Below are 230,686 nucleotides of genomic sequence, written 5' to 3'. Positions count from 1 at the left end.
TACTTTATTACCGATTGATCAATTCATTTGAGAATCTATTGCAGATTGTAGACACAATTAGTTTTTACAAATTAGCAGAAACGGACCTCTCCTCGATTGATTTTATTATCAGTACAGTTCCGATCAATGAAGATATAGGTATTCCCGTCTATGTTGTAAATACCTTTCTAGAAGCTAAAGACCTCAAAAGAATCAAGGACGTCTTACTGTCTTCAGAACAGGTCGCAGAAACTCATTCTTACCTTGACGCATCTAGAGTATTCGTGAAAAAAGAATTTACCACAAAGGAGAGTGTGATTCATTTTTTAAGCAATGAGCTAACAAAACAAGGACTTGTACCAGAGCATTATGAATCCTTAGTAGTTGAAAGAGAGTCCTATGCACCCACTAGTTTTGGAAATCTTGTCGCTGTTCCACATCCTTCACTTCCTGTTACCTCGGAAACCTTTTGGACAATCTGTACGTTAAAACGTCCTATTCGTTGGAATGATAAGCAAATGGTGCAATTAATTTGTTTATTAAACATTAAAGAAGGAAACAATGTCGACCTAGATAAAATGTATAAAAAGCTAGGATCATTGATAGAGGATAAAGAGATTGTTGTGCAGATCCTTGCTAAGGACTCTGTGGAAGAAATTATACAATTACTAAACTAGAGTGAGTGAGAAATTAGGTACTGCCTTACTATTTGCAATGTAACCGTTTCCTGTTGATTTGGAAAAAGGTTAGCTTAAAAAGAAAGCGATTTAAGTTTACACTAAAGGTGTTCAATAAATGATAATTTTAGGGGGAAGTCAATATGAATACAATTATGTTAGTGTGTTCAGCAGGAATGAGTACAAGCCTTTTAGTAACAAAAATGCAGAAGGTTGTTGAAGAAAAAGGGTTGGATGTCGATGTTTTTGCTAAATCAGCATCTGAAATTGATATTACTTTGCAAGAGAAAAAGGTTGATGTCTTATTGTTAGGACCTCAGGTGAAATATATGAAAAAGCAATTAGAAACAAGATTAGCAGATAAAAACATTCCTATAGAAGCTATTGATATGTTGAATTACGGAATGATGAACGGTGAAAAAGTACTTGAACAAGCCTTGCAATTAATTGAAAGTAAATAGAGATAAGAGAGGAGTAGAGAGAAATGGTAGATGAAGTGAAAGAGGAATACTATACTGTGGCTTTTAACATTATCAGTAATGTAGGCGCAGCTAAAAGCTTAGTAATGGAGGCGCTTTACGCAGCCAAAGAGGGAGAATTTAAAGAGGCACAAGAAAAATTAGAAGAATCAAAGCAATTTTTTAGAGAAGGTCATAAAATGCATAAATCATTAATCAAAAGAGAAGCAAATGGCGAACAGCTTCAATTCTCACTGATCCTTATGCATGCTGAAGACCAACTAATGAGTGTAGAGACCATTTCTTTACTTGTTACGGAAATCATTGAACTTTATAAGCTTTCAAAATAGGATCAAAAAGAAGTGGCATCGCAATAAGAAAATACTTCTTCGGGAGCGTGCAAGAAACTATGGATAAAATAACGAAATTTTTAGAAGATAAGGTAATGCCAGTTGCAGGTAAAATCTCTGGTCAGCGGCATTTACAAGCGCTTCGCGATGCAATGGTTTTAACTATCCCGTTTATTATTATCGGTTCCATTTTTTTAATCTTAGCAAACCTGCCAATTCCAGCCTATTTAGATTTCTTGGTCGCCCATCCAAATATCAAAACAGCTTTACTATATCCGTACAATGGTACATTTAACCTTGTCGCATTAGTTGCAACATTTGCCGTGGGATATAGACTCGCAGAGAGCTATAAAGTGGATCCGCTTTCTTCAGGGGCTGTGGCATTATGTTCATATTTTGTAGTCACACCATCAACTTCTTTCACAGTAGATGATGTTGTCACAAAAGCAATGAACGTGAATTATTTTTCGAGTCAAGGTTTATTTGTAGGATTATTAACCGCAATCTTCGCAACAGAAATATATCGCAGAATCGTACAAAAAAATATAGTTATTAAAATGCCGGATGGTGTGCCGCCAACAGTTGCTAAATCCTTTACAGCGATTATTCCTGGTTTCTTTGTTATCGTGAGTGTCTGGGGAGTTCGCCTACTTGTTGAGAACTTTACTGGTTTTGATAACGTGCATACCATTGTTGCCAAGCTTCTTCAACAACCATTAACCACTGTTGGAACAAGCTTAGCGGGAACAATTGTTGTGTTCTTGTTAATCAACTTATTATGGGCAATCGGATTACATGGTTCCACCATTGTAGGTTCTGTCATGTTGCCTATCTGGTTGCAATTGACCTCAGAAAATGCTGCAGCCTACGCAGCGGGTTCACCCGTCCATAATATTGTTACAGCAGAATTCAGATATCTTATCTTTATCGGTGGATCTGGTGCAACTCTAGGACTAACGATTGCTATGTTATTCTTTGCGAAGAGCAAACAGCTGAAACAAATGGGTCGATTGACGATTGGACCAGGACTATTTAATATCAATGAGCCGTTAATCTTTGGGATGCCTATCGTATTAAACCCAATGATGTTAATCCCATTTCTTATAACACCGATTGTTACTGTTTTGATAACCTATCTCTCCATGGATTTTGGATTAGTAGCGTTGCCAATAGGTGTACTGCCTCCGGGAACAATGCCATTAATTATCGGCGGATATTTGATGACAGGTAGTATCTCGGGAATGATCTTACAAATTGTACTGTTTGCAGTAGCGTTTATTATTTACTATCCGTTCTTTAGAATAATGGATAATCAAAAATATAAAGAAGAACAAGATGCCCTTATCCAACAGGTTTAATCCATAGCATATGTTTTATTTAACAACAAGGAGGGTTTACACATGTTTGAATTGAAAACGACATTTCCAGAAAACTTTTTATGGGGAGGAGCAGCAGCTGCCAATCAACTAGAAGGAGCAAGTAATGTTGGCGGTAAAGGGCTTTCTCTAGCAGATGTATATATTTTTGACGAAAACACCCCTAAAAAAAACTGGTCTGACCAGTGGCACCTCATGACTCATAAACAAATAGAAGAAGCACAAGATCCCGCAAGTGAAAAGTATTATCCCAAAAGACATGGGGTGGATTTTTATCACCACTATAAAGAAGATATTGCTTTATTGGCCGAAATGGGTTTTAAAGCCTTCCGTATGTCCATTGCTTGGACTCGTATTTTTCCAAATGGGGATGAATTAATCCCTAATGAAGAAGGTCTTGCATTTTATGATCGTGTGTTTGATGAATTGAACAAATATGGAATTGAGCCTATTGTTACTTTATCCCATTATGAAATGCCACTTCATCTAACAACTAAGTATGGAGGTTGGGTGAACCGGAAAGTTATAGATTTCTTTGTTCGCTATGCAACCACTGTAGCTGAAAGATACAAGCATAAAGTGAAATATTGGATGACTTTTAATGAAATTAACTGTGTAGTACACCACCAATATGTAAGTCTAGGGGTTATCGAAGAAAATCATCCGAATATTGAACAAGCAATGTTTCAAGGAGCGCATCATCAATTTGTCGCAAGTGCACTTGCAACCAAAGCCTGTAAAGAAAGTAATCCTCAAGCAATGGTTGGATGTATGGTTAGTTATCAACTTCTTGTTCCTTATAGCTGTGATCCTGACGACGTTCAAGCCACAGTTGATAAACAACGTACCTCTTTATTCTTTACTGATGTACAAGCGAGAGGTTACTATCCGGCTTATACCGCTCGAATGTTTGCAGAAAAAAATATAGTTCTGAAAACAGAGCCCGAGGATGAACAAATCATGAAAGACTATCCAGTGGATTATGTATCGTTTAGCTACTATATGTCTGGTGCAGTCAGTGCACATCCAGAAAAGATAGAAGGCGCAGAAGGGAATTTGCTTACAGGCGGAGTGAAAAATCCTTATTTACCATCGAGTGATTGGGGTTGGCAGATTGATCCTAAGGGTTTACGAACTGCAATAAACCAATTGTATGACCTCTATCAAAAGCCGGTACTTGTTGCAGAGAATGGCCTAGGTGCCTTAGACGTATTACAAGAAGGCGATGTTATAGAGGATGATTACCGAATTGATTATTTAAAAGAACATATTAAGCAAATAAAAGAAGCCATTGCAGATGGTGTAGATGTAATGGGCTACACAAGCTGGGGTTGCATAGATATGGTGAGTGCAGGAACAAATCAAATGTCCAAACGTTATGGTTACATTTATGTGGACCAAGATGATATGGGCAGAGGTACAAAACGTCGTATAAAGAAAAAATCATTTTATTGGTACAAAAATGTTATCGCTACTAATGGAGAACAATTAGATTAATTATTAAATCGTAAAACGAAATGATTTATCTGGAGGCATTATCAAAAGCAGTCCTAAGCTGGACTTGCTTTTGGTAATGCTTTTTTTACTGAATTGTTGACGTGTGACCATTTGGTGTCTTATAATCAATTAGACACCAAATGGTGTCCTATTAGGTAATAATGATGGATACTAGGTGACATTACAGGAAATATTACGGAAAAGGTGGGGGTGGTTGTGAGCGACAATAGTCAAGTGAGGGATGTTTATGACGCTGTTGCGGATCCAACAAGACGAAAACTTCTTCAAATTCTGGCTGATGTTGATGAATTACCTCTGTATGAGATAACGATTCATTTTGAAATGGGTCGTACAGCCGTTTCGAAGCATTTAAATATACTTAAAGATGCTGGTCTCGTAATTGCTCGGAAGGTTGGCAGAGAGACGAGGTATCGGTTGAATGCCAATCCTTTGAAAGAAATTCAAGATTGGGTATCTTTTTATGAAGGATTCTGGAAACAAAGAATTGATAAATTAAAACTTATATTGGAGGAATAACTATGAAACCAGATGTATCATTAGATTTTCAATTTACAAGTTCGATCGAGAAGGTATGGAATGCTTTAACGGATTCGGATACGCTTGCGAAATGGATCTGGAGTAATGATTTTAAACCCGTCGTTGGTCATAAATTTCAATTCCGTGCTGAGCCAAATGAATGGTGGGATGGAATTGTAGATAGCGAAGTACTCGTCGTGGATGAGCCGCATACGTTATCTTATACTTGGAATAGTGCGGGAGAAAGTACTACTGTTACTTGGACTGTGAGTCAAGATTCAGAGGGGAAGGTTAACCTCCATCTAGATCAATCAGGATTTAGTGAAGAGACGAAAGCCCGCCAAGGAGCTATCGAAGGTGCTAAATATGCTTGGACAAATATGGGTGGTCAGCTCGAAAAGGCATTAGCAGAATTGTAATTTCAAGAATAGGGCGCTTTTCTGGAACAAGGAAAGTGCCCTTTTTAATGGAATAAATCATGGCAATACTAGATGAAGAGAATGGAGATGAGATGAGCTTACTATGAAAATAAATCAATTAATTGCGAACAATATTAACAGATTAGAAACGGTACTGCCAGTTGATGAGTCGTTAGGAATTGCTGGTTTGTCTGGCTCCGGTAAAACAACTTTTTGTCAAACGATTGGGGAAGAATCAAAAAAACGTCTCGTTTCCTTACTGCCAAAAGCTGAATACCAGTATTTATTCCCCAATATTATGGAGACTAATTTCAGTGCGATCAAAATGGAAGCAATGCCACTTGTTCTTTTTCTTGGTAGATCATCCATATCTTCAAATCCTCGGTCAACCATTGGCACACATACAGGTGTGTTTACTGAAATCCGTGTCACTCTTGCTGAACAATATAATCTCTCTCCAGAGGTTTTTTCATTTAATAATGAGTTGGGTTGGTGTCCTGATTGTAAGGGTCGTGGAACTACAAAAAATGTCGAGTGTAAAAAGTGTCAGGGGAAACGCTATAATCAAGCAGCTGAACAATATAAAATTGAATTATTGGATCAAGCAAAGAGTATTTCTGATCTAAACGACTTAAGTATAGAGACCATTTTATCACAGGCAGATATTCTAAAAATAAGTGAAGGTAAACAACAAATTCTGAAAAATATAATCAATATGAATATTGGTTATTTAACATTAAATCGTATTATGGGTACATTATCAGGCGGAGAATTAACACGACTTTACCTGGCAGAATTCATGGCAACAAGTGAAAATACCGTGATTATCATTGATGAAATCTCCGTGGGTCTCGATCACCAAACGCTATTGAAGATTTTAGCGGAGATTAAACAATTGGGATATAAAAATCAAATTTGGCTCATTGACCATTCTGACACGGTGCTGGACACAGCGGATAAACACTTGTTCTTTGGACCTGGCAGTGGCAAATACGGCGGGAAAATAGTTGAGGAATCACCACGTCCTGAGCCCATCAATAGAGAACTAAATCAGGCAGCACCTGCAGAATATTATCAATTTCATGATCTTTATTGTCGTAATATTCAAATGGCCGAGATTCAGATTCCCCAGAATAGACTGGTAACTTTTACAGGTGAGTCCGGGTGTGGTAAATCTACACTGGTTAATGAGTGTATGGTCAAAGATTTTCTAAAGCGTTATTCCAAAGATAAGCTGGTGATCGTAGGGCAAGATCGAAATCAGTCGATTACCAGTCGCTCGACCGTTGCCACTTTTCTTGATATTAAAAGGAAACTCACAAAGTACAGTGAGGATATTGATGATATTTTTGAGCGCTCGATTGAAGATATTATTGTTGAACTGCCAAATGAGGACATTGCTCATAAAAGACTAAGCTTATTGATCAAGCTTGGACTTGGTTATTTGACGTTGGAGCGAAAAACACAGTCCTTATCCACGGGTGAATTTCAATGTGTCCATTTAGTTTCTGAGCTGTTTGCGGGCTCAAGAAATCCACATACACTTTTTATTTTTGACGAGCCTTCCAAAGGTTTATCACAAAATATTTTAAATCAATTCATTGACAGCATTAGGGACATTCTGCAGGATGAATCTGTCTCCATAATCATGATTGAACATAATTCCTATATGTTAGAGAACTCTGATTTTATCGTTGATTTTGGCAAAAGACAGCTTGCACCTGTGGAGCATCTTGATGTTCTCAGTCATGATGATTATTATCGTCAACAAAATCCTGCTGATAGTGTGGCACCTGCGCACATTTCTTCAACACTCCAGCTACAAAATGGAATTGACTATTTAAAAGAAGGTCAGATCCCCTATTTTAAAAATGCAGAGAACATCTATAAAGGTGGCATCTTAAAAAGCTTATCCTCCATGGCCCGCCTGATTTATGGTGAATATGAATCGGATACGATTGCGCCTGTCATCGCCATTGATCTGGAACGACACTTGTATAGTCAGTTTACTTTCCTTTATGAAATGGGTGGCTTGATCAACCATATTGTGGCAGCGCATCCCACTAATAAAGATACAAAAAGCTTTGATTTCTATCAATCAGACAATCATTGTCCAAGCTGTAAGGGCCGCCGTGTGATTGAAGAATTTGACTTTGATATTGTTCTTCAGGACAAGAACGTACCCTTTTGGGACGGTTCATTACATCCAGATGCGATGGAGATTCTGAAATTCTATCAATTACCAAAAATAAAATTCATCTTTGATGAGTTAAAGAATGAGCTCGGACAGGATATTAGCAAAAGTTATAATGAGATGACAGAAGCTGAAAAACACACCTTTTTATACGGGTATTGGGAAAAGTCCTTCTATGATAAAGCAGCTAAAGCCTCGAGAACTTGGGATGGCTTTAATACCATTATCGGGAACTATATGGTTATCTCGAAATCGATTATTAAAGAGCATATTAAAGCATCCAAAAAAATGATTACCTGTCCAATTTGTCAAGGAACGGTATTAAATCATCATAAAAAGCTTAAATACGGCGACACTGATATTCGTGAGATTATCGGGATGCCCCTTGATCAAGTTATTAGCACTGTTGGCGAATTACAGGTACTAGAAAAAATGAAAGCCATCGTGGGCGGCGATATGGTTTTGACAGAAGAGGTCTCTCTATTACCTAGGGAAACACAAGTCGCTCTAAAAATGCTTGAACTAGAGTTAGGAAGTTTTGCGCAATATGAAATGGTGTTACAAAATGCCATGCCATTCTGGGACAGCATTAGCGGCAGTATCGAAACCATCAGCAGGAAAAACCGGATTACGATCTGTGATTTTGCCAATATCCACGAAACAAGAGAAAATATCATAGATAAGTATTTCACTAATGGAAAATATAAAGAGCTGACTTATGTCTATGAAGCGTTTGGTTACAAAAAAATCGTCACCTTAATTAATAAGGTTAAAGCAAGCCATCCCTGTCCATTCTGTAAAGGGAAAAAAGTTATTTCGGAAGATGGACTTCATGATGGCGTATATAAATTAACGATTCCCTGTGTGAGTTGTTATGCCAGTGGAATCAATGATGAAGGGCGTAAGGAAGTCGTTGAAGGTATAGATGTTCAAACTTGGCTAACGGGTAAAGTAAGTGACGTTATTTCTGAAAGCTTAAATATTGAAGCTGTTGCTGATATTCCAATTTTCAATCGTATTCGTGAGTTGAATAAACAAGAGATGATGGCAGTTTACCAATTTCTTGAGCAATAAAGTTTAGTTTTCTCAAAAAGACGATATAGAAAAGAAACGCATCGAGTCTATAGACTCGATGCGTTTTTTTATAATTGATTATAAAGCTCATCATCAACAGGTTCTAACCATTCTGTTTCTCCGGGTGAAATGGCTAAGTGGACAAACCAACTGTCTTTTGTAGCACCATGCCAATGTTTTACGTTCGCTGGAATATTCACAACATCCCCGCTTTGGAGGAATTGAGCTGGTTTGCCTTTTTCTTGATACCAACCCTCACCACCGGTAACTAATAATACTTGTCCGATTTTATGGAAGTGCCAGTTATTGCGAGCTCCCGGGGCAAAGGTTACGTTCCCAATAGGCGCATTCAAAGGTGTCGCATCAGTATAAATCATCTGCAAGTATGCATCACCTATAAAATTAGCTTCAACCTTTTGTCCGAGTGGAAAGATAGTACTGTTGCTTAGTTGCTCATTAGCCATAATAAAAAAACCTCTTTCGTTTAATTTTTATAAATTTCTTTGGCAATATTAAATGCCGACCAAGCTTTAGGCCACCCTATATAAAACGAAAGGTGCGTGATGATTTCCGCTACTTCATCTTTTGTGACTCCGTTTGCCTTTGCTTTATGCAGGCAGATAATTCTTTCTCTCTTGACCACACTTCACCGAATAAGATATCATCGTTCAGTTCAGCAAATTTCGGAGCGAATTCTCCTAACAAGTCTCGTCCTGCTGTTTGTTTTTCAGCCATATAAGAACATCCCTTTCATCGATGATTAACTGCTTCAAAATGAAGTATAGACCTTAAAGTACACTTTAAGGCAAGCCATAAAAATGGATTCATACTCCGACATTTGGTTTTTTATTAATTTAAGTATATCCTTTGAATAGAAACAAAATTAGAAATGGAGGTGGGGATCATGCCTTATTCCATTGGAGAATTTGCAGAAATCGTCGGTGTTAACAAGAGCACGCTCAGATATTATGAAATGGAAGGCTTACTTACTCCACATCGAAGTGACAATAATTTACGCGAATATACAGATCAGGATATAGGTTGGGTTCAATTTTTGCTTCATTTAAAAGATTCAGGAATGACGATGGCAGAATTGAAGCAATATACCGAGTGGCGGGCTATGGGGGACGAGACAATTCCTGAACGGAAAAATTTACTTGAACAGCGTAAGCAACAAGTGGAACAAGAAATTAAGGCATTGCAACAAAACTTAGATATACTGAACCGTAAAATTGTATTTTATAATGATCAACTAACGGGGAATAAATACGAATTCGTCCTTTATCACAATGAAAAGAAATCACATTAAGAAGAAAAAGTAGATTCCTAACAAGTTAAGAGGCAGATGAACAACTTTTGATTATCAAAGGTTGTTCATCTGCCTCTTCTAATTTCAAAACTTGAAATCGAAGATGAGAGTCTATTTGTGTAATCATATTGCATGATCCGGTCGAGATATTACATTCTCATTTATCCGTTTATTAATTATATTGAAGCTGTATTCGTTAAAAAAACCAGAGTAAAGGAGAAATTACTTTTGAGAAGAGAACTGAGGAAGGTTTTGTCTTTTTTGTTGGTTTTAGTGACAGTGGTTGGCACAGGGATTAGCTTTGACGGCAATATTGTAAACGCTTTCGGTCCTAATGTCTTATATGTACCACCAGCAGATTCACCATCCTATGGGGCTTTATCACCTAGGGCAATCCAGCTTAAATATAGTGGCATCAACAATAATAAAATGTATGCTACATTTGAACAAACCTCTAATACCACCCCTGTTTTCCCTATTTATGAAAGCGTTGACAATGGTGTCACTTGGAATCAGGCTGGAGAAGTGGAGGATACTCAAAACGGTTGGGGAATGTTAAATTGCCCTGAATTGTTTGAACTCCCCCAATCTATAGGTAACATGCCTGCAGGTACTATGCTTCTTGCAGGAAATTCTGTGCCAAGCAACAAAGCAGCTACCAAGTTGGAATTATATAAAAGCAATGATTTAGGTAGAACATGGACATATGTAAGCACCATTGCTGAAGGTGGACGAAACGATATTGGTTACGATCCCATTTGGGAGCCTTTCTTTTTGGTTCACAACAACAAACTCATTGTTTATTATTCAGATGAACGTGATCCTGCCCATGCCCAGAAGTTAGTTCATCAGACTACGTTGGAGGGTACGAACTGGGGACCTGTGGTAGTTGATGTGGCATTTGCAGACAGTAAATTACGTCCAGGAATGCCTACAATCGCTAAGCTGGGCAATGGTAATTACGCAATGACCTATGAGATGGTCGGATACCCGGGCGTGCCCAATTATTTGAAAATTTCAGCAGATCCTGAGAGCTGGAATCCAACTGAAGTAGGATCTCTTGTAGGGTACGGAGGAAGTCCCTATATTTCTGCTTTGGGAGATGGGAGACTCGTATTAAACGTTGCAGGAAAAAAAGAAGTGCTGATCAACTCTTCTAGATTGGATGCATCCGGAAGCTGGGTTCCATATAATCCGCCCGTAGATGCAGGGTATAACCGCCAACTACTGCCGCTTAGCAATGGCCGCTTATTTATCCCTCAAGCCGGATTTTTTAGTGGGAAAAACACGGTGAAATATGGCGATATGTCCGTAGGTTACTACAAATTAATTAATGTGAAGAGTGGGAAGGCTTTAGGTGTATTGGAAGGCGGAACTGCGAATGGCAATCCACTCGTCCAATGGAGCAGCGGGACTAATTCTTTGGATCAATATTGGCTCATTTCCACAGCGGAAAGTGGTTATGCTCCTAACGGTTACAAAACCATTGTGAATGCAAAGAGTGGAAAGGTCGCCGGAATATTAGAAGGATCAACAACAGAAGGAGCTAAAGCCGTATTATGGACTGAAAACCATTCCGATGACCAGCAGTGGACTTTACAAGCCTCTGGTAACTACTACAAGATTGTTAACCGTAACAGTGGTCAGACGTTAGGTATAGCGCAGGGTTCTACTGAAGAGGGTACCCAAGTTATACAGCAGACTGATGCAGGCAGCACTGATCAGCTGTGGGAGTTGGTTCCAGATGAAGGACATATTATGGTGGACAGTTATCGAATGGTTAATGAGAATAGTGGTAAAGTGTTGGGTATCTATCAGGGTTCGATGGCGGATGGAGGGAAGGCGGTTCAGTGGACCAGCGGAATTTCATCCCATGACCAAAATTGGTTTGTAGTCAGCACAGCTGATGGCTATACGAAGCTGGTCAATACTAATAGTCGTAAAAACCTGGGCATTTTAGGAGGTTCATTAGCTAACGGTGTTCAAAGTGTACAATGGAATGATAACGGATCGAATGACCAGCAGTGGACTTTGGAGTCCTCAGGTGATTTTTACAATATTATTAATCGTAATAGTGGAAAAGCTCTGGCAGTAGATCAGGGTTCGACGACAGAGGGAGCAAATATTATTCAAACAAATAATACAGGTTCTGCTGGCCAGCACTGGAAACTAGTCTCGAATAGATAATTTATGTAACCAAAAGTCATCGACCTTAAATTAAGGGTGATGACTTTTTGTCGATATAAGCTTTGAATGACTAAATCGTCACCTTCAGTGTCACGGGAATGTCACTTTGGAGAGATATACTATTTCCATCGACATATGGAGGGAATTGTGAAGTTATTATGGGAGTGAAATTACGAAAGATTCTTATTATAGGAACTATTTTGTATACACTGTTGATCTTATATTTTTTGTTTTTTGCTTTCAATAGAGTAGAGCATGCAACAAGCCAGTATGAATATACGTTTATGTTGATTCCAGAAAGTGTTCCGCTTCTTTTTCCTGATCTCTTTGACCTATCCTTTTCTTGGGTTTATGACTTTGGGAACATCGCTGCTTTTATTCCTTTTGGCGTATTATTCCCTTTGCTGTATCGTACACATTTTAAGAAGTTTATTTGTGTGTTTATCTTAACAATTTTTGTGCTGGAAAGTCTTCAAGCTTTAACTTTTTTGGGTTCCTTTGATGTAGCCGATGTCATCTCCAATACGTTAGGGGCAATGATCGGATTTTATGCATATAAGATTGGGTTTTCCCCGGAAATCACCAGGAGATCACTTTTTACTTCGGCATTATCTGTTGTTGTGCTATTGGTTGGAATCATGGGAATCTCTGAGATCATTGATTTAACTCTGAAGAAAAGTGAAAGACCTGTGCAGGGATTACAAACGTTGGAAAAGCTTACGGGAAGCATGCCTATCACGCATAATCTTCCCAGTTTCACTATCGCAGGTGAAAATATAATACCAAAAATGAATTTGTACAGCAGTGAAGGTGAAGATATTAAAAAATACACCTATACTTTGGGTGATAAAAAAGAGGTATGGTTATATTTCAGCTTTGGATTCCCGCAAAATGAAAATTCTAGCAGTGAACTAATGATTATAGCTGATGGTAACATGATCCTTCAATCCAGTGAACAATATAGTTCCCAAGCTGAACTCAACAATACGGCATTAGTTACCGTAAAAGAAATAACCTTTATCCTTAAAGGGAATGTGAAGTTATGGGATGTAGGATTTAGTGAAATGAAGCATTGGTGGGAATGAGGAACTAACCCTTCGTTAATTTTATTAACGGAGGGTTTCTTTTGCTGATCGCCTCATATACATATTCCGATATACAGCCGGGGTGAGGTTCTCGTATTTTTTGAAGGTTTTAATGAAATAGCCCGTGTCGCAAAAGCCCAAATCATCACTGACTTGATTGATCGGGGAATCCGTGGATTCCAGCAGTTGCTTAGCCCATTCAATCTTGAGTCTGGCAATGAAGATGGAGAAATTCTCTCCAGTTTCTTTAGTGAAAATACGGCTGAAATAACTGGGGCTGATATGACAAAGCTTAGCCATCTCTTTGAGGCTGAAATTCTCATTTTTGTGAGCATAAATGTAATTAAAAGCAGGCTGAAGCACAGAATTTACTGAGACGAACTTTTGTACACCATTCTTTAATTTGGTCTCGATCAAGGCCCCGGATAACTCCTGCTGTATGGATTGGATTTTTCGGTACGTACGGTCTGACTCGTCCATTGCTTCAGCAGAAGCGGGTTCTTCTATATTGGTGGTCAGAACCTTTTTGTACAAATCCACAGTAGTATGCTTTTGAATGGCTTCCTCCACGATATAGGTACTTAACTGCAGCAGCAGCTCAACACACTTTGTTACTTCATCGTAGGATAAAACAGGCAGTGCCTGGTAATCCTCTTTGAGTGTTTTAAATTTCATGTTCGTCTCCACATTCGGCGGGCGAGAGACAATTTGCTCCAGTTGTGGCACGTCAGGTTCACGAAGCTTGAGCTGTCCGGCCATAATTGCACCTAGATATTGATTATCTATAATGATGGGAATCGCGATATCTATAATATTGAAATGACATAAATAAATAAACGGTTTGTTCTGGCGGACCGCTTCAATCCCAGCGCGGGCATCACATTTTTGACAATATTGTGAGAGATGGGAGTCCTGGCGCACACCTTGACAGAATGGCTGGCAATAGCTGTGCTTGGTCACAGGAACACCCTTGTAATCAACAGTAAGAATAGCCATTTTGGTTACAAGAGATAAGGAATCCTGGAGCTTTTCCCATTTCTTCAAGTCAATAATTTCTTCTAGATTGAACCGGGATTTTGACATCACAAAATTCTCCTATGTAAGTTATAGAATCTTAATGAACATTATACAGAATAATTCAACACAATGACATGAAAGTTCGATTTTTCACGATTATGACAAAAAAATACGATAAGAAAACGCTTTAATAAGCTTTTATTGTTTCATGTTTCTTAAATTAGAGCAATCTATAATGATAACTATAAACAACTGAGGAGGAACGAAAAATGAGAAGAGCATTTATCAGTCCGACGAAATATGTACAAGGTGAGAATGAATTATTGAACTTAGGTTACTTCGTAAAAACATTTGGTGATTCTGCTTTGTTAATTGCCCATCCAGATGATGTAACACGTGTGAAAGACAAACTGGAGTCAACTAAACAGAAATTTAATATAACTCTTGTTGAAAGCGGCTTCCACGGGGAATGCTCAAGACAAGAAGTCGCCAGATTACAAGCGCTAGCCAAAGAACATCAATGTGCATGTACGATTGGCTTGGGTGGAGGTAAGGCGATTGATACGGCAAAATGTGTAGCTGAAGGAGAAGCGCTGATTATCGTTCCAACGATAGCAGCAACTGATGCTCCGACAAGCCACTCAGCGGTGCTCTATACTCCGGAAGGTGAATTCGATGATTATGCTTATTTCAAGCAAAGCCCGAGTGTAGTCATGATTGATACAACAGTTATTGCCAATGCACCTACAAGATTTCTTGTGGCAGGTATGGGAGATGCACTTTCAACCTATTTTGAAGCAAGAGCTACTGCAAATTCTTACTCCAATGTGAATGCAGGTTTACCTTGCGGAGTTCGTGAAGGGGTTTGCGGTGAAGCTAAAGGAACAGTAACTGCGTTGGGACTTGCGAAGCTCTGCTATGAGACATTGCTTGAGAATGGATTCAAGGCGAAGCAAGCTTGCGATCTGAATATCGTAACCCCAGCTTTGGAGAATATAATTGAGACGAATATTCTTTTATCGGGTCTTGGGTTTGAAAGTGGTGGTTTGGCAGCGATTCATGCGATTCATAATGGGTTAACTGCTTTGGAAGGAACTCATCATTATTATCATGGTGAAAAGGTTGCCTTCAGCACGATTGCTCAATTGGTTCTTGAAAATGCAGACCGGACTGAATTAAAAGAAGTGTTGGACTTCTGTCTTTCGATTGGCCTCCCAGTATGCTTAGCGGATATTGGTGTTGAGCTTGTAACCTATGAGGAACTGCTTGAGGTTGCTAAAAAAGCTTGCATTGCTGAGGAATCTATCCATTCGATGCCGTTCCCAATTACGGAGGATGCGGTTGCATCAGCAATTATGGCAGCCGATCAATTAGGCCGTCAATATAAATCAAGTAAGGAGCTTTAAGATGAAAAAAATAATAAACAAGCCGGAGACTCTGGTTAGGGAAATGTGTAACGGGCTTGTCTTGGCGCATCCCGAGCTGGATTTCGATCCTAAATTCAAAGTGATTTCTAAGAAAGAGATCAATCAAGATAAAGTTACTCTGATCAGTGGTGGCGGAAGCGGGCATGAGCCGGCTCATGCCGGGTTTGTAGGAACCGGGATGCTGGATGCAGCTGTATGCGGTGATGTGTTTGCTTCTCCATCCCAAATTCAGGTTTATCAAGCGATTCGCCGCACAGCCAGCACCAAAGGTTCGCTGCTTATTATCAAGAATTATAGCGGTGACATCATGAACTTTAAAAATGCTGCCCATCTAGCAACTGAAGACGGTATCGAAGTGGATTATGTCAAAGTAGACGACGATATTGCCGTTGAAGACAGCCTTTATACAGTAGGGAGAAGAGGCGTAGCCGGAACAGTGCTTGTTCATAAGGTAGCCGGAGCAGCAGCAGAAGCTGGATTGTCCTTAGCGGAAGTGAAAGAAGCGGCGCAACATGCAATTGATCATGTGCGCAGCATAGGCTTCGCATATACCTCTTGTACCGTGCCTGCCAAAGGTACTCCGACATTTCATATTGAAGAGAACGAGATGGAATACGGGGTTGGCATCCATGGAGAACCTGGAATACGCAGGGAGAAAATTGTACCCGCAGATGAATTAGCACAGCGAATGATTACCTCTTTGCTAGACAACTTCCAAATGAATGATCAGAAGCAGGAGGAAGTAGCCGTATTAATTAATGGTTTTGGCGGCACCCCGCTGCAAGAGTTATATTTGCTGAACAATTCTGTCATCCGCGAATTAACCGCTAAGAATAAGCAAGTGTTTAAAGTGTTTGTTGGTAACTACATGACCAGCATTGACATGGCAGGTGCATCGGTGACGATAATGAAGCTGGATGAGACACTGAAGAAATGGTTATCTGCGCCTTGTGATACACCAGCCTTGTCGATTAAAGGCCCTTTTGAGCCTGTGAAATATACTGAAGTAATCCAAGAAGAGAAAGCAGACAGCAATGTATCCTTTAAGAATAATACGGATGCTGCTGCAGCGGTGATTAAGAACAATCGGTTTACTTTGCAAAATATCGTCTATCTGCTCGATCAAATGAGCCAGGTTATTATCGAGAATGAAGTTCCGTTCTGTGAGCTTGACTCCCACGCTGGAGACGGCGATTTCGGGATGAGTGTAGCTAAGGGCTTTAAACAGCTGAAAGTCGAGTGGGAAGATATTTTAGCTCATCATCTCACTAATATCGGTGAGTTCCTTGACGCCTGCTCCATGGTCATTATGGAATATTGCGGCGGAGCATCCGGACCGATCTGGGGATCAGGCTTCCGCGCAGCGAGCAAAAATGTTCAGCAGAAGGAAGAGCTGACCATTCAGGAGTTTGCTGATATGATGCAGTCTGTTGTCAAAGGGATTCAAGATACGGGTGAAAGATCTTTTGGCAGAGGGGCTGTCGTCGGAGACAAGACATTGATTGATGCGCTTGTACCGTTTGCAGATGCCTGGACCCAAAGTGCAGAACAAGGCGACGATATCAAAGTGGCGGCAAATAAAGCAGCGGAAGCAGCTGTCCAAGGTTCTAAAAATACTATAGAAATCGTTGCCCGTATGGGAAGAGCCGGCACAGTGGGGGAACGCAGCATAGGTTATCCAGATGCGGGTGCTCATGCGCTTGGGGTTATTTTCACAGAGCTGGCAAAAGCAATGAAATAAACAGGTTTAACTGGCGTATCACCTAAAATTAAAAAAAACGTACTGCATTAGCTGCAGTACGTTTTTAATTTAAATAACAAATTCAACGATGTATTGTTGGCAAATGAGTTCATATCCCAGCGATTGATATAGAGAAATGGCTCCTACATTCTCCTCAAAAACATTCAAATATACGTTAGCTGAAATGGCATGTCCTTGGCGTGTTAGCTCTGCACAGACTTTTTTACCATAACCATTTCTTCTCCAGGCCACATCTGTTCCGATATTTCCTAGTTCAACGTAATCCTCACTATATATATGGTATCCTCCTACAGCAATCAGCTCGTCTTGTGCCATCACACCATAGAACGGATTCTGTAATTCTTCTTTTGAAAAAGCCATGGTTTGCAGCTCGTTCATCTTTGCTTCAATTCGCTGGAAATGAGCAGGCCCTAAGTGCATAACATGCTTGTCCGCTGTTGGTAGAACATCTTCATGAATATGTTTCATTAGAAGTAATTTTTGGGGAGGGCTGTAGAACTCAAGCTGAGAAGCAAAGACCTGCAGCTCTTGTTCGTTAATAATAAAGCTACCCACCGCATGGTTATGTAGATGCAATTCATCTTTCATGAACGCCAACATTGAACTGAGACAAAAGGATTGCTGAACTGGATATACAGAAAAAGCATTAAACGGAAGGCCACTTAAAAAGGCTAATACTCCAAGCAACTCGCCCTGGTCAGAATACTGACCGTAATGCACTGTGTTTTGTCTGCGAAAAGTAAGGTATGAATAATATAAAAAATGCTGTTCCTTATTAATCGAGCTTAATATAACATCTAACTCTGCTGCTGTTAATTTTCTAAACATATACGACCTGCCTCCATTAACAATTGCTGTTGCTATTTCCTCTTGCCGAATTTGCACAACCTTTTCTAATATATCATAAATCAGAACTTTAATTGCTTTATTGCTGGGTTGAGCCAAGTATGATACTATTGTCCCCTTAGAAACATAAAATGAGATATGAAGGTTTTCTTGAAAGGATGATATATATTAAGGCAATCTTAGTTCGGTACTTCGGAAATCCGCAAGATCGAACCGCCATGTTCAACGCTGCTTCCTTAGTCATCGATGCTTTTATTGGTATAGGCAAGTTAATTCTTGGGTTATATCTATTGTCCGGATGGTTCATCACAAATGCACTTTATTATCTGATCCTGTGTATAGCCAAAGGACAGGTGCTTCATAAATATACATTAGCTAAAAAAGTCAGTTCAGCACAGCAAAGGTATTCCATGGAGCTTTATGTTTATAAGCGTGGCGGTGTTTTTCTTTGTCTTCTAGGGGTTTCTTATCTGTTGGTCTGCTTGCGGATTTATCTAGTCGGAGACGCTTTGGTTTATGAAGGTTACATTGTATATCTGGTAGCACTGATCGCTTTTACAAAACTTGGTTTTGCCATTCATGGAAATATTGTTAACCGTCATCTCAAAAATCCCATTATATCAACATTAAAAATGATTAGCTTTACTGATGCCTTAGTCTCCATTGTTGTCACTCAAATGGCTGTGCTTACAATGAAAGGCTCACCTCAGGCATTAAACGCCAGCGCGTTGTTTGGCATGGGATGTAGTGTTTTATTTTGTCTGGGGGGGATCTGGATGATGCTCCGTAAGACAAAGGCTCCAATGAAGGAAGTAGAATTAATTAAAAATTAGATGATATCATAACTTCCCCTTATCCCTTAGGATGAGGGGTTATTTGTATTTTTATGTCATATTATCAGCGTTGAATGCCGAAGCTTATAGAAAATTATATTTTTATGCAACCTAAACACTTCTTTTCCTACTTTATAAGTGAATGCTTAATCAAATCGAACGGAAGTGATGGAGTGGAAGATAGTGAAATCATACAATTGTATTTTGCACGTAATGAAAGGGCAGTAGAAGAAACATCGAAAAAATATAGAAATTATTGTACTCGGATCGCTCATAACATTTTGTCTAATGCTGAAGATTCGGAAGAATGTGTTAACGATACCTTTCTTGGTGCATGGGAAGCAATACCGCCGAAGTCTCCTGCAAAGCTGTCCTCTTTTCTGGGGAGAATCACACGAAATATTGCTTTGAACAAATACGATTATTACATGGCTAAAAAACGGAATAAAAAATTCGATACGATTCTTAATGAATTAAACGATTGTTTATCCTCTTCAGACAACGTTGAAACCCAATACGAGGAAGCACAAATAGCCGAATCTATAAGCAAATTTCTACACAACATTAAGGAAGATCAGCGGAATGTTTTTTTGAGGCGTTACTGGTATTCTGATTCTTTGGCCGATATTGCCGCACGCTTCTCAATCAGTGAAAGTAAAACCAAATCAATTCTTTTCAGAACACGCAAAAAACTCCAAATATATCTTCAGAAAGAGGGTTATTTCCTTTGAATAATAAAGAGCTCTTCAAAACAATCGGTTACATAGACGAAAATCTGATAGAAAAAGCCAACTCCGCGAGACGCACTAATAAAAAAGCTTATGTAAAGTGGGGCTCACTCGCAGCTTGTGCTGCATTGGTGTTATGTGTGGCCGTTTATAAATTTCCGCAGACTCCGTTGCCTAATTCACCACAAATATCACAGCAGACACCAGTCTCGTCTCCCACAGGGGTTCGCAAAATTCTGAATTACAATGGATACCGTTATGCATTCGTAGCAGATGGCGCTCAGTTTAAGTTCACAGGTATGGAGCCTGACAAATCGCTTGGTGCATTAGAGTTTGATCTCAACCAAGAGCCCGGAAAGAATGACGGGGATAAGAATGCGGAAAAAGATTATGCCGCTACGTTCGCTATGGGTGGAAAGCTGTATGAAATCCCAACATACCCATCCCATTTTCGTATTGCAGTTAAGGATGAGCAATATTATTATCTAGCTGAAATTGTGGCGAAGGTAGACGATTCTGCAATGAGCGCGAAGGAGTATCTAGATCTGGCTAATCTGAAGGAGCATGCAAAAGATATCTATATTCTGAATCATGTGGGGAATGACGTGCAAAAGACTATCACTGATCATCCTATTGTTGAGTCCATTATCGAAGGTTTGTACAGCGCAAAAAAAACAGAGCTAAGCATTAAGGAATATGACGCTCTTGCAGCGGCGCAATCCCAAGGAAAATCATATCAATTACAGTTCAACCTCAAAGACGGGACTTATATCGCCATGTATATCATTCCCGAATTAAAGGTGGTGTCTATGGGTGATGCTTATTATTATTTGCCTGATGCCTTTTTTGATCAAACCAGCGACCTCTTTTCAGGGCTGACACAAGAAGTGCTACCGCTTTACTGAGAAGGCGGAGATAAGAGATCCTTAAAAACTGTACATTGCAGGTTATCTAATATCTCGCATATAATGATCTAAATGATAATCGTTATCATTTAATAGAAGAGAAAAGGTGATCTGCTCATGATAAAACATAATATTGGGATTACGGAGTGCAGCTTACCTGCTGAGTGTATAACAGAATGACAAGTTCATCTATTCATAACATCTATAACGGGTATTTCGATGCTTTGTTTGAGGCTCCGTCTATGAGGGGCACTACAGAGAGGAAACATTTTGCACAATCCAGTACACAAGGATACGTCGATAGAGTGATCACACCCTCCGGGATCGAAATTGTTGATAGTGATTACCGTTTTGCTGATGATCGCCTAGTTCGGGTTCAATCCGAAGCGGCGATGATTGAGTTAAGCTTTTGTCTGCAGGGAAGCGGGGAAGTTCATGTAACAGATACCAGCCATGAGTTAATGCCCGATAGTTGTTCATTGCAGTTCATGCAGGATTTCCAAGCGGAATTTCACTATCGCAGTGCTGAACCTATCCGTTTATTGTCCATAGGTGTACCGGTTACACTATTCGATTCATGGATGGCGGATCAAGGCTCTTCACATGCTCGCAGCTTATCCGGGCTGTTAGATTCACGTGCTTTTCGAATGTTCCGTATGCCTATTCTTCCAGAAACCACCCGATTATTGGTGCAATTGAGAGACTGTCCATATCATACCTCCATGCGCCGGTTGTACGTAGAGGGGAAGGCATTAGAACTCCTATCTGTATATTTTGACGCATTTCTTTTTGAGCAGAAACATACTAAACGCAGTTTGCATTTATCACGTAGTGACCGAGAAAACATTCGGAAAGCCAGGGATATCATCCTTGACCACATGGCAAACCCACCTTCGCTAATCGAATTGTCCAAGCTGGCAGGCATTAACGAATACAAATTAAAAGTTGGATTTAAGGAAGAGTACGGAACAACTGTATTTGCATATTTACGGAACAAACGTTTAGAAAAAGCATGGGAAATCATAAGTACCGGGGAAATTAGTGTCAGCCAAACGGCGACGATGGTAGGTTACAACAACTTTAGTCATTTTGCCGAAGCTTTTCGGAAGCAGTATGGAATTAATCCTTCAGAAGTAATTAAAAAACGATAAAAATTAAATAAATATCCGCCAAACCGTTATTCAATCCCTCTGCCGGTAGTTCTGTCCTATCAGCAGAGTGTATGATCGGACTTGCTAGAAGTGAGAATGATTATCAGTAGATTGGAGAGGGTTGGAAAAAATGTTCAGTTTAAAACAGATCTCTTTTGTGGGAATCGCCTTAATCATGATGGTGATGCTGTACGGGTGTGGGAATTCAGGTCAGGAGGCTAAAGTAGAAAATTCTCAACCTGCGGTAAATTCAGAACCCGTCGCTACTAATTCGACCGAAACACGTACCCTCAAGGATGCTAAAGGGGATATTGTAATACCGGTGAACCCGGTTAGAATTGCCGATGTATCCGGCTCAACGGAAGAACTTCTGGTGCTTGGATATAAACCTGTTATTACTGGGAATACAGATATGGCTAATTCATTAGAAATCACTCCTATTCTCAAAAAAGAACTGCCTGATGTAACTCCCGCTGGATGGTTTCAGACGGAAGTCAACTTAGAAGCGATCATTGCAGCAAGCCCTGATTTGATACTGGCAGGACCTACCCAAGAAAAAATCTATGATCAACTAAATATGATTGCTCCAACAGTGAGGGTGCCTTATGGTTTTAACGCTTTTAGAGAGCGATTTACATTTGTTGCGGAGGTGCTTGATAAGAAAGCGGAAATGGAAACGTGGCTGAAGGCCTATGATCAACGTGCTCTACTACTACATGATCAAATCACTGAGATAACCAAGGAAGAGACGTTTGCGGTAATCGAAGCTACAGAGAAAGAAATACGCATCTATTCCCGCACAGGTATTGCGGATATGATTTTTAATGATCTAGGATTACCCATCGCGCCAGGTACTCCGGAGCCAGATCCATGGGGAGGGAAAGTGACAAGTCTAGAAGCACTGTCCACCTTTAATCCAGACCATATCATTTTATTATCCGATAATGACCAGAATGTTCTTGACCAAAGCAAGGTCTGGAGCAATCTGAAAGCTGTAAAATCGAATAATATATATCGTATAACAAGCAGACAAAATTATAATGAGGCTTTCTTTGCTTTAGGAAAAGAAGCATTGTTGGAGCAAATAGCCGAACAAATCAAGGAACATATCAAACAGTAAAGGATAATTTAATCTTTTCTCGAATATTCTCTGAGTTGCAATGATTATTATTTGAAGGGATGATTAAATTGAAGCAAGGGATATTAGTTTTTCTAAATGGAACTTCAAGTTCCGGAAAGACCTCCATATCGACTGAACTGATAAAACAGAAAGAAATTCCTTTTTATCATTTATCAATTGATGATTTTTTTAATAATTACAATGATTTTATTAATAATAAATTTCCAGATGAACCTACAAGAGAAATAGATCATCAAGTCGTTTCCCAAATATTAGATGATTCCATATTCTCAGTGTACCGCTCGACAATTAAATTGTTAATAGAAATGGGTTTTAATGTAATAGTAGATACCGTAATCGACAATGATAAGAGGTTTAATGTGTTTCTTGAGCAATTTTTCGATCAGCCTACGTTATTTATAGGTGTAATATGCTCGAAAGAAGAACTCATAAGAAGAGAGCAAACAAGAGGAGATAGAAAGATTGGACTAGCAGCTTCACAGTTTAGCAAAGTATATTGCTTTGATGAATATGACCTCGAAGTAAATACGGAAGAGATGAATTCAATAGAATGTGCCGAAAAGATATTAAGTTTTATTAAGTCCAATAAGGAATACTCGGTATTTAAGAAATTAAGTAAAAGAAATGTTAGTGTTTCCTAGATGGCGTATCCAGATAACACCATATTCAAGCGGGTCAAAAAAGAGAGGATCCTTTATAATAATGAGAATTATTCTCAATATTATAAAACTTGATCGGAGAGCGGTAGCAATGACTGGAATAGATTATCATCACAATTTCAATCTTTTTTTCGATGGGCTTGAGCTGCCGCGGCAGAATAGAGATCGTACAGAGCACATGGCACTACATTCGCAAAGGGGAGAAGGGTTCGTTCGTCGATTCGTCCCACGCTTTGATATCAATGTGGTGGTATCCGATTTTACCTTTCGCCAGGATTACAGCGTGCCTCTCGTAACCAAAACAGCAATGGTTGAGCTTAATTATTGTTTGCAAGGGAAAAGAGAAGTCTCTGTTGATGGTGTCCAGTATGAGTTTGTTCCGGGAAGCTGTACGCTACAACTCATGAATGAAGTTGGCTCTCAATTTGAGTTTCAGGGGAATGAATCTTATCTGATGTTAGGCATAGGTATTCCTGTTTCGACTTTTCATCACTTCATGGAAGAAGGCGGGGGTGGGAGATCCGCTGATTTTGACCGCATTCTTGGCCAAGCATCTTTTCGTGTTTTTCAGGAAACGATGCAGCCGTCTACTGCTATCGTGCTTGAGCGAATGCTGGCAGCTCTTCAAAACCGCAGCACCAAAAATCTGGAGATCGAATGTAGTACATTAGAGCTTTTGTCGTTGGGCTTTCAATCGATTCTAACAGAAGGTACTTCTGGGACAACAAAGCTGTCGAAAAGCGACATGACAAAAATTAGTGAAGCGCGGGACATCATGATGCAACGGATGATAGATCCGCCAAGCCTGTTGGAGCTCTCCCGATTGATTGGCATGAATGATAACAAATTAAAATCTGGCTTTAAAGAAATGTTCGGAACAACTGTATTCGGCTATTTGCGGGATATAAGGCTGGAGAAGGCTCTACACCTATTGCAGCAAGGTGATTTGAACGTTAATGAGACATCCTGTGCTGTAGGTTATTCCAACTCAAGTCACTTCTCAGAGGTGTTTCGGGAGAAATACGGGATCAATCCCGGCAAGCTTGTGAAACAGTTTGCTTCTTCTGTACTGTTGACTTCAAAACACGAATCGAACCTTTAAAGAATACGGAGATGACAGTTGCAAATAACCCACCAGTCACGACTGGTGGGTTATTACATTTACATATGAAGAGAAACGCAAAATCCCTCAGAATTTATTCTATCTCTCGACTACTGTTTCTCCTTCAATTAACACAGGTTGATAATAAGTATTGTTGGGAAGATCCTTTTTTCCTTGTAATTTTTTAATGACCCAATCCGCTGCATCACGGCCCATAGTTTCTTGGGGATGTGTTAAAGTGGTCAGTTTGATGTTTGCATTTTGGGCAATATAGGAGTTGTCCTGGCCAATAATTGATAATTCCTCTGGTATAGAAATGTCTAGCTGTCTGCAAGCATTGACCACTTCCAGACCAACCTCGTCGTTGTAGCAGACAATCGCAGAGAGGGTATCTCTATTTTTATTTAGGAAATCCTTCAAGTTCGTAGCTAAGGTTTGTTTGGTCTCGGTGTTGAACGAAAATATTTGCTCTGGATAAAACCGTAATTTAGCTTCTTCGAGAGCTTTGATATAGCCCTTCATTCGATATTTGCCCTGTAAATCATCCATTTTTGCGATAAGTCCAATTTGAGAGTGGCCTTTGGAGATCAATTCTTTTGTTGCCAGATAACTGGACTGCACATCGTCAAGACAAAGGAAGGGGAGCTCTATTTCCTCATAAAAAGCATTAATCATAATGAGTGGAATATCTTGCTCCTTAAACGACAGATAATACGCAATATTGGGATTATACAGATTACTTTTCGTAGGTTCAATAATTAAACCATCTACGCCGTAGGACAACATCATTTCGAGAGCTTTTTTTTCTTGCGCAACATCGTTATTGGTACTAGCCAATAGTAGTGAATAGTTATCCTCATTCATTCGGCTTTCAATCCCCCGGATAATAGAAGGGAAGATATAGTCAGAGATATAGGTCGTAATTACACCGATCGTCTTCTTATGGGAACTCCCGCCGGTCTTTGTGCGATATTGGTTGCTGACATACGTGCCAGAACCTTTTTCGCTGCGGAGGAATCCTTCGTTGGATAGCTCTAAAATGGCTTTTCTAACAGTCTGTCTGCTAACCTCGTACAAGGACTGCAAGGCAGACTCCGTAGGAATTTGTTCGCCTACATTGTAATCTCCTGAAAGGATCTTACTTTTTATATCCTCTATAATCACTTGATACTTTGGTTTCATGTAATTCCTCTTTCCATACTTGTTCGCTTTATAATTCGTACATTTCGTTAAGTTGTATGTACAAATTATAGCATGACTACGAATTAAATATAAAGGGGCTCTTTTTTTATGAAAAATGTAAATATTTCGTACCTTTAGATCATCATAAACAAACTAAGTCCGGAGTTAAATTATTATCTTCTCCATATTTGTATGTATACATAACTATTTTATTGACAAATGTACGTACAAAAATTTATACTAAAGCTGTCAATTAAGAAAGCGAATTCTTTTATATTAAAAAAGCGCTGTCAGAGAGGTGACCAACGTGATATCGAATCGATTAAGCATCGAAGAAGCAATCAATAAGGGAGAAACTTCGCTAGGGATTGAATTTGGATCCACGCGTATTAAAGCAGTACTTATTGATCATAGTTTTCAAACGATCGCTTCTGGAAGTTATGAATGGGAAAATCAGTTGAAAGACGGCTTTTGGACGTACAGCCTAGAAGATATTATCAAAGGTCTACAAGATGCTTATCGTGAGATGAAGCAAGAAGTTCAACAAAATTACGGAATCACCCTCCAAACCGTTGGTTCAATCGGGTTTTCTGCAATGATGCATGGATATATGGCTTTTGACGAACAGGATCAATTGCTCGTTCCGTTCCGGACTTGGCGTAATGCAACAACGGGTAAGGCAGCCAAAGAACTGACAGATGTATTTAAATTCAATATTCCTGAACGTTGGAGTATTGCTCATCTTTATCAGGCGATCTTAAACAAAGAAGAACATGTGCCGCAGATTCGGTTTGTTACAACGTTAGCAGGATACATTCATTGGTTATTGACCGGCAACAAAGCACTTGGTGTTGGAGATGCTTCAGGTATGTTCCCGATTGATGAATCCATAGGAAATTATAATGAATCTATGATACAACAGTTTGATGAGCTTATTGCTGGCAAAGGTTATTCGCTGAAGACCAGCGACCTTCTTCCTAAGGTGTATGTTGCCGGTGAGCAAGCAGGTCTATTAACCGAAGCAGGAGCCAAAATTCTGGATCCATCATTGCAATTACAAGCTGGGATTCCGCTTAGTCCTCCAGAAGGGGATGCAGGAACCGGTATGGTTGCTACCAATAGTGTAAGAAAACGTACCGGGAATGTCTCCGTAGGAACCTCTGTTTTTGCCATGATCGTATTGGAAAAAGAGCTTTCCAAGGTTTATCCGGAAATCGATATGGTGACTACGCCAGACGGAAGTCCAGTAGGTATGGTTCATGCTAATAACTGTTCAAGTGACCTTAATGCCTGGCTCGGATTATTCCGTGAATTCTATGAAGCGATGGGGCAAAAAGCCGAAGCTGACAAATTGTACAGCGTACTGCTGAATAAAGCTTTGGAAGCAGACCCAGATGCCGGTGGATTGCTCAGTTACGGTTATTTCTCGGGTGAGAACATTACGGGGTTAGAAGAAGGTCGTCCGTTATTTGTACGTTCGCCTGAGAGCAAATTTAATCTGGCTAACTTTATGCGTACACATTTGTTCAGCGCCTTTGGTGCTTTGAAAATTGGAATGGACATTTTGACGAAAGAAGAGAATGTAGCCATAGATAGTATTTTAGGACACGGCGGTATATTTAAGACTCCGGTTGTTGGCCAAAGAATGATGGCAGCTTCACTGAATGTTCCTGTTTCCGTAATGTCGACAGCTGGAGAAGGCGGCGCATGGGGAATGGCTATTCTTGCCTCCTACATGATGAACAAAAATCAGGAAGAAAGCTTGGAAGACTTCCTCGATCAAAAAGTGTTCAAAGATGTAAAGGGAGAAGAAATTCATCCCGATGCAACCGACATTAAAGGTTTTGAAACCTTTATCGAACGTTATAAAAAAGGTCTGGCGATTGAGCAATCCGCTGTTGATAATTTAGTCTGAAAATGGAGGGACCAAGATGTTAGAACAACTTAAAGAAGAGGTTTTTCAAGCCAATCTGGAATTGCCGAAACATGGACTAATCAAGTATACATGGGGAAATGTGAGTGCAATTGATCGCGAAAGTGGATTATTCGTAATCAAACCTAGTGGTGTAGATTATGAAACAATGAAAGCCAGCGATATGGTAGTTGTTGATCTGGATGGCAATGTGGTTGAAGGGGAGATGAGACCTTCCTCCGATACACCTACTCACGCAGTACTTTATAAACATTACTCCGAAATTGGCGGAATCGTGCATACACATTCCACTTGGGCGACTATCTGGGCACAAGCAGGACTTGACGTTCCTGTAATGGGAACTACGCACGCTGATACATTCTATGGCTCCATTCCTTGTGCGCGTTTCTTGACGCAAGAGGAAATCGATCGGGGTTACGAAGCGGAAACAGGTAATGTAATCATCGAAACCTTTGAACAACGCGGGATAGATATTATGGCGGTTCCCGGTGTTTTGCTTAAAGGCCACGGACCCTTTACTTGGGGGAAAAATGCAAAATCCGCTGTAATGAACAGCGTAGTGTTGGATGAAGTATCGAAAATGAATTTATTTGCTAGAGAGTTGAACCATTTTGCGGAAGAATTGCCACAACGTATTCTAGATAAACATTACTTGCGCAAACATGGGAAAGACGCTTATTACGGTCAAAAATAATCAAACCACAAAATTATGAAAAGAGGATGAATATGTCAACAGCAGTAGCAAAAGAATTTTGGTTTGTCGTAGGTTCGCAACATCTTTATGGGGAAGAAGCATTGGCTGAAGTTAAAGCGCACGCACAAACGATGACAGATGCTTTGAATAAAAGCGGAGTTTTGCCTTACCCACTAGTATTGCAGGATTTGGCTGTCAGCGCAGATAAAATCACCAACATTATGAAAGAAGTTAACTACCGTGACGAAGTTGCCGGTGTCATCACTTGGATGCATACTTTCTCACCTGCAAAAATGTGGATCCGCGGAACAAAAATGCTGCAAAAACCTTTGCTTCATCTAGCTACGCAATATAATGAAAGTATTCCATGGGCAACAATTGATATGGACTTCATGAACTTGAACCAAGCAGCTCATGGTGACCGTGAATATGGTTTTATTAACGCCCGTTTGAACAAACAAAACAAAGTGGTTGTAGGCTATTGGGAACGCCCTGAAGTTCAAAAGCAAATTGCAGAATGGATGGACGTAGCCGTTGCTTATAACGAAAGCTTCAATATCAAAGTTGCTCGTTTTGGTGACAACATGCGTAACGTTGGTGTAACTGAAGGAGATAAAGTTGAAGCCCAAATTCAATTTGGCTGGACGGTTGACTACTTTGGTATTGGTGACCTGGTTCAAGTCATTAATGAAGTTAAAGAAGAGGAAATCGATGGTTTGTTTGCTGAATATGCAGAGCTGTATGAATTCGACTATGGCACTAACAGCAAAGAAGCTTGGGAAGCTAGCGTAAGAGTTCAAACAAGCTATGAAATTGCTATCAAACGTTTCCTTGATCAAGGTGGCTACAATGCCTTCACCTCAAACTTCGAAGATTTACATGGAATGAAACAACTTCCAGGACTTGCTGTTCAACGTTTGATGGCACAAGGATATGGTTTTGCTGGAGAAGGAGACTGGAAGACTGCAGCTCTCGACCGCTTGCTTAAAGTGATGAGCCATAACCAATCGACTGGCTTTATGGAAGATTACACTTATGAATTGACAGTTGGACAAGAATCTATTCTTCAATCCCATATGCTTGAAGTAGATCCAACTTTGGCAAGCAACAAACCAAAAATCATCGTGTCTCCACTAGGTATTGGTGGTAAAGACGATCCAGCCCGTTTAGTATTTGACGGCAAAGCAGGAGACGGTGTAGTGGTTTCCATGGCTGACTTCGGTACGCATTACAAACTTTTGATTAATGAAGTGACTGCTTTTGAACCAACTGTTCCAGCTCCAAACCTTCCAGTAGCTCGTGTGCTTTGGAATGTTAAACCAAACTTCCAAGACGGAGTTAAAGCTTGGATCGAAAATGGTGGCGGTCACCACACCGTTGTTTCATTAACTCTTACAACAGACCAAATTATTGCTTACGCAAAACTTGTGAACTTGGAATATGTAGTAATTAAATAATAGCAAAGCTTTATTACGATTAATAGGACTCCATTCCTCGACCTTTTCGAGGAATGGAGTCCTATTGTTTTGTTCGATATACTTCAATAAATGCGATAGTTTCCACTTAGGGCCAGTAAACTAAAGAAGTACAGACAGTTATCATAATAACGACGTTGTCCAGTTCGCAAAGGTGTATCCCAAAACAAACGGACAAAATGCTCTGCCTCCGGGCCATCCGAAGCAAGCGAAGCCATGGCATTAGTCGCCAAAAGGCCTACTGGATGCAGCGCTGGTTCGTCGAATGCCTGTCCCTCAATGGTATACCTCCGGTAATTGGAAACTTCGATATTCCTAAAAAAAGCTTGAATCCGGTTACATTGATCGACCTGCCAGTTGTCCTTTTGGAACCATGCCCAGTCCAAACCGATATTAGCCGCAACCCGGTAAGCATCACTGAAAAAATGACTGAAATCACCATGAGGCTGGGGTTCTGCCGGGGTGCCGTTAAAATTAGCATATTCGGGAGCGAGACCAGTTATAGGATTACATGTAGTGTGTAGATATGAGCGGCTGGCTTCCGCCGCTTCTCGCCAAAACATGTGGTCACCTGCATCAGCCCACAAAGCGAACAAATCATAGAAATGGGGGAGATGGTAAGATGGATCACTGAAGGTGGATTCCGGTACGAATTTAATCAGTTTCGTTTCCGCGTCCCACATTGAGTCACCAGCGCCTGTTTCAGTTTTATGTACACAAGCACGCAATATTATTCGAGCCTGCTCGGAATAATTATAAGGTTCCGGACCGTTCCCCCAACGTTTTGAGGCAAAAAACAAAGCCATGGCGAAAAACTCTTCCCCGTCCGGTGCGGGTCCTTGAGAAATTCTTGTACCGTCAGGCTTGCAGTGCCAAGCAAAGTAATCGGCATAACGGCCTTCTTTGTGCTGCATAAACGTCTTAGAGAAGTTCCATAAACGATCAAACTCATCTTTTTTATTCATTTGAACAGCCATCATCATCCCGTAGGACATTCCTTCAGACCTAACATCCAGATTACCTGTATCCAGAATATAGCTTTTATCCTCGTCCAGCGGATAGTAGATTCGTACGTTCGGATCTCCGTAAAACAAATCACTCCAAGTTTCTTCGAGTTTAGCGTTGATTTCATCTTCAGAAAAGCCGAGCTCCTTAAATAAATTGCGATATTTCCCCGTATAAAAAGCACCTTGTTGTGTTATTGGCATGATATTTCCCCTCCTATGCACTACAGCATGCACTCCATTTCAATAAAAACTAAGGATGGATGGTTTGAATGGTGCCATCATCGTCGTATTTCAGCTCCGTATATTTTACAGAACGCTTGTTGTCAGCACCACCAGATAAAGAACTATCATGATAAAATAAATACCATTTCTCTTTAAACTGAACAATAGAATGGTGTGTTGTCCAGCCCAGGACGGGTGTAAGTATTTTTCCTTGATATACAAAAGGCCCAAGCGGATCTTTACTGATAGCGTATACAATATTATGGGTAGTACCCGTGGAATAAGAAAGATAATAATAACCGTTATATTTATGAACCCATGGACCTTCAAAATATCTTCTCTCTTCATCTCCAGCAAGAATCGGATTTCCGTTCGTATCGACGATGGATATTTCTCTAGGCGCACCTTCAAAGCTCAGCATGTCCTCGCTCAGCTCCGCTACGATAGGTCCTAGAGCAGGTGCCGTTTCAGCCGGTCCCTCTGCATCCGTAACAAATGAGCCGGTTTGCCATTTTTCAAGTTGACCGCCCCAAAGACCCCCAAAGTATATATATGATTTGCCACTATCATCAACGAAAACAGTGGGATCAATGCTATAACTGCCACGAATGTAGTTCGGTTCAGGTGTAAAGGGTCCGGAAGGTGACGCTGAGGTTGCAACCCCAATTCGGAAAATATCGTCATGGTCTCGGGCTGGGAAAAACAAATAGTAGGTATTGTTTTTGTATGCTGCATCCGGAGCCCACATTTGCTGTTTAGCCCATGGGACATCCTTCACATGAAGCACTTCACCGTGGTCGATACAAGGGGAGCCATCTCCATCAATAGACAGAACATGGTAATCCTCCATATTATATTGGTCACCGTTGTCATTAGAGATCATATCGTGATCCAGGTCATGAGAGGGATAAATATAAATCTTGCCTTCAAATACATGAGCAGAAGGGTCCGCAGTATAAATATGAGTTACGAGAGGTTCATTGGGTTGCACTGGCTTTGTCAAGTCATTTCCTCCTATAAAGTTAATCGCTTACAAAGTTAATGGTATAAGAACTTTAGGACTCTGTATATATAGCAACTATAGTTTATACCCCACAAAGTTTAGATGTTGCTTTCTTGACCTTGCAGATCCTTTTCCATTTATGCTGCCTCACAATATTTTCTCTAGATAATCTGGTACAATAGAAATCTCCAAACTTTGACCTTACAAATACGATGAGGTGAGATTAACATAAGGGAATATAAATCATAATTTTACACAAGAATGAATGTTAGAGCGAAAGACACCAAGTATTCTACATTATATTTTTAAAAAGATGAGGTCAGCTTAATGCAAAAAATTCAAAATTCCAGAATCTACTTTATAGGTATACATGTGCTTTTATTAATCTTATTGTTCACCTCTTTGTATGCTTATTCCCCCTGGATTCGCATTAAAGTAAAGGAAATTATCATGCCTGCGGATAAAGTATATACCATCGCTCACCGTGGTGCTTCAGGATATGCTCCTGAGAATACAATACCTGCATTCGAGCTAGCCATTGATATGAAGACCGATTATATCGAGTTAGACATTCAGTTAACAAAAGATCATGTTCCTGTTGTTATTCACGATGGGACCGTAAATCGTACCACGAATGCTAAAGGGTATGTAAAGGATTTTACTTTAGAGCAGATCTCAAAATTAGACGCGGGTTCATGGTTTAATGAACAATATCCCATGTTCGCTAGAGATAAATATGTAGATTTACGTATTCCGACACTAAAAGAGGTATTTGAAAGGTTCGGAAAAGAAGTGGACTATATGATTGAGATTAAAGATCCCACGTCGAATTCGAACATCGAGGCATTGTTAAACGAAGAAATCTTAAATTATGATCTGTCGGCTCATGTTGCTATTCATTCATTTAGTGAAGCGAGTTTGCGTAGATTCCATTCCATAAATCCAGCAGTCCCTCTTTATCAAATTGTATGGTATGATTTCCCTGTTTATAAAATATCAGAATCCTATGTGAATAGATTAAAAACTTATGCGGTAGGCATAAGTCCTAACTTTCAAAAAATAAATGCGGCATATGTCGCGCAGGCAAAAAATTCAGGGCTAAAGGTGTTTCCATATACTGTGAATTATCAAGTGAATATGGATAAAGCCGTAATTTGGGGTGTAGATGGTGTACATACAAATTTCCCTGACCGCTTTAGCGAAGTAATTAAGAATAATAAAAAGTAAGGGATGTGAAATCACCCTTTTCTGGACATAAATAAAGCTGTCGAGACTTTCTCGACAGCCTAAGAACCTTTATCCAAAGGTTTTTTTTTTACGGAAAATCAATTATTTTTGTTTCTTCTTTCTAATGAAGTCTTTTCTCGTGAAATTGTAGATGAAGCTCCCGTACTTGTTCTGCAAGATCGGGTACAGGGCCATCTACGAACGCATCGTAAATAACCTCCTGAATACTTAAATTACGGACGGGTGATGCTGCAATTCCCATATCATTTAACCACGCCGATAATTGCTTCGAGGAACTGGCATATACAATTCGTCCTAAATGAACCCACCCGTGTGCCGCTGCACACATAGGGCAATGTTCTCCGGAGGTATACACTGTTGCCTGCTTACGTTCTTCCAGTGTCATATTCTGAGCTGCCCAGCGGGCTAAAGCGAATTCGGGATGCTGAGTATGGTCACCGCTACCTACATGGTTGCGGTCTTCCGCCAGCACTTCGCCACTTGCTGATACAAGGACGGAACCAAAGGGTTCGTCCCCAGCTTCGAGTGCAATTTGGGCAAGTTCAATACAACGCTTAAGATGTTTGATATCCGTGTCGTTTATCATGATGGTAGAACCTCCTGAATTTTAATTTATAGATAAGTTTCATGAATAGTAGGCCTGAGCCTGTTTGTTCACCACATTCTTCTATGTTAGCATGTAAAGTATTCGATGAAAAATATAGCATGCAATATCAAGCTAGGGAGGATATATAAAAATGAAGCACCCATTTATATTGAACGCCGTATGGAACGGTGGCCGTAACAGTGACGGAACTATTGAAGCTGGACAGCTTAAGACTCAAATTTCCATTCCGAAGGAAATGGGAGGACCCGGAGTAGGAACGAATCCGGATGAGATGCTTTTGGGAGCAGCAGCAACCTGTTATCTCATTACACTTGCAGCAATGCTGGAGCGGGCAGGGCTTACGACTTCAGAGCTGACGTTAACCTCAGAGGCGACGGTCGATGTAACGAATAACATTTTTACATATGAAGCCATCAAACATTCACCCCTAATCACCCTTACCAAAGATGCGTCACAGGACGATATCGATAAAACCATCCGAATTGCCCATAAAGCAGAAGGCTCCTGCATGATCTCCAGAGCCGTTGCAGGAAATGTAGAAATCACGACAGAGCCAACGGTGCTGACTGCAAGCCTATAAAATTGAGTCCTAGGTAATCAGAGAGGAGATGTTAACTTTGAACGTTGAGTTATATAAGGATTTGATCAAGGATGAGCGCGGAAATTATTACGTGGCTGTACAAAAAGAGGGTAATGAGCTGACTTTGGTAAACGCAATGCTAGAGCGGTCTTACCAAGAGCTGTGGGAATTTAATGAAGCTTTCAAAAAGAAGTACGCGGAATACGAGCATCAGTTCATCGGCAAAATGATTATGGATAAGCTGCGGCACGATGTTGTTTTTGCCTCCAAAGAAGACGGCCATGGCCGAATGTATGATCTGGCCGCGGTTGCAGTTGATTACAAGCTTATTTTTATCGATATGATCGAATTTTACCGAAACCCTCGAGTAGGACTTAACCATGACAACAACATCCATTAAGCTTAGTGTATTAGATCTCGTACCTGTTTTTAATGCGGTGGATGCTAGTACCGCATTGGGACAAGCAGTGAAGCTGGCTCAGACAGCAGAAAGACTGGGATATACTCGTTATTGGGTTGCTGAACATCATGATATGCCGGGATTAGCATGTACCTCTACGGAGGTGCTTTTATCGCATATTGGAGCGAAAACAGCACACATTCGCCTTGGTTCAGGCGCTTTATTGCTGCCACATTATAAGCCGCTAAAGGTGGTGGAAGCATTTCATTTGCTGGCCAGTTTGTACCCGGGACGCATCGACCTTGGATTAGGCAGAGCTCCCGGCGGTACTGCTGAAGTAAGTTTAGCACTGAGTGGAAATTTTCTCGAAAATGTTTGGAAAATGCCAGAACTGCTTAAAGGCGTCACTGAATTATTGCAGGGTAACTATTCCTATGAAGGACGTTCAATAACCGCCCGTCCGGTCCCTCCCGTATCTCCAGAGCTATGGCTGCTGGGTACAAACAAGAAAAGCGCGGCATATGCTGCCGAGTTTGGAGCAGGTTATGTGTTTGGCCAGTTCATGAGCGATGTAGCAGGGGAGGAGGTTTTGCAAGCTTACCGTGAAACCTTTACTCCTTCTTCACTTTCTCCTGAACCGCAGGCCATGGTTGCTGTTGGCGTCATTTGCGCCGAGACTGAGGAAGAGGCAGAGCGATTGGCCTCATCTGGTACGACATTATTCCAACAAGAAGGTTCTGCCGAAGCGAAGTCTGAGCCCGTGGAACGTAAGCTGCTGGTAGGTACTCCGGAAAGTGTTAAAGGTAAGTTGGAACGGTTATCTCTTTTGTATGGAGTTAATGAATTCATTATCGTTACCATGATTCCAGATTATGAGAAACGATTGCATTCATTCGAACTGCTTGCCCAAGCGTGTTGGAGTTCTTAATAAAGGAGGTCCATATGTATGAAGTCTCATACCTCTGATCAAATTAAAATCCCACCAGGATTTTGGGCTGGATTAAGTCAATTAGGAATAACTGCACAAGATGTAGCCAGCAAAGCAAATCTTCCACTTAGCCAGATCACAGAGTCAGAAGTCACCACCGCCCAATATTTCGCAGTCTGGCAGGCATATTCCGATCTCATTGGAGATACTGCCGAAGGAATCATTAAGCTTGCAACCGTCTTTGAAACTACACAATATCCGCCGACGGTTTTAGCAACATACCATGCTAAGGACTATCGCGATGCTCTTAAGCGAATGGTACGATACAAACAAATGTGCCCTCCTGAAAGCTTGCGTATTACCGAGGAAGGCGAGCTATGTACAATCGAATTGGAATGGCAGCATCCCGGGCATTCTGGTCCACCGCTGCTGCTCGGCCTCACTTTGGCATTTCTTCTAGAACTCGGACGGCGAGGCACAGGTCTACCTTTGACAGCACAGCTTGTCGAGTTTTCACAGCCTATAGGAAATGTAAAGATTCTTGAAGCTTATTTCGGCTGCCGAATTCAGATAGATGCTCAATATAATCGTTTGACGTTGCATCGAAATGATTTGGATCGGCCTTTTATCTCGTACAACGAAGAGCTGCTGGAGATTCTGACTCCCGTTTTGGACCGGACGCTTGCTGAACAGAAGGGCACTCGCTCTATAACCGAGAGGGTCAAATGGATCATGAAACGCAGCTTCAGCGGAGGACGACCTGACATTCAAGCTGTTGCGAAGGCATTAAGTATGAGTGACCGTACGTTGCAACGCAGGCTTACTGAAGAAAACACAAGCTTCAAGCAATTGCTGACACAAGCTAGACATGAGCAAGCACGAGAGTATCTGGCAGATCCATCGCTTGATATTAAAGAAGTGGCTTTCTTGATTGGATATGAAGACCAGAACTCGTTCTACCGTGCCTTTCGTCTTTGGGAAGGTGATACACCTTCAAATTGGCGCACTGAACATTTAGGTTTAAACTCGATACCCTCTTCATAAAAACAGTATTTTCAGAGTTTTATCATTGGCGTGTTAAACAAGAACTTTGGCGCAATCCGCTAGTTACTGAACAACCCCGGTACGATAATATAATCCTAGTCGGCACACAGGACTGTTCTTAAAATGACAACTACTCAGCACGCCGTGATAAAAGGAGAAATGTAATATGGATATGGGATTAAATAATAAAACAGCTTTAATTACAGGATCAACAAAAGGTATTGGCAAAGCAATCGCCTTTGAACTTGCTAAAGAAGGAGTTAATGTACTAATTAATGGACGGAATTATGATCAGGTAGAACAAACTGTAAATGAAATAAAGTCAAATTTCCCGGCTACCTCTCCACAAAATGCTACAGCGGATTTTGTGAATATTGAACAAAGAGAAGCCTTATTCGAAAAATACCCTAATATAGATATTTTAGTTAATAATATGGGTATCTATGAAATTATGAAATATGAGGACGTTGACGACGAAATATTCGAAAAATACTTCCGTACTAATGTCCTTGCTGCGAATGGATTAACAAAATTCTATTTACCTAAAATGTTACAAAAAGATTATGGCCGCATTCTCTTTATTGCTAGTGAAGAAGCCATTATGCCTTCAGGCCAAATGCCTCAATATGCAATGACCAAATCAATGTTATTATCATTGTCAAAAAGCTTATCTAAGTTAACGATAGGAACTGAAGTTACAGTCAATACAATCATGCCAGGACCAACACTTTCTGAAAATGTGCATCAAATTATTGATGGGATATACTCCAATGAAGATATGACTTTTTCAGAAAAAGAAAGAAAATTCATGACTACAAATCTTCCTCAATCTGAAATACAACGATTTATTAAACCTTTTGAAATAGGCAGACTAGCAGCATTTGTATGCAGTCCTTATGCCTCTGCATTTAAAGGTTCTCCAATTCGCATGGATGGGGGAATGGTGCCGACTATTTTTTAAGCTTACTCTAAAAGGATATAGATAACGATACAAAAAAGCCACTCCTTATGGAGCGGCTTTTTTGCTTGAAAAGTTATCACTGTCCTCTGGTACAACAAAGGATACCAAGGTGCCTTCTCCAGGCTTACTCTGGATCGAGAGACCTTGACCATATAATTGACTTAACCTCCTATGGGTGTTGGCCAGCCCGATGCCACCTTTGCCTTCCATCAATGGCTTCAGCAGTAAAGAGAGGGTCCCGGAATCCATGCCTTGCCCATCATCCTCCACTTCAATCTTTACAGCCTTGTGCAGACGGATAATACGTATTTGAACAGTTCCACCCTGTTGGCGCTTAAGTATACCGTGCTTAACAGCATTTTCTACCAACGGTTGGATGGATAGAGGAGGAATTAGGATGTCAATATTCGGATCTACCTTCCAGACAACAGATATCCTTTCTGCAAATCGAGTCTGTTCAATATAAAGATAAGATTCTACCAATTCCAGTTCATGGGAGAGGTTCACGAGCTCTCCGATATTTAAAAAGTCAAAACTGATTCTTAAGAAAGAAGTAAACGCACCAATGAGCTCCTGCATTTTTTTAGTATCCAAATCACTGAGTGCGGCAATAGAGTTCAACGTATTGAATAAAAAATGCGGTTGTATCTGTGCTTGTAGATAGGCTGCTTCTATCCGCACCCGTTCATTGAAGGATAGCTTCATTGCAGTTAAAGCCCGAATACGATATTTAAGCTCCACTGCGTCCACAGGTTTTGTGACATAATCATTGGCACCGGACAAAAATCCAGTATAAATATCCTCAGGCTGACTACGGGCAGTAAGCAATAGAATTGGAAGCTCATATAAGGAGTAGCGAGTACGAACCTTCTGTGTTAATTCGTATCCCGACATCTGTGGCATCATAACATCGCCAATAAGTAAGTCCCAGTTCCTTTTATCCAACAATTCCAATGCTTCATGGGCTGAGTTCACGGTAGTTATGATATAAGGTTCGGTTTCAAGAATACCCTTTAGTACATTCAGATTGACAGGATCATCATCTACCACCAGAATATTTACCTTAATCTCTGTAAAAAGCGGCGGAATTTTTTCAGAGTGATTACTTGGCTGATGTTCGGAAATTCCCCACTCAGCCATCTGTCTATGAATCTCATCTGCCATATACGAAACTGTAGGTTCCGTCTGTTTTATTATCTGTTCGCTGTAAGAATCGGCAAGAGAGAGTGTGAAACTAAAAGTTGAACCTTTACCAAGCTCAGATTGAATGTTTAGGCTGCTTCCATGCAGTTCTACCAGCTGCCGGCATATGCTTAATCCCAGCCCAATTCCACGCCCGTCATTTATTCCGTGAGGGCCTTGCTCATAGGGTAGAAATATCCGTGCCATAGTCTCTTCAGTCATGCCTACTCCGGTATCTGTCACATAGATAAGAACCTGGCCGTCCTGTTCCTCAGCCTTAACAGCTACAAGTCCTGCTTCGGTGTATTTGAGCGCGTTGTGCACCAGATTTAATAAAACCTGCACCAGTCTTTTCTCGTCCGCACGAACTGGCGGCATAGCTTCCGGGATATCCATAGATAGCTGTACTGGCTTACCTTCAATCATATATTGAAGCATACTAATCACACCGGGAACTACCGATTGAACCGAAATAGGTTCCTGTTGTAAAATAACACGATGCTCCTGAAGACGGACCACATCCAGTAGATCACCAAGCATATGAGACATACGGCGGCTGATTGTAATCAGCAGTTCCATATCTTGACGGCTACTTTCGTAAAGTCTGTCCTTTTCTTTTGTGACAATATTTTGCGCGATATTCATGATTCCGTGAAGCGGTGTACGCAGCTCATGTGAGGTATTAGCGAGAAACTGGTCCTTAAGTTTGTCTGCTTTTTTCAGCTGCTCATTTAGTTCCATGTTCTCTTTAGCATTTTGAAAATACTTTTTAAACCAATAAGCTGAGAAGCCCACGATGGCTGCGATAATATCCAAAGGATAATAGACAATTGAATAGTGTCCGTTACTATCCCACAAATTCCATAACAAATTAGAAACGATCGCCGCACCTGATAACAGCAGAAAAACAACATCTTTATCATCTTGCTTTTTGAACAATAAGCGCCCTAAGCTATAGAGCAACCAAATAAAGGGAATATACTGGAACACTTGAATGATTCCCAAATGAATGGATGTGCTGACTAAATAAGCAGGGACAATAAATATAAACAAGGTATAAAGGAAAAGACACCATGTGTAAGCACGTAACCACTTGTTGACTTTGGCACCTGAGGTGAATTTCCTGAAAACAAGCAGAATAAAAAGGTTTTGCCATAAGAAGGCGATCAAACGGATTTTTAAGGACCAAGTATAATTAATCGGCAGTAATGAAAGCACTAAGTTGTCATTTCGAGCTAAAAGGATTACAGCTACAGATAAGGTCATTAACCCTACAAGAAACAAAGCACGTTCTTTAGGATTAAATAAGTACAGAATACAGGCATAAAGCCCATGCAGTAGTAAGATAATTGCTGTAAGCATTTGAAATCCGACAGTGTAAAAGTATGTCCGGTTAATGAGTTCCTGAGAGCCAAAGAAAATAGGGCCTTTTATACCGCCCTTATAGGGGTGATCAAAGTTAGCTACGTGAATAAATACATCTATCACTGTGGTGTTTTTTGAAAAATAAGCTGCTGTATATGAGGTGGTTTTGGGTACATATGTATCGGCATCAAGAGCTATTACCCCATTATTGAGAATAGGAGTGCCGTTAATCTCCACACGGGAAGCGGAATAAATTTGTTTGATCCAGAAAGAGACAGGTTGCTGAAGCGGGTCTACCAAAATTCGCAAACGGTAAGTACCAAAACCATAAGAAGAATTCTGATCGCTTCCCATAACATGGTTCCAATTTCCAGGAACTTGAAGCGAGTGGGATAGCTTTGGTATAGTAGAAGTCTTCGATGAAACGAATTGCGAAGGATAGAAGCTCCATTCACCATCCAGCCTGAATAAGTTAGCCTGCTCCAGATCCTGGCCGCGTAAATCCAGTACCCCATTGTTAATCACAGGTATAGTGTTGGAAACCTTAAATATACTCAACCAAATGCAGCGTAGGCCAAAGAGAATGCTTATAAAAAGTAGAATGATAGCTAATTTGTTTAGAATAGTTTTATTTTTCATGAGAACATTATAGCAAATAATTCTAATCTAGAATCTAAAATGAAGATTATTTACATTAAGAAGGAGAAGTAGTGAGCAACGGACACTGCGTGGGGCTAAGAGGAATGTTCTCCACATGGAAGAAGCATGATGTATCTCCTTGAACATTTGCGTACTCGAATACACGAACACATGAATACACGAACACTCCAATACTTGATTGGTGCTTCTCTGTTGGGCGTCTGGATTACCGGATGTGCTATTTGGCTGCTGGTTTGGCGTTTGTGTTACCTAATTTGTGACTATGCTGCTGGTTTGGCGTCTGTGTTACCTAATGTGTGACTATGCTGCTAGTTTGGCGTCTGTGATTCCGGATGTGCGACTATGCTGTTTGTTGTGCGTTTTGTATTCCCTACACGCTCTCTTCACCATGAGCGATCGGACTCAGATGCAGCTATTTGGCTGAATTTTGGCTTTTGAGAAGTGTTTCGGACCCCAGAGGCGTTATTTGTTCCAAACATGCGCGATATGAGGGCTTTTCGAGCCAATAGCGACTATAGAGTCCGATAGGTTCTCAAATGAGCCGAATTATGGTTAATAGCGACTATAGGGTCCGATACACTTCACTCCTGCTTCCAATATCATTTTTCATAAGCTTGGCTCCTCGTTTATTGGTGAATGTGATTTTGAATACCCCGTTAGAACTAACCTTCGGTGTAATGAGTGGAGGTTAACGGTGGATTCTCCTTAATCCTAAAGGGTATATTATTAGAAAATTCAATGCAGACAGGAGTGTAGATACGATGATTAAAGGTTTCGGAGGAATATTCTGGAGAACTAAAAATCTTGAAGCTACAAAAAAGTGGTACAGTGAGGTGTTGAAGCTTGACATAGAGAATTGGAATGGGACTGTGATAAAACCTCAAGTGGGAAATGAGACCATCTTTTCTTTCTTTACCGAGGATGACAGTTATTTTCCAATAGAACAACAAGTGATGTTGAATTTCCAAGTTCATGATCTAAACGAAACGATTAAGCATTTTGAACAGATTGGTGTACCTCTTGCAAAGAAAATAGAGATTAGTGAATTTGGAAAGTTTATTTGGATTGAAGATCCAGAAGGTCGACTGATCGAGCTTTGGGAGAAGTAAGGAGTTGCAGATTAATGCTATTGAGCTAACAGGTGCGTTTTTTTATAAAAGCTCAGTTCAATATCTAATTGTAAATGAATTAGGGAATAAAGTTGAATCAAATCCGTGGGGAATATTTCTTCAAAGCTTTAAGCTCCCAGGAAGAACTTTAACTTCTATCATCTGAGGTGCGGCGCTTGCGCTGCATCCACGGCCAACGAAATACTATTGTCAACCCAAATAGGGAGCATACCGTCGAGGTGTACTCCCCATTTCATTGAAGGAATTGGAAAATTAGTGCAACATTTCACCTATAACTTATGTCAATAAAGAAGTTATGTAATAAAATCATAAGAGTAGGTGGTAAATTGAAACTTCGTTTAATCACGTTAATATGTTTATTCACTTTCGCATTCTTTATTGCAAATGGACAAGATGCTAAAGCTTTATCCTGTGTCGAGTTAGGAAGTCCCCAAGAAGCCCTAGAGGTCTACGGCGGAGCTATTTACGGTGAAGTAAAACAAATAAAGGTCGATTTGAAACAAGAAGGATTTACGGGGACAAAAGAGAAAATCAGATATATATTAGTGGATGTTGAACGAAGTTGGAAAACTGAAGTTGACTCTCAAATTATTGTGAGAACAGACTACACTTGGGGTTTTGATTTCAAGGAAGGTAATAAATACTTAATATACATTAGCGAAGTGGATGGCGAATCAAGCAGTAGTCCATGCAGTTTAACAATTGAAATGAATAACCTTAACCAAGCAACAGAACTATTCGGTGAAGGACTTCGACCCAAACAGCAAGTACACCTAGAATACAAGATGTGGTTAATGTTTGAGCAGGATATTGATTTGTATATTGTAATTGCAATAGGACTAGTAGTGATTTCGGTCATTTACCTGAGAGCAAGAAGGAAAAAGGGCTAAGTGTAATTTTATTGCACTAATGGTTAGGATAGTTCAATAAAATTAAGAATAAGATAGCTGAACTAATTACTATTCATTCATAACATGTGAGGTGCGAGTTGAACTTAGTAGAAACAATCATAAAAAGATTTAACCTTAATGTATTAAGTATAGATAATGTTCCTGAGTCCTTTAGTTCACAAGTATACAAGCTGAATCTTACTAATGGAGAAACGGTGTATGCGAAGATCCCTTATAACAGGGATAAAGTATATCGCGAATATCGTATGCTTGAACTGTTGAGGGAGGTATTACCGGTTCCAAAGGTGTTAGACTTCTGGAGTGGGGATGACTTAATTTCTGGTGCATTACTTTTATCTGAGATTAAAGGTATACCATGTACAGGTGCTATTGACGATGAATTAGCATTTCAAATTGGGGTACTTCACGCAAAGCTGCATGAAGTTAAAATGCCGGGATATGGTGTGGAAGGATTAGACGGTTTTCAATTTTTTAATCAGAACAATTGGAGACTTTATATAAGAAATAGCTTTGAAAAATTTATAGAACCTTGCAAGCAAGTCCTTGAGAGAGGACTTTTCGAAAAATGTATTAATTACTTTGAGGGTGCTTTCTCAGTTTTACCTCCTCCTGATGGCCCATGTGTTGTTCATATGGATTTTCGACAAGGTAATATACTAACAAATAATAATATGGTTGTTGGAATTATTGATTTTGAGAGTGCACGGAGTGGATCCTCTGAAATTGATTTCACAAAAATTAACCGATATGTTTGGGAAGTGAATCCTCAAAGTAGAATTTCGTATAAAGAGGGATATTCAACAATTCGTCCTCTAATGGATTTGGAAACAATACTACCCTTTTATGATTTTTACGATGCTTTTGGTGCTGTTGTCTGGTGTAAAAATAGAGGGATTGAAAAGAATAGGGCGTTCCTAAAGGAAAGTATTTCTGTATTGCAGAAATCCGTAGGTTGTTGAACTGACGGGAAACGATATTTAAAGACAGTTTATGACGAGGAGCTACCTCCATGATGGATAGCTTTATTACGTTAAAGGACATGATAGTGAATAAAGGATAGAATAATGGAAATGGCGAATATTAGATCGGCAGTATACTGTAAAATTATTATGATGCAATCATGAATACAATAGCTTATCGTGATATATGGATCACCAGAACTAATAATGAAAAAATCGAAAACCCAAAAAACGTAATGGAAGTGTGTTTATGGAAAATATATATAACAAATTACATACAGCGGAAATACTGAGCCGTATCGAGAATTTAAGTCCTAATTCAAACCCACAGTGGGGAAAAATGAATGTTTCTCAAATGTTGGCTCACTGTTCAGCATTTCAAGACATCGCAAATGGAAACTCCTTTCCTCCTAGAAGTTGGCTAGGAATATTAATAGGAGGGTTTGTGAAATCTATTTTTTACAATGACAAGCCAGTACCACATAATATGTCAACAATTCCGACCATACTTATTTTAGATGATAGAGATTTTGGAAAAGAAAAAGAAATACTGAAACAAAAGATTATAACTTTTCAAAGTAACGGTCCGGAGAATTGTTCATCCCATCCACATCCTTTTTTCGGAAAATTCACTCCGGAGCAATGGGGTAAAGGGATTTATAAACATCTAGACCATCATTTAAGACAATTTGGTGTTTAGTCTTTTTTCGCAGTGAATAATAATTGTTTAACGTCGCCAACTTACATATTTTTTATTGACATAAAATCCCTATTACTTTATATTGTATCTAATTACATTGCAATCAAATGCGACGAAGAGGACAAGTAAATCCGGATATGTCGATCAGAGAACTGCCGGTTGGTGCGAGGCAGAGGACACCCGAATCGAACAATCGCCTCAGAGCTGGCTCCCGAAATCATAGTAGGCGGGCCCGGGATTCTGCCGTTACAAAGAAGCATCGTTGTTGGACGATGGCAGCAGAGAGGGTGTATTCATAAATACACCAATCAGGGTGGTAACGCGGAATCTACTCCGTCCCTAATGGGACGGAGTTTTTTGCGTTCTTATAAATAAATAAGGAGGAGTAACAATGTTTCAAAAAATCAATGTCTCCGATCGAATACTTAGCCAGGATATATTTATTGCTGATGAGGTTCAATACAACCTGATTCACCTTATTTGCGAGTCGAAGAGTTCTACTTGCTTAAAAGATTCTGATGAAACAATGATTTATGCCCAGTCAACGGGACATAACGCATGGCTTTGGAGTTCTAAGGATATTGTCGAGGATAAGAAGGCCGTTCTCTACGAAGAACTTATAGAATTTCTTAAAGAGACTACATTACCGGGAGTATCTGGAGAACCAAAAACAACAGAACGTTTTGCACAGCTGTATTCTCAGGCAAATCATCTTCAATATGAGTCCACGATGACTATAGAATCTTATTTCTGTACAGATCCAAAGAAACCGTTGAACGTAAAGGGTACAATGCAACAAGCAACGAGAAAAAACCTGGCCATTGTAGCAGAGTTTTTGGCGGGTTTCTCAGAGGGGGCTTATGGGGTTAGGGTGAACCCAGAAGCTAAAATTCTAGATGCCAAGAGGATGATTGAGACAGGGGACTTGTATATATGGTTTGTAGACGATAAACCTGTATCGATGGCGTACATTGCACATAGGTCGGCAAGATATTCCAGATTAAATGCGGTATACACACCACCTTCTTGCCGGAAAAAGGGTTATGCAAGTGCACTAGTAGCAGAGTTATGTTCCGTTCTTTTATCGGAGAATTTAGTGCCCATGCTTTATGCTGATTTAAAGAATCCTGACTCGAATAAGGTTTATCGAAATATTGGTTTTGTGGAAAGCGGGAAGATTGTTGACATCAAGTTCAAATAGGCACAAAAGGGCTACCGCAAGGTAGTCCATTTTCTATGATCAATATGTTACTCGGCATTACTTTTATACAATTTCACATAGTTTGTAAGTTCAGCTATCGCGAAAAATTGCTTCATTAATTGAGAATTCAATTTTTGTAAGGCAAGCTGAAAGGATATCTCCACTTTTTTGTAGTTATGTGTTTCTATTTCATTCAAAAGCTGTTTCATATTCTCGATATAATAAACAGTTTTCCTTAAACTGCTGATAAGAATAATTTTTCTTAATTCCGTTAAAGTGAAGACTCTGTAGCCATTATCTTTGTTCCTATTCGAAGAGATTAGCCCTTCTTGTTCCCAATGCCGAATAGCTGATGGATTAACTCCTGCCATTTGTGCAACTTCACCAATCGTCATTGAATCTGATACAGTTAAATCTTTGTATTTAGATAAATCAACATCCCGAAACATGCGTAAGACTTCCTCTAACCTTTCTTTTTCCACTTGGGTATTATGTTGCTCTTGATTGATTGCCCAAAGAGCAGACTCCATCTGCTGGCCTTTTATCTTCCTCATCACATCGTACACAACCGGAATTTCATATCCCTGCAATAATGCCCGAATGGTAATAAAAGCTTGCACATGGATGGAAGTGTAACATCTGCGGTTGCTGGCGGTCCTTGGTACATCTGGAATTAAGCCTTGATCTTCGTATCTCCTTAAAGTAGTGGTACTCACATTTAATTGCTTAGCTATCAGTGTAGGTGTATATATCTCTTCCATAAACATCATCACCCCAAAACATTAAAGTTGAACATTCAAGTGCTACAACAATATTAAATCGAATTTAGGTAGATATATCAAGGGAGGTAGAGGGATAAACCGAAAGATTGCATGAATGTTATATGATACTTTTATAGAACATAAAGGAGTGAGTTCATTGAAAAAGATAATACAATTAGCAAATCAATCAGAAATAGAAGTAGGTATGGCAGGACTTCCAGATTGCCCAACCCTCATGTTACCCATCGCTAAAAAATCTGTGTACAATCAGGAAGCAGAAAACTTAAAGCTGTGGGGAGTAGATCCCGAATTAGGTAAACATTTTGTTGAAGGATTAGCGGACACTTTTCAAGTGCTTTATTTCGATTATGAAGGTCATCTATTTCAATATCCAGAGGAAAATCTAACAGCAGATCATATTGTGAAGGATCTTCTCCACATTGCGGATGAAATGAATGTTACAAGCTTTAGTTACTACGGTTATTCCTGGCTTGCGTTGATTGGATTGCAAATGGCTATAAGAACAGATCGCTTGGAGAGTTTGGTAATGGGAGGTTTTCCACCCTATAATGGCCCCTATCAAGAAATGAGGGTTGTGACCCATAAAACACATACACAAGCTTTGAGTAACCAAAATGATCCTGTGGAAAGCCCAGCAGGACCGGAGAGTCCAAACGAAATGGATTGGGACAATATAAAGGTTACCATAGATACCCGTGTTACAGCACAATTTGTCACTCTATATCAGAGCCTTACAGCCTTTGATGATCGCAGTATTCAACATTTGCTTAGTCTCCCTAAACTAGCTTTTGCAGGTGGAAATGATAGGATCGTTTACGGTGAAAATTTCGGGAACGTTACCGTTGACATCGTCGGGTTGTTAAAAAGAAATAAGGAGACGCTGGCTGATTTAGGTTGGGATGTTGAAATCCTTACGGGAGCCGAGATGGACCATACAAAAGCTATGCAACCAGCAGTAGTCTTACCACTGATTAAGCCTTGGTTTATGAACGTGTTACTAAAAAATACTGGATTGTAATTGTGGCAGATACAAAAATCCAGTGAATAAGGTATCCCAAAAGAACAATACTTTTTAGGGTAAAATCTTTAATTTGAAGAGATTAAATAGTAAACGATCTATGATAAGATTTTCTATGAAATCGCTTACATTAATATATATGGAAGGAAGTGGTGTTGCGAATCTGCCCCAATAAGGAATTGCTTCGACTACTAGAAATACAGACAAGCAGTATGTAGGTATGTAGTGACAAAAAATTTCAGGAGGTAGATTATGTTTAAATTTAACAAGAAAATCGTGACTGTAATTATGGCAGCTACAATGAGTTTCAGCTTGTTTGCAGCAACCTCGAGTGCAGCGACAGACTATTGGCAAAATTGGACCGATGGTGGCGGGACAGTAAATGCTACTAATGGATCTGGTGGGAATTACAGTGTTACATGGTCAAATACTGGTAACTTTGTTGTTGGTAAAGGTTGGAATACTGGATCTCCATCTAGGACAATAAACTACAATGCAGGCGTCTGGGCACCATCCGGGAATGGGTATTTAACTCTTTATGGGTGGACGAGAAACTCCCTCATAGAATATTACGTCGTTGATAGCTGGGGCACTTATAGACCTACTGGAACCTATAAAGGTACCGTGACCAGTGATGGAGGCACATATGATATATATACGACTACGAGAACGAACGCCCCTTCTATTGATGGTACGGCAACCTTCACACAGTTTTGGAGTGTAAGACAATCCAAGCGAGCAACTGGAAGCAATGTTGCGATCACTTTTGCCAACCACGTTAATGCTTGGAAAAGTTACGGAATGAATCTGGGCAGCAGTTGGTCTTATCAGGTGTTAGCGACAGAAGGATATCAAAGTAGCGGGAGCTCAAACGTAACAGTATGGTAACTTGAGCATCGGACCAGCTCAGGCATCTCCAGCTTATTAAAATAACTATTAATCACTATCATTGCTAAGGTTGTCGGTCCACAGCCGGCAGCCTTAGATCATTCTAGATCATTCAACAATGATACTTAACTACATACCAGTGGTTGGAAAGGAGATATATCCATGAGAAAACTATTAATTTCTCTTTTAATAGTAGTTGTTATCAGCGCTTGTTCGCAAGAAAAGCCTGAACATAAGGATACTTATGTATTAGTCAAAGGCGGGACTTTCATTAACACAAATTCCAACTACAAAAGTACAACTATATCAAATTTCTATATCGGCCAATATGAAGTGACTCAGAAAGAGTGGGTTGAAATAATGGGAAGCAACCCTTCAGCATTCAAAGGCGACAACTTGCCAGTAGAAATGGTTAATTGGTATGACGTAATAGATTACTGTAATAAAAGAAGTATAAAAGAGGGGTTCAAACCCTATTACAATATAGATAAAAATAAAAAAGATCCGAATAATAAGAGTGATAACGATAATTTAAAATGGACAGTAACGCTCAATGCAGGAGCTAATGGTTACCGATTGCCTACTGAAGCAGAGTGGGAATATGCTGCAAGTGGAGGACAGTTGAGCAAAAGTTACACCTACAGTGGAAGCAATAAAGCAGATGAAGTAGCATGGTATTGGCAAAATGCTGGAGACAAATACTTATCAGGAGATTGGAACTGGCCGATCATAGAAAACAACCACAACAAAACAAAATCTATCGGTGGCAAAAAACCTAATGAGCTAGGTCTTTACGATATGTCAGGGAATGTAAGGGAATGGTGTTGGAACTGGTACGGAGATATAGATAGTAAGAGCGGTTCTTTCCGGGTTGTAAAGGGTGGCGGGTGGATCGGCGGTATCAGCAACAACGAGATTTCTTTTCGGGGAAAGTTCGAAGCGAATGGTATGGGTCCTGATCAAGGTTTTCGAGTAATTCGTGGTGAGTAGAGGGGAATAAGACATACCAAGTATAATCGGAAAAAGCTGAAAAGGGTTTGATTAATAAACAAGCTTTGCGCTCGAATATAACCAAACCCCAATATGTATGTTTGCTATATTTCTTCGATCATTTGGATTAGTTTTGACAAAGCACTAGAAAAAACCGCGTTCCGGCGATACACAAACCATACCTGCAAATCTCGATATCCTTCAGGCAGACGGTGGGAAGTAATTACTCCCGCCTCTTCAGCCTTGGAAATCGAAGATTGGGGCAGCATAGACACGCCGAGTCCAGCGGTAACCCCACTTAGAATTACATCTAACGTTCCGTATTCCATAATCTTATAAGAGCTCATCCCGCTTTCATTTAGGAAACTCTCAGCTTTGGCGCGATGTGTACATCCAACGTCGAAAAACAACATTGGCTTTGTAAGCAATTCGCGCATATCGCTCTTACCTGGTTGTGAGATAAGCACCAGCTCCTCTTCGAAAGCAACAACATGTTCTATATCAGGCTGGTCAATGGGCCCATAAACAAAGGCTCCATCTAGTTGGTAATCAAGCACCTTTTGTAAGAGTTTATGCGTTTCTCCCGTTATAAGCGATAGATTAACCTCGGGATATCGTAAGTGATATTCGGTTAGCAGAGGCGTTAGATGAGTAGCCGCTGTTGTTTCGATGGAACCTAAACGGAGCGGACCAGCAGGGTGCTCAGAGTATTGTGTGGTTATCACAGCCTCGTCCATTAGTAATAATATTTTTTCTGTATATACCAGTAAGTTCTCACCTGCCGGCGTTAACGTCATCCCTCGATTGGATCGACGAAATAGGGGGATTTTCAGCTGAGCTTCTAGATACTGAATCCGGTTCATCACATTTGATTGGACATAATTCAAGACTTGAGCAGCCTTCGTTATGCTACCCTCGCGAGCAACCGCTTGAAATATTCTCAAATCTCCACTTTCCATTTCCTTTGCACCTTCTTGGTATGATGATTTATGATAGTCACCTTCAGTTTTGATCATTTTACTGGATTACACCCACTATGTAAAATTTATTATAGATTCATTAATAACAACTTGAGGAAGGGGCTTAGATGATGAAAGCCATTATACATGCTGGAGAAGGTGGCCTGAAGGGCTTGAACTATAAAGAGATTATGGATAAAAGACCGGGGATTGGAGAAGTGAAGGTTAGGTTAAAGGCTGCAGGGCTAAACCACAGGGACTTGTTTATCATGGATGCCAGAACAAAACAGGATGTTCCTTTGATTATTGGTTCTGATGGTGCGGGGAGAATTGAAGCAATAGGTGAAGGTGTGCTTGATCATAATGTAGGTGAAGATGTCATCATTAATCCGTGCATCGGATGGGAACATACCGATAATGTTTCAAACGTTCCAGCTATTGTAGGGGGACCTTCAGAAGGCACATTCGCTGAGTCAATCATCATTCCTGCGCAAAATGCCATCAGCAAGCCAGCTTACCTGTCATGGGAAGAAGCCGGCGTGCTGCCCTTATCTGCCTTAACAGCCTATCGGGCGCTATTCACTAGAGGCCGCTTAAAGAAAGGTGAACATGTTCTTATACCTGGCATTGGTGGTGGGGTTGCGACTTATGCCATGATGATGGCTTCAGCGGTGGGTGCACGTATCAGTGTCACTTCACGCAGTGAAACGAAAAGACAAGCTGCACTCGCTCATGGAGCTGATCATGCGTTCGACAGTCATAGCAACTGGAAGGAAAGCATGAAAGGAGACACCGTTCATCTCATCCTCGACAGCATTGGGCCTGCGACGTTCCCACATTACTTTGATATTATTAAACCCAATGGACGTATTGTTACGTTTGGTGCAAGTTCAGGAGATCGAATCGAAATCCCGACGCGAGCCATATTTTTCCCGCAAATTAGTATCATAGGTAGCTCAATGGGAAGTAGTGAAGAGTTTGCGGATATGCTTCAGTTTATGGAACACCATTCGATTCGACCTATCATTGATCGAGTGTATCCTTTACAAGACACAGTTCAAGCCTTTCACCGAATGCAGCAGGGAGAACAATTTGGTAATATCGCGATAAGAATAGAATGAGCGGAGTCCCTTATAACTGGAATTCAAATGCCGAATATATCAATTTCGGAGACAGGAAACCACTTTTTCGAAGCCACATCTTTAAAAAATACTTGAATAGTGTAGGTGCCCTTTGTAGTAAAGGAATATGTATACTCATTGGTTTTGAACCAAAAGTTTTCTTCGCTGTTCTTAATTTGTTGAGCATCAATGGTTTCTGTTTTATCCGCAGGATCGGTGATCACAACCTTAATATCTGAAATTTCTGTTTTTAAATGATCCACCTGTAATAGAGTCGAAAATGCAAAACGTGACGGGCTTTTTACTTTACCAAAAATCTCTCCGTTATTATCGAGCATAACCATGTTTATATTAGGCTTGTAGATTCGAACGGTTTTACCTGATTCATCCAAGGCGAATAGTGCAAATAAATCTTTAGACAACTGTTCAGTCGTCAAGGAAATCGAACCTTCGGACAATATTGCGGGCTGTTTTTGAAGCACATTATTCAAATATAATGATACTTCAGATGAGCCAGCTGCAGCATAAATCACGGTTCCCGGTAAAATCATGATGCAAAATCCTAAAAGAATCAGCTTCCTTATTTTTCTCAATGATTTTCCCTCCTATAGAGCTTTATGTTAATTATACCCATAAGATGGAAGATAGTTTCTTTTACACAATTAATAAAATATAAGAAGGTCAGTAGAGGGAAATACCCTTACCTGACCTTCTTGGTGTTAAATGAGAGAGTTATTATTTGAACCGTCTAATGGTAAATTGAAAAGCTGTTCCTTTTCCCGGTTTGCTTGTAACCGATATTTTTTCTCCCAGACCATTTACAATTTCCTCGGCGATAGCAAGCCCAAGACCACTTCCTTTTTCATTATGGGACTGTTCGCTTTTGTAAAATCTTTCAAAGATATAAGGGAGGTGCTCTTTTGCAATGCCGGGTCCATTGTCTGATATCTGCACAGTTACAACCCTCGAATGCACAATAGCATCAAAAGTTATTTTCCCATCCTCCTGAACGTATTTCATGGCGTTATCCATCAAAATATTGACTAATTGCAACACTTTATCTTTATTAGAAAAAACATCTGGAAGGTTTCTGGCGTTATCTGTAATCTCAAATACAATGCCCATTTCATCGGACAAGGAAGAGTATTTAGACTCAATAAGCATGACTAATTCCTGAGTATCTATTTTTTCTTTATTCCAAGTTTCTTTTTTATTTTGCATTCTTGATAATTCCAGTACATCATAAATCAATCGTTGCAATCGCGCACATTCGGATAAAATAATTCCATAGTATTTATTTGTTTTTTCTTCATCTTGAATCATTCCATCTGCCAGCGTCTCCGTTAAAGCTCTGATAGAGGCAATGGGAGATTTCAGCTCATGGCTAATATTCGCTATATAATCCCGACGAGTCTTTTCAAGCTGCTTCATCTCCTTTAGATAGGAGGATATAAAGAAGCTGATTATTAGTGTGCCTAACAAAAGGGTACCTGTAAAAACGTAATAGAAGCCATTCAATACCGCCTGAAATTCACTACCAGGTTCTAATAAAAAGACGACTCCGACCGCTTGTTTATCCTGAATAATAGGTGCGCCTACGACAATGGATTTACTCGGAAACCCATTAATATTTTTAATCGCAGCGAATTTATTGTACTTAATTACTTCGGGAATATAATCTATAAGGGCATCCTTGAATTCTTCCGATGTAACATTGAAAAAAAGATGCTTATTTTCGTCACCAGGTGAAAGGTCATTTCCCTCTAAATCATACACCTTCATAAGATACGGTTTAAAACCTCGAATGCTCATCTCATTTTGTGCCATTTCAGCAGCTATAGCAGAGGCCTGAGGCAGCATATCTTTTAATTTATAATTCAAAAAAAGCTGTTTAATAATCAAGGTTCCTCCAAGTTGTCCTAAAATGAAACAAAAGAGGATGGCCAGATATATCACTTTTTTGTTGGAAGTTACTTTTTTCATGTGGAAGTCTCCATTTTGTAGCCCATCCCATAAACAGACTTGATTTCAAATCCCAAATTCTTTTCAGGCAGTTTTTTTCTCATTCTTTTAATGAGATTATCAACGGCTCTTGTATCACCGAAATAATCATAACCCCAGACCTTATTTAAGATTTGTTCTCTTGAAAGCACCTTGTTTTTATTAATTGTAAAATAGATAAGCAATTCGATCTCTTTAGGTGTAAATTCCATTCGTGATCCATTAATTTTGATATTAAAAGCATTTCGGTCAATCTTCATTTCTCCCAGCGTCAGGATGGCGTCTTCACTTGGAAAGGTGTAATGAGTGCGTTTTAAAATGGTTTTTACTCTTGTAACGACCTCCCGGGGGGAGAACGGTTTTGTAATATAGTCATCTGCACCAATTTCCAAGCCTAATATGCGGTCAGTTTCCTCACCTTTTGCGCTCAGCATTATAATCGGGACGTTACTAGTCAAGCGAATCTTACGGCAGACCTCTGTCCCAAAAAGTCCAGGCAGCATAATATCTAGAATTATGAGATCAAAATGCTGATCTTCCAATTTGTAAAGAACTTCCTCACCATTGTATACGGATTCATATTCCATATTTTCCGCCTGTAAATAAGCAGATATGCTCTCATGTACAGCTATATTGTCATCACAAATTAGTATGTTCACTTTACCCTGCATAGCTACCACCTTTATTCCGATATCTTGGACCTTATTGTATGTAAATTGTCTAAAAGGAGCAAGGAAGACTGCATGTTCGTGAGGGAAATAATCGCATTCTACATGGAATGGAAAGAGACCGATTGAAGGATCGGCCTCTTGTAACCAGAATAAGTTACTGTTCTATTATTTATTACTGTCCTTATAGATGTTAGAAGTATCTATACTTATGGTGTGCGTTCCAGCATCCCATTCCAAATTAAAATCAAGTGATTTTGCAATATCCCTCAGCTTAAAATACTCACTACCGCCGATATTATAGCCCGTTACTGAAATCTCTTGTCCGTTCAAAGTTATCTTAGTGGCTGTCATAACACCGGTCTTTGAACTAGTATTTACAGATGCTGAAAGTTCAATGCCCGTCGGAGTGTACGTTTTGTCAGATGTAATGTTTAAAGTATTCGTATTTTCATCCGATGTCACTTCAAACTGTTGTGTAGTGTTGTTTACAACCATAGCAATGTCCCGTAATTTAAAATAGTTGCTGCCGTCGATATTGTACGCGTTAACAGATATCTTGTTACCATTCACCAACAATGATGATTTGGAAGGAATGGCAGCTGCGGATGCTTTTGGCGAAGTAGCACTAACCTTGTCCGCCCAAGCAAAAAGCTCATCCAGATCGTAATCTCCGCTGTGTGGAATATCCCAAGCCATTGCAAAGTCAACGTTTGAACCTTTGTTCTCAAGCTCTGTTGCCAATATAGTAGAAACAGCGAGGGAAGTATCACTATCCTTGGTTCCCATCCGAATCCGCCAATTATTTGTAGTGGTTGTTCCCTCAGTGCTGATATAGTTCATTGGATTCATCATTTTCACTAGATTCTGGTCAGCAAGTGTTCCCCCCGCTGTATCATGCTCCAAACCGAACTGAGTAAAATGCTGGGCAGCGACATTCGCTGTGCCGAATAGATCGTTTTCACCATTGCTCAGGTCTAAACCGTCAAAGGCTCCAGGCAGTTTCATTCTGCCCAAGTATGCGAGATATTGATCATAGTCGATATCCGTAACAGTGCCATTTTCAATGGTGATCCAGGTTTTGTCGGACAGATCTGTACCCGATTTTAACGCTTTTTGCGCTGAAGCGATCACAAAAGCTTTGATGTAATCTTTAAAGGTGCCATTGCCGTCCGCATCCATCTTCAAAGCTGTTCCGTCAGTATTCGTAAGTCCTAGACTATTGACGTATTCAGGGAACATAGCTTCCAGTTCGTTAGATACCTGAATCTGATCCTCCGTCAATGTTCCTTCTACCAACGTTCTTTCCATGTTAAAATCCGTATTTCCGGAGAAATCAAGTTTTTCATAAGTGTTAATTCCGTTGAATTGCCACTCATAAGCTGCATCTGCGTTATCTAGATTCGTAATCGGCGTGTAGGCCGAAACGGCAAAAACGTCGTCACGCTCATCAGCTGCTCCGATCGCTTCCAAATAAGGCTCATATTCCGCATTGTTGCCGGTAGCACCCAGTAATGCGGAGAGCGCGCCGCCAGCACTTGTGCCGTTAGAGATGATCTTCTCGGCGTCACCAGGCATAATGTCGTCGTTAAAGCGAAGGTAGCGGACAGCCGCCTTCAGATCTACGATAGCTGCGGGTGCCTTACCAGTGTAAACACCTTTTTCGTCCTTTGTAGTTCTACCGCGAGCGCCTGGAGATGCGACCACATAACCTTTGGACAGGGCAACTGCGATAGCACTGGGAGATTCAGATGAAGGTGTTCCTGCGTTTTCGTCTTTACCCGCAGCGGGTTTATTCAATTCCGTTCCTGTATCGGCGCCTGGGGCTGCTGCGGATTCCTTGTCTGTTTTCGGAGCGCCGTTCTGTGGACCTGCCCCCATACCCATTCCTTTACCTGTTTCAGTACTACCTGGCTGAGCAGGCATATACCCGCCAACCTGGTTTGGGAAGAAGATAGGTGCGGTATCGGCGGTGTAACTACCGATCGACTTACCCTGGAAGTATTCCTCAGGGACATAGACGTTCATAGTTTCATAATTAATATCTACAGGGTTCTTTACATAAACGATATTCTCATATGCCCGATAAGTGACGGATTGACCATCCACCGTTATGGTCTTTGTAGTATAGTTAGTCGCATTGAATTTCAAGCTATACTCGCTGTTAGTTGCTGCACTTGCAGATCCTGTAGCGAAAGAGAGGCTCATCAGAGAACATGTGAGGATAGGGGCAATCCATTTTTTAAGTTTCATTTCGTATCTCCTTTTTCTAAAAATAGTAGATAATCTCATCAGTCTCTTTTGTACTAATCTGAATGATCCAGTGTCATATACCAACTCCTTCTTTTAAGGCCAACAAACGTTATCAATTAACTCTACTCAGGAGCTCGGATAAGAATGTAACAAAACATTGTGGCATAAAAATAGCATTGGTACTGGATTTCATTTGACAGTAGAGATGAGTTTGGTAAAATTTACATAGGTTATATCAATAGGAGGTTAGCAATGGATATCGCCATTGAGTTAATTGAAAGTATGTTGGTTAAATTTAGATCGGAAAAGAAATGGACGCTCCAAGCAATCGAGCAATGTACCCAAGAGGATATTACATGGTCCCCAACCGTGGAAAGTAACAGTATTGCAAATTTAGTTGCTCATATTAGCGGGGCAGTACACTCACGAATTGAAACCATTCTTTTAGATATTCCTGATACAAGAGATAGAGAGAGGGAGTTTGAAAGAGGTCTAGAAATGACAAAAGAACAAGCTATAACCATGACCAGGGATGCTTTTGATATTATTATCCAATACCTTGAACGGCTCCAATCTAACCCGGAGTTATTGATGTCACAACCCTTTCTTAATTTGCCACCCCTTACATATAGCCAAGTAAATAACGAGACCACTGCTCTTAATCTCATGATAGCGATGGTGAGAGAAGTCCATTATCATACAGGCCAAATCATCTATGCAGCAAAAATAAGAAAGGGACAGCTTGTATGGCAATAATAGTTTAACTAGAGGAACGCTGCATACACTAACAAAGGACTGCCAAGAGGCAGTCCTTTGTTCACTCTAACTAGAATCCCCTCACACTGCTAGGGGTTACTTTTTTATGCTTTTTGAAGGTGCGGCTGAAATAGTAGATATCGCTGAAGCCAGTAGTGGTAGCGATTTCAGAAATCGTTAGCTGGGTATGGCGGAGCAAATAATCTGCACGGTCTAAACGGACAGCATTTACATATTCCGATATCGTATGCCCAGTTAGTTCCTTAAAGAGACGGCTGAAATGGAAGCGGCTTAGCCCCGTTAGCGCCGCAAGTTCGTCAACTTGAATCGGTTCTTGGTAATGGGTATCGATATATCGCAAAACAGGTGCGAAGCGTTCAACGGTCTGAATACGCCTCTCTTGCTCAGCTTGTGAGAGTACGGTGACGATATGTCTGCGCAACAACAGCGTTAACAGGCGGTATAGCTCGGACTTGACGGCCAGCTCGTAACCAAATTCGCGACGTTCCAGTTCCCGAATAATCGCCAAAGCACAGTCAGTAATATGCTGATCCCCCCGGATATGGTTACGTAACAGCAGCTGGTTCCGCTGAATCGGGGCGATGAACTTGGTTTCGGCAGCGTCGCTTACCGCACTATGCAGCAAAGAAGTATCTGCAATAATCGCATAATACAATAAATCAGAAGAAGCGCTTACCCCATAATGCAGCTCGTTGCTGTTCACAGCAACTAAATCGCCAGCCCGAACGTTGATCGGTGTTCGTCCGCACTCAAAAACAGCCTCACCACTCTCAATAAATATAAACTCAAGATGCTCATGCCAATGATGTGGGAACAACATAACTCCTTCTTGGTGGAAACGCTGGGTATGTACTTTAATCGGAAACTCGGGATCCGGCATGTCCATGGGTTCCTGTAGATGTTTATCATAGTCCAACATTTATAGACTGCACCTCCTATAGCACAATTGTACAAATGAAACCGCAAGGCTCTGCATGGTGTTTAGGGTTGAAATCATTATAATACGAATCATAACCTATGCAAAATAAAGGAGCGAGTGTTAATGGATAAGATCAAAATTGGCGTAATAGGTACGGGCTCTATCTCCGGCATGCACTTAAGTGCTTATCGGAATAATCCGCAGACAACCATATATGCGGTATGTGATCTGAATGAAGAACGTGCACGCGAAGTTGCTACAGAATATAACGTCGAGAAGGTATACACGGATTATCGTGAATTACTGGCCAATTCCGAAATAGATGCAGTCAGCATCTGCACATGGAACAACTCTCATGCCGAGATCAGCATCGCGGCGCTTGAGGCAGGCAAGCATGTGCTTGTGGAAAAGCCGCTTTGCCGTACGGTTGAAGAAGCGCTTCAGGTCCAGCAAGCTGTGGAAAAGAGCGGCAAGATTTTGCAAGTAGGCTTTGTACGACGTTATGACTCCAATGCCCAGCTCCTTCAGACGTTGGTGGAACAAGGAGAATTCGGCGAAATCTATTATGCAAAAGCAACGACGTTCCGGAGACTAGGCAATCCCGGCGGCTGGTTCAGTGATATTGAACGCTCCGGCGGCGGACCGCTGATCGATATTGGTGTCCATGTGATTGATCTATGCTGGTATTTGATGGGCCGTCCGAATCCAGTATCGGTAAGTGCTAATACCTACCGGAAGCTCGGCAATCGTTCTAATATTAAGAATCTCTCATTCTATAAAGCCGCCGATTACGACGCAGCGAACAATACGGTGGAAGATTTAGCGAATGCACTGATTCGCTTTGAGAATGGAGCTTCGCTAATGGTCGATGTCAGCTTTACACTGCATGCCAAAGAAGACGAGCGTTCGGTACGCCTGTATGGTGACAAGGGTGGTTTTGAAATTGATCCTGAGATAGTCATTGTTAAAGAACAGGCGGATACGATCGTCAATACCTATCCGCAGACCGATAATAAGGGGTTTGAGTTCAACAGTGCATTCCAGAATGAAATTAATCATTTTGCGAGCAACATCAGTACCGGCTCTACACCAATTAGTCCTGTGCAAGACGGCGTTACAATCATGAAGATACTCGGCGCGATCTATGAATCCGCAGCCAAAGGTGAAGAGGTGAAACTATGAAGTTAGGAATCAGCACTTACAGTTTGCATTCGGCTTTTTCAACGGGTGAGCTCACGCTTGAAGGAGTCATTGAGACGATCGCCGATCTGGGCGCAGAACATGCGGAGATTGTACCTTTGGGTATCAATTTGGTTGAAAATCCTGAGCTAATAGATCAGATTGTACGAACAGCAGCGGGTCGTGGACTAGAGTTATCCAATTATGCTATCGGGGCGAACTTTGCCGGGCTGGAGACAGCGGAAATGCAGCGGGAAGTCGAGCGGGTAAAGCGGGAAGTAGACGTGTGCGCGGCATTAGGCATTCAGCGGATGCGGCATGATGTAGCCTCCTCAAACGATCTATCCATCACGCATTTTTTGGAAGAGCTTCCACGTTTGGCTGAAGCCTGCCGAGAAATTGCCGATTATGCCGCAGGTTTAGGCATTACGACCAGTGTGGAGAATCATGGATACTTTATTCAGCACAGCGATCGTGTACAGGCGCTGGTTCATGCGGTGGGTAGAGACAACTTCCGTACAACACTCGACATTGGGAACTTCCTGTGCGCAGATGAGAACCCGCTAATAGCTGTACCTAACAACATCAAGCTTGCTTCAATGGTGCATTTCAAAGATTTCTATATTCGTCCGCAAGACCGCCAGCCTGGCGAAGGTTGGTTCCAATCCTCCGGTGGGAACTGGTTGAGAGGTGCCATCGTTGGTCAAGGAGACATCGATATGCCGAGTGTAATTCGAATCGTTAAGGAAAGCGGTTACGATGGATATATCTCTGTAGAATTTGAGGGAATGGAAGAGTGCCGTAAGGGAACAAGACTGGGGCTGGAATACATCAAGCGGGTTTGGAACCAAATCTAATTCATTATACTGGAGGATTATGCCATGGTTAAACCAATTATCACTAATAAAATCGGTGTTATCGTAGACAGCTTTCAGGTTGGAGTGAAAGAGGGATTGCGCAAGGCAAATGAAGCTGGGGCAGATGGAGTTCAGATTTATGCGGTACAAGGCGAATTTGATCCCGCTACTCTCTCTCAGTCAGCACGCCGTGAATGGAAGGATTACATTGCATCGCTGGGTTTAGAAATCTCTGCCCTCGTTGGAGATTTAGGCGGACATGGCTTTCAGGACCCTGCCCAGAACCGTGCCAAAATTGAAAAGTCCAAGCGCATTATGGAGCTGGCCAAGGAGCTAGGTACAGATATCGTAACTACACATATCGGTATTGTTCCTTCTAACCCTGCCAGTAAAATCTATGAAACCATGCACATTGCCTGTGAGGAACTTAGCAGATATGCACATGAGATGAATTCTTATTTTGCGATTGAGACTGGGCCAGAACCCGCTGCACGTCTGAAGACGTTCCTCGACGGTCTGGGTTCCAGAGGGGTTTCCGTTAATTTTGATCCGGCCAATATGGTCATGGTGACTGGTGATGATCCGGTGCAAGGTGTTCATACTCTAAAAGACTACATTGTACACACCCATGCTAAAGATGGTCTCAAGCTTGCCGATATCGATCCTCGCGATGTTTACGGTCAATATGGTTATGAAGCACCAGCATTAGACCATGAGAAAATCGCTGAAATGGCCGAGACCGGCTCGGCATTCCGTGAAGTTCCGCTCGGAGCGGGTTCTGTTGATTGGAACAACTATCTGCAAGCACTGAACGACATCGGTTATACAGGATTCCTGACCATAGAACGGGAAGTTGGCACTAATCCGGAGGAAGATATCCGCCAGGCTGTGAATTTTTTAAAGGGTTTTCGGGTCTGAACACGGTAGTGATAAAGAATAAATAGTTCATTCAAACAGTCCCTGTGAAAAAAGATCCTACATCCATTGGGACTGTTTGTGTTATAGATTGTGCGGGAAAGACCTAGGACGGTAATGTTCTGAATTTGGAAAGAAGGTGTGACGATGACAGCAGAACGTTTGCTCCTCCGCCGGGCGAAAGTCCTGAATGGAGCGGAAGTGGACATTGTCATAGCTGATGGCAACGTAGTCCAGATTGTTCCCGGAGGCACCGCCGAAGACCATGGTTTCAAGGTCGTGGAAGCCAATGGGGCGTATGTCTCTAGCGGCTGGATCGACTTGCATGTACATGCGTTTGCAGAATTGAATCCGTATGGAGACGAGATCGATGAAATCGGAATCAAATGTGGCGTGACTACCCTCGTGGACGCAGGTAGCTGCGGAGCGGAGCGTATTGGTGAGCTGGCAGAGGCGGGGAAAAAGTCAGCAACGCAACTGCTTGCTTTTCTTAACATTTCAAAGATTGGCCTGATGCGAATTGACGAGTTGTCCCAATTAGAGTGGATTGATCATGAAAAGGTGCTTCAGGCGGTAGTTGCTTATCCTGAATTTATCGTAGGCTTGAAGGCCAGAATCAGCAAAAGCGTAGTGGGTGACAATGGCATTCAACCGCTTCAACATGCACTGGAGCTTTCGGAAAAGACCGGGCTGCCACTGATGGTACATATAGGCTCTGCACCGCCGGATATCCGTGAAGTTTTACCGCTACTTCAACGCAACGACGTGATAACCCATTATCTAAATGGTAAAAGCAACAATTTGTTCGATAAGGAGAATCGACCGCTCCAAGTGCTGAGAGATGCTATTGAGCGTGGAGTTCACTTGGATGTGGGACATGGTACGGCTAGCTTCTCGTTCGCTGTGGCCGAGGCGGCCAAACAAAACGGTATTGATCCGGATACGATCAGCACAGACATATACAGAGGCAACCGTATCAATGGTCCCGTCTACTCCATGGCGAATCTGTTGAACAAATTCCTTGCACTGGGATATTCCCTTGAAGATACAATTGCACGGGTGACAAGCAGAGCAGCCCAGTGGCTGGGACGCCCGGAACTTGGGGAGATTCGGATCAATAACAAGGCGAATCTGACCCTTTTTCGTGTGACGGATAAGAAGATTGAACTGGTAGATTCTGAGGGGGAACGCCGGGTAGCACAGCAAACCATTCAAGCAATAGGAGTGATCATAGGTGACAAATACATGGAATGCGAAATACGGCCTGAAAAGAGTTATTAATGCAAGCGGCCGGATGAGCATCCTCGGGGTATCGGCACCGACCGATACGGTGATGGAAGCTATGCGTCAAGGCGGACAGAGTTATGTGGAAATCGCCGATTTGGTGGATAAAGCGGGGGATTATGTTGCACGTCATACAAGTTCTGAAGCAGCGGTGATCGTGAACTCGGCTTCCAGTGGAATTGCTTTATCCGTGGCGGCGCTGGTAACCCGCGGTAATATTCGTACAAGTCTGCGGCTCCATCAGGATAGCATTGTTAGAAATGAAATTGTAATGCTAAAAGGTCATAACGTACAATACGGTGCACCAGTGGAAACCATGGTTTATCTCGGCGGTGGTAAAGTAGTGGAAGCAGGTTATGCCAATGAAGGACGGGCGGAGCATTTGGCTGCTGCGATCTCGGATCAGACTGCGGCTATCTTGTATGTCAAATCTCATCATGCCGTTCAGAAGAATATGATCTCTGTAGAGGAAGCTTGGGCTGTGGCCCAAACGCATAACGTCCCGCTTATTGTAGATGCTGCAGCGGAAGAGGATCTGCAGAAATACGTGCAAATATCCGATCTGGTCATTTATAGTGGCTCCAAAGCCATAGAAGGTCCAACATCCGGACTTGTGGCGGGAAAACGTCTTTATATTGAATGGCTGAAAGTGCAGCTTCACGGCATTGGACGCAGCATGAAGGTTGGTAAGGAAACATCCTTCGGCCTGATGCAAGCGTTGGATGAATATGCTCACAAACAGGATACAAGCGAAAAGGAAAAAGCTACGCTCCAATTGCTGATGCCGCTCGATGGGCTTCCCGGAATTCGGGTAACTATCGTGCAGGATGAAGCAGGCCGGGCGATTTACCGTGGACGCATCCATGTGGACCCGAATCAGTGCGCAATAACAGCACTTGAGCTATCCCAGCAGCTTCAACAAGGTGAAGTGGCTATTTACACTAGAGACTATGGGGTAAGGCAAGGTTATTTTGATATTGACCCGCGTCCGCTAATGGGTGATGACATAGAAATGATTACAGCGAGGATAAGGGAATTGACAGGAGGGGCAAGCAATGTCTGAAATTAACAAGCGGTTCTATAAAGGTCGGGTGGCCTTAAACGTATTGGCTAAGGATATAGAAAATGCCAAAGAGGTATTTGCTGCTGCCGAAGGTTATGTACTGGTCGGTGTATTGTCCAAAGACTATGCAACGGTAGAAGAAGCTGTGCAGGCGATGGAGGCATATGGGCGGGAAATTGATGGTGCGGTATCAATAGGACTAGGCGCGGGTGATAATCGGCAAGCTGCTGTTGTTGCAGAGATTGTCAAATCCTATGCTGGCAGCCACATTAATCAGGTATTCCCAGCAGTTGGTGCGACCCGTGCTAACCTTGGAGCGAAAGATAGTTGGATTAACAGCATGATCGCACCAACGGGACAACCTGGTTTTGTGAATATCTCCACCGGCCCGGCCAGTGCGGCACAATCTGTACCCGCTGTAATTCCCGTAAATGCAGCCATTGCATTGGTTCGGGATATGGGCGGAAATGCTTTAAAGTATTTTCCGATGCAGGGGCTGAGTCGTAAAGCGGAGCTAATCGCTGTGGCCAAAGCCTGTGCGGAAGAGGGTTTTGCGCTGGAGCCGACCGGCGGTATCGATCTGGACAACTTTGAAGAGATCTTGTCCATTATATTGGAAGCAGGAGTGCCGCAGGTGATTCCCCATGTCTATACATCGATCATCGATCCGCAGAGCGGAGCAACGAGAGTGGCGGACATACAACAGCTGTATCGGACGATGAAAAAGCTGGCGGATCAATATGCCTAAACATATCGCCGCTTTTGGTGAAATAATGATGCGGCTACAGGTACCGGGCTTTGAACTGTTATCTCAGGGTAACCTGCTGAAGTATTCGTTCTCCGGCACCGGAGTCAATGTACTGTCCGCATTGTCCCGATACGGACATCGGGGGACTTTGGTGTCCAGACTGCCTGCGAATCCTATTGGTGACGCAGCAACAGCCTATCTTCGGCGACTGGGCATCCAGCCGGAGCATATCCAACGCGGGGGCTCAAGTATAGGGATGTACTTTCTTGAAAACGGATTCGGGGCTCGCCCCTCCCGAGTGACTTATTCCGGTCGCCCGGAGAGCAGCTTCAATACTGCTCCTCCGGGTACTTATCCATTCGCAGAGCTGGCAGACCTCGCGGATGCTGTTCATTTCTGCGGGATAACACTGGCAATGAACGATGATGTGCGAAAAGCGATGAAAACTTATGCAAAAACGGTTAAGCAACACGGTGGTCTAGTCGTTTTTGACTGCAATTACCGCCCATCGCTCTGGGGGGAGAGAGGCTATGAGCTGGCGCGCTCCCATTACGAAGACATGCTGCATTTGGCCGACATCGTGCTGATGAATGAAAAAGACGCAATGCTAATCCTTGGTATGAAGCCCGAAGGAACTTCAAGAGAAGAACAACTTCAGGAGCTGATTCCCACAGTAGCTTCACGCTACAGTCTAAGTACGGTAGCAGGAACGCATCGGTCCATCCATGATGATAACCGCCATTCATTGCGCGGTTATATCTTCAAATCCGGTCGCTTCGCATATTCCGAGACCTTAAGCTTTCCGGTGCTTGATAGAGTCGGGGCTGGAGATGCTTATGCCAGTGGTATAATTCATGGTGAGCTGGAAGGTTTTGATCCTCAGCATACTGTAGCCTTTGCGGCCGCGGCCGGAATGCTAGCCCACACAGTAGAAGGAGACTCTCCGCTGGCCTCCGAGCAAGAAGTTATTGGTGTACTGACGGGTGCTGTAAAAGATATAATGAGATAAAGAAGAAGCTGCCTTACAGGAGAACAGGCCTGTGCGGTGGCTTTTTTTATCGCTACAAACACTGTACTTTTGTTCAGGCCAAGAATCAGATCCAATGGTTACAGGCTAGATTTGGCTTAATTAGATCTTTTTAAATAGGTGTAAAATCTCATTTTTTGCAACTTTATCCTCTATCCGGCGTCAAAGAAGAGAGAATAAGAAGGGGGAGCCTATATGAAAAAGTTAAATCTACTAGCCCTTTTAGCAGTTATTTCAATAATCTTTGTTGGATGTGCCAATACAGGGAGTAAAGATAAAGCGAATAAAAAGCTAATCGATCTGAGTTCTGTGGACTCCATTACAATCCATAATGATAGCGGCGGATTAATAACCATAACGGACCAAAAGCTAATAGAACGTTTCAATAAAGCTATACATACTGCTGAGTATGACAACGCGAAGCTTGATATTGCAGCACCTGATTATGAGGTTACTGTTGAATTGAAGAGTAAAGAAAACGAAAAATTCTCATTCTGGATTATGGGCAATAATAATGGTCTTTTCACCAAATCAGGAGTAAATGGGCATTACAAGTTATCTGAAACGGATAAGGCTGCTTTGCTTACCTTATTTCAATCAACTGAACAACAAGTAGAATCAGATAATCTAAAATTAGATGAGACCATCAAGCGAATCACATTAGCAAACGCTCTAGCACATGGTTCAGTGAATGCTAACATAAAGGATGAATACACAGATCATGAAACCATAGATACTTTCGTCCGAGCCATCCGTACTGCTGAACAAATACCAGGGAATTTAAATACCGCAACGCCTAACTACGATATCGTTCTAATTTCAGATAATAATAAATATGCCTTTCATTTATGGATTAACGAGACAAGCGAGCAAGGCATGTTAATGAATGTGAACAAAACGGATACAGGCTACACACTTACTAAGGAATCAACTGCCGAGTTAAAGAAGATTCTGTTCTCGGAAGCAAAATTTAATGGTTTGGAGTTTAATACAGAACGGAACTCTATTGGAGATCTGGTGGCCAAACCGGTTGGCCTATCCGAAAATAACTATCTGTTAAACGGTGGAGCAGTAGTTGAACTGCAAGGGATCTCTTATCATACCATTCATCTTTTCTATGGCGACCATAATGCTGTCAACGCTTTATTAGCCCATGATCCTGCTACGGATGAGGTAAAGGTGAAATGGAGTGACGAGCTCAACGATTCCAATAATCTATGGAATAATGCTTTTATGAGCAACTATAATATGCTAATCCCGCTGGATGAGGATCATCTATTATTTCTGGAATCGGATGTGACGAAAAAAGCTGGGCAATATCATTTGTCCTCATATAATGTTCTTACAGGAAAGATTGAACGACTTCGGGAAAACTTCTGGCCGCTTTCTGATGATTATGATTACATTTATAAATTTCAATGGAAAGCTGATGAGCAAAAATTGTTTATGCAGAGTTATCTCGGCAATGTATGGATCTTTGATCTGAAAACGGGAAAGGACGATGTCCATCTTCTGAAATATCGCGTAATCCCACATTCGACGACCGGGGCGCCATCCCTGTTCCTCTCACCAACTTTTAAAAGATTTGTACATGATGATGAGAGCGGCGAATTAACCTTTTACGATAATAAAGGAGTTTCTCTTCGTACTGTTCCGTTACCACAAGAGCAATATGTACCTTCTGAGAAAATAAAGTGGAACCCCGCGGGCACGATTGCCTGGATGGATTCAGCAGAGATCAACGAAAACCGAATTCTTGACATCGATATCGATTATCTGAAAATAGCTGCACAAAAAATTAATTTTTATAATCAGGATGGTCATTCCATCGGCTCCATTAAGACTGAAGGCAACCATGAAGATACAGCTATTGAAGTTGTGGGGTGGATGGACGCTAATGTAGCCGTGATAAAATCCTATACTGTAGAACTTATACACAAGGATAATGTAGGGCTTAATGTTAAGGATGTTTCTTATTATCTCTATGATGTAAAAAAGAAGCAGAAGGGGGCAAGCTTTTCGTCCATCCCTTCCCGTGCTATCGTTACTACAGATCTTCGAATGGGCGATGCCGATAATACGGGGGAAATCACTGTGAGTTTTAAAGAAATCACTTATAAAAAAGAAAAATAAATAAGCCTCGGGAGTTCACCGTAACGATCACACAAGATCATTGGGGAAGCTTTCCGAGGCTTCTTTTTATATTTAAAAGACAAATATTTAAGAATTCTCGAATTCTATATTTGTCCCGCTGTAGAACGGACGGAGGACAGCAGGTCTAGCCGGAAGCCTTGTACTAGAGTGTCACCGTTCATAAGATCGGTCTCATATGCACGATTAAAGCCTAAGCGCTGGTACAGTTTGATGGCTGAAGACATCATTTCCGAGGTGTGCAGGTTCAAGGTGGTGGCACCCAACTGTAGTGATCTCCGTGCAGCATCGCGAATCAGAAGGGTTGCAACGCCAAGACCACGAGCGGATGGAGATACGGCTAGCAGACGTAGGATCGGGGAGTGAATCCCGAGCTCCGGTTTCCCGTAAGCCGTTTCCGAGGAGCTGAACAAGAGTGCGCTACCAACGATTTTCTTGTCGATTTCAGCGATGATCCGTACGAGCGGGGTATCACCATGAACGGAATCAAGAAGCGATTTCCGATACTCCAGCCACAACGGCTCAGGCATGATCTCCGAATATTGGTGGTATGCATCTAACAGCACTTCGGCGATAGCATTACGATCTTTATTCTCAGCTTCACGGATAATGATCTTTTGTGACATGTTTTCGCTATCCCCTTTCAGACAAATGTAATGTTCATTCGAATGAAATTATTATATATGATAATTCCCAGTGGAATAAGAGGTGTTTTATAATTCTGATATAGGAATAGAAAAGTTCTATATGAAATAAACATAACGTTTGATTCAAAATCCGATTGATTTACACGGAATTAATTGTTGACAAAAAATAGGGCGATGACTAAGATATAAACAAAATCTATAGGAAAGCATCGCTATAATTCATTGTTTTTTCATCGGAATAGTAAAATTAATAAAAGCATAGGGGGATTAGGGATGAACATTGAAAATATTGAGGCCTTTGTCTACATCAATCATTATGGAAGCTTCAATAAAGCGGCCGAAGTCCTATATATCTCACAGCCGACAGTAACGGCCCGGATCCAATCGCTAGAAAGGGAACTGGATTGCAAAGTGTTTGATCGGTTGGGGAAGCAGATTAACCTGACGGATAAAGGTAAACAGTTTCTACCCTATGCGCAGCAGATTCTTCAGATTTATCAGAACGGTAAATATCAGGTTCAGGCTAAGGGGCACATTCCAAATGAACTGAGAATCGGCAGTACGGTCTCGGTTTCCAATTATTTAATGCCCCATCTGATGCTTCATTTAAAGCGCAGATATCCTCATATCACAATCAAGCTTATGACAGCTTCTACGGAAGTATTGACTGAAAAGTTAAAATCGAAAGAGCTTGATTTGGCTTTTATCCGTAAGGTCGTAAATCCGGCAATTCAAACCTTTCCATTCTGCGAGGACCCCATCTCACTGTATGTACATGAGGGACACCGCTTTGCTAAAGCACAGCGGGCTTCACTGGAGGATATCCGCCAGGAGACGTTGGTTTTTTTTGAATGCGGATCTTTGGATTGGATGCGGCTGCATCGTGTATTTGAGAGTATGGAACAGCCACCGAAGATTGAATATCAGGTAGATAACCTGGAGACAGCCAAAAAGCTGGTATTGAAAAAAGCAGGCATCTGTTTCCTTCCCGCCCTCAGTGTGCAAGAGGAAGTGGCGACGGGGTCGCTGATCCGGGTGGATATTGCGGAGACGGAAGGCATCTCCTTGCGAACCAGCCTGATTTCACTGAATGGAGAGAACGCAGAATTCATCGAAACCTTGCTTGAACTGGGGATTGGTAAAGTGGGAGATCGACTAATTGTATAGATGTATTAAAAAACTCTATTAGCGCGTGGACACATGCAGTGATAAAGTTAATTGCATATAATCACGACTATTTCGATAGGGATTATTAAATTAATTTCCGAAAGGCTGGAGGGCATGTGATGAGTGAGGTATTCAGGCTAGCAGAACTGAAGGATGCGGAGCAATTGCTAGATGTTACATATCGTGCCTATCAGCTGATTCGTGAACTCGGGCTGCATTGGCCGGCGGCCACAGCCGACTTGGCGCTTATTGAAGACAATATAGCTACGAATGAGTGTTATGTGCTTGAAGTTGACGGAACGATAGTTGCAACCATAACCCTTTCAAAGGAAGAAGAGATTAAGAAGATTAGCCCACTGCCTTTTATCAAATGGTTTGCTGCTCATCCAGATTACAGTAACAAAGGTTATGGTGGAAAACTTTTGGATTGGGTTGAAGAGAACATTATTGCTGGACAGTTACGTTCGGCTGCAGTCACGCTGGCAACGGCGAAGAAACATCCGTGGTTGGTTCAAATGTATGAACGCCGGGGGTACGAACGGTTTTTAGAACTGGATCAGCAGAACGGTGACGGCATTATGTATCTGATGAAAAAAACACTTACAGACAAACCACAGTTCATTCAAAGGGGATAAAACAATGAAAAAGTCCATTTCACTAGTATTTGCATCGGTATTGACACTGGCGATTGCCGGCTGCGGAAACAACAGTAACAGCGCTAGCAGCAATCAGAATGGAAATGCAGCAGAAGCTGCGGCACCGGCAAAGGATTCGGCAAAGGTAACTAAGATCATTGTGGGCACGGGTACTGCTTTTCCGAAAGTCTGCTTCATAGATGAGAACGGCAAACTCACCGGATTTGATGTGGAACTGCTCAAAGAAATCGATAAGCAGCTGCCAGAATATGAATTCGAATTTCAAACCATGGATTTCAGCAATCTGCTGCTGAGCCTGGAAACCAAAAAAATCGATTTGGTCGCCCATGTCATGGAGAAAAATCCGGAACGGGAGCTGAAGTACTCTTTTAACAAAGAAGCCTATGCCCACTGGAGAAACCGCATTGTAGTGGCAAAGGATAATAATTCAATCCAATCGCTTGATGATCTCAAAGGGAAAAAGGTACTTGTAGGTGCAACGAGTGCACAAGCACAAATACTCGAGAACTACAATAAAGAGAATGACAATGCGATTGATATCGTGTATCAGAATGGTGCAGCGAATGATACCGTCGCACAGATTAGTACTGGGCGTGTGGACGCTACGCTGGCTGCAGATTTTGTCCTGCCGATCATTGATCCGCAGAGTCAGCTAAAAGCTACGGGTGACGAGCTGTCATCCGCGGATATTCTCTATGTTTTCCGTAAGGATGATGCCGATTCACAAAAGCTGTCAGATGCGATTGACAGTGCGATTAAAGAGCTGAAGACAGACGGCACACTAGGCAAGCTTAGTACGGAATGGTTGGGTGCGGATGTTACAGCGGATTCGGTGAAATGATTGAGCCGGTGAGCACGGGAAGGGGGGGAATATATGGGCGCACAGTTTGATATCAGCTTTGTATTTTCGTTTTTGCCTAAGTTACTAGGGACTTTAAGCACCACGCTTCTGATTGTCGCCTGTTCTCTACTGACAGGAATTCTTGTCGGCTTTCTCGTAGCTCTGCCAAGACTTTATAAAGTGCCTGTGTTAAAAACCATCTCCGAAATCTATATTTCTTTTTTTCGGGGAACTCCGATTCTTATCCAGCTCTTCTTGTTTTATTATGGTCTGCCCGAAATTATGAAGCTGGTTCATGTCGATATGACCCGGACTCCGGTGCTTGTTTTTGTGATTCTTACTTACGGGCTGCATACGGGAGCATACATGTCCGAAATGATCCGGGCTTCTGTAATGGCGGTGGATAAGGGGCAGGTAGAGGCTGCTTATGCTACAGGGATGACGGGGTTTCAAGCCTTTACGCGAATCGTGCTGCCGCAGGCGCTCGGAATCGCAGTTCCGGTATTCTCCAATCTGGTGATTGCTCTACTGAAAGATACGTCATTGGCCTTTACTCTTGGGGTGATGGAAATGTCAGGTAAAGCACAGACGCTAGGCAGCTTAACTCAGCATTTTATTGAAACGTATATCGCGCTTGCGCTAATCTATCTGGTCATCAGCTTTACAATTGAGAAACTGCTGCTTATAGCAGAACGCCGGCTGCTGCGGCATGAGAAACGGAATACACCGGAGAAAAAATCGTTCAAAATCAACAAAAGCTGGTCCTACCGCCGCATCATTGCTGAACTTGGACCGGGTAAAGGAGGTAGCGGATTATGAAGCTGGACCCATCTTTTATCTGGACTGCTCTGGTGCAAATTTTAAGTGCAATTCCTGTGACCTTATCTATTACTGCTGTCTCAGTACTCATTGGATTTGTGATTGGTGTGGCTGTAGCGTTGATCCGGATATACAGAATTCCACTGCTGTATCCGCTGGCTGTCGGTTATGTTACGTTCATCCGCGGGACACCGATGCTGACGCATCTTTTGCTTATCTATTTTGGGCTTCCCGTGTTAATCGATGGTCTGGCAGTGCAGTTCGGCTGGAGCTTCAGGTCGGTAGCCATTCCGATGATCGGTTTTGCCTATATTTCATTCTCGATTACAGCGGGAGCCTATATGTCCGAGGTCGTCCGTTCCGGTCTGCTTGCTGTGGATCGCGGTCAGCTGGAAGCGGCCCATTCTATCGGAATGACCACACCCCAGGCACTGCGGCGGATTGTTTTTCCTCAGGCGCTGGCGGCGAGTCTGCCTAATCTGTCAAATTCGGTAATCGGTATGCTGCATGGATCTACCCTTGCTTTTACCGTTTCGGTGGTGGATATCAATGCTAAGGCGCAAATTGTAGCTTCAACGAACTGGAAGTTTTTTGAGGCTTATCTGGCGGCAGCACTGATTTTCTGGGGACTTACGTTCCTAATCGAACGCGTGACGTCGCTGATTGAAAAAAGAATTAATCTGTACAATCGAGGTGGAGTAGCATGATCAAGCTTGCGCAAATTTCGAAGTCATTTGGTCGGAATCAGGTGCTCAACAATATAGATTTAACGGTGACGAAGGGTGAAGTTGTCGTCATTCTCGGTCCCAGCGGCTCAGGCAAAACGACACTTTTACGCTGTGTGAATTATCTGGAGAAGCCAAGCAGCGGAGAGATCGCCATCGGCGATTTCAAAGTGAACTGCAAACATCCCCGCAAAAAGGAGATTCATCTGCTCCGGCAAAAAACGGCAATGGTGTTCCAGCAGTACAATTTATTCCGCCATAAAACCGCACTGGAGAACGTGATGGAGGGACTGCTGATTGTCAAAAAGCTTCCGAAGGACGAAGCGAAAAATCGGAGTATCGCCCTACTTGAAAAGGTTGGTCTTGGCAGCAAGCTGGACGCCTATCCAAGTCAGCTGTCCGGAGGCCAGCAGCAGCGGGTTGGCATTGCCCGTGCCTTGGCGCTCGAGCCGGAGGTTATATTGTTCGACGAACCCACATCGGCGTTGGACCCAGAGTTAGTGGGTGAGGTGCTGGCCGTCATCCGTAAAATTGCCAAGGAAGGCATCACAATGATCGTGGTGACTCATGAAATGGGCTTTGCTCGCGATGTGGCGAATCATGTGGTTTTTATGGACGGAGGCGTCATTGTTGAAGAAGGGACTCCGGCAGAGCTGTTTAACCATCCGCGCGAAGAAAGAACGAAGCAGTTCCTGAAGCGGATTACACCTGAATTTAACTATTCTATATAGGAGGCAAAACAATGGCTATTACAATCAGCGTACTTGATCAAAGTCCGATCTATCCGGGAGAAACGCCGGAGGAAGCATTCCAGCATACGATCAAGCTGGCACAACTGTCCGAAGAGCTTGGATTCCACCGGTTCTGGGTTTCGGAGCATCATGACTCCGAGCAGGTAGCCGGTTCTTCCCCGGAAGTACTTATCTCACATCTTCTGGCTAAAACAGAGCGAATCCGCATTGGCTCCGGTGGCATCATGCTCCAGCATTACAGCCCATATAAGGTAGCGGAGAACTTCAATGTGCTGTCTACACTGGCTCCTGGACGAGTGGATCTCGGTGTGGGACGTGCTCCCGGTGGACTCCCACGTAGCACACAGGCACTACAGCAGGGAAAAGCTGAAACCCCAGACCTGACGGACAAAATCATCGAGCTTGAAAAGTATGTACATAACCGCCTCGAAGAAAACCATCCGCTGGCAGGGTTGAAGGCAGGTCCCCTTCCTGGTATTCCTCCTGAGTTGTATGTCCTTGGCGCGAGTGTAAGCAGCGCGGAAATTGCCGCTGAACTGGGGTTACCGTACGTATTCTCCCTGTTTATTAACAGCGATAAGGCGGTAGCGCTGGATGCCATTCGTGCTTACCGCAGCGGTTTCGCTTCTTCACAGGGCAGACAACCGCAAGCGATTATCGCTTTAGCGTTAGTGGTGGCTGAGACTGAGGAGGGAGCGAAAGAACTGGCAGGTGCGCATAAGCTGATCCGGATTCAACTGGCGAGCGGGAAGAAGCTGACAGTAGGGACCTTGGAACAGGCGGAGGAATTTGCCCGCCAGAGCAATGAAGCCTACACGATTGAAGAGCTGGAACCGGAGATTACCAAGGGAACAAAATCATCTGTCCGTGAACAGTTGTTGGAACTTTCAGAGGCATCCGGTGTCGAGGAGTTCATCATAACGACGAATGTACATCCCTTTGACAAACGGCTCCGATCCTTTGAGCTACTGAGCGAAGCAATCGCTGAAGTGGCTGCAGAGGCATAAAGCGGGCGGGCTCGGTATCACACAGGAAATCGTGTAAAGGAGGGTGACTGTAAATGACAAGTAAAGCTAAAGAGTTGAGTGCGGAAGCGCTTGAAGAAGAATTAATCGGGATACGCCGTCATCTGCACCGGCACCCGGAACTGTCCAATGAAGAATATGGCACAACAGAATATATTATTTCCCTGCTGGAGCGGGCAGGAGTCAGGATCGTAGAATACGGTCTGTCTACCGGCGTGATCGCAGAGATTGGCGGCAAAAAGCCCGGTTCGGTCATCGCACTGCGCGCAGATATTGATGCCTTGCCAATCCAGGAGGAAAGCGGAGTATCCTTTGCTTCATTATATCCCGGCAAAATGCATGCCTGCGGGCATGATTTCCATACGGCTGCCTTGATTGGTGCCGCCTATCAATTGAAACAGCGAGAGCAGCAATTACAGGGAACGGTGCGCCTGTTATTCCAACCAGCCGAGGAGAAGGCGCAGGGTGCACAACGAATCATTGCTAGCGGGGCACTAGAAGACGTCCGGGCAGTGATCGGGCTGCATAACAAGCCAGACCTGCCAGTCGGAACCATCGGTATTAAGGGTGGTCCTTTAATGGCAGCAGCTGACGGGTTTGTGATAGAAGTGCAGGGTGGCAGTTCTCATGCTGCCGTTCCGGAGGCTGGCATAGACCCGATTGTAGCGGCTTCGCATATTGTGACGGCATTCCAGTCCATTGTAAGTCGCAATGTCAGCCCGCTGCAGAGTGCGGTGGTCAGTGTGACGCAGATTCACAGCGGCAATTCATGGAACATTATCCCCGAAAAAGCGGTGCTTGAAGGGACGATCCGCACCTTTGATGAAACGGTGCGCAGCAAAGTGCTGGACCGGTTTCAGGAAGTGGCGGTCGGTGTAGCAGCGGCTCTTGGAGCAGAAGCTACCGTTCGCTGGATAGAAGGGCCACCTCCGGTTATCAACGATCCCTCCCTAGCAGCGCTTGGAGGTGAATCGGTCGATGCTCTTGGCTACCGAGCGATTCAGCCAGAGCTTTCTCTGGCTGGAGAGGATTTCGCCTTCTATCAGCGCGTGGTACCCGGACTGTTCGTTTTTGTAGGTACTGAAGGAAGCCAGGAATGGCATCATCCGGCCTTCAATCTGGATGAACGCGCACTCCCTGTGGCAGCACGTTTCCTTGCGGATGTAGCTGTACGATCCCTAGTGCAGTACAGTCCCGATGGAGGTGCAGAATTATAGCTGAACATAACAGTTACGATGTAATTATCGTCGGCGCAGGCTCGATGGGCATGAGTGCCGGTTACTATCTTGCGAGGCGCGGAGTGAAGACACTGCTAATTGATGCCTTTGATCCTCCACATACACAGGGAAGCCATCACGGGGAAACGCGGCTGATCCGGCATGCTTACAGTGGTGATCCCGCCTACATTGATTTGGCTCTGCGGGCAGATCGTTTATGGAAAGAAGCTGAGCAGTTGAGCGGAATAGAACTGCTTGTCCGCTCGGGTGTATTGAATCTCGCAGATAGTGCAGTGTATTCCTTTAGCGGTCGTCTCGCGGAAGCAAAGATACGGAAGGTGCCGGTCCAGCAACTGGATGCCGGAGAGATCCGGCGGCGCTGGCCGGGATTGAACATTCCGGAAACATTCGCAGCAATGTATGAACCGGATGCCGGGTATTTGTACAGCGAGCGCTGTATCACCGCCTACCGCCAGCTTGCCCTTGGACAGGGTGCGGAACTGTTGACGAACACTTCGGTAGTAAACATCACCGCCCGCGAAAGCAGTGTAACAGTTCATACAACAAACGGCGATTATCACGGAGCGTCAGCTATCCTTAGTGCCGGAGCCTGGTTTGGTGCGTTAGCGCCTTTTGTGCATTTGCCAATCAAGGCGATCCGCAAAGTTGTGGGCTGGTTTGAGAGCTCACCTGCTTTTGCAGCCGGTAACTTCCCTGGCTTCACGCTAGGAGCTGAGGAAGGTGGCTATTATGGCTTTCCCAGCATTGCTGGAGCCGGTCTGAAGATCGGCCGGCACGATACGGGGCTGGAATGGAAACCAGGCACACTACTTGCTCCCTTTGGCAGTGAAGCCAGCGATGAGCAAGACCTCCGAAGAGTACTGGAGACTTACATGCCGGGTGCAGCTGGCCGATTACTTAAAGGCTCTGTATGCAAATATGAGCATACACCTGATGAAGATTTCATTATTGACCGCCATCCGCTCCACTCCAATGTGCTGGTAGCCGGAGGGTTCTCAGGGCATGGTTTTAAATTTTCTAGTGTTGTAGGTGAAATACTTGCTGATTTGGCGACAAGTGGAGCTACCAACCACAACATTCAACCTTTTGCGTTATCACGTTTTACACCTGATCATTCGCAAGCAGGCCTTATTTTGGAGGGGATTTAATGAGCAAAGTTCAAATTAGCAATTTTTTAAGTACGCACAACCAACTGGTGCATGCAACCGCAGGGTTATCAGAGGAACAGCTGAAATGGAAGGCAGCACCAACGAGTTGGAGTATTACTGAGGTTTTAGCCCATCTAGCTGATCACAGCATTGTGGTTTCGTTCCGTATCCGTGATATTCTCGCTGCTACAACTGCGCAGCTGCCAGTCTTCAATCAGGACGCTTGGGTCAGCGGCCAGTACGCCAATAGTGGTAGTGCTTCCGATAGTCTGGAGTTGTTCCGCAGCCTGCTTTATTATAACAGTCTATTGTTTGAACGACTCAGCGCAGAGGATTGGGAGAAAAGCGGGGTTAACTTCAAGGGGGAAAACGTTAAAATTTCCGATATCGTCCATAGCTTCACCGCACATGTAGAGAGACATCTTGGCCAGATTGAGCGAATCAAGCAGGGCGCAGCCAATGCATCGTTCGTGCAATGAATACTTTCATAGTTAGTTTTGCATGAAGTAAAACCTGGGAATCGTATGCTCACAAAACTTTTAGGAGGAATGAACATGACCAAACCAAAACAACTGAAGCTAGGCGCACTGCTGCATGGAGTAGGAGGCAGCACGTCGATGTGGCGCCATCCTGATGCTAAGCCGGATGCAAGTGTAAACTTTGAATTATACAAAGCGTGGGTACAGAAGGCAGAAGAAGGCAAGCTGGATCTGATCTTCATCGCAGACGGTTTGTACATTAATGAAAAGTCCATTCCGCATTTCCTTAACCGGTTTGAACCGCTGACCATTCTTAGCGCACTCGCCGCCGTCAGCACCAACATCGGTCTGGTTGGTACCCTGTCCACCTCCTACAGTGAACCGTTTACCGTCGCGCGTCAATTCGGCTCACTGGATGTAATCAGCGGTGGCCGGGCCGGCTGGAATGTGGTGACTTCACCGCTGGAAGGCTCTGCCTCGAATTATAGCAAAACAGAGCATCCTGACCATGGCAAGCGTTACCGTATTGCTACAGAATATTTGCAGGTGACCCGCGGATTATGGGATTCCTGGGAGGATGATGCGTTTGTTCGAGACAAAGAAACAGGTGTATTCTTCGATCCGCAAAAAATGCATACCCTGGACCATCAAGGAGAGTTCTTCTCCGTGAAAGGACCGCTCAATATTGCTCGTTCGAAGCAGGGGCAGCCAGTAGTGTTTCAGGCAGGTTCCTCAGAAGTTGGTAAAAATTACGCCTCAAAGGAAGCGGATGCTATCTTCACTGGCCACGAAACGCTAGAAGATGCCCAGGCATTCTATAGCGATGTTAAGACAAGGGTAGCTTCATTTGGCCGGGATCCGAATGAGGTGCTGATCTTTCCTGGTATTGCACCAATCATTGGCGACACATCAGAGGAAGCAGAGCGCAAATATCAGGAGGTTGCTGGTCTCGTGACGATTGAGAATGCACTGAACTATTTGGGCAGATTCTTCGAGCATCATGATTTCTCGCAATATCCGCTGGATGAACCGTTCCCTGAGCTTGGTGAGTTGGGGCGCAATAGTTTTCAGAGCGGCACGGATAAAATCAAAAAGGACGCGAAGGAGAGAGGATTAACACTAAGACAGGTCGCCTTACAATCCGCTACCCCGCGCAGCAGCTTTATTGGCACACCTGAGCAAGTGGCTGATCAGATTCAAACCTGGTTTGAGGGTGGAGGAGCAGACGGATTTATGATCGCAGCTGCTGTTCCTAATGGACTGGAGGAATTCGTCGATCGGGTAGTGCCGATTCTGCAAGAGCGGGGCCTGTTCCGCACTGAATACGAAAGTAGCACCCTGCGTGGAAATCTCGGTATTCCATTGCCAGAGAACCGCTATTCCAAGGCTTCACAACCGGTAGGGCAAAAAGCCGTACATTAACAATAATAATTTGAATCGAATAATTAGCTTTCGTCATAAAAAATGTAACGCAGCCGTTTAAGGCTGCGTTTATTTGCGTGCGCGCGGAGCTTGTCTAACAACGTAAGCGCTTTAAAGAACCAATCAGAGCAATAGATAACCAATCACTGTTATATAGGCAGGGTTCCCGCTGCACCTTATGATAGAAATATCAAGGAGGGATGTAAATTGTACGCTAAGTTCTACAAGTACCGATGGCAATATTTAATGATTCTTCCGGGAGTGCTGTTGCTATTTCTGTTCAGCTATATTCCGATGGCAGGGATTCAGGTCGCCTTCCGCGACTTTCAGATTGGCACCTCGATCTGGAACAGCACATGGGTGGGATTAGACAACTTTTCTTTCCTGCAAGATCCCCAGTTTTTAACTGTCGTCAAAAATACGTTATATATATCTGTGCTTAAGTTCATCTTCGGATTCCCGGCACCGATTCTACTGGCACTGGTGATTAACGAGGTAACCCGGCCTGTATTTAAGCGATTCGTGCAATCGGTCAGCTATTTGCCACATTTTTTCTCATGGATTGTAGTCGCTTACATCCTGCAGTCTTTTCTGACATTGGATGGTGGGCTGGTTAATCAGTTCATCGAGAAAGCAGGCGGTGATCCTGTATTTTTTCTAGGTTCCACGGAGTGGTTCCGGCCCATGGTTATATTAAGCGGCTTGTGGAAAGAGACCGGCTGGAACACGATTCTCTATTTGGCTGCGATCACAACGATTGATCCGCAATTGTATGAATCCGCCAAAGTAGAGGGTGCAGGAAAGCTAGCCCAGATTCGGCATATCACCTTCCCGGGTATTCTACCGACAATATCGATTGTGCTAATTCTGAGTATCCCAAGCCTGATTTCAGTAGGGATGGATCAGATTTATCCGCTGATGAATTCTGCTAATCAAGGGGTCGCGGATGTACTGGATACGTATATCATCCGCAACGGATTGCAGCAGGGATATTTTGGGATGGCGACCGCAGTGGGATTGTTATCCTCAGTGATTAGTTTGATATTGGTTGTTTCGACTAATCAGTTATCCAGAAAAATAAATGGTGAAGGATTATGGTGATGGTATATGAAGCTCAGCAGAGGTGAAAAAATAGCTCAATACGTCATCGTCATAGTACTGGCCGGTCTGTGCTTGTCTGTACTATATCCATTCCTGTACATGCTGGCCATCTCACTGAATGACGGTGCAAGTGCGGCCAAAGGTGGCGTGTATCTATGGCCCAAGAATTTCACATTAATTAATTATGAGATTGTATTAGGAAATGAGATTATCCGCCAGTCTTATCTAATTACAATCGCTAGGACAGTCATTGGCACATTCGCAGGACTTATCGTCACACTTCTGGTGGCCTTTGGCTTGTCCTACCGCGGCCTTCCATTAAGAAGCACGATACTAGGCTATGTTCTTTTAACCATGTTATTCAGTGGAGGACTGGTTCCTTTCTATATTCAGCTTAATAATCTCGGGCTTATCAACACGTTCTGGGTGTATATTTTCCCCGGGCTGTTCTCGGTCTGGAACATGTTTGTCATGCTGAAGTTTATACAGGGAATCCCTGAAGCTCTGGTAGAATCCGCTGAACTAGATGGAGCCGGTCCTGTTCGTACTCTGATTCAGATTATTATTCCACTCTCTCAACCTATGCTTGCCGCACTTGGATTGTTTACCGCAGTGGGACACTGGAATGACTGGTTCGCCGGTGCTTTCTTCGTCACGAAGCAGAACCTGATTCCGGTGCAGACCTTCCTGCAGCAATTGCTCGCTGCACAGGATTTATCCGCTGTCCTTGGCTCGAATACCAATCAGGAGGCTTTGGCGAGAAGCTCACAAATGCAGAACATTACGCTGATGTCGATTAAGATGGCAGTCGTTATGGTGAGTGCAATCCCCATCCTGTGCGTGTATCCGTTCCTGCAGAAATATTTTGTGAAAGGAGTTCTTGTAGGGTCAGTAAAAGGTTGATTTTCAATAATAGAACAGGGGGAAAAATCAATGATATTCAAAAAAACGGGTCTAGCCGCTTTGGCTGCAGCAACCTTACTGATGTCTATTGCCGGATGCTCCGGATCAGGTGGGAATACTGCGAACAAGCCTGGAAGCGACAATGAAACGTCAAGTAACCAGCCCGCCAGTGGCTCGACTTCCTTTAATCTCTGGCTTGGATGGACGGCAACCATCAATAATGATAGTTTGGTCCAGAAATATTGGCGTGAACAGGAGCCTGGAGTAAATGTGAAGCTGGAAACCACTCAAGGCGACGCAATGACTGCACTTAATTTGAAGATAAACACAGGCGGCTTTGAAGATGCAGCTATCTTCAGCCGAAACGAAACGGTCAAAAGCGCGATGAACCGGTCGAAACAGCTTATGCCGCTAGAGCAGTATTTCGACATGCCTGACAAATATCCAGGACTGGCGTCTATTCCAAAGCAGTATCTGGAACTTATGAAGGATAATGAGGGTCATATCTGGTCCATTCCTACCTGGTTTGACCAAAACCCGGAAGATCCGTGGCCAGGCTGGGCATCTCAAGCCTGGATTGTCAGAAGTGATGTGCTGGAGAAAACAGGTATGACCAAAGAGGACTTAGCAACGTTAGAAGGAGTTGAGACCTTCCTTCGGAAAGCTGCAGAAGAGAAGGATGCTTCCGGCAAATCGCTTATTCCTCTATCATTCCTGATGGACACTAGTGATAATCTGGGCTGGAGCGATGAAAACGCGATTTTGACAGCATTCGGGGTGACTACAGCAGGTAATGGCGTTGACAAACGCGGCGATGATTTTGTATTCGCTTACGACGATCCCAATTATAAAGCAGCTTATCAATGGATGAACAAGATGTACCAGGAGAAGTTGATCGATCCAGAGGTCGTCACCAGCAAAAGAGAACAGTATACAGAAAAGAACAAATCGGGTCGTATTGCCTTCAATGTCGGCAGCTTCTGGAACATTCCTGCCTCAGCCTGGGAGACATTGGACGGCCCAACAGAGCCAGGGTGGTTTTACGAAGCGATCCCTTTTCCTAAAGTGGATGGTGTAGAGAAAGTCGGAATTAACCAGGTTACCAATCCGAATCCAGGCTATGATGTCTATGTTAGTGAAAAAACTAAAAATCTGGAAGCTATTCTGAAATTCTTCGATTATACCTTGCAGCCAAAACCCGAGCAGCAGCAGGTCATTAATGAAGGACCGGCGGGATTATACTGGGATTGGATTGATCAACCGTTGGGCAAATGGAAATTCACAGACGAAACCTACAAGACGAGCCGCAATTCCGGAGACACCGCACAAAAAGCTAAAGTCACCCCTGAGCTTTACATGACTGCCTCTTACAGCAATGAATGGTACCCATGGTGGAACACAGAGGATGCAGGAAAAGCCGGAGCTGCTAAGACCATTAAGTTCACTGAAGCTATCGGCAAAATGGGAACGATCCGCGTGGCAGAGCCTTATGATCTATTCCAGATGAAACAGGGCGGCGCATGGGAGAAATATTCACCGGAGATCGAAAATATCCGCAAGGAATATCGAGCCAAGCTTTTAATGGCCAAAGACGAGGGGCAATTCGAAAAGAATTGGAGCGATTTCCAAGCAGCACTAGAGAAGCGTGGGCACTGGAGTGAAGTCAAGCAGGAGTGGCTGGATACGTACAAGGAGGAAGTAACAGCCTTGCAATAGACAACCGTGATGCTCTTTCAGTCGCGGATCGTAAACGATAAAAAATTAATGGAGCACCTCTCACTTGGAGGGGGCTCCCTTTGCACTTCATGGGGGGAATCTATGATTAAACAACAAATAGAGAAATGGATCATCCGTATGACCCGTTCCATGAACCTGAGGAGTAAAATTGTATTATTCTACGGACTAATTGTATTTCTCCCCACCGTACTGCTGGCTGCAGGTGCAGGGTATATGATGCTTCATACGGTGCGGGCCAATTATATGCTTACGATCAGGGAAGCCGTTCGGCAAAGTGCGCAGAGTATTGAATTCAGGAAGCAAAGCTATGATCTGCTGGCTACCCGGACGGCTACGGATGGTGAGCTGATCTCTAGATTAGCCAGGGACTATGCGGATATCGATGAACAATTGGGTACGGTCAATTATGTGGACCGATCCTTTCTGCTCACCAGCAAATACTTGCCAGGTATTGAGAATTTCCGAATCTATCATACCAACGATACACTAGTGCAAGATGGAGGGCTTCTGTGGAAGCCGGAAGAACGTAGCCTTTCGGGAATTCGAGAGCGGGATTGGTATACGAAAATGCTTCGCACAACAGACAATCTGGTATGGACTAATGCAGCTGACGACAGGACTAAGCTAGTGGTATCCCATAAAATTCTGAACGCGTATGGAGATGTTTACGGGATTGTGTACCTGTTACTGAACTATAACGGTGTCTTCATGGAATCGTTCGAACATCCTTTTGAAGGGGCCGGAGAATTGTATATCGTTGACGACAACGAACGCATTATTGCATCCTCGGAGCCCTCTGAAATTGGCAGCCGGTTATCCTCATCCTCCTTAGGTCAGTACTGGAACAACTCGTTGGAAACCTCAGCAACAAAAAGCGGGATGATGCTGATCACTCAGGAGATTAAGTCTGGCTGGACGGTTGCCGCACTTGTGCATCTTGACCGACTGGAGGAGCAGTCTACGCGGATTATGTACTATATCGGAGCAGGTATTGCATTTTTCCTGCTGCTGTCCATCTTTCTAATCATGATTGTACTTAAAAATGTGATTTGGCGGATCCGCAAGCTGGGCACCAGGATGACAGATATCTCACAGGGCTATTTCGAAGTTACAGTGAGAAACCGTGACAACGATGAGCTGGGGGAGCTTGAGGTATTGTTCAATTCCATGTCTGGCCGTTTGAGAAAACTGGTCGAAGAACATACAGAGGCCATGCTCAAAGAGCGGGAGCAATCATTCAGGGCGTTGCAGGCACAGATTAACCCTCATTTTATTTATAATTCGTTAAGCCTGATCCGTTGGCGGGCATTAGATCAGCAGGACGAATTGCAAATCCGAACCATAGATGCGCTGACGACATTCTATCGGCTGGCACTCAATAACCGGGTTAATGTGACGCTGATCCGTGACGAAATTGAGCATCTGAAAGCGTATATCGAAATTCAGCAGCTGCGTTATCCCGGTCAGGTATCCGTAGAGTGGCTGGTAGAGCCGGACGTTCTTGACCTGTACAGCATTAAGCTGATCCTACAGCCAACGGTCGAGAACTGTTATCTGCACGGGGGCATCACAACTAGAACTCATGCTTTTATACAAATTACGATCAAACGAGTGGAGAATACGGTGCAGTTTCAGATTTTTGATAATGGAAAAGGGATTGGCAGTGAGAAGCTGGAACAGATCCGTGCCGGCAGCTACACGGGTACGCAAAACGGATTCGGGATGAACAATATCCGTGAACGTCTTGCATTGTATTTTGGCACAGAGGGCCGCTTTGAGATTGAAAGTGTAGAAGACGAATGGACTTGTGTAACCATTGATATCCCTGTTTGCAAGGAAAGTCCTGAGATAAAAAAGGGGGATGGAGCTTAATGCGGGCATTAATTGTCGACGACGAGCCTATGCAGATTCAAGGGCTTCTTCGTCATATTGGCTGGAAAGCTCTGGGGTATGAGGAACCGTTAACTGCATTATCTGGTGAAGAAGCACTAACGATTCTAGGAGAAACTCCTGTGGATGTGCTGATCGCTGACGTCTCGATGCCCGGTATGACAGGGATCGAACTGCTCACCAGATGCAGAGCGGATTATCCGACACTCCAGTCTTTACAGACTGTGATGATCAGTGGATATGACGAGTTTGAATTTGTGCAGGAGGCTATACATCTGGGAGCTAAGGCTTACGTTCTGAAGCCCATCAAGACGGAAGAACTCGAAATGAAACTGGCTGCGTTCAGAGAAGTAGTTGAGAAGAAAAAACAGATTGAACAGGAAACCACTGTACTTAGGGAGAAAGTTACAGAGAGCTATGAGGTGCTGCAGGAACGTTTCGTCAAAGATATGGTTGAAGGCTGGATCCACAGTGAAGAGCTGCTCGAATCCTGGCGGCGCCTGCTGGATCTGCCTAATGGGGAATGGCAGGCAACTTTATTCCTGTTTGGATATGACCGCAGGTTCCTAGATAATCCGCATGATGCCAAGGATCGGATCCTGCTTAGCGAAGGGCTATTGAACTGCGTTAAGACTGGTCTATCTGGTTTCTCCGGTACCTATATAGGGAAGACAGGAGCGGATGAACTGGCCGTCATTGTGCTGAACGCAACGCCATTGGTGCGGGCAAGACTTGAGAAGCAGCTTGCGTTTATCCAAGATATCCTAAGAGAGCAGTATAAAGCCTCCGTCTCGGTCGGAATCAGCAGAGAGTGTTTGTTCTGGACGGAAATACCGTTGCTGTATAAGGAAGTAAGGCATATGATGACCGGTGCCAGGCTGGCCGGCTACGGACAAATCCTTTATTTCGACCGGAACTTGATGAATGAATATCATGATTTCCGGTTGCGTGAAGAATACATTCCGGAAATCGTTAAGCTACTGGACAGAGGAGAGAGCGATAAAGCTTCCGCTTATTTCAATCATGCTTTCGAAGTGTTACTTGCGCGAGAGCCTGTATCCTTTTCCTATGTGCAGGCTTTCGGAATGGGTTTGCTTAGCGAACTAGCCAGAAAACTGAAGCGTATACATGAGAAGGATTCAGAGATGAACATCCTCATGTGGCAGCGGCTGATCGACTGTACAGGCGTAGATGAAGTCAGGAAGGTCGTACTGGAATATTTGGCGCAATATGCTAAGCTTAATCAAAGAGAGCAGGTCGCTCAGCAGCATAACCTTATCCAGCGGGTCGCCCGCCAACTGGAGGAGCATCTGCATGAGAACATGACTGTAAAGCAGCTTGCTGAGCAGTTTCACTTGAATCACAGCTATTTAAGTGTGCTCTTCAAAAAAGAAATGGGCCGCACGATTTCCGACTTCGTGCAGGAAGCGCGTATGAACAAAGCCAAGGAACTGCTTCGTGACCCCAATATTAAGGTCTACGAGGTTGCCGAACAGGTGGGCTTTCAAACCGCGGCTTATTTTGCCTTCCTTTTTAAGAAAACAACCGGCACTACACCTCAGGAGTTCAGAGATTATCATTATTAGGAGTGATATTTTGCAGACAAAGATCAGCCTGGAAGGCGAATGGAAGTTGCAATTGGATGAGGGAAATCAAGGACTGGCATTGCCTTTTACAGATGTTATCACACTGCCGGGAACAACGTCCTACGCACGCAAAGGTTCGAAGAACGAGGATGTTTTAGTAAGCGCATTAACGGATGAGTATTTGTTTGAAGGGCAAGTCTGGTATTCAAAAGAGGTCGTCATTCCGGAAGAACTAGCCGGCAAAGTCTGCTTCCTATATTTGGAACGCACGAGGCTGACGACTCTATGGCTGGACAATCAGGAAATAGGCAGCCGTAACAGTCTGAACACCCCACATATATACGAGTTGCCGCAGCTTCAACCTGGGAATCATACGCTCACCATCCGTGTGGACAATACTGGTTACCCAACCAAAGGTGGACATTTAACGTCGCAGGATACCCAGACCAACTGGAATGGGATTACCGGACGTATGGAGCTTCAGTTCTATGGTGAGTCACGGCTCAGCGGCATCCGGCTCGATCCGGATCTCTCAGCCCGCTCAGTCCGAATCACGGCAACCTTGGACAGCAGGAACGAATCTATACTTACAGTGTCTGCGCAGAGCTTCAACAGCGACAATACACATGCTGTGGACCAGCGGGAGTACCCAGTCTCACCGGGTAGTTTTTCCTTCAACTATGAGCTTGGTCAAGACGCGCTGCTCTGGAGTGAAGGCGCTCCCAATCTTTATAACATAAACCTTGTTTTGAAAGACAGCGATGGATATATAATGGACCGACAGGAGCTCGTTTTTGGATTGAAGGAATTCCGGGCAGAGGGCGATAAGTTTACAATCAACGGACAAAAAACCTTCCTCCGCGGCAAACATGACGGCCTAATCTTCCCGCTTACCGGTTATGCCCCGACTGACGTCGAGGAATGGGTAAGAATCCTTGGCATCTCCAAGTCTTACGGCATCAATCATTATCGCTTTCATACCTGCTGTCCGCCGGAAGCTGCTTTCACCGCAGCGGATATGCTCGGTATCTACATGCAACCAGAGCTTCCATTTTGGGGAACAATCACGGAAGAAACCGACGAGGGCCATAATCAGGCGGAGCAGGACTATCTGATCAGCGAAGGCTATGCCATTCTCCAGGCTTTTGGCAATCACCCCTCCTTTGTGATGATGTCGCTTGGCAACGAGCTATGGGGCAGCAAAGCTAAGATTGATTCCTTCCTAAAGGACTATAAAGCATTTGATAATCGGATTCTCTATACACAGGGATCCAATAACCACCAATGGGTGCCAGAAATTCTGGAACATGACGATTTTTTCAGCGGCGTGCGCTTCTCCAGAGATCGGCTGTTCAGAGGCTCCTATGCGATGTGTGATGCTCCATTAGGTCATGTCCAGATTGATCTGCCAGGCACGATGAAAGACTATGACGATCAGATCGTCCCTCAGGATTTCTTCAACGAAGAGGGGTTGGAAGCTGCCGCTGGCGGCGAGATCCAGATCCAGTATGGTACGGAAGCCAAGACGGTGAAGGCTGGAGACGCTTCCGCAGAATGGATACCGCACATTCCGGTAATCTCGCATGAGATCGGACAGTATGCTACCTATCCTAATTATGAGGAAATCGATAAATACAACGGTCCGCTCAAAGCTGAGAATTTCAAAATTTTCCGTGAACGACTGGAAAGTAAAGGGCTGGGTCATTTGGCCGCCAAATATTTTGAATCCTCGGGGCAACTGGCAGTAGCTTGCTACAAAGAGGAACTCGAGTCTGCATTCCGCTCCCGGCGGCTTGCGGGCTTCCAACTGCTTGATTTGCAGGATTTCAGTGGCCAGGGAACGGCGCTGGTGGGTGTCCTCGACGCCTTTATGGATTCCAAAGGAATGATAAGTGCTGAGGACTGGCGAACTTTTTGTAATGATGCCGTTCTGTTGGCAAGATTCCCCAAGTATAACTATGTCTCTGGTGAATCGTTCGATGCCCATGTCGAACTGAGCTGTTTCCGCAGTGGTATGCCGAGTACATTTGAACTGCATTGGGAGCTTACCGAGGATAACGGTATACTCGCCTCAGGTTCAACCGAGGTGGACGTACCTGCAGGAACGAATTATATCGATATCTGCGATCTGGCAATAAAACTACCTGTAGTTGAACGGATGAGTACTATCGTATTATCCCTCTCCATACAGGGAACAGATATCCGCAAGAGCTATGACCTGTGGATTTATCCAGTGAGGAGTAGCAATATACTGGAGGGTGTCCATGTCTTCGACAAGCTATCTGATGATGCGCTTGCATTGCTGGAGCAAGGTGAGAATGTACTTCTTATGCCGAAACCGGAATCTCTCAAAAATGCTGTTGAAGGTTATTACTGCACAGATTTCTGGTGTTATCCAATGTTCCGCTCGATCTCAGAGAGCATGAACCGGCAAGTACCCATTGGTACTATGGGGCTGTTGATTGATAACAACCACCCGGCGCTGCGTGAGTTCCCGAGCGAGGAATATTCTACTTATCCTTGGTGGAGTATTGTTGAGAATTCGAAATCGCTCATCATGGATGCGGCAGACCGCAACTGGAATCCCGTAGTGCAGACTATCGATAATTTTGAACGCAATCATAAGCTGAGTTTCCTAGTGGAATGCAGTGTAGGAGCAGGCAACCTGCTGATATGCGCATTGGATGCTGATAAGGTTAGCGATACGCCGGAAGGCAGACAGTTCTTATCCAGCCTTGCGGGTTATATGAAATCAGATGATTTCAAACCACAGTACAAGGCGAATGTTGCGGAGCTTCTTGAGCTGATCCAATAGGTAGAGGCAGGCGATTACTAAGGCTCCTTATCACATTTCATATGGATGAACAGACCAAGGGCGCTATACTAAAAACTACTTTCTTCATTGAGTAAGACAGACGGTTTCATCGTAAAAAACTCTAGAGCAGCGTTTCTCATAATAAAGAGAGATTCGCTGCTCTTAGTTTTTTGCTGCTTTTAGTTTATTGGTAGCCGCCAGCTTCAACTGTGTCATCGTTATCTGAGTCTCTGAGGGTTTCGGACCCAGATGACACTATTTGCTAATTTTCAGCCTTTTGAACAACATTTCGGACTCCAGTGACGCTATTGCTTAAAAAGAGGTCCATATGTGTTGTATTTCATACAGATAGTGGCTATGGGGACCGTTAGCCCACCAAATGTACAATAATACTGCTTTTAGCGTCATCTATGTCCGATAGGTGGTGCTACATTGTTGCAATAGTTCTTAGAACTTCTATCGAACAAAAAGTAAAGGAGTTCACCAAGCAGCCTTTCGCGGCTGAAGGGAACTCCTTTTTTCGCGTTCGACGTATTACACGTATTGGTAAAGCACGGGAGTCAGAGGCTCCGAAACAAAACAAGCCTTAAAAAGCCACCTCTATAGATGATTGCTGATAAGCCTCACTCCAGCCTAGAGGGGTTGTTTGTGTTTATCAGCAACTGAGCAGTTTTACAAACGATTTCACAGGGTTGGAGACCTTTGAAAACATTAACCCGGTGCTATCATTGGTAATGAAGCTGCACACCTAAAGTTGTAAGCGCATTAACGAATGGCGCCAGAGCCGCTCATCGTCAGGAACAGCGCCAAATTTAGCAGGGTTTGGGGGAACGGGAGAAGACATGAATGAAATTCTATTGAACGATTTGAAGTGGGAAGTCAAAGGGTATTGGCCTTGGGTTCCGCTAAAGGGCACGAGTATGGAGCTGGGACAGGAATTGATGGGGGTTACGGACTGGATGCCTGCCACTGTGCCGGGTGGAGTTCACTATGATCTCTTCAGACAGGGCTGGATTACCAACCCTTATCAAGAGTTAAATAGCCTGAGTTGTGAATGGGTGGAGAACCGCTGGTGGGTTTACCGTACGACCTTGAAGCAGCCTGAGCTGAGAGCAGCCAGAGTTGAACTGGTCTTTCAGGGACTGGACTATGAAGCCTCGGTATACGCTGATCATTTACTGCTGGGTGAACATAAAGGTATGTTCGAGCCGGCTGTATTTGATGTTACAGACCTGCTCTCCGGGCGGGAAAGCCTTGAAATTTCAGTGCTGTTGAAGCAGGCGCCAGATGAAATGGGGCAAATCGGCAAAACCTCGGCTACCTTCACGCAGAAGAGCCGTTTTAATTATAAATGGGATTTCTCTACCCGGTTGGTCAATGTCGGAATCTGGGATGATGTGGTATTGAGGGTACATCAACAGTGCTCTTGGGATGATGTGTCGATCACTACAGATGCGGAGTTTGGCGAGAACGATAGAAATCAGATCTCGTCTGGTCGAATCACCATTCAAGCAGGAATCAAGCGAATGGCTGGCTCTGAAGATGATGGGACACTGACAGCGAGCATCACCTGTACTGATCCGGAGGGGAATCTGCTGCTGGTTCAATCGCGACCAGTTCGAGCTGGAGAGCTTCTGAACGCGGAGCTGGAAATACCCGAACCTGAGCTATGGTACCCAAACGGTTATGGAAAGCAGCCACTGTACAATCTTGAACTAAAGCTACTGGATGAAGCTGGAACGGAATTGGATACCCAGAGCTTTCAAACGGGCATTCGCAAGCTCGATTATATCCACAATGTAGACAGTCCAGACAACGCCCTACCATATACAGTGTTGATTAACGGAAGCAAGATCTATATGAAAGGGGTAAATATGACCCCTCTGGACCATCTCTACGGGAATGTAACGGTTGAACAATATCAACTGATGATTCGTCTGATGAAAGCAGCTCATATTAATCTCGTTCGGGTATGGGGCGGTGGAATCATTGAGAAAAAGGCTTTTTACGACTTATGTGATGTAAACGGCATTATGGTCTGGCAGGAGTTCATTCAGTCCAGTTCAGGTATTGACAATATCCCTTCGAAGCAGCCGGAGTTTTTGGAGCTGCTTCACAAGACTGCCTGCACAGCGCTCTGTGACAAACGCAATCATGTATCTTTAACGGTATGGAGCGGCGGCAATGAATTAATGAGTGAGCCAAATAAGCCTTCCGACAGCAGCGATTCCAATCTGGCGATGTTGAAAGAACTGGTAGAACAGTATGATCCGCAGCGACTCTTCCTACCGACCTCAGCTTCCGGCCCGGTAGAATATATTACGGATGCAAAAGGTCAGGGGCATGATGTGCACGGTTACTGGAAGTATATGGGAAACCCTTATCACTACGAGTTATATGGCAGCAACGATAATCTGCTGCACAGCGAATTTGGGGTGGACGGTCTGAGTTCTCTCAAAAGTCTGGAGAAATTTCTGAGTGAGACCAACCGGCGACCGGTTTCTATGGAGAACAACGCGATATGGAGACATCACGGGGAGTGGTGGGATACGCTGAGCCGTGAAGAAGAAATGTTCGGCAGCATGACAGATTTGGAGCAGTTCTCTGCCTGCAGCCAGTGGATACAGGCGGAAGGAATCCGGTTCGTGCTGGAGGCTAACCGCCGCCGTAAGTTCCGAAACAGCGGCAGCATTGTCTGGCAATTCAACGAGCCGTGGCCGAATGTGTCCTGCACTAACCTTGTCGATTATTACGGTGAAACGAAGATGGCCTACCATTGGGTGAAATCTGCCTTCCGTCCGCTACATGTTTCGCTGGACTACCGCAGTCTACTGCTTACACCAAGCACCGGATTTCAGGGAGATGTATACGTGCATGGAGGAAATGGACGCAGGGTAGAAGTCGACGCGGAAGTCTTCGATGCAGTCGGACGGTGCATCTATCAGCAATCATTTGAGGCAGAGGGAAACAAAGATCAGGCTGTCGGCGCTGGGGTGCTGAATTTCAACGTGCCAGAGCATGACGATGCTTTATATTTCGTCAGATTGTCCTACCAGGACGGCGATGAAGCACCACAGCAGAATTTATATGTATTCTCTACCAATAAAAAGCATCCATATGCTCCCGCGCTTGCACTTACAGGAGGCAATCTTGAGGTGCGTCAGGATAGTTTATGGCAGCCGACGGGTGCTCAGGAGAAGAGCCAGCAGGCCCGTTTCACAGTCCAAAATACCGGTAGTGAAGTTTTGCTGCATATCCATGCAGAGGAAAAGGGAGACCGCTACTGGATGGAAGCGGATGAGCAGTTCCATACCCTCTTTCCGGGTGAGACCAAAACAGTAACGGTTACTTGCACTCCTAAACTCTCAGGAGGATTCCTGTCTGGGGAAAATTATAGGATCACAGATGGCTTGCCAGAAATTAGATTCATGTCGTTCCTAACAGCACAGAGCAGAATGATACAGGTTGGAGGAGAAAAAAATCGTGAGTAAAACATTGTGTTTTGTACCGGAGGCATATGTTCCGCTAAGTCGGTTTATTCAAGCCGAGGGATCTACACCTGTCGCTATACCTGTTAGCAGAGCAGTGGCTGATTACTTAAGGCTGCACAACGCTCCACTGCTGCTTGCTTGCTTGCGAGGCGGCGAAGTAGCTTATCAGAAAGCGAATTGGTCAACCCTCCATGAAGACACTGTTGAAGCTGAAGCAGCAGAAGAGATCTCCGAGAAAGGGGAGGGGGTATTTGTATTAGTCAGTCCTTTGCTGACCAATATGCTTCCTGTAGTGTCTCACTGGGATAATAGCGTTGCTGAGGGAAAAGGCGGCTTCCGTTATGGCGGAACAGATGGCATAGGGACATTGCGGATGGACGAAGCCGGGGAAAAGGTTGTTTCCGAGCATGCGCGGCTCTACAATAGCGACCCAGATAGCCCTTATGTATACAATACGGAAGATCATCAGCTTTTCGGAGGCAACGAGGGGAATAAGAATCTTAAAACTCCGCAATTCGAGCATTATATCGGTGACCGCTACAGTCTCTATGCTGTAGATGATCTAGTTGCAGTTTCCCTGAGCGACCGCATCCTTAAGACCTTCGGATTTCCGGTGGTTTTCCGCAATGCATCCACAGACAATGCTGCACTTTTAAGCAATGCGCCTGTATTTCAGCTCATCAGCGGCAGTCTGCTAGTTATAGAGAATGACCAGCATAGCCTTGCTTCCTATATTCTGCCGCCCTTCTGGAGTGCGGCAAATGTTAAGGGATATCCACTGTTGTTCAATGGTTATTATGATGCCAATGAGAATACCTTCAGCACGGTAGGTCCCTCATTTCTGGAAATCATCGGCAAGACTCTGGCCAGCACCGGCAAAGGTGTTGTCGGCATTCTGTGGAACGGAGGAGGATATATCGGCAGCCGTTCCTTGCAAGGCTCCATCTATGCTGGCATTGGGGCGGCAATTACCAGAGGTCAAGAAAGTTATGGCGGTGATGCAGAGCAGGTAGTGGCTGTAGGTGGTTCGCGCGGCGGCTTAACTGCGCTGCTGGCTGGAGGCAATCCGCTTTGCTTACCCTATCGGGTGCGCTACACACTGTGTTATGCACCGCCGTTGATTCTGAACGGGCTCACCCGTGAGTTTGCCGAAGGAGCTTGCCCACTGATCTGGCATGTGGCGGAAGTAGACACCGGTTACCGGGAAATCTGGAAGAAAGATTGGCAGCATCCACAGAACGGCAGCACGGGAATCGAGACTCTGCTACAGACTCTGACGGGAACTATTGACTCTGCAAGTCTAAAGGAAACGACCGGACTGGAATCCGAATTTTTTCTGGAGGGTCTTAAAGCGAGTGGCACAAAGCTGCTGATTAACCATGGCACGCATGATGCCTTTACCCTTAGCCGCTTCAGCTTTTCCTTCGCGGCTTTGGTTCGGAGTCACGGGATACCGCTTCGCCATGAGATCGGATACCGCTTCGGCCATAACAACTGCACGGATCTTTACGAGCAAGCTACTCTATGTCTAATAGCTCTGCTACAGGAACAGGAGCTCGAATTCACGGGCACGGTGCATTATCGCAGACGCAGTCCGGCTGCGGGAGAGTGGGAGCAGACCGAACGTTTTGTCCCAACTCATCAACCCGTTTTTCTGGAAGCACCTAAGTTCGTAGCGGTGGGTAGCCCTGTGGCTTGGACTCTTTATGGAGAGCCGGGAATGGAATACCGCCTGGATCTGGGAATCCTAGATCAGCAGGCTTGGGAACAGAAGCAGCAGGTAGTTCGAGATGAGCGCATCACACTGGCGTCCGGTGTATTGCCGGACAAACAGCATCCGCTTGAACTCTGCTCGTGGCAGGATGGCGTAAGCCAGCTCACTGACGGACAACATGCGGGCTTATATCTTTATGAGCTGTCATACAGGCTCAAGGGTGAGCAGAAGTGGAGCGTAGTTTCTCCCTCCCGTGTGCCACAGCCCGGCGTAGAGCCTCAGTCGGTGCTTCGTATTTTGGAGGAGCAGCCCAATCCGGCGAGCGAAGCGTTTCGGGCGGAAGCGGCCGTCCTCTGCATCAGCGCAGGGTTAAGTGAGGCCTAAACGATTCACCATAACATGAACATAAGTGGTGTGCGGCCATTCCGGTGCGTGCACTGCTTTTTTTTTCCAACAAATAAGTAGCTTTACAAACGCTTTCGCAGGGTTACCGGATTTCGGCGCTCAGTAGGAAGCGCTATCATTTAGGTATAACAACTATACAACGCCTGACCGGATTAAAGCTTGATTCCGGGAGGAAGGAAGGACAGGAGCATGATTGGAAAAACCAGTGAACTAAATCCTTTAATGACAGAGAAAAAGAAAGGTTATCCTGTACGGCGTTTATTCAAAGATTGGTCATCCTGGATATTAATTGTACCCACACTGTTTGCCTTTTTCTTTTTTTCCTGGCAGCCGCTCGTGAAGGGCATTGTGCTCTCTTTTTTCAATACTGAGGGTTATAATGCCGTAAGTTTCGCCGGACTGCAGAATTACAAGGATGTTATACAGAACTCGGCGTTTCAACAGACATTGACCAACTCTTTTGTGTATGTGTTCTGGTCACTACTGATCGGTTTTGCCGTACCCATTATTGTCGCTGTCGTGATTAATGAATTGAGACATGGGAAGTCATTTTTTCGCTTTTCGGTCTTTTTTCCGAGTATGGTTCCCGGCATTGCAGCTTCGATGTTATGGATGTTTTTGTTTGAGCCCGGAAAGGGTGGCGTGCTGAATATTATGCTGAGTGCCATGGGATTTCCGGTGCAGCAATGGCTTCAGGATCCGCAAATGACGATAATGCTGATTATCTTCACGATTACCTGGCGAAATTTCGGGGGAACAGTGCTGCTTTATCTGGCAAGTCTACAGAGCATTAATCATGATCTGTACGAAGCAGCCTCTATTGACGGTGCGAATGTATGGCGGAGATTCAAAAGTATCACCATTCCGCAAATCTCTAGCATGATCGGACTGATGATGATTTTGCAGATCAGCGGTGTATTCCAGATCTTCAATGAACCCCTGGTAATGACTGAGGGTGGACCGAACAATGCCTCAATGACCTTAATGCTGCAAAGCTATTATTATGCGTTCCGGAGTTTTGAAGCAGGCCATTCAATGGCGCTCGGGGTTATTACTTTTCTAGTCCTGATGGTGCTTACCATTATTTATTTCCGGCTGGATAAGAAATTGAACAGGGAGTAGAAGCTATGAAAACTAAAGAAGCATATGGCATTATCGGCAATATAGAATACAGATCACCTTGGGTGCGCCTGCTGTATTGGTGCATGTTCATTCTGATGATTGTGCTGGCCGCTGTCTGTATTTTGCCTCCGGTCTGGATTATGGTCTCAAGTCTGAAGGACATCAAAGAGTTTTATGCAATCCCGCCCACCCTGATCCCCCGCTCGTTCAATGTTGGCAAGCTATGGGAGACCTGGCAGGAGTTTAACTTCCTCAGTTATTATCTGAATACGGCTTATCTGGCCGCAGGTTCTGTACTGTTCTGCCTTACTTTTAACGGACTGGCCGGGTATTTCTTCTCCAAGCTGAAGCCGCGGGGCAGTGCCCTGCTGTTTGCACTGATCGTGTGGACCATGATGGTGCCGAATACAGTGGGCATGGTGCCGCTGTTTAAGAATCTGATTGATTTTCCGCTGTTGCACTTGAACCTGACCAATACTTACTGGCCGATGTGGTTTATGGCTGCTGTGAATCCGGTGGTAATTCTGATCTTCAAAAACTTTTTCGATACCATCCCACAAGCGCTGCTGGAAGCAGCCAAAATTGACGGAGCGAGCACCATCGGTATTTTTATTCGAGTCATTCTCCCGCTCAGCGGACCAGTTATGGCTACAATTACAATCCTTACGATGAACAGTGTCTGGCAGGACTTCTTCTGGCCCTTTATGGTGCTGAAGGATAAATCGACCTGGTCGGTCATTGTGGCTATTTACAATCTGAAGGCGACATTGCCGCAGGACATACAGTTTATTGCGTTGACGTTTGCGATTCTGCCGCCGATTATCCTGTTTATTTTTTTCCAAAAGTACATTATGAACGGGCAATCCTTCGGCGGCAGTATTAAAGGGTAACATCACCCGATCACAAACCATTTCACAGTTTTGCCCCGTAGGGTGCTGCAGAAGGTGCATGTTAAGATGATTTCAGATTCAAAAAGAAAGCGCTTTACATGTTGCGAAGAATGCTTTAACAATAAGACTAGGGGGAATTACATTGAAAAAAGGACACACCAAGAACCTGACAGCTACACTGGCACTTACGCTGCTTTTTTCTGCCGGACTGGCTGGCTGCGGAGGCGGCTCCAATGAGAAGAATGCCGGAGGAAAGACGGAGACAGCGGGCAATCAACAGGTGACGATCAAGGTCAGTAACTGGCCAAAGCCGAATGAGGAAGCCAAAATCGCCCAGTATGAGCAGGTCATGGCGAAGATGAAAGCCAATTATCCGGAAATTATTGTGGACAAAGATGAATGGGGGTATGATGTCAGCTCATTCCTGCCAAAAGCGGCCAGCGGCCAGCTTCCGACGGTATACGAAACCTTTTTTACAGAAACAAGCAAAATCATCAAGGCAAATTACGCGGCTGACATAACGGATACGATGAAAAAATATGGCTACGACAAGGCGATCAATCCAGATCTGCTGAAAATGGTTACCAAGGACGACAAGTATTATGGGATTCCGAAGGACGGATACGTCATCGGTATGCTCTACAATATGAATCTTTTCAAGGAGGCTGGACTGCTGGACGACAAGGGGATTCCTAAATTTCCTAAAACATATGAAGAGCTAGCAGAAACTGCGCAGATTATTAAACAAAAGACCGGTAAAGCCGGAATGTTCTTGCCTACAAAAAGTGGTCAAGGCGGTTGGATGTTCATGAACATTGCCTGGGCATACGGAGCAGAATTTGAAAAACAAGTGGACGGGAAATGGCAGGCGGTGTTCAATTCGCCGGAAGCTGCAGCGGCCCTGCAATATGTGAAGGACTTAAAATGGAAATATGATGTACTGCCCGACAACAATCTGGTCGATGTTACGAACGATATGTTCCGCTTGTTCGGAACCGATCAGGTCGCTATGAGCTTCGGCACGAATGACTGGTCACCGGTCATCCAGCAACAGACTAAGATGTCCAAGGACAATGTGGCAATGTCCGCGCTTCCAGTAGGACCGATCGGGAAACCTGTAACCCTGCTCGGTGGCGGCCTATATATGTTCTCGCCTAATGTAACACCTGAGCAGATTGATGCCGGATTCAAATGGCTAAAAACCTACGGATTTACACCAGAGTCCTCTGAAGAGGCACTGACCGGTTGGGATATTGAGAAGAAGACACTGAGCGATCAAGGGCTGATCGTAGGGCCTTACGGGCTGCGGATTTGGACTGATGAGAAACGGATTGGAGAAGAACAAAAGATTCTCGACAAATACAACAACGTCAATCTGGATTTGTTCCGTGATTATATGGACAATGGCAGCAAAGGCATGCGGGCGGAAGAACCAGTCAACGCACAGGAATTGTACCAAAAGCTGGATATCGTACTGCAAACCGTACTGACGGACAAGAACGCAGATCCGCAACAGATCTTGGATAGGGCTGCCGAAGAATTCCAACGTGATTATCTCGATAAGGTTAAATAAAACGCAGACCAACGGCGACGTCGTCCTTCTGAAGGGCGGCGATGCCGTTTCTGCGTAGATTGCCTTAACTACTTAAATGAGATAAAGGAGATATGCATAACATGGCAGCAAAAGAATGGGGAGACTGGGGAGCACGCTGGATCTGGCCGCAGGAGGAGCAAGGATCAGCGGATAGGGAACAGCAGCACGAGCGTGCGTACTTTCGCAGAGTGTTCGAACTGCCAGCTGGTATCGGAAAGACCTGCACCCTGGATTTGGCCATTACCGCAGACAGCCGCTACAGGCTGTTCGTCAATGGGCAGCGTTTATGGGCCGGTCCTTGTAAAGGACATGGTCATATACAGTATTATGAAGAATTCAGTCTGGACAATGTTCTACAACCAGGTTTAAATGTGCTTGCTGTTATGGTCGTTCATTATGCAGGGACTACGCCCTTTGAACTGGGTGAAGACGGACCTTTGTCCGTCTGGCGCTCGCAAAAAGGCGGGCTGCTTGTGGAAGCGGCAGTTACACAAGGCGGGCAGCTAGTACAGGAGCTAAATACGGATAGCTCATGGAAAAGTATTAAGGATCGCAGCTATAAGCTCCAGCAGTTTCCGATCATACGCTGGATGGGTGGACTGGAAGAAGTGGAGGGTGACGCAGCGCTGCTGGATTGGACACTGCCCGAATATGATGACAGTGCCTGGCTTGCTAGCGGAATTGTGCAACCGGTGCGGGATGAATATGGCCAATTAACCCCTTGGCAGCTGGCCCGGCGTCCGATTCCGCTGTTGTATGAGCGGGAGCAATTTTTTCTGAAGCTGATGCGTAGCAGTAGCGGGGAAGGGCATGCCTTTTTTGAGGAAGGGCATAGTCTGGAGCTGCGAAATGGAGATGGCGGCGCTTCACCCAACGCAGTACTGCCTTCCGCTGGAATAACAATAGAAGCAGGGCAACATTTTTGGTTGGAGTTGGATGCTGGCGAGCTAACCACAGGGTATTTGCAGCTTAGACTTCTTAGAGGCAAAGGTAGCCGGATTACCCTATTATGCGCTGAGTGTTATGAAGAAGAAACGGGGGATGATGAGATTCGCCGCAAAGCTGTCCGCGATAATACGAAGGAACATGTATTAAGAGGCGGTTACGATAGCTATCACCCGGCAGGTTACGGCATCTCTGCGCGTACGGAAATCTACGAACCGTTCTGGTTCCGTACCTTCCGCTATGTACGGCTGGAAGTGCAGGCTGGTGTCGAGCCTCTAACGATTTCCAGCTTTAGCTATAGGGAGACCGGATATCCACTGCAGCCGGAAGGAAACTTTCACTGCTCCGATGAACAATATAACCAACTATGGGAGCTCAGTGTACGAACACTTCAGCGCTGCATGCATGAGACCTACGAGGATACTCCGTATTATGAACAGCTGCAGTATACCATGGATACCAAACTGATGATGGAGTTTACGTACCTATTATCAGGAGACGACCGGTTAGCGCGGAGAGCTATGGAAGATTATAAGGCCTCTCAGCTACCAAACGGGATGCTGCAAAGTCGCTATCCCTCAGTGCTGCCGCAGGTCATTCCTTCCTTCTCCCTATATTGGATCGGAATGATTCATGACCACTACAGATCCTTCGGGGATATGGCCTTGGTGAATCAGTACCGGTTAGCGCTGTTATCTGTGCTGGACTGGTTCGATCAACATCTGACTCCGGAGGGTCTGGTGGACAGAACGCCCCGCCAATATTGGAATTACTTCGATTGGGTGGAGGAATGGCCGCTCGGCGCACCGGATTGTACGGATGATGCACCCGCAACCGTACTGAGCCTGATGTATGCGGCCGCGCTGGAGCAAGCGGCTGAATTGCTTGCAGCCAGCGGTTGGACACAGATTGCTGGTGAACTGCGTCAACGCAAAGCGGCGGTCAACGCTGCGGTAATGGATTGCTGCCGGCTAACGAACAGTCTGCTGTTCCGCGACAGTCCGGAGGCAACTGCGGGAACGCAGCATAGCCAGCACACGCAGGTCTGGGCGGTTTTGGCGGGCACAGTGGATGTTGTAGAAGGGGCGGCACTGCTGGAGTCAACGTTAACAGACACATCACTGGCTAAGCTTTCGTTGCCGATGAGCTACTATCTTTACCGCGCGCTAGAGAAATGCGGAATGTATGACCGCTCGTTCGGACTATGGACACGGTGGTTGAAGCAGTTGGAGCTTAATCTCACTACACTTCCAGAAATAGATTCAACCGGCACCAGAAGTGACTGCCACGCATGGAGCGCACTGCCGATCACTGAGTTCACCAGAGGGATATTGGGTGTCCAACAAGGAATAGAGGGAATAACTATAAAGCCCCACTATGGAGAACTGCGGCAGGCCAGCGGAACCGTAAATACAAGTATCGGCCCAATAAACATCAAATGGGAGATCCGTTCAGTAACAGGACAGGAGATCTTCCACATGAAAGCTTCCTGGCAAACCGGATCGGCAATTACAATAATTCTGCCTAATCATGAAGTGCATGAGACAGATGAGGGTTCCTTTTACAAGGAGATCGACATTAGTCACCTTAGCTGTTAGTCTGATTTCAGTTGATTTTGTTTTCATGATTCATACACCGGAGGGGGATGGGGAAGTCATATGTTCAGATCGTTCGGCCGCAATATCCGCCTAGTCCTGGTGTTGTTCATTACTGTCTATATTGTCGCTTCGAGCTTCATTCTGTACCGTACTATGGAGCATAGAAGCCTTGACATGCTGCGGCAGCTATCCGTTCAGTACACTGGCCAGCAGCATAAGAACACACTTCTGTTCATGAACTGGCTGGAGGAGACCTCGAAGCTTATATCCAACAACCAGGTGGTGCAGAATGCGCTGAAAAAACCAACATATGACGGGGCAATCTCTCCGATACTTGAGGGCATACGTTCTTCCAGTAGTGACATTCTCGGCATTTACATTTGGGGAGAAGCAGGGGGAACTTACTCCTCGAGCAATGTTTCCGGGTTGCTGCCCTTTGCAGAGATCAAAAAAGAACCAGGGATGGAACAATTTCTAAATAACCGAGAGCAGGCTTTGCGCTGGACGGTGCTGAACCGGGAGCATCTAATGAATGCACCTTCGGATCTGCGCGACCGTCTGTTGCTTGAAGTAAAAATTAAGGGTTCGATGGGAGACGTCCTCGGTCTGCTCTCGCTCGAAGTGGAGATTGACAAGCTTTACAGCTTCTACCTATCTGGCGAGAATACAATCTACGGGGAAAACGAAGTTTACCTACTGACCGGAAACGGGAAGCTATTGAGTGCTGCCGATGTCCCGAAGGAGCGACTGCAGGAGATCAAAGCAGCACTAGTTACTTCGGAAAAAGCTACCTTGGCTGAGCCAGTGACACAGGGTATCGATCAAAATAGTACAGGCAGAGGTGATGCAGATCTGCTGGAGCGGGAAACGGCTGACGGCCTGATTTTGCTCTATCCACTACCGGAATCGGCAGAGCGGATTGTCACCTATATCTCAGCAGATGGCATGAATGCAGAGCTGCGAACGTTTAAGTATTTAATGCTCGCCCTGAACCTCGTAGTGTTCATAGTGTTCTGGCTGCTGATCTCAGTGCTTAGCGGCAGTATAGTTAATCCACTGAAGCAGTTGTACCTGAAGATTAATTCAACAATGAAAGACTAAGATAAGATGGAGTCTGAATCATGAAAATCGCTAACCGAAGTGTATTTCATACATCTAGCGTGGGCAATAAACGGATGAAGTAAGATATAGTTGTATTCAGTACACTTATTATTCGGAAAGTTAGTTGCTGCCAACAGAATTGGAACGTATAGATGTACCAAATACACTTAAACTTCTGCTCGCTGCAAAAAAAGGGTGCTTTAGCTGTATTAAATACAACTAAAGCACCTATAATTCTCGAAAGTATCTTTAATTTGCCACTACTCAGAAAAAAATAAGAAATCGTCTTTTTAAGCAAAGTAGAAGTCCCTTCTACCCACTCAAAAAGGATCGATTTCTTTGTTATGTCCGCATTTATAAACTAAATTCGCTAATTGGGCAGTTCCTTCTTCAAGTTGATCGTAACCGTGGTGCCTTGCCCCGGCGTGCTGGAGATACTTAAACCATATTGAGGACCATATTCCAGTTTAATTCGTTCGTCCACATTTCTTAGTCCATACCCGCTCTGAAACAACACATCTTCCTTGGCTTGGCTAAGCGTCGCACCGTTGGAAAATCCCACCCCGTCATCAGTCACTGTGAAGCGAATCTCATCTGCCACTAATTCGCCTTTAATCCAGATTCGGCCCATCCCGCGTTTCTCGCTGATGCCGTGTTTGATCGCATTCTCTGCAATAGGCTGAAGAATCAGCTTCAGAATGCGAACCTTGCGCAGCGATTCCTCAATCTCGTATTCAATCTCGAACTTATCCGGAAATCTCATTTGCTCAACTGTCACAAAACTCTGCACCAAGCGGATTTCTTCGTCCACGGTCACGAACTTGTCGCCTTTATGCAGGCTGATTCGAAAAAAGGTAGCTAATGAAGAAATCAGCCGTTCGATATCGGGCTGCTTCTTCAGTCGGGCAATCCAGGCAATTGCATCCAGTGTGTTGTAGAGAAAATGGGGATTGATCTGTGATTGAAGTGCGGTCAGCTCAGCTTTCCGTTGCTTTTCTTTCTCCTCATCTTTCTCCAGCATTAATTGGCTGATCCGCTCCACCATCTGATAGTAGCTGTTCTCAAGCTGAAAAATCTCATCAACCTGACCGCGCTGTTCATAAACAGCGGCCAGATCTTTTTTGCCAAACAGGCTCAGCTTCTTCTTCAAGTTCAGCAGTGGACGGGTGATTTTGGCTGCCAGATAGAAGGAAAAAATCAGCAGCACAATAAAGGTAACGCTGGCGAACAGAAGCGCATTTTGATTGCCTTTGGCGATTCCCGAGAGCAGTTTGTGATTGGAAATCACGCTGGTAAATTCCCAGCTGACCCCAAGTGTCTCCAACCGGGGATTCAAAGGATAAGTAGCAATGATGTAGGAATTTCCGTTATCTGACCAGGTACGATAGCCTTCTTTTTTACCTGGGCGAAGAGGGGCGTTTTCCTCCAAAAAATTGCCCAAGAGCCGTTTGTCGGGGTGAGAAATAATCCGATTGTCGGAAGTCAGGAAGGAGTAGCCGATGCCAGTGAAGCTGGAGGAATACAGGTCCGCCAAAGCAGCCTCCCTGACATAAATGATCACGACCCCGATATTTTGCCCTGTATTGAAATTGCGGAACTGCTGGCCGAATGGAATATACGCATTGCCTTCTCCATCCCGTTTGATCTCACCGACAACAGGCATGCTGCTCTCCTGAATTCGTTTGATGAACAGGGCTTCAGGCACCTCCAGCATCTGCTCCTTAGACTGGTAAGAATAAAGCATATTATCGTTGGTGCTGATAATCACGTTACCCACCAGGTCGTTCTGGGCCAGCATACCGTCGATGATAGCTCCGATTCGCGATTCCTTATCAGCTGACGGCAGGGAATCATTATTGATGATTTGGTAGATATCACTGTTCACCAGAAACCGCAGAAACAACATTTGAATGTCATCGACCATGAGCTCCACGCTAAGCCCAATTTGGCGCTGAGTCTGAACGACGTGGCGGTACAGATCCTTTTGCAGGTAGGTATAGGAATAAAAATTGAAAATAACGAGCATCAGCACCAGATGCATAGACAGTCCTGCTAACAGAACAACAACAATCCGGCTTTTGATCTTGAACCGCCTCATCCAGGAATCCATCCGGTTGGCTAGTCTCCGCTTACCCATAGGTTTTTGCATATTCACTCGGCGGGATGCCCGTCATTTTTTTGAAGATCTGGCTAAAGTATTTGGAGTCGGTGAAGCCGACCTGATTGCCAACCTCGTACACCCGATACTTCGGATTGCGCAGCATACGTTTGGCTTCCTCGATACGGTATTCCGTCAGACATTCGTAAAAAGTTTTGTTCAGATCTTTACGGAACAGATGCATCAAATGGGTTGGACTGACGAAGACCGCCGCAGCAACCATCTCAACGGTAATGTTTCCGGCATAGTGCTCCCGTATAAAAGCGAGTGCGTCCCTGATTTCGCGCCGGCACCGAGCTCCAGCCTCTTCTTCAGCATACAGCACACGTTCAATGCCAGAAAGGGCACGCTGCGCAGCAAGTACAGCCTGCCGGTATGAATCTACGATCCCGTTCCATTCTCCCGCAGGTTTACCTATGCCGACGCTTAAGGCCTGGCCGAAGTGCTGTTGGCTCCATTCAGATAGTTGTTTGCCCAATTTTCGTGCAGAATCTCCGGCCAGCTCTGGTTCCCCGGTCCGAAGGATCATAACCCACTCCAGATGGCTGTCCCGGAATAGACACAGTTGCTCAAAAGAATGCGCTTCCAGAATAGTCGCCGCTGCATCCTCCAGCGCTTTGCCTACAGTATTTCCTTGAAGGCCGTTATCAGGAGGAAAGGTAATGGACAGCGGTAGGATAGCTTTTCCAGGTTCCAATTGCAGTTCCAGTAATTTTATCTTATTTGAAATAAACTCTTCGTCATGCAGTTGGTCATGCAGCAAATCCTGCCAGAACTGCTTGGAGATCGAGGCCAATTCCTCATTAAGCTGTGAATACCGCTTGGAGAGTTGCTTTTTGCCAAGGATTTCATCCCCGACGCTTCGAACTGTATTTGCAAGTTCTTCTATATTAATGGGTTTTAGCAAATAGGTGGAGGCGCCATAACGCAAAGCAGCCTGCGCATATTGAAATTCGTCATAACCGCTGAGCACGACAATCCCTACGAGCATGTCCTGTTCCCGTATTTTTTCGATGAGCTCAAGACCGTTCATATACGGCATACGAATATCGGTAATGATCACATCTGGACGGTGCTGTAGGGCAAGCTCCAATCCTTCCTCGCCATTGCTGGCTTCTCCTATGATCTCGACGTTGTATTCTGCCCAGTCTATGGTCTGGGTGATGCCCATGCGGACCAGATATTCGTCATCCACTACAAGCGCTTTCAACATTGGCTTCACCTCGAAGTAGTTTCTAATATGTCTTACAGCCATTATAAACATGAAACCTCTTAAAGAGGAGGTATAATTTCTGAGGTTGTCAGGATCGCAAACGATTTCGCAGTATATTCCCCGCTGACTCTGCGCAGTGACTGCCACGTAGCGTAAGGATCAAACATTTCAACAGCTTCGCAAACCGTTTCATAGGATTCCATCCTAACTTTTGCAAAATCCACTGTGATAGACTTTAAGCGTAAAAGAGCAGTAAGCGCTTTTATAAACATAGAGAGATCGAAATTGAACGTTGTAGGAGGAGTACACTAGATGCAAGATTCATTTATTCCATTTGGGTTTCAATATTACCGTTCCCCGACCCCCTTCCGTGATCAATGGGAACAAGACCTAAGCAATATTGCCGGACAGGGCTTCAATTGTGTGAAATATTGGGTACAATGGCGCGCGAGTGTGTCCAAAGAAGGGACCTATCATTTCGATGATATTCAGGAGCTAATGGATATTGCGCAGAGGAATGGTTTGAAGGTCATTTTGAATGTAATTTTCGACGTGGCGCCGGCCTGGTTCTATAAAAAATATCCTGATTCCAAAATGGTTACAGCGGACGGTTTCATTCTGGAACCAAGGGCGATTAACTGCCGCCAGATCGGCGGAGCGCCGGGGCCCTGTTATCATCATGCAGCTGCCGCCGAAGAAAAGGCAAAGTTTCTGGCGGAGACGGTGAAGACTTTTAAGGATCATCCGGCGCTCTGGGTCTGGGATTTATGGAATGAGCCTGAACTAACCACAGGAATCAAGCGCAAGCTGTCTTTTGACAACCAGGTGTGTTATTGCGAGCAATCGCTGTGGGTGTTCCAAGAATGGCTAAAAAATAAATATGTTACTTTGGAAGCCCTCAATGAATCATGGCAGCGGACTTACGGGAGCTGGGAGGAAGTAGAGGCACCGCGTGGACAAGGCGTATTTAATGATCTGGTGGACTGGCGCCTGTTCATGTCCGGTACTTTAACGGATGAGCTGCGGAGCCGGGTAGATATAGTGAAGTCACTGGATCTTTTGCATCCTGTTATGGCCCACACTGTGCCCGCCCCTATCTTTAATATGATTACAGCGGGTTCGGACGACTTCAAGCTGGCTGAGCCCTGTGACTTGACAGGCAATAGCCTTGGGTCCTCGGCCTGGTCTGCTGATCTACTGATCTCTGCCGCCAAAGGTAAACCCATTATCAATTCGGAGATTCATGCTTTGCCAGGCAATACTGCAATGAAGCCGCGTCAGCCGGACCTGCGGGAAATGAAACGGCATATTCTGACCCCGCTCGCTCGTGGCATCACGGGATATTTGTTCTGGCAGTACAGACCAGAGATATTGGGACAGGAGGCCCCTGCATGGGGCAGTGTATATTTGGACGGAAGTCCAACCCCATGGTACAAGGATATGGCTCATCTAAATAAGCTGGTGCAAAACAATAAGCAAGAGCTGATACATGCAAAACGGCGCGGAGACGGGATTGCCATTCTGTTCAGTCCGCAGAACCAGGTTGCTAACTTTGCGGCACATGATCATCTGGACACCTACAACGATTCCTTACAAGGCGCCCATAAACTACTGCATGAGCTCAATTATAAAGTTGAATTTCTGCATGAGACGGATGTTAACGAGAAGACACTGGAGCAATACCACTGCTTGTGGATGCCTTATCCTCTATATTTGAACCGCAAACTGTGTGACATCCTACGCCAGTGGGTGGAAAAGGACGGGATTTTGATTTCAGAATGCTCGTTCGGAGCACTTCAGGGAGAGAATGGCTGCCACAGCTATACGGTGCCCGGTTATGGATTTGACCAGGTGTTCGGGGTCCGTGAGACTTGGATTCATTCCGCTGAGAACCTGGATCACAGCTATCATCAGGTTGCGTTCGAATCACGGACAGCGATTCCGTTGCGGAATGTTATGGAGCATAGCAAGGCGGAGGAATCGGCAGCAGACGATACGGCGCACGGATCCTATTACAAATCGGATATCGAGCTGGAAAGCCATGTGAAGGTACTGGCTGAATTTGCCGAGGACCGCATGCCTGTGTTGACTACCGCCGCTTATGGCAACGGGCGTGCCGTATGGTTCGGTACCTTGCTTGCAGCTGCCTACTGGCAGGATGGACATCCCGGAACGCTTCAGCTAATGCGGGATCTATTACAGAAGGAACTAAAGCTGCAGCCGTATGTACAAGCAAGCGGCGGTGTCCGCGCGGATCTCTCCGAGTGGGAAGGTGAGCAGGACCGAGGGGCATTTCTTTTTGTTCATAATGAAGGGGATATGGCGGTTAAGGCTGACGTTACGCTGGGTATTGTTTATACTTCTGTCGAACCGTGGTTTGATGATGGCAGCGCTGAAATTCAACCAATGAATCTATTGAAACCCACAACTACAAAACTGACTGTGCGGGTGGAAGCTGGAGATGTTCAAGTATTCCGATTATCTTAACCGGTATCAGTAAAGAGCGGAGAATATAGAGCCGGTGAAAACTGGCTAAAGGAGTGTATCTATTTGGGTTGGTTAGATTATGTAAATCCATTACAGGGGACGGAGTCAGATTTCCGGTATTCACATGGCAATACACTGCCACTTACAGCGATGCCATTTGGTATGGCGGCTTGGTGCCCGCAAACCTATGAAGCAGGTGGAACCTGGTTCTTCCACCCGCGCCATCGCCACCTAGAGGGCATCCGGCTGACCCATCAGCCCAGCCCGTGGATCGGAGATTATGGGCATCTGACCCTGTTGCCGCAGACAGGTCCACTGCTCCTCAGTCCCGGTTCACGTTCTTCTTCCTTCAAAACGGAAGAGATGCAAGTGTTCCCTCACTATTTCGATGTGTTTCTTCAACGTTACCGCACCCGGCTGGAGCTGACTCCAACCGAACGTTGTGCAGCGATAAGAATAACTTTCGCTGAGAGGCAGCAGAACAGGCTTATTATAGCACCTCTGAAAGGTGAGTCACATCTCACCTTCCAGCCGGATAAACGTAGAATCACCGGCTACACAAGAGGCCATACCGCCGGGGTGCCCGATAATTTCGCGATGTATTTCGTGTTCCAGTTCGATAGGGATTTTCACATGGAGGAGTCGGGAATCTTTAACGGAGATTATCAGCCACTGGGGACCCATGAAGGGACTGGCGAACGACTGGGCGCTTATGTAGGAATAGCTGCACCGGAATCTGGCATAGTGGGAGTGAAGTGCGGGACTTCCTTTATTAGCGGAGAGCAGGCGCTGCTTAATCTGAACCGAGAGATTGGGGAAGACGGCTTCGGAGAGATCTTGAATAGAGCAGAGGCAAGCTGGGAAGAACGGTTGGGGCGCATTGTTGCTGAAAGCGCAGATGAAGAGAACCTCCGCACCTTTTACAGCTGCATGTACCGAATCTGCCTGTTCCCGAGAACGTGGCATGAATATAACGAGCAGAACGAGAAAATCCATTACAGCCCTTTTAATGGCAGCATCTGCCAGGGTCCAATGTATTCGGATATCGGGCTGTGGGATGTATACCGAACCAGCCTTCCTTTATACAGTATCTTATTCCCATCTTTATTGGGTGAGATTATGCAGGCGTGGACATTGGCATACAAGGAGAGCGGCTGGCTGCCAAAGTGGCTGTCACCAGGGGAGCGCAGTGCCATGCCAGGCACACTGATTGATGCCGCAGCTGCGGATGCCGTGGTTAAGGGCATCGGCGGATTTGATACAGAGGTACTGTATGAAGGTCTTCTGAAGCATGCAGATCGTCCATCAGTGGACGAGAAGCTGGGCAGAAGGGGCCTTGAATTGTACTTGCAGCAGGGTTATCTGCCGCATGACCGTTTCCATGAAAGTGTAAGCAACACGTTGGATTATGTATACGGAGATTTCTGTATTGCGCAGATGGCCAAAACACTTGGCAAAATGGATGATTATGAGCGTTTTATGGCTCGGGCACAGAATTATAAGCTGCTGTTTGATCCAACAGTTGGGTTTATGAGAGGTCGCAATGAGGACGGTACTTGGCAGGAAGCATTTGATCCTCTGGAGTGGGGTAATCCGTTTTGTGAAGGCGGGGCTTGGCAGGGGAGCTGGGCTGTGCCCCACGACTTCCCGGGACTAGCCGGGCTGATGGGCGGTGAAGAGGCTTTTGTCCAGCGTCTGGATCAGTTGATGGCTGAGGAACCTGTATTTAAAGTGGGATCCTATGGTTTGGAAATACACGAAATGTCGGAAATGGCCTCCGCCGATCTGGGGCAGTTTGCCATCAGCAATCAGCCGAGCTTCCACATTCCTTATATATTTGCCAGACTCGGTGTGCTGTGCAAAACGCAGTATTGGGTCCGCAAAACCATGGCCGAACTGTTCAGCAGCCAGATGGATGGTTTACCCGGCGACGAAGATAACGGCAGCATGGGTGCTTGGTTTATTTGGAGCGCCATCGGCCTGTACCCGTTAAGTCCCGGAATTCCTGAATATGTGCTCGGCAGCCCGCTTTTTGATAAGGTAACTATTCAGCTTGAAAATGGGCAGCAATGGATCATTGAAGCAGAGAACAACAGCCCCGCCAATGTGTACAGCAAATCGGTCCACTGGAACGGATCGCTATGGGAGCACCACTCTCTGTCACATGACGAGATTGTCAAAGGTGGAGTCTTGAATTTCTGTATGTTTTCGGGCACAGATCAGTCTTAAGAACAATGCAAAGCAGTCTGGAAAATTCCGGACTGCCTTTGTTTTTATTAGATGATTTTACAATCAAAAAAAATTGAGGAACACACTGAATCAGTGATGAATGCAAATCGACTTTTCTATAAATCACTCCGATCCCGTAATTGCATGGATATCATGCTTGATATACAACAATCTGCTGCTCAATCCCGACAAACGCGCTGAATTCCTGCACATTGTACAACATTCCACGTTCGAATACGTAACTTCTCTATTCTCCGACAGCATTTTTTTATAGGGCGAAAACTGGGCTTTACGGTCAAATCGTGAAATGGCAAACCATTTCGCAGCTTTCCCGCCTGTTATTTCAACGTAAACATGTCTAATATCGAAGAGAATGAAAGCGCTTAACATCGAGGATGAGAGAGGAGGAAATAACTTATGACTCTAAAACTTCATTCCAAAAGAAATCAGCTAATCGTTATTCTGACCGCTCTGTTAGCAGGAAGCCTGCTGCTGATTGGTGCGAAGAAGTTGCAAGCTCCACAAGCAGAAGAAATGCTTCTGACCCTTAACGGGCAGGAGGCCACAGCAGCGGAGTTCAACTGGCATCTTCAAATGAATCGGGCACTGATTGTTGATTATTTTAAACAAACTTACAACGCCGACTATTCAATAGACTTCTGGTCTGCCTACTATTCCGGCGAAAATCCAATGCAGAAATGGATTAATACAGCTCAAACTCAGCTTTTGACGAAGCGGATGGAGCTACAGCTTGCTCAAGAAGCAGGAGTCGTAACGGATATCAGTTTTGAAGGTTTTCTCAAGGAGATGGAGCGCGAGAATAATCGGCGGAGTCAGGCAGCAGCGAATAAGGAGGTGGTGTATGGTCCTCTTCATCTGGAGGCGCAGGCCTATTTCAATTATTACATGAGCAACCTTGAGGATGCCACGATTGAGGCAATGCGCAGTAACGGAAGTATCGTGATTTCAGACGAACAGGTGAAATTGGAATATACAGCAAATCTAATTGCGAAATATTCTCTGCCGGGAACGATTCGTCTGGAATGGGCAACGCTTTCCTTTGGCCCAGAAACAGAGTACAAAGATCAGCAAAAAGCCTTAGAAAGAATGGAAAAGCTCCATGCAATAGCAACAGCGACAGCAGCAACAGATTCTTCAGGCACAGGCTTCCAAGACCAGGCAAAAGAGTTTGGCGTAAACGTTGGCGAGGTGAAAATAACAAGTGCTTCACGGCGAACAGCAGCTCTGGAAAATCCAAAGGTATTGCTTACCGCAGAGCAACTGGCGCCGGGAGAGATTAGCAGTTTGTTTGCTGAAAATGGGGCTATCCATCTACTTTACTGCCTGTCGGCAGATGATGCAGTTGTTCAACCGCTCGATCATGTGAAGGATGCCATCGCACTGAATTTGGCGCAGCAGAAGTATAGATCCATTGTGGACGAAAAGCTGTCCGAAGCTGTCGTGGAATGGAATTACCCGATGGCTGAAGGTCTCGCAAACCAAACCATCCAATAAATGTTCAAGGGGGAATAATACAATAATGTTCAAAAAACTCGCAAAATCACTGCTTATAATGGTGCTGATCTTCACAGCGCTGCTTCCCGTAATGGGCGTTTCTGCCCATGCTGAAGAGACGAATGCCGATGATTTCTCAACCCTACCGGCAGCGGAACACAGGTCCGAGAACTGGCTGATTGACAGTAGTAATCCTCAATTTTTCGGAGGAGATGCAGCCCGGCTGGTCAGAACCTCCACGGAGACTGGCTATGCCATTTACCCTTTGACTGGAGTTCAGTCGTTTACGCTTCAAGCGTATTATTTCTCTGGTTCCACGGCTGTTATCAAGTTCTACGGATCGCCAGATGCAGATATCTGGACGGAGCTTCCAGCCATCAACGACAGTCCCACCGCAACCGGTTCTGGCTGGTACGGAACAATATATACACCCTCGGGGGCGCTGCCGGATGGTGTCAATTATCTCAAAATTGAAGTCAGTGGTGACCTCGATACCTGGCTGATGCAGCTTGGGCACCTTACACTCTCCAATGTGTCGCTTGCACCACAAACGATTGTTGATGAGCTTGACGACATTGCACAGCTTTATGCACACAGTACAAATTGGTCTTTAGATACAAGCAATCCCGCTTTTTTTGGTGGAGATCATTCTCGTGCGGTGAGAACAGCAGACTCAGCAGAATCACTCGTGTACCATTTGCATAATCTGCAACATTTCACAGCCCGCATGCATTCCTTTGCCGGGTCTAGCGGGACTATCAAGTTCTATGGTTCGGCGGATGCATCCACTTGGACAGAACTTTCTGCTGTTCATGAACCTCCACAGGCCACTGGTGATGCGGCTTGGACCGGGACGAATTATACTCCGGCACAGGGGATTCCTTCCGGACTTCATTACTTAAAAATAGAACTTAGCGGTGATTCCGCACTCTGGCTGATGCAACTAGGATCGGTCACCTTATCCAACCGCTTGCCTGGAGATGGAGGGAGCAGCGGTGGAGACGGAGAATATTATGTGGATTCATTTGCAGGCAGCGACAACAACGATGGAAAAACACCGGAGACTGCCTGGAAGACCTTTTCTATAGTGAATCAGACTACCTTTGAGGCTGGGGATCGGATTTTATTAAAGAAGGGTGGAATCTGGAACGAACAATTATATCCTAAGGGCAGCGGCACAGATGAAGAACCGATTACAATATCTGCCTATGGGAGTGGAAGCAAACCGATTATCAATGGTGGAGGCATGGCCGGAGCAGCTGTATACCTACGTAACGCCTCGAACTGGGTGATTCGGGATCTTGAGGTCACTAATTATGCTTCCGAGAGGGGAACTGTTTACCGGGAAGGTATTATGGTGGAGAATGCTAATGGAGGAACATTAAGTAATATCCGCATTCAGGATAACTATGTCCATGATGTATCAAGCAGTTTCCGTTATCCGACGGTTTCCGGAGCCGAAGGTGGCCCGCATGCGTTTGGAGGTATCTCCGTATATGTGGGTGGAACGACGGGCACGGACAAGTTCGATGGGGTATGGATCGAGGGCAATACAGTGGAACGGATAGGCCGGACCGGTATTGTGGTATGGGATCAGCGTTTTAACGGAGCAGACTATGCTACGGTCAATGTTACGATCCGTGGAAATTATGTCAAACAAGCCGACAGCGACGGTATTCTCACCTTCGGTGCGGATGGAGCGGTGATTGAGCATAACATAGCGGAGGAAGGCGGAAATTATTCCGAAGAAGGCGAGTTTAACGGCTCTGCCGCAATTTGGCCGACTCGCGGCAAGAATAATATCGTCCAGTTCAATGAGTCTTTTAACACGAACAAACCAGAGGGAGATGGTCAAGGCTTCAATCTGGATATCGATACGATGGACAGTGTGGTTCAATATAATTACAGCCATGGCAACAAAGGCGGATTCATGCTTTTTGTCGATGCCCGTTTGACTCCAGGCGTGCTGACAGGCTCCTCTAACAATGTAGTCAGATACAACATCAGCCAGAATGATCTAACGCATACGTTTAATTTTGCAGGCGGGGTTACGCCAGATACACAAATCTATAACAATACTATCTATATTGGAGCTGGGCAAAACACCAAAATTATCGATCATGAATGGGATGACGCAGGAAATATTAACGCTCCGTATTCTTTTAGGAACAATCTGGTCTACAACCTTGGTCAAGGAGGTTATAATCTGCCAGGGGTGAACGGTAGCTTCGACCATAATCTATTATATGGCAACCATCCAGTAAGTGAGCCGGAAAATACCAATCCTATCACAGCAAATCCACTCTTAGTTGCTCAGGGCACCGCCGGAATTGGTTGGAATACAGTGGACGGTTACAAGCTGAGAGAGGGGTCTCCTGCACTTGGGGCCGGTGCTGTCATTGCAGACAACGGTGGGCGGGACTACTGGGGCAATCCCGTTTCAGCAGCAACTCCACCGAATATCGGAGCTTATAATGGACCCGGACTTGATCCTGCTACGCTTCCAGAAGCCCCTGTAGATGATCTGCGACTATATTTTCAAGGTTTAAAAATTGCTCCTCATATTACAGATGGTAATAACGGCGGCATATCGCTGCAACTTCAATTTACGAACAGTTCCAGTGTGGATCCTCTGAGAATTAAAAAGATTTCCTGGACCCTAGGGGAAGAGACTGGTCAGATCAGCGGTAGTGAATCGCAATTGTCTGAAATTGCCCCAAATAGTGGATTTACTTATTCAATTCCACTGCCGGGATTCTCTGAAGGGGTTAAATATCCTCTTGAGTTGACAGTTGAGCTAGAAGGTTATGAGACAGTTCACCTCAAGCAAAACATAGATATTAACCGGATGCAGCATCAGTCCGATACACGAAGTCCAGCTCTGATTGATCTTGCGGACGGAACCCCTTTGCTCAACGGATATAAGGGTGCGGATGATCTTAGTGGAACAGCGCAACTACGCTGGGATGAAGAACACATTTATTTGACCGCCGATATCCGCGATGATGTATTCAGCCATAATGCCGCCGGGATTAATATTTGGCAAAATGACAGTATTCAGTTCAGTCTTGCTCCCGGTGTACCGGGCGATAGTCAATCCTGGTATGAATACGGAATCTCGCAAACACCAGAGGGGCCGCAAATATATCGTTGGCTGTCCATGAAAGGTGCAGCTACCGGAGTGTTGACTAAGGGAACTTTAAGTGTGACCAGAGATGAGGCGACCAAGGTTACCTCATATGCACTGGCACTACCTTGGAGCGAAATAAGCCCGATCCGTCCAGCGGCGAGCGATATCTTAAGCTTCACCATGCTGGTTAACGATAATGATGGCGCGGGTCGAAAAGGATATATTGAATGGGGATCAGGCATTGGCGCTGCGAAGGACGCCTCACTTTTCCGCACCTTCCAGTTTATGAACGTAGAAGGTGAAGAAGAGACCCCACTGAGTGATAATGCCGATTTGAGCGTTTTGAGTATGGACGGTACAGACATCCCTGGGTTTGACCGTAAGAAACTGACCTATACAATAAATGTGCCCTTTTCCAAGACAGCGGTGGCTGTAACTGGGACACCTTCTGATGCAGAAGCCAAATTGACGGTAACGGGCGGAAGTGAGCTTAAGGTAGGAGATAACAGAATCGATGTTAAAGTTACCGCTGCGAACGGCATAACAACTAAGACCTACACTTTGAATGTAGTGCGGAGTGAAGAAGGTGGGGGAACAGATACGCCTGGCAATTCGTCCGGCAGCAATAATAGCAACACAAATGAGAGTAGTGGAGGAAAAATAGATAGTCCAGTGAATATAATTTCAGCGGGCCGTATTCGCACTCAGGGTTCACCCGGTGCTGAAGGAATGAAAATTGCACAGCTTTTCACAGGAGAACTCCAAAAAGCGATGAAGGGAGTGCAAGATGGAGCTTTAGTACTTGAGCTTGCTGAAGAGGATGCGACTGCCAGTGGTGTGGCTTTTCAAGTGCCCATTCCCGAACTAAAAGATAATGTTACTTCCCTAACTGTAAAAGCAGGTGCTGCCACAATAACACTTCCAATTAACACTTTAGGTGAGAATATTCCAGAGGGTGCCCGGCAGTTGGAGCTATCTATCCATTTTGTTGATGCATCAACCCTTCCAGTTGCCTTAAAAGAGAAATGGAAAACGCATGCTTTGTTCCGGATCTCAATGACGGTAGACGGTAAGTCCAAAGAAACATTAAGCCCTTCTGCGGCAATGAAGGTATCATTTGGATATGAATTAAACCCTGATGAAGTTCCACATCAAGCCATCGTCTACTCTGTTACCGGCGAGGGAGTGGCCGAAGTGGTCAAAAACTCCAAATACGTATCAGGTACAGGCAAAACAACGTTTACAACAAGGGATTTTGGACTCTATGCTGCAGCTAATGCAAATATCCACTTCTCTGATGTTGATTCAGGCTCCACAGTCATCTTGGAAGCTTTGGCTTCCCGTGATCTTATTCATGGCACAGGCGGGGGCAAATTCGAGCCTGCCCGGCAAATTACAAGAGCGGAATTTGTTCAGCTGTTAGTATCAGCGCTAGAACTTCAAGCCGAGACTAGCAGTACTTTCAAAGATGTGAGTTCAAATGCTTGGTATTACCAAGCTGTCTCAACAGCTCTGGCGCTAAAGCTTGTTAACGGACGTAGCGAAGGCGTATTTGCCGCAAAAGAACCTATTTCCCGCCAAGAAATGGCTGTTATTCTGTTTCGCGCTCTGAGTTTAACTGCTCTCCAGTCGGATATCTCCGGCAAGGCAGCAACTTTTGCCGATGAGAATCAAATCGGTTCTTACGCGATGGATGCGGTTGAGTACCTGCGGGAGACAGGAATTGTCAACGGTTATACCGACGGTACCTTCAGACCACTGAGCCTGACCACACGTGCGGAAGCCGCTGCTTTAATTTACAGAGTAATGGAATTGTAAGCACCACAAAAGAGCTGGAGCCAAGTTCACTTGGCTCTAGCTCTTTTTGCTTTCGGAAATGATAGTTGGGATGGTGACGGCAGTTTCAAAATCACGATGAATCTGGCTGAGCTGGTGAACAGCAGCGGGATCACACGTAGCAAAGAAATGACCGTAGTCGTTAAGGAATAGAACAGGGACAAAAAATCACAAATTCAGGCAACCAGTCGCCGAAAAAACAGGGATGACTGGTTGCCTTTTTTGAGTTATAAACTGCATTATAAGGGAACTGGAATCTTGAATATTCCTTTAATTACTATACTTTTTCAAAGCATCTGCCATATCCAATTTATATTGATCTACTTTTTTTAAATTATCGATAGTTGCTACAACCATTTGGAAAAGATACTCAGATGTTCCTCCTAATTTTAGATTGTTACGTATTAAATTCATTACAATGTCCAAAACGATTGATGACGGAATGAGGACATCTGTAAGTCTAAACGTATGAGAAAAGGATTGTGACCCTAAAGGCCATGGTAAGTCAATCGAAAAAGAAACCGGCACTTTAATATCCAATTTGAAATTTTTCATATTTAAACCTTTTTCAAGTTGATTCTGGATCTCCCCAAAAATATAATCGTTAAAAATCTCAGAAAATTTTGTAAAAGTAAAGTCGGAAACGTCTCGGCAAAGATCCACGAGCTTACGAGGATTGAACTTGATTTCTTTCACTGTCATAACAACAGGAGGGATGATTGCTTCTTGAATTATAGCTTCGACTGCTCCTCTTAACCCTTTGAAAAATTCATCTTTTACTTTACCGGCACCGATTAGAGAAAAAATGTTAAACGTTAATACGTCAGCGGCTTTTTCAGCGATTTCCATTACTGGTTCAATCAGTTCTTTCATTAGTTTTTCTTGCATCAGCTTAGTTATGAAGTCGGTAATAGTATTTAATATCTTGGCTATTTCATTTAGCCAGCGTTCGATTATGGCGAGTAGTTCATCGATCAAGGCTTGAAACAACGCTGGAATCAGTTTTAGAGCGAATTGAATCATATGATCTGTTAAATGATTTATCAATATTTTGGCTATTGCTTCTATTTCAGCCATTTGAGGCATCCACATCGGATCGCTTTGCAAATGGTTGGCGAAGTCCACGGCGTTACCTTTTATTGGAGTAAATATGTTTAGAGCATTTTCAAAAAGCTGTTCTTGTGCTTCAGGTGTCAAAGGCGCTACCATTTCCGCAATAATTTTAACAGCTGCCTCCAACGGTTTCTTTAAAATATCTTGAGCTCCAAGTGGTCCAAGAACATTTGCAGCCTGACCTGCAGCTTCGCGAAGAAGACCCTCGATTTGTTCATTAACTGAAGTCTGAATTCCGTCCATGACATGAATAACGCTTCTTCCAAGCATTGTGAGTAATACGCTGGATAATGCTTCTTGCATAGTTTTTATGTCAAAATTTTGAAATCCATTAACGATCTCTGGAATCAGAACATCAGAAGTCAGTTGTATGCAGGGAATCAGGGCTTGCTCAAACAGTATCTTAATCTCTTCCTCGCCAGCCAAAGTGTTCGAGATTGCAGTTTTTCTAGCACTTATTTCCGTATCCACATAATGATCGAAAGCTTGGTTTATGGCTCCAAGTGTTGATCTAAAAGAGTTTTCCCCTGTAGTCAAAGGAAATGAGGGACTAAATAAGAACTTCATTGCTTCTTGGGCAGTTCCTGAAACGGCAGGTTTCAGAATTGCTGCTATCTCCCGAACGCTATCTACATGTTGAATGGCAATCGTCAAAGGTTTATCAAGTAGAAATGAAAGAAGATCCCCCTGGTTCAAATTTGTGTCAGACGGACGGTTCAAATCTGTATTAATTGCACTTTTGACAGCGGGAGGAGGTTGGTAAGACAATTGTGCCGTAAAAGTAGGCATGGTTGCTTTATCTGCAGCTTGCACTGCAAGGGGGAGCAACAAAGCTGATACCCACAAAGCAGAAATACTTCGGACAAACTCCTTCTTAAGCTGCTCGTTTTGGATTAATGCTGATAATGAATCTAAACGAACAAAGATTTCATGGTTATCCGGCACTAACTGAAAAGAATTAAAACCTTTCAAGGTTTGAATGACTTCTGTGGTTTGTTCAGCTGGTAAAGAAGCAAGGCCAAGTAAACGAAGGATCTCTTCCTTAAAGAACACATTCATAGTCAAGAAGAACAACGATTGGAATTGCCCCCCAATAAATGTAAGAACGGTTTGCGCTAGTTTTTCAGTATTGCTCCCGGTACCTTCATTTAATTGTCTACTGACCTCATAGGCTGATTTCACTCCTATCCTCAGCATAGTACCGAGCATTAATGCTTGTTCCTGCTGTGTGTCAATAGCTTTATTAACAATGCCCTCAATTAAGCCGTTCCCATAACGATTGACCAGTTTTGCAGGATCGGGGAATTTAAAATTGATGCCACCTCTATAGCCACCCCCCGCAATAAATCCCATTCCCGCCTCATAGACAAATTGGAATCCAGATTCCCCTAGAGTAGCTGTCTTATGTAAATTACCAAGCATAACAAAATTGGCATACGCCATAAAACCAACCGCAAATTGGGCATACAAATAACCTTCGAGCTCTGATTCTTCTAACAATAGCTCAATCAATTCACCGGATAAACCATTTCCTGACGGTTTATTCTTCAGGATTTTCAATAACTCTTTAACGGTCATATTCATGCTTAATCCAGCCGCTACCGCCGCTTTAAGAACGGCTTGAAGTCGTCCAGCTAGCCCGGCTTCGTCGAATAGATCCAGGGGCGTTTGTATCTGTACTTGGAGAAGAAGTGAAACTTCGGCACTCCCCAATATTTTTAATTCAGCCCATTTATTTAATAAATTATTGATTTGTGCCATAGCCTGTGCGCCTAACTTATAGTTCATTCCTCTTCTCAAGCTACCCTGGCCCGCAACTAAGGTCTGTCCCTGAATATTTCCCCAGTTTTGAGTTGTTGTACTTTGTTGAAAGATCTGCTGATCTTGATTCAGTGGCAATCTAACACCTCCATATTTACGTTGTTTTAGTATTAAGTAATATGGGCTATGAACTCATTTGATAACTTTTATGGAAAAATTTGCTTGGACAAAAACGAAAACTTCTCATGAAACTTTTCATCCAATAACATTATTTCTGCTTTTCTGCTGATAGCTTGGTTTCCAAACTTAACATCAATGATAAATTCATCACTCAGCATCTGCCGATACCGGGATATAATCTCTTCTTCCATCAATTCTCCCATTGACTTCGTTTCGGTCGGGATTACAGGGATTCCAGCTTGCTCTACCAAGTGAAGATTTTGTTTGATATCTGTAGCTACTTTGCTAAGAATGCTTTCACTTATTGCTGTCTCAATATCTACCATTCCTTCATTCGTATAAAAATGCTTGTTGACTGCAGCGAGTGCAGCATGTGAAACATGAAATGCTTGAATATCTTTTTGTATTTCATAATGCATTTCAGCTGTTTCGAATATCAAAGCAAGCTCCTTAACTCTTTCGGTCGTTTGTCCATTTATTTCACCAAAATAAGTTTTGGAACCAAATTGAGCGTATAAAATATCCTCTTTAATGTCTCCACCTGCACCAGGGAAACCTGGAAGTAACCGATCACCTACGATCTCTAGCCAGGAATTATAACCAATAGTGTTGGTCAGTGTAATTATTGTTTTGCTCTGATTATTTTTGATCGCAGACAGGGCAGATTCTGCCTGATCATATCGTACAGGAACAAAGATAAAATCATAGATGTCATCATCTGCAAGCTTTTCGACCGTCTTAATGGATAGTTGCTTTATCATTCCGTTGTCGTTGTATCTCAAACCCTTCCGCTTAAGTTCATCCAGCCTTTTTCCCCGAGCCAGTAAAGTGACGTCAAACCCCGATTGTGCAAATCTAAGAGCGTATAAACTGCCAATCACACCAGCCCCAAAAATTAGAAGTCTATTTTGTTTTATGTTCACTATTATCATTCCTTCCGACTAACTAGTCACTGATTGTTTAAGCAACATCTGTTTGATAAGATAATAGTATGGCAAGTTTATGCTTACAACCGTCAGTGTAAGAAAAGAGTTGCATAGACAACAAATTCCGATAATTGATGTTTTAGAAAGGGGATATTCAGATGGTACATCAAGAAGATCCGAGAGTAATACGGACTCGCCTGTTAATAAGAGAAGCTTTCAGAAATCTTTTACAGACTAAAGGATTTGATTCAATGACAATAAAAGATATCTCACAGAAAGCTACGATAAACCGGGCTACTTTTTATGCTCATTATGAAGATAAATATGCTTTACTCAATGAATTTACAGAACAGTCTTTTCATCAAATGATTCCTGAACAAGTAATAAATGCACGGGAGTTTTCAGATGAAATATGTAACCAGCTGATCTTGTTGACTCATCAGTACATCGTTGATTTTTATCAGAAATGCAGAATGGATTCCAAATCCATTGCTAAGCTGGTGGATGAGAAAGTGAAAAATATGCTGCAGCAAATCATTGAAAACATATTTCTGAGAGGGGATAAATACGATATTGCAGACCGCCAACATACAAAGATCATTTCAGCAATGACAGGTTCAGCGATCTATGGCGCTGCATTTTCTTGGTTAATTGAGGGGGAGGCTGATCAGACCGATTTACTTGTGGACATTGTTCGTCCTTATGTAATGAGTGGCCTGGGACTCTTGATAAGATAGAATAGGAGCGCTTACAAGTATTACTCTCGGGACAAATCCCACGAACATTAAAATTTAATCACTTCGCCAAGATTATTAGAAAGGTGGAACCTATGGTTGATTTTGACTGGTCATTTTGGGAGACGGTATTACTATATTTCAAGCTCACATATTTAATCAGTCATCGAATCCTTAATTGCAAATATCCAAAAAAACTAACGCTTCAGACCATTCCGAAGCGTTAGTTTTTTGTATGCACAATTTATGTTTCGTCATCTAACGCATGTCTAAATCCAGGAAATAATAATTCTCAAATTAACTATTTTAAATTTTATGAAAATGATATAAGATAGTGTAACAAATGAAACGATACGTATCGTTCTATAATTACATCCTTTTAATAATTTAAATAACATCTAGGAGGTGAAATGAATATGAACTTGAAAAACAAAGAACCTCGAAGTAAAAAAGAGATTCTTACTGCAACACTTGAAATGTTAGAATCCAACAGTTATTCATCTTTAACGATTGAGGCGATTGCAGCACAAGCTGGAGTAGGCAAAACAACCATCTATAGATGGTGGGAAAATAAAGCGCGTCTTGTACTGGACGCTTTTCTAATGACCGTAGAATCAGAGTTTGAATTTGATAGTAATAAATCCATTCAGGATAACTTCAAACAACAGCTTGAAGCTTTAGCTCGTATCCTCAATAGCAAAATCGGGAAATCCACTTTAACTATAGTTACAGAGAGCGAAGAAATCGCGAAAGATTTTTACGTATTGTTTTTAATGACAAAAAGAAATGAAGCCAAACAATTACTCCAAGCAGCCATAGATATGGGAGAATTGAAACCAGCAATCAACCTTGATATAACTTTAGATCTGCTTTATGGTCCCATATACTTTCAAATTCTCATCTATAAACAAATTCCGGATGCGGATTACATAAACGATTTGTTGATCCATGTCTTGGAAGGCATCACTGTTGCAAATTAATAGTAAACCGGGGGATATTTACTTTATGAATCAGACGATAGACGTTCAGAATTACAATAAGAACTATTCATTAATGACGATTATTTTATTTTGGTGTGGATTAGTTATTTTAACTAGCATGTATATTACAATTCCATTATCCGAAGTATTTTCACATGCCTTTCAGATTAGCTCGAGTGAGGCGGCTTGGATTGGGAGTTCATTTTCTCTTTGTTATGCTCTGGGCTGTCTTTTGTATGGACCTTTTTCAGACAGATATGGACGTAAAGTATTTTTAGTAGCCAGCATTATTGGGTTAACCGTAGTTACGCTTGCATTAGGATTTGTGGATAGTTTTTACGGGCTTATTATGCTCAGAGGAGTGCAAGGCCTAGTGGCTGCTGCTTTTGCACCTATTGCGCTAGTGTATGCAGGGGAGATGTTCCCGCCTCATAAAAGACTAACAGCCGTTGGATTTATAAGCTCAGGACTGTTAATGGCAGGTATAGTAGGCCAGGTTTTTAGTGGGATTGTTAACGAAGCTCTTGGCTGGCGTGCTATTTTCTTTATTTTGGGGATTGTGTATGGTATTACTTCAGTAATAGTAATGAGGTTCCTTCCTAAAGATGAAATACTAAGACCGAAAGAAAATGTTCTGCGGAAGTTTAAACAAATGATAATTCTGCTAAAACAATCACAATTGCTTTTGGCTTTTGCGATAACCTTTATGCTTCTATTAACTTTAGTTGGCATGTACACCGTTTTGGGAAGTTATTTAAGCTCAGCTAAGTTTGGTCTTTCCTCACAGGATATCCTTTATATTCGTGCATTTGGAATCGCGGGGATGCTTTTATCACCCTTTTCCGGAAGAATTGCTCAAAAACTTGGAATGGCCGCTGTTCTAAGGGGAGGCTTAGCTTTAGCTGCAATTGGGTTGCTTGCTCTAGGTTTTAGTACGAACCTGCCACTTCTTGTCCTAATGAGCGTTGTATTTGTGGCTGGTATCGCGCTGGTAACTCCCGTTATCATCTCAATCGTCAGTCAATTAGGGGGAAATGCAAGAGGGTCTGCGATTTCATTCAATGCATTTATTCTATTCCTAGGCGCTAGCACAGGCCCGATATTAGCTTTGAAATTACTAAAAACAGAAAATTATTCGTTATCCTTTACTATATTAGGTTCTATTCTTTTATTAGGTTTTTTAATCTCTCTTTTTCTTAGATTATCGGCTAGGGTTCCAGTAGTGAAAAATGAACGGGCTGCTACTTTACCCACAGAGTGATAGGAATGAATAAAGAAACGGAGATTTGCATTGTTGGTGGTGGACCTTCTGGTCTCTTTCTAGGGCTGCTGTTAGCCAAAAACGGAATTAGAGTTACCGTACTGGAAAGTCAAACAAGCTTTAATCGCAAGTTCAGAGGAGAAGTTCTTCAGCCTCGATTTGTAAGGCTCATGAAAGAGTTGAATCTGGAACAGCGTCTTGAAAAGTATGAGCATATAAAATTATTTAATGCTGAAATATGGAATAATAAGAAATATATCACTCAAATTGATTATGAAAAAGAAATGCCGGAGGCACCTTACGCAATTAAAATAAAACAATCCGTCCTGTTAACTTTTCTTTATGATCTAGCAAAGGATTATAGTAATTTTGAGCTCATTTTTAACGCAAAGGTCACTTCAACTATTAAAAGTGCAAATCGAACAGTCGGAGTAAACGCCTTAGTAGATGGACAAATGACTGCGATCCATGCTTCTTTAGTAGTCGGAGCGGATGGACGGATGTCGACGGTTAGGAAGACAAGCGATTTTTCTTTTAAGTATAAAAAAGAAGATTTTGATTTAATCTGGTGCAAAATATCGACTAATGAGTTCAAGCTAAATCAAAAACTCCTTTTCAGATTGTCTGATTTTAGTAACTTCATAGGGCTTCCTTATTCCTCTGATTGTGTGCAGATAGGTTTTACAATGAGGAAAGACCAATGGAATTCCATAAAAAGCAAAGGCATCGAACCATTAAAGCTTGAATTCATAAAGGCCTTTCCTGAGCTTAAAGAAGACATTGAAAAGATCATTGATTTCAAATCGTTTGTTTCTATCCAATCAGAGACTTTCATGGTGGACAATTGGCATAATAAGGGTTGTATTCTAATCGGTGATTCTGCACATTGTTCCTCACCACTCGGAGCTATCGGATTGTCCTTGGCTTTTGAAACAGCGCTGGTCGCTGCTGAACTTATTGTTGCATCAAAATTAGAGCCAAATCATGAATACAAGTGTTTAGATCGTTTGCAGCCCATTCGTAATCGGGAAATTCGTTTTGTGCATTTTGCTCAACAGTTGATAATCAGCATGGCCGTTAAATCCCCTAAAGGGGTTAAAAAATTCTCGCTAGCCTGCATGAAACTGATGGGAAATAGCAGGATCGCAAGATATTTAATGCGGAGATTCTTTTTGGGGAGTCCTAAAATAACGGTTGATAATGCCTTCAAATTTTAACGCAGCCTCATTCCTAAGTAGAGTTCATTGGGAATGAGGTTATTTTAATTTGCTGAAACGCAAAGAATTTGTATAGAAAACGCTTTCTATCCATTGTAAAATACAGGATGAGGTGTAATTACAAAACAAGGATGGAAATCCCATGCGGATCAAATTTAATATTTTTCAGAAAATGTTAGTGTTGTTGCTGATTCTGCTAACTCCGGTCGTGGCGCTGTACTATTATTCTACCTCTAAGAGCATCAACGTCATACAGGAGGAGCTTATCAAAGCCAGCCTGAACCGGATGGAGCTTTTCGTGGCACAACTGGATGCCAGCATTGAGAAGTTCGACTTAGTCTCCGCACCTATGCTCGTTGACACGAACGTGCTGGAATACCTTTACAACCTCAACATGAGCGATTATTCCCTAATGAAGACAAGGCTGCTGATCCAAGAGAAGCTGTCGCTGGCCAGCGCATCGGGCAACTGGCGCAATGACGTGACCGTCTATTTCCCGCAACGAGACGATAGTATTTCTTCTTCCCCCTCCTATGAATATGACCTTAAAGAGTTTGATAGCCGATTTTCGCTAGGGTGGAGCTACAGCGAAGATTTGGAGATTGGCTCCGGTTTTACTCGAACTTATGTCACTACGGGTTACAAACCAGCCCGTCCGGACGATCTGGATGTTGCCGTTCGCATTAACCTCTACAAGTGGAGCTTTGAAAATTTGCTTGATACCTACAAATCTGGTCACTCTGACAACCCGTTTTTTTACAAAGAAGGACATGCCATCATCGCCAGCCGATCCGCAGATGGGCCCAAGATGGACCAAATTATCGCGGAATTAGGCGACAGGATCAATAGCCGGGATTCAAGTTTTTTAATTCATTCCTTCGACGACAGGCCTTATCTGATTACCTATTATTATTCCAATATTCTTGAGTGGCATCTCGTCGATTCTGTTCCACTTAACCAGATTATCGGACCTATCAAGCAACAGAGGTTATTATTTGGAGCTTCTTCGATTATTTTGCTCCTATCCTGTATTACCGCCGCGTCTGCTTTGTACTGGAACGTACATCGACCTATCTTCCAACTTGTGCGTGCGGTGCAGAGGATTAAGGAAGGCGATTACGCGTACCGGCTACCGAAGAAATCAAACAATGAATTCACGTTCCTGATGCAGAACTTTAACGAGATGGCGACGCAGATCCAAGATCTCATCGAGAATGTCCTACAATCGCGTATCCTTGCGCGCGATGCCACGCTAAAACAGCTACAAGCACAGATCCATCCTCATTTTCTGTACAATTGTTTGGGTTTCATCATTAATATGACCAAAATGGGAAAGAATCGGGCAGTTATAGACATGGCGTATCATCTGGCCGACTATTACCGGTATACGACGCGAATGGATAATCAAGGAGTCAGCCTGGGTGAAGAACTGGCGTTCGTGCGCATTCACCTCGAGATTCTACGGCTTCGCAATGAGACACTGTCCTACAGCATCGAACTGCCTGAAGAGTTGGCGGAGCTGCGAATTCCCCGGCTTCTTATCCAACCAATCGTGGAGAATGCGATCGTGCATGGACTTGAGAACGTCGAATATCCAGGCCGGGTTGAAATTAGAGTTTACGTCAATGAAGACCAATTGCACTTGGAAGTGGAGGATAACGGAAAAGGATTAAATAAAGAACGGATGGACCAACTGCAAATGGAGCTTCATATTCCGGCCAGCGAATATGCAGGCTGCGGTCTTTGGAACGTATATCAAAGACTGCAAGGCAACTTCGGTTCAGACGCTCAAATTGAGTTTTGCCCGTCCGGACTGGGTGGTCTAAACGTGAGGCTGAATTGGAGACAGGGGATGAAAGAAGAAACGAAGGAGGAAGAGCATTGAATAGCCTGCTTGTAGTTGATGACGAGAAACATTATGCGGACAGTCTGGCAGATACGATTCCATGGGAGACACTTGGTATCTCCCGCGTTTGGAAGGCTTACAGCGCGAGCGAGGCACTTGCTCTGATAGACTCCTTCCCCATTGACATCCTTATGACGGATATCCGTATGCCACGCATGAACGGCCTGGAACTGATCGAACAGGCCAGGCTTCGTATTCCAGGGCTGAAGTGCCTGCTGCTCACAGGTTATGCGGACTTCGATTACGCCCGAAAAGCGATTGAGCTGCAAGCGCTCGATTACCTGATGAAGCCCGCGAAGGACGAGCAGCTACTTACGGCAATGGGCCGGATCATTAAGCAGCTTGAGCAGGAGCGATCAATCGAACAGGGCTTCCGTATCTACCGAGACAATAGTGCAGAACTGAAAGCAGGGTTGTTGCTCAAAGTGCTCAGCGGAAATCTGAATGGCAAGGCGCTTGCGGAGAAGTTAAAGCTGTTTGACCTCCCTCTTCCAATACCAGGTCATGTCTCGATGTGCCTTGTCCGGTTGGGTTCCCCTTTCGACGGACAAGATCTCTATTCGCAGTCACTGATCCGGTTCGCGGTAACAAACATGCTGGAAGAATTGCTGATGGACCGCTATGACTGCTGGTCGGCTGCGGATGATGAAGGAAACCTGCTCGCTCTGGTATACGACCTATCAGGAGCACCACCCGAACCGGAATGGGTGCTCGAGCGGATAGAGCGATTAAAGAAAGAAGTACAGCGTTTGCTTAAAGGTGAAATTTCTGTAGGAGAAACCGACTGTCTATTCCCGGAAGAACTGCAAGCTAGTTATATGACAGCTAAATCACGATTGGTTAGTGACAGTTTTTCGGATGGGCAGGTGCCAGAGCGGAATGAAGAGGAAGCGCGTCTTATGCGCAAGCTCTATGAAACGCCTCTGCTGACACATCTTTTGGAAACGGAGCAATGGGAAGCGGCGGAAGCTAAGATCCGAGCGTTCGTGTCACCGCTTATGCATACGGGTTCACCTTACCTCATGCGCGACGTCTTTTTCTTTCTCTCCAATGCCTTCCAGTATATCGCGAATCGCAGTGGCAGGACGCTGGCCCAAATGCTCACTCCTGAGCAATCGGCTTTCGTAAAAGGAAAAGCAATGCTGCACGCGTCGCAGCTGGAAAGCTGGGCGCTCGACTTACTACGCACACTTCGCGATAAGCTAGGGGAGGAGACCGAGGACCACAGCCAGGTGATCGTCCGGAAGACGCAACTCTACATCCAGAAGGAGCTGGACAAGGACTTGTCACTTACTTTGCTGGCCAAACGCGTCTTCGTACATCCTAACCATCTGTCAAAAATCTTTAAGCAGTGTACAGGCACTACCGTATCCCAATATATTTACGAGCAGCGTATGCTCAAAGCCTGCGAGATGCTCAAGCATACAAATAATAAAATCTACCATATTGGTGAAAGCATTGGCTATCCCAATACTAACTGGTTTATTCGGAAATTCCGTGACTATTATCAGGTGACGCCGCAGGAATTCAGGGACAGATACCGATCGGGAATGGAGGGATTGGGCCGGTGAAGAAGCAAAAAAGAAAGGCCATCTTTCTATGGGCAGTTCTGAGCGGAGTGCTGCTAGTTTCCGGCTGTTTAAGTAGCACAGGGAAAACGGCACAGAACAGTACATCCAATGGGGAAAAGAAGCCGGTATGGGACTTTAAATACGATCCGCCTATAACGATCACAACAGGAATCGTAGACGAGAATCGGCCTAACGCATTCAAGCCAGATGAGAGCCTTACTGACAACGTGCATACCCGCTGGATGGAAGATAATCTGGGAATCGTCACGAAGTTTGATTGGATTGTCAGCAAGTTCGAAGATGCAGATACCAAAATTCGGCTCGCGCTGGCTGTGAATGGCAAGCTGCCGGACACCCTTAGCGCTGAAGGAGACATCCTGAAGTATCTGCTCAAAGCCGACAAGTTGCTTCCGCTGGATGATGCCATCGAGAAGTATGCTCATCCTAAGCTAAAAGAAGCGCTGGAGAAGTACGCTTATACCATGGCAGAAGTGACCAAAGACGGCAAGATATATGGACTTCCCCGTTTTAGTGCAGGAGATGAGGGAACGGTCATGTGGATCCGTAAGGATTGGCTTGAGAAACTGTCGCTGAACCCGCCTACGACGATAAGTGAGTTGGAGAACGTGCTGAAGGCATTTTCTGAACAAGATCCTAATGGGAATGGCGAAGATGACGAAGTTGGTCTAGCGGTTCCGCTGAAGGAAGGTCCCTGGAGCTGGATGGGGCAGACAGATGCGATTGCCGGAGCTTTTTCAAGGCAGATGATTAGCACGTCTGACATCAAACTGTTCTGGAATGAAGACGAGAAGGGCAGCTTGATCTTTGGCGCCGTACACCCGGATGCTAAGAAATACCTGGAAACGATGGCATTCTGGATGGCGAAGGGCTATATGGACAGGGATGCAGGCATGCAGGACCCGAGCCAAGCGTCCGAACTGGCGGTTAACGGAATGGCCGGTGTCATGTTCGGCCCGTTTTGGATGGGAGCCTGGCCGCTCGGCGATACAGTGAAGGTCGATCCCGAAGCGGCTTGGCAGGCTTACCCCCTTCCTGCCGGACCAGATGGGTTAAAGGGCAAGGCACAAAAGCCGTTGTACGGTATCTACACGGTGTTCAGCAAGGATTTCACGAATATGGAAGCCTGGTTCGCTTATTATAACAAGTTGCTTGCCAAAAATTTCGGCCCGGATGACCCGTACTTCGATCCCCGATTCGCACAAGGGTTTCACGAAGGTTACGATTATGTGATCATGAACGACAAGGTCATTACTGTCAATTTCGCCACTGAAGGCGTGCCAAATGATAAGTGGCCGCTTGCGGACGGGTCTTCAATGGATATGCGCTGGATGCTCTATCCGCTGACAGGTGGCGCTCCAGCCTTGCCTTATATGAATGCGGATGCAATCAGAAAATTATCTGAAAATTCGGAAGCCATAGTGACGACGCCGATCGAACAAGCTATTAAAGGTTTAAATTCAGCTCAACTTACGGCGGCTGGGGTGGCGATTGCCGAGCAGGGACTCGAAATCCCAAACCGATACCACGGACCTTTAACGGACGGGATGGAGAAACACGGAGTGTTCCTGCAGAAACTCGCAACGGAGAGTTATCTGAGCATCATTTATGGCGAGAAGCCGATCTCCTACTTTGATGAGTTCGTAGCCCAATTTTACAAGAATGGCGGCGACGTAATCACGAGAGAAGTAAATAATTGGTACATGGAAAACAAGCCATAATATTGTGGCTTGTTTTCTTCTATGTTCCTTTATTTCTTCTATATAACAGGATTAACTTCGTGAATTAAAATGATTTTATTAGAAAGCGTTTTCAAAAAAAGAGGTGATGGTATACGAAGTTAATCATAGAGTAACTCTCACTAACTAAGTGTAAACTTTCGAACTGATTTTTGTATGAAGCGGAGCGAAGCAGTTTATGCTCACAAAACTTTTTAGGAGGAGAGGTAATGAGGAAAAAAGTAAGCGTGTTTCTGGCATTAACTATGTTTGTGACTATCTTTTTTTCAAATCCGATCAAGACTAATGCGGCAACCCCCGAAGCGCCTGCAGGGTGGAGAGACTTACTAGATTACCAAATATTCAGTAATATATCCGACGGCTGGGCAGGAGATAGCGGGTTTGGATTGGAGACGGAGAACAGCAAGCTTCCCATTGATTCTACAGCAATGTACAATGGATTGCCTTCATTATTGTTGAATGCGAAGACGCCTACCAGTCCTTCCTGGTACAACGCTTTAATTACGGTTGCCGGCTGGAAAGCATATGACTTTACCTCTTATCATCCAAATGGATTCCTTGAGTTTAATATCAAAGGAAATGCGGGCGGAGAGTCCTTTTTACTGGGCTTCAAAGACCGGGTATTCGAAAGAGCTGCCGGCAATGAAATTACCACTACAGTAAACATTAACAACTACGTCAACATTACTACAAGTTGGACCCATGTGAAGATCCCGTTAAAGGATCTAATTCAGGTCTCCCAAGGAATTGATGTATCTTCCATAGATGCATTATCCATCAAGAATAATGGTTTTCAACCTTTAAAAGTGTGGCTTAATGACATTAGGGTTACGTCTCCCGATAAGGAGAAAGAGTACGCCCCCATCAAGGTCAATCAATTAGGGTATCCCGTAGATGGAGTAAAGCAAGCGCTTGTAACCGGTTTTGAGGATGTGCTCACGGTCGATGCAGGTACTACGTTTAACATTATTAACGCCACAAATAATTCGACAGCTTACTCCGGAACGCTTGTACTCACCAAAAATTATGATGCTATCGATAGCGGGGAGCGTATTTTTACCGCCGATTTCACAAATTTAACGATTCCGGGAAAATATTATGTTTCAGTGCAGGGTCTTCAGAATTCGCCCAAGTTCACTATCGGCGAAGCTAACGAAATCTATGAACCCTTTTTAAATGACGTAACGAGATACTTCTATTACCAGAGAACCGGGATTAATATTACCAGCCCATACACTCAAAATTATCAAAGAACAGATTTTACTCCTGACACCGCAGTACCTTTAATGTCCAACCCTTCCATCAAAAAAGATGTTTCCAAGGGATGGTACGATGCGGGCGATAAAGGCAAGTACGTTAACGCAGGAGCCAAAGCCTTGTCGGATCTCTTCTGGGCCTATGAAATGATGCCGGAGAAATTTACAGACAATCAATTTAATATTCCTGAGAGCGGAAACGGCATTCCCGACATCCTGGATGAGGCAAGGTGGGAACTGGAATGGATGCTCAAAATGCAGGATGCTGCAACTGGCGGTTTCTATGCGCGAGTGACCTTTCAGGATGACGACAATATGGTAGACAGAGAAATTATCGATAAGGATACGGTAAGCTCGCGGACTGATATCAAAACGACCGCCGATACAGCTACCGCAGCCGGTGTATTGGCACATGCCTACTTAATTTATCAGAATATTGATCCGGCTTTTGCCCAAAGTTGCTTGGATGCGGCAATAGACGCATGGGGGTACCTGGAAGCACATCCGGAAAATATTCGGACGCCTAACACGGGCAGATGGCCTTACGATGTGACGGATGACGCTTCGAATCGTCTGTGGGCTGCAGGCTCCCTGTACCGATCGACCGGCGATGCCGAATACAATGATTATTTCCTGGCGAATTACACCGATATGGGAATATTTTTTGAGGATACCCTTGATTTCGCCAGTGGTTGGGCAAACACCTGGAATACAGGCTTCTTCAGTTATCTGAAAGCCGCTAATCCGGACTCCGGAGTCTTAAGCTGGTATTCGGATAAATTCCAGCAATGGTTCAATGACAAAGTGAGCAGATATAACGATAGCCCTTGGAAAAGCATCATAAAAGATGGTAACTACTATTGGGGAATCACCATGCAGGTTGCGGACACACCGATGGAAATGATCATCGGTACGAAGTTACTGGGAACTTTTGAGAGCAACCGCGCTATCATTAATGAGATTAACAATAGTCAGTTAGACTGGATTCTTGGCCAGAACCCGGTAGGCGTATCTTTTGTATCAGGTTACGGTGATAACAGCGTGAAATATCCGTTCAGCATCATGTATAGAACAGATGGATTACCTGGTGTACCTAAGGGATATCTTGTCGGAGGACCGAATAAATACTCCAACGACATAACCGTAGGAAACCAGATATCAAGATTTGCAGCCAAAAACTATACCGATAACTTCCAAGAATGGACTACAAATGAACATACCGTTTATTGGAATTCAGGGTTGGTATTCATTGCCGCATTCGCAACCGGAAATAGCAGCAACTCGACCATTAGTCCAACGACTGCTGCCTTTGATAAGAAAACAGCAAATCAAGCTGATATTCCGGTGACTCTAACGTTGAACGGCAACACGCTCACCGACATTAAGAACGGTACGACATCTCTCGTTGTGGACACGGACTATACCGTTTCGGGCAACACGGTCACTCTACACAAGAGCTATCTCGCGCAGCAGCCAATCGGCAAGGCGAACCTCACTTTCCTGTTTAACGCCGGTTCATCTGCTACGCTATCCGTTGCTGTGAACGATTCGTCGGTTATTAACTCGGCGATCAGTCCGACGACCGCTGCCTTTGACAAGCAAATCGCGAATCAGACCGACATTCCGGTGACCTTGACGCTGAACGATAACACACTCATCGGCATTAATAATGGCACGACTGCCCTAGTTGCTGGTACGGACTACACCGTATCAGGCACGACAGTGACGATTCAGAAGGCATATCTGGCTGCCCAACCGGTGGGAACAACGACGCTGACGTTCAACTTTAGCGCAGGAGCAAGTGCGAATCTTGAGGTCTCCGTGGTCGATACCCCCACTGCCGAAAGTGGATCTATCAAAGTGCAGCAGTACAATTCTCCTGTTACGGCAACGAGCAATTCGTTGAGCCCACGGATAAAGCTGAAGAACACCGGTACCACTGCCATCAATCTGTCCGACGTGAAGCTTCATTATTATTACACGATCGATGGGGAGAAGGACCAGAATTTCTGGTGCGATTGGTCCACTGTCGGCAGTAGCAACGTAACTGGCGACTTCGTCAAGTTGCCGGCTCCTTTGACAGGAGCTGATCATTATCTGGAAATCGGCTTTACGAGCGGAGCCGGAAGTTTGGCAGCTGGAGCCAGCATTGAGCTTCAGATCCGCGTGAACAAGACCGATTGGACGAACTACACGCAGACGGGAGATTACTCCTTCGATCCGACCGATTCGACTTACACCGATTGGAGCCATACAACTGGCTATATCGCAGGCGCTCTTCAGTGGGGAACAGAACCTCAATAAGTAACGTCACAATTGACGTTACGGCTCAATAGTGAAAACCTGAACTCCCCATTACCGCCTAAACAACGGTGTGGGGAGTGTGTAAGACAGTGAAAGGAGTGCAACAACTCTATTGAAAGCTATGCCGCTTCCTACAAATAGGAAACCAATACGTACTGTACGTAATTTTTCCATCGTGAAGAATCTTCGTACTTACTGGATGTTCTACGCAATGATGCTGCCGGGAATCGTTCTGCTTGTAATAAATAACTACATCCCTTTGTTCGGGATCGTTATTGCCTTTAAAACAATCAATTACCAGGACGGAATCCTGGGAAGCCCATGGACAGGGATGAAGAATTTCGAATATTTGTTTGCCTCGAAGGATTCGTACATCATCATTCGCAACACATTGCTTTATAATTCGCTGTTTATTGTATTGAACATGGCGCTTCCTCTAGGGTTCGCCTTGATGCTTAACGAGATGAAGAACCGCTTCCTCTCGAAGCTACACCAAACGATCATGTTCCTGCCATACTTCCTGTCGATGATCGTCATCTCGTACTTAGTGTATGGGTTCATGAGCGACGAGCGAGGATACTTCAACGGCACGTTGCTGCCGGCGCTTGGTCTTGATTCCGTACGCTGGTACTTCACGAAAGAAGTGTGGCCGATCGTTTTGCCGATCATTAACACGTGGAAAAACATGGGGTACTACACGGTTGTGTACATGGCAGCAATCATTGGTATCGACGAGGAGTACTACGAAGCCGCGACAATTGATGGGGCAAACAAGTGGCAGCAGATCAAGAAAATCACGATTCCCTTGATCATGCCTGTCCTCACGATTATGACTTTGCTGCAGGTTGGCCGGATCTTCAATGCCGACTTTGGCCTATTCTTCCAAGTGCCACGTGAATCGGGGGCATTGTTCCCTGTGACAAACGTTATCGATACCTATGTCTACCGCACCTTCCTGACCGTTGGGGATATCGGACTTTCCTCAGCAGCAGGCCTGTTCCAATCAGTCGTTGGTTTCATCTTGGTTTTTGTATCTAATTGGGTCGTTCGCCGCTTTAACCGCGAGAACGCGCTGTTCTAAGAGAGGAGCCCTTATGACCAATACAATGAGTAAATCCTTATCTGGGTCCAATCCAAAGAATCAGCTGTCGGGATGGGCGTCAACCCTCATCAACATCTTCTTTGTCATCTATTCGGCGCTCTGTATCCTACCGCTTTTGCTGATTCTTTCGGTATCGTTCTCCGATGAGCAGTCCGTTATGACACACGGATATCGATTTATGCCCGAAAATTTCAATCTGGCAGCCTATCGATTCCTAATGAAAGATATCAGTCAAATCGTTCATTCCTATGGAATCTCACTAACCGTCACGGTGATAGGTACGATACTAAGTGTCATCATAATAGCTCTGTATGCGTACCCCATTTCACGGAATAATTTTCCGCAGGCAAAGTATTTTACATTTTTTGTTTTTCTAACGATGCTGATTTCCGGTGGCTTAGTCCCTTGGTACTTGGTATACGTACAGATGCTGGAATTAAAAGATACACTTTGGGCACTGATCATGCCGCTGATCATGTCCGCATTCTGGGTACTGATCATGCGCACTTTCTTTAAGGAGACCGTACCTGAAGCTGTGCTGGAGTCAGCAAAAATAGATGGGGCAGGGGAGCTACGGATATTTATCCGAATTGTATTGCCATTATCTCTGCCGGTTCTGGCAACCGTTGCACTGTTCCAAACACTGACATACTGGAACGACTGGTTCCTAAGCCTAATGTTTATTACAGACAACCACAATATATCCGTGCAGTACTTTCTTTACAAGATGATGGTCAACATCCAGTACTTATCCAGTAACCCGAACGCGATGGCTGAAATTACCCGAGCTGGCGGAATGATCAACTTCCCAAGTGAAACCGTGCGTATGGCGATGGTGGTTGTAGGTGTTGGACCTATCGTATTTGCTTACCCGTTCTTCCAGAAATACTTTATCAGAGGCCTGACAGTAGGCTCCGTTAAAGGCTAAGATTGCCGATCACTTACGTGGGCACGGAAACGGCTAAAACCAGTATATGGTTTAGCATATCATTTTATTTTATGGGGGGATTACTTGAAAATGAAGGATACGAAAAGCAAGGCTTCACTGCTTCTCACACTGATGCTTATTTCAGCATTAGCCACTACGGCTTGCGGCAATTCAAACAACTCGAACAACGCTACACCAGATAATGCCGGAAAAGAAAGCGCCGCACCGAGCTCATCAGCGAACTCAACCACCGATAACACATCCAATGAGCCCTCGAAGCTGGAGCCTTATAAAATAAAGCTGGTCTACGAAGGAGCTCCACAGGCGGACGAGGCTATCGTCGAGGAAGCGCTGAACAAGATCTTGACCGAAAAAATCAACGCGACGGTAGATATCGCACCAATCGATTGGGGAGCATGGGATGATAAGACTAACCTCATCATCGCTTCTCGAGAGCCCGTAGACATTCTATTTACAGCCTCATGGAACGGGTATGCAAAGAACGTTGCCAAAGGTGCTTACTTAGATCTCGGTCCCTTGCTCGATCAGTATGGCCAGGGCATTAAGGATAGCTTAGATCCAGCTTTTCTCGATGGCTCCAAAATCGGCGGCAAAAATTATGCAGTCCCTACGAATAAAGAATTGGCATCGTCAGGGGGCATTGTGTACCGGAAGGATATCGCTGATGAACTCGGCATTGACATGAGTAAAGTGCAAAAGATCGAAGATTTAGATGCCGTTTATAAGATCGTTAAAGAGAAGAAGCCAACCATGTATCCGCTGTATACAACGGGTGGCACGTTCGCCTCTCACTCCTTTGTGGAATTGGATTTTTTAGGTGATACGACGATACCTGGCGCTATCGATAAGAATGGCACGGAAGCGACAGTCAAACCGGCCGAAGAGTATCCACAATACTTAAATGCATTAAAAGTAACCCGTGATTTCTTCCAGAAGGGGTATCTTAACAAAGATGCGGCCACTTCCCAAACGTCATCCCTTGATGCTTATAAGACGGGCAATGTATTTTCCACTGTAGAGCCTCTTAAGCCAGGCAAAGCAGAAGAAATCGCATCCGCGACAGGACTTGATGGCAAGCTTGCACAAATTACTTTAACAGGTAAAACGGTCGCCACATCGGAGACTACCGGCGCCATGTTAGCCATCTCATCAACTTCCAAGAACCCGGAACGCGCCATGATGCTGATTAACCTGCTTCATACAGATCAAGAGATTATTAATCTGCTTAACTTCGGTATTGAAGGTACACACTTTACACTTAATGGTAATGTTATGACGCAGACGGAGAAGTCAGGACAGTACGCACCGGGCGTCGCTTGGGAGCTGGGAAATCAATTCCTGAACTATGTCTGGAGTTCGGAAGCTCCAGACAAGTGGGAGCAGTTCAAAAAGTTCAACGAAGGCGCTAAATCATCGCCGGCACTGGGCTTCACCTTTGACAGCGAGCCAGTCAAATCCGAAGTCGGAGCACTAGCAAACGTTCTAAGAGAATATCAAAAGATGCTTGAGACCGGATCGGTTGATCTGGACAAAGAATTGCCGAAATTTATCGCCGCCCAAAAATCGGCCGGCCTAGATAAAGTCATTGCTGAAAAGCAAAAACAGCTTGATGAATTCCTTGCCAGTAGATGATATGTGTTCATAGCAAATAAAGGACCTACTCATTGTTCTGGATAAGAACAATGAGTAGGTCTTTTTGACTTTCGCTATATAATTCACAGTGTCAACTAGGCTTTAAGAGGCTTGGTCGAATTGGCTATTATAAAGCTCCGCATAAAAACCATTTTTGGCAAGTAGTTCTTCGTGGCTGCCGCTTTCCAGGATATCGCCTTCCTTCAGAACCAGAATCACATCGGCGTTCTTAATGGTTGAGAGTCTATGCGCAATAACAAAAGAGGTTCTTCCCTCCATGAGCTTATCCATTGCCTGCTGAATCAAGAGCTCTGTTCTTGTATCGACTGAGCTTGTAGCTTCATCGAGGATGAGCATTGGGGCATTTTTGAGCATCGCGCGGGCGATCGTAAGCTGTTGCTTTTGGCCCGTGGATAAATTAACTTTGTCATTTAGTATGGTATTATAACCGGCACTTAAGGTCTGAATGAAATGATGCAAGCCTACCGACTTACAAGCATCTTCAACTTCTTTATCGGTTACACCTGTTTTGTTGTACACTAGATTTTCCCTGATAGTGCCCTCAAAAAGCCAGGTGTCCTGCAAGACCATACAGAATAGATCATGGATGTTTTCTCTTGTTAAGCTGCTGATGGGGGTATCATCAATATAAATCTCTCCGCCCTTTAATTCATTAAACCGTATTAGAAGATTTATCAGTGTAGTTTTACCTGCGCCGGTAGGGCCGACTATAGCAATTTTTTGCCCAGGCTTAATCTCTGCAGAAAAATCTTTAATCACAAGTTTATCTGAATTTTCATAAGCAAATTGCACATGTTCAAAATCAACTTTGCCCACAGCAGTTTTAAGATGTCTTTCTTTATGACTTTCATTGTCCATTTCGTCAGCATCGAGGAACTCAAATACACGTTTGCTTGCCGCGGAAGCCGATTGCAGACTTTGTGCGGCTTGAGCAATCTGAGAGAGCGGTTGTGTAAAGTAACGGACATACAGTATAAAGGCTACAATGACCCCAAAGGATATCGTTCCGTTCATAGCTAGAACAGCACCAACTACACAAACGGCCACAAAACCTAGATTGCCTATAAACATCATAATCGGCATCATAAGACCGGAGAGGAACTGCGCTTTAAATGCACTATCTTTAAGATTCATATTCAGGGATTCAAATGTATTGCGCATTTGTGATTCACCATTGTAGGCTTTCACTACAGTATGTCCTGTATATACTTCCTCCACATGGCCATTGATTTTCCCTAAGTATTCTTGCTGACTTTGAAAATACTTTTGGGATTTTTTCATAATTGCCGCTATGAGGCCAAAGCCAATGATAGTTGCAACTACCGCCGTAATAGTCATGATCACATTTGTTTTGAACATCATGATGATGGATCCCGTAAAGAGGGCAAGGGCAGTTACCAATGTGCCTACGCTTTGGTTTAAAGCTTGCCCGATCGTATCCACATCGTTGGTAACCCGGGACAGGATGTCACCGGTTGTAGAATTATTATAATAAGAGATCGGAAGTTTGTTCATTTTGCGTGAGAGATCGGCTCTTAAGTTTTTGGAGACCTTTTGCGTAACTGCGGACATAATTAATCCTTGTACCAAAGATAACACAGCGCTAAGGATATAGATAAATACAAGGAAAAGGCCGATAGAAGTTACTGCTTCCATATCAATTCCGGTGACGAGGCCGGCCGTGATCAAGTCTGTCATCTCCGAAAGCTTATCCGGTCCAAGCAGAGTCAGAACCGTACCGATTGCTGCACTAATAATAGCTATAAGAACTACAGGGATATATTTTCTGCAATAGTGGAGAAGTTTGCTCCACGTGTTGAGTTGCTCTTTGCTTTTGTTCATTAAGCTAGTTCCTCCTTTGAAAGTTGTGAGTAAGCAATCTCTTGGTAGACATCACAGGTCTGCATCAATTCATCATGTGTTCCCATGCCTGCCATTCGTCCGGCTTCCAGTACAATGATTTTGTCTGCGTCTTTGATTGTACCGATCCGTTGGGCAACGATTAGTATCGTTGTACCGCTAGATTTTTTCTTCAATTCACTTCGCAATTTGCGATCCGTCTTATAATCAAGCGCTGAGAAGGAATCGTCGAAGATTAATATTTCAGGACGACGGGCAATGGCTCGGGCAATGGAAAGACGTTGTTTTTGACCGCCAGACAAGTTTGTACCGCCTTGAGAGACATGAGCCTCGTAGCTTCCTTCCATCTTTTCAACAAAATCTGAAGCTTGAGAGGTGTAAATGGCATCAACAACATCAGAGGACAGATCACTGCCATTATCGCCAAAAGCAACATTAGAGCTCACCGTGCCGCCAAACAAAATCGCTTTCTGAGATACATATCCCATTTTATTGCGCAGTGCAGTTTGCTCATATTGGTTAACATTAATACCATCCACCAACACTTCACCTGCTGTAGCATCATAAAAGCGAGGAATCAGGTTCACGACGGTACTTTTTCCGCATCCGGTTGAACCGATAAAGGCTACAGTTTCTCCTTTTTTCACCGTAAAGCTGATATCTTTAATAACGTATTCTTCTGCATCCGGATATTTAAAGCTGACATTTTTGAATTCGACCTCACCCAACCGATTTGCCCTGGAGGAAGTAAGTGATCCGTTCTCTAAGCTTGGCTTAGTATCCAGCACTTCATTGATTCTTTTAGCGGATACATGGGCACGAGGCATCAGGATAAAAATCATGATCAGCATCATGAATGCCATAACCACCTGCATCGCATAGGATGAGAAGACAATCATATCTGAAAATAAGCCCATCTTCGCCGTACCATTGGCATTTTGAATCAAAATAGCACCAATCCAATATATTGCGAGACTTAAACCGCTCATAATCAGAGAAATACTTGGCATCATCATGGACAGTACATTATTGGCGAATAAATTCGTTCGGGTAAGCTCGCTGTTGGCTACGCTAAATTTATCTTCCTGGTAGCTTTCCGCATTATACGCACGAATGACACGAAGGCCGGTAAGATTCTCTCTTGCAACACGATTAAGATTATCAGTCAGTTGCTGCAATTTTTGGAATTTCGGAAGCACTAGCACGATCACTATGCCGACAATAAGAATCAATACCCCAATGGCGACACCGGTAGCAAGCGACCACTGCCAACTCTTGCCTGTAATTTTGAGCATTGCCCAAACGGCAAGGATGGGAGCCTTCACCAGGAGTTGCAGACCGATGACAATCAGCATTTGCACTTGTGTAATGTCATTTGTTGAACGGGTAATTAAACTAGCTGTAGAGAAGTTGTTGATTTCTTCCATAGAGAAAGACTGTACCTTATCAAACAATTTGGAGCGTAATCTTGAAGAGAAGTTGGCGGCAATTTTAGCGGCGATCCCTGCCACTATAATTGATGTGGCTAAGCTGCCAAGGGCACAGAGCAACATCCAGCCTCCGGCTGCAATGATTTCGCTCATTTCACTCCCTGGTATCTGTACAAGACGAGTAATCTCGCTCATATAACCGGGCAATTCCAGATCCAGCCATACCTGTGTGACAATGAATAGGATGCTGATACCGATTAGGGCCCATTCCTTCGGTTTTAAGTACTTAAGTATAGTTACCATACATCTGACTCCTTTATGTGGCGTTGCTTAAATGATAACGAAAGAAGATAAACTGAAAGTTAACTTTTCTGAAAAATAAAAAAACCCTGAAAGAACGATGAGGTTCTCCAGGGCTCGTACTACATTCCAATCGGAATCGTAACTGTAAATGTGGTTCCTTGTAATGGAATGCTTTCGCAAGAAATGGTTCCATGGTGTAGATGAATGATTTTTTTAACAATTGCTAATCCAAGTCCATTGCCTGCAGTGGAGTGGGAAGTATCCTGCTGATAAAATTTATCGAATATCTTGGGAAGAGCCTCAGGATGAATACCGCTTCCGCAGTCATGAACTAGAATCACCAGGTTATCCTCGTTTTTCTTCATCTTAACTTCAATTTCACCATGCTCAGGAGTGAATTTGATCGCGTTATCCAATAAATTTAACCAAACTTGATTTAAAAGCTCTTTATTGCCGGAGAGTTCATAATCCTGAATATTAACATTCAGCTTCAGGTGCTTCTTCTCAAATTTGGCAGCCAGTAAAAGCACAGACTGGCGAATTTGTTCCCCAACATTAAACCGCATTTTGTTTGTCAGAATCTTTTGCGTCTCAACCTGCGTCAGCTCCAGTACATTCGAAGCAAGGGAGGCAAGTCTGGTCGATTCCTCAATGACAATATCTAGATATTCATCACGTTCCTCTTTAGTAAGATCATCATTCTTTAAGACTTCAGCAAACCCTTTAATAGATACAATCGGTGTTTTGAATTCATGGGAAAAATTGTTTACAAAATCAGTTCGCAGAATTTCGATACCCCCAAGCTCTTCAGCCATACGGTTAAAGTTCTCTGATAGAATTTCAAACTCTGGCGGGCTTTTGAGCTGGAGCCGCATGGAGAAGTCACCACTGGCAAGACGCTCTGTGGCCTCTATAAATATCCGGATGGATTTTACCATTTTCCGGCTTGTGATGGCTGATATCGTGGTACCGATAATTGTACAAGCGATTAATACCATTATGGGTAGTACGAATCCATCCTGGGCAAGCTCTTCGTTCAACAAACCAAAAACCTGTGCGAGAAAGAAGAGTAGTCCTGTAATCACAACGGTAATAAGAAAGATGAAAAATATGATAAGAGAAAAATAGATGGGAAGGCTGATTCTGTTGCTGAGCTTGTTACTTATTTTGCTCACTGGCTTCGCACCGCCTTGTATCCAAGACCTCTGACGGAAACCAGTTCAAACTCTGGATAAGCGTCAAACCGTTTCCGCAAACGATTGATATGCACATTAACGGTTGTATCCGTACTTTCACTTTCCATGCCCCATATCTCGTCCATAAGCTGGATGCGCGTGAAAATCCGTTCAGGATAGGACAACAACTTATACAACAAATAGAATTCTTTTTGCGGAAGCGTTTGTTTCTCGTCCTCCCGGGTTACTGTCAATGCGTCATAATCAAGGATCACTTTACCCACTACTAATTTACGGGCACTTGCGATTTGCGAACGGCGAAGCAGCGCTTGGATTCTGAGCAGCATTTCTTCGGTATCAATGGGTTTGGTCATATAATCATCAGTTCCAATCCGGAACCCCTTTTTCTTATCTTCAGGCAGCTGTTTTGCTGTAGCCATAAGAATGGGGACCAAGCTATCGGCATCTCTTACTTCCTTGGCGAATTCATAACCATCCATATTAGGCATCATGATATCCAGAATGATTAGATCAATATGCTGTGAATCAAGGACCTCCAAAGCTTTAACTCCGTCTTCAGCAGTTACAACATCATATCCTTCGCGTTTCAGAACAGCTTCAAGAAGTCTTCTTACATGCTTATCATCTTCAACTACGAGTATGTTAATCATTACTGTTCACTCCAATAGTAGGTTTGTATCCATTATTACCTGTGGGGAATTTGTTTTAAAGGGAGCAGAATCAATATTTATCTAATCTTAAGATTTGGTTTGAAATCCTTGTAGTCGATATAAAGTGACTCATACATAGGGAGGATTCAATGAAATGAGAGGAATAGGCAATGATTTAATACTATTATGATATCTATTTTGTGAAAAATTGTTGCATACTAAAATAGTACCCAAACTAATTTAGCTGGATTAACGTGCTGATCAATAATGCAGCTTACTTGAACGTTGAACTTTGACTGAACTTCATGCGAAAGGAAGATCACAGATGCAAATGCGTAAATTAGGAAATAGTGGCTTGGAAGTTTCGGCAATAGGGCTTGGCTGTATGGGAATGGATCATGCCTATGGAAAGCCAGCAGATCGTAATGAAATGGTTAAATTAATTCGCAGAGCAGTTGAACTAGGATGTAATTTCTTTGATACTGCTGCTTTTTATGGAGATTCCAATGAGGAATTAGTAGGCGAAGCCCTTGCACCACAAAGAGATCAAGTTGTGATTGCAACTAAATTCGGAATTTTAGGACAAGAAGCTGTAGACGGTCAACCTCAACTTATTTTGAATAGCACACCAGATTCTATTCGTGAACAAATAGAAGGTTCATTAAAAAGGTTGAAGGTCAATTGCATTGATTTATATTATCAGCACCGAGTGGATCCAAATGTCGAACCTGAAGCTGTCGCTGAAACAATGAAAGATTTAATAGCTGAAGGGAAGATTAAAACATGGGGTGTCTCAAATGCACCGATTGATTATATGAAACGAGCAAATGCTGTATGTTCGATTACTGCAACCCAAAATCAGTACTCCATGATGTGGCGTGAACCGGAAAAAGAGTTGTTTGAACTTTGTGAAGAATTAGGAATTGCTTTTATCGCTTACAGTCCATTAGGAAATGGTTTCTTAAGTGGTAAATATACCAAGGAAACCAAATATGATGAAGGTGACTATCGAAGTTTCATGGGAAGATTCAAACCTGATGTGATTGATCATAATCAAGTGTTATTAGATTTAATTACTCAAGTTGCAAAAAGTAAAAATGCAGCACCAGCTCAAGTCGTACTCGCGTGGGAATTAGCTCAAAAACCATATATCATTCCAATTCCAGGCACTACAAAATTAAACAGATTAGAAGAAAACCTATATGGAGCTGATCTCAAATTAACAAAGGAAGATGTAGATAGTCTAAATGAAGCTTTGTCTAAAATGGATATTGATAGTTCACACTTTTAAATAGAGCTATATCATCAACTAATAGGAGGATTTTTTATGCAAAAAGTTATTTTGAACAATGGTGTTGAAATGCCGATACTTGGTTTTGGGGTTTTTCAAATTCAAGATGCAGCTGAATGTGAACAAGCTGTTTACGATGCGATCATGTCAGGTTATCGACTGATAGATACCGCAGCCTCATACCTAAACGAAGAAGCGGTGGGAAGAGCCCTCAAACGGAGTGGAGTACCAAGAGAGGATCTATTTATTACTACGAAATTATGGGTTCAAGATACAGGATACGAACGTACAAAGGAAGCATTTGAAAAATCCCTTTCAAGATTGCAACTTGATTATTTGGATTTGTATTTAATTCATCAGCCATTTGGTGATGTGCATGGTTCTTGGCGGGCGCTGGAGGAATTGTACCGTGAAGGAAAAATAAGAGCGATTGGCGTAAGTAACTTCCAGAACGATCGTCTGATTGATTTGATTATTCATAATGAAGTAACTCCTGCAGTTAATCAAGTTGAGACACATCCCTTCTGCCAACAAATTGAAAGTGCTGCATTCATGAAAGAAAACAATGTTCAGATTGAATCATGGGGTCCATTTGCTGAAGGTAAAAACAACATGTTTCAGAACGAAGTTTTAGTATCAATAGCCCAAAAATATAATAAATCTGTTGCCCAAGTGGTTTTACGCTGGTTGACGCAAAGAGGAGTTGTTGTGATTCCAAAGTCTGTCCGGAAAGAAAGAATAATTGAAAACTTTAATATCTTTGACTTTGAATTAAACTCAGAGGATATAGAACAAATTGCGCTGTTAGACACAAAAGAGAGCTTGTTCTTTTCACATAGAGATCCTGTAATGGTAAAAGCGTTAAGTACAAGGAAGCTGGATATCTAATTTTTCTTAGGATCTTGTTGGTTTTGATAAAAGAGGGGTTAACCATAATTAAGGGGTTAACCCCTCTTTTATTTATAAGACCCTTAGCCTTGAACAGTTCATTTTAATTTGAAGGTTTAAGAATAAAGGCAGCTAAAGCTTGTGAATATCGCATTATAATCTTGATCTTCTCCAGTGGCGTACAAACCAATAAGCACACCTGTGAATCCTCCGGCTATTTCAGAGGATAGATATTTGGTTTGCGCAGCTCCGAGTAAGATCTCAATACCGTCTACCTGGATATAAAATTGATAATGCGTTGGACTGCTTTTGACAACTAATGAAGCATGGTTGCACTGACCTATATTTTTTGTTTTTTCAATGGATTTGATATCTCCGATATTCAGCCGTTCGATAATCTCATAACCCTCTGGATGTTTACGCAAGGCCAAATCATAATGGTGATTTTCGTCCATGTAAAGTGTAATTCCGGCTTCACCATTCGTAAGGCTGACTTGGCACGAAATAATTGCGTTAAAATCTTTTTGACGAATACCAATAAATGTCGGAGTAGCCGGGATATCTAACGTAACTGCAGTTCCTTTAAGCTTTATTTTATCAGCTTCTAACCGATAATTTTCTGTAACCGGGTGACGCAGGTAACACCAGTCTAAATTCCAATCTGTGTTCTCGAACGTAAAGACTCTTTTCTCCTGCTGAATGACTGTGTCCGCAATACGATCAGTCTCGAAACTTATAAGTGTGGTACCTTCATGACCTGCTGTAAACCATCCATCCTCGCCAAAGGTAATCGGAGTTAGAAAAACCTCGCGCCCCAAATGGTGATAGGTAAGATACTGGCCAGTCTGCCGGAATCCAAGATGTAACAGCCACCAATCCCCCTCATGGTCTTGTACCAAATCTCCATGTCCAACTCCCTGAAGCTCGTAACCGCCTAAATTTCGATTAGTCAATACGGGGTTATGCGGGTAGGCTTCGAATGGACCAGTAGGAGAATTGCCCCTTGCATAAGTAACCATATGCCCATATTCGGTTCCACCCTCAGCAGCTAGTAGATAGTATTGTCCATTAATTTTGTATAAATGAGGACTCTCCAAATAACGCCCACCGGATCCTTGCCAGATTGAACGGCTTGACGACAGCTTCTGCCCAGTTTCAATTTCAATTTCACATTGGACTATACCATTAACTCCGTAATCGTCTGTCCCATTACTCATGAAATACGTTTTGCCGTCTTCAAAATACAAATCCGGATCAATACCGCCTTGATCTACATTAATCGGATCAGACCATTCGCCGTAAATATTGTCAGTCCAGACATAGAAGTTCTGGCGCAGAGTGTCATTAGTGGTCGTCATGTAGAATCGTCCATTATTGTACCGCAGGGTGGGGGCGAATACACCACCGGAGCTGTCCACAGTATCCAGTTGAATCTGGTTCTTTCGGGTTAAGCAATGACCGATTTGGGTCCAATTAATTAAATCTTTGCTTTCAAAAATCGGAACACCGGGAAAATACTGAAAGGAACTGCAGACCAAATAATAAGTGTCTTCAACTTTACATGCGCTGGGATCAGGATAAAACCCTTTGATGACCGGATTATTGTATTTCATTTCTCCACCTCATTAATAAATTCATATAAATAAGAATTCAATATATTCAACTACTAAGAAAATTAAACACTATTGCTTATAATTTTTCAATGAATCGGGGTTGAAGATATACGTTATATTTATTAAATTAATATATATGTAATTTCAATAAGCACAGGTCAGGTGATTATGATGATGATCAAAGCAAACGGCGAAGCAAAATTCATGGCGTTATATGAAGCGCTGGCAAGCGAAGTCAGATGGAGGATTATGAGCCTCATTGCAGATAATGAAATGAATGTGAAGGAGATCGCGGCTAAGTTAGAGCTTAGTCCTTCCATAGTTACTATGCATATCCGAAAGCTCGAACAAGCTGGACTTACAGGAAGTCACAGGATACGCCTAAACGGAGGAACGCACAAAATGTGTTTCCTTAAACAAAAAAGAGTTGAAATCGAACTCCCCACTGCCACTCAAACCCCGAGGATCAGAGAGCAGACCATTTCAGTCGGTCATTATACCTCGTTTGATGTCCATCCTACATGTGGTCTTGGGACACAAGAGAAAGAGATTGGGGTTTGGGACGATCCCCGCTATTTTCTCGATCCCGAGCGGGTCAACGCCGGCATTTTGTGGTTTGGGAGAGGTTACGTAGAGTACAAAACGCCTAACTACTTACTTCCCGGTCAAATGCCCGAGGCCATCGAGATTTCAATGGAAATTGCTTCTGAAGCGCCAGGCTTGAAAGATCATTGGCCTTCGGATATTGAGTTCTTTTTTAACGGTGTGAAGCTTGGAACTTGGACCAGTCCGGCAGACTTTGGAAGAGCGGCACGAGGCATATATACTCCGGATTGGTGGCATCGGAATGTAAATCAATACGGGTTATTGAAGACGATCCGCATTGACACTTCGGGCACATTTATTGATGAAGAAAGGATGTCGGACATTACTGTCGCAGATATTTTGCTACGGGAACAATTCTGGACGCTTCGGTTCGCAGTTGACGAGAAGGCTGTTAATGTTGGTGGTTTGACACTTTATGGGGCTGGATTCGGTAACCATGACCAAGATATTTTAATTCGTGTGTACCTAGGAACGATGACCTAATGAAGCAGGATAGTTCAGTTATAGTTGTTTTCTCCATCCTGTTTATCTGCTGGAACTGGTAAACTATCCATATATTGAAGAAGTTGAGAGGAGAGATATTCTGAATTATAACGAGGTTATTAAAATCGCTGATACACACTTACTTCCATTAGTGATGGAATTGTACGGATTGGAAGGTTATGAAATCAGGCTTATCAATGCACATGAAGGAGGACGGAATGTCGCATATAACTGTGATAAAGCTGATTCTGAAGCAAAAATAATCAGAATTGCCTTTTTAAGTGACAGAAGCCGAGAAGATATTTTGGGTGAAGTGGAATATATCAGGTATTTGTACGAGCATGGCGGCAGTGTTTCGAATGTGGTCAACTCCCAGAAGGGGAATCTGCTGGAAACGATAACTCTTAATAATCATACCTTTTTTGTCTGCTTGTTTGAAAAGGCCAAGGGGGGGATGCTCGCGGAAAATAATTATCAGTATCGGGAAGGCGTTCCTATTACGGAATACTATTATAACTGTGGCAAAGTTCTTGGGAAAATGCATCAATTGTCGAAGGGTTATACACCTGTCCATTCTCGGTATGATTTTTTTGATAAATACAATGCCGATTATATAGATAAGCTAATACCTAACTCGTTATCTCTTTTGAAGGAGAAACTGGTAGATCTCTTAACAACCTTAGAAGGGATGGACAGGAATCACGAGTCTTTTGGGATGGTTCATTTTGATTACTGCGATGGGAATTATATGATCGATTTTGATACAGGGCAAATAACTGTTTTTGATTTCGATAACTCCTGCTTTTGTTGGTATATGTATGACCTGGCAAATCTTTGGACACTTGGAGTGGGCTGGATACAATTTGAACAAGACACTGATAAACGCAAAAAGTTTATGGATGATTATTTTAAAACAGTCCTTGATGGCTACAGATCCGAGACCAGGATCGAAGATTCGATGTTAGACACATTGCCATTATTTATCCAAGTAACCCTCATGGAAAACATCGTTGATGCATTCGAGGTAATGCGGAACAATGGTGAAGAGCCGGAATGCGATGAAGAGCTGTCATATCGTATAAAATGTCTAGAAGACGATATCCCATATGTAGGATTTTTCCATGAAATTTACTCATGTGATGAACCCTTTGAGTATGAGGAACGAGATATTTAGGATGAGGGTGTTTTTGATATGCTGCGGATAAATTCATAGTAGACTCAAATAAGCAGGAGTTGGAGTAAAAATGGCTTACGAAAAACCAGAATTGACCATGAGTGAAATTGAAAAAGTACTGTGGAATCATCTTGGACAGGGAGCGGCTGAGATTACACCGTTGTCTGGCGGCAATATAAGCAACGTGTTTTCTTTTATTTTAGAAGGAAAAGACTATGTTGTGAAATTCAGCGATTTGGAACGAGCATATGAGACCGAACAATTTGTATCTAATTTGCTACTCGACCAAGGTATCCCTTTCCCAAAATGTTTGGGGTTAGGGAGGACTAATCAGTTAACCTATTTGATCATGGAGCGAATGGAAGGTCGCAATCTATCCGATTGTACAGCAGAGGAACAAACCCGTCTGATGCCAGAAATTATCGGCATTTTAACAAGAATGGCCGAAGCGGATATTGGGGGAACTAACGGTTATGGTTGGATCGGACCTGACGGCAATGGTTCCTATTCATCTTGGAAAGACTTCGTCATTGCCGTAAATGCGGAAGATCAGACGGGGACATTCTGGGAGAATTGGCATGAACTCTTCCGCACGTCTTGCTTGGAAAGAGACGTATACGAAGAAATCTATAGTCGTTTGATGACCTATGTACCCTATAATGAATCTAATAGAAGCTTTATACACGGAGATTTTCAACAGTGGAATATGTTGTCCAACGGAACACGGATAACCGGCATTATTGATGGAAATTGCATGTATGGCGATTCTCTCATAGACCTTGCGGTTCTCGACAAGCATATGCCTTGGTGTGATGTCATTAACACATATCAAAATTATCAAAAGAAAGCTAGAATAGTGACCCCGAATTTTGAGGAGCGGCTAATCGGTGCCTATTATTTTAAGGGACTCGATGGACTTCGATTCTATGCTAAGATGGGCTGGACAGAGGCTTATCAGGACACACGGCATTTTCTTTTAAACCTAAAAGCGTAATAACTGACGCTATACCTTATCATAAACATTTAATAGCCGCATAATTGCGGCTTTTTGTATATAAATATCAAATTTCAAGGAGCAAATTCCCCACTGGGATTATAGCCTAGGCTGACGACCTGTAATAAATGCACCTGAACTTGCCATTAATCCACTATCTATAGCTTTGTCCAACTTGATAAAATGTAAGCGCAATCATTTAATCAATCGATTGGAGGAGTATGGCATGAAAAAGATTGGGGCAGGTTTTATATTCTTACTTGTGATGTGCGCAGCCTTATCCACAACTGCGTTCGCGAAACAGCCTTATTCATCCTATTGGTTTCCGGAGCAATTGCTTCAGTGGAGTCCGGCATCTGACCCGGATGCCGCATTTAACCGGAGCACAGTGCCGCTGCAGGACCGTTTTGTAGCAGATGGAGTCAACGCTTATGCAACCAAAACGCCAAAAGTCATGGCTTTATCAGCACTGAACCCGGGAACAAGCGGAGTTCCATCGCAGGGTTCAAGCAAATTCGAAGCTAACACATTTACCTATTGGCAATATGTTGACAAGCTGGTCTATTGGGGTGGTTCCGCGGGCGAAGGGATCATCGTACCTCCAAGCGCTGATACGATCGACGCGGCTCATAAAAATGGGGTGCCGATCATTGGAACGGTATTCTTCCCACCAACCGTATATGGCGGGAAGTATGAATGGGTCAAGCAGATGCTTCAGCAGAATAGTGACGGATCCTTTCCTGCTGCTGACAAGTTGATCCAGGTTGCGAGCCATTACGGATTTGACGGCTGGTTTATTAACCAGGAGACTGAGGGCGGAACGCCGGCTGACGCACAGCAAATGCAAGCTTTCCTAAGTTATTTGGAGTCACACAAGTCAAATTCTATGCACATCGTATGGTATGATTCCATGACCAATGAGGGCAGTATCAGTTGGCAAAATGCACTTAACGACAAGAATGCGATGTTCCTGCAAGACAATAAAAAGCAAATAACAGACAATATGTTCCTGAACTTTTGGTGGAAGGATCTTAAAAGCTCGGCAGAGAAGGCTAGAAGCTTGGGCAGAAGTCCTTATGACTTGTATGCAGGCATCGATGTCGAAGCCAAGGGTTACGATACAAAGGTGAACTGGAATCTGTTGTTTCCGGATAAAGATCCTGCCGTTACTTCCCTTGGTATTTACCGCCCCGATTGGGCTTTTAACAGCGCAGAGAGTATGGAAGATTTCTTCGTACGCGAGAACAAATTCTGGGTGGGTCCAAACGGGAATCCGAGTAACACCTCGAGCGATCAAGCCTGGAAAGGTATCGCTAACGATGTGATCGAATCATCACCAATCAATGAGCTGCCTTTCACCACCAACTTCAACACGGGAAGCGGTCAGAAATATTTTGTAAGAGGGAAGCAGGTGCGGGATAAAGGCTGGAACAACCGGAGTCTGCAGGATATTCTTCCCTCCTGGCGCTGGATTGCAGACAGCAAAGGTATCCCGCTTTCACCAGTACTCGATTGGTCCGATGCCTATTACGGCGGCAGTTCGTTGAAGGTATCAGGCGTACTGAACCCTAACAATGCGACACATCTGAAGCTCTACAAGACCGACCTTAAGATCGAAGCAAGCACAAAGCTGTCTATTACGTACAAAACACAAAATAAGCCAAGCCTGAAGGTTGGTCTTGCATTCGCTGATCAGCCCGATCAATATATCTTCCTTAATGTGAAGGATAAGACATCGCCAGACTGGACAACTGACACATTGAATTTGACCCCATACAAAGGGAAACGGATCGTAGCGTTGTCATTGTATTTTGATTCTAAGAATGAGGTTAATAATTACAACATTCAAATTGGCCAGCTCTCCATTCAAAATGCTAATGACCCAATCAAACCACTACCCGCGGTTCGCGATCTTAAGGTCACTCAAACTGATTTTCGCAATGGTATTTATGGAGATGCCAGATTACAGTGGAAACAGCTTGACCAACAGGTCAAGCAATACGAAATCTATCGAGTGCTTCCAGATGGCAGTGAGATGTTCATAGGTGCAACACCAAATCATGTGTTTTACGTTCCTGAGATGCGAAGAATAGACAAAGAAACTATCACAGTATTGAAGGTTGTTGCCGTCAATGAAAGATACGAGCAAGGTCAATCCTCTAGTGTGAAGATCAGCTGGCCGGATTATCCAAAGCCGACTGCGGAGTTCAAAACTGATCGAACCCTAGTCGCTCCAGGCGAGAGCGTAAACTTCACCGACCTGTCGACTGAAGTGACAGAAGGATGGTCATGGACCTTCGAAAGCGGAAGCCCCGCGGTCAGCACATCAAAAAACCCAGTTGTGACGTTCGCTCAGGAAGGCGTTTATAGTGTGACGCTGACTGCAACTAACAGCTCGGGCCAAGACACAATTACGAAAAAAGAGCTCATCACAGTGAGTAAGGAAGCTGGAGCAGTGAAAAATCTGGCACTTGGTAAAACTGCAACAGCCGATCATGCCTGCGGGGAAAAGGAAGGTGCACCTAACGCCGTAGATGGTAAAGTGACGGATAACAGTAAATGGTGCGCAATTGGTAATCTGCCCCATTGGCTTCAGGTCGACCTCGGCGCCGAACATCAACTCAGCGCTTTTGTTATCAAGCATGCCGAGAGCGGAGGAGAGTGGTCCGGTTTTAATACCAGTGATTATACGATTCAGGTCAGCAGTGACGGAACGAACTGGAAGGATGTCGTCAACGTCCAAGGAAACTCGGCTGCCGAGTCGACTGATTCAATTGCGTTAGTAAAAGCCCGCTATGTAAAATTATTGATTCTCAAACCTACGCAGGGAGCCGATACGGCAGCGCGGATCTATGAGTTTGAAGTGAAGGGATTATAATATACCCTATTACGTCATTCTAATATTAAAGCAAATAAACCGTAGGCCACTTGAGGGGCTACGGTTTATTTGTTTTAACACTAATGATAGCTGAAATCAAAAAAAGAACCTGATTTATCTCATCAGATTCTTATATATTGCATATGAAAAGACACGATGATATAATCAACTCACGACTGAAATTCTATATTTATGCATAATAATTGCATCTTATATATTTAGTTTATCATGCCGTTAAATTCTTGTCAATTTTTTTCTCAATTTAATAGTTAGGAGCGATAATAAATGCGTTCTTTAGTTCTCGGTTTTCAGGAAGTGGACAATACACAGCTTTTGCTCGTTGGCGGAAAAGGGTTAAATTTAGGGAAACTATCACAAATAGAAGGAATACAAGTACCAGAAGGATTCTGTATTACAACAGTAGGATATCACCAAGCCCTCGAACAGAACCAAACGTATCATGCTTTGTTGGATCAACTAACTATGCTAAAAGTAGAAGATCGAGATCAAATCGGTGAAATCAGTAGGAAGATTCGGCAAATCATTATGGAAGCAGAAATTCCTCCCGATGTTGTGAAGGCAGTTTCTCACTATCTCACCCAGCTGGGTGATGAACATGCTTATGCAGTGCGTTCTAGTGCCACCGCTGAAGATTTACCACATGCCTCTTTTGCAGGTCAACAAGATACCTATTTAAATATCATCGGCATAGAAGCAATCCTTCAGCATATCAGCAAATGTTGGGCTTCTCTATTTACGGATCGTGCCGTAATCTACCGTATGCAAAATGGATTTGGCCACAGTCAAGTTTATTTATCCGTTATCGTTCAAAGGATGGTTTTTCCACAGGCTTCAGGGATTTTATTTACCGCTGATCCGATTACTTCTAACCGAAAACTGCTATCCATCGATGCCAGTTTTGGACTTGGCGAAGCTCTGGTCTCTGGCTTGGTATCTGCCGATGGTTATAAAGTACAGCAAGAGAAAATTGTCGATAAGAGAATAGCAACCAAAAAATTGGCTATTTACGGACTAAAAGAAGGCGGAACAGAGACCCGGCAGATCGAACTCGATCAGCAAGAGACTCAAACACTTACTGAACAACAAATTTTACAATTAGCAAGGATAGGCAGACAGATTGAAGCTTATTTTGGTTGCCCACAAGATATCGAATGGTGTTTGGCCGAGGATACATTTTATATCGTCCAGAGTCGGCCGATCACGACTTTATTCCCCATCCCTGAAGCGAATGATCAAGAAAACCACGTTTATGTATCTGTTGGTCATCAACAAATGATGACAGATCCCATGAAACCGCTGGGATTGGCTTTTTACCTGTTAACGACTCCTGCACCTATGCGTACAGCTGGCGGAAGATTGTTTGTTGATGTCACATCAAGTCTTGCTTCACCTGGCAGCAGAGAAATGATCATAGAAGCCTTAGGTAAATCTGATCCCCTCATAAAAGACGCACTCATAACCATCGTAGAGCGAGAAGATTTTATAAAATTTTCGGCAGATAATGAAAAGGCTTCTACTCCGAGTAAGAGCAATACAAGCCTGCCACCTAGTGATTCTCAAGTAGAACTCGAAAATGATCCGACAATCGTTTCTGACCTCATTAAGAGCAACCAAGCCTCGATAGAAGAGTTGCAACAAATCATTCAAACCAAATCAGGGGCGGAGTTGTTTGATTTTATTCTGGAAGATATGCAGCAATTAAAGAAGATTCTATTCAACCCACAAAGTATGCGTGTGATTATGGCGGCTATGGATGCCTCAGCATGGATCAATGAAAAAATAAATGAGTGGTTAGGTGAAAAAAACGCAGCGGATACGCTTTCTCAATCTGTACAGGGCAATATTACTTCAGAAATGGGTCTGGCGCTACTCAATCTCGCTGATGTGATTCGGCCATATCCGGAAGTCATTGATTATTTACAGCAGGTTAAAGATGATAATTTCTTAAATGAACTGGTTAGTTTTGAGGGTGGGCAGGAAACCCAAGACGCTTTCTATGACTATCTCAGTAAATACGGAATGCGATGTACCGGAGAAATCGATCTTACAAGAACTCGTTGGAGCGAAAAACCAACTACACTTGTCCCCATGATTCTCAGTAATATCAAAAACTTTAAACCTAATGCTGGCCATCGGAAATTTGAGCAAGGTCGACAGGAAGCTTTGAAAAAAGAACAAGAGCTATTAGATCGATTGAAGCAATTACCCGATGGTGAACAAAAAGCGAATGAAACAAAACGAATGATTGATCTCATCCGGAATTTCAGCGGGTATAGGGAATACCCCAAATACGGTATGGTTAATCGCTACTTCGTTTATAAACAAGCTTTACTGAAAGAAGCTGAACAACTAATACAAGCGGGAGTTATTCCTGAAAAAGAAGATATATACTATCTCACTTTTGGAGAACTATGCGAAGTTGTAAGCACAAATAAATTGGATTACCAGATCATCAGCAAACGCAAAGAAGAGTACAAATTATTTGAAAAACTAACTCCACCACGTGTTATTACGTCTGAAGGTGAAATCATTGCGGGTAAGTATAAACGAGAAAACCTCCCAACTGAAGCTATTGTAGGTTTAGCGGTTTCTGCCGGTGTTATAGAGGGACGTGCGCGTGTCATCTTAAACATGGAGGATGCTGATCTAGAAAACGGAGATATATTAGTTACCTTATTTACTGACCCTAGCTGGACTCCATTGTTTGTATCTGTAAAAGGCCTAGTTACTGAAGTTGGTGGACTAATGACCCATGGGGCAGTTATTGCGCGTGAATATGGCTTGCCAGCAGTTGTCGGAGTGGAGAATGCTACCAAATTGATAAAAGACGGGCAACGAATTCGTGTGCATGGAACAGAAGGCTATATCGAGATATTGTAATGGCTGAATCACGAATGTGGTTTGACAAATTCAATCTTTTGAATTATTTTTAATAGTGAATTATCAATTCATTATTAAAGGTGAGGGGCAATATGCAGTCTAAAAAAGATGAAGTGAAACAGGAAATTGAATCCGCCGCTTTAAAGGTATTTTTCCAAAAAGGCTTCTCTGATGCCAAAATGAATGATATTGCCGATGAAATTCAAATTTCTGTTGGAAATATTTATACTTATTTTAAAAATAAAAAAGAGTTGTTCTATTCGGTTGTTCCGCCGTCTTTAGTGGACTATTTGAAGAATGTGTTAGTGGAAAATATTCGCATCGATAACCAGACTTTTTTTGATGATGTTAATAATGAGAAAAAATCAGCTATCGTTCAAGAGCAAATAACTATATTAACTCAGTACAGCAGGCAGATTGTTATTATTTTTGAAAAGAATAAAGGGACCGTATATAGCAATGCCAAAAACGAGCTGATCGATCTGATGATCGAAACTAAAAGGCCCTATATTAAGGATCATTATAAAAGATACGAAATCGGAACCGAAGAAAATATGATTCTGCTGAAGATCATCGCGAACAATGTCATCAATATGATTCTGGATTTATTAAAGCACGAGATGAGCGCCGATAGCCGGAAACGGATTTTTGAGGCATTAAGCTTATACTGGCTGCATGGACTAAAAAGCTTAAACGAATAACGTCAATGCGCCGAATTTAGGTGTGGGGTGGAACTGGCGCACAACGCTGCAATGAGGGACAACTAAGTGGATATGCACATTAAGCATCTACGAGGGTCCCTATTTTTTTAATCCAATATTGAATAATGAATTCACTATTGAAAGGTGTAATCATGAAACGGGGGAAGCTACGATGAAGATAGGTTATGCGTTTAAGGACTGCAATGTTATATATGGAGATGCAATAAAAGGAACAGATACCCATATGACTATTTTGATTCAGGAAAACGGGTTGATTCAAGAGATCGGGAAAGCAAGCGCTGTAACTGTTCCGAACCATTACCAAACGATCGATTGTTCGGGGAAATATGTGATGCCCGGTCTCATCAACGCGCATGTTCATCTTTTTGCCGATGGGAAGCCATTTACGCTATCTGCCAGTGAAGGGCTGCTGAATTTTGCGTTTCATCATATTTGGGATACGAGACTGGGCAGAAACGTATTGAAGAAACGGATGAAAAACAATGCCCTAACCGCACTGCATTCCGGAGTAACAACGATGCGTAGCATAGGTGAATTTTTTTATACTGATGTTCTTTTGAGGGATGAGATTAAGGCAAATCAATTTATTGGACCTAATCTTTTGGTATCCGGGTATTTCCTGAGCGTAACGAATGGCCACGGTGCACCTTATTTGGCTTTGGTCGGTGATTCACCATGGGAAGGGAGAAGAAATGTAAGAATCAATGTAAAAAACGGAGTGGACCTAATCAAAATATGTGTAACTGGCGGGGTTACCGATGCCAAAAGGGTCGGAGAAGCAGGCCGCTTGCAAATGACGGAAGAAGAGGTGGCTGCGATTTGCGAGGAAGCTCATAAAATTGGGATGCGTGTGGCGGCACATGCAGAAAGTACCGAAGGTGTAAGAGTTGCGTTAAAGGGTGGGGTGGATACTATTGAACACGGCGCGGAGATGGATGAGGAAATGATCAGGCTGTACAAAAATAATCCCAGAGCCTTAAAGGGCTACACCGCTGTGATCCCTACTTTACAAGCAGCTTATCCCAGTGCGAAATTAGACCCGAGCCTGACAAAGTTGAATACAACCGTTAAGGAAAATGCCCGGCTTGTGTATGGCTCTATGTTAAAAGGGCTACAGCAGGCTATAGAACATGATATCAAAATTGGTGTGGGCACGGATGCCGCTATGTCCTATGTAACCCACTATGATCTTTGGCGTGAGCTTGATCATTTCATGCGACAAACAAAGCTGAACGCAAGTCAGGTTATTGAACTAGTAACCAAATCAAATGCAGAGATTTTGGGAATCGATCACCAGACAGGGACAATAGAAGTTGGCAAATATGCGGATTTAATCATGATGGAGCAAAACCCATTGGAGAACATAAAAGCTTTGTCGAATGTAGCTATGGTTATGGTCAGAGGGAATTTAATACAAACACCCTCTGTGAACAGAATTCAAGCAGTGGACGAGCTGCTGGATACGGTTTGGAGTATTTAGGAGTGAGATGAATGATTGTAGAAGCACGTTTGGGTATCCTAGCTATTCTTAAAAGAACAGCGCCCGGTATGAATAACTATAAGCCTGTCAGCCTTTCTGGTCGGGAAGCTTATTTATTATGATTCCTGTAAATAACGGGCACGCCTGAAGGGAATTCTAGAGATGAGAGACATCTCAAATTCTAATCAGGATGAGGACAGAATTCATGAAGCAACCTTCCAGTAAAACTGAAGAAGAAGATAAACTGAAATGGTGGCAACTAAGCTTGTTAGGCATTGCTGGCACTATAGGAACAGGGTACTTTTTGGGTTCAGGTCTAGCAATTTCTATGGGAGGGCCAGCAGTGCTGCTAGCCTACATTTTAGCTGCTATTGGAACATATGTCGTATTTGATGCACTGGCTCAGATGACAGCGGAAGATCCGGAGCAGGGTTCATTCCGATCCTATGCAAAAAAAGCATTTGGAAATTGGGCAGGGTTCGGGAGCGGCTGGGTATATTGGTTTTCGGAACTGTTGATTATGGGAAGTCAGCTCACAGCATTGTCCATATTCTCACGATTTTGGTTCCCGGCCGTACCGATGTGGGTGTTTGCTGCCGGTTACGCTGTTGTGAGCCTGTTGATTGTGTTTTTTGGCAATAAGGGCTTTGACAGGGTTGAAAATATACTGGCCATCATTAAAGTGGCGGCTATACTAATGTTCCTTGTTATTGCTGCCGTACTTCTGACGGGTTGGATCGGAGGTTCTAAGTTCTCACCGAAAGTTCCACTTGGGTTTAAAGCGTTGTTTCCATCTGGAGGTATCGGGTTGTGGACTGCCTTTATTTTTGCTTTTTATGCCTATGGTGGCATTGAGGTGCTGGGAATTATGTCCTACAGGCTAAAGAAACCTGAGGAAGCTCCAAAAGCAGGAAAGGTGATGTTGCTGGGACTGGCTACGGTGTATGTTCTATCAATCGGGCTTGCAGTAATCATGGTGCCGCTTAGTGCTTTTAATCCAAAAGAAAGTCCTTTTGTGCTCGCGCTCAGCAGCGACCATCTGACCTTTGTACCGCATTTGTTTAACGGAGTGTTGATCATAGCTGGGTTCTCCACGATGACAGCTTCGCTTTATGCCATTACCTCGATGATGATCACTCTTTCACAGGAAGGGGATGCACCCAAGGTTTTTTCGAAGAAATGGAAGGATAAATATCCGTTTTTTGCCCTTTGTTTAATAGCTGGAGGTTTAGGGGGTGCCATTATGATGTCATTGTGGTTGCCAGGAAAAGTATACGAATACATTACAACTGCTGCCGGACTGATGATCCTCTATAACTGGTCCTTTATATTGCTCTCCTCCCGCAAGCTGCTTAAGCCCAGTCTTCTAAATGGGGTGAAACGCTGGCTGGGCTTAGTGCTGATCGCTACTGCTGTAGCAGGTACGCTATTTCACGCGCTCAGTCGTCCAGGCCTCTACATCAGTCTGTTAATTGTTTCACTGATTGCGTTGAGTGATTGGATTGTTCAACATAACCATAACAAGAATGGCGGTTCTGTTAAGGATCACAGTACGGACGAACAGTCCAATGAATATCATTCTTTACCGGGCGGTCCTGAATTTCGGATTAAGGGCATCAGGATGCGAAAAAACAAGGTTTAATGAAAAAAGAGAAGTCGGGCAGCCTGTACACCAAAATAAAAACCAAAGCCAATCAGCGACAGACCTGACAGAACGGAGATCGCCTTCAATACCCGAACAGTTAGAAATTTACGAAAGAGGCTGGAGGCGGCAGCCATGACTACATCCCAGAGTAAAATCCCGAGGACGATCGCTCCACTGTAGATCAATAACTGCTGCATTGGATACTCGCTAACCACCTTAGCTAATATTGAGCCGTATATACCCAGCCAAAAAAGGATGGAGAGGGGATTAAACAAGGACATCAGAAATCCCGAAAGATAAGATTTGGACAGTGAGACATCGTTTCCCCTCATCTCAATCCCTGAAATTTCTCTTGTATTTTTAATGCTGTTTACACCTGAATAGACGAGGACAAAGAATCCGAACAACCATAAAAACACTTTAACAAACGGAGCATCCAGCAGATGAATGAGGCCAAAATAAACAAGCAGCATATAGATGATATCGGCACTAACCGCCCCTAAACCAACTATCCAGGCAGGCATAAATCCTCCGCGGAGTCCCTTGTCCAGCTGTGCTGCATTAATGGGTCCGAGAGGTGCCGAGAGGGATAATCCTAGAATCATATAACCTATAAATACGTTAATGTTGTCCTCCTCCTTTATATAGATAACATATTCCAATAAAGGTCGTAGTAGGACAAGCAAAAGAAGGCCCGCGAGTGATTGCAGGCCTTCTTTTATAAGAAGCTGAAGAGTGAGTAGGATTACGCCTTAACGGATTCAGGTCTTTTGACAAGAAGAGGTGGAGGAATCAACCAGCCCTTTTTCTTAGTCAAATGTAGAATTTTAAGGCCGATGGCTGCTTTGGTAAGGTGATATTTAGCAAACAAAGCCCCTATATCTTCTCTGATCGATTGTCCCATTGCCTGACTACATGCCACAAGTCCAACAGCATTATCAGCTGCAAGTTTGGCAGCAATTTCAGGATCTGTGAAACGTGCCCCTACAGGAATATCTTCAAGCTTGGCATCGGGCCGATTTGGCATTACTGGTGCAGATGCAATACCTTGCTCTGAGAGCAGTGTATCACACTCACTGATTTCAAGCTCCGCTTGATCAATTAAAGCTCCTAATATTTTTTTTAGGTCATTGTCACCAGCGTGATACATATAAGCTCTGTAACAAGAGAGTGCTCCCTTTGCTACCATTGAGGCTTGCCAAACCGTAAAAATCTCTCCATAATGCATCGGTTCTTCTTTGGGGTTACCGCCTAGAATCCCTGTCATAAACAGTCTCCTTTATTGTTGAATTTGAACAAACATTAGCATGCCCACAAAAACACGGAAATTGCAGCTTTTCGCATAAAATAGGTATGTAAATTTGAGGCGTCGTCATTCGTGCAAGTTTAAGGATAAATGTGAAAATAAGGAACGATAAAATTGAACACGAGTTGTGGAGGAATCAAATGTTTTTCAACGTGATGATTGGAAGTATAAATGCCTTTTGCATTCAATGAAGTTGCTTATCACTGGAGATGGTGGAGTGTATCTCCAACCGAGGCAGGGATTGATGGGGAGTCATTGAGACTTCCAACACCTTTGGTAAGTACTCAGCTAATCAAACAAAGGATAACCTGTATGCAAGGAATATTAATGCAACGGGTAATCATAATTCAACAGCGGTAGAACCGAGCGCAGGCAGTCGGGGATGAGTATCGAGAATAGGAGGTGGTTGGTCTCTTAGAGTTGCTTGGACTTACAAGCTTGCGGAATAGAAGCCGAGAAAAAAAGCTAAACTTTTTAGAGCTAAAGGGAACTGTAGGGGCCCTTTTTATGATTAGGATCCTGAGCTGGGACTGTATTTACAGACTCGTCAAAAAATTTATACCTTTAATTTGTTTCAAATAAAAAGCCGGTTTCAGGATGAGCCTGAATAACCGGCTTTACATTTTTTTAGCAAATCATCTTTAGGAGAGTTAGAAGAACCAATAAAGGATTACGCCGTGCGGCGCATATCTAGCACCAGCCACAGGTTCCAGAGTCGTCCGTAACCCGCACATGTTGGCATGCTCAGTGAGGAGTTCCGCGTATTCCACCGAAGCAGGACTTCGCAATGATAATTTTACTCCGAGTTTACGAAAATTGGCGGAACCGGACAAAAGTGGGAGAACAACTACAGTACTTCAGAAGACAGAAGCTTCTGGACCATGTTTATGATTGAAGAATAATTTTTTTAAAACTAAGGGATTTGAATTCAAAGACCCTTATTAATTAAACTCCAGATGCGTTCAAACCTGTCTTGGTAGTCAGGTAAATTCCAGGATTCTTTGAAGGATGGGAGGCTAAATACTGCAAACGCAGAGAGAATCGCCTCAGCCCGTTCCAAGTGGGGATCGTGATAGTCCATGAGGCCGTCAATGATTTGGTAGGAATCCCAGAGAACATCGCGTAATACCAGTGGATTGCTATCCACGTATTGAGTATTCAAGGCAAACATCTTGGGATTCTCGTTATAAGCGCGTTTTTTTGCGTTAACAAATGCCCATAGCCAATCGTGAAGCAATTCTTGCGGTTTAGTTAAATTAGTCATATCTAATTTAATTTGTTCTGAAATCATCCGGTTGAACCAGCTCTTAGATACGGCTGCCCAGAGCTCTTGCTTATTTTTAAAGTGCTTATAGAGCGCTGCATGGGTGATACTTAATTCATCCGCAATTTGTGAGAGTGTCACTTCGGATTTTTCCGTGCGTTTAATTAATGCCTCAGCTGTTTCAATAACAAGCTCTTGAGTGATTTTAGCCACCGACTGTCAACCCTTCTTTCTTCAATAAATTCCTTTTTGTCGTTTATACACTTGCGAGTATTTTAACATATGAAATATCCAGTAACAATTGTTGACTTTTGTAACTTATAGTTTTATGCTTGTTGTGTAAGTTACAAAAATAAATAAATGTTACTTTTTTAACGCATAGGAGGTCATTTATCATGAAAGCAGCACAGATCACCAAATATTCAAAAAAGTTCATAGTAAAAGTGAACGATATTCCAATCCCAGAAATAAGTGATAACGAAGTCTTGGTCCAGGTGAAAGCAGCAGCAGTTAATCATTTGGAATTGCTCATTAGTACCGGAAGCGTAAAGCTGATTCAGGATTATGAATTCCCTTTGGTACTTGGTAACGAGCTGACGGGTGTTATTGAAAAAGTGGGTAAGAAGGTGCAAGGTTTCAAAGTTGGCGATGCAATTTATTCACGTCTGCCACTACAAAAAATCGGTGCCTTTGCGGAATACGCGGCAATTAATGCAGATGCCATCGGGTACCTACCCACCAATCTGAATTTTGTGACTGGTGCTGCTGCGCCATTAACAGGATTGACAGCCTATCAAGGGTTAAATGAAGAATTAAATGCTAAAGCTGGCGAAAGCGTGTTTATCCCTGGAGGGTCTGGTTCGTTTGGCCAAATGGCCATTCCTATCGCCAAAAGCATGGGGCTCAAGGTCATCATCAGTGGAAATCCAGAAGCACGTGAACGGACAATGGCCGCTGGTGCAGACCAATATATTGATTATACGACTACGAACTATTGGGAACAGCTTAGTGATGTTGATTATGTGATAGATACCTTGGGACCAAGCGAATTTGATCATGAGCTTTCAATTATTAAAGCAGGAGGCCGCCTTCTTTCTCTGCGGACCGGTCCTAACAAACGTTTTGCAGAAGATTTGGGCTTCTCTGGCTGGAAACAAAAGCTCTTCACCATCGCCGGGGCTAAGTATGATCATAAAGCGAAGAAAAAGAAGATTCAATATCATTTCATTTTTGTTCGCAGTGATGGCGAACAATTAAAGAAAATTACGAAGATTATTGAAGATAATGGGATTGTACCAGCAGTGGACCCTACAGAATTCCATATAGAAGATATTAACGAAGCACTGAATTTTGTTGCTGAAGGTCATCCTAAAGGGAAAGTTATTATCAGATTTTAAGGAGGGGGCTCAATTGTTGTCAAAAAATTCTTTACTGATCATTCTAGAATTGATATACTGATGCAAATTAGAGTTAATAGTGTAGTTTTTTTACCTTAACTAGAATGATCGTTCTTGAATATTTTGAAGAAATTTATTAAGGGAGGGATGAATGAGATACAAGTTTAATCGTGAACAAAACTCTATTGAAATGTTGTTAAATGATCAAAAAACTTAAAAGGGAGAGAATAATATGAAATATACAGTGATTACAGGAGCAAGCTCAGGAATTGGGTATGAAACAGCATTAGCGTTTGCTGCACGCGGTAAAAATTTAATTTTGGTAGCTAGAAGATTAGATAAATTAGAAGAACTTAAATCAACAATTCAGAATATTGATCCTAATGTAGATGTTATTGTTCGTTCAAGTGATCTGTCTGTTACAGAGCAGGCTTACACACTGTATAACACTTTGAAGGAATACCAAATAGAAACCTGGATTAATAATGCAGGACTTGGTGAAGCTTCTTTTGTGGTAGAACAGAATTTAGATAAAGTTGAAATTATGTTACGTGTTAACATCGAATCCTTGACGATCCTTTCAACACTATTTGTGCGAGATTATGCTGATGTAGAAGGAACTCAGTTAATTAACGTATCATCCGCACTCGGATATGCCATTGCTGTTGGGAGCGTTGCTTATTCTGCATCTAAATATTATGTTAGTGCCTTCACCGAAGGGCTTGCAAAGGAACTAGAGCTTAAAGGCGCGAAATTAAAAGCAAAGGTTTTAGCACCAGCAATAACTGAAACGGAATTTGTAAAGAAATCTATAGATGCTGAAGAATTTGATTACAAAGCAAACATGCCTAAATACCACACTGCCAAACAAATGGCGAGTTTCATGGTAGAGCTTTATGATAGCAATGATATGATAGGGATTGTTGACCAGAACTATGATTTCAATCTGAGAGATCCAATCTATCCAATTATATCTGAGTTTTAAATCGAATTAGATATTAGTCACTAAAACGATCGTTGAAGAAACTGGAGCAAAAAGAACTGGCTTCCCTATTCTTAAACGTGGGGTACAACTTTTTTGCATACGCTGGAAAAAGATTGGACTCTGGATTGTTTATAAGCAGACAAAGTAAGAATTCTTCGGTAAGCATCAGTTAAGTTATCATGTTATGAATAAAATCAAGCATCTTGCTTGATTTTATTTACGTTTTATATATTAGTTTGCGGATCGTTTACTTAAATGTATAATGATTGCTTGAGGTGATTACAATGGCAAGAAGCAAAGAATTTGAAATTAATGAAGTACTAGATAAAGCGATACAACTATTTTGGATGCAAGGTTACGAGAAAACTTCAATGCAAGATTTGGTAGACTGTATGGGAATTCACAGAAGAAGTATCTATGATACATTTGGTGATAAGCACGCCTTATATTTGACGGCACTCCAACGGTACGAATCTACTCAAAACAAAAAAATGAGATTCTTGGTTGAGAAACAAGAACCCGTAAAGGAGATCATTCGACAATTTCTAGAATCTTCGATGAGGAGCGAAGGAGAACCTCAAGGATGTTTCATAGTTAATTCGGGTGTGGAGTTGGGAGTACTGGATCCGGAGGTTGCATCCTTTGTTGAGAATAGCTATTCAAAAACGGAGAAGTTGTTATATGACCTCGTTCAGACTGGCCAGCAAAGAGGTGAACTTAGAAATTCACTGGAGCCCGAGGCTATTTCCCATTATTTAATGAATGCCTGGTTAGGACTACGTACAATGGTAAAAACGGCAACGGACCATGGGAAATTAACAAGTATTATTCATACCATACTGATCACTCTAGATTAAAACTCCTTTATCTATCTGCAGTGTAAGAGGACAAGCACTTGTATCGAATGCCGAAAATAGACAATCAACTTACTGCTACCCGAGTACGCGAAGAATAGAACCGACTTAATACGCCCAGCTTAACTATATAAATATCGCGTCCGACACCAGCTGTAAGGAACTAAGAATGCAGACACTAAAAAAACCCATGTTGACGATGGGCTTCTTAGTCAATGTGGATATTAATCTGTCCAAGATTGATAGATACGGCGCACTTCACGGAAGGATTGTTTAGGTTTGCGGTATTCATTAACCAGACCCTTGTTGTTGAAGCCGCGGGCACGGTCGCGAAAGTTCTTGCTGCTGCTCTTCAGATCGCCGCGGATGTCTGCAAACTGCCAGATGTAAGTCCCGCCAATTTTCGAATCATTTTTGAAGATCGCCAGTGCTTCAGTTACAATATCTGCCTGATAATCCTCGCTGAACAATCTCTGCTCCCAGCCCACATCCCCAAATAGTCCAGCACCACCGAATTCGGTCATGAGCACTACCTTGTCACCGGCTCCCATCTGCTCCGCACGCACATGGAACTGTTCCAGCATGTCTTTAAAGCTGGCTGTATCGCCTTCGTACCAACCAAAATATTTATTAATACCGATAACATCGAATAAAGGAAGTAGAATATCTTCGAGTGGATGCATCGTAGCGTAGGTGACAAGCCTAGTACTGTCGAGTTTCTTCACCAATCCGACTAGAGCTTGTGTGAAAGCATATGCTTCTTGCGTCCGGGTATCAATCTCATTATGAACGGACCAAAAGATCACACTTGGGTGATGCATATGCAAGCTGATCATTTCTTCAATCATAGTCAGTGCACGCTCCTGGAAGAGCGGCTCACTTACTGTTTCGTTCGGCAGAAAGGCTCCCCATATCGGAATTTCGCTCCAGTATACAATCCCTTGCTCATCGAGTAGATCAAGCCAATATGGGCTTTGGGGATAATGAGAACCCCGGACGGAATTGCAACCTAACTCCAAAATGATACTGAGCTCCTTGTGCATCAGCTTCGGAGGGAAGGCGAAACCCCACTCAGGATGCTCTTCATGTCTATTCACCCCCTTAAGATAAACGGGTGAACCGTTAATTAGAATCCGATGATCCTTTGTTTCAATATAGCGAAAACCGATCCGTTCAATCTTGTCGTCTTCCTCTGTCCGCAGTTGAAAGGTATACAGTTCTGGAAGACCTACGTTCCACAAACGTACTTCAGGCATAAGCAACTTGAACGTATGACTGAGGGTCTGGCCAGTTTCAATCTGTACTTCTTCCGAGTGCAATTCATGTCCGCTTTCGGAGAATGTGATCTTTGTAGTGTGCTGCTCCTTAAAGAAGGAATGGAGCCTCACCTGAACAGTGACATCGGCATCTGGTCCATGCAGTTCATAATCAATCTTCAGTTGTTCGATGTAAAGTTCAGGCAAATATTGCAGCTCCACCGACCGTATGATTCCCCCATAATGAAACCAATCCACCTGCTCCGTAGGAATCGTAAGTCGGTCCAAGGTGCTGTCCGTCCGGACGATAATCTCATGTTCTCCTGCCCCTAAGGAAGGAACAATAAATTCAAAAGGTGTAAATCCTCCATAGTGATACCCAAGGTGCTGCCCGTCCAAATAGACGTCGGCATGGCCCAGCACGGCATGAAAGATGAGTCTGACATGCTGCGAATTCACAGTCTGTATTTTTTTACGATACCAACCGACACCTTCATAATCGTACATTCCCAGTTCATTATTCCAGCACGAGGGCACATAAAGAGACTGCCAAGAATGTGGAAATCGCTCAAACCATTTTTTTTGAACACCCGTATTTAACGGATCCTTCATGAAATCCCAAGGCCCATCCAACAGCGCAGTTCTCCGAATTTGATACTCGCTAAAAGTCCTTAACAAGTGTGTTCCTCCTTTATTTCCTGTAATGTATTGTGAATTTCAGACATCTTGATAATATGGATAGTAACATTTGGAGTTTAAGCATTGAATAGAAAAAAACGTTACCGTCTTGTTTAAATCGCTCTTTTAGCAGCAGGAGGGGATTATTAATTGGAAGAAAATGATTACAAGCTGAATGACCTCACAGTGCATATCCATTTTGTACTCGACAAAGCTACCTATCCCGGCTGGGAGGACATCCGTAACATGGTAAATGTGCACAGCTTGTACTGGATTCATGAAGGTAAAGGGGTTTTCCTGACCAATGTTGAGCACAAAGTAGAGGCTGGAATGCTAATCTATTTAAAACCAGGCCTTAAACTGTCCATGCGCTCGCAGATGGATGCTCCACTTCGCATAACGATGTTGCTCTTCGATTGTGCAGAGCTTGGTTATGATGCGGTATGGAAGGAAGTCAAGCCAATCGTAAAACTGAGACTTCCCTTCTTAAGCCAATATAACCAACAGCAAGCTGAGGAAATTAGCCAGCTGGTCTGGGGGATTCACCAGGACTGGCTGCCCGGACTAACCGATGGCATAGCTGTATCCCGGGCTAAAATGCAGATCCTACTGCATATGCTGCACCAGACTGTACAACCGGACTGGAATCTGATGGAGTCTGGAGCTTTCGCCGCCTTCGAACAGATCAAGAAAACTCTCGAGAACGACTATAAGGATCATCACCGGATTGAGAAATTGGCGGAGAAATACGGCATTTCGCCATCTTACTTGCGGAAGATGTTCCTGAAATTTACGGGGATGGGGCCAAAGGAATACCATATGCACTTACAGAACCAGCAAGCTTGTCGTTATCTGGTTTTTACCGATTATCCAGTTAAGGAAATCGCCAAATTATGCGGGTACTACGAAGAATATCATTTCAGTAAGATTTTTAAACAGCTTAACGGGATCCCTCCGACAGTATACCGAAACAAACAGAGAATCAAAGATTAATTGTCCGTAGAACCGCTGGCGAGAAAATCTTGCGTTTATGTTTTTTTACGGGAAGGACTTTACCATGATAATATTGAACTCATTGAAGCATGTTTAAGGAGGGAAAATTGGGCATGATTATATCACTCAAAAATGTATCATGGCAACGTGATACGACAATGATCTTACGCGATATGAATTGGGAAGTGAAGCAGGGACAACACTGGTGTATCGTCGGTCTGAATGGATCAGGAAAAACGACGATGCTAAACGTCGTGAACGGCTATATCTGGCCGACAACAGGACAAGTCGAAGTGCTGGACCATCGCTTTGGCGATGTGGATTTGAGAGAGCTACGCAAACGAATCGGTTGGGTAAGCACCTCCTTGCAGCAGAAGCTGTACGGCCATCAGACTGCCCTGAACATCGTCCTAAGCGGAAAATTCGCGACGATTGGTCTGTATGATAAGACGAATGAAGAGGATCAAAAGCAAGCCGAGGAGTTAATGGAGTTTCTAGACTGCTCTTCTTTGGCTGGTCGTACATATGATACCTTGTCGCAAGGACAGCGTCAGAAAGTCCTCATTGCACGCGCACTAATGGCCAATCCAGATCTACTAATCCTTGATGAGCCGTGCACGGGACTAGATATTTTTGCACGTGAACAGCTGCTGCAGATGATCGAGAAGATAACAAAGCAACCTGGTGGACCAACCTTGCTGTATGTAACCCATCATATCGAGGAGATAACACCATGCTTCACGCACACGCTGCTGGTAAAGAACGGTGAAATCTACAAAGGTGACGAGACAGTAAACTGCTTGCAGTCAGATGTTTTGAGTGATTTCTTCGATACCCCCGTTGAAGTACAGGAACATCATAACCGCAAGTGGCTTACACTTGCCGGTGATAAGTAGAATATCAAGGCACATCGAATAGGCGAGCAAACCGCTCTGAAGTGGTTTGAAGGATTGCTTGCAGATATAAAAAATGAAAACTGATCACAATATAATTTTAAAATAACCCGCGCAATGCGCGGTTTTTGTATTTGTTTGCAAGCTTATAAGCCACGTCCATAAACAGTCAAACAACATATTAACGGTACCTGTAAAAAACATTTTGACATATCTAACAGGTACCGTTATAATACAAATCAAAAGGTACCGTTATAAAGTTAAACAGGTACCGTAAAAACTTAATGGAGGATTCATTATGGACATGAATACTGAATTGTACGAAAAACTCGCGAAACTGCAATGGCTGTTGCAAAGGCAACACTTGAAGTCTCATGCCGCGGTTGGTCCTATGGCCGACGCATCACGTGGGCAAGGGAGGATATTAGCGTTTCTTCGGATGAAAGACGGTATCAGCACCAAAGACTTATCCTATATGTTGGACATCCGTGTATCATCCCTCAATGAATTGCTTGGTAAACTGGAGAAAGCAGAATACATCACCCGTAAACCCTCAGAAACAGACAAACGTATCATGTTGATTTACCTAACGCAAAAAGGACAAGAGGAAGAGAAACAAGAGATAGACAGCGGCAACATATTTTCTCGCTTATCGCCAGAAGAACAGATAGCTTTCGGGGATTACCTAACTCGCGTCATTACAGCTTTGGAGGAAGAACTTGGATCGGACGGAGAACGTGATTTGATGGCTATGTGGATGGAAGCTGCCAAGGCGCGTATGGGAACAGAGGAATTTGAAAAAATGATGGCTATGCGCGGACAAATGCACAGAATGTGGGGAAATTCTAGGGACGAACGCTTTAGCGGAAGGTTCCCTGGATTTGGCGGAGAAGGGCGTGGTGACATGCGCGGATTCGGCTGGCCTTCCAGCGATGACAGTAATTCGTCACCTGACAAGTCACATGGCCCAGACGATAAGTAATTAAAGTCTTTTAGCAAACAGTAGCTGAGGCGCTGCCTTTCCACCAGAGAAAGATGAACGGCAAAGGCAGCGTAATGTGAAACTGAAGAATAGTCAAATTTCGTACGCCAAATCTGAAAACTCGTCGTTAGGGTACAGGTTTGCTTGTTGCTGCGTCACGGATCATATTGGACCGATAGTTAGAATTCTAAGTAATTTCAAAAAACAAAATAAAGAAAGATAGTGGTGAACCTTATGGATGCAGAAAACCTCCATTACTTTGAAAAAGCACCTGTCGCAAAAGCCGTAGCTCACTTCGCAGTACCGATGATGCTAGGCATGTCGATGAGTGTCATATACTCCATTTTGAATGCCTATTTCCTTGGTACACTGGGCAATACTGCGATGTTAACCGCACTCGCACTAACTTTACCGTTATTCGCCGCCATTATGGCGCTAGGTAACTTGATTGGTATCGGTAGCAGTGCATTCATCTCCCGTTTGCTGGGAGAGAAAAAATATGATGATGTAAAGCATGTGTCTTCATTCGCCTTTTACAGCAGTTTAGCTCTCGGTCTTATTTTGATGGCTGCCGGCATCCCGTTGATCGATTCAATCGTTCATGGCTTGGGAGCGACGCCTGACTCCTTCGGGTTCACGAAGGACTATGTCACGATTATGCTTATTGGTTCACCTTTCGTCGTTCTATTCTTCACGCTGGAGAATATCGTGCGCTCGGAGGGGGCAGCGATGACTTCGATGATCGGCATGCTTCTCAGTGTTGTTGTGAATATTATTCTCGATGCGCTAGTCATTTTCGTCTTCCATTGGGACGTGATCGGGGTTGCATCTGCTACAGTCATTTCTAACTTGGTTGCAAGTGCATTCTACGCCTTCCACATGGGATATAAGAGCCAATTCTTAACCATCTCTGTAAAATGGTTCAAAGCTTCCAAAGACATTCTCAGCAATGTATTTAAAATTGGAGTACCCGTTTTTGTTATGAGTCTCTTCATGGGTGCAATGTCACTTATCTTTAACCGTTTTCTGGTCGAATATGGGGAGCAGGCCATTGCGGCCTTCGGAATTTCATCACGATTATTACAATTTCCAGAGGTTATTCTGATGGGCTTATGTGAGGGAGTCGTGCCGCTGATTGCCTTCTCTTTTACAGCCAATAAATTACGCATGAAGCATACCATTACATTCACAATCAAAGTGACTGTGGCATTAGCAGCCGTGTTCGGCATTATTGTATATCTGATTTCCGACCACTTAATCGGTTTATTTACGAATGACCCGCAATTAATTGAACTGGGCAGCTATATTCTTCATGTAACGTTCTTATCCCTGTTCATTTCAGGAACGACCGCGTTGTTTACGGGGATCTTCCAAGCGACAGCACAAGGAACCGCCGCCTTTATTATGTCAATTATTCAAGGTGTTACTCTGATTCCAGTATTGTATATCGCTAATCGAATGAACGGTTTCCACGGAGTAGTCTGGTCGCTCGTCATTTCAGATGCTGTTGCGTTCCTTGTGGGTGCCATCATGCTGTATGTTCTGCGGAACAAATTGCAGCCTGATTTAGATACTTTAGTACAGTAAAATTCTAAGCTTTAAGTTGAAATTTTTAGTTCATCTAAAAAAACCTTGGATCAGCAAGGTTTTTTTGGCTCGTATGATGAAGCAGCCTGCCATGAGGCAGCACTAGCTGCTTTGGAGGCGAAGCTCCAGTTAAATTTTAATGCTAACTTCTCCACTTGAAAGATACTCTTCGTCACCATTCTCATATCTGACTTTCAGATGGCAATCGTCATCGATATCAATGGCTGTTGCTTTACGTTGTTCATTATCCTTTATCACGGTCACAGGTTCGCCAAGTGAAATTAACCTTTTTTTGTATTCGGAAAGAAACAATCTGTCCGTTAAATGTTCATAATATCTCATGAAATGGTTTAGTACTTCTGCAACGAGACGGTTGCGCAGATCACCATAAGGATTGTTTTCTGAAATTACAGTTGTTGCAATCTCGGTAAGATCATTGGGAAAGCCTTCGGAAGGGAGGACTACATTGATACCGATGCCGAGGACAGCATAATCAAGCCAGCCGTTTTCCAATGACACGGATGCTTCGGTAAGGATCCCGCATACTTTTTTACCTTCCATAAAAACGTCATTTACCCATTTAATCTGCGTTTCTTTACCGGATACGCTCTCGATAGAAAGGGCTACAGCTACTGCGGCGCAAGTGGTCAATAAAGCTGAGTCTGTTGCGGACAGCTTGGGACGCAGCAGGATGCTCATATAGATACCCGTTCCAGGTGGAGAAAAAAATTTCCGGCCCATTCGCCCGCGACCAGCTGTTTGTTCTTCCGAAAGAATCACTTTACCTTCAGCTTCTCCATTTGAGGCAAGGTTTTTTACGGCTTCATTCGTGGAAGATATGGTCTTAAAGACTTCAACACGTAACTTTTGCCCCTGAGTATCCAGGTACTTTGAAATTGCACTGGCTGATAAGATATCCGTTTGTGGTGACATGGAATATCCTTTATTGGTTACAGCTTGTATGGAATAACCGTCTGTCTGTAAAGATTTTATGGCTTTCCAGACCGCGCTGCGCGTCACGGATAACTGAACGGCTATTTCCTCGCCGGAAAAATATTCACCCTTATTACTGTCGAGCAAGGCAAGAATATGTTCTTTTACTGTCATGAACTTAAACCTCCAAAAGTATAACTCTCCGACCAAAACCCATTGAATAGATTAACATCCAACGATTGCGACTGAATACTCTAATTCTATATAACAATAGGAAAAACTCAAGCATGGTATTTTATTCTATTGTAAACCATATATTAATTCATGGTTTACAATAAAGAATAACTCCATTATAATTCAGCTTACTGGACGTATTTACTAACCAGAATACAATCATTGATATCCAATGGAGGTCATTTTTTTGAAGACAAAAGAACTAATTTATGCTGCATTATTCGCAGCACTTATCGCGGTGTTGGGGATGATACCGCCCATCCCCCTCGGCTTCATCCCCGTTCCGATCACTGCCCAGACGCTTGGCGTCATGTTGGCTGGATGTTTTCTGGGGAAACGGATGGGCGCCCTCAGTCTCATTATTTTCATCATACTAGTAGCCATTGGGCTGCCTGTACTGACTGGCGGTCGCGGCGGAATCGCGGTGTTAGTTGGACCTTCTGCAGGATACATATTTAGTTTTCCAATCTCGGCCGGCCTTATTGGCTGGTATTCCGAAAAAATCTGGCCGAAGGTTCGAACTTGGAAGCTGGTAGCTATCAACATAATCTTCGGTGTATTACTAGTGAGTCTGATTGGTGCCCCTGTCATGGCATTGATAACCAATACTTCGATCTGGGCTGGTCTTGTCGGAGCATTAGCCTTTCTTCCGGGAGACATCATCAAAGCCGTTATTGCAGCCGTCATAACGATGCAGTTGAAAGCAATTAGCCCTATTGAAGAAAAAACACAAATATAATGTGATTTGAAACTCGGGTAAATAAAACCCGGGTTTTTTATTGAAAAATAATAGGGTTATGGTTGCGAATTTGTTTATACTATAAAAATTAAAACGAAATTGAAGTGGGTGTAGAAAAATGGATAAGGGATTTAATTTAGCTAGTCAACTATTAACGCTGCTTGATACAGAACATAGATGGTTTACCTTAGCGGAAATCGAAAAAAGTTTAGGGATCTCTGATAAGACCATCCGGAAGATGGTGGAGGAAATCAGCAAGCAATTACCATCTACTGTAACCATTGAGGTTTCTAGAGGAAAGGGAATAGTTCTTCAACGTGATGGGCGAAGTACGATTAGTGAAGTGATTTCTTCTATGTTCAGACAAACCATCTTTTATCGGCTGATGGATTTTTTGTTTACGAATGTGGGTCGACTGTCTGTGGAGGAGCTCTCCGAAGCCATGTTTATGAGTACCTCGTCTTTAAAGAAATTGATTGTGCAATTAAATAATGATGATCTAAAAGCTTATAAGCTACGCATTAGTTTTTCTACCCCCATGATCAAAGGGAATGAAATGAATATTCGATATTTTTATTGGAAGTTATATTGTGATGCGTATGAGTTTACAGGCTGGCCCTTTGCGAATGTTGATTTTGCTTATATTAATCAGTTAATCACAAATATAGAAAATGAGAATAACATTGTATATTTTATCAATTCCAAAAGGAGATTATCGTTTTTGTTGGCCATTGTTATAGAAAGAGTGGCTAAAGGAAAATGTGTGAAAATCGACGAAAATGCTTACCCTTGGGAAAAGGGGATGTTTTATTTTCCAGTGAAAACTATTGCAAAACGTCTTGAGGATATGCTGTCCGTTGAATTTCCAAACAGTGAAATATTCTTTATGCAATCCATGGTTAGTCTCAGCCAATATCATTATTATGAAGGGTCAGAGATCACTCCGATGAAAGAAGTCGAATTACACAAGGATAAAGAAGAATATCAAATGGGGAATCTGCTTCTAATGTTATTAGCAAAGGTATACCCGAACTTAGATATGCAAGAACGGTTTATTTTGGAGATTTACGGGTTCTTTGACAAGCTATTAATCGAAAATGCCATTCCGGAATGGATGATGATTTCAACAAGTCATTTAACAACATATGTTCAAAAGGAATGCCAGCAGATTTATCAAGAATTGCAAACCTGTATGCAAACGTGGAATAAAACTTACCCTTCCGTTTTGTTTAATCATTTTCATTTAACAAAGCTAACCTTAATTGTCCGCTCGAGTTTACGTTATAAAAGTAAGAGGGCTTTTTTAGTGATCGGGGAAGAATTTTCAATTCGTCATTACATAGCAGACTTGATAAAGAAGGAAATTGGAGATCAGTTGATCCTTAATACTTCCATAATGAAAGGCCTGACCGACGAGATCATGCAGCAAAATAATATCGATCTTGTCATTAGTAATATCCCGGTTGCATTAACGACAGTGCCTGTTGTTATTATTTCCACGATCCCCTCTAAAAGAGATTTAGTCAACATTCGTAAAGAACTGCTTTTATAATTTGACCAATTATTTTCCGTAAGCTCCGTAAGTTTTTGGTCTAGTTTGTAATGTTAAAAAACCTTATGCTCAATCTAGTTTCGAAACTGATTTTACTTGAAGGCAAGTGGAAAGCGATTTCGGTAAACCTCAGTTTACTATTAAAAGTTGGAGGAAGAACTATGAGTAGGCATTTAGGTGCAAATAAGGGAGAAATAGCAGAGCTCGTTTTGCTCCCAGGAGATCCTTTACGTGCAAAGTTTGTGGCAGAACACTTTTTAGAGGAGGCTTATTGTTATAACGAAGTAAGAGGGATGTATGGATACACTGGATTATACAAGGGTGTGCCTGTGTCGGTTCAGGGGACAGGGATGGGAAATCCATCGATGAGTATCTATGCAACAGAATTGATCGTCGATTATGAAGTTAAGAAATTGATTCGCATTGGTACATGTGGCGCGATGCAGGAAGATATCAATATCCGCGATATTATATTAGCCCAAGCAGTATCTTCAGACAGTAATATGACGGAAAAGATCTTTCATGGCTGTAATTTTGCACCAACGGCAGATTTCTCATTGCTAATGAAAGCATATCAACAAGCACAAGCTAAAAATGCAAAGGTGTTTGTTGGTAACATCTATAATTCTGATGAATTCTATCGTGAAAATTTAGATCGGCTTCATAAGTTCATGGATTTCGGTGTATTAGCTGTAGAAATGGAAAGTACCGCCCTATACACTTTAGCCGCTAAATATGGTGTAAAAGCGTTATCGATTTTGACCGTCGGCAGTCAATTGTTAAGACAGGAGCACCTAACTCATAAAGAAAGTGAACAATCCTTTTATGAAATGGTCGAAGTAGCTCTTAACACAGTCGTTGAAGGCTGATTTATTGATAAGAGTGCAGTGTTGTTAGAAAAGAGAGTGAGAAAGAAATGAAGGTAATACTGTCAGGATTGCAGTGGATGATTTTTATGATCGCTGGTGCAATTGCTGCACCCATTGCTATCGCAGATTTATATAACTTAACACCCATAGAGACTTCTGGACTCATTCAGAGCACCATGATTACTTTAGCAATAGCTGGATTTTTACAAGGCCTGATGGGTCATAAATTCCCTATTCATGAAGGTCCGGCAGGGTTATGGTGGAGCATTTTTACCATTTACGCGAGTTTAGTGGGGGGACTCTATTCCTCTAACAACGGCGCTTTACATGCTTTAAGTGGAGCGATGATCGTTAGCGGAGTGTTGTTTATCCTAATTTCAGCATTTAAGCTAATGGATAAAATCGCTCGTCTTTTTACTCCAACCATCACCTTTATTTATTTACTTTTATTGATCTTTCAATTAAGTGGATCTTTTATGAAAGGGATGATGGGGATTACCATAGCCCACACCATGTTAGATGTTAAAGTATTCATCCTTAGTGTGATCGTGGTCTGCATTACCTTTTGGTTAGGCAACAGCCGCTTTGTATTACTAAGCCAGTTTTCAATAATTCTCAGTATAGTGATAGGCTGCCTATTATTTATAATCTGCGGTAGTATGCCGGCGGTTTCTCGTGCGGATACTCTATTTAAGCTGCCGGAAATATTCCCATTTGGAACACCCCGATTCGATGCCGGGACAATTACTACTGCATTTTTACTAACCCTATTATTAATAACCAATGCAGTGGCATCCATCCGTTTGATGGAGACCGTTATGAAACCAAAGCAAGGGGATCATCGTCGTTATTTGCGCGCCGGGTTTACTTCTGGAATTACGCATCTTATTAGTGGTGGTTTAGGAGCGGTCGGCTCAGTCCCTATTTCGGGAGCGGCGGGATATGTTGAGCAAACAGGGATGAGGGAGCGCAAATCATTTTTAATAGGCTGCAGCTTAGTGATCTCAATATCCTTGTTTCCGCCTATGATGAATTTCATATCTGCGATTCCAGCTCCCATAGGCTATTCTGTTACCTTCGTCATTTTTGTGAAGATGGTCGGACTAGCGCTAAAGGAATTGAAAAAGGTTATTCATGAAGAGCGAACATTTATTGTCAGTGGGCTTTCCCTTTTAGTGGGTGTAGGTTTAATGTTTATTCCTGCATCAGCTACGGCCCATTTATCTCCGATTGTGATAGCCATTTTAAATAATGGATTAATATGCGGAAGCCTGTTAGCGATTATTTTGGAACAAGGGTTAATGTGGAAAGATGCATTTCGATATGAGGATTCCAAGAAAATTAACCGATAATTTGGAGGGCTAAAAATGCATTATCTAATTTCTATTGCTGGTCTGGTTATTGTTCTATTACTGGCATGGCTAGGAAGTAACAATAAGAAAAAGATTAAATATCGTCCAATCATTGTAATGATTGCTATTCAGATAGGTTTGGGATTAATTATCCTAAAAACGAGCATTGGAGAATTTTTGATTAAAGGGTTTGCTGATAGTTTTGCAAAATTACTTGGATACGCCAATGAAGGTACTGACTTTGTGTTTGGCGGCATTGCAAATGAAGGGGCGCATACATTTTTCCTTTATGTTTTGATGCCCATTGTTTTTATGTCAGCATTGATAGGGATTTTGCAACATTACAAAATACTGCCATTCATTATAAAGTATATTGGTTTGGTGCTAAGTAAAATAAATGGCATGGGTAAATTGGAATCTTATAATGCAGTTGCAGCCGCAATTGTCGGACAAAATGAAGTATTTATTTCGGTGAAAAACCAGCTTGGACTATTGCCAAAACATCGCTTGTATACATTATGTGCGTCTGCAATGTCTACGGTATCCATGTCAATCGTTGGTTCCTATATGACGATGCTAGAACCTCGGTATGTAGTAGCTGCATTGATATTAAACCTATTTGGCGGATTTATCATTTCATCCATCATTAATCCGTATGAAGTTACACCTGAAGAAGATATTGTTGAAGTTCAGGTAGAAGAAAAACAAACGTTTTTTGAAATGCTGGGCGAATATATTATGGATGGCTTTAAAGTAGCCATAGTAGTTGGGGTAATGTTAGTTGGTTTTGTGGGAATCATTGCTTTAATTAACGGAGTCTTCAGTGGCATATTCGGAATCTCGTTCCAAGGAGTTTTAGGCTACGTCTTTGCACCCATCGCCTTTCTTATCGGTGTGCCATGGCATGAAGCTGTTGAGGCCGGTAGTATTATGGCGACAAAGCTTGTTGCGAATGAATTCGTTGCTATGCTTGACTTTGTTAAGATTCAAGAAGGTTTAAGTGGCCGTACTACAGCCATTGTCTCCGTTTTTCTAATCTCATTTGCTAACTTTGGGTCGATTGGTACCATTGTGGGTGCAGTGAAGGGATTGAATGAAAAGCAAGGGAATATCGTCGCACGATTTGGATTAAAGCTGTTATTTGGCGCCACACTTGTAAGCGTTTTATCAGCTTTGATTATCGGTATCATATTCTAGTTGTAGCAAGGAGTATTAACATGAAACAAACACCCCGGTTTAAGCGGATTTTCGTCATCGTTATGGATTCTGTAGGCATTGGTGAAGCTCCAGATGCTGACAAGTTTGGGGATGCAGGATCACATACATTACGGCATATTGCAGAAAAAATGAATGGGCTACATGTTCCTGCGTTATCCAAGCTAGGGTTAAGTCATATTGACCCAATACCCGGAGTTCCCAACGTAGAGCACCCTTTAGCTTATTGGACCAAAATGCAGGAAGCTTCTAATGGAAAGGATACGATGACAGGTCACTGGGAGATCATGGGTCTACGAATTGATGTTCCTTTCAAAGTGTTTCCTGAAGGGTTTCCTTATGAATTAATTAATGAATTAGAAGAAAGAACAGGACGAAAGGTGATTGGGAATAAACCCGCTAGTGGTACAGCTATTCTCGATGAGCTTGGACAAGAGCATATGAACACAGGTGCACTCATTGTCTATACTTCTGCAGATTCCGTGATTCAGATTGCGGCTCATGAAGAGGTTATTCCTTTGGAAGAACTGTATCAAATCTGTGAGATTGCCAGAGAGATTACTTTACGTGAGGAGTACATGCTAGGAAGAGTGATTGCTAGACCATTCCTCGGGCAGCCCGGAAATTTCAAAAGAACATCGAACCGTCATGATTATGCCTTGAAGCCGTATGGAAGAACCGTGATGAATGAGCTCAAGGATGCCGGGTTCGATGTACTAGCGATTGGCAAGATCTCAGATATATACGATGGGGAAGGTGTCACCAAGTCTTTCAGAACAGTGTCTAACATGGATGGCATGGATAAACTCATGGAGACCCTTCATACTGATTTTACAGGACTTAGTTTCTTGAACCTTGTCGATTTTGATGCACTTTATGGCCATCGTAGAGATCCGATCGGGTATGGGAAAGCGCTAGAAGAATTTGATGATCGATTACATGAAGTTCTAGCGGAGCTATGTGAAGATGATCTTTTTATAATTACGGCAGACCATGGGAATGATCCCATTCATGCGGGCACGGATCACACCCGTGAATATGTTCCTTTACTCCTCTACAGTAAGAGTTTCAATCGACAAGGGGAGCTGCCTATATCGAGGACTTTTTCGGATATTGGAGCAACAGTTGCTGATAACTTTGTTGTGACCATGCCCCAATTTGGTAAGAGCCTCCTACAGGAGCTTAAATAAACTATAATTTGAATAGACACTTTGAATAGAAACAGGATACCTAACTTGTATTAGTAAAAGGTATCCTGTTTGTTTTTTATCTACATATCTTTGTATCTAAAAAGCTGCCGAGAAAGCGGCTTTTTTTGTTATTACGGATCAAATACTAGGGTAATAATTAATTATTAAAGGGGTTAATTTTAGAGCCACCTGTCGTTAACCCTTTTTTCGATGAATCGCATTCTAATACAACGTTATAAATAATCTAGTTTCTACTCATGCCACTCCTTCGATAGTAATAGTATTGACAACCTGTATATACAGGTTTAAACTGTGTGAAGTGTTTGAACTTGTATATACAGGTTTAATGGTTGAAATAAAGGAATTCTTTTTGGAGGTGTTCAACTTGAGTCAGTCCCAGTATTCGGAATGGTGGCGCCGCTCCACGGTGTATCAGGTGTACCCGAAGAGCTTTAAGGACACTACAGGCAACGGAACAGGAGATATTAAAGGACTTATTGAGAAATTAGATTATTTGCAGAAGCTTGGAATCGATATTGTCTGGTTACAGCCGGTTTATGTTTCGCCGCAACATGATAACGGTTACGATGTAGCAGATTATGAAAATATTAACCCGGATTTCGGTACGATGGAGGATTTTGACGAGCTAATACAGGAACTGCATAGACGCGAAATGAAGCTAATGATTGATATCGTGGTTAACCATACCTCGACTGAACATGAGTGGTTCAAACAGTCCATTTCAAGCAGGAACAATCCTTTCCGTGATTACTATATCTGGAAGGACCCGGCTCCGGACGGCGGCTTACCCAACAACTGGCAGTCGAAGTTCGGTGGGCCTGCCTGGCAGTTCGACGAAGCGTCGGGACAATATTATCTTACTCTCTTCGATAAAACCCAAGCGGATCTGAACTGGGAGAATGAGAAGGTACGTAGAGCAGTGAATGATATGATGTTATTCTGGGCTAAAAAGGGTGTCGACGGCTTCCGCATGGATGTAATTAATTTAATCTCCAAAGATCAGCGCTTCCCTAACGATGACGGGAGTGTTCCACCGGGGGATGGACGTAAATTCTATACTGACGGTCCACAGGTCCATGCATACATCAAATCAATGTATGAAGAGGTGTTTGGTCCGTTTGAGATGGTGACTGTAGGAGAGATGTCCTCAACTACACTGGAGCATTGTATCCGGTACTCAAGTCCCGAAGAGCGGGAATTTTCCATGACCTTCAATTTTCATCATTTAAAAGTCGACTATCCGAATGGACAGAAGTGGGAACTGATGCCTTATGATTTCGAGGCAATGAAACGGTTGTTCGCGCAGTGGCAGACCGGAATGCAGAAAGGCGGAGGCTGGAACGCACTATTTTTTAACAATCATGATCAACCGCGTGCTCTTTCCAGATTCACTGATGATAAGGTCTACCGTGTGGAAAGCGCCAAGCTGCTCGCGACAACTCTGCATGGCCTTCAGGGAACACCTTATGTATATCAAGGGGAAGAAATCGGTATGCCGAATCCGGTATGGAAAAGCATCGATGAGTTCCGCGACATTGAGTCACTAAATATGTACCGCATTCTGTGTGAACAGGGGAAAAGCCCGGAGGTTGCTCTCAGCATTCTCCAAGAACGTTCGCGGGACAATTCACGTACGCCGATGCAGTGGGATGACAGCCGGAATGCCGGATTTACCACTGGTACTCCATGGTTGAAGGTAGATGAGCGGTATCCAGACATCAATGTGCAGAAGGAACTGGAAAACCCTGATTCCATCTTCCACCATTACCGCAAACTAATTGCACTTCGCAAGGAGTATGGAGTATTCATAGAAGGTATTTTCAAGAGACTCGATGAAGGTCATCCTGAAGTCTTCGCTTACGCCAGAACAGGAGATGGAGAGACACTTGTTGTGGTCTCGAACTTCAGCAATAAAGAAATCTCTTTCCGCTTTAAAGACAATCACTGGACTGAATTGTCGCCAAGTGGTAAGGACGAGCTTCTGATTGGGAATACAGCAGATGCACCATCATTAACACAAGAGCTTCAGCTTAGTCCTTATGCTTCCTACATGTGGTTAGTCCGCTAACGAGGTGTACTTGAGAAGGAGCACACATCAATTTTGTAAGGAGTGAAGATATGGCTATAGACCGCAAAAATGTTGAAGATATTGTACGGGCGGTTGGGGGCAAGGAGAATATTGAGGTTGCGACGCATTGTGTAACCCGGCTGAGATTCTCGCTGTATGACGAGAGCAAGGTGGATTCGGAAGCCCTGGACCGTAACGAACTCGTAAAAGGACAATTCTCTACGCAAGGGCAGTTCCAGATCGTTATCGGACCAGGAACTGTAGATAAAGTATACGATGAAATGATTCAAATCACTGGTGGTGCCCGCTCTTCCAAGGATGACGTGAAATCAGCGGCAGCACGGAAACAGAATCCATTGCAGCGGGCGATCAAAACACTGGCTGATATTTTTATTCCGATTCTTCCGGCCATCGTAACCGCAGGTTTGCTGCTTGGGATTAATAATATTTTGACCGGACCTGGTATCTTTTTTGATAGTAAGTCATTGGTAGATGTCTATCCTGCATGGAAAGACATTGCTGCGATTATTAACACGATTGCCAGCACAGCCTTCACCTTTTTACCAGCCCTTATCGGTTGGGCAGCTGTTACACGTTTCGGGGGCAGTCCTCTGCTCGGAATCGTGCTGGGTCTCATTCTCGTACATCCGGATCTATTAAGTGCCTACAGTTATGCAAGTGCTTCAACTGAGGGAACCGTTCCGACCTGGAATTTGTTCGGCTGGCATTTGGAGAAGATCGGTTATCAGGGGCAAGTATTGCCTGTACTGGTTTCGGCCTATATTCTGGCTAGACTGGAGAAGTTCCTCAACCGCCGGGTGCTTGATTCCATTAAACTACTGGTCGTTGCTCCAGTGACCCTGCTGGTTACAGGTTTTCTGGCCTTCACCATTATCGGACCCGTTACGTTCGCCATTGCCAATGCTATCACCTCGGGTTTGATCTATGTATTTGATCATTTTGCGCTCCTTGGTGGTTTGATCTATGGTGGATTCTATGCACTTCTGGTCATCACTGGGATGCATCATACTTTCTTGGCAGTCGATGTTCAGCTCATCGGCAGTGAGGGAGGCACCTTCCTCTGGCCGATGCTGGCGCTCTCCAATATTGCGCAAGGCGCTGCGGCACTGGCGATGATGTTCGTTGTTAGAGAACAAAAGGCAAAAGGTTTGGCGGCTACGTCTTCCGTCTCTGCGTTCCTCGGTGTGACTGAACCGGCAATCTTTGGGGTGAATATCCGCTATCGCTATCCTTTCATCTTCGGGATGATCGGCTCAGCAATTGCCGGTATGCTCCTTACCGTTAACCAGGTTCGAGCTTCATCCATTGGCGTAGGGGGAATTCCCGGTTTCCTTTCGATTTTCCCGAATCAGTGGGGCGTTTTCTTTATTGGCATGGTTATTGTTCTCGTTGTGCCATTTGCCGCCACAGTATTGTACGGACGTTCTGTAGTGGGTCGTTCCGAAAAGAACACAGCTACAGAGGCTTCTAGTACTACGAGCGAACCAGAGGAATTGAGCAGCCGTCATTCAGTTCAAGGGTCACAGGAATCAGTTAATATTCTAGAGCTTGTCTCACCACTTAGTGGAACTGCTGTATCGCTGGAACAGGTGCCCGATCCTGCCTTTGCTGAAAAGCAAATGGGTGAGGGAATTGCAATCGAACCTTCTGAGGGGAAAGTATATGCTCCCTTTGATGCTACAGTAGTCCATGTGATTAAGAGCAAACATGCGCTTATACTGGAGCATGCCAGCGGTGTTCAGGTATTAATCCACGTTGGAATTAACACGGTGGCGCTTAAAGGTAGCGGTTTTACCAGCCTGAAGAATATTGGTGATAAGGTGCAAGCAGGAGAGCTTCTACTAGAATTTGATATGGAAGCTATCCGCGCAGCAGGTTACCCGGTGATTACTCCAATCATCATTCCTGCAGGTCAGGAGATGGTCGAGAAGATCGAGGAGAAGACCGGACCAGCTACGGCCAAACAAACAAGCATCTTGACTATTCATCTCAAGGGTTGATAAAGGCTATATTGGCAAAGACTTTATACTTTAGAAAGACAGCCCCTTGGGGGCTGTTTTTCTATAAATATAAGAATTTATATGTTCAACGCTATAAATTTCCCTCCAATTGAATCGATGCTTCCAAAGGCATGACGTGATACAATAAAGGGCGGTGATCAAAATTGAGAGAAAATAAATATTTGCAAATTTATAATGAATACAGCAACCAAATCCATTCTGGACAACTGCTGCCGGGAACCAAGCTGCCTTCCGAAAGTGAACTCGCCGAAGCTTACGCTACTTCACGAGAGACCGTGCGCAAAGCGCTGAATCTACTTTTCCGTGAAGGATATATTCACAAAATTAAGGGCAGAGGCTCCTTTGTGCTTGACATGACCCGAATGGATTTCCCTGTTACCGGTTTGATTTCATTTAAAGAGATGGCCGATACCCTGGGTACTGCCTCGCGGACACTGGTAGAGCGGACGATACAAGAGCCGGCAGGCTCCGCAATCGCCAGACATCTGCAGATTCCACCTGAAACTCTGATTTGGAAGGTTGTTCGCGCCAGGGAAATTGAAGGTGAACGGATCATTTTGGATAAGGATTATTTTCGTGCGGATATTGTTTCCTTTCTGAGTGAGGAAATCGCGGAAGGCTCAATCTATGAATATCTGGAGCTGGAATTGGGTCTTAAGATCAGTTATGCGAAGAAGCTGATATCCGTTGAGCCTTCTACCGAGGAGGATCATAGACTGCTCGATTTGAAGAATTTTACGCATATTGTAGTAGTACGAAACTATGTGTATTTGGAGAACACGGTGCTTTACCAATATACCGAGTCTAGACACCGGCTGGATAAATTCCAGTTCGTGGATTTTGCTCGAAGGGTGAGGCGATAAGCTGATCCGAGGGTGTCCCAGTTTGGGATATCCTTTTTTTATGAGAGTTCCCTGTAAAAAAAATACAATCCGATTGTGAAATATGAAATCTCTATCCCTTTCAATCACTATCAGGTGTGTTGGAGTTATATAGCCAATACTGTGCAAATTTTCGATACAAGAGCGCTTTAGAGGTTCATTCGCTCCATTCGCAAAAACGATATATTAAGAAAAAAAGCTGCCCTCAGAGGCAGTTTTTTTATGTAAAAACCATTAAATACCATATTGTCATATGACAAAAGTGATGACAACCCACACTATTTAAATGTTCTTTATACATATATATTGTTGGAATATGGAAACAGCGATACCTTCATAGCTAGTCGTAACAAATACGGTAAACGTTGCAAGTCAGAATAAATGGGTGGAAAATCTTAGATTCCCGGCTGCCTTTTTGAGCTTATCATGATTTGTGAAACGGGCTAATAGCAACTTTGGTTGTCTTGAATGCAACGCTAATAGAATGGTAGATTTAGGGAAAATGTCGAATATAGGAGGAAAAACGATTGAATATTAGCATTATATTGTTGGCTCAGCACTTTAACCTGACCGTACAATGTCTGGATCGGATTAAGAAATATACGCCTATGTCCTATGAGCTGATTGTCGTCTCGGATAACGAATCTGCCGAAGTGTCGAATTACCTTGCGTATGAATGCGGCGTTCATGTCATTCATAGCCGGAGCAAAGGGGTTGCAGCAGCATTCAATCTGGGCGCGTTGTCATCTTCGGGAGAACGTCTTGTATTCATCCGCGATCAGATTATGGTAAACGAGGGATGGTTAGAAGAGTTGTCTGGCTGTCTGGACCATCATTCGAATGCTGCAATCGTGGGTCCGAGGATGAATGATGTTAGCGGCGCTCAACGGATTCCGATTGTATATCAGAACATGGAGCAACTCTATCAGTCGTCATCGATGCTTGCCAACGGAAAATCAAAGTCTTGGACCCGGGTTCCTAGACTTGTCAGTTTACTAATGATGATACCCCGTCGCTACTTTGAGCAGATTGGGTACTTTGATGAGCGATTTGAGGTCGAATCTTACGAGGATGACGATCTGTGTTATCGCACGTTATCTATGAACCTGGATATTTACATAGCCGAAGGATGCGTAGTCTTCCGGAAGGAACCTCCTTCAGTAGATCCCAATGATCCTGATTGGTACAATAACCGATTAATCTTGAATCGTGCTATGGCCATAAGCAAGTGGGGATTCGATTTAACTTCTTCCTTGTATAGCGGCACAAGGAAAGTCACTGTCAGCCTATGCATGATTGTAAAAAACGAAGAGCATACCTTAGGGCGTTGTTTATCCAGCGTGAGGGAGCTTGTCGATGAGATCATTATTGTGGATACAGGTTCGAGTGATGGGACCAAAGAGCTCGCGGCATCTTATGGAGCGCGGGTTTATGATTTCGAATGGGTGAACGATTTCTCCAAGGCAAGAAATTATGCCTTCAGTCTCGCTACTCAAGAGTACCTGCTGTGGTTGGATGCGGACGATTATCTGCATTCAGAGGATGCAGAGGCTCTCCAGTCCATCGTATCCGAACTACCATGGGATATCGATGCTGTATCGATGCATTATTATCTCGACCGTGATAAAGACGGAAGTGTAACTTCGAGCTTGAGACGTAATCGTCTGGTAAGACGAAGTTGTGAATTCCGTTGGATTGGAGTCGTTCATGAGTACCTTGAGGTCGCAGGCAATGTGTTCTATGCCGAGTTAGGCATAACACATGATCGAAAGCATACGCAGTCCTCGCGTAATCTTCTCATCTATGAGGGGATGTTGGAAGCGCAAATGAGGTTCACTCCGCGGGATGTATTTTATTATGCCAACGAGTTATACGATCACGGCCAATGGCAGCGATCGATAGAGCAATACGATGCCTTCATTGCCATGCCGAATGGCTGGATGGAGGACAAGCTACTTGCGAGTCGGCGTGCCGGAGATGCGTTGTCACAATTAGGTCTCTTTCAAGAAGCCAAGCTTAAAGTACTTCAAGCTTTTACCTTGTCGCCTCCCCGAGCCGAAGCCTGTTGTCAATTAGGGTCTTACGAGCTAATCGAACAACGGTTCGAGAATGCTGCTTTTTGGTACAAGCTAGCCACGGAAGTACCAAAGCCGACTGAGCCTAACGCTAGAGTAGACTTTCCGGCATGGGCGTGGCTGCCGCATTTGCAATTATGCGTCTGTTACGATCGCTTAGGACAATACGAACAAGCTCACTGTCACAACGAGATAGCTGGTAGCTATGTACCAGATTATCCGAGCGTCATGGCTAATCGCGATTATTTGAAGCAATACATAACTTTATAAATTTGAGGGGGATTTAGTAATGGCAAGATTGAAGAGGACGAAAGCAAGTGGCAAGAAAAGTGGCAAGCAGTTAGCTTACAAGAGCTCAATGGCATTTATTCTGATGAGTCAGTTGATTGCTCCCTTGAGCCCTGCTTATAGCAGTATTCTACCCCGGGCAAGTGCAGCAGCTTACAGTGATGTCGATTCTACCTCATGGGCATATCAGTATATCACTAAAGCTTCCGCGCTTGGGGTAATCGAAGGAGACGGTTCCGGATACTTTAGCCCTAACCGACCAGTCACGAATCAGGAAGCGGTTGTTATGGTACTCAGGTTCATGGGATATGAGCAGCCTAAGGCTACTAGCGGCAGCCTGCCCTTCACCGTAGATTCTTGGGCTACTGTTTGGATTCAGCAAGCGATTGACATCGGCCTCGTGATTCCAAGCGAGGAAGTGAGACCCAACACCGTCATCTGGGGAAAAGAGCAAGCAAGTCGAGAGTGGATAACACGTCTAATTATTCGTGCCGCAGGCAAAGAATCCGAGGCCATCGAGTTTAAGGATAGCGACATAGGTTTCTTAGATGCATCAGATGCATCGGACTGGGCAGCAGGCTACATTAATGCCGCAGTTAACCGCAATGTCATATCTGGCTTCCCTAATAATACTTTCAAGCCTAAGCAGACGGCTACTCGCGCCGAGTTTGCAGCTATCTTGTCTAAGACAGAAATATTTGCGAGTAAGGTATCCGATCGGATTATCCATGGCTCTGTCGTCTCGATGTCCAAAAATTCGATCGAACTCTTAAGCAGCAGCGGTCAGACGGAGAAGTTCGAAATCAATAGCAAATCTGTTCTGTTCGGGGACAATGGCAAGGGCGTGTTTCCTACGGGGGCTTTGGTGACGCTCATTCATAATGGAGGAATGGCATCGTTCGTTGAAGTGTTGGGATTAGGGGCTGTAGGTCAGACTAGTCCGAAAGGGGAAAAAGGAGATACGGGTGCTACCGGCGTAGCAGGTCAAAACGGGGCTTCTGGTTCAAGTGGACCGCAAGGCGCCACTGGTTCGACCGGAGCTGTCGGGGCTACGGGCGCTGTCGGGCCGAATGGCGCTACGGGCGCGACTGGGGCTGTTGGAGCGACTGGCGCAACCGGGGCTAACGGTGCAATCGGAGCAACTGGTGCTAACGGTGCAACTGGCGTAACCGGGGCTACTGGTGCAATCGGAGCAACTGGTGCTGAAGGGGCTACTGGCGCAATCGGAGCGACTGGCGCAATCGGAGCGACTGGCGCAATCGGAGCGACTGGCGTAACTGGTGCTACGGGTGCTGTCGGGGCTACTGGAGCAAATGGGGCGACCGGTGCTACGGGTGCTAACGGTGTAACAGGCGCTAATGGAGCGATGGGGTCAACTGGCGTAACAGGTGCACAGGGTATCCAAGGGATAACCGGTGCTACCGGATCGACTGGTGCAACTGGCATTGGTCTTGATAGCATTACTCCGTTTAGTTCAGCGATTTCCTATCATGCAGGACAAGTCGTTACTTATTTAGGAAGTATCTACATCGTTACTATAAACAACCCATCTGGAGTACCTTCTGATATAAATAACGACTTTACCTTGCTCGTCTCTAAAGGTGAAACCGGAGCTACCGGAGCTACCGGGGCCCAAGGAGTTCAGGGAATTCAAGGCGTAACTGGGGATACAGGCGCACAAGGAGTTCAAGGCGTAACTGGGGTAACTGGAGCAACCGGAGCCATAGGGGCAATAGGAATTCAAGGAGTAACTGGCGCAACCGGAGCTACGGGTGTACAAGGGATTCAAGGGATAACCGGAGCTACCGGGGCATCTGGCGCATCAACTATAATTCCATTCTCTTCCGGATCACCAATTACTGTAACAACAATCGCCGGGGGATTAAAAGGGACAGTTGCGATGCTTGGATTTGGCAGTTCGTACTCAGGAGCTAGTATAGTAGGTGGAACAATAGATTTAACCAAAAGTAATGGTTCTGATCCTACAAAAGATCCATACAACCAAGCGTTTATCGTTCCACGTAATGGTACGATCACTTCAATATATGCTTTTTTCAGCCCAACTTTAGCTTTTTCTTTAATAGGTACGACCGTAAACGTTCAAGCAGAAATATATAAAGCGGATAGTAATAGCAACAGTTTTACACCTGTTATTGGTTCAGCAGTATCTTTGGCGCCTAGTTTGACAGGAATAATTTCTATTGGATCTACTAGTGACGGATCAGTCAAAGGCATAAATACGGCTGTTCAGGCTGGCGATCGCTTAATGTTAGTGTTCTCTTCGACGGCTTCCGGTCTAAGCTTGATAAATACTGTAACAGGTTATGCGAGCGCCGGAATTGAGATTAAGTAATTCAAGATTTAAGGTAGGAACCATCCATTTTATTTGATAGGAAGTGATTAAAAATGGCAAGGAAGCTATTTCCGATAAAAAAATTGAGTTTAATGTTGGTGTTAGTTCTTATATTTCCATCCGTCATTCAATTCCCGTCTGTAGGAGCTGCAAAAGGACGCTCTTTTGAACAAGTAAAGCTATTGGCTGCACCAGCGAATCTGGCAGTCAGCGATTCAACCTCCTCAAGCATTCGCCTTACCTGGGATGCCGTAGGGGGAACCTCTAACACGGATGTGAGTTATAAGGTAAATCTAATGGAGTCTACCAATCGTAGCGTAAGCGATGTGGTCTATACCTTCGATTCAGGCGAATTAACGGAGTATACGGTGAAGGGATTGGTTTCCGACCGGAGCTATACATTCACGGTCCAAGCCGTAAACATATCCGGACCCGTGTCAAAAACAAGTCAACCTTTAACCGCAAGTACGCTTCCAGCGGAAGCGTACCCACCAACAACGAAGGAAGAGGAACTCCCTCCAGCCGATCAAGAATCACCGAGTACGCCCGAGTTAACTCTTTACAGTCGCACATCAGATAGCATTAGCTTGGCATGGAGTTCATCCGAGGATAATGTCGGAGTTGCGGAATATGTTCTATATAAGGACTCTGATCTGTTGGCAGAAGTAACGGTTAGCACAACGGTCTACACGGCCGTCGACTTGAAGGCTGGACAGGAGTATACCTTTTTAGTACAAGCTATAGACGAAACAGGGAACAAATCAGCAATTAGTAACGAGTTGAAGGTTAGTACACTTGATGTTGTAAGTAATGTTGGTCCCATTATGAGCATGGGCAACGGGAATTCCTTTCATACATTGACTGTACAGCCGGATGGTACCGTATGGGCTTGGGGCAATAATAGGAAGGGGCAGCTCGGTGATAGCACAACTATTGCTCGTAATAAGCCTGTGCGAATTGTTGGCTTGCCGGAGATAAGCGCCACATCCGTTGGACAAGACCATTCCATCGCACTCTCGACGGACGGAACGGTTTGGACATGGGGAAGCAATAGCGTGGGCCAGCTGGGTAATGGTACGTCGGAGCCCCAGCTTGTGCCGCAGCAAGTGCCTGGATTGGTGAATGTCATAGCTGTTCAAGCAGGTGAGCAGCATTCGTTAGCGTTATTGTCCGATGGAACGGTGTGGGCATGGGGACTTAACACATATGGTCAGCTTGGAGATGGAACCACCGAGGATAGTGCATTACCAGTGCAGGTTGCAGGTTTGGACTCAATCGCATCGATCTCAGCCGGAGCCTTTCATAATCTAGCGGTTAGCCATGATGGTCAGGTTTATGCATGGGGATTCAATGCTTACGGTCAGCTCGGTGATAACACAAAGAGCGACCGCTCAACTCCCGTGCAGGTTGCTGAGTTAAACAGCGTTACTTCTGTATCTGCCGGCTTTTATCACAGCATGGCAGTGAAAAAAGACGGAACCGTATGGAGCTGGGGAACGAACGTTAAGGGAATCTTGGGGGATGGGACAACCGAAGATCATTATACTCCCGTTCAAGCCTTGGATCTTGGTTCAGTTATCAGTGTATCCGCTGGTGCCTTGCATAGCATGGCTCTGAAAAGCGATGGAAACGTATGGATATGGGGAGCGAACAATGAGAGCCAGCTCGGCGGTAGCGCTGAATCGGAGCGTTCCCTTGCTTCTAAGCTCACCATTGGAAATCGTATCGTCGCTATTAGTGCAGGTTATATGAGCGGCGGTGCGGTTAGTGAGGAGGGGACCTTGTTGACCTGGGGGTATAATGGGTTAGCCCAGCTTGGTGATGGCACTTATACTAATGTCATAGAACCTGTTGCAATTTCGCTTGTAGAAGAATCTTATTAGATTTGAAGAGTAGGGAATTTCATGCCTAAGTGGCAATGAATTCCCTATTTTTATAGGTGAGTCAAAAAGAGAAAACTCTTTTCATATTCATTCTTTATCATTACAGCTATCCGTCTAGACTGTTAAAATGATGGAAGTATGGTAGACAAAGGAGATAAGCAATGAATATTGGCTTTCGGATCAATACTGAGGAGAACCGACACCGAACTCTGAGGCAAGTAAAACAAGCGGCGTTTCATGCTTTACAGGAATATGAAATAGACTGGAACTCCATTCACTTCATTCAAGTATCCGAACATGTCACCTTCCGCATTGTAAGCGATGTGGGGGAACAGTTCTTGCTCCGCATTCACCCGGATAACAAACAACGCGAAGGAACCATTTCAGAAATTGAGTGGTTGTTCGCTTTGAAGAGCAAGGGCCTCCTCTTGCCCGAAGCTGTAATCAATCGTGAAGGGGCCTTTATTACGGAAACATCGGTGTGTGACGGACAACGGTTTTATTCGAGCTTAATGCGATGGGTCGAGGGAAAGCATGTAGACAAAAGCGAACTAACGGAGGAGGGCATCCGTAAAACAGGATCATTGATGGCAAAGCTTCATGAGGCCAGCTCTGATTTTAGTCCTTCCAGCGGTTTTACTCGTCCTTCTTGGGGTGTACTGAGCTTTAAAAGGGACTGGGATCACCTAAGTCTACATCGCAAACATTTCATATCGGATGAGGGTTTTAAGTTATATTCCGCAGCCGCCACTAAAGTGGCAACATGTCTCGAAACGTTCACAAGACATGAACAAAATTATGGGATGATCCACGCGGACTTACATAATGGAAATGTCATTTTTCGGGATAATGAACCGTATCCTATCGATTTTGGCAGATGTGGCTTCGGCTATCATCTTTACGATATAGCTCAGGCTATTATGGGATTATACCCAACACAGAGAGCTTATTTCGTCGAAGGATATCAGAGAATCAGGAAGCTGGAAAATGAATATATAATGAAGCTAGAGTGCTTCTTAGTCATGGCAATAATCGAAGCCTATAGCTTTCATGCAGAGAATCCGCTAGAGACCGAGGGTTTGATTGAAGAGCAGCCATATGCTCAAGCGATTTTGAGAGCGTTTGTAAACGGGACAACCTTTTTATTTAATTCTCTGGATACTTCAAAATAAAAGATTAGAAAATGTAGTGCGTTATATTTTTCAAATGGTATTATTAGGATGAACTGCTGAAAACTATTTAAATTGTATTTGGAATCTTAGCAATGAAAATGGTTGACAAAACTTTATAAAAAGTGAGGAGTAGAGCAATGAACTTTGATAAAGAACAGCTTTTTTGGATAAATCCAATCAATGATTATTCTATTACAGAAAACAGGATTGAATTTGTAACGATGCCGAATACAGATTTTTGGCAACGAACCTATTATAGTTTTAGAAATGATAATTCACCTGCACTGTTAATGAAAACTGCTGAGAAGTATTTTTCATTTATAGTAAGAACAGATTATGATAGTACACATAGATACGAGCAGTGTGGGATAGTCATCTATCAGGACAGTGATAATTGGTTCAAGGCATCGGTAGAATATGAAAATGAGGAATTCCAAAGACTTGGAAGTGTGGTTACAAATCACGGATATTCAGATTGGGCAACAACTGATATCGATGCAAACATTAAAACTATGTATTATAGACTAAGTCGACGCGAAAGTGATTTCTGTATTGAAAGCTCTTTGGACGGGACTACATTTGAACAGATGCGTATTTTTCATATGTTTGAAGGGAATGAGGAAATAAATTTTGGCTTATATGCTTGTAGCCCAGAGAATTCTTCATTTAAAGGTGTTTTCACTGAAATGGAAATTACAGAGTGTAAGTGGTTGGAGCATAAATAGTCGTTTACGCAGCTGAAAGTGAATATTACTCAAAAGGGCCTTCCTAAAAGGAAGGCCTTTTTTTAATGGAGCGGTTATAAAGTTGTCATCAGTTTGCGATTTCTATAGTTATCCATGTGGTAAAATTAGGATAATTGGATCTTGGGAGGCGAGGACATTGAGTCTTGTGATGATCATTTTATTACTGTTCTTAAATATTCCAGTATATAAATTTTTATTTCGCGTGTTCTTCGTGAATAAAGATGATTATAGCGAATCGATTAGGCATACTTTTACACCTAACATCATTTCATTATTCCGGGGAGAGTATTGGAAGGATAGAATGAATACGGCAAGGCTTCAGTTTTTTATACTCATTTGCGGTGGGATTGTTGTTTTGGAATACCTTGTTTTGCATAAAATAATTGATATTTTTCGTTAACTAGAACTTCATTTAGAAACTTCTGCTTATGGTGAGCAGGAGTTTTTTTATCTTGCATAAGCACCGCCCTATTATGGAAAACTTATGTAGTGCGAATAAACAGCATGAATCTATTTTGCGAGGTGATAATGATGACAAATCAAGATCCGCAGGAGCTTCTTAAAAGTAAACACAAGCTGGATGAGCAGAAGAGGCAATTCACAAATTTTGCCCGAAGTGCTTCCGGTCATGGTGAAGCAGAAGCAGGCCAGGAATTCAGTAATGACCGAGTGCCAGATGATCAAAACCGCATGAAATCTGTTGAGAACAGACAAGATTGATCTTAAAAAGCTATCAAATAAGCCGATCCTTTTCTGGATCGGCTTAGAAAAATAATTTTTACGTTGTAAGGTTGTTCAATAGGTATCGGATGCTAGAGTTTTCTTGCTTTAATTACAAAAGTTACAGGAAGCATCTTTGCTTTTTTTGCAAAATCGCTTTTATCGTCCCGCGACTGCATAAGTTCATCATCAGATTGCTCAATCATTTGCTCAATAACAAATCCAGCTTTAGATAGCGCATTCACATAAGTTGATAATTTACGATCCGATAAAGTTAGCGTACTTTCATCAAGAGATACTGAATACCAAGATTCATCGAAATAACATTTTTTAAAAACAAGCATATCATTTTCTGCAACAACACATTTGTGTATAGGGTGAGACCAGCTGAAAATAAATGATCCATCTTTTTTAAGGTAAGAAGCAATCCGGCTAAAAGTACCCTCAAGGTCAGTTGTCCAGCCTATGGCATAAACCGAATATACAAAGTCAAAATAATCCTCTGGCAGGCCACATTCTTCTTCCATGGGTGAGCAGATCAATTTTGCTGAAAGACCGTGCTCCGTCAAAAGTTGCCTAGTCTTTTCGATTTGGTTCTCTGCTATATCCGTACCCCATAGTTCAGATGCATTGCGTTCCCCCAGATATTGCAAAGATTGACCGCTTCCACAGCCTATCTCCAGCAACTTTTTCCCTGAGACATCACCAAAAAGTTGGCATTGTTCTTCCGATACAAATGCTCCATAAAGAGGAAGTGCAGTAGCTCCTAAAACTTCATTTCCTTTTGTATCCCAAAATAAGCTGTTTGTTTCATGAATAGTATTCGTATCCATATCGACCGAGATGGCGACGCCAACCTCACCAGCGCCTATAACGTTTGTTCTATAACCAGAATTTTTGTCCATGCAGACACCCGCCCCAAATACAGATTATATAAGCCTAAACATATCTCCCGACTTGCGCGTAATCCCAATAACATATATCGAACACGAACAAGCTGAGGGATTAACCATAGAATAATCTATCATTTTTCTATGAACTTAACTATCCATAATTTTCCACTAAAACTCCTATTTGTGAAATAAAGCATGATATGACCGTATCAGAAAAGGAAAGTTATGCCCCACGAATTTGTTACAATATGTAAAACCGCTGCAGGGTACCACTTCAAATTATGAATATTTCAACGGGAACACCTTCCCTTAGTGGCGCGGTCATTCGGCATGGCAGCTTGGAAACAAGAGCTTATTTTGTCTAACCGTATAAACACAGTTTCTTCCTCCCGCTAATATGTACTCCCCCCGTTCAATATGAACATTATTACCTAGAACAGTTTTAAATAGATGTAACTCATTTTTGCATAACCCGGTACATACAGCAGCAGCTTCACAGATCGGGCAATGTTTCTCAATGAATAAAAGACTGCCATCATCCTGCTCCTTAACCTCGGCCATATACCCTTCACTTGTTCGAATCTCAGCCAGTTTCTCCAGCTTCACTCTAACGTCTGCTGTATCACCAAGATGCTGAAGATATTGTTCTTGCATATTCTTATTTCGAACAGCCAGCAGCTTGTCCAGCCCCTCATTTCCGAAAGCTTCTTTCATGGAATGGATCAGACTGACGGATAAATCCGAATATCCACTTGGGAAAAACCGATCGGCCGCGGGGGTTAAGATCCATAGCTTGGTTGGCCGCCCCATGGGACGGGACTCTTCTATATTAGTAACCAGCCCTTCTTCTTTCAGCGCATTCAAATGTTGACGAATAGCCATTCCAGATAGCGAAAACTGGGAGGAGAGTGCCATAACATCCATTCCCCCTTGTTGCTTTAACAGATCAATGATCGCTCTTCGGGTCTTGGTTGAGACATCCTTTTTGGTTTGATTTCGGCTCATGTTGCACCTCCTACTGAAACAACTAAATCTACATCACAGACTACATTTTAAACAAAAATGTTGACAAAGTCAAAGCTGAACTGTAGCTTAGACATTATAAATAAAAATGTTTACTAAGTGTCCGGATACGATGTATACATACCAATTTTCTTGGAGGTCACATTTCATGTCGTCTAATCATCAAAGTATTTTCAGCCCACGTTATTTTGCACTATCCATAGGTATTATTCTGTCAGTGATGGCCGTTGGATTCGAAGGCCTGTCCGTAACTACCATTGCCCCTTCAATTGCTGGAGATTTGAACGGCCTTAGCCTGTTTGGCTGGATATTCAGCACGTATCTGCTTGCGCAGATTATCGGAACTCTGGTCGTCGGTCGAATCATAGATAGAAGAGGACCTGCAGTACCGTTCACTATCGCACTTCTTTTGTTTATCGTTGGGTTGATTGCTGCCGCAACATCAGGCGATATGTATACCATGATAGGATCACGGGCCATGCAGGGTCTGGGTGCCGGAGCTATGATGACTTGTGTGTACACAGCAATATCCTTAAGCTACCCGGATAAATTACGCGCCAAAATACTCGGAGCATTTGGTACGGCCTATGTTCTTCCGTCCATGCTCGGTCCATACGTTGCAGGTCTTATCGCAGATCAGTGGTCCTGGCGGTTTGTTTTCTGGGGAATATTACCGATCCTGATGATTTCAGCACTGCTTAGTTTACCTGCGTTCACGAAATTAAAAACACCGAAGACGCAAGGGGATATCGGAGCTTCATCAACTTGGAATGCGTTACTGTTAACGATGGGTACAGGGATTTTCTTAGTTGGTCTAAGCATGCTTCCGAGCATTATGGGATTTGTTTTAGTCATTATCGGCTTAGTACTTATGATATTTCCGCTCCGCAAACTGCTACCGAAGGGAACTCTTACGCTTCGAAGAGGCATGCCAGCTATTCTGGCAACACGTGGGCTGTTCTTCGCTGCCTATACCAGCACACAGAATTTCTTGGTATTGGCTCTAATCGATGTGAAAGGAATAACGCCTTCTCAGGCCGGATTGATTGTAGCGAGTGCTGCGTTGAGTTGGTGCGTCATAGCGTATCTGCAAGGACGATGGGATTCGGCAGATCAGGGCCGTGGACGGCATACGCGAATTATTCTGGGTGTATTGCTGCTTGCCATAGGGATTACTATCGTATTTTGGATACCCGTTGTGACCGTTACCGTAGCAGTTATTGGACAGATCATCGCTGGAATCGGCATTGGATTGGCGCATCCGATTAGCGGTGTTGTGGCGTTTTCTCAGACAGGAGAAGGAGGTGTCGGCAACACCTCGGCTAATCTGCAATTTGCGGATTCTTTTACACCCGGTGTAGTTATCGGGATCGGCGGTTCCATCCTTGTGGTTTGTCAGGCTGGCGGAATGTCACTCCAATCCGGATTAATTGTAGCAATGGGTTTCCATCTCTTGTTGATTGTAATGAGTTTATTTGCGAGCACTCGGATCTCACCAGTAGCTGAACAAATAGGAACGGGTATCCAATCTTTAGGTTTGAAAAACAAATAAACGAAGGAGGAGTTCACAATGATCATCGAGGTCAGTGACAAAGCATCAGAAAAAATCGCCGAAATCTTATCAAGTGCGAATATCCGAAATCCATTTCTAAGAGTGGGTGTTGATGAAGGGGGATGCAGTGGACTATCCTATACCCTAGTCGTGGATGAGCAGCAAGCAGAAGAGGATATTATATTAAATAAACAAGATTTTAGTATATTGGTTCACCCGAATAGTATTCCATATATTGACGGGCTTGAAATTGACTATGAAGAGAGTGGAATGGTAGGCGGATTCACTATGAATAACCCTAATGCAAAAGCTTCATGTGGATGCGGAGCCAGTTTCAGAATGGCCAATTATCGTGGCGAAATAAAAAAATGTGATTAAACAGCAGAAAGGAGAGAAGAGGAATGATATCATTTGCAGTATCCGAAAAAGCATTGGATTCATTTAAGAATGAATGGGGTTTGGAAGAGGGGCAATATGTAAGAATTTATGCAAAATATGCCGGTGGAGGCTCTGATGCTTTCACTGTTGGAATTAATGCAAGTGCTATACCGATCGATCCCGCATGGGTTCAATCCATTGGCGGATTTCATTTCTTTGTTGAAAAAACTGATGTTTGGATTTTACAGGATGAACTTCTTCAAATTGATTGTAATGAAAACGGCATATTTTCAACCAAAATCTCCTGAGCATCTTCTTGGGTTGCAATTTACAGTAGAATATCTACTACACTTCTAGCAATTTCGCATACTATTGTCTATACTGTTTTAAATAAATATCAGAATTGGATCTGATTTTTATAAGAAGCATGGTGCTAGAAAGCTGGTGCAGAGCATTGATAAATTTGGACAAATTAGCAAAGGCATTTACTAAAGGTGTCTATGAAATAGAAGATAGACGCCGCTTAGTCATCCAGCCCAAAAGCTTATTAAGTGAATTCACCACCGTTAAGCATGGATTTCTATTTATCATTCGCGGGGGAGCCAGAATACGTGTGAATGGAACGGTATATGAATTACGGCCAGGATCAGTTTTTCATGCTGCTCCGGGCATGCAGATGGATTCGCAGGTTATAGGACAATCTGAGCTCGAGTATTACTCCCTTTTTTATAAATTGGATATGCCGGAAGAATTGAATAGTACTCACGAATTTGACTCTCATTTCAAGCTGGAGCCGGGAGCGAATCTAAAAATTATTGAATTACTAATTATGCTCCATCAGAATGCCCATCCATCCGGAGAAATTGGGAAGCTGCGTATCAAGGAGTTGTTCTTAAGCCTGATGCACCAGGTTCTGATTGCGTGCAGTTACAGAGAGAACGATCGTTCTCCGAATCAAAGAATGGTAGACGAAGCCCTTGCGTATATTAAACTTCATTATATGAATTCACTTACACTTGGTGAGTTAGCGGAACAGCATGCAATGAGTGCCAACCGCTTCTCTTACCTCTTTCATAAATATACGGGACTACGACCCATCGACTATGTCGTTAATTATCGTTTGGAACGGGCCTGTGAATTACTCAAAGCAGGTAATTTTCCTATCCGCGAGATTGCTGACCGTGTCGGTTATGACAATCCACTATATTTCAGCCGATTATTCAAAAAGAAATTCGGTGTATCTCCCTCTGCCTATAAATAATGTACATAATGAGCTTCTTGTACTTGAACTACGTCTGCAGCTACTGGTGATAAGCCAGAAGTGCAGACTTTTTTTATTTAGATTAAATAATGATGCATGCTGGATTTGAGTTTTGTACATTTGAATTTATTTAAATTTTTGATAAACTCAACTTTGTAACTGAGAATCATTATCAGTAAATTGATTTATAAATGAAAGGCTGGTAGATATGACAGAAAAAAGACCCAAACAATTATGTATTGGCCTGTCCTTAAATGCAACCTGGATGAAAGGAGACGGCTGGCGGCATCCGGATAGCAGAGTAGAAAAGATGGAGTCTATTGATTACTATATTGATTTGGCAAAAATGGCTGAGAATTCAAAGCTCGATTTTCTTTTCAGAGCTGATTATCTGTATGTTAGCCCGCAGATGTTAGGAGATTCCTCAAATTTCGGCAGCCCAGACCCTGCATTGTTTTTTGCAGCGATAGCTCGTGAAACCGAGCGGATCGGACTGGTAGCGACGATTTCCACTACTTTTAATCCGCCGTATGTTGTTGCAAGGCAGCTGCAGTCCTTACACTGGCTGAGCAATGGACGCGCCGGCTGGAATATTGTCACTTCTATTGAAGGCGCCGATAATTTCAGCGACTCACCTATGCCGTCACCGGAAGAGAGATATGCCAAGGCTATGGAGTTCACGGATGTTGTATGCAAGCTTTGGGAGAGTTTTCCGAATGAAGCGATTGTTATCGACCGTCAGTCAGGTATGTTTTCGGATAAGGATAAAGTGGCTGCCATTAATCATTCCGGGGAATTTTTCAGTGTAAAAGGGCCGCTTACTTTACCTGCTCACAAGTCAGGAACACCGCCGCTATTCCAAGCTGGGGCTTCGGATATTGGACGGAATTTCGCCTCATCTGTAGCTGATGCTATTTTTGCCGCAATGCCGGATATCGAATCGGGAGTGGAACTAAGGAATGATCTGAGAAGAAAAGCGGCTGAGCAGGGCCGTGATCCGGATGCTATCAAAGTTTTGCCGGGCTTATATTTTTTCCTGGCCGATACGCGCGAAGAAGCACTTGAATTACATAAGGCTGCACATGCGAATTTAAGCCTTGAACGCAGACATGCTTCGCTTAAATCGGTGCTGGGTCTTGATTTAAGCGGTTATCCCTTAGATAAGCGAGTAACTGCCGATATGTTACCCGATTCCAGTCAGGCCGTCCGCAGCCGGACTCATGCTGAGTTGTTACGGCGGTATATTATTAAAAATCAGCCTACAGTGAAAGAAATCTTGGACAGGCCGGAGGTTGTCGGATCTGCACATTGGGTATCTGTCGGGACAGTCGAGGATGTGCTGAACGATATTATTGAACGGTTTGAAGCGGGGGCTATAGATGGCTTCATCGCCCTGCCAGGCGGTTCGGAACAATCTATGGAGCTGTTTTTTGAGAAGTTGGTACCGCAGCTGGTTGAAAGAGACTTATTCCGGAGCGAATATACGGGTAGCACTTTCCGTGAGCATTTAGGGATTTAAAAAAGAGAAATGAGGCGATTGAACGATGCATGAAGAGGAATTGTTTGATGTTACGATTATTGGCGGCGGTCCGGCTGGATTATTTGCTGCATTTTATAGCGGACTCCGTGAAATGAAAACCAAAATTATAGAATTCCAACCTGTGCTTGGCGGCAAGGTGCATGTCTATCCGGAAAAGATGATCTGGGACGTGGGAGGCTTACAGCCTATTCTTGGCTCACAGCTTATTGAACAAATGGTTGGTCAAGGGATGACTTTCCAACCAGAGGTTGCCTTTAATGAAAAGGTCACATCCATCTCGAAAGATGAAGCAGGTTACTTTATTTTACACACGGCCGCAAACCGGAAGCATTTCACTAAAACTGTCATATTGGCCATTGGAGGAGGCATTCTGAAGCCGATCAAGCTCGAAATCGAGGGTGCCGAAAGATTCGAAATCACAAATTTGCATTATACGGTGAAGTCACTTGCCCGCTTTAAAGAGAAGACTATCCTAATATCGGGAGGCGGCCATTCTGCTGTTGACTGGGCGAATGAACTGGCTCCGATTGCCAAAAAGGTGTTTCTGACGTACCGGAAAGAGAACTTAACGGGGCATGAAGCCGATATTTCACGCTTGGCAAACAATGGCGTAGAGTGCTTGTTAAATACTTCAATCGAAAAGTTGATTGCCACACCGGATCACGAAAGAATAGGGACTGTACTGCTAAAAAGTAATGACAACGGAGAGGGATTTGAGCTGTCTGTCGATGAGGTCATCATTAATCACGGTTATGAGCGCGACAAAGAACTGCTGGTGAACAGTGAAATTAAAATGGATCTGTGGGAACACCGGATTTCAGGATCAGTAATGAGCGGGACATCCGTGCCGGGTATTTATGCGGCAGGGGATGTTCTACATCATGAGGGGAAACTGCACCTGATCGCGGGGGCATTCCAGGATGCTGCCAATGCGGTAAACCAAGCCAAACAATACATCACACCGGAGGCAAATTCGTCCGGGATGGTGTCTTCACATAATGACCTGTTCACGCAGAAAAACCGTGATTTAATGAAGCATTTATACAGACAGTAATGATAACAACTCAAGGGGGAGCCAAATGAAAAGACTATATGGATGGATTGCATCCTTAATTATACTAGCAGGATTACTGGCTGGGTGTTCCGAAACTTCAGTCACGCCTACACCAGAAGTTGGCAAGATCGAAGAAGCAGGATGGCCAAGAACAATTGCGGATGCCAGCGACAATGGAGTGGTGCTCAAGACACGACCTGAGCGTATAGCGGTTCTGCATCCCTTGTATTTAGATTACTTTTTTGCTCTTGATACGCCTCCAATCGCATCAACTAACGCAGCGGAAGCGATGAAGGATTTTGCTACTTTACAGCCTTACGCTGGAACTGCTGAAATCATTGATTTGGGCAGCAGCAATGCGAATCTGGAAATGATCATGGAAGCAAAGCCTGATGTGATTGTAACCTTCAAGGGTTCTGTTGATAGCAATTATGAAGAGTTGAATAAGATTGCACCAGTCATCTTAATTGACTACACCGATACCTGGGAAAAAACGACGATGCTGTGTGCTCAGATTGTTGGTAAAGAGACATTAGCGGAACAAGCCATTAAGGAAACCCAAGAAATGATTGCAAAAACAAAAGAACAGCTAAGTAGTCTTGAGAATAAAACCTTTGCTTTACTACGGGTCGACGGAAAAGCTAATTTTAATGCTCAAGGCTCTAAAAACACGATGTACTACAATCAAACTGTAGGCTTCGGGTTGTTGCCACCGAAGGGATATCCTGAAGAGGGAGGGGCCCTTTCTCTGGAAGGGATATACAGCATGAATCCTGATTATATTATTATCCAGCATGATATGGATATCGCAAAGGCAGCCATCAAGGACAAGGAAACTTCGAACGTGTGGAACTCACTGGAAGCAGTGAAAAACAATCATGTTCTAATCTTTGATAACTCACTCAATAGCGCAAGTATCCTGGCTGTCCGTTTGGCTGCAGATCATTTTCTGCAATTGGCGTCTGAACAATAAATTTATTAGTAGATCCCATTTACGTTGAAAATTCATTAATAAAAACGAAATTCGCGCTGATAAACTTTATAGTTTCTTTATATTTTAAAAAAAGACACGCACGATTTCACATATCGTACGTGTCTTTCGTCTTATTTTAAACTACTAAACACTATATTGCGTAGCTTACGCGTGATCGACATAGTACCAGCATCTTTTTTCTGGACCATAAATAGTATTGATAAATCATCTTGAGGACTGTTAGTAAAATAGGCACCTAACCAACCATCCCAACCATATTCGCCAATGCTACCAATGAACCCGGCTTTCGCAGGGTCAGTCATAATACGCATCTGATTCCCGTAGCTGTGACCACACAAGGTATGCCAATTATCGAAACCTTTCTGTTGCCTATTTGTTAATGATGCTGAGGTCAAAAAGTCAATTGATCTAGGTTTCATGAGTTGAACCCCGTTAAAGGTCCCTTGATTTAACAGCATCATTGTAAATTTAGCTGTATCATCAATAGTTGATGCTAAGCCCGCACCTCCTGATTCAAACGCTGGCGTCCGATCCATCTGATGAATGATACCAAGATGATTTCCTGAGTATAGTTTCAATCGTCCTGCACCATCATCCTGATATGTTTTGGCTAAACGGTTTCTCTTATCCTCTGTCAACCAAAAATCTGTATCCTGCATATCCAAAGGATTAAATAGTTCCTTTTTCAAGAATTGCCCAAACCGCATTCCACTAACTGCCTCGATAATTGCACCTAGTATATCTGCCGAAGCTCCATATTGCCAGTTTGAGCCTGGATCAAACGATAGAGGACCTTGTCCCATTCGACTGGCAAATTCCAACGTACTCATTGGATTTCCACTTAACAAACGGGAGTCCAATTCTTGAAAAAGTTCATATGAATGTTGACCAGCTAAATCAGGACCATCATAAAGAATTCCCGATGTCATATTTAGTAAATCGTGAATATTGACATCACGGCTCGCCTGAACTAATTTACCATAACTAACGACCAACTGGTTCTTGAAAGTAGGTATGTACTTGCTGATTGGATCAAATAAGTCAATTTCTCCTCGTTCTAGCAACATCATAATAGCAGTGGCAGTGACCGGCTTTGTCATTGAATATAGTCTATAAATTGAATCCCTTGTAATAGGGCGTCCCGTCTCAAGATCAGCCAATCCATCATTGTGATAAAAAGCTTCTTTACCATTCTTAATTACCATAATGCTTGCACCTGCGATTTCATAATTGTTTATACTCGCTTTTAATGTTCCTTTTAATTGGGCGATTGTGTTTATATCCAGCATTCCCCGAACAACCTCTTTTCTAAATAAATTTCACTAGCTAAGTAATAGATTAATCCTGTATTTATTTGTTAACCATGAGTAAAAGAAATCTCATACAAATCAATATACAGAATTAAAAAATACAAATATATATAAAATTCCCGCAGTTCAATACAGAATTATTATTATATTGACTTATAGCAAAGAGACGATAACGGTTGACTACCGCATGTCGCTCCACCATCTACAATTGAAAGAGGAACGTAGTAGAGACAAATAAACGAAATAAGCTGTTATTGATAATGGTTATCATTTATGATGAGGATTAGACAGATAACGGAGGGGTAGTCATTATGTACAAAAGCAATGAAATATTGCTTTGGGACCAAGCGACGGTCAAGTTATTGGATGTACGCCATATTGAAAGAGTTCAAGGTGAAATTCTTCATAAGTACAAGATTCCTGCCAGTATATTTTTACTTTCGGTACAAGGGAGCGCTCAAGTTCAGTTAGATCACTCTGAATTTTCTTTTACAGGATTTCAAGTCCTGCATAGCGGGAAAGGGGCGATACTTAATATTGTTCCGACAAGTAAGAATTTTGTTTACTATATCATTTATTACCGTGCATGGATTCAAGAGGAGGATCTGTTCCAATCACAATATTGTTTTTCCCCTGATGCACCCATTTTACTTTATAACAAAATGCAATTGATGTATCAAAAATGGAACGAGCAAGAAGAGAGACTCAACGTAAAATCACTTTTTTATCAATTCATTCATCAGGTTTTAAAAGAATTACATAGAAAAGAGACTGAGGTGAAACAGACCAGTGTTGCAGTCCAAGTAATCACCTACATTCAGGAGTACTATGCGGAGCCAATTACATTAGATTCTCTTGCGGAAGTATTTAATTTCAGTGCTTATCATTTGTCATCCTTGTTTAAAGAGTACACAGGTATGAGTCCGATTGATTACTTAATTCGGTTTCGGCTTGAACTTGCAACAGAGCTTTTAATGACAACAGATGCTTCGGTCGGGGAAATATCAGCAAGCGTTGGTTATAAAGACGTATATTATTTCAGCCGAATTTTCAAGAAAAGAAAAGGTGTATCCCCTGCACATTTTAGAACAAAAGAGTCACAGCGGCCAAAAGTTGCTGAAAGTCCATTAAACTTCCCCACATCCTCTATTTTTGAACCCATCGCTCAACAGTATATTAATAATGATAATCATTATCATAATACGGAAAAAGGGGAATTACATATGTTTAAAATGACAAAATCTCAGACGACGGCTGCTTTACTGCTTTGCGGTTCTCTATTATTAGGTGCTTGCTCAAGTGGGACGGGTACTGCTACGAAGGAACAAAGTAATGGGAATGGAACCGTAAATCAAGCAACATCAGAAGAAAGTACGAACACTCGAATAGTATCAACGCCTAAGGGAGATGTGGAAGTACCAGCAGAGCCGAAAAGAGTGGCGGCTGACCAATATATGGGGCATTTATTGAAATTAGGAGTTGTACCCATCGGAGCAAGAACGTTTATGCTGGATGAAGGCTGGATGGAAAAAGCGGACATACCCAAAGAAACGATCGAGAAAATTGAGGATTTAGGGGATTTCCCTTTAAATTTGGAAAAATTAACGATGCTAGATCCGGACTTAATTATCGGTTCGATCAATGAGAACATAGAACAATATGAGAAAATTGGGACCACTGTTTTTCTGCCTTATTGGGAGGGGTTAAAAACAGCAGGGCCGCTTGATAAATTTAGGAGTGTAAGCAAAATATTCGGAAAAGAAAAAGAAGCTGAAGAATGGATTACGGAATATGAACAGAAAGTAGCTGAAGCAAAGTCTAAACTTGCCGGGGTTATCAAGGAAGGGGAAACCGTTTCGATTGTTCAGTTTTCACAAAAGGCGGTATACGTCTTAGCGGCAAAGGGAGGAAACTATGGTTCTTCCACTATATACAATATGCTTCAGCTGCCTCCAACAGAAAGTGCAAAAAATATGGCGGAGGGATTTGAATCGATTTCATTAGAAGTGCTTCCAGAATATTTAGGTGATTATGTTTTTGTTTATAATGGCGATGCGGATGCTACCAATAAAGCAATGGAAAGTAACATATGGAAAGGCATCCCTGCAGTGAAAAATGGCAAAGTTTATTTGTATGGTGATAATTATCATGATGAATTCGTAATGGAAGATCCTTTTTCATTAGAGCTTCAGCTTGATACGATTGTGAATTTGTTACTTGGTTATCAGTAAATTAGGAGAGAGCGAAACGGAGCATTTATCCGTTTCGTTTTTTTTTGCTAATATGCCGATAGTCCAATCCTTCATCATAAGCCTCAGCAACTGTGACTTTTTTCATAATACCCTTTCTATATTCGACCCGTTTTATAGGCCAAAAGTATAATTTTTACAGCAGTTTACATAAATCTATCTTTTTTTTAATTGTTTTGAGATAGGATAGTAGATGTCTAACAGGTGGGTATTTATGGTAATTACTCACCGGACTATATCTTGAGGAGGAAGGGTATGAAGGAGAAGAATTCAGTTTGGAAAAAGAGGCTGATGAACAGCACTCTAGCTGTGGCGGTGGCCGTACCACTTCAGCTGTTCACGTTCGGAGCCGGTTCGGCGGTATTCGCAGAAGGACCAAACGATCCTGCGCCGTACATTGAGGCCAAAGTCGTCAATGAGCATGCAGGCCAGAAGATCCTGTTCGACAACACCCATGAGCAGACTGCGGGAGCAGCCGATTGGGTGATTGACGGCGCTTTTTCAGACTTTGGGAATGCCCTTGCCCAGGAAGGCTATTATGTCAAAGAACTCCGCAAGACGACTCCAATTACTTTGAGTGATCTTTCCGATTATGATGTCTACATCGTCGCCGAATCCAACGTGCCCTACAAAGCAAGCGAGCAGCTTGCGATGGCGGAATATGTGGAGGATGGCGGCAGTATTTTCTTCATCGGTGACCATTATAACGCCGACCGCAACAAAAACCGCTGGGATGGTTCAGAAGCTTTCAACGGCTACCGCCGTGGAGCATGGGACAATCCAGCCAAAGGCATGAATGCCGATGAGGTCGCTTCTGCAGCCATGCAGGGTGTGGTTAGCTCTGACTGGCTGGCGGACGAGTTCGGTGTCCGTTTCCGCTACAATGCGCTTGGCGACATTAACGCAACCAACGTCGTAGCTCCCGATCAAGCCTTCGGCATTACAACGGGCGTATCAGCGGTAGCTATGCATGCCGGTTCCACGCTGGCCATTCTAGACCCAACCCGTGCGAAAGGTATCGTCTACCTGCCGCAAACCAATGCTGCCTGGGCCAATGCCGTAGACCAGGGGGTCTATAACGGCGGCGGTGTGGCAGAAGGTCCCTATGTGGCAGTTGCTAAAAAAGGCGCCGGCAAGGCAGCCTTCATCGGTGACTCATCTCCTGTAGAGGATGCAACACCGAAATACCTGCGCGAAGATACCGGCGCCAAGAAAACAACTTACGATGGCTTCAAGGAAGTGGACGATGCCACACTGCTGGTTAACACCGTGAACTGGCTCGCCGAGCAGGAGAGCTATACGGATTTCACCCAGGTGAATGGCCTGACGCTAGATCAGCCGACAACACTGCTGCCATTCGAGGAGCCGGCGCTGTCCACTGAGCCGCAGCCGGAGCCTTGGGCTCAACCTAATGCTGGCTACAAATGGTATGATCGCAGCACCTTCAAAGCAGGCTCCTACGGCGGACCGGCAGCCACTGCAAGTGCGGTTTATAACTTCACGCACCAGGCTGTGCTGCCAAATGCACAGAATTTTCAGATTCGGGTGAGTGCAGATAATCTTCCTGCAGGCACAAGCGTATCCGGCTTCCAGGTAGGTGTCTACCAGGTAAGCAGCGGCGCCCAAATCGCCAAGATTCAGAACAGCGACGGTACCTGGCCAAGCAGCTACGGCTATAGCTCCTCATTCAATCTGACAGCTGATCTGAACGGTCATGCCTATAAGGATCTGACGATCCAGATCAAGCCGGGCACCACAGCTGCATCCAATCTGCGCCTCCGCCAGAACAGTACAAACCTCAAGACTGAATCGGTGACGCTGGGCAATGTTCCTGCTGAACCGCTTCCGGCTGAGGAAGATCCCATTCCGGCTACAATCTCTATCAGCGACTCCCGGGCTAAGGCAGCCGGATCACTGGTAACGGTGGAGGGGACCGTGACGACTGAGCCGGGTATCTTCGGCGGACAGTCCTTCTATCTCCAAGATGGAACCGGTGGGGTTTATGTCTTTCAGAGTCAGAGCGGCTTCCACGTTGGCGATAAGGTCAAGGTAACAGCGTCCACCGCATTGTACAACACAGAGCTGGAGCTGACAGAAGCAGTGCAAATTGCGAAGACGGGCACGGCGACACTGCCGCAGCCGATTGCGGCGAGTATGGTGAATGATGCCAACCAAGGCCAATTGGTTCAACTGAACGGTGTGACCGTGGCGAACATTATCAACGCTACGCCAAGCGGCTCCTTTGAATTCGACGCCGTCAATGCCGACGGGACAAGCAATCATGTGCGCGTGGATGCCCGGACAGGCATTACTAAGGATAACTTCCCTTATACAGAAGGACAGAAACTTAATATTACAGGTGTTTCCGCAATTTTTAAAGGCATCTACCAGCTCAAGCCGAGAAGCCTCGATGACTTCGCCGCAGCAGCAGAAGAGGGGGCTCCGGTAACAACGGCGACGCTTTCTGCCGAGCCTAATGCTTCCGGCTGGTTTAACCAGCCGGTCACCGTTACCCTGAAGGCGAATACAGATACAGCTAATGTTTATTACTCGCTGAACGGCAACAAGGAAGCTGAGTACAGTACACCTGTGAACCTGAAGGAAGATGGGCGGCATACATTGACATACCATGCTGTGCCGGCAAAAGGCAAAGCGGAAGATCTAAAGACGCTGAACCTCAATATTGATACGGCTCCACCGGTTGCCGAACTGAAAGAATCCGGTCATGAGGTGAGAGATGTAGAAGAAGGAGCGCAGCTTTCCTTTGAATTGACTGCTGACGATGTATTGTCAGGTGTAACCTCGAAACAGCTTCTATTAGATGGAAGACCGATTGCCGAAGGCCAGACCCTGAGCGCCGCCGATTTAGGCGCCGGCCCCCACACCGTGAAATACATCGTGCATGACGCGGCCGGCAATACAACTGAAAAGAACAATACGTTCCAGGTTATTGGCGGCCAGGTGATTGCGTCTGGTAAGCCAGGACAAGCTGTGCTATCCTCCAACAGCAGCTATGCTAATGGACTTAGTGATGGTAACTATACAGTCACCATGAACCTATGGTGGGGTAATAACGGCACGAGTTACAAACTCTATGAGAACGGCACACTGATTGATTCCAAGACACTGAAAGATGTATCGCCGGCTGCCCAGACGGCAAGTACAGAGCTTCATGGTAAGGTGAACGGCACTTATGTTTACACTGCGGAGTTAATCAACAAATATGGCACGACCAAGAGCGATCCGCTTACGGTCACCATAAGTGACTCCGCGCCGGGTAAGCCGATACTATCCGAAGATAACTGGGACGGAGATGGCACCTATAAGGTGTCGATGAATCTGTGGTGGGGGACTAACGCTACAGAATACCGCCTGTATGAGAACGGGGAGCTCATCGACTCGCAGCCGCTGAATGCCCATACGCCTTCGGCACAAAGTGCAGCAACCACTATCAGCGGACGCACTGCCGGTGTGTACGAATATCGGGCGGAGCTGGTCAACGCGGCGGGAGTGACTGCCAGTGATACGATCAAGGTAACGGTCATCCGCTAAACAGACTGACAGTAACAATAAAAGTAAAAAACGAAGAGCGCCGGATTCCAGGCCGCTCTTCGTTTTTTACATTACCATTAGTTCAATTGTGCCTCGCAAAAAGCCCTGGTTCGCACCAGGGCTGCAAATCATGTGGATTATAGGCCGCTATCATCGGTAGTTTCGTAACCATAGTCGAAGGTCTCGATAGTACCATCATCATATTGAAGTGTGAGCTGGTCAATAATAATCGTATGTATTGTATTCTGATATGTAAAATCACTGAAAATAAATAAAGTATCATTGGGCTCAACCGGCCCCACATATTTAAGCGAAAAGCTGCTCTTACCGTTCAGCTGATCATTGGAAGGATCGCCTACTGGATTAAACGTGCTGATGTGGGCAGTGTAATAATTGATCCTTTTTCCAGTTAAGTTGTCAGCTTCCCAAGTAAGCTTAACAGCATCGGCAGAGTTCGTACTATACTTGAATTCTAATGGCGCACCAATCCCTTGACCGGATGGGGTATCTGCTACTGACAGATCTTCAGAGTCATCACCAACGGGTCCAGTATCATCGTCCGAAGGCATATCTTCCAAGACAACGGCTTCCGGGGAAGGTGAAGGTGAAGATTCAGTAGGATCTGATTCAATAGGATTGGATCCAGTAGTGTTGGATTCAGCAGCAATAGCAGCTTTATCTGCGGTACTAGGCGGTATTTCTTCGATAACGGGATTACTTGCCACAGTCTGCCCATTCAAGCGTGTTTCAACGCTAGGGGCCACGTAAATTCCTAAAAGAAAAGCTATCATGATGGATAAAACATAGATGAGGACTAGATTGAACCGACTCAAATACACACTTCCTTTATTGTTATTTTTAATATGAACCTACTTATAATGACATGATTCCTAAGGATTTGACAATATTATTGTGAAAAATAGTTGCGACTGTGCAGAGACCAAATGTTTAAAGATCAACTCATTTAATAGGGGTTGATTTTTTTATGTCCTACATAAAATAAATCAATTTAAGACTATTAATTTAAAAAGATTATGCTATAATCGTAATTATTACGATTAAGATTTTGGAGTTGAATGCCATCAATCGATACTTGTTGCAACGCTTATTGCAGCTCATCCCCGTGCTGCTCGGCATCTCTTGCATTACCTTTGCGCTGATGCATTTAACACCAGGTGATCCAGCGGAGATCATGCTGCGTGCTGACGGCATCAAACCTACGCAGGAAGCTATTGAGGCGACCAGACATACACTTGGTCTGGATGGTCCTGTACATAAGCAATATTTTCACTGGTTGAACCGGGTATCCCATCTCGATTTTGGCTTATCTTACAGCAGCGGTCGTCCAGTGTTCACAGAGCTGATGAGTCGTTTTCCGGCAACTATACTGCTCAGTGCCTGTTCCGTATTGTCCGCTATTCTTATTGCCCTGCCGATAGGAGTGGGGTCTGCATTATATCCGGGTAGAATGCTTGATCGACTGGGAAGAGTATGTGCAATGCTCAGTGTTTCAATGCCAGGATACTGGCTAAGTCTGCTTCTGATTTATTATGGTGCGGTGAAGTTTAAGCTATTTCCTGTGATGGGAATGGATGGGGTATCCAGTGTCATTCTACCTGCCTTCACACTAGGATTTGGTATGGCAGGAGTCTACATCCGCTTGATTCGTTCCAGTCTCCTAGACGTTTTGGGCAAGCGTTACATCACAGCAGCTAGAGCTAAGGGGCTGCAGGAATGGAGAATAATCATTCGGCATGCACTTCGTAATGCGCTTCTTCCGAGTCTTACCCTCCTTGGGGTTAACATAGCGGGGCTATTAGGCGGTTCCGTTATTGTTGAAACTATATTTTCTTGGCCGGGAATTGGTAAGTATGCCGTTGAGGCGATTTTTGCGAAAGACTATATTGTCATTCAGGGTTACGTATTATGGATGGCTGTTGTCGTTGTCCTGATTAACTTGACAGTGGATTTATTACATCTGCTGCTGGATCCGCGAATCAGGCTGCGGTGACGATTTAGAAGGAGCGGATTGTCATATTTCGTATTAGCTTATTTAAGAATAAGGGAGCAAGGTTAGGAGCGGGCATAGTACTTTTGTTCATATCCGTTGGACTCTTTGCCCCATGGCTTTCACCTTCCGATCCGCTGCAGATTCACATGGAACACAAACTGGCTATACCTTCCTGGCAATACCCGCTCGGTACGGATCATCTGGGACGCTGTGTCTTATCCCGGTTAATCTATGGGACCCGAACCTCCCTAAATTATTCGTTTATGGTGTTGATCGTTGTTTTTGCGATTAGCATCCCTGTTGGTTTACTGGCTGGTTACGCTGGCGGCAAGATCGATCATTTGATTATGCGGATCATAGATATATTGCTTGCCTTTCCCAGCTTAATCCTATCACTTGCTATTACAGCCATGCTAGGTCCCAGTATGAAGAATCTGCTAATCGCATTTGCTGCTGTCTGGTGGACGGGGTATGCCAGAGTGATACGCAGTATGGTCCTTCAAATCAAGGAAAGTGAATATATTACAGCGGCCAAAGCGTCAGGCACTTCTCATTTACAAATTATTTTCAGGCATATTCTGCTGAACGCAGCCCGGCCTATTCTGGTTCTTGCTTCTATGGAAGTGGGTACGATTATGCTCTCCATTGCGGGTTTGTCCTTTCTGGGTTTGGGAGCTCAGCCGCCTACACCGGAATGGGGAGTAATGCTGAACGACAGCCGTGCCTATATTCAAACGGAGCCGCGGTTGATGCTATTTCCGGGAATGATGATCATGCTGGCGGTTCTGGGCTTTAATCTGTTGGGAGAAGGCTTGCGACAACCAGAGCGTGCTTTCAATTCTGTAGTAAAGTGGGGGGCCAGAATATGATGGCAGAGTCTCCACTGCTGAAGGTCAGTCATTTACGCACCTGCTTTCACACAGGCAGTTATAAAGTTACAGCGGTTGATGATGTCAGTATCGAGGTGAAATCCCGGCAGATTGTCGCACTTGTAGGTGAGAGCGGCAGCGGTAAAAGTGTTACGGCAATGTCCATATTAGGATTAGTAGATTCTCCAGGCATAGTTGAGAGTGGAGAAATCTGGCTTAAGGGTAACAATCTACGTGAGTGCTCCAGCCGTCAGTTACAGAAACTTCGGGGAACAGAAATGGCTGTTATCTTTCAAGATCCTATGAACGCGCTGAATCCGGTACTTACTATTGGCAGGCAGATCATGGAGACGATTAAACTGCACAAGCGTATATCGGGAAAAGAAGCAAAGCTGCTTGCCATGAGGCAGATGGAGCAAGCAGGGCTCAGCGAGCCTAAATTGCTTTTCAATAAATATCCTTTTCAAATTAGCGGTGGTATGTGTCAAAGAGTAATGATCGCCATCGCCCTGGTATCCGGAGCACAATTGCTAATTGCAGATGAGCCTACAACGGCATTGGATGTAACCATTCAAGCCCAGATTCTTAAAGAGCTAGACCGAATCAGATGGACGAACAATGTCGGCATCCTATTAATTACCCATGATCTTGGCGTTGTTGCGGAGCTTGCAGATTATGTATATGTGATGAAGTCCGGGAAGATTGTGGAATCAGGCAATGTGTTTGAACTCTTTTCTAATCCCGTGCATCCCTATACTAAATACTTAATGGAGTGCAGATAACAACGGTAATATTACATTTTTCAGGGACGTGGTGATCTTGAAGTTATTGAAAGCGGTAAGCCTGAACAAGAAATATGGGATGGAAAGGGGGTGGTTCACACGTAATGCCAGAAGTGTTCATGCCGTCAACAACCTGTCTCTCAGTCTGGAGAGCGGTGAGACCCTTGGTTTAGTGGGGGAAAGTGGCTGTGGTAAGAGCACTTTGGCCAGACTTCTGCTGGGACTGGAGAAACCATCCTCCGGAAGAGTTATGTACCGGAACGAGGATTATACGGATTGGACCTTTAGCGAAATGCGCATGATCCGCAGGAAGATGCAGATGGTGTTTCAGAACAGTCTGGCTTCATTTAATCCGTTGTTTACGGTAGAGCAAATTATCGGGGAGCCTCTTCGAAACTATGGAGAGAGGAAGGCTGGAGCCCGCAGGGCCACGGTAGCAGACACACTTGAGCTTGTGGGACTTGAAAGGCGGCATATTCACCGCTATCCGCATGAACTCAGCGGCGGACAGCAGCAAAGGGTCGGAATTGCGCGCGCAATCGCCTTGCGGCCGGAGTTGATTATCTGCGATGAACCTTTCTCAAGTCTCGATGTCACCCTGCGAAAGCAAATGATGGATCTGCTGCAGGAATTGAAGCATGAGCTGGGATTATCCTATGTATTCATTACACATGACTTGTCAGTTGTAAATCGTTTTTGCGACAGTGTGGCTGTGATGTGTCAAGGGGAAATTGTAGAGAAGCAATCGGGTGCAACCATGTTGCAGCAAGCAGACCACCCTTATACAAAAACATTGCTCTCCTCGGTACCTGTGCAGGACCCCCGCTTAAGAAAGAAGAGACTGGGAGAGGAGTGGCAACCCAGCCATTCCTATGATGTTAAGTAGAGAAAGGATGTACCAAGAATGAGAACGAACCCTAAGACAAAAAACCTATTATCAAAATCGTTATTCTTTATGCTTCTTGTAATAGTTGTGTTGATATCAGGTTGCAGCAACAGTAATAACAGCAATTCTACGGCTAGAGCCAATAATACCGCCAATAATGAAGCTGCACAAGGATCTGAAGCTCAGGACAAGACAGTCACTGTTGCTATATCGTCTGATGCCGGTATAGACCGATTGGATGCCGGTGCCTATGATGGTTCGATGAATGTGCACGCGATGATATATGAGGGGTTAGTGGAGTATGGTGAAAAAGGCGAAATACTGCCGTCGCTTGCGGAGTCTTGGGATATTTCAGAAGATGGGAAAGTATATACGTTCCATCTTCGCCATGACGTCAAATTCTCTGACGGTACGGAGTTTAATGCCGACGCAGTTAAATTCTCCTTCGAACGCTGGATTAAGGATCCAGCCAATTCGTTAAATGTAGCAACTGCGATGCAATCCCTTGTTGTTGTGGACGAACATACGATCACAATGACATTCAACAAAGCGTATTATCCCTTCTTAACCGAGTTATCCTTTGCAAGACCGGTCCGAATTATCAGCCCTTCCGCTGTGGAACCCGCAGGAGATATTACGGGTAAATTCATTAAAGCGATTGGAACTGGCGCATGGATGGCAGAGAGCTACAAAACAGATCAGGAAGCCATACTCGTCAGAAATCCGAAGTATTGGGGAGAAATGCCGAAGCTGTCGAAAATTATTTTGAAGGTAATCCCAGATCCACAGTCCAGAGTACTAGCGCTGCAAGCTGGAGACATTGACATTGCCGGGGGACAAATGGGAAAGATTCCAGTCGAAAGCGTGCCAGTGATTGAAGCGGATTCTTCACTAACTTTGCAAAAAGCACAAGGAACAAACTCTCATTTCATGATCTTTAACTACAAAACGCCCGCACTTCAAGATCTGAATGTGCGAAAAGCTATCAATTTGGCAATTAATAAAAAAAGCATTGTCGAAGATCTTATGGACGGTATCGGCAGTGAAGCTCAAAGCCTGTTCCCGCTGACAGTTCCTTATGTGACGGAGTCCAATAATACTTGGTACGGCTTCAATCCGCTGGAAGCGAAGCAACTGCTAGCAGCTGCCGGTTACACGGATTCGGACGGAGATGGAATTGTACAGAAGGACGGAGCGCAGCTTGAGCTTAACTTCGTGCTGCAGCAGGCTGAATATCCCGAATGGAAGTCCATCAGTGAACTGGTTCAGTCTGAGTTAAAGGAGATTGGCATTAGAGTGAATCTTCAGGTTCTTGAGCCGAATGCTTATTATGATGCCTTATGGACAAGCAAAGCCTATGATCTAATCATGTACCGGACTTATGATGATGCTTATAATCCGCATGCATTCTTGCTGTCCCTATTTCATAAAACAGCTGACGCATCTGCTGTCGTATGGTCTGATCCTGGACTAGAATCACTGATTGACACAGCAGTAGGAACAACCGATATTCAGGAACGTCAGACCGCATATGACTCCATTTTCTCCAAATTGTATCAGGAGGCTATGTTTGCAGCTATTTATTTCCCTGACGATATCTTGGCAGTAAATAATAGAGTGACTGGATTTAAACCGGGGTACTCCACCTTTATGCCGGTCTTCTGGAATCTACTCGACATAGGAGAAAAATGATGTTAAAAGAGATTTCGAAATACTGGACATCAAGCTCGGAGAGTTATGACAAAGTCATACAGACTCAATTCCGCAGCAAAAAAACCATAAACCTCTGGAAACAACTGCTTATTAAAGGGTTGGGAACAACTCCCCAGCAAAAGGTGCTGGATGTGGGAACAGGGCCTGGCTTTTTCTCCATACTCTTATCACAGATGGGTCATCTGCCTACAGCGGTGGATACCTCTCAGGGAATGATCGATAGAGCTTCACGAAATTTTGAGAGTTATGGATATAAAGTTCCAGCTTATGTCGCTGATGCTGCCGATTTGCATATGGAGCTAGAGAATAGCTTTGAGGCAGTGGTCTGCAGGGATGTAGTATGGACGCTTCCTGATCCACAGAGGGCTTATGCTGAATGGTATCGGATTCTAAAACCGGGCGGGACCCTGATTGTTTTTGACGGCAACTATTTGTATAAAGAGAGCAAGACTGTATTCCGTAGACTTTGGTATGCCTTGTCCTGGACACTGATTCTGCTCACAGAACAAAGAATCCGCCAGCGAAGCAGTCAAGATAAAAGCCTGCTAAGCGAGTTGCCATATGTTAATGTATTACGGCCTGAAGCTGACGAGACAGCGCTGAAACAGGCCGGGTTCCGAACCATAGATGTTCACCGGAACTTTATCCCTGCCCGTGCGATGCCGCTAGATTATTTGAAATACGGTTACCAGAATGTAAACCGGTTCATGATACTTGCCAAGAAGGAGTGAATGATAAATGGGTATACAACAAGAGGTGGAAATGTATTGGGAAGGCGAAGCCGAGCTGTACAGCGAAGGCATTCAGAAGGAACTCAACGGATTCCAGCGGGAAGCCTGGCTGAAGCTTATTCTCACTAATGCACCGCAGAAGGAAAGACTGCATGTCCTAGATATTGGCTGCGGTCCTGGCTTCTTCTCTGTGATTCTTTCGAGTGCCGGGCATCTGGTTACTGCGATCGATTGTACCGACAATATGCTGGAAGAAGCACGTGCCCACTCCATTCGGGAAGGTGTAACCGTTACTTTCCGCAAGATGGATTCGCACAAGCTTGACTTTGCTGCGGAGAGCTTCGATCTGATCGTGTGCCGCAATGTCACCTGGAGCCTTACCGATCCGCAGTCAGCCTACAAAGAGTGGAGAAGAGTACTTAAGCCTGGGGGACGGCTGCTGGTTTTTGATGCCAACTGGAATCGCCATCTCTGGGACGAAGAGATGCAGCAAAAGCGAGTAGAGGATCAGCAAAACTATGTAGATAAGGGCTTTGGTGAACTCCCGCATCATAAGGACATAGAGGAGACAGACCGTCTGAGTCTTGTATTGCCGCTGACCAGAGAATGGCGTCCCGAGTGGGATATACGGACTCTCAAAAAAGAAGGCTTCGCTAATATTTTTGCTGAAGAGAATTTGAACGCCAAAGTACTGGATGCGAAACAGCAAGTCTTAAACCGGTCAACACCAATGTTCATGATTTGTGCTGAGAAATAATAGAATAGTGAGAACCTACACATATAATGAAGTAAACAATAAAAAGCAGCGATCTCTAAATGAGAGGCGCTGCTTTTTGAGCAAAAGACAATAACATTATTTCATTTCCGATTTGATGTTGATCTAAAAACTCTTTTTTTTGACTTGTTCATATTCCGTTCATATTGTCGTCACGAAGGGTACATCTTGATTGATTACACTTTGAATATGTCGTCAAGGCGGCACTTCAGATACAGGGACAAGGAAGGGAAGAGATGAACGTGGCAAATAAGGTGGAATTAAAAACAACAGGGACTAAGAGCCACAAGAAACGGAACCTATGGTTAAAAATAATCGGAGGTATTGTAGGGGCGCTCGTGTTGTTCATGGGCATCGTTTTTATCGTTGATTCTATTAGCGATGGGGTAGAGAAAAAGAAAATCGAATCGTATGGCCAGTATGTCAATGTGGATGGAAAAAAAATGAATGTGCTTATTCAAGGCAGCGGTGAACAAACGGTTGTACTCCTACCGGGACAAGGAACCCCGACGCCTGCACTTGATTTCAAATTGCTGATCGATGAAATTACCCCTAATTATAAAGTCGTGGTGGTCGAGCCTTTCGGTTATGGTTTGAGCGATGAAACCGAGAAGGAGAGAACGACTGAGAATATAGTAAGTGAGGTTCACGAAGCAGTGCAGCAACTGGGTTTAGACCGTTACATTCTAATGGGACATTCCATCGCGGGACTTTACGGAGCGACCTATGTGAACACATATCCGGATGAAGTTCTTGCTTTTGTCGGCATCGATAGCAGCGTTCCCAATCAACCCGGAATGGATGTCAAATTACCTTTGAACGCCATGAAATTTCTTCAAAAATCAGGTCTAATGAGATTGGTCCAAAAAGTGAGCGGAGATCCCTATGAATCGCTTGCGTTCGATGAGCATACCAAAGAACAGATGCGTTTGATTTCGAATCAAGTCGCGACCAATCCAACGTTGATGAATGAACTGGGCCACCTCGGTTCCAATTTCAAAAATGGAGAAAAACTCACAATGCCAAATGACTTGCCGCTGCTTCTCTTCGTTCAATCGAACAACGAGCACAATAAACAGTGGATTCCGCTGCATGAGGAGCAAGTCAAACAATCCGCACAGGGCAAAATGATCCCAATGGAAGGTTCACATTATCTGCATCATACAAAATACAAAGAAATCGCTGAGGCATTCAAAGAGTACATGAAACAAATTCAATTTCAATAATAGGGTTGATAATTAAACTGCGGAGCCGAACTTGGTTCCGTGGTTTCTTTGTTTTTTCATTTATAAACACGATTTTTAAACCTTATTCCTGGGACATTGGAGTATGGTATACCTCAAGACAAATTTTGGTCATTTCGTCAATGGATTTTGCAAAGTCTGATTGTATCCATTTAAGGAGAACATTATAGAGGGTCCCCGCTTTAAAGTATATTCGGTACACATTCTCGTCGCTTTTGTCATGAGCAGTAGAAAGCATCATTTCATTCAAGCAATCCAGAATTACATCATCAAACTTTGCACTCTGAAGTGCTTTGTAGATGTTCCGCTGCTGAAAAATAACTTCAAAAAGCACTTTGATAAATTTTTGAGGTTCTTTAGCTTTGCCTGTTAATTCATTGGTGTAAGGTAAGAGTTTTTGATTAATTTCGAAAATAAGCGAATCGACCAAATCCACCAGGATCTCTTGCTTGGAGGAATAGTTGTTGTAATAGGCTGTTCGAGAAACCCCTGCGCGCTTCACAATATCGGTGATGGTGATTTTGTCAAAAGGCTGTTCCTGGATCAAGAAGACTAATGCCGTACAGATGGCTTCTCTTGTCAAACGGTTGGTTTCTTTATTGGAACGATGCTGAGAGGTATTTGGACTGTATAATTCATGATTTGAGATGACATTTCCCCTCCATTTGTACATTCTGATGTTCGTTTCATTGTTTTTCATGAGTATTTTCAATATGCTAAAACCATAAGGCATTACAAATGTAATGTCAAAATAATCGTTAGTTAAAATGGGAGGGCGTCATGTTAGAAATCTTATATAGACGATTGTCAGTGGTGCTGCTTTTGATCCTAGCACTATGTGCTACGGTATTCATTGGCGAAGAAACGGTAATCTCAATCGTGACCATTATCTTTTTGTTAGCAGAATTAGGCATCTCTTTTTTACTATTAAAGAAGCGTGAGAAGTTACATGTAGTATTTATTAGTGCGATGGTGGCAGAAGGGTTATTCTTAATCACAAGAAATTTTTGGCTGCTTGCGCTTTCTATCCTCTTGCTGATCGTAGCGGGCATATGGAGAGGACTCTTGGGGCAAAAGGTAAGCAGAAGAGTTACTCCGTTTCTAGTGGTTCGTAAAGTGTTATTCAGCATTGCTGCACTTATCGTTACTGCACTTTGGGGTATTGGAGTCTATGCGAAACCTATTACAACACCTGTAGCATTAGCTGCTGATACGACAGTGACGATCGATGAACGCAAATTGGATTCTGCAGCAGTGATGCTCAAAGATATTGAAGTAATGAATTCTTTTGGAAGCCGTACAACCGGCTCTGAGGGTCACAATCAGTTTATTGCTTGGCTGGAGCAGCAGCTAACGGATATGGGGCTGCAAGTTTATCGTGATCGCTATACTTTTGACCGATGGGAAGAAAAGAACAGTGCTTTAATGATTGATCAGCAGGCAATTCATGTCTCTTCAGCTTTTCCCTATTCCGGGGAAACTGACGAAAAAGGTGTAACTGGGGAGCTGGTGTATACGAAGCGTGGTGAATATGGCCAGGCCAGCGGAAAAATTGCTGTCATTGAAATTGAGAATTTCAGAAATTTTCCAAGTGGGATCGTTATGAATATGCGGGATTCATCACCAATGGACAACCAAATTACCCCAAATGAAGGCGATCTAGTCCTCACTACAGCTTTAAAAGAAGCTAAATTGGAGCAAGCGAAGGAAAAGGGCGTAAAAGCTGTTGTTTTAGTCTGGAAAGGGGTATCTGACGATAAGGTTGAAGAGCAATATGTGCCTTTTACCACCGATTATGCTGGAATCCCTGCGATCTGGGTTAATGAAACGGAAGGGCAAAAGGTTATCAGGGCAGCTCAGGAGCATAAAGAAGGTACGGTTATTTTAGAAGCGGTAATACAAAAAGATGCCCCAACAGAATCCTTTTATGTGAAAATTGACGGTAAGAATAAAGACGAAGCAATTATCGTAAATACTCATACGGATGGGATAAATGTGGTGGAGGAGAATGGCGCTGTGGGCATGCTGTCTATGATTCGTTACTTACAGCAGGAGCAGCCGGAACGTACGATGATATTTGCTTTTGTGACAGGGCATTTTAGATTACCGGAGTTCAAAGGGTCCTCTCAGGCAACTTCCACCTGGATGGAGGGGCATCGAGAGCTGTGGGATGGCAAGAATGGCCATTTAAAAGCTGTAGCTGGAATTACGATTGAGCATTTAGGCAGCATGGAGTGGAAGGACGATGATACGGGTCACTATGGTCCAACTGGACAAATAAGTACAGAATATACCTATGCGGGCAATGAAATGATGGCAGCCATTTGGCTGAAGGCTATTGAAAAGACAGATAGCACACGTACTGTATTATTGCGTGGACATAACAAGTTTGAGTTTGGAGAGAGTCAGCCCTTATTTGAAGCAGGGATACCGGTGATTGGTTTCATTCCAATGCCCGACTATCTGCTCGTGGATAGTGACAACAGAGAGATGGACAAATTTGATGCAAAGCTAATGCATACGCAAATTATATCGTTGCTGAAAGCGGTCAAGCTAGTGGACGGAACGGAGACGACTAAGCTTGGGAAGTCAGATGGGTATTCTTTTTTCTACGGCCGTACTAAATGATATTGGCAGATCAAGATTTGTCATGACGAAGATGAAATTAGCTTTAATTCAAAAAACACTGATGATTTGAGTCAGTGTTTTTTTGTTGCAAAAGGGGGATATATTACGGCTCAAAATGAGAAAATATCGTTTTTTTGCCAGCATCGAAGTAGGAGGGAACTTGTGACATCACATATGCACTAATCAATCAATAGCTCCTTCGGGTACTTTTTGTGTTATTCACTGAGTTGTCAGAAAGATTTGACCCTTTCTTGAACGTTTAGGGATTAAGAGATATCTGTGATTGAATTACTTGCAATTTAAGATAAGATGATTTTAATTATTAGGTCACATTATAATTTTGACTGCTCAGTATCAGATAAATCGGGCTCGCCAACTCTTGCTTTGTGAATTTTTTCTCTTTTTACATAGCAAAGAACGATGAACGTCATACTAAAACGAACAGGCAACGATGTCGCTGAACCTTGCTAAACCTGATATTGAATGCAGCCAACAGTTAGCAGGCCTAATCATAGAAAATGAACAGTGTTTTGAAGGGAGCAGTAAAGAATGGCAATTGATACGGTGCTATGGAGCAGGCTGGTGACAGGCTTGACTCTCGGGTTCCACGTTATTTTTGCGACGATTGGCGTCGGTATACCGCTAATGATCGCTATAGCAGAGTTTATCGGGATTCGGAAGAAGGACCCCCATTATACACTTATGGCAAAGCGGTGGTCTCGAGGATTTGTCATTTCTGTGGCGGTTGGTGTCGTGACCGGTACAGCGATTTCACTACAACTGGCCCTGGTATGGCCGAATTTTATGAAACTGGCTGGGAATGTCATTGCACTTCCGTTATTCATGGAGGTTTTCGCATTCTTCTTTGAAGCTATCTTCTTGGGCATTTATTTGTATACATGGGGTCGGTTCAAAAATCCGTATATCCATTGGCTGCTGACGATACCGATTGTCGCCGGGGCAGGCATGTCTGCCGTTTTTATTACGACGGTGAACGGATTCATGAACCAACCTGAAGGCTTTGTCATGGAAGCAGGCCAATTCACAGCGATTAACCCGGTGCAAGCGATGCTGAATACGGCGACGTTCTCCAAAGTGTTCCATGTATTAAGCTCGGCCTATTTGACAGGAGCTGCCTTGTTAGCCGGGATTGCAGCCTTCGCGATGCTGAGAAAAGGTGTGTCCGCATACCACAAAAAATCTTTAAATCTCATGATGGCGGTCGTTTTACTATTCGGTTTGCTGAACACGTTAGCCGGTGATGTGTCTGCCAAGTTTTTGGCCGAGCATCAGCCAGAGAAGCTTGCAGCGGCAGAGTGGCATTTTGAGACGAGCAGCAGTGTGGATTTGGTGCTATTGGGATGGCTGAATGCAGAGCATGAAGTTCTAGGGGCTCTTCATCTGCCGAAGCTGCTCAGCTTCCTGGCCTTTGGAGACTTTAATGCAGAGGTGACGGGGCTCGAGGAATTCCCCAAGGAAGAATGGCCACCGCTTCTCGTTCATTATCTGTTTGATTTAATGGTCGGAATTGGATTTACTCTGCTCGCGATTTCGTTTCTATATTTTCTGTTTGTGTTCTGGAAAAAGCGTAATGAGCTTAACAAGTGGATGCTTCGCATCATCGCACTGAGCGCCCCTCTCGCTTTTCTGGCTGTTGAGCTGGGATGGTTTTATGCAGAGATTGGCCGACAGCCGTGGATTATCCGTGGATATATGCGTGTTGAGGAGGCTGCCACGTCTTCACCGAATGTAAGAATTATATTCTTCGCCTTATTGCTCTTGTACATCGTACTCGGCAGTATGTGTGTAATCGTGCTGAGACGCTTGTTCAACAATAATCCGGCAGAAGCTGAGATGGAGAAATGGATGAAGGATCATCCTAATCAATTTACGGAAAAGGGGGGCACTGAATGATGAGTTACGAATTGATTGGCATCTCGGTGCTCTGGCTGTTTTTGTACGGCTATTTAATTATAGCTTCCATTGATTTCGGAGCGGGCTTCTTCGCCTTTTATGCACGTTTAACAAAGCAGGATCATCTCATTAATCGTCTGATTTCCCGATATTTATCACCCGTATGGGAGATTACAAATGTATTTTTTATCTTTTTCTATATTGGCATCGTCGGTTTTTTTCCGGACACAGCCTATTATTATGGCTCCGCGTTACTTGTTCCGGGAAGCATTGCGGTGATTCTTCTTGCGATTCGCGGTTCATTCTATGCTTTTGAAAATTACGGTTCCAAGAAAAACATAGTATATCTTTTTTTGTACGGAGCTACAGGTTTGCTTATTCCAGCATCGTTGTCAGTGGCGCTAACTTTGTCTGAAGGCGGCTTTATCGTGAAGCAGGGGGAAACGGTTTCTCTAGATTACTGGGCGCTGTTTACCAATCCGTTATCGTGGAGTATCGTAGGACTGGCAATCGTGTCCGTTTTGTTCATTAGCGGCTCATTTCTGACATTTTACGCTTCTCGGGCGGAGGATCATTCCGCGTTGAAGCTGATGCGCAACTACGCCCTGTTTTGGAGCACACCGACGATAATCCTCGCACTGACAGCATTTATCTATTTGGGTCAACACAATGAGCGGCATTTTCAAAATATGATGGATTTATGGTGGTTGCTGGCACTTTCCGTTGCTTTCTTCATGATCGCGATGTGGCTATTATATAACGGACGCCGTTACGGATTAGCTTTTATATGCGTCATGTTGCAGTTTTTCTGTGCCTTTTTTGCTTATGGGATTGGGCAATACCCTTATATTCTTGATCCGTATATCACGATTCAGAGCAGTGCAACTTCACCGGCAATGGGCTTAGCGTTAGTTATTGTGTTTATCGGCGGTCTATGCCTGTTGATCCCATCCCTTATTCTGGTCTTCAAACTCTTCCTGTTTGATGCGGATTATGTTAAAGGGAAAAAATAAAGCTGATTAATCCATTACGGTATGTTTGAGGTTTCCCTACAAGCCTATAGATAAAGGAGGTGTGATCTGTGAAGAGGAAATCCAATCTGATTTCTCAACAAATGTCTTCACAAAGGAAAAACATGGCTCTCCTCGCAATCATTTCACTAGCGCTTGGTATAGCTATTGTGAGTCAGGCTGGACTGCTTGCTGAAGCAGTCCAACGGATTTTTGTCGAGAAAGCTTCATTTTCATCGGTTATCCTGTTGCTCGGCATACTTCTAGCTGTTATGGCTGTGCGCACACTGTTGTCTTATGGAAACGGTATAGTTGGCTTACATATGGCTGCCACTGCTAAGACAAATATGCGCGCTGCCGTGCTGCAAAACTTGACTCATGCCTCCATGCCTTCAACCCTTCGTGGACAGACGGGAGGAAAGGTCAGTGTTGCTCTGGATGCTGTGGATGAGGCCGATAGTTATTTCAGCCAATACATGCCGCGTATGATGGAAGCTGCTATCATCCCGGTTCTGATTTTGGTTGTTACATTTATCCAACATGCCAACACAGGTTTCATTCTATTGTTTACTGCTCCGTTCATCCCGCTGTTCATGATTTTGGTAGGGTTGAAAACGAAGAACAAATCCGAAGAAAAATATGCGCAACTGGCTGAGTTCTCAGGGACGTTTCTGGATTCTCTTCAAGGACTGGTGACATTGAAAATATTTGGACGGGCTTACCGTCAGCAACAGGAGATCGAGCGCAGTAGCTTGGGTTATCGTGATGCCACAATGGGCATTTTGAAGATTGCGTTTACGAATACCTTCATGCTGGAATCGATCGTAATGCTTAGCATTGGCATTGTCGCTCTTGAACTGGCCATCCAGTTGCTCGTTTTCAAAGCTATGACGTTCCACACCGCCTTTCTCGTTTTGCTGCTCGTTCCCGAGTTTTACAACCTGTTAAAGAATACGGGAACGGCCTTTCACAGTGGCCGGACAAGTATGGGTGCGGTTCGTAAGGTGGAACAGATGCTTGAGGAAACGGCAGGGGGGAGCAGGGATGCTAATGGCATTGAAGGAGCATTAACAACCGATGGAATCGACGAGATCGACAGCATGGATAAGGTCGGTGATAGGACCGACAGAATAAGCAAATTGGAACTCACCCATTCTGGAGACCTTTTAATACCGCCGTCCATCGTAATTGACCAACTCCGGTTTCAGTATGCTCCAGATTCTTTCGAGCTTAAGACGGGGCGGATCCAGCTTAGTCCAGGAGAACACATTGCCATTGTTGGCAAAAGCGGTTCCGGCAAAACGACTTTGCTACATCTCATTGCCGGTCTGCTGAAACCAGAATCGGGAACGCTTCTGGTGAATGGAAGTCCACTCTCGCAATACGATGAAACCGAATGGTTCGAACATGTTAGCTACATTACACAGCATCCGTATATTTTTGCAGGCACATTTTCTGAAAATATTGCGATTGGTGCTCGTGGGAGCATCTCCAGAGCAGAAATTGAGCGGGCGGGGAAAGAAGCAGGACTCGCTGCGCTTACAGCCCAATTAGAGCATGGATTTGATACCTTTGTTGGTGAAGGAGGCCGGGGACTGTCTGGTGGGGAAAAGCAACGGCTTGCCTTAGCACGCGCTTTTTTGAAGCGTCCTGCTATCATTTTGTTTGATGAACCCACAGTTGGACTGGATTTGCACACCGAGCGGGTACTGCAACGCTCCATAACCAAACTGGCAAAAACGGCTACAATGATTACGGTAGCTCACCGATTATATACGATTCAACAAGCCGACAAGATTTTGTTTATGGACAATGGAGTGTTGGTGGACTCGGGACGACATGACGAGCTTCTGGAGCGCCTGCCTCAGTATGCCGAGATGATTGATGTAGAGCGGAAAGGGGGGATATCCTCATGAATGAACTGGCTGTTCTGTCAAAGGCGATGATTCAGGAGCGCAAGGATATCATTCTTTCGATTTTGGGTGGATTTATCGCCGGCATAGCCGGTGTGGCACTCTTTTCTGCGAGCGGATATCTGATTTCGCAAACGGTATTTGCGCCACCGCTTTATACTTTAATTGTACTCACCTCCATGGTCAAACTGCTGGGTCTGCTTCGGGCGGCGAGTCGTTATGGAGAACGCTTGTATTCTCACCGGGCGACATTCTCCATGCTTAGCCGTTTACGTACATCCTTTTTTGCCAAGCTTATTCCTTTAACGCCTGGTATATTGAACAAAAATCGAAGCGGGGATCTGCTTGCGCGGATCGTTGGGGATGTGGAAAGTTTGCAAAATTATTTTTTGCGAGTCGCTTATCCTCCGATCATGGTCGTCATGGTGTTTTTGGCTACGGTGCTGTTTACTTCTACCTTTTCGATCTGGATTGCCGTTTTGTTTGTAATAGGTATGCTGGTAACGGCATTCGTTGTACCGGGAATTGTGTTACTCGGGCAGCGGAGAATACATGGACGCGTTCGTGAGCAGAGGGCGCAGCTGTCCACGGAAGTTACCGAAGTGTTGTACGGTTTCCGGGATTTAAAAGTATATGGTCAATTGGCACAGCGGGAGGAACATCTCCAGCATGCTTCCACTGTATTGGCAGCTGAGCAGCAACGAGCAGCCGGGCAACTGCTGCGCGGGCAATCGATGCACACTTTTGTTACGTTTTTCGTTTCCTGGGGAGTGCTTACGCTTGGCGCCTATTTAATTATGGAAGGAGCGCTTGCAGGCGTATTTCTTGCCATGCTGGTTATGGCATCACAAACCGTATTTGAAGAAGCGGCGGCTATGGCCACATTACCCGCGTATAAAGAGGATAGCGAACACGCAGCCAAACGACTGACGGAAACAGTTCAGACCTTTGATGAGCAGTCTTCGCAGCCAAGTGGCACATTGCCTGTTGATAATGCCGTTACGATGGAGCTATCCGATGTTACGTTTCAATATGAAGGGGAGTGGAGACCGGCGCTCAGGGATGTATCCCTGCACATTTTACCTGGTTCCAAAACGGCGATTGTCGGGCCGAGTGGATCAGGAAAATCAACGATTATCGAATTGCTGCTCAAGCTGCGAACACCAACGGCCGGTGATATACGGTTAAACGGCATTTCGGTGAAGGAACTGGATGAAACGAGCATTTGGCAAACGGCTACTGTAGTGTTTCAGCAAAGTCATTTCTTCCGGGGAACGATCCGGGACAACCTGCTGCTGAATGGAGAAGAACATGCAGACGAACAATTGTTGGATGTGCTAGCAAAAATGCAGCTGCCCGATACATCGTTGACCGATATGGTGTATGAAAAAGGGGAGAATCTGTCAGACGGCGAGAAGCAGAGGTTGGCTCTGGCGCGAGCGATGCTCCGCAAAGGACGGGTATGGCTTCTGGACGAACCCACTTCATCGCTGGATTATGTGACAGAGCATCATGTTTTGAAGCATCTCTACGCACAGGCGGCTAATGATACGCTTCTCCTGATTTGTCATCGGCTAACCGGATTGGAAGAGATGGACCAGATTGTGGTCATGGACCAAGGCAAGGTAGTCGAAACAGGGTCCTATTCGGAGTTGATGGGGCAAAAAGGCTATTTTTATGAGATGAAACAAATCGAACAGCAAATGATCGGAGAAGTTGAGGACTGATGATTTAGTGACCTCGACTTCCCTAAACTTCAACTCCTTAAACTATCTCACTTAAAAAAATCAGAAGTAACCCGCAGGAAACAGTTCTACAGGTTGCTTCTGATAAATTCTAAAAACTATACCCTCGCCTTGTTTTCAAAGTAACCTATTCTATAAGCCTCGCAAAGGTCTAATAACCCTACCGATTTTACCCACCTTACCGGGTAACTTTCTTATGCTCGATCTATCCAATTTGAATTTCAGAGATCCTTTTTTTGACAATATAGCATTTCTTAATTTTGATGAATTATTGGTTCTATTCGTAAAAGTTAAAGTATAATTCTGAGAATTCCCAACTTTGAGTTCACGGAAACCTACCCTGTTACAGCCTGTGCCCTGGCATCTTTCTATCCAACACATGTTGAAGACTGCATTAGGAATATACGTGTAGAAATTACCGCTCCACGTATTTCCGGAATTGTCATACGCGTAATAATAGTAACTTTGATTTGCGGATGATCCAGTTACTATAAGTGAACTTCTGCCTGGGACTAATCGGTACCAACCCTTTTTAACATAAGTGGTAGGGCTACAAGTCGGATCATAGTGAGCAATAGCAAGCCAAATATAGTTAGAGGTATTATTTTGTACATAAAGACTCATTTATATCACTCCATTCAATAGATTTAAACACAATGTTAATATATGTAAAAATATATAGAAGTGAAATAGACAGATTGAGCGTTAAAAAAAGATAGGCTGTACAAGGGAAACGTAACTATTAAATCAAGCGGACTGCACTAAATTGATAGGTGATTTACGGAAAAGGATCGTACAAGCTCCTTGCGAAGCTCGATTTAGATTGTAATGATTTTTATTGCTGTCACATTTTAGGTCGAGCTCTTCGTTGTATAGAGTGAAAGGGGGGGAGACAGCTTGAATGATACGGAGTTAAATCAGATCATTGCAGATGTGTTGGATGGGAACACAGAACAATTCGAGAAAATCATGGAGATTTATCAAAAGCCGATTTTTCTCTACTGTTATCACATGCTGGGCAATTATGCCGAAGCCGAGGAAAACGCACAGGAGGTATTTTTGAAGACCTTCCGCACCTTGAAAAAATATACCCAATATCAGATGGATTTTGGCGCCTGGGTATACAAGATTGCCTACCATCAATGTATCGACATCCTCCGTAAGCGAAAGTTGGTGAAATATTTGCCTTTCTTTTACCAAGATGAGAAAGAAAATAATGAAGTCGATTTGCATATTGAAGCCAACTATTTTGATGAATCTGTACATCAGGCCATGGCAAAATTATCGGCGGAAGAGCGTAATTTGTTAATCTTACGTTGTGTCGAGGATAAAAGCTATCAGGAGATCGGATTGATTCTCGGTAAAAGCAGCGCCAGCCTTCGTAAAAGGTACGAACGTACATCTGCAAAATTTCGAAAGTATTACGCTCAAGTGAAGGGAGTGGGAGTGTATGAATATGGACAGGGATCGGGATTTGAAAAAACTGTTTGATGACCCGCGCATTCCCGACGCCGACTTGACAGGAAAAGTAATGAGAATATTACATGCTAAGCCAAAAGAAAAGGAGAGGTTTTTTATGAAATATAAAGTTGTTCTGACTGCGTGTGTAGGGATGATGTTAATGGCATCCACGGGTTATGCGGCAGTTCAATATCATTCTTTGACCAATAAGGATGGCAAAGTCGTATATGAAACGAAATCGACGAAAGATTACGAAAAAACAGAATCGAAAGATGAGGCAGCGCGGTTCAAGGCATTTTTTGAACTGAAGGAAAAGGTGCTTAAGAACGGGGAAGCTGGGCTGTTCTATATGGTTGCCAATAACCCGAATCATCAAACAGATCTTGGAACAAAGTTGACGATCTTCCATGATCCATCTCAATTGCGCGATAAGATTACGGATAAATCCATTAAGATCGCAGACAACATCAATGGAAATTATACATTCCAAAAGGCGGACGTAATCTTTAAAAATGCTCAGGAAGTGAATCCTCCTTCTTCGGAAGAAAAAAAGAAAATGGCAGAAAAGCTGAGAAGGCAGGCGGAAGAATCCAATCAGGGATATGCCATGATGCCGGTTGAAATGACAGATCAGTTTTTCCTTCTCTTTGCTACGTATCAAAATGGCGAAGATAAAATCGGGGTTGATATCACTAATCTGAGTGGAAAGAGCGATCCTACAATGTATATTGACGAGAAGGTTGAATTTAAGCAGGAGAAGGTTCAAGTGAAGGGAGTAGAAATGCTGCATACAGAATTTGCTCCTTCGCAGACGCACGAGCTGAAATGGGTATACGAGAGCCCAGACAAAAAGGTGAAATACGCCTATACTTTACGGGGTGACCTAAATAAAGTAAGCAAAGAAACCCTAATGAAACTTGCCGAAGGCTATTTGGAATAATAAATACAACAACAACGGGAATCTCCTCCCATCCAATTGGGGGGATTCCCCTTTAGTAAACCATAGTCCTTCTTCATTTTTTATCATAATCGTTTCTAAGCACCGATTTTAATTCCATGGAACAATGCAAAAGAACGGCCGCTGTTCGCATCATTTGCGACAGGGCCGTTTTTTTGTTTTTCATAGGTTAGCTGTAAATTGCTATTCTTGCCAAACACTCATAGGGTCCCATGGCTTGATCTGATTGCCATATTTTCCAGCCAAAAAAGCTTTCATGTCTTCCAGCTTAGCAGGCACCTCGTTCCAAATTGGAAAGGGTGGTAACCCTCGTTTGCTTTTCAATAGGATATCCACTGTAACATACAAGCGTTCTGGCTGAATCCAATGAAGGAAGCGGGAAATATCCATTTGCTTGGTCAGAGACAAGGAATCAATTTCGTCATTATAATGCTTGTTGAACTCGCTAATCAGGTTTAGGAGGTATTCTCTCTGCTCCTTCACGAATTCCAGGCCACATATGGCGCCATGTCCTGGAACAACGATTTCGGGTTTAATTTCATCAATAATGCGATCAAGCACTTTAACCCAATTGAGGGTTCCCTCTTCACTGTATGCCGTACATCCGTTAAACACGACATCGCCAGCGAACAGCACTTTTTCTTTTGGCATCCACAACAGCAAGTCACTATCAGAGTGGGCTGGAGCTACGTTGTAAATCATAACTTCCGTATCGCCAAGACGGATGTTGATATCGTCCTTTATCTCAATATTCGGGAGCACCCATTCTACGCCTTCCAGGTCAAATCCTTCAAATTCCGCTGCAAAAAACCGCTCGCCCGGAGTCGATTCCGGAGAATTCTTT

General features: G+C 43.7%; 183 protein-coding genes and 1 other annotated feature (2 of these 184 only partly in view). Of the genes, 143 read left to right on the top strand and 40 right to left on the bottom strand.

Annotation, left to right across the window (positions count from 1 at the left end; genetic code table 11):
* From MHH63_RS13200 to MHH63_RS13165, 8 genes are all read left to right on the top strand, one after another.
* On the top strand, window positions 1-656 hold the 3' portion of the coding sequence (locus MHH63_RS13200; protein WP_339174261.1) for a BglG family transcription antiterminator. It extends 1,267 nt beyond the left edge of the window; the window shows 656 of its 1,923 coding nt (coding positions 1,268-1,923); its start codon lies off the left edge, out of view; the stop codon is at window positions 654-656.
* A gap of 143 nt (window positions 657-799) precedes the next feature.
* The gene (locus MHH63_RS13195) at window positions 800-1,117 is read left to right on the top strand and encodes a PTS sugar transporter subunit IIB (protein WP_036677859.1); all 318 of its coding nucleotides are present in this window, start codon (window positions 800-802) and stop codon (window positions 1,115-1,117) included.
* A 23-nt stretch (window positions 1,118-1,140) separates the two neighbouring features.
* Window positions 1,141-1,464, top strand: a complete 324-nt coding sequence (locus MHH63_RS13190) for a PTS lactose/cellobiose transporter subunit IIA (protein ID WP_051490993.1) — start codon at window positions 1,141-1,143, stop codon at window positions 1,462-1,464.
* 59 nt (window positions 1,465-1,523) lie between these two features.
* Window positions 1,524-2,822, top strand: coding sequence for a PTS cellobiose transporter subunit IIC (celB, locus tag MHH63_RS13185; protein WP_038571015.1), 1,299 nt, complete (start codon window positions 1,524-1,526; stop codon window positions 2,820-2,822).
* Between the two features lie 42 nt (window positions 2,823-2,864).
* On the top strand, window positions 2,865-4,337 hold the full coding sequence (locus tag MHH63_RS13180) for a glycoside hydrolase family 1 protein (protein ID WP_076278465.1): 1,473 nt from the start codon (window positions 2,865-2,867) through the stop codon (window positions 4,335-4,337).
* A gap of 216 nt (window positions 4,338-4,553) precedes the next feature.
* Window positions 4,554-4,874 carry an ArsR/SmtB family transcription factor gene (locus MHH63_RS13175; RefSeq protein ID WP_038571021.1) on the top strand — a complete coding sequence of 107 codons (321 nt, stop codon included), beginning with the start codon at window positions 4,554-4,556 and terminating at the stop codon, window positions 4,872-4,874.
* A 2-nt stretch (window positions 4,875-4,876) separates the two neighbouring features.
* A complete protein-coding gene (locus MHH63_RS13170) occupies window positions 4,877-5,293 on the top strand; it encodes an SRPBCC family protein (RefSeq protein ID WP_076184590.1) in 417 nt (138 codons plus the stop codon).
* A 103-nt stretch (window positions 5,294-5,396) separates the two neighbouring features.
* Complete coding sequence (locus tag MHH63_RS13165; RefSeq protein WP_341171642.1) at window positions 5,397-8,561, top strand: ATP-binding cassette domain-containing protein; 3,165 nt, start codon at window positions 5,397-5,399, stop codon at window positions 8,559-8,561.
* Window positions 8,562-8,629: 68 nt separating this feature from the next.
* Here the strand turns inward: MHH63_RS13165 and MHH63_RS13160 are convergent, their stop codons facing one another.
* Genes MHH63_RS13160 through MHH63_RS28590 form a run of 3 tightly spaced genes read right to left on the bottom strand, consistent with a single transcriptional unit; the run spans window position 8,630 to window position 9,296 of the window.
* A complete protein-coding gene (locus MHH63_RS13160; protein ID WP_076184592.1) occupies window positions 8,630-9,025 on the bottom strand; it encodes a cupin domain-containing protein in 396 nt (131 codons plus the stop codon).
* A gap of 20 nt (window positions 9,026-9,045) precedes the next feature.
* A complete protein-coding gene (locus tag MHH63_RS28595) occupies window positions 9,046-9,204 on the bottom strand; it encodes a carboxymuconolactone decarboxylase family protein (RefSeq protein WP_445254245.1) in 159 nt (52 codons plus the stop codon).
* Window positions 9,135-9,296 (bottom strand): hypothetical protein, encoded by a 162-nt coding sequence (locus tag MHH63_RS28590; RefSeq protein WP_445254246.1) that lies wholly within the window; start codon window positions 9,294-9,296, stop codon window positions 9,135-9,137. Before MHH63_RS28590 ends, MHH63_RS28595 begins: the two co-directional genes overlap by 70 nt.
* A gap of 169 nt (window positions 9,297-9,465) precedes the next feature.
* On the opposite strand from MHH63_RS28590, the gene MHH63_RS13150 reads away from it, so the two are divergent.
* The 3 genes from MHH63_RS13150 to MHH63_RS13140 all read left to right on the top strand — a co-directional run bounded on the left by MHH63_RS13150 (window position 9,466) and on the right by MHH63_RS13140 (window position 13,142).
* Window positions 9,466-9,870, top strand: coding sequence for a MerR family transcriptional regulator (locus MHH63_RS13150; RefSeq protein ID WP_076125629.1), 405 nt, complete (start codon window positions 9,466-9,468; stop codon window positions 9,868-9,870).
* Between the two features lie 228 nt (window positions 9,871-10,098).
* A complete protein-coding gene (locus MHH63_RS13145) occupies window positions 10,099-12,057 on the top strand; it encodes an RICIN domain-containing protein (RefSeq protein WP_341171641.1) in 1,959 nt (652 codons plus the stop codon).
* A 158-nt stretch (window positions 12,058-12,215) separates the two neighbouring features.
* Complete coding sequence (locus MHH63_RS13140; RefSeq protein ID WP_341171640.1) at window positions 12,216-13,142, top strand: VanZ family protein; 927 nt, start codon at window positions 12,216-12,218, stop codon at window positions 13,140-13,142.
* A gap of 24 nt (window positions 13,143-13,166) precedes the next feature.
* Here the strand turns inward: MHH63_RS13140 and MHH63_RS13135 are convergent, their stop codons facing one another.
* A complete protein-coding gene (locus tag MHH63_RS13135; RefSeq protein WP_341171639.1) occupies window positions 13,167-14,225 on the bottom strand; it encodes a PocR ligand-binding domain-containing protein in 1,059 nt (352 codons plus the stop codon).
* A gap of 203 nt (window positions 14,226-14,428) precedes the next feature.
* On the opposite strand from MHH63_RS13135, the gene MHH63_RS13130 reads away from it, so the two are divergent.
* Window positions 14,429-15,565: a glycerol dehydrogenase gene (locus MHH63_RS13130; protein WP_341171638.1), complete on the top strand. Its 1,137-nt coding sequence runs from the start codon at window positions 14,429-14,431 to the stop codon at window positions 15,563-15,565.
* A gap of 1 nt (window position 15,566) precedes the next feature.
* Window positions 15,567-17,327, top strand: coding sequence for a dihydroxyacetone kinase subunit DhaK (gene dhaK / locus MHH63_RS13125; RefSeq protein ID WP_341171637.1), 1,761 nt, complete (start codon window positions 15,567-15,569; stop codon window positions 17,325-17,327).
* 69 nt (window positions 17,328-17,396) lie between these two features.
* Here the strand turns inward: dhaK and MHH63_RS13120 are convergent, their stop codons facing one another.
* Complete coding sequence (locus MHH63_RS13120; protein ID WP_341171636.1) at window positions 17,397-18,176, bottom strand: GNAT family N-acetyltransferase; 780 nt, start codon at window positions 18,174-18,176, stop codon at window positions 17,397-17,399.
* A 149-nt stretch (window positions 18,177-18,325) separates the two neighbouring features.
* Here MHH63_RS13120 and MHH63_RS13115 point away from each other — a divergent pair, with 149 nt between their 5' ends.
* The 7 genes from MHH63_RS13115 to MHH63_RS13085 all read left to right on the top strand — a co-directional run bounded on the left by MHH63_RS13115 (window position 18,326) and on the right by MHH63_RS13085 (window position 24,713).
* Window positions 18,326-19,027, top strand: a complete 702-nt coding sequence (locus MHH63_RS13115; RefSeq protein WP_076125619.1) for a hypothetical protein — start codon at window positions 18,326-18,328, stop codon at window positions 19,025-19,027.
* 74 nt (window positions 19,028-19,101) lie between these two features.
* Window positions 19,102-19,758: an RNA polymerase sigma factor gene (locus tag MHH63_RS13110; protein WP_249267686.1), complete on the top strand. Its 657-nt coding sequence runs from the start codon at window positions 19,102-19,104 to the stop codon at window positions 19,756-19,758.
* Entirely contained in the window at window positions 19,755-20,660 is a 906-nt protein-coding gene (locus tag MHH63_RS13105) for a hypothetical protein (protein ID WP_341171635.1), read from the top strand. Before MHH63_RS13110 ends, MHH63_RS13105 begins: the two co-directional genes overlap by 4 nt.
* A 176-nt stretch (window positions 20,661-20,836) precedes the next feature.
* The gene (locus tag MHH63_RS13100) at window positions 20,837-21,811 is read left to right on the top strand and encodes a helix-turn-helix transcriptional regulator (protein WP_076125617.1); all 975 of its coding nucleotides are present in this window, start codon (window positions 20,837-20,839) and stop codon (window positions 21,809-21,811) included.
* 130 nt (window positions 21,812-21,941) lie between these two features.
* Window positions 21,942-22,931, top strand: coding sequence for an ABC transporter substrate-binding protein (locus MHH63_RS13095; protein WP_341171634.1), 990 nt, complete (start codon window positions 21,942-21,944; stop codon window positions 22,929-22,931).
* 68 nt (window positions 22,932-22,999) lie between these two features.
* The gene (locus MHH63_RS13090) at window positions 23,000-23,593 is read left to right on the top strand and encodes a chloramphenicol phosphotransferase CPT family protein (protein ID WP_076184601.1); all 594 of its coding nucleotides are present in this window, start codon (window positions 23,000-23,002) and stop codon (window positions 23,591-23,593) included.
* Window positions 23,594-23,702: 109 nt separating this feature from the next.
* Window positions 23,703-24,713 (top strand): helix-turn-helix transcriptional regulator, encoded by a 1,011-nt coding sequence (locus tag MHH63_RS13085; RefSeq protein WP_341171633.1) that lies wholly within the window; start codon window positions 23,703-23,705, stop codon window positions 24,711-24,713.
* A gap of 99 nt (window positions 24,714-24,812) precedes the next feature.
* On the opposite strand, the gene MHH63_RS13080 is transcribed toward MHH63_RS13085, so the two are convergent.
* Window positions 24,813-25,895, bottom strand: a complete 1,083-nt coding sequence (locus MHH63_RS13080; RefSeq protein WP_076125610.1) for a GntR family transcriptional regulator — start codon at window positions 25,893-25,895, stop codon at window positions 24,813-24,815.
* Window positions 25,896-26,202: 307 nt separating this feature from the next.
* Here MHH63_RS13080 and MHH63_RS13075 point away from each other — a divergent pair, with 307 nt between their 5' ends.
* Genes MHH63_RS13075 through araA form a run of 3 tightly spaced genes read left to right on the top strand, consistent with a single transcriptional unit; the run spans window position 26,203 to window position 29,979 of the window.
* Window positions 26,203-27,810 (top strand): xylulokinase, encoded by a 1,608-nt coding sequence (locus MHH63_RS13075; RefSeq protein WP_076190364.1) that lies wholly within the window; start codon window positions 26,203-26,205, stop codon window positions 27,808-27,810.
* A 16-nt stretch (window positions 27,811-27,826) separates the two neighbouring features.
* Window positions 27,827-28,522, top strand: a complete 696-nt coding sequence (locus tag MHH63_RS13070; RefSeq protein ID WP_036677359.1) for an L-ribulose-5-phosphate 4-epimerase — start codon at window positions 27,827-27,829, stop codon at window positions 28,520-28,522.
* A gap of 32 nt (window positions 28,523-28,554) precedes the next feature.
* Window positions 28,555-29,979: an L-arabinose isomerase gene (gene araA, locus MHH63_RS13065; RefSeq protein WP_341171632.1), complete on the top strand. Its 1,425-nt coding sequence runs from the start codon at window positions 28,555-28,557 to the stop codon at window positions 29,977-29,979.
* Between the two features lie 83 nt (window positions 29,980-30,062).
* Here the strand turns inward: araA and MHH63_RS13060 are convergent, their stop codons facing one another.
* Complete coding sequence (locus tag MHH63_RS13060; protein ID WP_341171631.1) at window positions 30,063-31,205, bottom strand: glycosyl hydrolase family 8; 1,143 nt, start codon at window positions 31,203-31,205, stop codon at window positions 30,063-30,065.
* Window positions 31,206-31,254: 49 nt separating this feature from the next.
* Entirely contained in the window at window positions 31,255-32,229 is a 975-nt protein-coding gene (locus MHH63_RS13055; RefSeq protein WP_341171630.1) for a glycoside hydrolase family 43 protein, read from the bottom strand.
* Window positions 32,230-32,556: 327 nt separating this feature from the next.
* Here MHH63_RS13055 and MHH63_RS13050 point away from each other — a divergent pair, with 327 nt between their 5' ends.
* Window positions 32,557-33,456, top strand: a complete 900-nt coding sequence (locus MHH63_RS13050) for a glycerophosphodiester phosphodiesterase (protein WP_076125603.1) — start codon at window positions 32,557-32,559, stop codon at window positions 33,454-33,456.
* A gap of 121 nt (window positions 33,457-33,577) precedes the next feature.
* Here MHH63_RS13050 and MHH63_RS13045 read toward each other — a convergent pair whose 3' ends face one another.
* The gene (locus tag MHH63_RS13045; protein ID WP_076218115.1) at window positions 33,578-34,063 is read right to left on the bottom strand and encodes a nucleoside deaminase; all 486 of its coding nucleotides are present in this window, start codon (window positions 34,061-34,063) and stop codon (window positions 33,578-33,580) included.
* Window positions 34,064-34,214: 151 nt separating this feature from the next.
* On the opposite strand from MHH63_RS13045, the gene MHH63_RS13040 reads away from it, so the two are divergent.
* The 5 genes from MHH63_RS13040 to MHH63_RS13020 all read left to right on the top strand — a co-directional run bounded on the left by MHH63_RS13040 (window position 34,215) and on the right by MHH63_RS13020 (window position 37,997).
* Complete coding sequence (locus MHH63_RS13040; protein WP_038571065.1) at window positions 34,215-34,664, top strand: OsmC family protein; 450 nt, start codon at window positions 34,215-34,217, stop codon at window positions 34,662-34,664.
* Window positions 34,665-34,701: 37 nt separating this feature from the next.
* The gene (locus MHH63_RS13035) at window positions 34,702-35,064 is read left to right on the top strand and encodes a hypothetical protein (protein WP_076184608.1); all 363 of its coding nucleotides are present in this window, start codon (window positions 34,702-34,704) and stop codon (window positions 35,062-35,064) included.
* A complete protein-coding gene (locus tag MHH63_RS13030; protein WP_341171629.1) occupies window positions 35,045-35,992 on the top strand; it encodes an LLM class flavin-dependent oxidoreductase in 948 nt (315 codons plus the stop codon). The genes MHH63_RS13035 and MHH63_RS13030 overlap by 20 nt, the downstream gene beginning before the upstream one ends.
* A gap of 18 nt (window positions 35,993-36,010) precedes the next feature.
* Window positions 36,011-37,036 carry an AraC family transcriptional regulator gene (locus MHH63_RS13025; protein WP_341171628.1) on the top strand — a complete coding sequence of 342 codons (1,026 nt, stop codon included), beginning with the start codon at window positions 36,011-36,013 and terminating at the stop codon, window positions 37,034-37,036.
* Window positions 37,037-37,202: 166 nt separating this feature from the next.
* Window positions 37,203-37,997, top strand: a complete 795-nt coding sequence (locus tag MHH63_RS13020) for an SDR family NAD(P)-dependent oxidoreductase (RefSeq protein ID WP_341171627.1) — start codon at window positions 37,203-37,205, stop codon at window positions 37,995-37,997.
* A 45-nt stretch (window positions 37,998-38,042) separates the two neighbouring features.
* Here the strand turns inward: MHH63_RS13020 and MHH63_RS13015 are convergent, their stop codons facing one another.
* Window positions 38,043-41,069, bottom strand: a complete 3,027-nt coding sequence (locus tag MHH63_RS13015) for an ATP-binding response regulator (protein ID WP_341171626.1) — start codon at window positions 41,067-41,069, stop codon at window positions 38,043-38,045.
* A gap of 896 nt (window positions 41,070-41,965) precedes the next feature.
* On the opposite strand from MHH63_RS13015, the gene MHH63_RS13010 reads away from it, so the two are divergent.
* From MHH63_RS13010 to MHH63_RS12990, 5 genes are all read left to right on the top strand, one after another.
* Window positions 41,966-42,313: a VOC family protein gene (locus MHH63_RS13010; protein ID WP_076125591.1), complete on the top strand. Its 348-nt coding sequence runs from the start codon at window positions 41,966-41,968 to the stop codon at window positions 42,311-42,313.
* Window positions 42,314-42,612: 299 nt separating this feature from the next.
* The gene (locus tag MHH63_RS13005) at window positions 42,613-43,224 is read left to right on the top strand and encodes a hypothetical protein (RefSeq protein WP_143759825.1); all 612 of its coding nucleotides are present in this window, start codon (window positions 42,613-42,615) and stop codon (window positions 43,222-43,224) included.
* A gap of 98 nt (window positions 43,225-43,322) precedes the next feature.
* A complete protein-coding gene (locus MHH63_RS13000) occupies window positions 43,323-44,204 on the top strand; it encodes an aminoglycoside phosphotransferase family protein (protein ID WP_076303742.1) in 882 nt (293 codons plus the stop codon).
* 250 nt (window positions 44,205-44,454) lie between these two features.
* On the top strand, window positions 44,455-44,904 hold the full coding sequence (locus MHH63_RS12995; RefSeq protein ID WP_076125859.1) for a DUF1569 domain-containing protein: 450 nt from the start codon (window positions 44,455-44,457) through the stop codon (window positions 44,902-44,904).
* Between the two features lie 103 nt (window positions 44,905-45,007).
* Window positions 45,008-45,248, top strand: a binding site (T-box leader).
* A 47-nt stretch (window positions 45,249-45,295) separates the two neighbouring features.
* The gene (locus tag MHH63_RS12990; protein ID WP_076278482.1) at window positions 45,296-46,105 is read left to right on the top strand and encodes a GNAT family N-acetyltransferase; all 810 of its coding nucleotides are present in this window, start codon (window positions 45,296-45,298) and stop codon (window positions 46,103-46,105) included.
* A 47-nt stretch (window positions 46,106-46,152) separates the two neighbouring features.
* Here MHH63_RS12990 and MHH63_RS12985 read toward each other — a convergent pair whose 3' ends face one another.
* A complete protein-coding gene (locus tag MHH63_RS12985; protein ID WP_076125585.1) occupies window positions 46,153-46,866 on the bottom strand; it encodes a MerR family DNA-binding transcriptional regulator in 714 nt (237 codons plus the stop codon).
* Window positions 46,867-47,023: 157 nt separating this feature from the next.
* Between MHH63_RS12985 and MHH63_RS12980 the strand changes: the two genes are divergently transcribed.
* The 3 genes from MHH63_RS12980 to MHH63_RS12970 all read left to right on the top strand — a co-directional run bounded on the left by MHH63_RS12980 (window position 47,024) and on the right by MHH63_RS12970 (window position 49,783).
* Window positions 47,024-47,905, top strand: a complete 882-nt coding sequence (locus MHH63_RS12980) for an alpha/beta fold hydrolase (RefSeq protein WP_341164872.1) — start codon at window positions 47,024-47,026, stop codon at window positions 47,903-47,905.
* 252 nt (window positions 47,906-48,157) lie between these two features.
* Window positions 48,158-48,793: a glycoside hydrolase family 11 protein gene (locus MHH63_RS12975; RefSeq protein WP_076190353.1), complete on the top strand. Its 636-nt coding sequence runs from the start codon at window positions 48,158-48,160 to the stop codon at window positions 48,791-48,793.
* Window positions 48,794-48,955: 162 nt separating this feature from the next.
* Window positions 48,956-49,783, top strand: coding sequence for a formylglycine-generating enzyme family protein (locus MHH63_RS12970; protein WP_076125583.1), 828 nt, complete (start codon window positions 48,956-48,958; stop codon window positions 49,781-49,783).
* A gap of 104 nt (window positions 49,784-49,887) precedes the next feature.
* Here MHH63_RS12970 and MHH63_RS12965 read toward each other — a convergent pair whose 3' ends face one another.
* On the bottom strand, window positions 49,888-50,742 hold the full coding sequence (locus MHH63_RS12965; protein WP_341172004.1) for a LysR family transcriptional regulator: 855 nt from the start codon (window positions 50,740-50,742) through the stop codon (window positions 49,888-49,890).
* Between the two features lie 131 nt (window positions 50,743-50,873).
* Here MHH63_RS12965 and MHH63_RS12960 point away from each other — a divergent pair, with 131 nt between their 5' ends.
* On the top strand, window positions 50,874-51,863 hold the full coding sequence (locus MHH63_RS12960) for a zinc-binding dehydrogenase (RefSeq protein ID WP_076307893.1): 990 nt from the start codon (window positions 50,874-50,876) through the stop codon (window positions 51,861-51,863).
* A 23-nt stretch (window positions 51,864-51,886) separates the two neighbouring features.
* Here the strand turns inward: MHH63_RS12960 and MHH63_RS12955 are convergent, their stop codons facing one another.
* The 4 genes from MHH63_RS12955 to MHH63_RS12940 form a co-directional block, all read right to left on the bottom strand.
* Window positions 51,887-52,456, bottom strand: a complete 570-nt coding sequence (locus tag MHH63_RS12955; protein WP_076125581.1) for a hypothetical protein — start codon at window positions 52,454-52,456, stop codon at window positions 51,887-51,889.
* 142 nt (window positions 52,457-52,598) lie between these two features.
* Window positions 52,599-53,846 carry a sensor histidine kinase gene (locus MHH63_RS12950; RefSeq protein WP_341171625.1) on the bottom strand — a complete coding sequence of 416 codons (1,248 nt, stop codon included), beginning with the start codon at window positions 53,844-53,846 and terminating at the stop codon, window positions 52,599-52,601.
* Entirely contained in the window at window positions 53,843-54,535 is a 693-nt protein-coding gene (locus MHH63_RS12945; protein ID WP_076184620.1) for a response regulator transcription factor, read from the bottom strand. The genes MHH63_RS12950 and MHH63_RS12945 overlap by 4 nt, the downstream gene beginning before the upstream one ends.
* A 165-nt stretch (window positions 54,536-54,700) precedes the next feature.
* Window positions 54,701-56,785, bottom strand: a complete 2,085-nt coding sequence (locus MHH63_RS12940) for a subtype B tannase (RefSeq protein WP_217696526.1) — start codon at window positions 56,783-56,785, stop codon at window positions 54,701-54,703.
* 252 nt (window positions 56,786-57,037) lie between these two features.
* Between MHH63_RS12940 and MHH63_RS12935 the strand changes: the two genes are divergently transcribed.
* Window positions 57,038-57,541 (top strand): DUF1572 family protein, encoded by a 504-nt coding sequence (locus MHH63_RS12935; protein ID WP_036677310.1) that lies wholly within the window; start codon window positions 57,038-57,040, stop codon window positions 57,539-57,541.
* A 70-nt stretch (window positions 57,542-57,611) separates the two neighbouring features.
* Here MHH63_RS12935 and MHH63_RS12930 read toward each other — a convergent pair whose 3' ends face one another.
* Window positions 57,612-58,481 carry a helix-turn-helix domain-containing protein gene (locus MHH63_RS12930; RefSeq protein ID WP_076125575.1) on the bottom strand — a complete coding sequence of 290 codons (870 nt, stop codon included), beginning with the start codon at window positions 58,479-58,481 and terminating at the stop codon, window positions 57,612-57,614.
* A 123-nt stretch (window positions 58,482-58,604) separates the two neighbouring features.
* Between MHH63_RS12930 and MHH63_RS12925 the strand changes: the two genes are divergently transcribed.
* The 8 genes from MHH63_RS12925 (at window position 58,605) to MHH63_RS12890 (ending at window position 67,687) form a co-directional block, all read left to right on the top strand.
* A complete protein-coding gene (locus tag MHH63_RS12925; protein WP_076125574.1) occupies window positions 58,605-59,663 on the top strand; it encodes a Gfo/Idh/MocA family protein in 1,059 nt (352 codons plus the stop codon).
* Complete coding sequence (locus MHH63_RS12920; RefSeq protein WP_076125572.1) at window positions 59,660-60,517, top strand: sugar phosphate isomerase/epimerase family protein; 858 nt, start codon at window positions 59,660-59,662, stop codon at window positions 60,515-60,517. The genes MHH63_RS12925 and MHH63_RS12920 overlap by 4 nt, the downstream gene beginning before the upstream one ends.
* A gap of 24 nt (window positions 60,518-60,541) precedes the next feature.
* Entirely contained in the window at window positions 60,542-61,435 is an 894-nt protein-coding gene (locus MHH63_RS12915; RefSeq protein WP_076278486.1) for a sugar phosphate isomerase/epimerase family protein, read from the top strand.
* A gap of 144 nt (window positions 61,436-61,579) precedes the next feature.
* A complete protein-coding gene (locus tag MHH63_RS12910) occupies window positions 61,580-62,713 on the top strand; it encodes an amidohydrolase/deacetylase family metallohydrolase (RefSeq protein ID WP_076125570.1) in 1,134 nt (377 codons plus the stop codon).
* A gap of 13 nt (window positions 62,714-62,726) precedes the next feature.
* A complete protein-coding gene (locus MHH63_RS12905) occupies window positions 62,727-63,779 on the top strand; it encodes a DgaE family pyridoxal phosphate-dependent ammonia lyase (protein WP_438269084.1) in 1,053 nt (350 codons plus the stop codon).
* Window positions 63,772-64,527 (top strand): 2-dehydro-3-deoxy-phosphogluconate aldolase, encoded by a 756-nt coding sequence (dagF, locus tag MHH63_RS12900; RefSeq protein ID WP_076276547.1) that lies wholly within the window; start codon window positions 63,772-63,774, stop codon window positions 64,525-64,527. The genes MHH63_RS12905 and dagF overlap by 8 nt, the downstream gene beginning before the upstream one ends.
* Window positions 64,520-65,536 (top strand): sugar kinase, encoded by a 1,017-nt coding sequence (locus MHH63_RS12895; RefSeq protein ID WP_076309427.1) that lies wholly within the window; start codon window positions 64,520-64,522, stop codon window positions 65,534-65,536. Before dagF ends, MHH63_RS12895 begins: the two co-directional genes overlap by 8 nt.
* 213 nt (window positions 65,537-65,749) lie before the next feature.
* Window positions 65,750-67,687, top strand: coding sequence for a hypothetical protein (locus tag MHH63_RS12890; protein WP_076184628.1), 1,938 nt, complete (start codon window positions 65,750-65,752; stop codon window positions 67,685-67,687).
* 104 nt (window positions 67,688-67,791) lie between these two features.
* Here MHH63_RS12890 and MHH63_RS12885 read toward each other — a convergent pair whose 3' ends face one another.
* The gene (locus MHH63_RS12885) at window positions 67,792-68,331 is read right to left on the bottom strand and encodes a GNAT family N-acetyltransferase (protein WP_076309428.1); all 540 of its coding nucleotides are present in this window, start codon (window positions 68,329-68,331) and stop codon (window positions 67,792-67,794) included.
* Window positions 68,332-68,625: 294 nt separating this feature from the next.
* On the opposite strand from MHH63_RS12885, the gene MHH63_RS12880 reads away from it, so the two are divergent.
* From MHH63_RS12880 to MHH63_RS12765, 24 genes are all read left to right on the top strand, one after another.
* Window positions 68,626-69,519, top strand: a complete 894-nt coding sequence (locus tag MHH63_RS12880; protein WP_076309429.1) for a LysR family transcriptional regulator — start codon at window positions 68,626-68,628, stop codon at window positions 69,517-69,519.
* Between the two features lie 119 nt (window positions 69,520-69,638).
* Complete coding sequence (locus tag MHH63_RS12875; RefSeq protein ID WP_076125558.1) at window positions 69,639-70,154, top strand: GNAT family N-acetyltransferase; 516 nt, start codon at window positions 69,639-69,641, stop codon at window positions 70,152-70,154.
* Window positions 70,155-70,158: 4 nt separating this feature from the next.
* Window positions 70,159-71,016: a transporter substrate-binding domain-containing protein gene (locus tag MHH63_RS12870; RefSeq protein ID WP_076125557.1), complete on the top strand. Its 858-nt coding sequence runs from the start codon at window positions 70,159-70,161 to the stop codon at window positions 71,014-71,016.
* Window positions 71,017-71,049: 33 nt separating this feature from the next.
* Window positions 71,050-71,835, top strand: coding sequence for an amino acid ABC transporter permease (locus MHH63_RS12865; protein WP_076125555.1), 786 nt, complete (start codon window positions 71,050-71,052; stop codon window positions 71,833-71,835).
* The gene (locus MHH63_RS12860; protein WP_076125553.1) at window positions 71,832-72,542 is read left to right on the top strand and encodes an amino acid ABC transporter permease; all 711 of its coding nucleotides are present in this window, start codon (window positions 71,832-71,834) and stop codon (window positions 72,540-72,542) included. Before MHH63_RS12865 ends, MHH63_RS12860 begins: the two co-directional genes overlap by 4 nt.
* Window positions 72,539-73,291, top strand: a complete 753-nt coding sequence (locus MHH63_RS12855; RefSeq protein ID WP_076125552.1) for an amino acid ABC transporter ATP-binding protein — start codon at window positions 72,539-72,541, stop codon at window positions 73,289-73,291. The genes MHH63_RS12860 and MHH63_RS12855 overlap by 4 nt, the downstream gene beginning before the upstream one ends.
* An 11-nt stretch (window positions 73,292-73,302) precedes the next feature.
* Window positions 73,303-74,319 carry an LLM class flavin-dependent oxidoreductase gene (locus MHH63_RS12850; RefSeq protein WP_340393492.1) on the top strand — a complete coding sequence of 339 codons (1,017 nt, stop codon included), beginning with the start codon at window positions 73,303-73,305 and terminating at the stop codon, window positions 74,317-74,319.
* 53 nt (window positions 74,320-74,372) lie between these two features.
* Window positions 74,373-75,554, top strand: coding sequence for an amidohydrolase (locus MHH63_RS12845; RefSeq protein WP_076218973.1), 1,182 nt, complete (start codon window positions 74,373-74,375; stop codon window positions 75,552-75,554).
* Window positions 75,551-76,723: an N-methyl-L-tryptophan oxidase gene (gene solA / locus MHH63_RS12840; protein ID WP_076309430.1), complete on the top strand. Its 1,173-nt coding sequence runs from the start codon at window positions 75,551-75,553 to the stop codon at window positions 76,721-76,723. Before MHH63_RS12845 ends, solA begins: the two co-directional genes overlap by 4 nt.
* Window positions 76,723-77,202 (top strand): DinB family protein, encoded by a 480-nt coding sequence (locus MHH63_RS12835; protein WP_076184634.1) that lies wholly within the window; start codon window positions 76,723-76,725, stop codon window positions 77,200-77,202. Before solA ends, MHH63_RS12835 begins: the two co-directional genes overlap by 1 nt.
* A gap of 75 nt (window positions 77,203-77,277) precedes the next feature.
* Window positions 77,278-78,624 (top strand): LLM class flavin-dependent oxidoreductase, encoded by a 1,347-nt coding sequence (locus MHH63_RS12830; RefSeq protein WP_076125544.1) that lies wholly within the window; start codon window positions 77,278-77,280, stop codon window positions 78,622-78,624.
* A 207-nt stretch (window positions 78,625-78,831) separates the two neighbouring features.
* Window positions 78,832-79,725 carry an ABC transporter permease gene (locus tag MHH63_RS12825; protein WP_081383282.1) on the top strand — a complete coding sequence of 298 codons (894 nt, stop codon included), beginning with the start codon at window positions 78,832-78,834 and terminating at the stop codon, window positions 79,723-79,725.
* Between the two features lie 6 nt (window positions 79,726-79,731).
* Window positions 79,732-80,628: a carbohydrate ABC transporter permease gene (locus MHH63_RS12820; protein ID WP_076218970.1), complete on the top strand. Its 897-nt coding sequence runs from the start codon at window positions 79,732-79,734 to the stop codon at window positions 80,626-80,628.
* Between the two features lie 30 nt (window positions 80,629-80,658).
* Window positions 80,659-82,344 (top strand): hypothetical protein, encoded by a 1,686-nt coding sequence (locus tag MHH63_RS12815; RefSeq protein ID WP_076184637.1) that lies wholly within the window; start codon window positions 80,659-80,661, stop codon window positions 82,342-82,344.
* Between the two features lie 102 nt (window positions 82,345-82,446).
* Window positions 82,447-84,237 carry a cache domain-containing sensor histidine kinase gene (locus MHH63_RS12810; RefSeq protein ID WP_076184638.1) on the top strand — a complete coding sequence of 597 codons (1,791 nt, stop codon included), beginning with the start codon at window positions 82,447-82,449 and terminating at the stop codon, window positions 84,235-84,237.
* On the top strand, window positions 84,237-85,841 hold the full coding sequence (locus tag MHH63_RS12805) for a response regulator (RefSeq protein WP_341171624.1): 1,605 nt from the start codon (window positions 84,237-84,239) through the stop codon (window positions 85,839-85,841). Before MHH63_RS12810 ends, MHH63_RS12805 begins: the two co-directional genes overlap by 1 nt.
* Before the next feature lie 10 nt (window positions 85,842-85,851).
* Entirely contained in the window at window positions 85,852-88,656 is a 2,805-nt protein-coding gene (locus tag MHH63_RS12800) for a glycoside hydrolase family 2 TIM barrel-domain containing protein (RefSeq protein WP_341171623.1), read from the top strand.
* A gap of 842 nt (window positions 88,657-89,498) precedes the next feature.
* Window positions 89,499-92,147, top strand: coding sequence for a glycoside hydrolase family 2 protein (locus MHH63_RS12795; protein WP_341171622.1), 2,649 nt, complete (start codon window positions 89,499-89,501; stop codon window positions 92,145-92,147).
* A complete protein-coding gene (locus MHH63_RS12790; RefSeq protein ID WP_076309435.1) occupies window positions 92,140-94,245 on the top strand; it encodes a hypothetical protein in 2,106 nt (701 codons plus the stop codon). The genes MHH63_RS12795 and MHH63_RS12790 overlap by 8 nt, the downstream gene beginning before the upstream one ends.
* A gap of 210 nt (window positions 94,246-94,455) precedes the next feature.
* On the top strand, window positions 94,456-95,388 hold the full coding sequence (locus tag MHH63_RS12785; protein ID WP_197740348.1) for a carbohydrate ABC transporter permease: 933 nt from the start codon (window positions 94,456-94,458) through the stop codon (window positions 95,386-95,388).
* Between the two features lie 5 nt (window positions 95,389-95,393).
* A complete protein-coding gene (locus MHH63_RS12780) occupies window positions 95,394-96,278 on the top strand; it encodes a carbohydrate ABC transporter permease (protein WP_051490964.1) in 885 nt (294 codons plus the stop codon).
* Window positions 96,279-96,420: 142 nt separating this feature from the next.
* The gene (locus tag MHH63_RS12775) at window positions 96,421-97,851 is read left to right on the top strand and encodes an ABC transporter substrate-binding protein (RefSeq protein WP_081383668.1); all 1,431 of its coding nucleotides are present in this window, start codon (window positions 96,421-96,423) and stop codon (window positions 97,849-97,851) included.
* Window positions 97,852-97,952: 101 nt separating this feature from the next.
* Window positions 97,953-100,415, top strand: a complete 2,463-nt coding sequence (locus MHH63_RS12770) for an alpha-L-rhamnosidase-related protein (protein ID WP_076276561.1) — start codon at window positions 97,953-97,955, stop codon at window positions 100,413-100,415.
* Window positions 100,416-100,475: 60 nt separating this feature from the next.
* Window positions 100,476-101,516, top strand: coding sequence for a hypothetical protein (locus MHH63_RS12765; protein WP_076218692.1), 1,041 nt, complete (start codon window positions 100,476-100,478; stop codon window positions 101,514-101,516).
* A gap of 370 nt (window positions 101,517-101,886) precedes the next feature.
* Here MHH63_RS12765 and MHH63_RS12760 read toward each other — a convergent pair whose 3' ends face one another.
* Window positions 101,887-103,653 carry a cache domain-containing sensor histidine kinase gene (locus MHH63_RS12760; protein ID WP_341171621.1) on the bottom strand — a complete coding sequence of 589 codons (1,767 nt, stop codon included), beginning with the start codon at window positions 103,651-103,653 and terminating at the stop codon, window positions 101,887-101,889.
* Entirely contained in the window at window positions 103,646-104,929 is a 1,284-nt protein-coding gene (locus MHH63_RS12755; RefSeq protein WP_339248742.1) for a response regulator, read from the bottom strand. Before MHH63_RS12755 ends, MHH63_RS12760 begins: the two co-directional genes overlap by 8 nt.
* Before the next feature lie 270 nt (window positions 104,930-105,199).
* Here MHH63_RS12755 and MHH63_RS12750 point away from each other — a divergent pair, with 270 nt between their 5' ends.
* The 5 genes from MHH63_RS12750 (at window position 105,200) to MHH63_RS12730 (ending at window position 116,237) form a co-directional block, all read left to right on the top strand.
* The gene (locus MHH63_RS12750) at window positions 105,200-107,374 is read left to right on the top strand and encodes a beta-galactosidase (protein ID WP_341171620.1); all 2,175 of its coding nucleotides are present in this window, start codon (window positions 105,200-105,202) and stop codon (window positions 107,372-107,374) included.
* Window positions 107,375-107,437: 63 nt separating this feature from the next.
* On the top strand, window positions 107,438-109,603 hold the full coding sequence (locus MHH63_RS12745) for a GH92 family glycosyl hydrolase (protein WP_341171619.1): 2,166 nt from the start codon (window positions 107,438-107,440) through the stop codon (window positions 109,601-109,603).
* Between the two features lie 417 nt (window positions 109,604-110,020).
* Window positions 110,021-111,118, top strand: coding sequence for a hypothetical protein (locus MHH63_RS12740; protein WP_076307829.1), 1,098 nt, complete (start codon window positions 110,021-110,023; stop codon window positions 111,116-111,118).
* Between the two features lie 25 nt (window positions 111,119-111,143).
* Window positions 111,144-116,066 carry an S-layer homology domain-containing protein gene (locus MHH63_RS12735; RefSeq protein WP_341171618.1) on the top strand — a complete coding sequence of 1,641 codons (4,923 nt, stop codon included), beginning with the start codon at window positions 111,144-111,146 and terminating at the stop codon, window positions 116,064-116,066.
* A 30-nt stretch (window positions 116,067-116,096) separates the two neighbouring features.
* Complete coding sequence (locus MHH63_RS12730) at window positions 116,097-116,237, top strand: hypothetical protein (protein WP_248548295.1); 141 nt, start codon at window positions 116,097-116,099, stop codon at window positions 116,235-116,237.
* A 117-nt stretch (window positions 116,238-116,354) separates the two neighbouring features.
* Here the strand turns inward: MHH63_RS12730 and MHH63_RS12725 are convergent, their stop codons facing one another.
* Window positions 116,355-119,096: a hypothetical protein gene (locus MHH63_RS12725; RefSeq protein WP_248548296.1), complete on the bottom strand. Its 2,742-nt coding sequence runs from the start codon at window positions 119,094-119,096 to the stop codon at window positions 116,355-116,357.
* A gap of 68 nt (window positions 119,097-119,164) precedes the next feature.
* Window positions 119,165-120,061, bottom strand: a complete 897-nt coding sequence (locus tag MHH63_RS12720; RefSeq protein ID WP_339187013.1) for a ketopantoate reductase family protein — start codon at window positions 120,059-120,061, stop codon at window positions 119,165-119,167.
* A 161-nt stretch (window positions 120,062-120,222) separates the two neighbouring features.
* Between MHH63_RS12720 and MHH63_RS12715 the strand changes: the two genes are divergently transcribed.
* The 11 genes from MHH63_RS12715 to MHH63_RS12665 all read left to right on the top strand — a co-directional run bounded on the left by MHH63_RS12715 (window position 120,223) and on the right by MHH63_RS12665 (window position 136,733).
* Window positions 120,223-120,801, top strand: coding sequence for a TetR/AcrR family transcriptional regulator (locus MHH63_RS12715; RefSeq protein ID WP_340393524.1), 579 nt, complete (start codon window positions 120,223-120,225; stop codon window positions 120,799-120,801).
* 413 nt (window positions 120,802-121,214) lie between these two features.
* Window positions 121,215-121,778 (top strand): TetR/AcrR family transcriptional regulator, encoded by a 564-nt coding sequence (locus MHH63_RS12710; protein WP_341171617.1) that lies wholly within the window; start codon window positions 121,215-121,217, stop codon window positions 121,776-121,778.
* Window positions 121,779-121,803: 25 nt separating this feature from the next.
* Window positions 121,804-123,039: an MFS transporter gene (locus tag MHH63_RS12705; protein WP_339243529.1), complete on the top strand. Its 1,236-nt coding sequence runs from the start codon at window positions 121,804-121,806 to the stop codon at window positions 123,037-123,039.
* A gap of 5 nt (window positions 123,040-123,044) precedes the next feature.
* Window positions 123,045-124,256 (top strand): FAD-dependent monooxygenase, encoded by a 1,212-nt coding sequence (locus MHH63_RS12700; protein ID WP_339282114.1) that lies wholly within the window; start codon window positions 123,045-123,047, stop codon window positions 124,254-124,256.
* A gap of 142 nt (window positions 124,257-124,398) precedes the next feature.
* Window positions 124,399-126,141, top strand: coding sequence for a sensor histidine kinase (locus tag MHH63_RS12695; RefSeq protein WP_341171616.1), 1,743 nt, complete (start codon window positions 124,399-124,401; stop codon window positions 126,139-126,141).
* On the top strand, window positions 126,138-127,733 hold the full coding sequence (locus MHH63_RS12690; protein ID WP_341171615.1) for a response regulator: 1,596 nt from the start codon (window positions 126,138-126,140) through the stop codon (window positions 127,731-127,733). The genes MHH63_RS12695 and MHH63_RS12690 overlap by 4 nt, the downstream gene beginning before the upstream one ends.
* Window positions 127,730-129,472, top strand: coding sequence for a hypothetical protein (locus MHH63_RS12685; protein WP_341171614.1), 1,743 nt, complete (start codon window positions 127,730-127,732; stop codon window positions 129,470-129,472). The genes MHH63_RS12690 and MHH63_RS12685 overlap by 4 nt, the downstream gene beginning before the upstream one ends.
* A gap of 227 nt (window positions 129,473-129,699) precedes the next feature.
* A complete protein-coding gene (locus tag MHH63_RS12680; protein WP_339243533.1) occupies window positions 129,700-133,050 on the top strand; it encodes a glycoside hydrolase family 9 protein in 3,351 nt (1,116 codons plus the stop codon).
* Between the two features lie 121 nt (window positions 133,051-133,171).
* Complete coding sequence (locus MHH63_RS12675; protein WP_038574490.1) at window positions 133,172-134,131, top strand: ABC transporter permease; 960 nt, start codon at window positions 133,172-133,174, stop codon at window positions 134,129-134,131.
* Between the two features lie 13 nt (window positions 134,132-134,144).
* Window positions 134,145-135,080, top strand: a complete 936-nt coding sequence (locus tag MHH63_RS12670; RefSeq protein WP_081383287.1) for a carbohydrate ABC transporter permease — start codon at window positions 134,145-134,147, stop codon at window positions 135,078-135,080.
* 90 nt (window positions 135,081-135,170) lie between these two features.
* On the top strand, window positions 135,171-136,733 hold the full coding sequence (locus MHH63_RS12665) for an ABC transporter substrate-binding protein (protein WP_076130604.1): 1,563 nt from the start codon (window positions 135,171-135,173) through the stop codon (window positions 136,731-136,733).
* Window positions 136,734-136,835: 102 nt separating this feature from the next.
* On the opposite strand, the gene MHH63_RS12660 is transcribed toward MHH63_RS12665, so the two are convergent.
* The 4 genes from MHH63_RS12660 to MHH63_RS12645 form a co-directional block, all read right to left on the bottom strand.
* Window positions 136,836-138,596 carry an ABC transporter ATP-binding protein gene (locus MHH63_RS12660; protein WP_036677200.1) on the bottom strand — a complete coding sequence of 587 codons (1,761 nt, stop codon included), beginning with the start codon at window positions 138,594-138,596 and terminating at the stop codon, window positions 136,836-136,838.
* Window positions 138,596-140,347, bottom strand: a complete 1,752-nt coding sequence (locus tag MHH63_RS12655) for an ABC transporter ATP-binding protein (protein ID WP_341171613.1) — start codon at window positions 140,345-140,347, stop codon at window positions 138,596-138,598. Before MHH63_RS12655 ends, MHH63_RS12660 begins: the two co-directional genes overlap by 1 nt.
* A 119-nt stretch (window positions 140,348-140,466) precedes the next feature.
* Entirely contained in the window at window positions 140,467-141,522 is a 1,056-nt protein-coding gene (locus tag MHH63_RS12650; RefSeq protein WP_081383288.1) for a HAMP domain-containing sensor histidine kinase, read from the bottom strand.
* Window positions 141,519-142,193 carry a response regulator transcription factor gene (locus tag MHH63_RS12645; RefSeq protein ID WP_036677195.1) on the bottom strand — a complete coding sequence of 225 codons (675 nt, stop codon included), beginning with the start codon at window positions 142,191-142,193 and terminating at the stop codon, window positions 141,519-141,521. The genes MHH63_RS12650 and MHH63_RS12645 overlap by 4 nt, the downstream gene beginning before the upstream one ends.
* Before the next feature lie 325 nt (window positions 142,194-142,518).
* On the opposite strand from MHH63_RS12645, the gene MHH63_RS12640 reads away from it, so the two are divergent.
* Window positions 142,519-143,484, top strand: a complete 966-nt coding sequence (locus MHH63_RS12640; protein WP_341171612.1) for an aldo/keto reductase — start codon at window positions 142,519-142,521, stop codon at window positions 143,482-143,484.
* A gap of 36 nt (window positions 143,485-143,520) precedes the next feature.
* The gene (locus tag MHH63_RS12635) at window positions 143,521-144,372 is read left to right on the top strand and encodes an aldo/keto reductase (RefSeq protein ID WP_076130608.1); all 852 of its coding nucleotides are present in this window, start codon (window positions 143,521-143,523) and stop codon (window positions 144,370-144,372) included.
* 116 nt (window positions 144,373-144,488) lie between these two features.
* Here MHH63_RS12635 and MHH63_RS12630 read toward each other — a convergent pair whose 3' ends face one another.
* Window positions 144,489-145,985, bottom strand: coding sequence for a glycoside hydrolase family 43 protein (locus tag MHH63_RS12630; protein ID WP_076190317.1), 1,497 nt, complete (start codon window positions 145,983-145,985; stop codon window positions 144,489-144,491).
* Window positions 145,986-146,159: 174 nt separating this feature from the next.
* On the opposite strand from MHH63_RS12630, the gene MHH63_RS12625 reads away from it, so the two are divergent.
* From MHH63_RS12625 to MHH63_RS12590, 8 genes are all read left to right on the top strand, one after another.
* Window positions 146,160-147,074 (top strand): ArsR/SmtB family transcription factor, encoded by a 915-nt coding sequence (locus MHH63_RS12625; protein WP_076130610.1) that lies wholly within the window; start codon window positions 146,160-146,162, stop codon window positions 147,072-147,074.
* A 154-nt stretch (window positions 147,075-147,228) separates the two neighbouring features.
* Window positions 147,229-148,248: a phosphotransferase enzyme family protein gene (locus MHH63_RS12620; protein ID WP_179088134.1), complete on the top strand. Its 1,020-nt coding sequence runs from the start codon at window positions 147,229-147,231 to the stop codon at window positions 148,246-148,248.
* A 70-nt stretch (window positions 148,249-148,318) separates the two neighbouring features.
* A complete protein-coding gene (locus tag MHH63_RS12615) occupies window positions 148,319-149,242 on the top strand; it encodes a phosphotransferase family protein (RefSeq protein WP_076184961.1) in 924 nt (307 codons plus the stop codon).
* Window positions 149,243-149,468: 226 nt separating this feature from the next.
* Window positions 149,469-152,120, top strand: coding sequence for an endo-beta-N-acetylglucosaminidase (locus MHH63_RS12610; RefSeq protein WP_341171611.1), 2,652 nt, complete (start codon window positions 149,469-149,471; stop codon window positions 152,118-152,120).
* A gap of 285 nt (window positions 152,121-152,405) precedes the next feature.
* Complete coding sequence (ppsA, locus tag MHH63_RS12605; protein WP_341171610.1) at window positions 152,406-155,021, top strand: phosphoenolpyruvate synthase; 2,616 nt, start codon at window positions 152,406-152,408, stop codon at window positions 155,019-155,021.
* Window positions 155,022-155,113: 92 nt separating this feature from the next.
* On the top strand, window positions 155,114-155,722 hold the full coding sequence (locus MHH63_RS12600; RefSeq protein ID WP_076133162.1) for a TetR/AcrR family transcriptional regulator: 609 nt from the start codon (window positions 155,114-155,116) through the stop codon (window positions 155,720-155,722).
* Between the two features lie 172 nt (window positions 155,723-155,894).
* Window positions 155,895-157,223, top strand: a complete 1,329-nt coding sequence (locus MHH63_RS12595) for a metal-dependent hydrolase family protein (protein WP_341171609.1) — start codon at window positions 155,895-155,897, stop codon at window positions 157,221-157,223.
* A gap of 205 nt (window positions 157,224-157,428) precedes the next feature.
* Window positions 157,429-158,865 (top strand): amino acid permease, encoded by a 1,437-nt coding sequence (locus tag MHH63_RS12590; protein ID WP_076303705.1) that lies wholly within the window; start codon window positions 157,429-157,431, stop codon window positions 158,863-158,865.
* Here the strand turns inward: MHH63_RS12590 and MHH63_RS12585 are convergent.
* The 3 genes from MHH63_RS12585 to MHH63_RS12575 all read right to left on the bottom strand — a co-directional run bounded on the left by MHH63_RS12585 (window position 158,862) and on the right by MHH63_RS12575 (window position 161,651).
* A complete protein-coding gene (locus tag MHH63_RS12585) occupies window positions 158,862-159,494 on the bottom strand; it encodes a LysE family transporter (protein ID WP_076303795.1) in 633 nt (210 codons plus the stop codon). The two genes, MHH63_RS12590 and MHH63_RS12585, sit on opposite strands and share 4 nt — an antisense overlap.
* 119 nt (window positions 159,495-159,613) lie before the next feature.
* Window positions 159,614-160,135 carry a DUF3231 family protein gene (locus MHH63_RS12580; protein WP_036677170.1) on the bottom strand — a complete coding sequence of 174 codons (522 nt, stop codon included), beginning with the start codon at window positions 160,133-160,135 and terminating at the stop codon, window positions 159,614-159,616.
* 967 nt (window positions 160,136-161,102) lie between these two features.
* Window positions 161,103-161,651 carry a TetR/AcrR family transcriptional regulator gene (locus MHH63_RS12575; RefSeq protein ID WP_076184956.1) on the bottom strand — a complete coding sequence of 183 codons (549 nt, stop codon included), beginning with the start codon at window positions 161,649-161,651 and terminating at the stop codon, window positions 161,103-161,105.
* A 182-nt stretch (window positions 161,652-161,833) separates the two neighbouring features.
* On the opposite strand from MHH63_RS12575, the gene MHH63_RS12570 reads away from it, so the two are divergent.
* From MHH63_RS12570 to MHH63_RS12560, 3 genes are all read left to right on the top strand, one after another.
* Window positions 161,834-162,835 carry an NADP-dependent oxidoreductase gene (locus tag MHH63_RS12570; protein ID WP_248548311.1) on the top strand — a complete coding sequence of 334 codons (1,002 nt, stop codon included), beginning with the start codon at window positions 161,834-161,836 and terminating at the stop codon, window positions 162,833-162,835.
* A gap of 232 nt (window positions 162,836-163,067) precedes the next feature.
* Complete coding sequence (locus MHH63_RS12565) at window positions 163,068-163,820, top strand: SDR family NAD(P)-dependent oxidoreductase (protein ID WP_339281032.1); 753 nt, start codon at window positions 163,068-163,070, stop codon at window positions 163,818-163,820.
* A gap of 284 nt (window positions 163,821-164,104) precedes the next feature.
* Complete coding sequence (locus tag MHH63_RS12560) at window positions 164,105-164,677, top strand: TetR/AcrR family transcriptional regulator (protein ID WP_076302114.1); 573 nt, start codon at window positions 164,105-164,107, stop codon at window positions 164,675-164,677.
* A 221-nt stretch (window positions 164,678-164,898) separates the two neighbouring features.
* Here the strand turns inward: MHH63_RS12560 and MHH63_RS12555 are convergent, their stop codons facing one another.
* A complete protein-coding gene (locus MHH63_RS12555; protein WP_076302115.1) occupies window positions 164,899-166,608 on the bottom strand; it encodes a glycoside hydrolase family 2 protein in 1,710 nt (569 codons plus the stop codon).
* Window positions 166,609-166,758: 150 nt separating this feature from the next.
* On the opposite strand from MHH63_RS12555, the gene MHH63_RS12550 reads away from it, so the two are divergent.
* The 4 genes from MHH63_RS12550 to MHH63_RS12535 all read left to right on the top strand — a co-directional run bounded on the left by MHH63_RS12550 (window position 166,759) and on the right by MHH63_RS12535 (window position 171,063).
* On the top strand, window positions 166,759-167,601 hold the full coding sequence (locus MHH63_RS12550; protein ID WP_076184951.1) for a helix-turn-helix transcriptional regulator: 843 nt from the start codon (window positions 166,759-166,761) through the stop codon (window positions 167,599-167,601).
* Between the two features lie 113 nt (window positions 167,602-167,714).
* On the top strand, window positions 167,715-168,497 hold the full coding sequence (locus tag MHH63_RS12545; protein ID WP_076130491.1) for an ABC transporter ATP-binding protein: 783 nt from the start codon (window positions 167,715-167,717) through the stop codon (window positions 168,495-168,497).
* Window positions 168,498-168,792: 295 nt separating this feature from the next.
* Window positions 168,793-169,476, top strand: a complete 684-nt coding sequence (locus MHH63_RS12540; RefSeq protein ID WP_076130492.1) for a MarR family winged helix-turn-helix transcriptional regulator — start codon at window positions 168,793-168,795, stop codon at window positions 169,474-169,476.
* A gap of 234 nt (window positions 169,477-169,710) precedes the next feature.
* Window positions 169,711-171,063: an MATE family efflux transporter gene (locus MHH63_RS12535; protein ID WP_076302116.1), complete on the top strand. Its 1,353-nt coding sequence runs from the start codon at window positions 169,711-169,713 to the stop codon at window positions 171,061-171,063.
* A 129-nt stretch (window positions 171,064-171,192) separates the two neighbouring features.
* On the opposite strand, the gene MHH63_RS12530 is transcribed toward MHH63_RS12535, so the two are convergent.
* On the bottom strand, window positions 171,193-172,170 hold the full coding sequence (locus MHH63_RS12530) for a biotin--[acetyl-CoA-carboxylase] ligase (protein ID WP_076190305.1): 978 nt from the start codon (window positions 172,168-172,170) through the stop codon (window positions 171,193-171,195).
* 247 nt (window positions 172,171-172,417) lie between these two features.
* On the opposite strand from MHH63_RS12530, the gene MHH63_RS12525 reads away from it, so the two are divergent.
* The 14 genes from MHH63_RS12525 to MHH63_RS12460 all read left to right on the top strand — a co-directional run bounded on the left by MHH63_RS12525 (window position 172,418) and on the right by MHH63_RS12460 (window position 192,655).
* Entirely contained in the window at window positions 172,418-172,969 is a 552-nt protein-coding gene (locus tag MHH63_RS12525; protein WP_339281033.1) for a biotin transporter BioY, read from the top strand.
* Window positions 172,970-173,087: 118 nt separating this feature from the next.
* Window positions 173,088-174,521, top strand: a complete 1,434-nt coding sequence (locus MHH63_RS12520) for a helix-turn-helix domain-containing protein (protein WP_341144351.1) — start codon at window positions 173,088-173,090, stop codon at window positions 174,519-174,521.
* Between the two features lie 161 nt (window positions 174,522-174,682).
* Window positions 174,683-175,390 carry a purine-nucleoside phosphorylase gene (gene deoD, locus MHH63_RS12515; RefSeq protein ID WP_076130497.1) on the top strand — a complete coding sequence of 236 codons (708 nt, stop codon included), beginning with the start codon at window positions 174,683-174,685 and terminating at the stop codon, window positions 175,388-175,390.
* A 47-nt stretch (window positions 175,391-175,437) separates the two neighbouring features.
* The gene (locus tag MHH63_RS12510) at window positions 175,438-176,742 is read left to right on the top strand and encodes a purine/pyrimidine permease (protein ID WP_341171608.1); all 1,305 of its coding nucleotides are present in this window, start codon (window positions 175,438-175,440) and stop codon (window positions 176,740-176,742) included.
* A 15-nt stretch (window positions 176,743-176,757) separates the two neighbouring features.
* A complete protein-coding gene (locus tag MHH63_RS12505) occupies window positions 176,758-177,939 on the top strand; it encodes a NupC/NupG family nucleoside CNT transporter (RefSeq protein WP_036677141.1) in 1,182 nt (393 codons plus the stop codon).
* A 20-nt stretch (window positions 177,940-177,959) separates the two neighbouring features.
* A complete protein-coding gene (gene deoB / locus MHH63_RS12500) occupies window positions 177,960-179,147 on the top strand; it encodes a phosphopentomutase (RefSeq protein ID WP_341171607.1) in 1,188 nt (395 codons plus the stop codon).
* A 385-nt stretch (window positions 179,148-179,532) separates the two neighbouring features.
* Window positions 179,533-181,236, top strand: coding sequence for an alpha,alpha-phosphotrehalase (gene treC, locus MHH63_RS12495; protein WP_341171606.1), 1,704 nt, complete (start codon window positions 179,533-179,535; stop codon window positions 181,234-181,236).
* A 50-nt stretch (window positions 181,237-181,286) separates the two neighbouring features.
* On the top strand, window positions 181,287-183,257 hold the full coding sequence (treP, locus tag MHH63_RS12490) for a PTS system trehalose-specific EIIBC component (protein ID WP_341171605.1): 1,971 nt from the start codon (window positions 181,287-181,289) through the stop codon (window positions 183,255-183,257).
* 164 nt (window positions 183,258-183,421) lie between these two features.
* Window positions 183,422-184,141: a trehalose operon repressor gene (gene treR / locus MHH63_RS12485; RefSeq protein WP_036677129.1), complete on the top strand. Its 720-nt coding sequence runs from the start codon at window positions 183,422-183,424 to the stop codon at window positions 184,139-184,141.
* A 545-nt stretch (window positions 184,142-184,686) separates the two neighbouring features.
* Window positions 184,687-186,504, top strand: a complete 1,818-nt coding sequence (locus MHH63_RS12480) for a glycosyltransferase (protein ID WP_081387762.1) — start codon at window positions 184,687-184,689, stop codon at window positions 186,502-186,504.
* A gap of 19 nt (window positions 186,505-186,523) precedes the next feature.
* Window positions 186,524-188,875, top strand: a complete 2,352-nt coding sequence (locus tag MHH63_RS12475; RefSeq protein WP_341171604.1) for an exosporium glycoprotein BclB-related protein — start codon at window positions 186,524-186,526, stop codon at window positions 188,873-188,875.
* 92 nt (window positions 188,876-188,967) lie between these two features.
* Window positions 188,968-190,758 (top strand): RCC1 domain-containing protein, encoded by a 1,791-nt coding sequence (locus MHH63_RS12470; RefSeq protein WP_341171603.1) that lies wholly within the window; start codon window positions 188,968-188,970, stop codon window positions 190,756-190,758.
* 161 nt (window positions 190,759-190,919) lie between these two features.
* On the top strand, window positions 190,920-191,930 hold the full coding sequence (locus MHH63_RS12465; protein ID WP_341171602.1) for a phosphotransferase enzyme family protein: 1,011 nt from the start codon (window positions 190,920-190,922) through the stop codon (window positions 191,928-191,930).
* Between the two features lie 137 nt (window positions 191,931-192,067).
* Window positions 192,068-192,655: a DUF1349 domain-containing protein gene (locus MHH63_RS12460; protein WP_341171601.1), complete on the top strand. Its 588-nt coding sequence runs from the start codon at window positions 192,068-192,070 to the stop codon at window positions 192,653-192,655.
* Between the two features lie 353 nt (window positions 192,656-193,008).
* Here the strand turns inward: MHH63_RS12460 and MHH63_RS12455 are convergent, their stop codons facing one another.
* Window positions 193,009-193,134 (bottom strand): hypothetical protein, encoded by a 126-nt coding sequence (locus tag MHH63_RS12455; RefSeq protein ID WP_303047864.1) that lies wholly within the window; start codon window positions 193,132-193,134, stop codon window positions 193,009-193,011.
* 70 nt (window positions 193,135-193,204) lie between these two features.
* Between MHH63_RS12455 and MHH63_RS12450 the strand changes: the two genes are divergently transcribed.
* Complete coding sequence (locus tag MHH63_RS12450) at window positions 193,205-193,396, top strand: hypothetical protein (RefSeq protein WP_076130505.1); 192 nt, start codon at window positions 193,205-193,207, stop codon at window positions 193,394-193,396.
* A gap of 92 nt (window positions 193,397-193,488) precedes the next feature.
* On the opposite strand, the gene MHH63_RS12445 is transcribed toward MHH63_RS12450, so the two are convergent.
* Window positions 193,489-194,301 carry a class I SAM-dependent methyltransferase gene (locus tag MHH63_RS12445; RefSeq protein WP_076130506.1) on the bottom strand — a complete coding sequence of 271 codons (813 nt, stop codon included), beginning with the start codon at window positions 194,299-194,301 and terminating at the stop codon, window positions 193,489-193,491.
* A gap of 309 nt (window positions 194,302-194,610) precedes the next feature.
* Window positions 194,611-195,294, bottom strand: a complete 684-nt coding sequence (locus MHH63_RS12440; RefSeq protein WP_076278535.1) for a helix-turn-helix transcriptional regulator — start codon at window positions 195,292-195,294, stop codon at window positions 194,611-194,613.
* Between the two features lie 166 nt (window positions 195,295-195,460).
* On the opposite strand from MHH63_RS12440, the gene MHH63_RS12435 reads away from it, so the two are divergent.
* From MHH63_RS12435 to MHH63_RS12405, 7 genes are all read left to right on the top strand, one after another.
* Window positions 195,461-196,864: an MFS transporter gene (locus MHH63_RS12435; RefSeq protein WP_339187058.1), complete on the top strand. Its 1,404-nt coding sequence runs from the start codon at window positions 195,461-195,463 to the stop codon at window positions 196,862-196,864.
* 21 nt (window positions 196,865-196,885) lie between these two features.
* The gene (locus MHH63_RS12430; RefSeq protein ID WP_076130520.1) at window positions 196,886-197,242 is read left to right on the top strand and encodes a HesB/IscA family protein; all 357 of its coding nucleotides are present in this window, start codon (window positions 196,886-196,888) and stop codon (window positions 197,240-197,242) included.
* 23 nt (window positions 197,243-197,265) lie between these two features.
* Window positions 197,266-197,550 (top strand): HesB/YadR/YfhF family protein, encoded by a 285-nt coding sequence (locus MHH63_RS12425; protein WP_341171600.1) that lies wholly within the window; start codon window positions 197,266-197,268, stop codon window positions 197,548-197,550.
* A gap of 155 nt (window positions 197,551-197,705) precedes the next feature.
* Window positions 197,706-198,503 (top strand): AraC family transcriptional regulator, encoded by a 798-nt coding sequence (locus MHH63_RS12420; protein WP_341171599.1) that lies wholly within the window; start codon window positions 197,706-197,708, stop codon window positions 198,501-198,503.
* 208 nt (window positions 198,504-198,711) lie between these two features.
* Complete coding sequence (locus tag MHH63_RS12415) at window positions 198,712-200,022, top strand: NtaA/DmoA family FMN-dependent monooxygenase (protein WP_341171598.1); 1,311 nt, start codon at window positions 198,712-198,714, stop codon at window positions 200,020-200,022.
* Between the two features lie 25 nt (window positions 200,023-200,047).
* Window positions 200,048-201,097 (top strand): NAD(P)/FAD-dependent oxidoreductase, encoded by a 1,050-nt coding sequence (locus MHH63_RS12410; protein ID WP_341171597.1) that lies wholly within the window; start codon window positions 200,048-200,050, stop codon window positions 201,095-201,097.
* A gap of 25 nt (window positions 201,098-201,122) precedes the next feature.
* Entirely contained in the window at window positions 201,123-202,070 is a 948-nt protein-coding gene (locus MHH63_RS12405; RefSeq protein WP_076307854.1) for an ABC transporter substrate-binding protein, read from the top strand.
* A gap of 131 nt (window positions 202,071-202,201) precedes the next feature.
* Here MHH63_RS12405 and MHH63_RS12400 read toward each other — a convergent pair whose 3' ends face one another.
* Window positions 202,202-203,380, bottom strand: coding sequence for a serine hydrolase domain-containing protein (locus MHH63_RS12400; protein ID WP_312151162.1), 1,179 nt, complete (start codon window positions 203,378-203,380; stop codon window positions 202,202-202,204).
* A gap of 332 nt (window positions 203,381-203,712) precedes the next feature.
* On the opposite strand from MHH63_RS12400, the gene MHH63_RS12395 reads away from it, so the two are divergent.
* The gene (locus MHH63_RS12395) at window positions 203,713-205,632 is read left to right on the top strand and encodes an AraC family transcriptional regulator (protein ID WP_341171596.1); all 1,920 of its coding nucleotides are present in this window, start codon (window positions 203,713-203,715) and stop codon (window positions 205,630-205,632) included.
* A 273-nt stretch (window positions 205,633-205,905) separates the two neighbouring features.
* Complete coding sequence (locus MHH63_RS12390) at window positions 205,906-209,202, top strand: chitinase N-terminal domain-containing protein (RefSeq protein WP_341164826.1); 3,297 nt, start codon at window positions 205,906-205,908, stop codon at window positions 209,200-209,202.
* Window positions 209,203-209,339: 137 nt separating this feature from the next.
* Here the strand turns inward: MHH63_RS12390 and MHH63_RS12385 are convergent, their stop codons facing one another.
* A complete protein-coding gene (locus MHH63_RS12385) occupies window positions 209,340-209,993 on the bottom strand; it encodes a hypothetical protein (RefSeq protein ID WP_248548635.1) in 654 nt (217 codons plus the stop codon).
* A gap of 305 nt (window positions 209,994-210,298) precedes the next feature.
* Between MHH63_RS12385 and nikB the strand changes: the two genes are divergently transcribed.
* From nikB to MHH63_RS12345, 8 genes are all read left to right on the top strand, one after another.
* On the top strand, window positions 210,299-211,213 hold the full coding sequence (gene nikB, locus MHH63_RS12380) for a nickel ABC transporter permease (protein ID WP_256716026.1): 915 nt from the start codon (window positions 210,299-210,301) through the stop codon (window positions 211,211-211,213).
* A 23-nt stretch (window positions 211,214-211,236) separates the two neighbouring features.
* Window positions 211,237-212,082 (top strand): nickel transporter permease, encoded by an 846-nt coding sequence (nikC, locus tag MHH63_RS12375; RefSeq protein ID WP_076279698.1) that lies wholly within the window; start codon window positions 211,237-211,239, stop codon window positions 212,080-212,082.
* Window positions 212,079-212,864 carry an ABC transporter ATP-binding protein gene (locus MHH63_RS12370; protein WP_076126508.1) on the top strand — a complete coding sequence of 262 codons (786 nt, stop codon included), beginning with the start codon at window positions 212,079-212,081 and terminating at the stop codon, window positions 212,862-212,864. The genes nikC and MHH63_RS12370 overlap by 4 nt, the downstream gene beginning before the upstream one ends.
* A 37-nt stretch (window positions 212,865-212,901) precedes the next feature.
* Entirely contained in the window at window positions 212,902-213,750 is an 849-nt protein-coding gene (locus tag MHH63_RS12365; protein WP_076217688.1) for an ATP-binding cassette domain-containing protein, read from the top strand.
* Window positions 213,751-213,768: 18 nt separating this feature from the next.
* Complete coding sequence (locus MHH63_RS12360; protein WP_076277352.1) at window positions 213,769-215,442, top strand: nickel ABC transporter substrate-binding protein; 1,674 nt, start codon at window positions 213,769-213,771, stop codon at window positions 215,440-215,442.
* Window positions 215,442-216,194, top strand: a complete 753-nt coding sequence (locus MHH63_RS12355) for a class I SAM-dependent methyltransferase (protein ID WP_076277353.1) — start codon at window positions 215,442-215,444, stop codon at window positions 216,192-216,194. Before MHH63_RS12360 ends, MHH63_RS12355 begins: the two co-directional genes overlap by 1 nt.
* A gap of 7 nt (window positions 216,195-216,201) precedes the next feature.
* Window positions 216,202-216,951 carry a class I SAM-dependent methyltransferase gene (locus MHH63_RS12350; protein WP_076306592.1) on the top strand — a complete coding sequence of 250 codons (750 nt, stop codon included), beginning with the start codon at window positions 216,202-216,204 and terminating at the stop codon, window positions 216,949-216,951.
* Window positions 216,952-217,205: 254 nt separating this feature from the next.
* Window positions 217,206-218,195 (top strand): alpha/beta fold hydrolase, encoded by a 990-nt coding sequence (locus tag MHH63_RS12345; RefSeq protein WP_341171595.1) that lies wholly within the window; start codon window positions 217,206-217,208, stop codon window positions 218,193-218,195.
* Window positions 218,196-218,277: 82 nt separating this feature from the next.
* Here MHH63_RS12345 and MHH63_RS12340 read toward each other — a convergent pair whose 3' ends face one another.
* Window positions 218,278-218,886: a TetR/AcrR family transcriptional regulator gene (locus MHH63_RS12340; protein ID WP_341171594.1), complete on the bottom strand. Its 609-nt coding sequence runs from the start codon at window positions 218,884-218,886 to the stop codon at window positions 218,278-218,280.
* Window positions 218,887-218,993: 107 nt separating this feature from the next.
* On the opposite strand from MHH63_RS12340, the gene MHH63_RS12335 reads away from it, so the two are divergent.
* From MHH63_RS12335 to cydC, 5 genes are all read left to right on the top strand, one after another.
* Complete coding sequence (locus tag MHH63_RS12335; protein WP_341171593.1) at window positions 218,994-220,841, top strand: hypothetical protein; 1,848 nt, start codon at window positions 218,994-218,996, stop codon at window positions 220,839-220,841.
* A gap of 549 nt (window positions 220,842-221,390) precedes the next feature.
* The gene (locus MHH63_RS12330; RefSeq protein ID WP_076126520.1) at window positions 221,391-222,755 is read left to right on the top strand and encodes a cytochrome ubiquinol oxidase subunit I; all 1,365 of its coding nucleotides are present in this window, start codon (window positions 221,391-221,393) and stop codon (window positions 222,753-222,755) included.
* Window positions 222,752-223,768, top strand: a complete 1,017-nt coding sequence (locus MHH63_RS12325; protein ID WP_076126522.1) for a cytochrome d ubiquinol oxidase subunit II — start codon at window positions 222,752-222,754, stop codon at window positions 223,766-223,768. The genes MHH63_RS12330 and MHH63_RS12325 overlap by 4 nt, the downstream gene beginning before the upstream one ends.
* A gap of 68 nt (window positions 223,769-223,836) precedes the next feature.
* The gene (cydD, locus tag MHH63_RS12320) at window positions 223,837-225,681 is read left to right on the top strand and encodes a thiol reductant ABC exporter subunit CydD (RefSeq protein ID WP_341171592.1); all 1,845 of its coding nucleotides are present in this window, start codon (window positions 223,837-223,839) and stop codon (window positions 225,679-225,681) included.
* Window positions 225,678-227,405 (top strand): thiol reductant ABC exporter subunit CydC, encoded by a 1,728-nt coding sequence (cydC, locus tag MHH63_RS12315; protein ID WP_341171591.1) that lies wholly within the window; start codon window positions 225,678-225,680, stop codon window positions 227,403-227,405. Before cydD ends, cydC begins: the two co-directional genes overlap by 4 nt.
* Window positions 227,406-227,555: 150 nt before the next feature.
* Here cydC and MHH63_RS12310 read toward each other — a convergent pair whose 3' ends face one another.
* Window positions 227,556-228,047 carry a DUF1036 domain-containing protein gene (locus tag MHH63_RS12310; RefSeq protein ID WP_076277361.1) on the bottom strand — a complete coding sequence of 164 codons (492 nt, stop codon included), beginning with the start codon at window positions 228,045-228,047 and terminating at the stop codon, window positions 227,556-227,558.
* A 273-nt stretch (window positions 228,048-228,320) separates the two neighbouring features.
* Here MHH63_RS12310 and MHH63_RS12305 point away from each other — a divergent pair, with 273 nt between their 5' ends.
* Window positions 228,321-228,914 (top strand): RNA polymerase sigma factor, encoded by a 594-nt coding sequence (locus tag MHH63_RS12305; RefSeq protein WP_341171590.1) that lies wholly within the window; start codon window positions 228,321-228,323, stop codon window positions 228,912-228,914.
* 85 nt (window positions 228,915-228,999) lie between these two features.
* Window positions 229,000-229,824 carry a hypothetical protein gene (locus MHH63_RS12300; RefSeq protein ID WP_341171589.1) on the top strand — a complete coding sequence of 275 codons (825 nt, stop codon included), beginning with the start codon at window positions 229,000-229,002 and terminating at the stop codon, window positions 229,822-229,824.
* 201 nt (window positions 229,825-230,025) lie between these two features.
* Here the strand turns inward: MHH63_RS12300 and MHH63_RS12295 are convergent, their stop codons facing one another.
* On the bottom strand, window positions 230,026-230,686 hold the 3' portion of the coding sequence (locus MHH63_RS12295; RefSeq protein ID WP_076126538.1) for an MBL fold metallo-hydrolase. The gene runs 362 nt beyond the window's last position; 661 of the gene's 1,023 nt are visible here — the last part of the coding sequence; its start codon lies off the right edge, out of view; the stop codon is at window positions 230,026-230,028.

The sequence above is a fragment of the Paenibacillus sp. FSL H3-0310 genome, assembly GCF_038002785.1.
GTDB classification, from domain to species: Bacteria; Bacillota; Bacilli; order Paenibacillales; family Paenibacillaceae; genus Paenibacillus_AQ; species Paenibacillus_AQ odorifer.
Note: the sequence above shows the minus strand (reverse complement) of the source record. Positions and strands in the feature narration are given on the sequence as shown.

Bases quoted from the DNA above. Each gene is read 5' to 3' on its own strand.
- MHH63_RS12385 (WP_248548635.1), bottom strand. From the start codon at position 209,993: ATGATAGCTTTTCTTTTAGGAATTTACGTGGCCCCTAGCGTTGAAACA.
- MHH63_RS13115 (WP_076125619.1), top strand. From the start codon at position 18,326: ATGAGATATGAAGGTTTTCTTGAAAGGATGATATATATTAAGGCAATC.
- MHH63_RS13100 (WP_076125617.1), top strand. From the start codon at position 20,837: ATGACAAGTTCATCTATTCATAACATCTATAACGGGTATTTCGATGCT.
- MHH63_RS12460 (WP_341171601.1), top strand. From the start codon at position 192,068: ATGAACTTTGATAAAGAACAGCTTTTTTGGATAAATCCAATCAATGAT.
- MHH63_RS12780 (WP_051490964.1), top strand. From the start codon at position 95,394: ATGAAAACTAAAGAAGCATATGGCATTATCGGCAATATAGAATACAGA.
- araA (WP_341171632.1), top strand. From the start codon at position 28,555: ATGTCAACAGCAGTAGCAAAAGAATTTTGGTTTGTCGTAGGTTCGCAA.
- MHH63_RS13110 (WP_249267686.1), top strand. From the start codon at position 19,102: ATGCCGAAGCTTATAGAAAATTATATTTTTATGCAACCTAAACACTTC.
- deoB (WP_341171607.1), top strand. From the start codon at position 177,960: ATGAAACAAACACCCCGGTTTAAGCGGATTTTCGTCATCGTTATGGAT.
- MHH63_RS13080 (WP_076125610.1), bottom strand. From the start codon at position 25,895: ATGAAACCAAAGTATCAAGTGATTATAGAGGATATAAAAAGTAAGATC.
- dagF (WP_076276547.1), top strand. From the start codon at position 63,772: ATGTCTGAAATTAACAAGCGGTTCTATAAAGGTCGGGTGGCCTTAAAC.
- MHH63_RS12475 (WP_341171604.1), top strand. From the start codon at position 186,524: ATGGCAAGATTGAAGAGGACGAAAGCAAGTGGCAAGAAAAGTGGCAAG.
- MHH63_RS12640 (WP_341171612.1), top strand. From the start codon at position 142,519: ATGCAAATGCGTAAATTAGGAAATAGTGGCTTGGAAGTTTCGGCAATA.
- MHH63_RS12665 (WP_076130604.1), top strand. From the start codon at position 135,171: ATGAAGGATACGAAAAGCAAGGCTTCACTGCTTCTCACACTGATGCTT.
- MHH63_RS12410 (WP_341171597.1), top strand. From the start codon at position 200,048: ATGCATGAAGAGGAATTGTTTGATGTTACGATTATTGGCGGCGGTCCG.
- MHH63_RS13130 (WP_341171638.1), top strand. From the start codon at position 14,429: ATGAGAAGAGCATTTATCAGTCCGACGAAATATGTACAAGGTGAGAAT.
- MHH63_RS12535 (WP_076302116.1), top strand. From the start codon at position 169,711: ATGGATGCAGAAAACCTCCATTACTTTGAAAAAGCACCTGTCGCAAAA.
- MHH63_RS12905 (WP_438269084.1), top strand. From the start codon at position 62,727: ATGAGCATCCTCGGGGTATCGGCACCGACCGATACGGTGATGGAAGCT.
- MHH63_RS12925 (WP_076125574.1), top strand. From the start codon at position 58,605: ATGGATAAGATCAAAATTGGCGTAATAGGTACGGGCTCTATCTCCGGC.
- MHH63_RS13010 (WP_076125591.1), top strand. From the start codon at position 41,966: ATGATTAAAGGTTTCGGAGGAATATTCTGGAGAACTAAAAATCTTGAA.
- MHH63_RS12710 (WP_341171617.1), top strand. From the start codon at position 121,215: ATGAACTTGAAAAACAAAGAACCTCGAAGTAAAAAAGAGATTCTTACT.
- MHH63_RS28590 (WP_445254246.1), bottom strand. From the start codon at position 9,296: ATGGCTGAAAAACAAACAGCAGGACGAGACTTGTTAGGAGAATTCGCT.
- MHH63_RS12705 (WP_339243529.1), top strand. From the start codon at position 121,804: ATGAATCAGACGATAGACGTTCAGAATTACAATAAGAACTATTCATTA.
- dhaK (WP_341171637.1), top strand. From the start codon at position 15,567: ATGAAAAAAATAATAAACAAGCCGGAGACTCTGGTTAGGGAAATGTGT.
- MHH63_RS13170 (WP_076184590.1), top strand. From the start codon at position 4,877: ATGAAACCAGATGTATCATTAGATTTTCAATTTACAAGTTCGATCGAG.
- MHH63_RS12580 (WP_036677170.1), bottom strand. From the start codon at position 160,135: ATGACAGGGATTCTAGGCGGTAACCCCAAAGAAGAACCGATGCATTAT.
- MHH63_RS12415 (WP_341171598.1), top strand. From the start codon at position 198,712: ATGACAGAAAAAAGACCCAAACAATTATGTATTGGCCTGTCCTTAAAT.
- MHH63_RS12425 (WP_341171600.1), top strand. From the start codon at position 197,266: ATGATATCATTTGCAGTATCCGAAAAAGCATTGGATTCATTTAAGAAT.
- MHH63_RS12815 (WP_076184637.1), top strand. From the start codon at position 80,659: ATGATATTCAAAAAAACGGGTCTAGCCGCTTTGGCTGCAGCAACCTTA.
- MHH63_RS12600 (WP_076133162.1), top strand. From the start codon at position 155,114: ATGCAGTCTAAAAAAGATGAAGTGAAACAGGAAATTGAATCCGCCGCT.
- MHH63_RS12935 (WP_036677310.1), top strand. From the start codon at position 57,038: ATGGATATCGCCATTGAGTTAATTGAAAGTATGTTGGTTAAATTTAGA.
- MHH63_RS12835 (WP_076184634.1), top strand. From the start codon at position 76,723: ATGAGCAAAGTTCAAATTAGCAATTTTTTAAGTACGCACAACCAACTG.
- MHH63_RS12870 (WP_076125557.1), top strand. From the start codon at position 70,159: ATGAAAAAGTCCATTTCACTAGTATTTGCATCGGTATTGACACTGGCG.
- MHH63_RS12865 (WP_076125555.1), top strand. From the start codon at position 71,050: ATGGGCGCACAGTTTGATATCAGCTTTGTATTTTCGTTTTTGCCTAAG.
- MHH63_RS12940 (WP_217696526.1), bottom strand. From the start codon at position 56,785: ATGAAACTTAAAAAATGGATTGCCCCTATCCTCACATGTTCTCTGATG.
- MHH63_RS12520 (WP_341144351.1), top strand. From the start codon at position 173,088: ATGGATAAGGGATTTAATTTAGCTAGTCAACTATTAACGCTGCTTGAT.
- MHH63_RS13180 (WP_076278465.1), top strand. From the start codon at position 2,865: ATGTTTGAATTGAAAACGACATTTCCAGAAAACTTTTTATGGGGAGGA.
- MHH63_RS12565 (WP_339281032.1), top strand. From the start codon at position 163,068: ATGAAATATACAGTGATTACAGGAGCAAGCTCAGGAATTGGGTATGAA.
- MHH63_RS12830 (WP_076125544.1), top strand. From the start codon at position 77,278: ATGACCAAACCAAAACAACTGAAGCTAGGCGCACTGCTGCATGGAGTA.
- MHH63_RS13165 (WP_341171642.1), top strand. From the start codon at position 5,397: ATGAAAATAAATCAATTAATTGCGAACAATATTAACAGATTAGAAACG.
- MHH63_RS12770 (WP_076276561.1), top strand. From the start codon at position 97,953: ATGGCAGCAAAAGAATGGGGAGACTGGGGAGCACGCTGGATCTGGCCG.
- MHH63_RS13005 (WP_143759825.1), top strand. From the start codon at position 42,613: ATGTCAATAAAGAAGTTATGTAATAAAATCATAAGAGTAGGTGGTAAA.
- MHH63_RS12510 (WP_341171608.1), top strand. From the start codon at position 175,438: ATGAAGGTAATACTGTCAGGATTGCAGTGGATGATTTTTATGATCGCT.
- MHH63_RS12740 (WP_076307829.1), top strand. From the start codon at position 110,021: ATGACTCTAAAACTTCATTCCAAAAGAAATCAGCTAATCGTTATTCTG.
- MHH63_RS12560 (WP_076302114.1), top strand. From the start codon at position 164,105: ATGGCAAGAAGCAAAGAATTTGAAATTAATGAAGTACTAGATAAAGCG.
- MHH63_RS13050 (WP_076125603.1), top strand. From the start codon at position 32,557: ATGCAAAAAATTCAAAATTCCAGAATCTACTTTATAGGTATACATGTG.
- MHH63_RS12345 (WP_341171595.1), top strand. From the start codon at position 217,206: ATGAACGTGGCAAATAAGGTGGAATTAAAAACAACAGGGACTAAGAGC.
- MHH63_RS12370 (WP_076126508.1), top strand. From the start codon at position 212,079: ATGATGGCAGAGTCTCCACTGCTGAAGGTCAGTCATTTACGCACCTGC.
- MHH63_RS12765 (WP_076218692.1), top strand. From the start codon at position 100,476: ATGTTCAGATCGTTCGGCCGCAATATCCGCCTAGTCCTGGTGTTGTTC.
- MHH63_RS12795 (WP_341171622.1), top strand. From the start codon at position 89,499: ATGAATGAAATTCTATTGAACGATTTGAAGTGGGAAGTCAAAGGGTAT.
- MHH63_RS12335 (WP_341171593.1), top strand. From the start codon at position 218,994: ATGTTAGAAATCTTATATAGACGATTGTCAGTGGTGCTGCTTTTGATC.
- MHH63_RS12545 (WP_076130491.1), top strand. From the start codon at position 167,715: ATGATTATATCACTCAAAAATGTATCATGGCAACGTGATACGACAATG.
- MHH63_RS12300 (WP_341171589.1), top strand. From the start codon at position 229,000: ATGAAATATAAAGTTGTTCTGACTGCGTGTGTAGGGATGATGTTAATG.
- MHH63_RS13030 (WP_341171629.1), top strand. From the start codon at position 35,045: ATGACAACAACATCCATTAAGCTTAGTGTATTAGATCTCGTACCTGTT.
- MHH63_RS13195 (WP_036677859.1), top strand. From the start codon at position 800: ATGAATACAATTATGTTAGTGTGTTCAGCAGGAATGAGTACAAGCCTT.
- MHH63_RS12895 (WP_076309427.1), top strand. From the start codon at position 64,520: ATGCCTAAACATATCGCCGCTTTTGGTGAAATAATGATGCGGCTACAG.
- MHH63_RS12950 (WP_341171625.1), bottom strand. From the start codon at position 53,846: ATGAAAAAAGTAACTTCCAACAAAAAAGTGATATATCTGGCCATCCTC.
- MHH63_RS12855 (WP_076125552.1), top strand. From the start codon at position 72,539: ATGATCAAGCTTGCGCAAATTTCGAAGTCATTTGGTCGGAATCAGGTG.
- MHH63_RS13150 (WP_076125629.1), top strand. From the start codon at position 9,466: ATGCCTTATTCCATTGGAGAATTTGCAGAAATCGTCGGTGTTAACAAG.
- treP (WP_341171605.1), top strand. From the start codon at position 181,287: ATGGCTATAGACCGCAAAAATGTTGAAGATATTGTACGGGCGGTTGGG.
- MHH63_RS12390 (WP_341164826.1), top strand. From the start codon at position 205,906: ATGAAGGAGAAGAATTCAGTTTGGAAAAAGAGGCTGATGAACAGCACT.
- MHH63_RS12695 (WP_341171616.1), top strand. From the start codon at position 124,399: ATGCGGATCAAATTTAATATTTTTCAGAAAATGTTAGTGTTGTTGCTG.
- MHH63_RS12970 (WP_076125583.1), top strand. From the start codon at position 48,956: ATGAGAAAACTATTAATTTCTCTTTTAATAGTAGTTGTTATCAGCGCT.
- MHH63_RS12920 (WP_076125572.1), top strand. From the start codon at position 59,660: ATGAAGTTAGGAATCAGCACTTACAGTTTGCATTCGGCTTTTTCAACG.
- MHH63_RS13070 (WP_036677359.1), top strand. From the start codon at position 27,827: ATGTTAGAACAACTTAAAGAAGAGGTTTTTCAAGCCAATCTGGAATTG.
- MHH63_RS12945 (WP_076184620.1), bottom strand. From the start codon at position 54,535: ATGCAGGGTAAAGTGAACATACTAATTTGTGATGACAATATAGCTGTA.
- MHH63_RS12440 (WP_076278535.1), bottom strand. From the start codon at position 195,294: ATGAGCCGAAATCAAACCAAAAAGGATGTCTCAACCAAGACCCGAAGA.
- MHH63_RS12595 (WP_341171609.1), top strand. From the start codon at position 155,895: ATGAAGATAGGTTATGCGTTTAAGGACTGCAATGTTATATATGGAGAT.
- MHH63_RS12670 (WP_081383287.1), top strand. From the start codon at position 134,145: ATGACCAATACAATGAGTAAATCCTTATCTGGGTCCAATCCAAAGAAT.
- MHH63_RS12330 (WP_076126520.1), top strand. From the start codon at position 221,391: ATGGCAATTGATACGGTGCTATGGAGCAGGCTGGTGACAGGCTTGACT.
- MHH63_RS12655 (WP_341171613.1), bottom strand. From the start codon at position 140,347: ATGGTAACTATACTTAAGTACTTAAAACCGAAGGAATGGGCCCTAATC.
- MHH63_RS12635 (WP_076130608.1), top strand. From the start codon at position 143,521: ATGCAAAAAGTTATTTTGAACAATGGTGTTGAAATGCCGATACTTGGT.
- MHH63_RS12625 (WP_076130610.1), top strand. From the start codon at position 146,160: ATGATCAAAGCAAACGGCGAAGCAAAATTCATGGCGTTATATGAAGCG.
- MHH63_RS12735 (WP_341171618.1), top strand. From the start codon at position 111,144: ATGTTCAAAAAACTCGCAAAATCACTGCTTATAATGGTGCTGATCTTC.
- MHH63_RS12880 (WP_076309429.1), top strand. From the start codon at position 68,626: ATGAACATTGAAAATATTGAGGCCTTTGTCTACATCAATCATTATGGA.
- MHH63_RS12590 (WP_076303705.1), top strand. From the start codon at position 157,429: ATGAAGCAACCTTCCAGTAAAACTGAAGAAGAAGATAAACTGAAATGG.
- MHH63_RS12400 (WP_312151162.1), bottom strand. From the start codon at position 203,380: ATGCTGGATATAAACACAATCGCCCAATTAAAAGGAACATTAAAAGCG.
- MHH63_RS12355 (WP_076277353.1), top strand. From the start codon at position 215,442: ATGTTAAAAGAGATTTCGAAATACTGGACATCAAGCTCGGAGAGTTAT.
- MHH63_RS12615 (WP_076184961.1), top strand. From the start codon at position 148,319: ATGGCTTACGAAAAACCAGAATTGACCATGAGTGAAATTGAAAAAGTA.
- MHH63_RS13120 (WP_341171636.1), bottom strand. From the start codon at position 18,176: ATGTTTAGAAAATTAACAGCAGCAGAGTTAGATGTTATATTAAGCTCG.
- MHH63_RS12340 (WP_341171594.1), bottom strand. From the start codon at position 218,886: ATGTACAAATGGAGGGGAAATGTCATCTCAAATCATGAATTATACAGT.
- MHH63_RS12965 (WP_341172004.1), bottom strand. From the start codon at position 50,742: ATGGAAAGTGGAGATTTGAGAATATTTCAAGCGGTTGCTCGCGAGGGT.
- cydC (WP_341171591.1), top strand. From the start codon at position 225,678: ATGAATGAACTGGCTGTTCTGTCAAAGGCGATGATTCAGGAGCGCAAG.
- celB (WP_038571015.1), top strand. From the start codon at position 1,524: ATGGATAAAATAACGAAATTTTTAGAAGATAAGGTAATGCCAGTTGCA.
- MHH63_RS12760 (WP_341171621.1), bottom strand. From the start codon at position 103,653: ATGGGTAAGCGGAGACTAGCCAACCGGATGGATTCCTGGATGAGGCGG.
- MHH63_RS12450 (WP_076130505.1), top strand. From the start codon at position 193,205: ATGATGACAAATCAAGATCCGCAGGAGCTTCTTAAAAGTAAACACAAG.
- MHH63_RS12660 (WP_036677200.1), bottom strand. From the start codon at position 138,596: ATGAACAAAAGCAAAGAGCAACTCAACACGTGGAGCAAACTTCTCCAC.
- deoD (WP_076130497.1), top strand. From the start codon at position 174,683: ATGAGTAGGCATTTAGGTGCAAATAAGGGAGAAATAGCAGAGCTCGTT.
- MHH63_RS13160 (WP_076184592.1), bottom strand. From the start codon at position 9,025: ATGGCTAATGAGCAACTAAGCAACAGTACTATCTTTCCACTCGGACAA.
- MHH63_RS12505 (WP_036677141.1), top strand. From the start codon at position 176,758: ATGCATTATCTAATTTCTATTGCTGGTCTGGTTATTGTTCTATTACTG.
- MHH63_RS12610 (WP_341171611.1), top strand. From the start codon at position 149,469: ATGAAAAAGATTGGGGCAGGTTTTATATTCTTACTTGTGATGTGCGCA.
- MHH63_RS12455 (WP_303047864.1), bottom strand. From the start codon at position 193,134: ATGCAAGATAAAAAAACTCCTGCTCACCATAAGCAGAAGTTTCTAAAT.
- MHH63_RS12310 (WP_076277361.1), bottom strand. From the start codon at position 228,047: ATGAGTCTTTATGTACAAAATAATACCTCTAACTATATTTGGCTTGCT.
- MHH63_RS12350 (WP_076306592.1), top strand. From the start codon at position 216,202: ATGGGTATACAACAAGAGGTGGAAATGTATTGGGAAGGCGAAGCCGAG.
- MHH63_RS13140 (WP_341171640.1), top strand. From the start codon at position 12,216: ATGGGAGTGAAATTACGAAAGATTCTTATTATAGGAACTATTTTGTAT.
- MHH63_RS12875 (WP_076125558.1), top strand. From the start codon at position 69,639: ATGAGTGAGGTATTCAGGCTAGCAGAACTGAAGGATGCGGAGCAATTG.
- MHH63_RS12700 (WP_339282114.1), top strand. From the start codon at position 123,045: ATGAATAAAGAAACGGAGATTTGCATTGTTGGTGGTGGACCTTCTGGT.
- MHH63_RS12785 (WP_197740348.1), top strand. From the start codon at position 94,456: ATGATTGGAAAAACCAGTGAACTAAATCCTTTAATGACAGAGAAAAAG.
- MHH63_RS13025 (WP_341171628.1), top strand. From the start codon at position 36,011: ATGAAGTCTCATACCTCTGATCAAATTAAAATCCCACCAGGATTTTGG.
- MHH63_RS12990 (WP_076278482.1), top strand. From the start codon at position 45,296: ATGTTTCAAAAAATCAATGTCTCCGATCGAATACTTAGCCAGGATATA.
- MHH63_RS13095 (WP_341171634.1), top strand. From the start codon at position 21,942: ATGTTCAGTTTAAAACAGATCTCTTTTGTGGGAATCGCCTTAATCATG.
- MHH63_RS12680 (WP_339243533.1), top strand. From the start codon at position 129,700: ATGAGGAAAAAAGTAAGCGTGTTTCTGGCATTAACTATGTTTGTGACT.
- MHH63_RS12890 (WP_076184628.1), top strand. From the start codon at position 65,750: ATGAAAAAGTTAAATCTACTAGCCCTTTTAGCAGTTATTTCAATAATC.
- MHH63_RS13190 (WP_051490993.1), top strand. From the start codon at position 1,141: ATGGTAGATGAAGTGAAAGAGGAATACTATACTGTGGCTTTTAACATT.
- MHH63_RS12570 (WP_248548311.1), top strand. From the start codon at position 161,834: ATGAAAGCAGCACAGATCACCAAATATTCAAAAAAGTTCATAGTAAAA.
- MHH63_RS12395 (WP_341171596.1), top strand. From the start codon at position 203,713: ATGTACAAAAGCAATGAAATATTGCTTTGGGACCAAGCGACGGTCAAG.
- MHH63_RS13085 (WP_341171633.1), top strand. From the start codon at position 23,703: ATGACTGGAATAGATTATCATCACAATTTCAATCTTTTTTTCGATGGG.
- MHH63_RS12755 (WP_339248742.1), bottom strand. From the start codon at position 104,929: ATGGCTGTAAGACATATTAGAAACTACTTCGAGGTGAAGCCAATGTTG.
- MHH63_RS12470 (WP_341171603.1), top strand. From the start codon at position 188,968: ATGTTGGTGTTAGTTCTTATATTTCCATCCGTCATTCAATTCCCGTCT.
- MHH63_RS12750 (WP_341171620.1), top strand. From the start codon at position 105,200: ATGCAAGATTCATTTATTCCATTTGGGTTTCAATATTACCGTTCCCCG.
- MHH63_RS12850 (WP_340393492.1), top strand. From the start codon at position 73,303: ATGGCTATTACAATCAGCGTACTTGATCAAAGTCCGATCTATCCGGGA.
- MHH63_RS12530 (WP_076190305.1), bottom strand. From the start codon at position 172,170: ATGACAGTAAAAGAACATATTCTTGCCTTGCTCGACAGTAATAAGGGT.
- MHH63_RS13135 (WP_341171639.1), bottom strand. From the start codon at position 14,225: ATGTCAAAATCCCGGTTCAATCTAGAAGAAATTATTGACTTGAAGAAA.
- MHH63_RS12820 (WP_076218970.1), top strand. From the start codon at position 79,732: ATGAAGCTCAGCAGAGGTGAAAAAATAGCTCAATACGTCATCGTCATA.
- MHH63_RS12645 (WP_036677195.1), bottom strand. From the start codon at position 142,193: ATGATTAACATACTCGTAGTTGAAGATGATAAGCATGTAAGAAGACTT.
- MHH63_RS12540 (WP_076130492.1), top strand. From the start codon at position 168,793: ATGGACATGAATACTGAATTGTACGAAAAACTCGCGAAACTGCAATGG.
- MHH63_RS12630 (WP_076190317.1), bottom strand. From the start codon at position 145,985: ATGAAATACAATAATCCGGTCATCAAAGGGTTTTATCCTGATCCCAGC.
- MHH63_RS12910 (WP_076125570.1), top strand. From the start codon at position 61,580: ATGACAGCAGAACGTTTGCTCCTCCGCCGGGCGAAAGTCCTGAATGGA.
- MHH63_RS12675 (WP_038574490.1), top strand. From the start codon at position 133,172: ATGCCGCTTCCTACAAATAGGAAACCAATACGTACTGTACGTAATTTT.
- MHH63_RS12360 (WP_076277352.1), top strand. From the start codon at position 213,769: ATGAGAACGAACCCTAAGACAAAAAACCTATTATCAAAATCGTTATTC.
- MHH63_RS12405 (WP_076307854.1), top strand. From the start codon at position 201,123: ATGAAAAGACTATATGGATGGATTGCATCCTTAATTATACTAGCAGGA.
- MHH63_RS12620 (WP_179088134.1), top strand. From the start codon at position 147,229: ATGGAATTGTACGGATTGGAAGGTTATGAAATCAGGCTTATCAATGCA.
- MHH63_RS12805 (WP_341171624.1), top strand. From the start codon at position 84,237: ATGCGGGCATTAATTGTCGACGACGAGCCTATGCAGATTCAAGGGCTT.
- MHH63_RS13060 (WP_341171631.1), bottom strand. From the start codon at position 31,205: ATGCCAATAACACAACAAGGTGCTTTTTATACGGGGAAATATCGCAAT.
- MHH63_RS12915 (WP_076278486.1), top strand. From the start codon at position 60,542: ATGGTTAAACCAATTATCACTAATAAAATCGGTGTTATCGTAGACAGC.
- MHH63_RS12845 (WP_076218973.1), top strand. From the start codon at position 74,373: ATGACAAGTAAAGCTAAAGAGTTGAGTGCGGAAGCGCTTGAAGAAGAA.
- MHH63_RS12930 (WP_076125575.1), bottom strand. From the start codon at position 58,481: ATGTTGGACTATGATAAACATCTACAGGAACCCATGGACATGCCGGAT.
- MHH63_RS12465 (WP_341171602.1), top strand. From the start codon at position 190,920: ATGAATATTGGCTTTCGGATCAATACTGAGGAGAACCGACACCGAACT.
- MHH63_RS12445 (WP_076130506.1), bottom strand. From the start codon at position 194,301: ATGGACAAAAATTCTGGTTATAGAACAAACGTTATAGGCGCTGGTGAG.
- MHH63_RS12985 (WP_076125585.1), bottom strand. From the start codon at position 46,866: ATGGAAGAGATATATACACCTACACTGATAGCTAAGCAATTAAATGTG.
- MHH63_RS13020 (WP_341171627.1), top strand. From the start codon at position 37,203: ATGGATATGGGATTAAATAATAAAACAGCTTTAATTACAGGATCAACA.
- MHH63_RS12810 (WP_076184638.1), top strand. From the start codon at position 82,447: ATGATTAAACAACAAATAGAGAAATGGATCATCCGTATGACCCGTTCC.
- MHH63_RS13045 (WP_076218115.1), bottom strand. From the start codon at position 34,063: ATGATAAACGACACGGATATCAAACATCTTAAGCGTTGTATTGAACTT.
- MHH63_RS13040 (WP_038571065.1), top strand. From the start codon at position 34,215: ATGAAGCACCCATTTATATTGAACGCCGTATGGAACGGTGGCCGTAAC.
- MHH63_RS12885 (WP_076309428.1), bottom strand. From the start codon at position 68,331: ATGTCACAAAAGATCATTATCCGTGAAGCTGAGAATAAAGATCGTAAT.
- MHH63_RS12715 (WP_340393524.1), top strand. From the start codon at position 120,223: ATGGTACATCAAGAAGATCCGAGAGTAATACGGACTCGCCTGTTAATA.
- MHH63_RS12995 (WP_076125859.1), top strand. From the start codon at position 44,455: ATGGAAAATATATATAACAAATTACATACAGCGGAAATACTGAGCCGT.
- MHH63_RS12860 (WP_076125553.1), top strand. From the start codon at position 71,832: ATGAAGCTGGACCCATCTTTTATCTGGACTGCTCTGGTGCAAATTTTA.
- MHH63_RS12325 (WP_076126522.1), top strand. From the start codon at position 222,752: ATGATGAGTTACGAATTGATTGGCATCTCGGTGCTCTGGCTGTTTTTG.
- MHH63_RS12435 (WP_339187058.1), top strand. From the start codon at position 195,461: ATGTCGTCTAATCATCAAAGTATTTTCAGCCCACGTTATTTTGCACTA.
- MHH63_RS12960 (WP_076307893.1), top strand. From the start codon at position 50,874: ATGAAAGCCATTATACATGCTGGAGAAGGTGGCCTGAAGGGCTTGAAC.
- ppsA (WP_341171610.1), top strand. From the start codon at position 152,406: ATGCGTTCTTTAGTTCTCGGTTTTCAGGAAGTGGACAATACACAGCTT.
- MHH63_RS12975 (WP_076190353.1), top strand. From the start codon at position 48,158: ATGTTTAAATTTAACAAGAAAATCGTGACTGTAATTATGGCAGCTACA.